The 223,514-nt window shown below is 73.7% G+C and carries 212 protein-coding genes and 2 pseudogenes (2 of these 214 only partly in view); 93 read left to right on the top strand and 121 right to left on the bottom strand.

The features are described from left to right. Window positions 1-965, bottom strand: partial view of a hypothetical protein gene (locus ACZ6TV_RS19770; protein WP_465298655.1) — the 5' portion only. The gene continues 16 nt to the left of window position 1, outside the view; only the first 965 of its 981 coding nucleotides appear in the window; its start codon is at window positions 963-965; its stop codon lies beyond the left edge, outside the window. 345 nt (window positions 966-1,310) lie between these two features. Here ACZ6TV_RS19770 and ACZ6TV_RS19765 point away from each other — a divergent pair, with 345 nt between their 5' ends. From ACZ6TV_RS19765 to ACZ6TV_RS19745, 5 genes are all read left to right on the top strand, one after another. Continuing rightward, a complete protein-coding gene (locus ACZ6TV_RS19765) occupies window positions 1,311-1,958 on the top strand; it encodes a hypothetical protein (protein WP_465298654.1) in 648 nt (215 codons plus the stop codon). Window positions 1,959-2,036: 78 nt separating this feature from the next. Next, window positions 2,037-2,369 (top strand): ArsR/SmtB family transcription factor, encoded by a 333-nt coding sequence (locus ACZ6TV_RS19760; protein ID WP_465298653.1) that lies wholly within the window; start codon window positions 2,037-2,039, stop codon window positions 2,367-2,369. A 113-nt stretch (window positions 2,370-2,482) separates the two neighbouring features. Then, a complete protein-coding gene (locus ACZ6TV_RS19755; RefSeq protein ID WP_465298652.1) occupies window positions 2,483-2,854 on the top strand; it encodes a hypothetical protein in 372 nt (123 codons plus the stop codon). A 111-nt stretch (window positions 2,855-2,965) separates the two neighbouring features. Beyond that, a complete protein-coding gene (locus ACZ6TV_RS19750) occupies window positions 2,966-3,919 on the top strand; it encodes an ATP-binding cassette domain-containing protein (protein ID WP_465298651.1) in 954 nt (317 codons plus the stop codon). Further along, the gene (locus ACZ6TV_RS19745; protein ID WP_465298650.1) at window positions 3,916-4,692 is read left to right on the top strand and encodes an ABC transporter permease; all 777 of its coding nucleotides are present in this window, start codon (window positions 3,916-3,918) and stop codon (window positions 4,690-4,692) included. Before ACZ6TV_RS19750 ends, ACZ6TV_RS19745 begins: the two co-directional genes overlap by 4 nt. A gap of 3 nt (window positions 4,693-4,695) precedes the next feature. On the opposite strand, the gene ACZ6TV_RS19740 is transcribed toward ACZ6TV_RS19745, so the two are convergent. Together ACZ6TV_RS19740 and ACZ6TV_RS19735 are read right to left on the bottom strand one after the other, a co-directional pair. Next, the gene (locus tag ACZ6TV_RS19740) at window positions 4,696-7,839 is read right to left on the bottom strand and encodes an ATP-binding protein (RefSeq protein WP_465298649.1); all 3,144 of its coding nucleotides are present in this window, start codon (window positions 7,837-7,839) and stop codon (window positions 4,696-4,698) included. 43 nt (window positions 7,840-7,882) lie between these two features. Continuing rightward, complete coding sequence (locus tag ACZ6TV_RS19735) at window positions 7,883-9,331, bottom strand: NCS2 family permease (protein ID WP_465298648.1); 1,449 nt, start codon at window positions 9,329-9,331, stop codon at window positions 7,883-7,885. 114 nt (window positions 9,332-9,445) lie between these two features. On the opposite strand from ACZ6TV_RS19735, the gene ACZ6TV_RS19730 reads away from it, so the two are divergent. Beyond that, on the top strand, window positions 9,446-10,522 hold the full coding sequence (locus ACZ6TV_RS19730) for a calcium:cation antiporter (protein ID WP_465298647.1): 1,077 nt from the start codon (window positions 9,446-9,448) through the stop codon (window positions 10,520-10,522). A 101-nt stretch (window positions 10,523-10,623) separates the two neighbouring features. Next, on the top strand, window positions 10,624-11,406 hold the full coding sequence (locus ACZ6TV_RS19725; RefSeq protein ID WP_465298646.1) for a polyprenol monophosphomannose synthase: 783 nt from the start codon (window positions 10,624-10,626) through the stop codon (window positions 11,404-11,406). A gap of 4 nt (window positions 11,407-11,410) precedes the next feature. Here ACZ6TV_RS19725 and ACZ6TV_RS19720 read toward each other — a convergent pair whose 3' ends face one another. Beyond that, a complete protein-coding gene (locus ACZ6TV_RS19720; RefSeq protein WP_465298645.1) occupies window positions 11,411-13,330 on the bottom strand; it encodes a putative bifunctional diguanylate cyclase/phosphodiesterase in 1,920 nt (639 codons plus the stop codon). A 232-nt stretch (window positions 13,331-13,562) separates the two neighbouring features. Next, on the bottom strand, window positions 13,563-14,579 hold the full coding sequence (locus ACZ6TV_RS19715) for a coiled-coil domain-containing protein (protein WP_465298644.1): 1,017 nt from the start codon (window positions 14,577-14,579) through the stop codon (window positions 13,563-13,565). Window positions 14,580-14,844: 265 nt separating this feature from the next. Between ACZ6TV_RS19715 and ACZ6TV_RS19710 the strand changes: the two genes are divergently transcribed. Further along, window positions 14,845-16,137 (top strand): L,D-transpeptidase, encoded by a 1,293-nt coding sequence (locus ACZ6TV_RS19710; protein WP_465298643.1) that lies wholly within the window; start codon window positions 14,845-14,847, stop codon window positions 16,135-16,137. 52 nt (window positions 16,138-16,189) lie between these two features. On the opposite strand, the gene ACZ6TV_RS19705 is transcribed toward ACZ6TV_RS19710, so the two are convergent. The 6 genes from ACZ6TV_RS19705 to ACZ6TV_RS19680 all read right to left on the bottom strand — a co-directional run bounded on the left by ACZ6TV_RS19705 (window position 16,190) and on the right by ACZ6TV_RS19680 (window position 21,310). Further along, a complete protein-coding gene (locus ACZ6TV_RS19705) occupies window positions 16,190-16,819 on the bottom strand; it encodes a response regulator (protein WP_465298642.1) in 630 nt (209 codons plus the stop codon). 212 nt (window positions 16,820-17,031) lie between these two features. Then, on the bottom strand, window positions 17,032-18,246 hold the full coding sequence (locus ACZ6TV_RS19700; RefSeq protein ID WP_465298641.1) for a sensor histidine kinase: 1,215 nt from the start codon (window positions 18,244-18,246) through the stop codon (window positions 17,032-17,034). Window positions 18,247-18,284: 38 nt separating this feature from the next. Further along, window positions 18,285-19,445 (bottom strand): DUF418 domain-containing protein, encoded by a 1,161-nt coding sequence (locus tag ACZ6TV_RS19695; protein ID WP_465298640.1) that lies wholly within the window; start codon window positions 19,443-19,445, stop codon window positions 18,285-18,287. A gap of 81 nt (window positions 19,446-19,526) precedes the next feature. Next, window positions 19,527-20,156 carry an MgtC/SapB family protein gene (locus ACZ6TV_RS19690; RefSeq protein ID WP_465298639.1) on the bottom strand — a complete coding sequence of 210 codons (630 nt, stop codon included), beginning with the start codon at window positions 20,154-20,156 and terminating at the stop codon, window positions 19,527-19,529. Between the two features lie 46 nt (window positions 20,157-20,202). After that, complete coding sequence (locus tag ACZ6TV_RS19685; RefSeq protein WP_465298638.1) at window positions 20,203-21,099, bottom strand: hypothetical protein; 897 nt, start codon at window positions 21,097-21,099, stop codon at window positions 20,203-20,205. Window positions 21,100-21,148: 49 nt separating this feature from the next. Beyond that, window positions 21,149-21,310, bottom strand: a complete 162-nt coding sequence (locus ACZ6TV_RS19680) for a hypothetical protein (RefSeq protein WP_465298637.1) — start codon at window positions 21,308-21,310, stop codon at window positions 21,149-21,151. 1 nt (window position 21,311) lies between these two features. Between ACZ6TV_RS19680 and ACZ6TV_RS19675 the strand changes: the two genes are divergently transcribed. Beyond that, entirely contained in the window at window positions 21,312-22,295 is a 984-nt protein-coding gene (locus ACZ6TV_RS19675; RefSeq protein WP_465298636.1) for a cellulose binding domain-containing protein, read from the top strand. Between the two features lie 122 nt (window positions 22,296-22,417). Continuing rightward, entirely contained in the window at window positions 22,418-24,769 is a 2,352-nt protein-coding gene (locus ACZ6TV_RS19670) for an ATP-binding protein (protein ID WP_465298635.1), read from the top strand. 53 nt (window positions 24,770-24,822) lie between these two features. Here the strand turns inward: ACZ6TV_RS19670 and ACZ6TV_RS19665 are convergent, their stop codons facing one another. Next, complete coding sequence (locus ACZ6TV_RS19665; RefSeq protein ID WP_465298634.1) at window positions 24,823-25,212, bottom strand: cellulose binding domain-containing protein; 390 nt, start codon at window positions 25,210-25,212, stop codon at window positions 24,823-24,825. A 237-nt stretch (window positions 25,213-25,449) separates the two neighbouring features. Here ACZ6TV_RS19665 and ACZ6TV_RS19660 point away from each other — a divergent pair, with 237 nt between their 5' ends. Next, a complete protein-coding gene (locus tag ACZ6TV_RS19660; RefSeq protein WP_465298633.1) occupies window positions 25,450-27,126 on the top strand; it encodes a methyl-accepting chemotaxis protein in 1,677 nt (558 codons plus the stop codon). Between the two features lie 43 nt (window positions 27,127-27,169). Here ACZ6TV_RS19660 and ACZ6TV_RS19655 read toward each other — a convergent pair whose 3' ends face one another. The 8 genes from ACZ6TV_RS19655 to ACZ6TV_RS19620 all read right to left on the bottom strand — a co-directional run bounded on the left by ACZ6TV_RS19655 (window position 27,170) and on the right by ACZ6TV_RS19620 (window position 34,353). Continuing rightward, window positions 27,170-29,287 carry a chemotaxis protein CheA gene (locus ACZ6TV_RS19655; protein ID WP_465298632.1) on the bottom strand — a complete coding sequence of 706 codons (2,118 nt, stop codon included), beginning with the start codon at window positions 29,285-29,287 and terminating at the stop codon, window positions 27,170-27,172. A gap of 14 nt (window positions 29,288-29,301) precedes the next feature. Continuing rightward, window positions 29,302-29,619, bottom strand: a complete 318-nt coding sequence (locus tag ACZ6TV_RS19650; RefSeq protein WP_465298631.1) for an STAS domain-containing protein — start codon at window positions 29,617-29,619, stop codon at window positions 29,302-29,304. Window positions 29,620-29,882: 263 nt separating this feature from the next. After that, window positions 29,883-30,251: a response regulator gene (locus tag ACZ6TV_RS19645; RefSeq protein ID WP_465298630.1), complete on the bottom strand. Its 369-nt coding sequence runs from the start codon at window positions 30,249-30,251 to the stop codon at window positions 29,883-29,885. Window positions 30,252-30,262: 11 nt separating this feature from the next. Further along, entirely contained in the window at window positions 30,263-31,321 is a 1,059-nt protein-coding gene (locus tag ACZ6TV_RS19640) for a methyl-accepting chemotaxis protein (protein WP_465298629.1), read from the bottom strand. Then, complete coding sequence (locus tag ACZ6TV_RS19635; protein WP_465298628.1) at window positions 31,314-32,372, bottom strand: protein-glutamate methylesterase/protein-glutamine glutaminase; 1,059 nt, start codon at window positions 32,370-32,372, stop codon at window positions 31,314-31,316. Before ACZ6TV_RS19635 ends, ACZ6TV_RS19640 begins: the two co-directional genes overlap by 8 nt. Next, the gene (locus tag ACZ6TV_RS19630) at window positions 32,369-32,896 is read right to left on the bottom strand and encodes a chemotaxis protein CheD (protein WP_465298627.1); all 528 of its coding nucleotides are present in this window, start codon (window positions 32,894-32,896) and stop codon (window positions 32,369-32,371) included. The genes ACZ6TV_RS19635 and ACZ6TV_RS19630 overlap by 4 nt, the downstream gene beginning before the upstream one ends. Next, on the bottom strand, window positions 32,889-33,725 hold the full coding sequence (locus ACZ6TV_RS19625) for a CheR family methyltransferase (protein ID WP_465298626.1): 837 nt from the start codon (window positions 33,723-33,725) through the stop codon (window positions 32,889-32,891). Before ACZ6TV_RS19625 ends, ACZ6TV_RS19630 begins: the two co-directional genes overlap by 8 nt. A gap of 22 nt (window positions 33,726-33,747) precedes the next feature. Next, entirely contained in the window at window positions 33,748-34,353 is a 606-nt protein-coding gene (locus ACZ6TV_RS19620; protein WP_465298625.1) for a chemotaxis protein CheW, read from the bottom strand. 191 nt (window positions 34,354-34,544) lie between these two features. Here ACZ6TV_RS19620 and ACZ6TV_RS19615 point away from each other — a divergent pair, with 191 nt between their 5' ends. After that, window positions 34,545-35,066: an RNA polymerase sigma factor gene (locus ACZ6TV_RS19615; protein ID WP_465298624.1), complete on the top strand. Its 522-nt coding sequence runs from the start codon at window positions 34,545-34,547 to the stop codon at window positions 35,064-35,066. Beyond that, window positions 35,059-35,898, top strand: a complete 840-nt coding sequence (locus ACZ6TV_RS19610; RefSeq protein ID WP_465298623.1) for a hypothetical protein — start codon at window positions 35,059-35,061, stop codon at window positions 35,896-35,898. Before ACZ6TV_RS19615 ends, ACZ6TV_RS19610 begins: the two co-directional genes overlap by 8 nt. A 4-nt stretch (window positions 35,899-35,902) precedes the next feature. On the opposite strand, the gene ACZ6TV_RS19605 is transcribed toward ACZ6TV_RS19610, so the two are convergent. After that, window positions 35,903-36,925 carry a LacI family DNA-binding transcriptional regulator gene (locus tag ACZ6TV_RS19605; protein WP_465298622.1) on the bottom strand — a complete coding sequence of 341 codons (1,023 nt, stop codon included), beginning with the start codon at window positions 36,923-36,925 and terminating at the stop codon, window positions 35,903-35,905. Between the two features lie 97 nt (window positions 36,926-37,022). On the opposite strand from ACZ6TV_RS19605, the gene ACZ6TV_RS19600 reads away from it, so the two are divergent. Continuing rightward, a complete protein-coding gene (locus tag ACZ6TV_RS19600; RefSeq protein WP_465298621.1) occupies window positions 37,023-39,449 on the top strand; it encodes a glycoside hydrolase family 32 protein in 2,427 nt (808 codons plus the stop codon). A gap of 4 nt (window positions 39,450-39,453) precedes the next feature. On the opposite strand, the gene ACZ6TV_RS19595 is transcribed toward ACZ6TV_RS19600, so the two are convergent. Further along, window positions 39,454-40,062, bottom strand: coding sequence for an adenylate kinase (locus tag ACZ6TV_RS19595; protein ID WP_465298620.1), 609 nt, complete (start codon window positions 40,060-40,062; stop codon window positions 39,454-39,456). A gap of 100 nt (window positions 40,063-40,162) precedes the next feature. Here ACZ6TV_RS19595 and ACZ6TV_RS19590 point away from each other — a divergent pair, with 100 nt between their 5' ends. Continuing rightward, window positions 40,163-43,015, top strand: a complete 2,853-nt coding sequence (locus ACZ6TV_RS19590; protein WP_465298619.1) for a helix-turn-helix transcriptional regulator — start codon at window positions 40,163-40,165, stop codon at window positions 43,013-43,015. 245 nt (window positions 43,016-43,260) lie between these two features. On the opposite strand, the gene ACZ6TV_RS19585 is transcribed toward ACZ6TV_RS19590, so the two are convergent. Then, a complete protein-coding gene (locus ACZ6TV_RS19585; RefSeq protein ID WP_465298618.1) occupies window positions 43,261-43,866 on the bottom strand; it encodes a class I SAM-dependent methyltransferase in 606 nt (201 codons plus the stop codon). Between the two features lie 111 nt (window positions 43,867-43,977). On the opposite strand from ACZ6TV_RS19585, the gene ACZ6TV_RS19580 reads away from it, so the two are divergent. Further along, window positions 43,978-45,174 carry an MFS transporter gene (locus ACZ6TV_RS19580; RefSeq protein WP_465298617.1) on the top strand — a complete coding sequence of 399 codons (1,197 nt, stop codon included), beginning with the start codon at window positions 43,978-43,980 and terminating at the stop codon, window positions 45,172-45,174. Here the strand turns inward: ACZ6TV_RS19580 and ACZ6TV_RS19575 are convergent. The 3 genes from ACZ6TV_RS19575 to ACZ6TV_RS19565 form a co-directional block, all read right to left on the bottom strand. Further along, window positions 45,070-46,317, bottom strand: a complete 1,248-nt coding sequence (locus tag ACZ6TV_RS19575; protein WP_465298616.1) for a sugar efflux transporter — start codon at window positions 46,315-46,317, stop codon at window positions 45,070-45,072. The genes ACZ6TV_RS19580 and ACZ6TV_RS19575 overlap by 105 nt on opposite strands. A 67-nt stretch (window positions 46,318-46,384) precedes the next feature. After that, window positions 46,385-47,836, bottom strand: a complete 1,452-nt coding sequence (locus ACZ6TV_RS19570; RefSeq protein WP_465298615.1) for a serine hydrolase domain-containing protein — start codon at window positions 47,834-47,836, stop codon at window positions 46,385-46,387. A 38-nt stretch (window positions 47,837-47,874) separates the two neighbouring features. Further along, window positions 47,875-48,375, bottom strand: coding sequence for an ArsR/SmtB family transcription factor (locus tag ACZ6TV_RS19565; RefSeq protein WP_465298614.1), 501 nt, complete (start codon window positions 48,373-48,375; stop codon window positions 47,875-47,877). Between the two features lie 93 nt (window positions 48,376-48,468). Between ACZ6TV_RS19565 and ACZ6TV_RS19560 the strand changes: the two genes are divergently transcribed. Next, window positions 48,469-49,374 (top strand): hypothetical protein, encoded by a 906-nt coding sequence (locus ACZ6TV_RS19560; RefSeq protein WP_465298613.1) that lies wholly within the window; start codon window positions 48,469-48,471, stop codon window positions 49,372-49,374. Here the strand turns inward: ACZ6TV_RS19560 and ACZ6TV_RS19555 are convergent. Continuing rightward, window positions 49,328-49,723 carry a winged helix-turn-helix transcriptional regulator gene (locus ACZ6TV_RS19555; RefSeq protein ID WP_465298612.1) on the bottom strand — a complete coding sequence of 132 codons (396 nt, stop codon included), beginning with the start codon at window positions 49,721-49,723 and terminating at the stop codon, window positions 49,328-49,330. The two genes, ACZ6TV_RS19560 and ACZ6TV_RS19555, sit on opposite strands and share 47 nt — an antisense overlap. A gap of 48 nt (window positions 49,724-49,771) precedes the next feature. On the opposite strand from ACZ6TV_RS19555, the gene ACZ6TV_RS19550 reads away from it, so the two are divergent. Continuing rightward, entirely contained in the window at window positions 49,772-50,464 is a 693-nt protein-coding gene (locus ACZ6TV_RS19550; protein ID WP_465298611.1) for an NAD(P)-dependent oxidoreductase, read from the top strand. 87 nt (window positions 50,465-50,551) lie between these two features. Beyond that, complete coding sequence (locus ACZ6TV_RS19545; RefSeq protein ID WP_465298610.1) at window positions 50,552-51,793, top strand: lipase/acyltransferase domain-containing protein; 1,242 nt, start codon at window positions 50,552-50,554, stop codon at window positions 51,791-51,793. A gap of 3 nt (window positions 51,794-51,796) precedes the next feature. On the opposite strand, the gene ACZ6TV_RS19540 is transcribed toward ACZ6TV_RS19545, so the two are convergent. Continuing rightward, window positions 51,797-52,831 (bottom strand): aldo/keto reductase, encoded by a 1,035-nt coding sequence (locus ACZ6TV_RS19540; protein ID WP_465298609.1) that lies wholly within the window; start codon window positions 52,829-52,831, stop codon window positions 51,797-51,799. A gap of 85 nt (window positions 52,832-52,916) precedes the next feature. Between ACZ6TV_RS19540 and ACZ6TV_RS19535 the strand changes: the two genes are divergently transcribed. Beyond that, entirely contained in the window at window positions 52,917-53,516 is a 600-nt protein-coding gene (locus ACZ6TV_RS19535) for a TetR/AcrR family transcriptional regulator (RefSeq protein WP_465298608.1), read from the top strand. Window positions 53,517-53,600: 84 nt separating this feature from the next. On the opposite strand, the gene ACZ6TV_RS19530 is transcribed toward ACZ6TV_RS19535, so the two are convergent. Further along, window positions 53,601-53,729, bottom strand: coding sequence for a hypothetical protein (locus tag ACZ6TV_RS19530; protein ID WP_465298607.1), 129 nt, complete (start codon window positions 53,727-53,729; stop codon window positions 53,601-53,603). A gap of 34 nt (window positions 53,730-53,763) precedes the next feature. Here ACZ6TV_RS19530 and ACZ6TV_RS19525 point away from each other — a divergent pair, with 34 nt between their 5' ends. Genes ACZ6TV_RS19525 through ACZ6TV_RS19510 form a run of 4 tightly spaced genes read left to right on the top strand, consistent with a single transcriptional unit; the run spans window position 53,764 to window position 59,858 of the window. Continuing rightward, window positions 53,764-55,710, top strand: coding sequence for a PAS domain S-box protein (locus ACZ6TV_RS19525; protein WP_465298606.1), 1,947 nt, complete (start codon window positions 53,764-53,766; stop codon window positions 55,708-55,710). Window positions 55,711-55,750: 40 nt separating this feature from the next. Further along, window positions 55,751-56,707, top strand: coding sequence for a TIGR03885 family FMN-dependent LLM class oxidoreductase (locus tag ACZ6TV_RS19520; RefSeq protein WP_465298605.1), 957 nt, complete (start codon window positions 55,751-55,753; stop codon window positions 56,705-56,707). Between the two features lie 40 nt (window positions 56,708-56,747). After that, window positions 56,748-59,459: an ATP-binding protein gene (locus ACZ6TV_RS19515; RefSeq protein WP_465298604.1), complete on the top strand. Its 2,712-nt coding sequence runs from the start codon at window positions 56,748-56,750 to the stop codon at window positions 59,457-59,459. Window positions 59,460-59,483: 24 nt separating this feature from the next. Then, window positions 59,484-59,858 (top strand): response regulator, encoded by a 375-nt coding sequence (locus ACZ6TV_RS19510; RefSeq protein WP_465298603.1) that lies wholly within the window; start codon window positions 59,484-59,486, stop codon window positions 59,856-59,858. 13 nt (window positions 59,859-59,871) lie between these two features. Here ACZ6TV_RS19510 and ACZ6TV_RS19505 read toward each other — a convergent pair whose 3' ends face one another. The 6 genes from ACZ6TV_RS19505 to ACZ6TV_RS19480 all read right to left on the bottom strand — a co-directional run bounded on the left by ACZ6TV_RS19505 (window position 59,872) and on the right by ACZ6TV_RS19480 (window position 67,005). Continuing rightward, window positions 59,872-61,032: a sensor histidine kinase gene (locus ACZ6TV_RS19505; protein WP_465298602.1), complete on the bottom strand. Its 1,161-nt coding sequence runs from the start codon at window positions 61,030-61,032 to the stop codon at window positions 59,872-59,874. Window positions 61,033-61,075: 43 nt separating this feature from the next. Beyond that, a complete protein-coding gene (locus ACZ6TV_RS19500; protein WP_465298601.1) occupies window positions 61,076-62,668 on the bottom strand; it encodes a sensor histidine kinase in 1,593 nt (530 codons plus the stop codon). 38 nt (window positions 62,669-62,706) lie between these two features. Next, the gene (locus ACZ6TV_RS19495) at window positions 62,707-63,612 is read right to left on the bottom strand and encodes a DnaJ C-terminal domain-containing protein (RefSeq protein WP_465298600.1); all 906 of its coding nucleotides are present in this window, start codon (window positions 63,610-63,612) and stop codon (window positions 62,707-62,709) included. Next, window positions 63,605-64,063: a nucleotide exchange factor GrpE gene (locus ACZ6TV_RS19490; RefSeq protein WP_354779045.1), complete on the bottom strand. Its 459-nt coding sequence runs from the start codon at window positions 64,061-64,063 to the stop codon at window positions 63,605-63,607. Before ACZ6TV_RS19490 ends, ACZ6TV_RS19495 begins: the two co-directional genes overlap by 8 nt. Before the next feature lie 4 nt (window positions 64,064-64,067). Continuing rightward, window positions 64,068-65,948: a molecular chaperone DnaK gene (gene dnaK / locus ACZ6TV_RS19485; RefSeq protein ID WP_465298599.1), complete on the bottom strand. Its 1,881-nt coding sequence runs from the start codon at window positions 65,946-65,948 to the stop codon at window positions 64,068-64,070. Window positions 65,949-66,072: 124 nt separating this feature from the next. Then, window positions 66,073-67,005: an acetamidase/formamidase family protein gene (locus tag ACZ6TV_RS19480; protein WP_465298598.1), complete on the bottom strand. Its 933-nt coding sequence runs from the start codon at window positions 67,003-67,005 to the stop codon at window positions 66,073-66,075. 87 nt (window positions 67,006-67,092) lie between these two features. Between ACZ6TV_RS19480 and ACZ6TV_RS19475 the strand changes: the two genes are divergently transcribed. Beyond that, entirely contained in the window at window positions 67,093-67,419 is a 327-nt protein-coding gene (locus tag ACZ6TV_RS19475) for an STAS domain-containing protein (RefSeq protein ID WP_465298597.1), read from the top strand. Continuing rightward, on the top strand, window positions 67,416-67,805 hold the full coding sequence (locus ACZ6TV_RS19470; RefSeq protein WP_465298596.1) for an ATP-binding protein: 390 nt from the start codon (window positions 67,416-67,418) through the stop codon (window positions 67,803-67,805). Before ACZ6TV_RS19475 ends, ACZ6TV_RS19470 begins: the two co-directional genes overlap by 4 nt. A 66-nt stretch (window positions 67,806-67,871) precedes the next feature. Here ACZ6TV_RS19470 and ACZ6TV_RS19465 read toward each other — a convergent pair whose 3' ends face one another. Next, window positions 67,872-69,446 (bottom strand): PP2C family protein-serine/threonine phosphatase, encoded by a 1,575-nt coding sequence (locus ACZ6TV_RS19465; protein ID WP_465298595.1) that lies wholly within the window; start codon window positions 69,444-69,446, stop codon window positions 67,872-67,874. A 119-nt stretch (window positions 69,447-69,565) separates the two neighbouring features. Here ACZ6TV_RS19465 and ACZ6TV_RS19460 point away from each other — a divergent pair, with 119 nt between their 5' ends. Continuing rightward, entirely contained in the window at window positions 69,566-70,510 is a 945-nt protein-coding gene (locus ACZ6TV_RS19460) for a DUF1861 family protein (protein WP_465298594.1), read from the top strand. A 13-nt stretch (window positions 70,511-70,523) separates the two neighbouring features. Here the strand turns inward: ACZ6TV_RS19460 and ACZ6TV_RS19455 are convergent, their stop codons facing one another. From ACZ6TV_RS19455 to ACZ6TV_RS19440, 4 genes are all read right to left on the bottom strand, one after another. Then, window positions 70,524-71,147 (bottom strand): TetR family transcriptional regulator, encoded by a 624-nt coding sequence (locus ACZ6TV_RS19455; RefSeq protein WP_465298593.1) that lies wholly within the window; start codon window positions 71,145-71,147, stop codon window positions 70,524-70,526. A gap of 21 nt (window positions 71,148-71,168) precedes the next feature. Then, window positions 71,169-72,125 carry a fatty acid desaturase family protein gene (locus tag ACZ6TV_RS19450; protein ID WP_465298592.1) on the bottom strand — a complete coding sequence of 319 codons (957 nt, stop codon included), beginning with the start codon at window positions 72,123-72,125 and terminating at the stop codon, window positions 71,169-71,171. After that, window positions 72,122-73,615, bottom strand: coding sequence for a phytoene desaturase family protein (locus ACZ6TV_RS19445; protein WP_465298591.1), 1,494 nt, complete (start codon window positions 73,613-73,615; stop codon window positions 72,122-72,124). The genes ACZ6TV_RS19450 and ACZ6TV_RS19445 overlap by 4 nt, the downstream gene beginning before the upstream one ends. A gap of 66 nt (window positions 73,616-73,681) precedes the next feature. Further along, window positions 73,682-74,332 (bottom strand): hypothetical protein, encoded by a 651-nt coding sequence (locus ACZ6TV_RS19440; protein WP_465298590.1) that lies wholly within the window; start codon window positions 74,330-74,332, stop codon window positions 73,682-73,684. Window positions 74,333-74,447: 115 nt separating this feature from the next. Between ACZ6TV_RS19440 and ACZ6TV_RS19435 the strand changes: the two genes are divergently transcribed. Further along, on the top strand, window positions 74,448-75,644 hold the full coding sequence (locus ACZ6TV_RS19435) for a trans-2-enoyl-CoA reductase family protein (protein ID WP_465298589.1): 1,197 nt from the start codon (window positions 74,448-74,450) through the stop codon (window positions 75,642-75,644). Window positions 75,645-75,860: 216 nt separating this feature from the next. On the opposite strand, the gene ACZ6TV_RS19430 is transcribed toward ACZ6TV_RS19435, so the two are convergent. Further along, the gene (locus ACZ6TV_RS19430; protein ID WP_465298588.1) at window positions 75,861-76,250 is read right to left on the bottom strand and encodes a DUF4345 family protein; all 390 of its coding nucleotides are present in this window, start codon (window positions 76,248-76,250) and stop codon (window positions 75,861-75,863) included. A gap of 7 nt (window positions 76,251-76,257) precedes the next feature. Further along, a complete protein-coding gene (locus ACZ6TV_RS19425) occupies window positions 76,258-77,058 on the bottom strand; it encodes an NAD(P)H-binding protein (RefSeq protein ID WP_465298587.1) in 801 nt (266 codons plus the stop codon). A 91-nt stretch (window positions 77,059-77,149) separates the two neighbouring features. Between ACZ6TV_RS19425 and ACZ6TV_RS19420 the strand changes: the two genes are divergently transcribed. Further along, window positions 77,150-78,106 carry an AraC family transcriptional regulator gene (locus ACZ6TV_RS19420; RefSeq protein WP_465298586.1) on the top strand — a complete coding sequence of 319 codons (957 nt, stop codon included), beginning with the start codon at window positions 77,150-77,152 and terminating at the stop codon, window positions 78,104-78,106. On the opposite strand, the gene ACZ6TV_RS19415 is transcribed toward ACZ6TV_RS19420, so the two are convergent. Beyond that, the gene (locus ACZ6TV_RS19415; RefSeq protein WP_465298585.1) at window positions 78,084-79,892 is read right to left on the bottom strand and encodes a serine hydrolase domain-containing protein; all 1,809 of its coding nucleotides are present in this window, start codon (window positions 79,890-79,892) and stop codon (window positions 78,084-78,086) included. The two genes, ACZ6TV_RS19420 and ACZ6TV_RS19415, sit on opposite strands and share 23 nt — an antisense overlap. Window positions 79,893-80,059: 167 nt before the next feature. Between ACZ6TV_RS19415 and ACZ6TV_RS19410 the strand changes: the two genes are divergently transcribed. From ACZ6TV_RS19410 to ACZ6TV_RS19400, 3 genes are all read left to right on the top strand, one after another. Beyond that, window positions 80,060-81,154 (top strand): sensor histidine kinase, encoded by a 1,095-nt coding sequence (locus ACZ6TV_RS19410; RefSeq protein WP_465298584.1) that lies wholly within the window; start codon window positions 80,060-80,062, stop codon window positions 81,152-81,154. After that, entirely contained in the window at window positions 81,151-81,804 is a 654-nt protein-coding gene (locus tag ACZ6TV_RS19405; RefSeq protein WP_465298583.1) for a response regulator, read from the top strand. Before ACZ6TV_RS19410 ends, ACZ6TV_RS19405 begins: the two co-directional genes overlap by 4 nt. A gap of 136 nt (window positions 81,805-81,940) precedes the next feature. Next, complete coding sequence (locus ACZ6TV_RS19400; protein ID WP_465298582.1) at window positions 81,941-83,434, top strand: serine/threonine-protein kinase; 1,494 nt, start codon at window positions 81,941-81,943, stop codon at window positions 83,432-83,434. Window positions 83,435-83,437: 3 nt separating this feature from the next. Here the strand turns inward: ACZ6TV_RS19400 and ACZ6TV_RS19395 are convergent, their stop codons facing one another. The 8 genes from ACZ6TV_RS19395 to ACZ6TV_RS19360 form a co-directional block, all read right to left on the bottom strand. Then, the gene (locus ACZ6TV_RS19395; RefSeq protein ID WP_465298581.1) at window positions 83,438-84,487 is read right to left on the bottom strand and encodes a trypsin-like serine peptidase; all 1,050 of its coding nucleotides are present in this window, start codon (window positions 84,485-84,487) and stop codon (window positions 83,438-83,440) included. Continuing rightward, window positions 84,484-87,807 (bottom strand): trypsin-like peptidase domain-containing protein, encoded by a 3,324-nt coding sequence (locus tag ACZ6TV_RS19390; protein ID WP_465298580.1) that lies wholly within the window; start codon window positions 87,805-87,807, stop codon window positions 84,484-84,486. Before ACZ6TV_RS19390 ends, ACZ6TV_RS19395 begins: the two co-directional genes overlap by 4 nt. Then, window positions 87,798-88,901: a hypothetical protein gene (locus ACZ6TV_RS19385; RefSeq protein ID WP_465298579.1), complete on the bottom strand. Its 1,104-nt coding sequence runs from the start codon at window positions 88,899-88,901 to the stop codon at window positions 87,798-87,800. Before ACZ6TV_RS19385 ends, ACZ6TV_RS19390 begins: the two co-directional genes overlap by 10 nt. Next, complete coding sequence (locus tag ACZ6TV_RS19380; protein ID WP_465298578.1) at window positions 88,901-89,485, bottom strand: hypothetical protein; 585 nt, start codon at window positions 89,483-89,485, stop codon at window positions 88,901-88,903. The genes ACZ6TV_RS19385 and ACZ6TV_RS19380 overlap by 1 nt, the downstream gene beginning before the upstream one ends. Before the next feature lies 1 nt (window position 89,486). After that, window positions 89,487-89,825 carry a hypothetical protein gene (locus ACZ6TV_RS19375; protein ID WP_465298577.1) on the bottom strand — a complete coding sequence of 113 codons (339 nt, stop codon included), beginning with the start codon at window positions 89,823-89,825 and terminating at the stop codon, window positions 89,487-89,489. 114 nt (window positions 89,826-89,939) lie between these two features. Beyond that, a complete protein-coding gene (locus ACZ6TV_RS19370; RefSeq protein ID WP_465298576.1) occupies window positions 89,940-91,109 on the bottom strand; it encodes a S8 family serine peptidase in 1,170 nt (389 codons plus the stop codon). Window positions 91,110-91,125: 16 nt separating this feature from the next. Continuing rightward, window positions 91,126-92,100: a hypothetical protein gene (locus ACZ6TV_RS19365; RefSeq protein ID WP_465298575.1), complete on the bottom strand. Its 975-nt coding sequence runs from the start codon at window positions 92,098-92,100 to the stop codon at window positions 91,126-91,128. Continuing rightward, window positions 92,087-93,334, bottom strand: a complete 1,248-nt coding sequence (locus ACZ6TV_RS19360; RefSeq protein WP_465298574.1) for an MFS transporter — start codon at window positions 93,332-93,334, stop codon at window positions 92,087-92,089. The genes ACZ6TV_RS19365 and ACZ6TV_RS19360 overlap by 14 nt, the downstream gene beginning before the upstream one ends. Window positions 93,335-93,545: 211 nt before the next feature. Between ACZ6TV_RS19360 and ACZ6TV_RS19355 the strand changes: the two genes are divergently transcribed. The 4 genes from ACZ6TV_RS19355 to ACZ6TV_RS19340 all read left to right on the top strand — a co-directional run bounded on the left by ACZ6TV_RS19355 (window position 93,546) and on the right by ACZ6TV_RS19340 (window position 97,447). Further along, window positions 93,546-94,925 carry a CBM96 family carbohydrate-binding protein gene (locus tag ACZ6TV_RS19355; protein ID WP_465298573.1) on the top strand — a complete coding sequence of 460 codons (1,380 nt, stop codon included), beginning with the start codon at window positions 93,546-93,548 and terminating at the stop codon, window positions 94,923-94,925. Window positions 94,926-95,066: 141 nt separating this feature from the next. Continuing rightward, window positions 95,067-95,645, top strand: a complete 579-nt coding sequence (locus ACZ6TV_RS19350) for a hypothetical protein (RefSeq protein WP_465298572.1) — start codon at window positions 95,067-95,069, stop codon at window positions 95,643-95,645. Between the two features lie 9 nt (window positions 95,646-95,654). After that, window positions 95,655-96,821 carry a sensor histidine kinase gene (locus ACZ6TV_RS19345; protein ID WP_465298571.1) on the top strand — a complete coding sequence of 389 codons (1,167 nt, stop codon included), beginning with the start codon at window positions 95,655-95,657 and terminating at the stop codon, window positions 96,819-96,821. Beyond that, window positions 96,818-97,447, top strand: coding sequence for a response regulator (locus tag ACZ6TV_RS19340; RefSeq protein WP_465298570.1), 630 nt, complete (start codon window positions 96,818-96,820; stop codon window positions 97,445-97,447). The genes ACZ6TV_RS19345 and ACZ6TV_RS19340 overlap by 4 nt, the downstream gene beginning before the upstream one ends. A 214-nt stretch (window positions 97,448-97,661) precedes the next feature. Here the strand turns inward: ACZ6TV_RS19340 and ACZ6TV_RS19335 are convergent, their stop codons facing one another. The 4 genes from ACZ6TV_RS19335 to ACZ6TV_RS19320 all read right to left on the bottom strand — a co-directional run bounded on the left by ACZ6TV_RS19335 (window position 97,662) and on the right by ACZ6TV_RS19320 (window position 102,103). Further along, window positions 97,662-98,828 (bottom strand): amidohydrolase family protein, encoded by a 1,167-nt coding sequence (locus ACZ6TV_RS19335; RefSeq protein ID WP_465298569.1) that lies wholly within the window; start codon window positions 98,826-98,828, stop codon window positions 97,662-97,664. Between the two features lie 58 nt (window positions 98,829-98,886). After that, entirely contained in the window at window positions 98,887-100,098 is a 1,212-nt protein-coding gene (locus tag ACZ6TV_RS19330; protein WP_465298568.1) for an RNA polymerase sigma factor, read from the bottom strand. Further along, window positions 100,095-100,433, bottom strand: a complete 339-nt coding sequence (locus ACZ6TV_RS19325; protein ID WP_465298567.1) for a YciI family protein — start codon at window positions 100,431-100,433, stop codon at window positions 100,095-100,097. The genes ACZ6TV_RS19330 and ACZ6TV_RS19325 overlap by 4 nt, the downstream gene beginning before the upstream one ends. Before the next feature lie 83 nt (window positions 100,434-100,516). Further along, entirely contained in the window at window positions 100,517-102,103 is a 1,587-nt protein-coding gene (locus tag ACZ6TV_RS19320) for a methyl-accepting chemotaxis protein (RefSeq protein ID WP_465298566.1), read from the bottom strand. Window positions 102,104-102,248: 145 nt separating this feature from the next. Between ACZ6TV_RS19320 and ACZ6TV_RS19315 the strand changes: the two genes are divergently transcribed. Beyond that, a complete protein-coding gene (locus ACZ6TV_RS19315; RefSeq protein WP_465298565.1) occupies window positions 102,249-102,422 on the top strand; it encodes a CsbD family protein in 174 nt (57 codons plus the stop codon). Between the two features lie 67 nt (window positions 102,423-102,489). Here ACZ6TV_RS19315 and ACZ6TV_RS19310 read toward each other — a convergent pair whose 3' ends face one another. The 4 genes from ACZ6TV_RS19310 to ACZ6TV_RS19295 form a co-directional block, all read right to left on the bottom strand. Beyond that, window positions 102,490-103,710 (bottom strand): cupin domain-containing protein, encoded by a 1,221-nt coding sequence (locus tag ACZ6TV_RS19310; protein ID WP_465298564.1) that lies wholly within the window; start codon window positions 103,708-103,710, stop codon window positions 102,490-102,492. Further along, the gene (locus ACZ6TV_RS19305) at window positions 103,707-103,973 is read right to left on the bottom strand and encodes a hypothetical protein (protein WP_465298563.1); all 267 of its coding nucleotides are present in this window, start codon (window positions 103,971-103,973) and stop codon (window positions 103,707-103,709) included. The genes ACZ6TV_RS19310 and ACZ6TV_RS19305 overlap by 4 nt, the downstream gene beginning before the upstream one ends. 78 nt (window positions 103,974-104,051) lie before the next feature. Beyond that, a complete protein-coding gene (locus ACZ6TV_RS19300) occupies window positions 104,052-104,534 on the bottom strand; it encodes a DUF6194 family protein (RefSeq protein WP_465298562.1) in 483 nt (160 codons plus the stop codon). Between the two features lie 72 nt (window positions 104,535-104,606). Next, window positions 104,607-105,014: an ATP-binding protein gene (locus tag ACZ6TV_RS19295; RefSeq protein WP_465298561.1), complete on the bottom strand. Its 408-nt coding sequence runs from the start codon at window positions 105,012-105,014 to the stop codon at window positions 104,607-104,609. A gap of 159 nt (window positions 105,015-105,173) precedes the next feature. Here ACZ6TV_RS19295 and ACZ6TV_RS19290 point away from each other — a divergent pair, with 159 nt between their 5' ends. Next, window positions 105,174-106,373 carry a low temperature requirement protein A gene (locus tag ACZ6TV_RS19290; RefSeq protein WP_465298560.1) on the top strand — a complete coding sequence of 400 codons (1,200 nt, stop codon included), beginning with the start codon at window positions 105,174-105,176 and terminating at the stop codon, window positions 106,371-106,373. Between the two features lie 21 nt (window positions 106,374-106,394). Here the strand turns inward: ACZ6TV_RS19290 and ACZ6TV_RS19285 are convergent, their stop codons facing one another. Next, entirely contained in the window at window positions 106,395-107,330 is a 936-nt protein-coding gene (locus ACZ6TV_RS19285) for a hypothetical protein (RefSeq protein ID WP_465298559.1), read from the bottom strand. A gap of 191 nt (window positions 107,331-107,521) precedes the next feature. On the opposite strand from ACZ6TV_RS19285, the gene ACZ6TV_RS19280 reads away from it, so the two are divergent. Then, window positions 107,522-109,096, top strand: coding sequence for a cellulose binding domain-containing protein (locus tag ACZ6TV_RS19280; RefSeq protein WP_465298558.1), 1,575 nt, complete (start codon window positions 107,522-107,524; stop codon window positions 109,094-109,096). A gap of 72 nt (window positions 109,097-109,168) precedes the next feature. Here the strand turns inward: ACZ6TV_RS19280 and ACZ6TV_RS19275 are convergent, their stop codons facing one another. From ACZ6TV_RS19275 to ACZ6TV_RS19265, 3 genes are all read right to left on the bottom strand, one after another. Continuing rightward, on the bottom strand, window positions 109,169-109,987 hold the full coding sequence (locus ACZ6TV_RS19275) for a hypothetical protein (RefSeq protein ID WP_465298557.1): 819 nt from the start codon (window positions 109,985-109,987) through the stop codon (window positions 109,169-109,171). Between the two features lie 88 nt (window positions 109,988-110,075). Then, window positions 110,076-110,771, bottom strand: a complete 696-nt coding sequence (locus tag ACZ6TV_RS19270; protein WP_465298556.1) for a glycosyltransferase family 2 protein — start codon at window positions 110,769-110,771, stop codon at window positions 110,076-110,078. 12 nt (window positions 110,772-110,783) lie between these two features. Beyond that, window positions 110,784-111,401, bottom strand: a complete 618-nt coding sequence (locus tag ACZ6TV_RS19265; RefSeq protein ID WP_465298555.1) for an ElyC/SanA/YdcF family protein — start codon at window positions 111,399-111,401, stop codon at window positions 110,784-110,786. Between the two features lie 65 nt (window positions 111,402-111,466). On the opposite strand from ACZ6TV_RS19265, the gene ACZ6TV_RS19260 reads away from it, so the two are divergent. Beyond that, complete coding sequence (locus tag ACZ6TV_RS19260) at window positions 111,467-113,044, top strand: hypothetical protein (protein WP_465298554.1); 1,578 nt, start codon at window positions 111,467-111,469, stop codon at window positions 113,042-113,044. Window positions 113,045-113,051: 7 nt separating this feature from the next. Here ACZ6TV_RS19260 and ACZ6TV_RS19255 read toward each other — a convergent pair whose 3' ends face one another. The 4 genes from ACZ6TV_RS19255 to ACZ6TV_RS19240 form a co-directional block, all read right to left on the bottom strand. Further along, entirely contained in the window at window positions 113,052-113,705 is a 654-nt protein-coding gene (locus tag ACZ6TV_RS19255) for a response regulator (RefSeq protein WP_465298553.1), read from the bottom strand. Then, window positions 113,702-114,346, bottom strand: coding sequence for a sensor histidine kinase (locus ACZ6TV_RS19250; RefSeq protein ID WP_465298552.1), 645 nt, complete (start codon window positions 114,344-114,346; stop codon window positions 113,702-113,704). The genes ACZ6TV_RS19255 and ACZ6TV_RS19250 overlap by 4 nt, the downstream gene beginning before the upstream one ends. A 204-nt stretch (window positions 114,347-114,550) precedes the next feature. Continuing rightward, window positions 114,551-115,963 carry a glycoside hydrolase family 76 protein gene (locus ACZ6TV_RS19245; RefSeq protein WP_465298551.1) on the bottom strand — a complete coding sequence of 471 codons (1,413 nt, stop codon included), beginning with the start codon at window positions 115,961-115,963 and terminating at the stop codon, window positions 114,551-114,553. A gap of 119 nt (window positions 115,964-116,082) precedes the next feature. Further along, window positions 116,083-117,075, bottom strand: a complete 993-nt coding sequence (locus ACZ6TV_RS19240) for a LacI family DNA-binding transcriptional regulator (protein ID WP_465298550.1) — start codon at window positions 117,073-117,075, stop codon at window positions 116,083-116,085. 107 nt (window positions 117,076-117,182) lie between these two features. Between ACZ6TV_RS19240 and ACZ6TV_RS19235 the strand changes: the two genes are divergently transcribed. From ACZ6TV_RS19235 to ACZ6TV_RS19215, 5 genes are all read left to right on the top strand, one after another. Continuing rightward, on the top strand, window positions 117,183-118,520 hold the full coding sequence (locus tag ACZ6TV_RS19235; protein ID WP_465298549.1) for an extracellular solute-binding protein: 1,338 nt from the start codon (window positions 117,183-117,185) through the stop codon (window positions 118,518-118,520). Between the two features lie 6 nt (window positions 118,521-118,526). Continuing rightward, window positions 118,527-119,375 carry a carbohydrate ABC transporter permease gene (locus ACZ6TV_RS19230; RefSeq protein ID WP_465298681.1) on the top strand — a complete coding sequence of 283 codons (849 nt, stop codon included), beginning with the start codon at window positions 118,527-118,529 and terminating at the stop codon, window positions 119,373-119,375. 68 nt (window positions 119,376-119,443) lie between these two features. Next, window positions 119,444-120,256 (top strand): carbohydrate ABC transporter permease, encoded by an 813-nt coding sequence (locus ACZ6TV_RS19225; protein ID WP_465298548.1) that lies wholly within the window; start codon window positions 119,444-119,446, stop codon window positions 120,254-120,256. An 8-nt stretch (window positions 120,257-120,264) separates the two neighbouring features. Next, window positions 120,265-124,353: a glycoside hydrolase family 38 N-terminal domain-containing protein gene (locus ACZ6TV_RS19220; protein WP_465298547.1), complete on the top strand. Its 4,089-nt coding sequence runs from the start codon at window positions 120,265-120,267 to the stop codon at window positions 124,351-124,353. Further along, the gene (locus ACZ6TV_RS19215) at window positions 124,350-124,922 is read left to right on the top strand and encodes a DUF7158 domain-containing protein (RefSeq protein ID WP_465298546.1); all 573 of its coding nucleotides are present in this window, start codon (window positions 124,350-124,352) and stop codon (window positions 124,920-124,922) included. The genes ACZ6TV_RS19220 and ACZ6TV_RS19215 overlap by 4 nt, the downstream gene beginning before the upstream one ends. Before the next feature lies 1 nt (window position 124,923). Here the strand turns inward: ACZ6TV_RS19215 and ACZ6TV_RS19210 are convergent, their stop codons facing one another. Beyond that, a complete protein-coding gene (locus ACZ6TV_RS19210) occupies window positions 124,924-127,251 on the bottom strand; it encodes a transketolase-like TK C-terminal-containing protein (RefSeq protein ID WP_465298545.1) in 2,328 nt (775 codons plus the stop codon). Between the two features lie 136 nt (window positions 127,252-127,387). Here ACZ6TV_RS19210 and ACZ6TV_RS19205 point away from each other — a divergent pair, with 136 nt between their 5' ends. Then, a complete protein-coding gene (locus ACZ6TV_RS19205; RefSeq protein WP_465298544.1) occupies window positions 127,388-128,110 on the top strand; it encodes a GntR family transcriptional regulator in 723 nt (240 codons plus the stop codon). 2 nt (window positions 128,111-128,112) lie between these two features. Here the strand turns inward: ACZ6TV_RS19205 and ACZ6TV_RS19200 are convergent, their stop codons facing one another. The 4 genes from ACZ6TV_RS19200 to ACZ6TV_RS19185 form a co-directional block, all read right to left on the bottom strand. Further along, a complete protein-coding gene (locus tag ACZ6TV_RS19200) occupies window positions 128,113-128,628 on the bottom strand; it encodes a class I adenylate-forming enzyme family protein (RefSeq protein WP_465298543.1) in 516 nt (171 codons plus the stop codon). Window positions 128,629-128,935: 307 nt separating this feature from the next. Then, window positions 128,936-129,379, bottom strand: coding sequence for a hypothetical protein (locus tag ACZ6TV_RS19195; protein ID WP_465298542.1), 444 nt, complete (start codon window positions 129,377-129,379; stop codon window positions 128,936-128,938). Further along, the gene (locus ACZ6TV_RS19190; RefSeq protein WP_465298541.1) at window positions 129,376-130,239 is read right to left on the bottom strand and encodes a fumarylacetoacetate hydrolase family protein; all 864 of its coding nucleotides are present in this window, start codon (window positions 130,237-130,239) and stop codon (window positions 129,376-129,378) included. Before ACZ6TV_RS19190 ends, ACZ6TV_RS19195 begins: the two co-directional genes overlap by 4 nt. Further along, window positions 130,239-130,739, bottom strand: coding sequence for a nuclear transport factor 2 family protein (locus tag ACZ6TV_RS19185; RefSeq protein WP_465298540.1), 501 nt, complete (start codon window positions 130,737-130,739; stop codon window positions 130,239-130,241). Before ACZ6TV_RS19185 ends, ACZ6TV_RS19190 begins: the two co-directional genes overlap by 1 nt. A 272-nt stretch (window positions 130,740-131,011) precedes the next feature. Here ACZ6TV_RS19185 and ACZ6TV_RS19180 point away from each other — a divergent pair, with 272 nt between their 5' ends. Genes ACZ6TV_RS19180 through ACZ6TV_RS19150 form a run of 7 tightly spaced genes read left to right on the top strand, consistent with a single transcriptional unit; the run spans window position 131,012 to window position 137,604 of the window. After that, window positions 131,012-131,500 (top strand): nuclear transport factor 2 family protein, encoded by a 489-nt coding sequence (locus ACZ6TV_RS19180; RefSeq protein ID WP_465298539.1) that lies wholly within the window; start codon window positions 131,012-131,014, stop codon window positions 131,498-131,500. Next, a complete protein-coding gene (locus ACZ6TV_RS19175) occupies window positions 131,500-132,363 on the top strand; it encodes an NmrA family NAD(P)-binding protein (protein ID WP_465298538.1) in 864 nt (287 codons plus the stop codon). Before ACZ6TV_RS19180 ends, ACZ6TV_RS19175 begins: the two co-directional genes overlap by 1 nt. After that, window positions 132,360-133,949 carry an FAD-dependent monooxygenase gene (locus ACZ6TV_RS19170; RefSeq protein ID WP_465298537.1) on the top strand — a complete coding sequence of 530 codons (1,590 nt, stop codon included), beginning with the start codon at window positions 132,360-132,362 and terminating at the stop codon, window positions 133,947-133,949. The genes ACZ6TV_RS19175 and ACZ6TV_RS19170 overlap by 4 nt, the downstream gene beginning before the upstream one ends. Continuing rightward, window positions 133,946-134,842: an alpha/beta hydrolase gene (locus ACZ6TV_RS19165; protein WP_465298536.1), complete on the top strand. Its 897-nt coding sequence runs from the start codon at window positions 133,946-133,948 to the stop codon at window positions 134,840-134,842. Before ACZ6TV_RS19170 ends, ACZ6TV_RS19165 begins: the two co-directional genes overlap by 4 nt. Continuing rightward, complete coding sequence (locus tag ACZ6TV_RS19160; RefSeq protein WP_465298535.1) at window positions 134,839-135,969, top strand: amidohydrolase family protein; 1,131 nt, start codon at window positions 134,839-134,841, stop codon at window positions 135,967-135,969. Before ACZ6TV_RS19165 ends, ACZ6TV_RS19160 begins: the two co-directional genes overlap by 4 nt. A 25-nt stretch (window positions 135,970-135,994) precedes the next feature. After that, window positions 135,995-136,861: an SDR family oxidoreductase gene (locus tag ACZ6TV_RS19155; protein WP_465298534.1), complete on the top strand. Its 867-nt coding sequence runs from the start codon at window positions 135,995-135,997 to the stop codon at window positions 136,859-136,861. Further along, on the top strand, window positions 136,858-137,604 hold the full coding sequence (locus ACZ6TV_RS19150) for an SDR family oxidoreductase (RefSeq protein WP_465298533.1): 747 nt from the start codon (window positions 136,858-136,860) through the stop codon (window positions 137,602-137,604). Before ACZ6TV_RS19155 ends, ACZ6TV_RS19150 begins: the two co-directional genes overlap by 4 nt. Window positions 137,605-137,626: 22 nt before the next feature. On the opposite strand, the gene ACZ6TV_RS19145 is transcribed toward ACZ6TV_RS19150, so the two are convergent. After that, window positions 137,627-137,902 carry a hypothetical protein gene (locus ACZ6TV_RS19145; RefSeq protein ID WP_465298532.1) on the bottom strand — a complete coding sequence of 92 codons (276 nt, stop codon included), beginning with the start codon at window positions 137,900-137,902 and terminating at the stop codon, window positions 137,627-137,629. A 189-nt stretch (window positions 137,903-138,091) separates the two neighbouring features. Here ACZ6TV_RS19145 and ACZ6TV_RS19140 point away from each other — a divergent pair, with 189 nt between their 5' ends. Next, window positions 138,092-140,152 (top strand): PQQ-dependent sugar dehydrogenase, encoded by a 2,061-nt coding sequence (locus ACZ6TV_RS19140; RefSeq protein WP_465298531.1) that lies wholly within the window; start codon window positions 138,092-138,094, stop codon window positions 140,150-140,152. 46 nt (window positions 140,153-140,198) lie between these two features. Here ACZ6TV_RS19140 and ACZ6TV_RS19135 read toward each other — a convergent pair whose 3' ends face one another. The 3 genes from ACZ6TV_RS19135 to ACZ6TV_RS19125 form a co-directional block, all read right to left on the bottom strand. Then, entirely contained in the window at window positions 140,199-141,302 is a 1,104-nt protein-coding gene (locus ACZ6TV_RS19135) for an RICIN domain-containing protein (RefSeq protein WP_465298530.1), read from the bottom strand. A 71-nt stretch (window positions 141,303-141,373) separates the two neighbouring features. Continuing rightward, window positions 141,374-143,191: a ricin-type beta-trefoil lectin domain protein gene (locus ACZ6TV_RS19130; protein ID WP_465298529.1), complete on the bottom strand. Its 1,818-nt coding sequence runs from the start codon at window positions 143,189-143,191 to the stop codon at window positions 141,374-141,376. Further along, window positions 143,191-143,721 carry a glycoside hydrolase family 30 protein gene (locus ACZ6TV_RS19125; RefSeq protein ID WP_465298528.1) on the bottom strand — a complete coding sequence of 177 codons (531 nt, stop codon included), beginning with the start codon at window positions 143,719-143,721 and terminating at the stop codon, window positions 143,191-143,193. The genes ACZ6TV_RS19130 and ACZ6TV_RS19125 overlap by 1 nt, the downstream gene beginning before the upstream one ends. A 107-nt stretch (window positions 143,722-143,828) precedes the next feature. On the opposite strand from ACZ6TV_RS19125, the gene ACZ6TV_RS19120 reads away from it, so the two are divergent. Continuing rightward, window positions 143,829-144,944 (top strand): sulfite oxidase, encoded by a 1,116-nt coding sequence (locus ACZ6TV_RS19120; protein WP_465298527.1) that lies wholly within the window; start codon window positions 143,829-143,831, stop codon window positions 144,942-144,944. Between the two features lie 145 nt (window positions 144,945-145,089). Here the strand turns inward: ACZ6TV_RS19120 and ACZ6TV_RS19115 are convergent, their stop codons facing one another. After that, window positions 145,090-145,803 (bottom strand): DUF4142 domain-containing protein, encoded by a 714-nt coding sequence (locus ACZ6TV_RS19115; protein WP_465298526.1) that lies wholly within the window; start codon window positions 145,801-145,803, stop codon window positions 145,090-145,092. 92 nt (window positions 145,804-145,895) lie between these two features. Beyond that, window positions 145,896-146,714 (bottom strand): hypothetical protein, encoded by an 819-nt coding sequence (locus ACZ6TV_RS19110; protein ID WP_465298525.1) that lies wholly within the window; start codon window positions 146,712-146,714, stop codon window positions 145,896-145,898. 38 nt (window positions 146,715-146,752) lie between these two features. Here ACZ6TV_RS19110 and ACZ6TV_RS19105 point away from each other — a divergent pair, with 38 nt between their 5' ends. Then, entirely contained in the window at window positions 146,753-147,808 is a 1,056-nt protein-coding gene (locus ACZ6TV_RS19105) for a methyltransferase domain-containing protein (RefSeq protein WP_465298524.1), read from the top strand. A gap of 16 nt (window positions 147,809-147,824) precedes the next feature. Here ACZ6TV_RS19105 and ACZ6TV_RS19100 read toward each other — a convergent pair whose 3' ends face one another. Together ACZ6TV_RS19100 and ACZ6TV_RS19095 are read right to left on the bottom strand one after the other, a co-directional pair. Next, window positions 147,825-148,478, bottom strand: coding sequence for a response regulator (locus tag ACZ6TV_RS19100; protein WP_465298523.1), 654 nt, complete (start codon window positions 148,476-148,478; stop codon window positions 147,825-147,827). 359 nt (window positions 148,479-148,837) lie between these two features. Beyond that, the gene (locus ACZ6TV_RS19095; protein WP_465298522.1) at window positions 148,838-149,998 is read right to left on the bottom strand and encodes a sensor histidine kinase; all 1,161 of its coding nucleotides are present in this window, start codon (window positions 149,996-149,998) and stop codon (window positions 148,838-148,840) included. Between the two features lie 110 nt (window positions 149,999-150,108). Here ACZ6TV_RS19095 and ACZ6TV_RS19090 point away from each other — a divergent pair, with 110 nt between their 5' ends. From ACZ6TV_RS19090 to ACZ6TV_RS19080, 3 genes are read left to right on the top strand one after another with little or no spacing between them, the layout of a single operon-like run. Further along, on the top strand, window positions 150,109-150,840 hold the full coding sequence (locus ACZ6TV_RS19090; protein ID WP_465298520.1) for an ABC transporter ATP-binding protein: 732 nt from the start codon (window positions 150,109-150,111) through the stop codon (window positions 150,838-150,840). Beyond that, window positions 150,837-151,808, top strand: coding sequence for an ABC transporter permease subunit (locus ACZ6TV_RS19085; protein ID WP_465298519.1), 972 nt, complete (start codon window positions 150,837-150,839; stop codon window positions 151,806-151,808). The genes ACZ6TV_RS19090 and ACZ6TV_RS19085 overlap by 4 nt, the downstream gene beginning before the upstream one ends. A 20-nt stretch (window positions 151,809-151,828) precedes the next feature. Continuing rightward, complete coding sequence (locus tag ACZ6TV_RS19080) at window positions 151,829-152,584, top strand: arylamine N-acetyltransferase family protein (protein WP_465298518.1); 756 nt, start codon at window positions 151,829-151,831, stop codon at window positions 152,582-152,584. 224 nt (window positions 152,585-152,808) lie between these two features. Here ACZ6TV_RS19080 and ACZ6TV_RS19075 read toward each other — a convergent pair whose 3' ends face one another. The 4 genes from ACZ6TV_RS19075 to ACZ6TV_RS19060 are packed head-to-tail and all read right to left on the bottom strand — an operon-like array spanning window position 152,809 to window position 156,950. Beyond that, a complete protein-coding gene (locus ACZ6TV_RS19075) occupies window positions 152,809-153,552 on the bottom strand; it encodes a GntR family transcriptional regulator (RefSeq protein WP_465298517.1) in 744 nt (247 codons plus the stop codon). Between the two features lie 59 nt (window positions 153,553-153,611). Beyond that, the gene (locus ACZ6TV_RS19070) at window positions 153,612-155,102 is read right to left on the bottom strand and encodes an alkaline phosphatase family protein (RefSeq protein ID WP_465298516.1); all 1,491 of its coding nucleotides are present in this window, start codon (window positions 155,100-155,102) and stop codon (window positions 153,612-153,614) included. Between the two features lie 41 nt (window positions 155,103-155,143). Continuing rightward, window positions 155,144-156,370, bottom strand: a complete 1,227-nt coding sequence (locus ACZ6TV_RS19065) for an MFS transporter (RefSeq protein ID WP_465298515.1) — start codon at window positions 156,368-156,370, stop codon at window positions 155,144-155,146. Further along, window positions 156,345-156,950, bottom strand: coding sequence for an ArsR/SmtB family transcription factor (locus ACZ6TV_RS19060; protein WP_465298514.1), 606 nt, complete (start codon window positions 156,948-156,950; stop codon window positions 156,345-156,347). Before ACZ6TV_RS19060 ends, ACZ6TV_RS19065 begins: the two co-directional genes overlap by 26 nt. A gap of 143 nt (window positions 156,951-157,093) precedes the next feature. Between ACZ6TV_RS19060 and ACZ6TV_RS19055 the strand changes: the two genes are divergently transcribed. The 6 genes from ACZ6TV_RS19055 to ACZ6TV_RS19030 all read left to right on the top strand — a co-directional run bounded on the left by ACZ6TV_RS19055 (window position 157,094) and on the right by ACZ6TV_RS19030 (window position 162,147). Then, window positions 157,094-157,921: a siderophore-interacting protein gene (locus ACZ6TV_RS19055; RefSeq protein ID WP_465298513.1), complete on the top strand. Its 828-nt coding sequence runs from the start codon at window positions 157,094-157,096 to the stop codon at window positions 157,919-157,921. Then, window positions 157,918-158,712, top strand: coding sequence for a hypothetical protein (locus ACZ6TV_RS19050; RefSeq protein ID WP_465298512.1), 795 nt, complete (start codon window positions 157,918-157,920; stop codon window positions 158,710-158,712). Before ACZ6TV_RS19055 ends, ACZ6TV_RS19050 begins: the two co-directional genes overlap by 4 nt. 48 nt (window positions 158,713-158,760) lie before the next feature. After that, window positions 158,761-159,324, top strand: coding sequence for a DUF7691 family protein (locus ACZ6TV_RS19045; RefSeq protein WP_465298511.1), 564 nt, complete (start codon window positions 158,761-158,763; stop codon window positions 159,322-159,324). 111 nt (window positions 159,325-159,435) lie between these two features. After that, window positions 159,436-160,266 carry an alpha/beta hydrolase-fold protein gene (locus tag ACZ6TV_RS19040; protein ID WP_465298510.1) on the top strand — a complete coding sequence of 277 codons (831 nt, stop codon included), beginning with the start codon at window positions 159,436-159,438 and terminating at the stop codon, window positions 160,264-160,266. Between the two features lie 94 nt (window positions 160,267-160,360). Further along, window positions 160,361-161,353 (top strand): hypothetical protein, encoded by a 993-nt coding sequence (locus ACZ6TV_RS19035; RefSeq protein ID WP_465298509.1) that lies wholly within the window; start codon window positions 160,361-160,363, stop codon window positions 161,351-161,353. A 2-nt stretch (window positions 161,354-161,355) separates the two neighbouring features. After that, window positions 161,356-162,147 carry an inositol monophosphatase family protein gene (locus tag ACZ6TV_RS19030; protein WP_465298508.1) on the top strand — a complete coding sequence of 264 codons (792 nt, stop codon included), beginning with the start codon at window positions 161,356-161,358 and terminating at the stop codon, window positions 162,145-162,147. On the opposite strand, the gene ACZ6TV_RS19025 is transcribed toward ACZ6TV_RS19030, so the two are convergent. Then, window positions 162,122-164,287, bottom strand: a complete 2,166-nt coding sequence (locus tag ACZ6TV_RS19025) for an MMPL family transporter (RefSeq protein ID WP_465298507.1) — start codon at window positions 164,285-164,287, stop codon at window positions 162,122-162,124. The two genes, ACZ6TV_RS19030 and ACZ6TV_RS19025, sit on opposite strands and share 26 nt — an antisense overlap. A 144-nt stretch (window positions 164,288-164,431) precedes the next feature. Between ACZ6TV_RS19025 and ACZ6TV_RS19020 the strand changes: the two genes are divergently transcribed. The 3 genes from ACZ6TV_RS19020 to ACZ6TV_RS19010 are packed head-to-tail and all read left to right on the top strand — an operon-like array spanning window position 164,432 to window position 166,614. Further along, the gene (locus ACZ6TV_RS19020; protein ID WP_465298506.1) at window positions 164,432-165,571 is read left to right on the top strand and encodes a sensor histidine kinase; all 1,140 of its coding nucleotides are present in this window, start codon (window positions 164,432-164,434) and stop codon (window positions 165,569-165,571) included. Continuing rightward, a complete protein-coding gene (locus ACZ6TV_RS19015) occupies window positions 165,568-166,254 on the top strand; it encodes a response regulator (protein WP_465298505.1) in 687 nt (228 codons plus the stop codon). The genes ACZ6TV_RS19020 and ACZ6TV_RS19015 overlap by 4 nt, the downstream gene beginning before the upstream one ends. Before the next feature lie 21 nt (window positions 166,255-166,275). Continuing rightward, window positions 166,276-166,614 (top strand): Imm51 family immunity protein, encoded by a 339-nt coding sequence (locus ACZ6TV_RS19010; protein ID WP_465298504.1) that lies wholly within the window; start codon window positions 166,276-166,278, stop codon window positions 166,612-166,614. Window positions 166,615-166,630: 16 nt separating this feature from the next. On the opposite strand, the gene ACZ6TV_RS19005 is transcribed toward ACZ6TV_RS19010, so the two are convergent. Continuing rightward, window positions 166,631-167,059: a nucleoside deaminase gene (locus tag ACZ6TV_RS19005; protein WP_465298503.1), complete on the bottom strand. Its 429-nt coding sequence runs from the start codon at window positions 167,057-167,059 to the stop codon at window positions 166,631-166,633. Further along, window positions 167,056-167,925, bottom strand: coding sequence for a PhzF family phenazine biosynthesis protein (locus ACZ6TV_RS19000; protein WP_465298502.1), 870 nt, complete (start codon window positions 167,923-167,925; stop codon window positions 167,056-167,058). Before ACZ6TV_RS19000 ends, ACZ6TV_RS19005 begins: the two co-directional genes overlap by 4 nt. Window positions 167,926-168,018: 93 nt before the next feature. Between ACZ6TV_RS19000 and ACZ6TV_RS18995 the strand changes: the two genes are divergently transcribed. Further along, the gene (locus tag ACZ6TV_RS18995) at window positions 168,019-168,459 is read left to right on the top strand and encodes an Lrp/AsnC family transcriptional regulator (RefSeq protein WP_465298501.1); all 441 of its coding nucleotides are present in this window, start codon (window positions 168,019-168,021) and stop codon (window positions 168,457-168,459) included. Here the strand turns inward: ACZ6TV_RS18995 and ACZ6TV_RS18990 are convergent, their stop codons facing one another. The 7 genes from ACZ6TV_RS18990 to mddA form a co-directional block, all read right to left on the bottom strand. Beyond that, entirely contained in the window at window positions 168,460-168,819 is a 360-nt protein-coding gene (locus ACZ6TV_RS18990) for a DUF2203 domain-containing protein (protein ID WP_465298500.1), read from the bottom strand. Window positions 168,820-168,857: 38 nt separating this feature from the next. After that, window positions 168,858-169,349, bottom strand: coding sequence for a universal stress protein (locus ACZ6TV_RS18985; RefSeq protein WP_465298499.1), 492 nt, complete (start codon window positions 169,347-169,349; stop codon window positions 168,858-168,860). Between the two features lie 68 nt (window positions 169,350-169,417). Beyond that, complete coding sequence (locus ACZ6TV_RS18980; protein WP_465298498.1) at window positions 169,418-171,784, bottom strand: penicillin acylase family protein; 2,367 nt, start codon at window positions 171,782-171,784, stop codon at window positions 169,418-169,420. A gap of 180 nt (window positions 171,785-171,964) precedes the next feature. Continuing rightward, the gene (locus tag ACZ6TV_RS18975; RefSeq protein WP_465298497.1) at window positions 171,965-172,483 is read right to left on the bottom strand and encodes a DUF4303 domain-containing protein; all 519 of its coding nucleotides are present in this window, start codon (window positions 172,481-172,483) and stop codon (window positions 171,965-171,967) included. Window positions 172,484-172,655: 172 nt separating this feature from the next. After that, a complete protein-coding gene (locus ACZ6TV_RS18970; protein ID WP_465298496.1) occupies window positions 172,656-172,955 on the bottom strand; it encodes a DUF4287 domain-containing protein in 300 nt (99 codons plus the stop codon). 1,120 nt (window positions 172,956-174,075) lie between these two features. Beyond that, window positions 174,076-176,223 (bottom strand): alpha/beta fold hydrolase, encoded by a 2,148-nt coding sequence (locus tag ACZ6TV_RS18965; protein ID WP_465298495.1) that lies wholly within the window; start codon window positions 176,221-176,223, stop codon window positions 174,076-174,078. 28 nt (window positions 176,224-176,251) lie between these two features. After that, entirely contained in the window at window positions 176,252-176,983 is a 732-nt protein-coding gene (gene mddA, locus ACZ6TV_RS18960; protein ID WP_465298494.1) for a methanethiol S-methyltransferase, read from the bottom strand. A 92-nt stretch (window positions 176,984-177,075) separates the two neighbouring features. Between mddA and ACZ6TV_RS18955 the strand changes: the two genes are divergently transcribed. Next, window positions 177,076-177,660, top strand: coding sequence for a TetR/AcrR family transcriptional regulator (locus ACZ6TV_RS18955; RefSeq protein WP_465298493.1), 585 nt, complete (start codon window positions 177,076-177,078; stop codon window positions 177,658-177,660). A gap of 347 nt (window positions 177,661-178,007) precedes the next feature. Here the strand turns inward: ACZ6TV_RS18955 and ACZ6TV_RS18950 are convergent, their stop codons facing one another. After that, window positions 178,008-178,421, bottom strand: coding sequence for a hypothetical protein (locus ACZ6TV_RS18950; RefSeq protein ID WP_465298492.1), 414 nt, complete (start codon window positions 178,419-178,421; stop codon window positions 178,008-178,010). A gap of 97 nt (window positions 178,422-178,518) precedes the next feature. Between ACZ6TV_RS18950 and ACZ6TV_RS18945 the strand changes: the two genes are divergently transcribed. Then, window positions 178,519-179,406 carry a pentapeptide repeat-containing protein gene (locus ACZ6TV_RS18945; protein ID WP_465298491.1) on the top strand — a complete coding sequence of 296 codons (888 nt, stop codon included), beginning with the start codon at window positions 178,519-178,521 and terminating at the stop codon, window positions 179,404-179,406. On the opposite strand, the gene ACZ6TV_RS18940 is transcribed toward ACZ6TV_RS18945, so the two are convergent. The 4 genes from ACZ6TV_RS18940 to ACZ6TV_RS18925 form a co-directional block, all read right to left on the bottom strand. Then, on the bottom strand, window positions 179,372-180,322 hold the full coding sequence (locus tag ACZ6TV_RS18940) for a DUF1152 domain-containing protein (RefSeq protein WP_465298490.1): 951 nt from the start codon (window positions 180,320-180,322) through the stop codon (window positions 179,372-179,374). The two genes, ACZ6TV_RS18945 and ACZ6TV_RS18940, sit on opposite strands and share 35 nt — an antisense overlap. Before the next feature lie 52 nt (window positions 180,323-180,374). Next, the gene (locus tag ACZ6TV_RS18935; protein ID WP_465298489.1) at window positions 180,375-181,253 is read right to left on the bottom strand and encodes an aldo/keto reductase; all 879 of its coding nucleotides are present in this window, start codon (window positions 181,251-181,253) and stop codon (window positions 180,375-180,377) included. An 8-nt stretch (window positions 181,254-181,261) separates the two neighbouring features. Beyond that, entirely contained in the window at window positions 181,262-182,464 is a 1,203-nt protein-coding gene (locus tag ACZ6TV_RS18930; RefSeq protein ID WP_465298488.1) for a D-alanyl-D-alanine carboxypeptidase family protein, read from the bottom strand. Between the two features lie 248 nt (window positions 182,465-182,712). Beyond that, window positions 182,713-183,624 carry a LysR family transcriptional regulator gene (locus tag ACZ6TV_RS18925; protein ID WP_465298487.1) on the bottom strand — a complete coding sequence of 304 codons (912 nt, stop codon included), beginning with the start codon at window positions 183,622-183,624 and terminating at the stop codon, window positions 182,713-182,715. 74 nt (window positions 183,625-183,698) lie between these two features. Between ACZ6TV_RS18925 and ACZ6TV_RS18920 the strand changes: the two genes are divergently transcribed. From ACZ6TV_RS18920 to ACZ6TV_RS18900, 5 genes are all read left to right on the top strand, one after another. Further along, window positions 183,699-184,514, top strand: coding sequence for an aldo/keto reductase (locus ACZ6TV_RS18920; RefSeq protein ID WP_465298486.1), 816 nt, complete (start codon window positions 183,699-183,701; stop codon window positions 184,512-184,514). A 9-nt stretch (window positions 184,515-184,523) separates the two neighbouring features. Further along, window positions 184,524-184,988 (top strand): nucleotide triphosphate diphosphatase NUDT15, encoded by a 465-nt coding sequence (locus tag ACZ6TV_RS18915; RefSeq protein WP_465298485.1) that lies wholly within the window; start codon window positions 184,524-184,526, stop codon window positions 184,986-184,988. 27 nt (window positions 184,989-185,015) lie between these two features. Further along, window positions 185,016-186,632 (top strand): methyl-accepting chemotaxis protein, encoded by a 1,617-nt coding sequence (locus ACZ6TV_RS18910; RefSeq protein ID WP_465298484.1) that lies wholly within the window; start codon window positions 185,016-185,018, stop codon window positions 186,630-186,632. 84 nt (window positions 186,633-186,716) lie between these two features. Next, a complete protein-coding gene (locus tag ACZ6TV_RS18905; protein WP_465298483.1) occupies window positions 186,717-186,962 on the top strand; it encodes a PspC domain-containing protein in 246 nt (81 codons plus the stop codon). 11 nt (window positions 186,963-186,973) lie between these two features. Then, entirely contained in the window at window positions 186,974-187,594 is a 621-nt protein-coding gene (locus ACZ6TV_RS18900) for a hypothetical protein (RefSeq protein WP_465298482.1), read from the top strand. Between the two features lie 2 nt (window positions 187,595-187,596). Here the strand turns inward: ACZ6TV_RS18900 and ACZ6TV_RS18895 are convergent, their stop codons facing one another. Together ACZ6TV_RS18895 and ACZ6TV_RS18890 are read right to left on the bottom strand one after the other, a co-directional pair. Next, a complete protein-coding gene (locus ACZ6TV_RS18895) occupies window positions 187,597-187,830 on the bottom strand; it encodes a hypothetical protein (RefSeq protein WP_465298481.1) in 234 nt (77 codons plus the stop codon). Window positions 187,831-187,960: 130 nt separating this feature from the next. Further along, entirely contained in the window at window positions 187,961-188,575 is a 615-nt protein-coding gene (locus ACZ6TV_RS18890; RefSeq protein ID WP_465298480.1) for a dihydrofolate reductase family protein, read from the bottom strand. Between the two features lie 111 nt (window positions 188,576-188,686). Here ACZ6TV_RS18890 and ACZ6TV_RS18885 point away from each other — a divergent pair, with 111 nt between their 5' ends. After that, a complete protein-coding gene (locus ACZ6TV_RS18885) occupies window positions 188,687-190,297 on the top strand; it encodes a methyl-accepting chemotaxis protein (protein ID WP_465298479.1) in 1,611 nt (536 codons plus the stop codon). A gap of 22 nt (window positions 190,298-190,319) precedes the next feature. On the opposite strand, the gene ACZ6TV_RS18880 is transcribed toward ACZ6TV_RS18885, so the two are convergent. The 3 genes from ACZ6TV_RS18880 to ACZ6TV_RS18870 all read right to left on the bottom strand — a co-directional run bounded on the left by ACZ6TV_RS18880 (window position 190,320) and on the right by ACZ6TV_RS18870 (window position 193,768). Beyond that, window positions 190,320-190,895: a hypothetical protein gene (locus tag ACZ6TV_RS18880; protein WP_465298478.1), complete on the bottom strand. Its 576-nt coding sequence runs from the start codon at window positions 190,893-190,895 to the stop codon at window positions 190,320-190,322. A 36-nt stretch (window positions 190,896-190,931) separates the two neighbouring features. Beyond that, window positions 190,932-192,014: an NAD-dependent epimerase/dehydratase family protein gene (locus tag ACZ6TV_RS18875; RefSeq protein ID WP_465298477.1), complete on the bottom strand. Its 1,083-nt coding sequence runs from the start codon at window positions 192,012-192,014 to the stop codon at window positions 190,932-190,934. 188 nt (window positions 192,015-192,202) lie between these two features. Continuing rightward, window positions 192,203-193,768 (bottom strand): DUF2334 domain-containing protein, encoded by a 1,566-nt coding sequence (locus ACZ6TV_RS18870; protein WP_465298476.1) that lies wholly within the window; start codon window positions 193,766-193,768, stop codon window positions 192,203-192,205. Between the two features lie 62 nt (window positions 193,769-193,830). Here ACZ6TV_RS18870 and ACZ6TV_RS18865 point away from each other — a divergent pair. Further along, window positions 193,831-194,205 (top strand): annotated as a pseudogene (locus ACZ6TV_RS18865) (MFS transporter); the annotation flags it as partial. A 34-nt stretch (window positions 194,206-194,239) separates the two neighbouring features. Next, window positions 194,240-195,016 (top strand): MFS transporter, encoded by a 777-nt coding sequence (locus tag ACZ6TV_RS18860; RefSeq protein ID WP_465298475.1) that lies wholly within the window; start codon window positions 194,240-194,242, stop codon window positions 195,014-195,016. A gap of 21 nt (window positions 195,017-195,037) precedes the next feature. Here the strand turns inward: ACZ6TV_RS18860 and ACZ6TV_RS18855 are convergent, their stop codons facing one another. The 3 genes from ACZ6TV_RS18855 to ACZ6TV_RS18845 all read right to left on the bottom strand — a co-directional run bounded on the left by ACZ6TV_RS18855 (window position 195,038) and on the right by ACZ6TV_RS18845 (window position 197,324). Continuing rightward, window positions 195,038-195,550, bottom strand: a complete 513-nt coding sequence (locus tag ACZ6TV_RS18855; RefSeq protein ID WP_465298474.1) for a hemerythrin domain-containing protein — start codon at window positions 195,548-195,550, stop codon at window positions 195,038-195,040. Between the two features lie 60 nt (window positions 195,551-195,610). Next, entirely contained in the window at window positions 195,611-196,465 is an 855-nt protein-coding gene (lexA, locus tag ACZ6TV_RS18850; protein WP_465298473.1) for a transcriptional repressor LexA, read from the bottom strand. A 100-nt stretch (window positions 196,466-196,565) separates the two neighbouring features. Beyond that, on the bottom strand, window positions 196,566-197,324 hold the full coding sequence (locus tag ACZ6TV_RS18845; protein WP_465298472.1) for a thioesterase family protein: 759 nt from the start codon (window positions 197,322-197,324) through the stop codon (window positions 196,566-196,568). Window positions 197,325-197,364: 40 nt separating this feature from the next. Here ACZ6TV_RS18845 and ACZ6TV_RS18840 point away from each other — a divergent pair, with 40 nt between their 5' ends. Then, window positions 197,365-197,913, top strand: coding sequence for an NUDIX hydrolase (locus ACZ6TV_RS18840; RefSeq protein ID WP_465298471.1), 549 nt, complete (start codon window positions 197,365-197,367; stop codon window positions 197,911-197,913). Here the strand turns inward: ACZ6TV_RS18840 and ACZ6TV_RS18835 are convergent. The 3 genes from ACZ6TV_RS18835 to ACZ6TV_RS18825 are packed head-to-tail and all read right to left on the bottom strand — an operon-like array spanning window position 197,882 to window position 201,224. After that, entirely contained in the window at window positions 197,882-200,029 is a 2,148-nt protein-coding gene (locus tag ACZ6TV_RS18835; RefSeq protein ID WP_465298470.1) for an FtsX-like permease family protein, read from the bottom strand. The genes ACZ6TV_RS18840 and ACZ6TV_RS18835 overlap by 32 nt on opposite strands. Beyond that, a complete protein-coding gene (locus ACZ6TV_RS18830; RefSeq protein WP_465298469.1) occupies window positions 200,026-200,703 on the bottom strand; it encodes an ABC transporter ATP-binding protein in 678 nt (225 codons plus the stop codon). Before ACZ6TV_RS18830 ends, ACZ6TV_RS18835 begins: the two co-directional genes overlap by 4 nt. Further along, on the bottom strand, window positions 200,700-201,224 hold the full coding sequence (locus ACZ6TV_RS18825; protein WP_465298468.1) for a PadR family transcriptional regulator: 525 nt from the start codon (window positions 201,222-201,224) through the stop codon (window positions 200,700-200,702). Before ACZ6TV_RS18825 ends, ACZ6TV_RS18830 begins: the two co-directional genes overlap by 4 nt. 144 nt (window positions 201,225-201,368) lie before the next feature. On the opposite strand from ACZ6TV_RS18825, the gene ACZ6TV_RS18820 reads away from it, so the two are divergent. Then, a complete protein-coding gene (locus ACZ6TV_RS18820) occupies window positions 201,369-202,127 on the top strand; it encodes a class I SAM-dependent methyltransferase (RefSeq protein WP_465298467.1) in 759 nt (252 codons plus the stop codon). A gap of 221 nt (window positions 202,128-202,348) precedes the next feature. Here ACZ6TV_RS18820 and ACZ6TV_RS18815 read toward each other — a convergent pair whose 3' ends face one another. Next, on the bottom strand, window positions 202,349-203,554 hold the full coding sequence (locus tag ACZ6TV_RS18815; protein ID WP_465298466.1) for a rhomboid-like protein: 1,206 nt from the start codon (window positions 203,552-203,554) through the stop codon (window positions 202,349-202,351). A 61-nt stretch (window positions 203,555-203,615) separates the two neighbouring features. Next, window positions 203,616-204,305, bottom strand: a complete 690-nt coding sequence (locus tag ACZ6TV_RS18810; protein ID WP_465298465.1) for a hypothetical protein — start codon at window positions 204,303-204,305, stop codon at window positions 203,616-203,618. Between the two features lie 103 nt (window positions 204,306-204,408). Here ACZ6TV_RS18810 and ACZ6TV_RS18805 point away from each other — a divergent pair, with 103 nt between their 5' ends. Further along, window positions 204,409-206,256, top strand: a complete 1,848-nt coding sequence (locus tag ACZ6TV_RS18805; protein WP_465298464.1) for a DUF4118 domain-containing protein — start codon at window positions 204,409-204,411, stop codon at window positions 206,254-206,256. Here the strand turns inward: ACZ6TV_RS18805 and ACZ6TV_RS18800 are convergent, their stop codons facing one another. Both ACZ6TV_RS18800 and ACZ6TV_RS18795 read right to left on the bottom strand, forming a co-directional pair. Next, window positions 206,257-207,456 carry an ABC transporter permease gene (locus tag ACZ6TV_RS18800; RefSeq protein ID WP_465298463.1) on the bottom strand — a complete coding sequence of 400 codons (1,200 nt, stop codon included), beginning with the start codon at window positions 207,454-207,456 and terminating at the stop codon, window positions 206,257-206,259. It abuts the gene before it with no gap. Then, the gene (locus ACZ6TV_RS18795; protein ID WP_465298462.1) at window positions 207,443-208,540 is read right to left on the bottom strand and encodes a peptidoglycan-binding protein; all 1,098 of its coding nucleotides are present in this window, start codon (window positions 208,538-208,540) and stop codon (window positions 207,443-207,445) included. Before ACZ6TV_RS18795 ends, ACZ6TV_RS18800 begins: the two co-directional genes overlap by 14 nt. A gap of 150 nt (window positions 208,541-208,690) precedes the next feature. Between ACZ6TV_RS18795 and ACZ6TV_RS18790 the strand changes: the two genes are divergently transcribed. From ACZ6TV_RS18790 to ACZ6TV_RS18775, 4 genes are all read left to right on the top strand, one after another. Continuing rightward, window positions 208,691-210,250 (top strand): HAMP domain-containing sensor histidine kinase, encoded by a 1,560-nt coding sequence (locus ACZ6TV_RS18790; protein ID WP_465298461.1) that lies wholly within the window; start codon window positions 208,691-208,693, stop codon window positions 210,248-210,250. Continuing rightward, window positions 210,247-210,894 carry a response regulator gene (locus ACZ6TV_RS18785; protein WP_465298460.1) on the top strand — a complete coding sequence of 216 codons (648 nt, stop codon included), beginning with the start codon at window positions 210,247-210,249 and terminating at the stop codon, window positions 210,892-210,894. The genes ACZ6TV_RS18790 and ACZ6TV_RS18785 overlap by 4 nt, the downstream gene beginning before the upstream one ends. Before the next feature lie 96 nt (window positions 210,895-210,990). Continuing rightward, on the top strand, window positions 210,991-211,509 hold the full coding sequence (locus ACZ6TV_RS18780; protein ID WP_465298459.1) for a hypothetical protein: 519 nt from the start codon (window positions 210,991-210,993) through the stop codon (window positions 211,507-211,509). 5 nt (window positions 211,510-211,514) lie between these two features. Continuing rightward, window positions 211,515-212,183 (top strand): ABC transporter ATP-binding protein, encoded by a 669-nt coding sequence (locus ACZ6TV_RS18775; protein ID WP_465298458.1) that lies wholly within the window; start codon window positions 211,515-211,517, stop codon window positions 212,181-212,183. A 40-nt stretch (window positions 212,184-212,223) separates the two neighbouring features. Here the strand turns inward: ACZ6TV_RS18775 and ACZ6TV_RS18770 are convergent, their stop codons facing one another. Continuing rightward, window positions 212,224-212,787 carry a DedA family protein gene (locus ACZ6TV_RS18770; RefSeq protein WP_465298680.1) on the bottom strand — a complete coding sequence of 188 codons (564 nt, stop codon included), beginning with the start codon at window positions 212,785-212,787 and terminating at the stop codon, window positions 212,224-212,226. A 38-nt stretch (window positions 212,788-212,825) separates the two neighbouring features. Beyond that, window positions 212,826-213,350, bottom strand: coding sequence for a phosphatase PAP2 family protein (locus ACZ6TV_RS18765; RefSeq protein WP_465298457.1), 525 nt, complete (start codon window positions 213,348-213,350; stop codon window positions 212,826-212,828). Window positions 213,351-213,509: 159 nt separating this feature from the next. Between ACZ6TV_RS18765 and ACZ6TV_RS18760 the strand changes: the two genes are divergently transcribed. From ACZ6TV_RS18760 to ACZ6TV_RS18750, 3 genes and pseudogenes are all read left to right on the top strand, one after another. Further along, complete coding sequence (locus tag ACZ6TV_RS18760; protein WP_465298456.1) at window positions 213,510-214,196, top strand: response regulator transcription factor; 687 nt, start codon at window positions 213,510-213,512, stop codon at window positions 214,194-214,196. 89 nt (window positions 214,197-214,285) lie between these two features. After that, a complete protein-coding gene (locus tag ACZ6TV_RS18755; protein WP_465298455.1) occupies window positions 214,286-214,900 on the top strand; it encodes a phosphatase PAP2 family protein in 615 nt (204 codons plus the stop codon). A 170-nt stretch (window positions 214,901-215,070) separates the two neighbouring features. After that, a pseudogene (locus tag ACZ6TV_RS18750) lies at window positions 215,071-216,472 on the top strand (IS1380 family transposase). Window positions 216,473-216,733: 261 nt separating this feature from the next. Here the strand turns inward: ACZ6TV_RS18750 and ACZ6TV_RS18745 are convergent. The 5 genes from ACZ6TV_RS18745 to ACZ6TV_RS18725 all read right to left on the bottom strand — a co-directional run bounded on the left by ACZ6TV_RS18745 (window position 216,734) and on the right by ACZ6TV_RS18725 (window position 221,781). Further along, window positions 216,734-218,119, bottom strand: a complete 1,386-nt coding sequence (locus tag ACZ6TV_RS18745) for a sensor histidine kinase (protein WP_465298454.1) — start codon at window positions 218,117-218,119, stop codon at window positions 216,734-216,736. A gap of 507 nt (window positions 218,120-218,626) precedes the next feature. Then, window positions 218,627-219,418, bottom strand: coding sequence for a DUF4184 family protein (locus ACZ6TV_RS18740; protein ID WP_465298453.1), 792 nt, complete (start codon window positions 219,416-219,418; stop codon window positions 218,627-218,629). Beyond that, complete coding sequence (locus tag ACZ6TV_RS18735; protein ID WP_465298452.1) at window positions 219,406-220,644, bottom strand: glycoside hydrolase family 3 N-terminal domain-containing protein; 1,239 nt, start codon at window positions 220,642-220,644, stop codon at window positions 219,406-219,408. Before ACZ6TV_RS18735 ends, ACZ6TV_RS18740 begins: the two co-directional genes overlap by 13 nt. 163 nt (window positions 220,645-220,807) lie before the next feature. Next, a complete protein-coding gene (locus ACZ6TV_RS18730; RefSeq protein WP_465298451.1) occupies window positions 220,808-221,311 on the bottom strand; it encodes a PadR family transcriptional regulator in 504 nt (167 codons plus the stop codon). A 95-nt stretch (window positions 221,312-221,406) separates the two neighbouring features. Next, window positions 221,407-221,781, bottom strand: coding sequence for a BlaI/MecI/CopY family transcriptional regulator (locus ACZ6TV_RS18725; RefSeq protein WP_465298450.1), 375 nt, complete (start codon window positions 221,779-221,781; stop codon window positions 221,407-221,409). A gap of 84 nt (window positions 221,782-221,865) precedes the next feature. Here ACZ6TV_RS18725 and ACZ6TV_RS18720 point away from each other — a divergent pair, with 84 nt between their 5' ends. The 4 genes in view from ACZ6TV_RS18720 to ACZ6TV_RS18705 are tightly spaced (at most 46 nt apart) and all read left to right on the top strand, a layout consistent with a single transcriptional unit that may run on beyond the window. Continuing rightward, complete coding sequence (locus ACZ6TV_RS18720) at window positions 221,866-222,786, top strand: M56 family metallopeptidase (RefSeq protein WP_465298449.1); 921 nt, start codon at window positions 221,866-221,868, stop codon at window positions 222,784-222,786. Window positions 222,787-222,807: 21 nt separating this feature from the next. Continuing rightward, window positions 222,808-223,152, top strand: a complete 345-nt coding sequence (locus tag ACZ6TV_RS18715) for a GntR family transcriptional regulator (RefSeq protein ID WP_465298679.1) — start codon at window positions 222,808-222,810, stop codon at window positions 223,150-223,152. Beyond that, a complete protein-coding gene (locus ACZ6TV_RS18710; protein WP_465298448.1) occupies window positions 223,149-223,319 on the top strand; it encodes a hypothetical protein in 171 nt (56 codons plus the stop codon). Before ACZ6TV_RS18715 ends, ACZ6TV_RS18710 begins: the two co-directional genes overlap by 4 nt. A 46-nt stretch (window positions 223,320-223,365) precedes the next feature. Then, window positions 223,366-223,514 carry the 5' portion of a transporter gene (locus ACZ6TV_RS18705; RefSeq protein ID WP_465298447.1) on the top strand. 643 nt of this gene lie beyond the right edge of the window, so only the first 149 of its 792 coding nucleotides appear in the window; the start codon lies at window positions 223,366-223,368; its stop codon lies off the right edge, out of view.

The following is a 223,514-nucleotide window of genomic DNA, read 5'->3' as shown; positions in this document are numbered from 1 at the left end:
GCCAGGGTGTCGGCCCAGCGGTTGCCGGACCAGGTCGGCAGCAGCGCCGCCCGGAACGCGTGGGTGTTGTTGAGCCCGCCCTTGACGAAGTAGCCGCCGGTCGGGGCCCGCATCCATTTGTTGTCCAGCACGGTGCCGTGGGTGCTGCGGTACGTGCCGACGTTGTGGTCGTACCAGTAGAGCCCGTACCCGCCGCCGTTGAGCAGGTTCCCGGCGACGAGGACGTCGTGGATGTCGCCCTGGTCGGCCTTGAACAGCATCAGCGACGTCTGGGAGAACGGGTTCTCCAGCCGGTTGCCGAGGATCTTGACGCAGAAGCTGCCCTCGACCTTGTCCGTGGTGCCGGCGACGAGCCCGTCGATGCTGCTGGTGCCGAGCACGCAGTTGGCCTCGGTGGTCTGGATGACGTCGTTGTGGCAGGTCTCCTGTACGCAGTACGGGTCGTGCAGCCACGAGTCGATGATCGCGACGCCGCCCCAGTTGGCGCGGGCGATGTCGCCGGAGGAGTGCGCGTCGACGCGGATCAGCCGGTACCCACCGTCACCGATGAGCGAGATGCCGCCGGCCGAGTTGTCCGTGCGGGTGCCGTCGATCTCGGTGTCGATGACCTTCAGCCCCCAGTAGGCGGGGTTGTTCGTGATGTTGATCGCCTGCGCGTTGGTGACCTGGATGAGGCTGTTGCGGATGGTCACGTTCGCGGCGCGGATGTTGAGGCGGTCGGTGATGAGCTTGTTCTCGATGACCGTGCCCGGGACGGTGATGGTGAACGGCCCCGTGTACGGGGTGAGCGTCACCGGCGTCCGCGTGTCGCCCGGCAGACCGTGCGGGTAGCCGGTGGTGGCCGCGGTCGGGAAGCCCGCGTCGATCGGTGGCGGGTCCTCGGCACCGGCGGCCGAGGGGCCGAGCCCGATCAGCCCGGCCGTGGCGAGCACGGCGATCGCCGTCGCGCGGATCGAGTGCCGCATGCGCGGATCCCTTCGTCGGTGCGGGTGTGGTGGCCTGTGTCTAGCACTGGTGACCTCGCCGGAGACCGCGTTGGCCGGGATGCTGGCGGACCGTCCCGCATCGATGACCGCAACGGCGGGCGGCGCTGCCCGCCCGGTCGCGGCGGACCGGCCGGGTGGCGGCGCGCCCCCGGCGGACCGACCTCCGCCGATCCGCCTGGCGGCCCACCCCTGCCGGGCCCGCCGCTCTCGGGCCCGCCGGTCCGAGCCCTGGCGTGGCGCGGACGGCGCCGGGTAGTGACCGTGGCGAGCCCCGTTTGACGCAACCATATGGTTGCTATAGCGTTGGTTCCGGGAGGAGGGATCATGCAGCCGTGGCAGTACGTGGTGCTGGCCGGGTTCGGGGCGTTCCACGGCCTCAACCCGGGCATGGGGTGGCTGCTCGCCCTCGCCGGCGGCGTGCGGGAGCGGCGCCGGTCGGCGATCGCCGCGACGCTCGGCCCGATCGCGCTCGGCCACGCCGCCTCCGTGTTCGTGATCGCGACGCTGGTCACGGCGCTGGTGTCGGTCACGACCGCCCGGCTCGTCGCGACCGCCGGCGGGATCGTCCTCGCCGCGTTCGGCATCTGGCGGCTGCGGTCCCCCGCCGGGCACGGCCGCCGGCCCGGCCCGCGCAAGACCGACCTGCTCGCGTGGTCGTTCGTGATGTCGTCCGCGCACGGTGCGGGGCTCGTCCTGCTCCCGCTGCTCGCCGCGGTGCCGGTCGCCGCCGCGCACCACGGCCACGGCGTCGACGGCGTCGGCAGTGCATCGGCGATCACCGGCATCCTGGCCACGACGGTCCACACGGGGGCGATGGTCGCCGCCGCGGGCGTCGTCGCGCTGGTCGCCTACGAGGTGCTGCGGCTGCGCCCGGTGCGGACCAGGGCCCGGCTCGACACCGACCGGGTGTGGGCGTTCGCACTGATCGGCTCCGGGATCGCCACGCTGGCGGTCACGTTCTGGCCGTCGTGACCGCGGGGCGCGGCCCGGGTACGGTGGATCGCCACGCAGCCACCGCAGGAGCGACCATGCCCGATGTGACGGACCGCGATGCCGTCTGACCCGCAGGAGGCGGCGGTCGCCGTCTTCACGGCCCTCGCCGACCCCAACCGCCGGGCGATCCTCGCGTGCCTGGCCGAGCGGGGCCCGAGCACCGCGACCGACCTGGCCGGCCGGCTGTCGATCACCCGGCAGGGCGTCGCGAAGCACCTCGCCCTGCTCGCCGAGGCCGGCCTGGTCACCAGCGACGCGGGCAGCGGCCGGCGGGTGCTCTTCCGGCACCGCTCCGAGCCGATCAAGCTGGCCCAGGGCTACCTGGCGGCCCTGGCCGCCGACTGGGACGACAACCTCGGGCGGCTCTCGTCCTATCTGGGCGGTCCCTGACCGTCCCCGCGGCCTCCTTTCCAGGACGGTGACCTGGCGGGACCCGTCCCGCACCCGGGACGCAACCCGGGTCCGGGACGCTACGGGTTCCAGTTCGACCGCCTGGAGGCACTGTGTCACGACGTCATCTGCGCACCGCGGGCCTGATCGCCACCGTGGTCGCCGGAAGTCAGCTCACAACCCCGGGCGACGCGTGGGCGGCCGCCACGCCGGCGCCGGGCGTCGCGGTGTCCGTGGTCGGCACCGTCGCCGCCGTCCGCACCACCGACTCGACGCTCGTCGTGACCCGCGCGTACATGTTCCGGGACAGCCGCCCGAAGACCGTCAGGTTCACCGTGGCCGCGGGCACCGCGGTCACCGTCAACGGCTCGGCCGGCGGGCTCACCGCGGTCAGGACCGGGATGCAGGTCAGCGTCGCCGGCACCCAGACCAACGGCGCCAACCTCGCGACCAAGGTGGTGGCGGGCACCGCGCCGCGCAAATGAAGCAGGCGAAAGCGGTCTGAAAGGCGGTGAAACCGCGCTGAAGGCGGCCTCCCGCACGATCGTCGCAGTCGTGGCGCACCAGCGTCACAGCGGCGGTTGGAAGGGAGGGACGTGGCTACCACCTCGTCCCCGTCGGCGATCGTGGCGACCGGGTTGCGCAAGTCGTTCGGCGACCACGTCGTGCTCGACGGCATCGATCTGGAGGTTCCCCGCGGGACGGTGTTCTCGCTGCTGGGACCCAACGGCTCCGGCAAGACGACGACGGTGCGCATCCTGTCGACGCTCATCGGGGCGGACGGCGGCCAGGCGTCCGTCGCGGGCCACGACGTCGGTCGCGCGGCCGCCGAGGTACGCGCGACGATCGGCGTCACGGGCCAGTTCTCGGCGGTCGACGGCCTGCTCAGCGGCGAGGAGAACCTCCAGCTGATGGCAGACCTGCACCACCTCGGCCGGGCCGAGGGCCGCCGCCGGGTCGCGGACCTGCTGGCCCGCTTCGACCTCGTCGACGCGGCGAAGAAGGCGGCCTCGACCTACTCCGGCGGCATGCGGCGCCGGCTCGACCTGGCGATGACGCTCGTCGGCGACCCGAGCGTCATCTTCCTCGACGAGCCGACCACGGGCCTCGACCCGCGCAGCCGCCGCACCATGTGGCAGATCATCCGGCGGCTCGTCGCCGACGGCGTCACCGTGTTCCTGACGACGCAGTACCTCGACGAGGCCGACGAGCTCGCCGACACGATCGCCGTGCTCGACCGCGGCAGGATCGTCGCGACCGGCACCGCGGACGAGCTGAAGCGGCAGATCCCCGGCGGGCACGTCCAGCTGCGCTTCGCCGACGCCGCCGGGCTCGACGCGGCCGCCCGGGCCTTCGACGGCGCCACCCGCGACGACGAGACCTTGACCCTGCGGGTCCCCGGCGACGGCGGGGCGGCGTCGCTGCGGGCCCTGCTGGACCGGCTCGACGCCTGCGGCGCCGAGGTCGCCGACCTGTCCGTGCACACGCCGGACCTCGACGACGTGTTCTTCGCCCTGACCGTCACCGCCGAGAAGGAAGACGCCCGATGAGCCACGCCGTCAGCGACTCCACCACGATGCTGCGCCGCAACCTGAAGCACACGCTGCGGTACCCGGCCTCGATGGTCACCTCCCTCGCCATCCCGGTGCTGATGCTGCTGCTGTTCGTCGGGGTGTTCGGCGGCGCGATCGGCGCCGGCATCTCCGGTGTCTCCGGCGCCTCCTACATCGACTACGTCGTCCCCGGCATCCTGCTGGTCTGCGTCGGCTACGGCGCTTCGACCACCGCGCTGTCGGTCAACAAGGACATGACCGAGGGCATCATCGACCGCTTCCGCACCATGGCGATCGCCCGCCAGTCCGTGCTCACCGGCCACGTCCTCGCCGCGACGATCCGCACGATCGTGAGCGTCACCCTCGTCGTCGGGGTGGCGCTGCTGATGGGCTTCCGCCCCACCGGGGACCCGCTGCGCTGGCTCGGCGCGGCCGGTCTCGTGCTGCTGCTGGCGCTCGCGCTGACCTGGCTGGCCGTCGCGATCGGCCTCGCCTCCCCCACCCCGGAGGGCACGACCGGCTTCCTGCTCATCGTGCAGGTCCTGCCGTTCGTCAGCAGCGCCTTCGTCACCCCGGAGACGATGTCGGGCGCGGTGCGCTGGTTCGCCGCCAACGAGCCCTTCACCCCGATCATCGACACGCTGCGGGCGCTGATGATGGACACGCCGGTCGGCAACAGCGGTTTCATCGCGGTCGCCTGGTGCCTGGGCCTCGCCTTCGCCGGCTACCTGTGGGCCCGCACCGTCTTCAACCGCGCCCCGCGCCGCTGACGCTCAGGCCGTGCGGGCCCGTCGCGTGGCGAGCGCCTCGATGGCCGCGGCGCGCAGCGCGTCGCGGTCCAGGCCCGTGTAAGCCGACGCCGCCGCCTGGTAAGCGGCGGCGTCGGCGCGTTCGGCCAGGTCGCGGGCGCGGCCGGCGGACATCGTGGGCTGGAAGCCGCGGGTGAACAGGAACGTCTCCGACAGGGCGATCATCCTGACCGCCGAGGCGGTCAGGCGGTCGTCGCCGGTGCGGCCGCCGTGTGACAGGTCGACGACGGCGATGGCGAGCAGGAGCGCACCGCGGACCGGGTCACCGACGGCGGCGCCCGCGCCGGGGTCGGTCAGCAGCCGCTCCAGCAGGTCCGGCAGGCCGGCGGCGAGGTCCCGGACGAGGTCGAGACGGTCGTGCTGCGCGTGCGCGACCACCGCGGTGGCCTGCACCTCCAGCGCCCACGAGGCCGAGCCGGGCAGCTCCCGGCCGCCGGGCGTGCCGGCCGTCTCCCGGAGGTGGGTGACGACCCGGCGCCACAGTCGCAGGCCCGCGTCGACGTCGCCGCGGGCGAGGAGGATCTCCGCCCGGACGCCGGAGCCGAACATCAGCACGTCGGACTCGCCCTTGCCGGTCTGCTCGAGCCACTGCTCCGCCTCGTCCACCGCGCCGCGTTGCAGGTTGGCGAGGGCGATCGCGCCCCGGACCCGGGCGGCGCTCGACGCGGCGTCGGGCTGGCGGAGCTCGTCGAGCACGGCGAGGGTCTCCGAGAGGTGCACGCCCGCCTCCTCGCCGCGGCCGACCTGCAGCAGCAGCTCGCCGATGCGGGAGTGGGCGACGGCCCGCAGCATGGGCGTCAGCTGGCCGTCGCCGAACGCGGCGAGCATCCGGTGCGCGGCCAGCAGGGCGCCGTCGATGTCCTGGTCGTATTCGCTCACGTAGCTGGCGGCGCCGTTGGCCAGGCCGGCGACGAGGGGCTCGGCGCTGTCGCACAGCGCGGGCAGGCCGCCGGCGGTCATGGCCCGCAGCACGAGGTCCGCGGCGCCGATCATGGTGTCGGAGGTGCCGGGCGGCAGGCGGCGCAGGGCGACCAGGAAGCGGCCGGGGAGCGGCTCGCGCATGAGGAAGTCGTTCATCGCGCCGAGCAGCGCCGCGGTGCGGACCGCCTCGACCAGCGCGGGTGCCGGGCGGGCGTGCGACACGATCCGGGCGATGTCCTTGGCCAGTGCCGTCATCCGCACGAAGTTGCCCTCGACGGTCCAGAGCCCGCCCAGTACCGCCGCGGCCGCCACCGCCGCGGCGGCGTCCTCCCGGTCCAGGGCGTGGCGCAGGGCGAGCACCAGGTTGTCCTGCTCGGCGCGGACCCGCTCGACCGCGGGGACGAGGTCGGCGCCGAAGACCTGGCCGACCTCGGCGACGCCGAACTCCACGGCCCAGGCGAGCAGGCCGTCGACGGCGTGCGCGGTCTCGCCGGCCGCCTCCCGGTGCGCGGTGCTGAACTCGCGGACGGTCTCCAGCATCCGGAAGCGGGTGCCGGTCGCGGTGTCGGTGACCTTGAGCAGCGACTGGTCGGCGAGCTGGGCGAGCACGGCGAGGACGTCGCCGCCGAGGACATGGCGGGCGGCGGCCGCGGTGAACCCGCCGGGGAAGATCGACAGGGCGCGCATCGCCGAACGGCCGGCCGGCTCCAGCAGGGTCCAGCTCCAGTCGATGACGGCGTGCAGCGTGTGGTGCCGCGGCGGCGCGTCCCTGGCCCCGCCGCGCAGCAGCGCGAACCGGTCGTCGAGGTGGCGGGCGATCTCGGGCACCGACATGACCCGGACCCGGGCGGCGGCGAGCTCGACGGCGAGGGGCAGGCCGTCCAGCTGCGTGCACAGCTCCCGGACGGCGTCGGCGGGCAGGTCGGCGCCCGGCCGGGCAGCCCGCGCCCGCTGCCGGAACAGCGCGACGGTGGTGTCGAGGTCGAGCTCCGGCAGCGGGTACACCGTCTCCGACGACAGGCCGAGCGGCGCCCGGCTGGTGGTCAGCACCCGGAGGTCGCCGGTCGCCGCGATCAGCTCCCGGACGAGGTCGGCGGCGCCACGCACCACGTGCTCGCAGTTGTCCAGCACGAGCAGTGCGGGCCCGGCGTCGAGCGCGCCGGCGACGGCGGTGACCGCGCCGGAGCCGCCGGCGGGGACACCGATGCCGAGCGCGGACGCGACCGCGGGGGCGACGTCCGCGTCGGCGGCGACGCCGGCGAGCGCGACGACCTGCACCACCGGCTGGGGTGCCTGGCGGCTGACCGCGTAGGCGAGCCTGGTCTTGCCGAGCCCGCCGGTGCCGACGACGGACGTGACCCGTGACGTGGCCAGCAGCGCGGTGACGGCCGCGATGTCCTCGTCACGGCCGAGCAGCTGGTTGGGGTCGTGCGGGATGCCGCGCCGCACGGCGGGCGCGCCGGCGCGCAGCAGCCGCCGGTGCGCCTCCTGCAGCGGGTGGCCGGGGTCGGTGCCGAGCTCGTCGCGCAGCGCCGCGCGGTAGGTCTCGTAGCGGGCCAGCGCCGCCGACGGTCCCACCGTGGCGTCCTCGGACCGCAGCAGCTCCAGCAGGACCGTCTCGTCGTGGGGACTCAGCCGGAACGCCTCGGCGAGCGGCCCGGCGGCCTCGGCGTGGCGGCCGAGGCGGGACAGGGCGAGCGCGCGGGCGGTCCGCAGCGCGTGCCGGGTCGCCGCACGCTGGTTGCGCAGCACGGAGAGCGGGTCGGTGAGGTCCGGGTCGGCCGGCTCGGCCGCGGCCCACAGCGCGAGGCCCTCATCGGCGCGGGCGAGCGCCCCGGCATGGTCGCCGGCCCTCGCGAGGTCGGCGGCGGCGTCGGCGTGCAGCAGCACCGCCGACGTGTCCAGCCGCGGCGGCGGTACGGTCAGCCGGTAGCCGCCCGCGGTGCGGGCGACGATGTCGGCGCCGGCCTGTGCCCGGACCCGGGACACGACGACCTGCAGCGCCTTCGCCGGATGCTCCGGCTGCCCGTCGGGCCACAGGCCGTCGACGAGCCGGGCGGTGCCGCACCCGGTGCGCGGGTCGCCGGCGAGCAGTGCGAGCAGGCCGCACTGGCGCGGCCCGACGATCTCCCGCCCCTGGTAGGTCACCCGTGACAGCAGCCTCAGGTCGACGACGAAGACGGTCACCGCACCAGGCTAGTGCGGTGACCGTCGCGCTCCTGCGCCCGGATCAGAACAGCAGTTCCAGCGGGCCCCGCAGGAAGTAGACGATGAACAGGACCGCCACGCCGTAGAGGAGCGGGTGCACCTCGCGGGCCTTGCCGGCGGCGACCTTGATCACGACGTAGGAGATGACGCCGGCGCCGATGCCGTTGGAGATGGAGTAGGTGAAGGGCATGAGGACGATCGTGAGGAACGCCGGGAGGGCGATCTCGTAGTCGGACCAGTCGATGGTCCGCACGACGGTCATCATCAGGAAGCCGACGACGACCAGGGCGACGGACGCCGCCTCGAACGGCACGACGGTCACCAGCGGCGCGAAGAACATCGCGACGAGGAACAGCGCGCCGGTCACCAGGCTGGCCACGCCGGTGCGCGCGCCCTCGGCGACGCCGGAGGCGCTCTCGATGTAGCTGGTGTTGCTGGAGGTGCTGGCGGCGCCGCCGGCGGCCGCGGCGACGGAGTCGACGAGGAGGATCTCCCGGGTGCGGGGCGGCATGCCCTGCTCGTCGAGCAGGTCACCCTCCTGGGCGACGGCGACCATCGTGCCCATCGTGTCGAAGAAGTCGGTGATGAGCAGGGTGAACACGAACATGATCACGATGAGCACGCCGGCGGTCTGCCACGAGTGCAGCACGTTGAAGTGGCCGAGCAGCGACAGGTCGGGCTTGTCGATGATCTTGTCGGGGAGGACGGGGACGTTGAGGCTCCAGCCCTTCGGGTTGGGCTTGCCGTCCACGAACGAGGGACCGGCCTTGGCGATCGCCTCGATGATGATCGCGAGCACCGTGGAGACGAGGATGCCGATGAGGATCGCGCCGCGGACCTTGCGCACCACCAGCACGACGGTGAGCAGCAGGCCGACGCCGAACGCGAGGGCCGGCCAGCTGATGAGCTTGCCGCCGATGCCGAGCCCGACCGGGACCGTGGTGCCGGCCACGTCCGGCACGCGCCGCACGAAGCCCGCGTCGACGAAGCCGATGAGGGCCAGGAACAGGCCGATGCCGACCCCGATGGCGGTCTTCAGCTGCGTCGGTACGGCGCGGAACACCGCCTCCCGCAGGCCGGTCAGCACCAGGACGGCGATGAGCACGCCCTCGATCACGACGAGGCCCATCGCGTCCGCCCAGGTCATGTGGGGCGCGATCTCGAACGCGACGAGCGCGTTGACGCCGAGGCCGGCGGCGAGGGCGAGCGGGAACCGGGCGACGACGCCCATGAGGATCGTCATCACGCCCGCGACGAGCGCGGTGGCCGAGGCGACCGCCGCGATGGCCAGCTTGCCGCCGGTGCTGTCGACGCCACTGCCGAGAATGAGGGGGTTGAGCACCACGATGTAGGCCATCGTGAAGAACGTGGCGAGCCCGCCACGGATCTCCCGGCTCAACGTTGAGCCGCGCGCACTGATGTCGAAGAACCGGTCGAAGCCGTTACGCGGCTCCGCGCGGGTCGTGTCCATGTGTTGCCTCCCTGACGTTCACGTACGTACCCCCCGACGCGCGATGATCCCATCTACTGCGCTGGAATCAACTGCGGGAATGTTTCGTGCGTGCAACGGCGGTCAGATGCCCGCGTGCGCACTTCGCTGAACCGGACCGCCGTCGTCCTGCCGCTGATCGCCCTGGCGGTCCTGATCGCGGTGTGGGGCCGGCACCTGCCGATCCCCGTCGAGGTCGTCGTCGTGGCGCTGCTGGCGGGGTCGGTGCTGGCGGCCGTGCACCACGCGGAGGTGGTCGCGCACCGGGTCGGGGAGCCGTTCGGGTCGCTCATCCTGGCCGTGTCCGTCACCGTCATCGAGGTCGGCCTGATCATCGCCCTGATGGTGTCCGGCGGGCCGGGGACGGCGACCCTCGCCCGCGACACCGTCTTCGCCGCCGTGATGATCACATGCAACGGCATCGTGGGGCTGTCGCTGCTGGTCACGGCGCTGCGCAGCCACGTCGCGGTGTTCAACGCCGAAGGTACCGGCGCCGCGCTCTCCGCCGTCATCACCCTCGCCACGCTGAGCATGGTGCTGCCGACGTTCACCATCAGCGCGCCGTCGCCGCGGTTCACCGGGCCGCAGCTGGCGTTCGCCGCCGTCGCGTCGCTGACCCTGTACGCGCTGTTCGTGATCGTCCAGAACGTCCGGCACCGCGAGTACTTCCTGCCGGTCGAGGGCGGCGACCCCGACGAGCACGCGGAGTTCCCGTCCATGCGCGACGCGCTCGTCAGCCTGGCGCTGCTGCTCGTCGCCCTCGTCGCCGTGGTGGGGCTGGCCAAGGTCGAGTCCGGCACGATCGAGGCCGGCGTCGTCCGGTTCGGGCTCCCGCACTCGTTCGTCGGGGTCGTCATCGCCGTGCTGATCCTGCTGCCGGAGACCCTCGCCGCGCTGCGCAACGCCCGTCGCGACCGGGTCCAGATCAGCCTCAACCTGGCGCTGGGCTCCGCTATCGCGAGCATCGGCCTGACCATCCCGGCGATCGCCGTCGCCTCGATCTGGCTCTCCGGACCGCTGAACCTCGGCCTCGGCGCGACCCAGATCGTGCTGCTCGCCCTCACCGCCGGTGTCGGCGTGCTCACCGTCATGCCCGGCCGCGCCACCCTGCTCCAGGCCGCCGTCCACCTGTCGATCTGCGCCGCGTTCCTGTTCCTCGCCGCCAGCCCATAGACCATCAGGGCGGGGCCGGTGCTCAGGTGGTCGGACATACGTGGATACCCTCTTGTCTGACAAGGTCTGCGCAACGTCGTCAGAATCGAGGAAGGCCGGGAATGATCGAACCAGTGCGGCTGCCGTCGCCGTGGTGTGACGAGCCCCTGACCGTGGTCGTCCCGACCTACAACGAGGCGGGCAACCTGCCTCGGCTGGTCGCCCGGCTGCTCGCCCTGCCACTGCCCGGGCTGAGCATCCTCATCGCCGACGACAACTCCCCCGACGGCACCGGCGAGGTGGCGGAGAAGCTCGCCGCCGAGCACCCCGGGCGGATCCGGGTCGTGCACCGCCCCGGCAAGGAGGGCCTCGGCCGGGCGTATGTCGACGGCATCGGCAAGGCCCTCGAGGACGGCGCCCGGTATGTGGCGCAGATGGACGCCGACCTGTCGCACCCGCCGGAGGCGCTGCCCGGCATGCTCGGCGCGCTGCTGTCCACCCAGGCCGGCGTGGTCATCGGGTCACGGTACGTGCCCGGCGGGCAGCTCGACGAGAAGTGGCCGCTGTACCGGCGGGCGCTCAGCGGATGGGCCAACCTGTACGTGCACACGCTGCTGCAGGTGCGCATCCGCGACCTGACGGCCGGGTTCAAGATCTGGCGGGCGGACGCGCTGCGGACGATCGGCCTGGACCGCGTCCAGTCCAACGGCTACAGCTTCCAGGTCGAGATGCACTTCCTCGCCACGAAGCTCGGGCAGACGATCATCGAGGTGCCGATCCGCTTCGAGGAGCGCACCGACGGCGTGTCGAAGATGACCACGGCCACGAAGGTCGAGAGCGCGACGATGCCGTTCAAGCTGCGCCTGAAGCACCGCAAGATCCAGCGCACCCAGCCCAACGTCTGACGGCTCAGCCGGCCAGCGCCGCCTCGGCGGCGCTGGTCCGCAGCCACGTGGTCAGCTCGGCCGGGGGCATCGGGCGGGCGTAGTGGTAGCCCTGCGCCGCGTCGCAGCCGAGCGTCTGCAGCGCGGCGACGTGCGCGGCGCTCTCGACGCCCTCGGCGACGACCGACATGCCCAGGTTGTGGCCGAGCTCGATCGCGCCGCGGACCAGGACCGCGTCGTCGGGGTCGGCGTCCATGTGCATGACGAACGTCCGGTCGACCTTGAGCTCGTCGACGGGCAGGCTCTTCAGGTACGCCATCGACGAGTAGCCGGTGCCGTAGTCGTCGATCGACAGCCGCACCCCGATGCGGTGCAGCGCGACCAGCGTCTCGGTGGCCAGGGCCGGGTTGGCCATGACGGCGGTCTCGGTCACCTCCAGGCGCAGCAGGTCGGCGGGCAGCCCGTGCTCCTCCAGCAGCCGCGTCACGTGCCCGACCAGGTCCGGGTCCAGCAGGCAGCGCGGTGACAGGTTGACCGCGACCGGCACCACGAGGCCGTCGTCGAGCCACGAACGGGCCTGCGCGACCGCCATCCGCAGCACGTACAGGGTGAGCCGGGTGATGAGCCCGGTGGTCTCCGCGACGGGGATGAACTCCGCGGGTGGGATCGGCCCGCGCGCCGGGTGGGTCCAGCGCACGAGGGCCTCCGCGCCGGACGGCCGGCCGTCGCCGAGGCGGACCTTCGGCTGGTAGTGCAGGCACAGCTGGTCGGTGACGTCCAGGGCGCGCCGCAGGTCGCCGAGCAGCAGCAGCCGGTTACCGTCCTCGATGTGCATCGTCGGGCGGAACAGGGTCGCGCCGGTCTTGCTGTCCTTCGCCGCGTACATCGCGATGTCGGCGCAGCGCAGCAGCGCCTCGGTGTCCGTGGCGTGCTCCGGCGCCACCGCGATGCCGATGCTCACCTCCACGTCGACGGCGACGTCGTGGAGCGCGAAGCTGCGGTGCAGCTCGCCCTGCAACCTGGCGGCGAGCCCCACGGCGTCGGCGGCCGACGCCCCGGGCAGCAGCACCGCGAACTCGTCGCCGGACAGCCGCGCGACGACGTCCCCGGCCCGCAGCGCGCCGGTCGTGCGCTCCGCGACCTGCCGCAGCAGCTCGTCGCCGTGCTGGTGGCCGAGCGTGTCGTTGACCTCCTTGAACCGGTCCAGGTCGAGCAGCAGCACGGCGGCGGCCCCGGCGCCGCCAGGGCCGGCCTCGCGCAGCGCGCCGGTCGTCGACTCGGTGAACAGGGTCCGGTTGGGCAGGCCGGTCAGCGCGTCGTGGGATACGTGGTACTCGTGCTCGGCCGCGTGGCGCAGGAGGCGGCGCTGGTAGCCGGCGGCCATGAACGCGAACGCGATGAGCAGCGCGAGCCCGACGCCGAACGTCGCGGTCGTGGCGGTGAAGACGATGCCCTCGACGCGGTGCAGGTCGCGCATGGACCGGGCGGCGTCCGCCGCGGTGGCCGTCGCGGCGGTGTGCACGAGGTTGCCGATCTCCTCCGCGACCGGGTCGACCTCGGCGGTGTCGATGGCCGCCGCGCCCGCCGTGTCGCCGGCGTCGACGGCGGCGAACAGCCGCTCCATCGAGGTCAGGTAGGTCTCGTGCAGGGTCCGCACCTTGGCGGCGAGCGCCCGGTCGGTGGCGGCGCCGCGCAGCTCGACGTCGTGCAGCGCCACGTCGAGCGCGCCGGACGCGCCGCGGTGCAGCTCGCGCGGCCCGACGCCGGGCTCCAGCCGGTACTGCTGCTCCGCGATCTGCTCCAGTGCCACGGCGTCGTCGGCCAGGTCGTAGGCGGCGGCGAGCCCGGTCGCGGCGACGGCGGCGTCCGCGGACGCCCGGGTCCGGGACGTGCCGACGACGCTGACACCGGTGAGCCCGAGCAGGACGGTCGCGAGTCCGACCACAGCACCGCGGCGGAGCACTCGGGATGGTCGCAGCGCCATGGGTCTCCTGTCCCACCGTCGGGCGGCTCCGCCAGCCGAAGCGCCGATCGTGCCATCGGCGTGCTGCGGCTCCACCTGACCGGTACCACCGGGAGCAAACCGGTTGCGATCCGCCCCGGCCGGAGGCGGCGACCGCGCGGTCGGTGACCGCCCGGGCACGGACGGCTCGGACGGCCCGCCTGCCGGCGGCGGGCTACTGCATCGACAGGTGGACGTGGTTGTAGTGGTCGCCGGCGGGGGTGCCGTCACCGCCGTAGGACTTCCAGCCGCTGCTGGGCTGCCAGATCCGCTTGTACCAGATGACGTACTTCACGCCCAGGTTCTTCGCGTTGGCCACGCACCAGGCGGCGAGCGCGTCACCGTACTGCTGGTCGGCGCCGGTGGCCCGGGCGTTGACGAAGGTCTTCGCGTTGGCGGAGAAGTCGCAGGCCTTGCCCGCCGGGTGATCGCCGCCGCCGCCGCTGCGGTAACAGGACGTGTAGTGGGTGTAACCGGCCCGGCGCGCCTCGTTATAGGCGTTGAGCATCCGCGGGCTGATGCACCCGGAGGTGGTCGGGTCGTCCTCGGAGCAGCCCTGCTTGGCGTAGGACCCGTCGCTGTTGCGGCCGACCGGGTTGGTGGTGACCTTGCCGCCGCTCGGCGCGCCCGTGGTGGACCCGCCGCCGCCCGCCTTGCGCAGCGCGTCCTCGGCGGCCTTCTTGTTGGTCTCCATGATCTTCAGCTGGGCCTGCTGGTTGGCGACCGCCGCGGCGATGTCCGCCTTCTGCTGCTCCAGCTTCCTGCGCGTCTCGGCCAGCTCGCGCAGGGACTTGTCGTCGCGGGAGACCATGTATTCGATCGTCGACATGTCGTGCAGCAGCTCATTGGGGTTCTCACTGCCGACCACCACGTTGAACAGGCTGACCCGGCGGCCACGGTACGCGGCGGAGGCGACCGTCCCCGCCGAGGCCTCCAGCTCGGTCAGCCGGGTCTGGGTGGTGCCGAGCTCGGCCTCGATCGCCGCCTGGTCCGCGGTCGACTTGTCGAGGCGGCCCTTGGCGTCGTTGTATTCGGCGTTTGCCTTGTCCAGTGCCTGACGGACGGTGAGATTCTGGCCCCCGTCCTCGCCCGGCTCGGCGGCCGCGGGGTCGGGGAACGCGGCCACCCCCAGGAGCAGGGAGACCAGCAGCAGCAGAACCCTGGGCATATGCCGGGTCGGAGCAGTCAGCATCGCCGCCAGCATATCCAAGCGCCGACGGAGCGCCAGTCCACCGAAAACCGCTGAAAACACTGCATTGCAGCGCATCTCAGGCGCCGTGTCCGGGGTCTGCGAACTGGACCGGTCAGGGTAGCCTCACGGGAACGACGGGGCGGTATGGGGTGATCAGACGGCCACCGCCGTAAACGCGCGACGTGCTCCACAACGTCAGTAGCACTGACCGATCAGTTCGCCGGGGGGCACCGGCGACCGACATACCCGGATGGCGAAGACCTCGATGACAGACACACCACCCCCGCGCACCCCGCGCCGCCGCCGCGTGCGGGCGGCCGTCGCCCTGGTCGCCGCGTCCGCCCTGGTGCTGACGGCCTGCACCGGCAAGCCGAAGTCCGGCGCGAACGCGTCGCAGCCGCAGTCCTCGGCGAGCCAGGCCGCGCCCGCGCTGCCGGTCGAGCTCGCGATCAGCGGCCCGGCCGACGGCGCCGCCAACGTGCCGACGGCCGTCGACGTCGCCTACACGGCGAAGAACGCGGCGAACGTCACCGTCAAGCTCACCGACCCCAGCGGCGCCGAGGTCGCCGGCGCGGCCGGTGGCGACGGGAAGGGCTGGCAGCCCGCCGGGCAGCTGAAGTACTCCACGAAGTACACGGCGACGGTCACCGCGACCTCGACCGACGGCAAGCCGACCACGGCGACCACGTCCTTCACCACGATGGCGAAGCCCGGCAAGCTGGGGAAGGTCACCAGCATCATCAACGACAAGCAGATCGTCGGCGTCGGGATGCCGGTCATCATCACCTTCGGCGTCGACGTCTCGAAGGAGAACCGGGCCGCGGTCCAGCAGCGCATCCAGGTGACCAGCGACCCGCCGCAGGAGGGCGCGTTCAACTGGTTCACCGGCAAGGAGCTGCACTTCCGCCCGAAGGAGTACTGGCAGCCGAACACGAAGATCCAGGTCAACGCCCGCACCGGCGGCACGAACCTGGACGGCAAGTGGTGGGGCGAGCGCGACGTCTCCTTCACCGCGACCGTCGGGCCGAAGTTCGTCATGGAGGTCGACAACGCCACCAAGCAGATGACCGTCACCCAGGACGGCCAGCTGCTGCGCACGATCCCGGTCAGCCTGGGCCGGCCGAAGAACCCGTCGGCCAGCGGCAACTTCATCGTCATGATCAAGAACGAGTGGGAGTGGTTCGACTCCTCCACCTACGGCGTCCCGGCGGACTCCGCCGCCGGGTACCGGACCAAGGTGTACTGGCCGCAGCGCCTCACCTGGGACGGCGAATACATCCACTCGGCACCGTGGTCGGAGGGCGACCAGGGCAAGCGCAACGTGTCGCACGGCTGCACGAACATCTCCGCCGCGCACGCGGAGTGGCTGTGGAAGCAGACCCGCATCGGTGACCCGGTCATCATCAAGGGCACCGAGGAGCAGGTGAAGTGGGGCAACGGCTGGACCGACTGGTCGACCAGCTGGGACCAGTACGTCAAGGGCAGCGCGGTGCCGTACGTCCCGGCCGCGACGACGAGCGCGTCGGCCGCGCCGTCGCCCTCCGCCTCGTCGAGCTGAGTCTCGCGCCCGACCGGCACGGCGTCACCGCCGTGCCGGTCGGCGACCCGGGTCACCGGCCGAGCACGCCCCGCTCATAGGCGGCCGCGACCGCGGCGGCACGGTCGCTGACGCCGAGCTTGCCGTAGATGTGCAGCAGGTGCGTCTTCACCGTCGCCTCGCTGACGAACAGCCTGGCCGCCGCCTCCCGGTTGCCGCAGCCCTGCGCGACCAGGGTCAGCACCTCCACCTCCCGGGCGCTGAGCGCCGCCTGCCGGGGCCCGCGGACCCGGTCCAGGAGCCGCCCGGCGACCGACGGGGCGAGCACCGTCTCACCGCGCGCGGCGGCGCGGACCGCCCGGAACAGCTCCTCCCGCGGCACGTCCTTCAGTAGGTACCCGGTGGCGCCGGCCTCGATCGCGGGCAGCACGTCCTGGTCGGTGTCGAACGTGGTGAGCACGAGCACCCGGACCGCCGGCAGCCGTTCGCGGAGCCGGCGGATCGTCTCGGCACCACCGAGGCGGGGCATCCGCAGGTCCATGAGCACCACGTCGGGGGCGACGTGCCCGGCCACGGTCAGCGCCTCCTCGCCGTCGGCCGCCTCGCCCACGACGACGAAGTCGGGCTGCGCGCCGAGGACGCCCCGCAGCCCGTCCCGGACGACCGGATGGTCGTCGACGATCAGCAGCCGGATCCCGGTCACGCCGCCACCTCCGCTGCGCTCCGGCGTCGGCCCGACCCAACCACTGCACTCATGATGCCCAGCCCTCCGCTGCGCTCCGGCCCGGTCATGCCGCCACCTCCGCTGCGCTCCGGCGTCGGCCCGACCCAACCACTGCACTCATGATGCCCAGCCCTCCGCTGCGCTCCGGCCCGGTCACGCCGCCACCTCCGCTGCGCTCCGGTCCGGGCCGGTCATGACGGCTCCACCAGTACCGCGGGAAACGCCGCGCTCAACGCGGTCCCGGTGCCCGGTGCGCTTTCCACGTGCAGCCTGCCGGCGAGGGCGGTGACCCGCTCCCGCATGCCGGCGAGGCCGAACCCACCGCCCGTCGCGGCGGGGTCGAAGCCGGTGCCGTCGTCGCGGACGTCGACGAGCAGCTCGTCGTCGAGATAGGTCAGCGTCACGCCGGCCCGGGTCGCGGCGGCGTGCCGGGCGACGTTGGCGAGGCCCTCCTGCACGACGCGCAGCGCGGCCACCTCGATCTCCGGGTGCAGCCGGCCGGGGGTGCCGCTCACCGTGACCGTCGCCGGCACCCCGGCAAGGTCCGACCACCGTTCGGCGGTGCCGGTGACCGCCCGCGGCAGGGTGGTCGTGTCGAGGGCGCCGGGGCGCAGCGCCCGCACCGAGCGGCGCGCCTCGGTGAGGCTGTCGCGGGCCAGCTCACGGACCGTGGCGAGGCGGTGCCGCACCTTCGACGGGTCCGGCTCCTCCTCGGCGGCCTCGACCTGGGTGACGATCGCGACGAGACCCTGGGCGAGGGTGTCGTGGATCTCGCGGGCGAGGCGCTGCCGCTCGTCGCGGACCCCGGCGGTGCGGGCGTCGGCGAGCAGCCGCGCCTGCAGGCCGGCGTTCTCCCCGGCGAGGTCGACCAGCCGGGCGTTGGCCAGCCGGAGCTCCTCGACCGTCGCGTGCCGCCGCGCCACCTGGTCCTCCATGAAGCGCAACGCCGCGCCGAAGAGGCTCGCCGCGGCCATCCACGCCGCCCATATCGCGAACCGGGCCGGCGGGCCGAGCCCGTCGCTGGCGGCGGTGGCCAGGAGCGCGGCCGCCGCGGCGCCGGCGTAGGCCCAGGCGCCGGGCAGCGCCACGAACGCCATCCCGCACCAGGCGACGACGACCGGCAGGAACATCCACTCCCGGGCGAGCAGCCACCAGGTGACCCCGAGCACGACGGCGAAGTACCCGGCCATCCGCGGCAACCGGCCCGGCCACGACGGGTGGGCGCAGATCACCCACCAGTGCCAGACCGCGAGGACGCCGGCGACGGCGAGGGTCTGCCAGCGCTGCGGCCACGGCTGCTCCCCGTCCCGGGCGACGGCGGCCGCGCAGACCACCAGCAGCGGGAACGGCAGCAGCTCCCACCACACGTCCCACGGACGCACGTCCCGCCGCAGGAAGCCCGGCATCCGTCCATCCTGCCCGCTCGGCGGGCCCGCCGGAAGGTTCACCGGTAGGTGAGGCGCCGCAGCAGCACCTCGGCCGGGCCGCGCGTCCCGCGCCGCTCCAGGAGCACCGCCGCCGCGACGGTCGCGGCCCACGTGAGCACGGCGATCCCGGCGACCGCGGCAGCGCCGAGGTCGTCGCCGAGACCGCCGGCCCACGCGGTGAACAGCCCGGCGAAGACCACCGACTGCGCCAGGTACATGCTGAGCGACCGCCGGCCGGTCGCGACCAGCGCGCGGATCACGCGCGCCCGCCACACCCCGAGACCGGCCGGCGGAGTCCGCGTCCCGGCCGCGAGCAGGCCGATCAGCGCGGCGTACCCGAGCCCGCCGGCGACACCGGTGACCCCGTGCAGGCCGCTGACGACCAGCAGCGTGCCGTCCCCCGGCCGCCACCAGCCGGCGACCGCCAGCGCCGTCGGGACGCCGCCGGCGGTGGCGAGCCCGATCCCGGTCGCCGCGACCCGGCGCAGCAGCGGCCGGTGCTCCGCGGGCGACTCCAGGATCCGCCGCCGTGCCGCCCACACGCCGGCCAGCGCAGCGGAGCCGACGCCGGCCATCGCCGGGAGCGTCATCAACCACTCCAGGGGCCGCCAGGCGAGCGCCTCGAGCGGGTCGGCGATCGCCATCGACCAGAGATACTGCCGCCGGCCGGGTTCGGCGGGGCGGATGCCGTACACGAGCGCGGTGATGACGGCGGTCGGCAGCAGCCACAGCCCGCCCAGCCACAGCAGCGTGCGGTCGCGGGCGCCGGCGAGGGCGAGCAGGACCAGCGACAGCAGGGCATAGGTGCCCAGCACGTCGCCGGAGAACAGGGCCACGGCGTGCACGGACCCGAGGACCAGCAGCCACCCGGCCCGGCGCCGCACGAGCCTCGCCGCGCCGCCGGCGTGCCGCCGGGACAGCTGCACCGTGCCGTAGGCGAAGAGCGCCGCGAACAGCGGGTAGGCCCGCCCGTCCACGAACGTCACCAGCACCGCCCCGACGGCGTGGTCCAGCGCGGTCCCGCCGAGCGGGTGCAGCCGGATGCCGTAGGCGGGGCCGTGGCGGTACAGCGCCGCGTTGGCCAGCGCGATCGCGAGCAGCAGCAGCCCCCGGCCGAGATCGGGGGCGATGACCCGCTGCGCCGGCGGCAGCGGACCGGCGGTGACGGTCGTCGACATGCCCTCAGCGTCGCGGCCCGGGGTGGCCGGCACATCGACCGGCGGGCGGCCCGCGGCGTCAACCGGCCGGTTGATGACAGGTCAGCGGGCGATCTCCACGCCCTGCACGCCGTCGAGGAGGCGCAGCGACTCCGCGATCGCCGGCAGGGACGTGTTGTTGTCGCCGCGGGCGGTCAGGACGAGCGACTGGTCGTGCCCGGCGTAGTCGACGCGCAGCACGTGCGCGCTCGGCAGCGCCTCGAGCGCCTCCCGCTCCACCACGTCGAGTGGGAAGTCCGGCGACAGGGTCAGCGTCACCTGGATTCGGTGCCGGTCGGGCAGCCAGTTCGCCTCCGCCACCTTGAACACCCACAGCGCGCCGAGCGCCAGGACGGTGACGGCGCCCGCCGCCCAGAGCAGCCCGAGCCCCGTCGCCAGGCCGATCGCGGCGGTGACCCACAGCGACGCCGCGGTCGTCAGGCCGCTGATGTTGACGCCTTCCTTGAAGATGGCGCCGGCGCCGAGGAACCCGATGCCGGTCACGACCTGCGCCGCGATACGTGTCGGGTCGGTGCCGGCCTCCTTGCCGGCGATGGTGAACAGGGCCGCGCCGGCGGCGACGAGCATGTGGGTGCGCAGTCCGGCGGGCTGGGCGCCGATCTCCCGCTCCAGGCCGACGGCGGCACCGAGGAAGATGGCGAGCAGCAGCGTGGGGATGACGGTCCAGTCCATCGCACACTCTTACCTTCCGGCGGCCGTCACCGCCACCGGAGGCGCCTCAGTTCTGCCGCCAGACGCCGGCGTACCGGACGCCGGCCGCGGTCTCGTAGCGTTCGTAGGTGATGAGCCGGTAGCCGTCGCGGGCGTAGGTGTCCCACCAGGTGCCGTATCCGGCCGCCGTCAGGTCGCGCCGCTCCTTCCAGCCGCGCCCGTTGCCGTTGTACAGCCAGATCGAGGCGTATCGCTGCCCGGCGTCGGCACGGGTCGCGGAGTCGAGCATGAGCGGCCGGTAGCCGTCGCCGGAGTTGCCGTCGAAGCTCGTCGCGAACTGCGCGGACGACTGGTCCAGGTGCAGCCGCCACGACAGGCCCGACGGGTTGTCGAGCCAGATCAGCGCGTACCGCACGCCGCTGCCGTACGGGTACACGTCGACGTCCACGGGAATCCGGGTGCGCCGCTGCTCGTCGTAGTAGGCGACGGCCTGGTCGTAGGTGAGGTCGTGCTTGGCGTCGACCGTGAGGCCTTCGAGGTCCTCGACCCACAGCGCGGCGTAGGTGCGCACGCCGTCGCGGACGTAGCTCTCGACGTCGGCGAGGCGCAGCCCCGGCTCCCAGTCGTTGTCGGGCCCGGCCGCCAGTTCCGCTTCGGTGAGCGTGACATCGACGATCCACCGGCGCCCGTCGAGGTTGCGCTGGTACACCGCCCCGAACCGTGGACCGGCGGCGGTGCCGTCGGCCTCCAGGTCGGTCATGATCATGTGCTGGGCGACGCGGGCGTCGACGCTGTCGTGCAGCTGCTCCTCGGTCGCGTCCCGGACCGACCCCCACCCGACCGAGACCGGGTCGAACACGGCGGGCGCGAGCACGGGATGCGCGGACGCGGCGGGCGCGCCGGCGATGACGAGGGCGGCCACGGCGAGCGGCGACACCCACCTGGCGACGGTGTTCGGGTCCATACGATCCTCCGCGGATCCGTCGGGGACCCGGCCAGCGTGCTCCCCCGTGTCAAGGGCTCGCGACGATGTCGTGCAGGAACGGCGGGGCGAGCTCCCGCAGCGGCCGGCCGGCTGTCCAACGCTGTCCGACGCCGTCCAGGATCGCGGGCGGGCGGTGCCGCGCGGCGCTGAGCATGGACACGGCGTGACCCCACCGCATCGAAAGGCTCACGATGAGACTGTCCCGGTTCCTCGCCCTGCTCACCGCCGGGCTCATGGCGCTCGTTCCGGCGCTCGTTCCCGCGCCCGCCCTCGCCGGCACCGCCCTCGCGGCGCCCACGCAGGCGCAGGTGCTGCACGTGGCCGACACGAGCGCCGACCTGTCCTGGTCGCACGACCTCTTCGCCGTCCAGGACGTGGTCGAGCGCAAGGTCGGCGGCGCGTGGACGGAGTACGCCCGCGGCCTCTTCAACGGTCTCGCCCTGACCGGCCTGCAACCGGGCACCGCGTACACGTTCCGGGTGTACTCGCTGCCGTCGGAGACGTCCGGGTACACCGCGAGCCCGCCGTCGGCGCCGATCACGTTCACCACCCTGGCCGGCCCCGACACGGTCGCGCCGTCGGCGCCCACCGCGCCGCTGTTCAGCACGGTCACCACCACCGGCGTGTCCGTGGTCTGGGGCGAGTCGACCGACAACGTCCAGGTCACCGGGTACCACCTGCAGCAGCTGACCGGTGGCGGCTGGACGACCGTCCGCACCGTCGACGCGTTCAGCCGCTTCCAGCGCGTCACCGGGCTGTCGGCCGGCACCGCCTACACGTTCGCCGTCGTCGCGTTCGACGCCCGCGGCAACCTGTCCGCCCGGTCGGCGCCCTCGACCGTCACCACGCTCGCCATCACCGCCGCACCGACCTGTCAGGTGCAGCGCATCCTGTACAGCCCGGGCTTCACCGTCACGGTCACCGTCACCAACTCGACCGCGGCGCCCGTCAGCGGCTGGAGTGTCGGCTTCACCCTCGCGCCGGCCGCGGTCGTCGGCAGCGTCTTCGGCGGGTCCGTCACCCGCTCCGGCGCCACCGGCACCCTCACGCCCGCCGTGTGGGGCAGCACGATCAGCCCCGGCAGCCAGGCGACGGCGGGCTTCACCGGCAGCGCCACCCCGTTCACACCGCCGGAGAGTTTCACGCTCAACGGCATCCCCTGCACCGTGGTGTAGCGCCGTGACCTGGTGCGCGGGGTCGTCGCCTCATTCCGCCCCGCGCACCGCGGCCGCGACCGGCCTACGCTGCCCGCATCGACGCCCGTGCCGCTCCCTTCGCGCCGGACGCGGTCGCGGCCGTGCGCGCGACCGCCGACCTGGCGCGGCTGCTGCGCGAACTGCGCCGCCGCGACGCCCGCCGGCGCGGCGGCGCCGAGCTCACCTACCGGGACCTCGCGGCGGCGACGGGCTGGTCGCACGGGATCATCGGCGGGTACCTGTCGGGCCGGGTCCTGCCGCCGACCGACCGCCTCGACACGCTGGTGCGGCTGCTCGGCGCGTCGCCGGCCGAGCAGGGCGCCCTGGCCACCGCCCGCGACCAGGTCGAGGAGCGCCGCCGGCTGAGCGCGCCGCCCCCGTCCGCGCCGGCACCCGCCGCGCGGCGGCCGGTGCCGAGGCAGCTGCCGGCGGACGTGCCCGCGTTCACCGGCCGGGCGGCGCACCTCGCCGAGCTCTCCACCGCCGCCGGGGGCCGGGTCGTGCTGATCGCCGGGACCGCCGGGGTGGGCAAGACCGCGCTCGCGGTGCACTGGGCGCACCGGGCCGCCGAGCGGTTCCCCGACGGTCAGCTGTTCGTCGACCTCCGCGGGTACGACCCGGGGCAGCCCGCCGCCGCCGGTGACGCCCTCGCCGGCTTCCTGCACGCCCTCGGCGTCCCCGCGTCCGGCATCCCCGCCGCGACCGACGAGCGGGCCGCCCGCTACCGGTCCGAGGTCGCCGGCCGGCGGCTGCTCGTGCTGCTGGACAACGCCTCCGGCGCCGACCAGGTCCGGCCGCTGCTGCCCGGCACGGCGACCTGCGCGGTCGTGGTGACCAGCCGGTCCACGCTCGGCGGCCTGGTCGCCCGGGACGGCGCCCACCCGGTCCACCTCGGCCGCCTCGACCGGGCCGAGTCCGTCGCCCTGCTGCGCCGCCTCGACGCCCCGGACGGGCTCGCCGCACGCTGCGCCGGTCTGCCGCTGGCGCTGCGGATCGCTGCGGCCCGGCCGGTCCCGCGACCCGCGCCGCCGGACGGCGGGGTGCCGGACCTGGCGGCGTTCGACGCCGGCGACGACCCGCGCACCGCGCTGCGGTCGGTGTTCTCGTGGTCGCTGCGGCACCTCACCCCGGCCGCGGCGCGCGCCTTCCAGCTGCTCGGCCTGCACCCCGGCCGGGTCTTCGACGCCGCCGCGACGGCCGCGCTCACCGGCGGCGCGCCCGCGCTCGACGAGCTGGCCCGCGCGCACCTCGTGGAGCCGGCCGGGGGCGGTTTCCAGATGCACGACCTGCTGCGCGCCTACAGTGCCGACCTCGCCGCGCGGCTCCCCGAGGACGAGGCGCGGGCCGCGCTGGACCGGCTCACCGCGCAGCTCCTGGCCGCCGCGGCGGCCGCGGTCGGCACCCTCTTCCCGTTCGAGACCCCACCCGGCTCCACCTTGGACGGTCCGTTCGAGGCCCCACCCGGCTCCGCCATGGACGGTCCGGACGAGGCCGCGCGGTGGCTCGACCGGCACCGGGCCGGGCTCGTGGCACTGGCCCGCCTGCCCGGCCGCACCGGTGACGCCGTGCGCCTCTCCCGGCTCCTGTGGCGGTACCTGGAGGTCGGCGGTCACCACCGGGACGCCCTCGCGCTGCACACCGCGGCCGCCGCGGACGACGACGCCGGCGCCCACACCAACCTCGGCGCCGTCCACTGGATCCTCGGCGACCACGACCGGGCGCGGGTCCACTTCGGACGGTCGCTGCACGGGCACCGCCGAGCCGGCGACGCCGCCGGTGCGGCGCGGGCGACGGCCCGGCTGGCACTGGTCCACGAGCGGCTCGGCGACCACGACGAAGCCGTCGCGCGGCTGCGGGAGGCCCTCGCGGCGTACCAGGAACTCGGCGACCGGCACGGCGCGGCGGCCCAGCTGCTCAACCTCGGCTTCACCCTGCACCGGGCGGGCCGGCACGCCGAGGCCGCCGAGCACCTCGAGCAGGCGGCCGCGGGGTTCGCCGACCTCGGCGACCGGCGCCTGGAAGGCTACGCACTGGGCAACCTCGGCGCGGTGTACAGCGTCACCGGCCGCCACGAGGACGCCCTGACCCACCTGCGGCAGGCCCTCGACCGGTGCCTGGCGTCGGGTGACCGGGGCGGCGAGGGCACCGCGCACGGGACGCTGGGTGCGGCGTACCACCGCAGCGGCGACCACCCGAAGGCCCTGAGCCATCTGCGCCGCGCCCTGACCGTCGCCCGCGCCACGGGCGAGTGCGGCCTGGAGGTCGAGACGCTCAACACCCTCGGCGCCGTGCTCCTCGCCACCGGCCGCCCCGGCGCCGCCGGACACCGCTTCACGGCCGCCCGCGACCTCGCCGAACGCACCGGCGACCGCCGTGGCCTGACGACCGCCCTCGCCGGCCTCGACGACCTGGCCACCGCCACCACGGCAGCCGTCAGCAGGGAACGCCGCTGACCCGTCAGGCCGGACGGCGCCGCCGCCACCGGGGGCTTCAGCCGCGGCGGGCCTCAGCAGGGGATGCCGTTGACCGTCAGGTCGGACGGGGCCTCCGTCGCGGCGGCCGAGGCGGTCCAGCCGAACCGGACGGACCGGCCGGTGTCGATGACCGCGTTGAAGGACATGTTCGTCGCCGTCACCGAGAACGGGTCCGGCTGCACCATCCGCGCCTGCCAGGCGCCGAGGTTGCCGGTCGCGGTGCGAAACGTCCAGTGCGCCGTCCAGCCGTCGATGGCCGGGCCGTGGTTGGTGATGGTGAGGTCCGCGACGAACCCGCCGTTCCAGGCGGCGAACCGATAGTCGCAACCGACGTCCGGCACGGCCGCCGAGGCGGGCGCGGGAACGGCGGACAGGGCGGGAAGCAGCAGCACGGCCGCGGCGACACGGGCTGACACAGACATCGAGCCTCCGAGTGAGGGTGAGCAAGAGCCGGACACGCGGCACACCTGCCGCGTCCACACCGCTCGGCTCCCACCACGGCTCGCGGCGGCGAATGTACCGAGCGGAGGCGACACCGGTCAACAGGCCCGCGGGTCCCGTCCGGTCGGAGGACGCGACGAACGTGGCGGAAATGCTCAGACCGTCGCCGCGTGACGCCGATGAGCAGAGGGCAGACCCAACTCCAGAGGAGGCCGGGAATGGCAGACGCAACCGGCGAACGGCGCCGCTCCGGGTTCCGCGACCTGTCCGTTGCCTGGAAACTGGGCAGCCTGGCGGGCGTGGTGTCGGTGCTGCTGCTGGCGATCGGCGTGTTCGGGCTGGTCCAGCTCGGCGACGCGCAGGAGCGCCTCGACCTGCTGTACAACAACAATCTGCGGACCGTGCAGAACATCGACGAGGTGAGCTCCGACTATCGCGACGTCCGGTTCATGTTGCGCGACGTCGCGCTCGCGCAGACGCCCGCGGAGAAGGACGCCGCCGAGCAGACCCTGCGGGGCGCCGTCGAGGGGCTCGACACGAGCTGGCAGACGTTCAACGGGACCGGCGGGCAGACGGGTGGCGATGACCGGGAGTCGTTCGCCACGTCGTGGAAGTCCTACCGGGAACTGCTCAACAGCACGCTGATCCCACTGGCGAAGGCCGGCGACTACGACGGCTTCAACAAGGTGACCAAGGGCCAGGGCGCGGCGCTCGCCGGCGCGATCGGCACCGCGCTGGACAATCTCGTCGAGCTGGAGAACACGGCGGCGAAGGCGACGCTGTCGGAGTCGAAGTCGGCGTACGACTCGTCGCGGGTCCTCTCGATCGGGTTGATCGTGGTGGCGCTGGTGCTGGCGTTCACGATCGTGCTGATGATCAGCCGGGCGATCTCCAAGCCGCTCAACGAGACGGTCGCCGTGCTGTCCGCCATGGCCGACGGTCACCTGGACCGGCGGGTCACCGTGGTGAGCCGGGACGAGGTCGGCCGGATGGGCACGGCGCTCAACAGCGCGCTGGAGCGGCTCGCCGACACGGTGAGCACCGTCGTGGACTCCGCGACCCAGCTCAGCCACGCGTCCAGCCAGATCAGCGGCGCCTCGCAGAGCCTGTCGCAGGCCGCGACCGAGCAGGCCGCCAGCGTCGAGGAGACGACCGCGAGCATCGAGCAGATGACCGCCGGGATCGCCCAGAACAGCGACAACGCCCGCACCACCGAGAGCATCGCGACGACCGCGGCGACCGAGGCGCAGGACGGCGGCGGCGCGGTGCAGCGGACCCTCGACGCGATGAAGCAGATCACCAGCCGGATCGGCATCATCGACGACATCGCGTTCCAGACCAACATGCTCGCCCTCAACGCCACCATCGAGGCGGCCAGGGCCGGCGAGCACGGCAAGGGCTTCGCCGTGGTGGCGACCGAGGTCGGCAAGCTGGCCGAGCGCAGCCAGATCGCGGCACAGGAGATCAGCGAGCTGGCGGCGGGCAGCATGACGACCGCCGAGCACGCCGGCGCGCTCCTCGACAAGATCATCCCGAGTATCACCAGGACGTCGGACCTGGTCCAGGAGATCTCGGCGGCCAGCGGCGAACAGTCGACCGGCGTGCACCAGATCAACATCGCGATGACCCAGATCGGCAAGGTCACCCAGCAGACCGCGTCGTCGAGCGAGGAGCTGGCGGCGACCGCGGAGCAGATGGCGGCGCAGACCCACCAGCTGCAGAACATGATGTCGTTCTTCACCACCGGCAGCGGCGGTCGCCGCCCGGTGAACACCGCGCGCCCGCACCGGGAGACGACGCAGGCGAAGAACCTCAACTACAGCGCGGCGCAGTACTCGCCGCGGGCCGACGTCGCGGTGACGGAGATCGACGAGAGCAAGTTCGACCGGTTCTGAGCACCGGTACCGAGAACGATTACCGAGAACGGGTGCCGGGCGGCTACACGAGCACCTGCTCGCGGCTCACGTTCTCCGCGACCAGCGGGCCGACGTCGAGGATCAGCGCCACCTCGCCGTTGCCCAGGATGGTCGAGCCGCTGATGCACCGCGCCTCGCTGAACAGCACGCCCAGCGGCTTGATGACCGTCTGGAACTGCCCCAGCAGGGTGTCCACGACGAGGCCGGCGCGCTGCCCCGACTGTTCGATCACGACGACGTTCTGCCGGCGCGGCGGCTGCCCGTCGATGTCGAAGATCGTGCGGAGGCGGATGAACGGCAGCACCTCGCCGCGCAGGTACATGCAGTCCCGCCCGGCGGCGTTCGGCGGCAGCTCCACGCACTCGGTGACGCGGTCCAGCGGCACGATGAACGCCGACGACCCGACACCGACCAGGAACCCGTCGATGATGGCGAGCGTGAGCGGCAGCCGGATGCGGAACGTGGTGCCCTCCCCCGCCGCGGTCTCGACCTCGATGGTGCCGCGCAGCTCGGCGATGTTGCGGCGCACGACGTCCATGCCGACCCCGCGGCCGGACAGGTTCGAGACCGTCTCCACGGTGGAGAAGCCCGGCTCGAAGATCAGGTCGAAGACCTCGCCGTCGGTCATGACCGCCCCGGCCTGGACCATGCCGCGGTCGACGGCCTTGGCCAGGATGCGGTCGCGGTTGAGCCCGCGCCCGTCGTCGGCGACCTCGATCACGATTGACCCGGCGTCGTGGAAGGCGTTGAGCCGCAGCTTCCCGCGGGCCGGCTTGCCCGCCCGGTCCCGCTCCGCGCGGGGTTCGACGCCGTGGTCCAGGGCATTGCGGACCAGGTGGAGCAGCGGGTCGCCGATGCGCTCGACGAGCGCCTTGTCCATCTCCGCCTCGCCGCCGGTGATGACCAGGTCGACGTCCTTGTCGAGGTCGACGCAGACGTCGCGGACGACCCGCTCGAAGCGGCGCAGCGTGGTGCCGATCGGCACCATCCGCAGCGACAGCGCGCTGTGCCGGACCTCCTCGACGAGCCGCATGACCTCGCCCTGCGCCTCGGAGTAGCCGTCGCCGTCGCGGCGGTGGATGCCCACGCTCGACTGGGCGATGACGAGCTCGCCGACGAGGTCGATGAGCTTGTCGAGGCGGTTGGCGTAGACGCGGATGGTCTGGGTCTCCTGCGACCGGCTGTCGGCGGTCTTGCGTTGCTTGCCGAGCGCCGCGTCGACGACCGGTTTCGGCACCGCCCGGGTCTCGATGAGGATCTCGCCGAGCGGCGGCAGCGTGTCACCGGACCGGTTGCGTTCCTGCTGGATCTGCAGCGCCCGGGCGATCTCCAGGTCGGTGGCGGCGCCGCTGCGGATGAGCAGGTCGCCGAGCCTGTCCTGGTCGGGGAGACCTTCGATCACGGTGACGTAGTCGTCGGCGGGCACGATCGCGATCTGGCCGTCCTCGCGGACGAAGTCGAAGACGCCCTCGATCTCGGTCTTCGGCGCGCCGCTGACGAACTCGGCCTCGAACCCCAGGTAGCACGTCTCCGGGTCCATCAGGTCGGGCTCGGGCAGCTGGTCGGTCAGCGTCGTGACCCGGGTGACGGTGCCCATGGTGGCCAGGTAGCGCAGGAACGACAGGGGGTCCATGCCGTTGCGCAGGCTGTCGGGCCCAAACCACAGCGTGAGGCGCCACGTCCTGACCGCACCGCCGCCCGGTTTGTCGTCGGCGGCGGCGGTACCGGTGTGCGCCGCCCCGTCGGTGAGGAACGGCTGCAGGGCGGTGAGCAGCCGGTCACCGTCGGCGGTCTCGGCGGGTGTCGCGTCCAGCCGGCCGGCGGCGACGCCCTCGACCATCGAGGAGACGTGGTCGCCGCACGGCAGCAGCGCGCTGACCAGCTCGGCGGTGACGGTCAGCTCGCCCTCGCGCAGCGAGTCCAGGACGGTCTCCACCACGTGCGTGAACGCCACCAGATGGTGCAGCCCGAACAGCCCCGCGGAGCCCTTGAGGGTGTGCATCGTGCGGAAGAGCGCGTTGACGGTGTCCCCGGCGCTCGGGTCGTCCTCGAGGCCGAGCAGGCCCTCCTCGAAGTCCTGCAGCAGCTCCCGCGCCTCGGTGATGAAGGTGTCGAGGGCGTCGCTGAGGTCGTCGGTCACGGTCGGGCTCCTCCTCAGGCGTCCGTCGAGGACAGGGCTTTCGCCGGATCGGCGGACAGCAGTTCCGGCACGAGGTGCGCGGTGGCGAAAACCTCCCGGACGGCCGGGCTCGGCTCCAGGAAGGTCAGGGTGGTGTCCCGCTGCGCCGCTTCGCGCCGGGCGGCGAGCAGCAGCTGCAGGCCCGCGGTGTCCAGCTCCGTCACGCCGGACAGGTCGAGCTCGGCCGGCCCGGTGCCCTCCCGCAGGAACGCCCGCAGCCGCGCCTGCTGGTCGGCGGCCATGGCGATGGTCAGCTCGCCGTCGAGCTCCAGCCGGCGCGGGCCCGCGGTCACGCCGCCACCTCCGCTGCGCTCCGGCGTCGACCTGACCCGACACCGCGCCGATGATGCCCAGGCACTCCGCTGCGCTCCGGCCCGGTCATGCCGCCACCTCCGCTGCGCTCCGGCGTCGACCTGACCCGACACTGCGCCGATGATGCCCAGGCACTCCGCTGCGCTCCGGCCCGGTCATGCCGCCACCTCCGCTGCGCTCCGGCGTCGACCTGACCCGACACTGCGCCGATGATGCCCGGGCGCTCCGCTGCGCTCCGGCCCGGTCATGGCATGACCAGCTTCGACACGGCGGCCAGCATCTGGTCGGGCTGGAACGGCTTGGTGACCCACGCCTTCGCCCCGGCCGCCTGCGCCTGCCGCTTCTTCTCCTCCTGCGACTCGGTGGTGAGCATGATGATCGGGGTGAAGCGGTAGTTCGGCAGCTTCTTGACCTCGCCGACGAGCGTGATGCCGTCCATGTTCGGCATGTTGACGTCGGAGATGATCAGGTGGATGCGCCGGCCGTCGAGCTGTTTCAGCGCGTCCTTGCCGTCGGTGGCGGCCACCACCTCGTAGCCCGCGCCGCGGAGCGCGATGGTGACGACCTGCCGAACCGACGCCGAGTCATCGACGATCAGAATGGTCTTCGACATCAGTGCCCCCCTTAGAAGAACGTGATCTCTGATTCGGGAACCGCGGTGGCCTTGGCGCCCGTGAGGTGCGCCTCCCGCTCCTGGTGCATCGTGTAGGTGGCCGCGAGCTCGTCGAGCAGCCGCTGCGCGTCCAGCGGCCGGCCGACCGCCCGGCCCTCCCGCGCCTCGGCGACGACGACCGGCATCCGGTCGATGTTCTCCCTGAGGTGCTCCAGGACCTGGCCGATCCGGTCCTGGAACTGGAGGTTGACGATGGCGCCGGCGACCCCGGCGCGGATCCCGACGGCGGCCCGCTCCAGCTGGTCCGAGGAGTCCCGCAGTCCGGAGAACACGGTGCCGAGGTCGTCGAGGACCTCGCTCACCTCGCTGTTGGCGCGGGTGACGGCGGCGCCTTCGCGCTCCGCGTCGCCCTCGGCCTTGGCCAGGGCCGCGGCGATCGCGGCGGCGATGCTCTCGACCCTGCGCGCCATCCGCTCGCTCGTCTGGAACGACCGCTCCGCCAGCTGCCGCACCTCCAGCGCGACGATGCCGAAGCCGGCGCCCGCCTCGCCGGCCCGGGCGGCCTCGATGGAGGCGTTGAGCGCCAGGAGGTTGGTCTGCGCCGCGATCTGCGCCACCTCGGACGTCATCTGCTTCAGGTCGTCGTTGAGGCCGAGCAGCGCCTCGAGGTCCCGCAGCGCCTCCTGCTTGGAGGTCAGCGCGGAGTCGAGGGTGTTCACGACGCTGCCGAGCCGCTGCCGGCCGCGCTCCAGCGAGCCGCCGCCGTGGCTGTCCTCCAGCGCGGCGCTCGAGGAGGCGAGCACCGAGTCGAGGTTGTCGACGATCTGGCTGAACTCGGTCGTCACCGCGCCGACCGCCTCCTCCATCTGGGTCCGCGACGACTCGATCTGGCTGGACCAGACCGGGGCGACCGCGCCGGCGAACTCGGTGACGCTGCGCTCGTAGTCGGCGTTCTCGGCGCGCGCGGCCGCCGCCTCCCGCGCGGCCCGCCGGGCGCCGCCGGTCCCGAGCCGGTAGCCGGCGCCGAGTCCGGCGGCGAGGGCGAGGACTGCGATCAGGAACTCAACCATGGGTACGGATCACCTCAGCGATGGCGGTCAGCGGCACTTCCCGGTCGACGGCGCCCAGCCGGACCGCTTCCTTCGGCATCCCGTGCACGACGCAGGTGGCCTCGTCCTGCGCGACGGTGAGCGCGCCGGCGGTCCGCATCTCCAGCAGGCCGCGGGCGCCGTCGTCGCCCATCCCGGTCATGATGATGCCGAGCGCCCGGCGGCCGGCGACCTTCGCCACCGACCGGAAGAGCACGTCGACCGACGGCCGGTGCCGGTTGACCGGCGGGCCGTCGCTGACCTTGACCCGGAAGCGGGCGCCGTCGGTGACGACCTGCAGGTGCCGTCCGCCGGGCGCGACGAGGGCCAGCCCGTCGGCGACGAGGTCGCCGTCGGCGGCCTCACGGACCTCGATCGCGGACAGCATGTCCATCCGCTCGGCGAACGCGGCGGTGAACTTCTCCGGCATGTGCTGCACGATCACGATGCCGGGACTGTTGCGCGGCAGCGCCGTCAGCACGGTCTCCAGAGCCTGCGTGCCGCCGGTGGAGGTGCCGATCGCGATGAGCCGCCCGGCCGAGACCACGCCCGCCGCCGGTGCCGCCGGGCGCGGCGCGCCGGCGGCGGGCGCGGCGGCCGGCGCGGTGCGGTTGAGGCGGGCGACCTTGCCCGCCGCCGCGGCCCTGACCGCCGAGACGATGTCGCCGCTGTCGTCGGCCATGAACTGCTTCAGCCCGGTGGTGGGCTTGGGCAGGACACCGGCCGCCCCGGCCGCGAGGGCGTCCATGGTGGCGCGGGCGCCGCGCTGGCTCAGCGTCGAGCAGATGACGACCGGCGTCGGCCGGGTCGCCATGATCTTCTTCAGGAACGTGATGCCGTCCATCCGGGGCATCTCGATGTCCAGCACGACGACGTCCGGCCAGGCCTTGTTCATCAGGGTCATCGCGAAGATCGGGTCGGAGGCGACGCCGAGCACCTCGATGCCGGGCGTCTCGGCCAGCCGCCGCGACAGCACCTGCCGCACGACCGCCGAGTCGTCGACGATCACCACGTTGATCGTCCTGCCGGTCATGACCCGCTCCGGGCGGCGCGGCGGCGCGGCTGGTCGCGGTTGCCGCGGTGCTCGGTGTGCTGCAGCCACACGTCGCCGGTGCCGAGGTCGAAGACCAGCTGCCGGGACCCGGTCCCGCCGAGGTGCTCGGCGGCGATCTGGAAGCCGTGCTCGCGCAGCAGCAGCAGACCGATCTCGATGTTGTCCTGCGGTACGTGCGGCGCGGTGCCCCGCTTGCGGCCGGGGAACTGGTCGCCGCCGCCGAAGATCTTCGCCTGGTAGTCCGTGGGCCGGGTGCCGTTGCGCCGCAGCTCGGCCAGGAACAGCTGGACCGCCTCGTCGGCGTAGCGCCCGCTGAGCTGCGGATGGTCGGTCGGCGGCGCGGCGCGATGCGCGAGGAGGTAGTGGCACATTCCGCCGACCCGCAGCCGCGGGTGCCACAGGGTGATGGCCACGCACGAGCCCAGCACCGTGCGGATGCGGGTGCCGGCCCCGGCGAAGTGGAACTCGCCCGGGCTGAGGAAGACCTCGTTCGTCCTAGCCAACGCCGTCTCCGGCGAGGTGATAGATCGACGGCTGCACCGGCCGCAGCCGCGACGGGATGCCGTTGAGCGTCTCGGACAGGCTGACGATGAGGTACCCGCCCGGGTACAGCATCTCCTGCAGCCGCCCGATCACGTGCGCCTTGGTGTCGGCCTCGAAGTAGATCATCACGTTGCGGAGCATGATCACGTCGAACCGGCCGAGCCGGCTCAGGTCCTCGAGGAGGTTCGCGCCGAGGAAGGTCGTCCGCGCCCGTAGCGTCCGGTCGATCGCCATCAGGCCCTCGTACTCGGCCCGGCCCTTGCGGCAGTACCGGCGCAGCAGCGGCGTCGGGATGCGCTCCGCGGCCGCGATCGGGTAGATGCCGGCCGCCGCCCCGGCGACGACCCGGGTGGAGATGTCGGTGCCGACGATCTCCCACGGCGTGTTCGGCAGCGCGTCGGCGAGCACCATCGCCGCGCTGTAGGCCTCCTCGCCGCTGGAGCTGGCGGCGCTCCACAGCCGGAACGGCCGGCTCGACCGGTGTGCCGGCGCGATGACCTGGCCGAGGAACTCGAAGTGCCGCGGCTCGCGGAAGAAGAACGTCTCGTTGGTGGTCAGCAGGTCGATCGCCTGGCGGGTCTCCGCGCTCTGCTGCGGCGACTGGATCACCTGCAGGTACTGCGTGTAGCTGGACAGCCCGAGCGAGCGCAGCCGCTTGTCCAGCCGGCCCTGCACCAGGGTCTCCTTGCCGGGCGCGAGCCGGATGCCGGTGCGCTGGTGCAGGAACCGGCTGACGGCCTGGAACTCGGCGGTGGTGATCTGCGTGGGCCCGGCCAGTGCCCGTGTCATGACACCCCTGCCAGTGACCCGGTCATGACGGCCGGGTCGCCCGGCCGCCCCCGCCGTTCTCGTCCGCGCCGTCGGGCGTGGCAGCCGTCGCGAGGTCCGTCATGTCGCTCAGCGACAGGACGTGGTCGATGTCCAGGACGATGATGAAGTCGTTGTCGCGCTTCGCCATCCCGCTGATGAAGTCGGCCCGGATGCCGGCGCCGAACGCCGGGGCCGGCTCGATGTCCTCGGCGGTGAACGCCTCGACCTTGCTGACCGCGTCGACGAGGATGCCGACGTCCTGACCGGTGACCCTGCCGTCGGCGGCGCCGGAGTCGTCGGAGCCGGGCATGCCGCGGATGTGCACGATGATGATGCTGGTGCGCCTGGCGATGCTGGTGGCGCCCTTGGCGAAGCGGATCGCGAGGTCGATGACCGGGACCGCACGGCCGCGCAGGTTGATGACGCCGCGGACGAAGTCGGGCGTCATGGGCACGACGGTGAGGTTGCGGTATTCGAGGATCTCGGTGATGTGGAAGATGTCCAGCGCGTAGGACTCGCCGTTCAACGTGAAGGTCAGGTAGCGCGTCGCGTCACCGGCGGTGCCGTCGCCGGGGCCACCACCGCGGGTTGCCGCTTCAACACTCACAGCTCTGTCCTCCCGGGCGGGCCGTGTGTCCGGTACACGCCCACCAAGAGACCTATCGGCGCCGGGGTTGCGGCCTGAAGGGGAACACCGGGCAAGATCAGACGATTGAAGGCGTGAAATGAACGGCGCCGGGCGGACATGTAGAGGCAGCACACCACCACGACCCCGCCTCAGCACGATGGGAGCCACCCTTGGCACGAGCCCCCAGCGCCGCCCGCTTCGAAGCCCTGTACCGGTCCTGCTACCAGGACCTGCTCGGCTACGCCCTGCGGCGCGTCGACCGGCCCGAGTCGGCCGCCGACGTGGTCGCCGACACGTTCCTGATCGCCTGGCGCCGCATCGACGACATCCCCGACGGTCAGGGCAGACCGTGGCTGTTCGGGGTCGCCCGCAACGTCATGGCCAACCATCAGCGCGCCGACCGGCGCCGCGCGGACCTCGGCGCGCGGCTGCGCCAGGAGCTCGCCGGGGCGACCGCGATCGAGCCGGCGGTGCCGCCGGAGATCGCGCACGCGTTCCGCGCCCTGCCGGAGGGCGACCGGGAGGTGCTGCGCCTGGTGGCCTGGGAGGGCCTGACCGCCGACGACCTCGCGGTCGCGCTCGACTGCTCGGTCAACGCCGCCCGGATCCGCCTGCACCGCGCCCGCCGCCGGTTCGCCGAGGCACTGCGGTCCCCGTCCCTCACCAGTCGCACCAGGAGCGCCCATGACTGACCTCGACGAGGAGCAGGACCACCTGATCCGGCTGCTCTCCCCCACCGTGCACGTCCCCGCGTCCGCGCAGGCCGCCTCCGACGAGCTGCTGCGCGACATCCTGCACGCCGCTCCCCCGGCGACGGACTGGCGCCGGCGGCTCTTCATCGCGGCCCCCGTCGCGGCCGGGCTGACCGTCGTGGCGCTGGTGGCCGGTTCGCTGCTGTCCACGCCGGAGCCGGCCAACGCGGCGCTCACGTTCTCCGAGCGGGCCGGGTACCTCACCGTCATCATCAACGACCCGGCCGCCGACGCTCAGCGGTACAACGACGAACTCCGCAGGCACGGGCTCGACATCAAGATCGAGCTGGTCCCGGCCAACCCGGAGAACGTCGGCAAGGTGGTGTTCGAGGAGTCGGGAGCACCCGGCCTCGAGGCCATCGAGAACCCCGGCCGGTGCAGCGCCAACGGGTCGTGCCAGGTCGGCTTCAAGGTGCCGCTGGACTTCAGCTCCTACGCCGTGGTCGCCTTCGGCCGGACCCCGCTGCCCGGCGAGTCCGTCGAGGGCGGCTCCACGCAGCAGCGGGAGGTCGGCGAGAGCCTGCTGGGCAAGACCGTCGCCGAGGCGCGCACCATCCTGGCGGCGAAGGGCATGACGGCCGAGTACCGGGTCGGGCCGAGGTCCCTGGCCGCCCCGGCGGAGGAGGTCCCCGGCGACTGGATCGTGTTCGACACCGCGCCGATCGACACGACCGTCATGGTGCTGTGGTCCTCGGCGGACGGCACGCGGCCGGTGCCGGCGGGCGACGACACCCCGGTGCCGGGGCCGTCGGCGAGCGTCAGGCCCAGCTAGCCGGTCAGTCGCCCGGGGGCGGGATCTCCCCCGACCCCCGGGCGACGTACCGCGTCGGCAGCGTCACCGTCCCGGCCGGCGCGTCGTCGCCGTCGAGGCGGGCGAGGAGGATGAGCGCCGCCCGCCGCCCCAGCTCCGCCGGGTCCTGCGCGATGACGGAGACCGGCGGGTCGAGCATGTCGGCGAGCGGGAAGTCGTCGAAGCCGACGTGCGCGACCGCGTGGTGCAGGCCGAGCTCGACCAGGGCCCGCCGGGCGCCGACCGTCAACCAGTTCTGCGCGGTCACCAGCGCGGTCGGCGCCGGCGAGGCCGTGAACATCGCGGTCACCGCCTGGCGGGCCGCCTCTTCGGTGTGCACGTCCCGGCCCACCCACTCCGGGCGCGCCCGGCAGCCCAGCTCGGTGGTCGCCTCGACGAAACCCTGATGGCGCTCGCGGGCGGTCCACAGCGTCGTGTGGTCGGCGACGAACCCGATCCGGCGGTGGCCCAGCGCGTACAGCGCCCGCACGGCACCCGCGACGCCGCCGCGGTTGTCGGCGGTGACGGTGTCGATGCCGGACACCGGTGACGCGCGGTCGACGCACACGATCGGGGTCCCGTCGCGGTGCGCGGCGGCGAGCTCGCCGTCGGGCGCGCCGGTCGGCACGACGATGAGCCCGTCGACCCGCCGGGTGAGCAGGACGCCGATGAGCTCCCGCTCCCGCTCCGGCTCCTCGTCGCTGCTGCCGGCCAGGACGAGCAGCCCCCGCTGGACGCCGGCGTCCTCGACGGCCCGGTGCAGGGCGGAGGAGAACGGGTTGGCGACGTCCTGCAGCACGAGGCCGATCGTGTTGGTGCGCCGGTCCGCGCGGCGCAGGCTGGTCGCGGCGGTGTCCTTGCGGTAGCCGAGCTGCCGGGCGGCGTCGAGCACCCGGCCGGTGAGACCGGGGTCGACGGGCACGCCGTTGATGACCCGGGAGACCGTCGCCAGCCCGACACCGGCGAGGGCCGCGACGTCCTTCATCGTGGCCCGCCCACGGTCGCTCATGTATGGACATCTTTCTCTATGAGGAGCACACTGTCGAACACCCGCCAGGAAACGTTTCCTCAACCCTACCGGTCGATCTGCCGAAGGGACCACCGCCATGCGTTTCGTTCGGTTCCCCATCCTGTTCGCGCTGGCGCTCCTCGCCGCCGTCCTCGGGCCCGCCCCGGCGAGCGCGAGCCCGTCCAGCGACTATCCGGAGTTCCCCTACCCCGCCACCGCCGCCTACGACGAGCCCTTCCGGGGCCAGTTCCACTTCAGCTCGCGCAGCGGCTGGATGAACGACGTCAACGCACCGCTGTACTACAACGGCCAGTACCACCTCTTCTACCAGCACAACCCGCACGGCCTGGGCTGGGACACCATGCACTGGGGGCACGCCACCAGCCCCGACCTCGTGCACTGGACGCAGAAGCCCGTCTCGCTGGAGCCGGGCGTGCACCCCGGCGACCTGTTCTCCGGCGCCGGGGTGGTGGACACCGCCAACGCGTCGGGGCTGAAGACCGGCGCCGACGCCCCGATCGTCGCGTTCACCGGCACCAACGGGGTCTCCATCGTCTACAGCACCGACGGCGCCCGCACGTTCCAGAGCTACGACCGCGGCCGCAAGGTCGTCGTGCCGTCCGGCACCAGCCGCGACCCGAAGGTCGGCTGGGACGCCGCCCGCAACCGGTGGGTCATGGTCGTCTGGTCCGACGGCGGCGGCAACGGCGTCAACGTCTACACGTCGACGAACCTGCTCGACTGGACCTACCGCAGCCGTTTCGGCGCCGGGTGGCTCTTCGAGTGCCCCGACTTCTTCCCGCTCGCCGTGGACGGCAACGCCGCCAACACGCGGTGGGTCATGACCGACGCGTCCGCCGAATACGTCACCGGCGGCTTCGACGGCACCACGTTCACGCCCGACTTCACCGCGCCGCAGCGGATGGACCAGGGCCGCAACGGATTCGACGGCTCGTTCTACGCGGGCCTGGTGTTCAACAACATGCCCGACGGCCGGACCGTGCAGATGGCCTGGCAGCCCGGCAACCACGGCGCCACGTGGACCGGCAACGCGTCGTTCCCCGCGCAGCTGCGCCTGGTCAGCACGCCGTCCGGGCCGCGGATCACCCGCAACCCGGTCGCCGAGATCGCCTCGCTGCGCTACGGCACCACGACGTGGTCGAACCGCACCGTCACCGGCGACCCGGCCACGGACCCGTTCGCCGGGATCACCGCCGACACGTACGAGATCCTCGCCGAGTTCGACGTCGGCGCGAGCACCGCGACGCAGTTCGGCTTCCAGCTGCACCGCCGCGCCGACGGCGGCTACGACCGGGCCGTCGCCTACGACCGGGCCGCGCAGACCCTGTACGGCGCCCCCCTGGCACCGGTCAACGGACGGGTGAAGATGCGGCTGCTGGTCGACCGCGGCCAGCTGGAGGTGTTCGGCAACGACGGCCGGCTCTCCTACACCGACAACGTCAACTTCAACTCCGCCGCCACCAGCCAGGGCATCCGGCTCTTCGCCACCGGCGGCTCGGCGCGGCTCGTCTCCGCCGAGTTCCACCGGCTGCGCTCCGCCTGGGGGCAGGGCGAGCCGGTCCTGGAGTCCAACCTCGCCGGGCCGTGGCACGCCGCCGGCGGCACCTGGGGCGACGCCGCCGCCGGCAAGCGCGGCACCGCCGGCGGGGACGCGTTCTACCTGAGCAACACGAGCGCCGCCGACTTCACGTACGAGGGCGACGTGACGATCGCGTCCGGTACCGCCGCCGCCATCACCTTCCGGGCCAACGCCGACGCCACCCAGCACTACACCGCCAACATCGACGCGTCCGGGGTGGTGAAGCTGTGGCGGCCCGGCCGGGTCATCGCCACCTACCCGACCGCGATCGTGCCGGGACGCGCCTACCACCTGAAGGTCGTCACGGCCGGGGCGAGCATCAAGGTGTACCTCGACCACGGCGCCACCCCGGTCATCGACGCGACCGACACCGCCTACGCCGCCGGCTACCTGGGTGCGAACGTGTTCAACGGCACCGGCACCGTGCAGAACCTGACCCTCAACGGGCCGGGCTTCGTCACCAACCTCGCCGGGCCGTGGCAGCCGGTCAACGGCACCTGGACGACGACGGCACCGCGGGCCGGCGCGCACGGCACGGGCTCCGGCGACACGTTCTACCTCAGCCGGACCGTCGCCGCGGACCTCACCTACGAGGGCGATCTGACGATCGTCAACGGTACCGCCGCCGCGCTCACCTTCCGCGCCAACGCCGACGCCACCCAGCACTACACCGCCAACATCGACGCGTCCGGGGTGGTGAAGCTGTGGCGGCCCGGCCGCGACATCGGCACCTACCCGACGGCGATCGTGCCGGGGCGCACCTACCACCTGAAGGTGGTCGCGGTCGGCGCGAGCATCAAGGTGTACCTCGGCAACGGCACCACGCCCGTCATCGACGCCAGCGACACCGCGTACAGCAGCGGCTATCTCGGCGCGAACGTCTACGACGGCTCGGCGGTGGTGCAGCGGCTGAACCGGAGCTGACGGCCTACGCCGCGATCAGTTCGGGGACCGGACCGGGGCGGGGCCTGCTGACCCGCAGCGCCGACACGATCGTCGACGTCACCCGGTCCGGCTCCGGCATCCCGTCGACCGACAGCAGGATGCCGCGGCGGTCGTACCAGTCCAGTATCGGCTCGGTGACCTCGTGGTAGAGGGCCAGCCGCCGCCGGATGACGGGCTCCGTGTCGTCGGTGCGGTGCTCGATCGCGGACCGCGCCAGCAGCCGCCGGACCACCTCGTCGTCGTCGGTGCGCAGGTGCAGCGCGACCTGGGCGGTCGCCCCGATCGTCGAGGCGATCCGGTAGGCCGCCCAGGCCTGCGCCGGGGTCCGCGGGTAGCCGTCGAGCACGTACCCGCCGCCGGCCGCCGTCGCGTCCGCCAGCGCGCGGCGGACCAGGTCCTGCATCACGTCGTCCGGCACCAGGCTGCCGCGGTCCAGATGCTCCCGCACCCGCCGGCCCACGGGTGTGCCGAGGGCGACATGGCGGCGCAGCAGGTCGCCGGTCGCCAGGTGCGGCACCCCGAAGTGGGCGGCGATCCTGGCCCCCTGCGTGCCTTTGCCGGCTCCGGGCGGCGCGATCATCAGTACCCGCATGGTTTCTCCTCATCCGGTATGTGGCTACCCATGAATGTTGCGGCGGTCCCCCGGCCCGGGGCATGGGTCAGATGACTGCATCCCGGTTACCGTGGATGTGATGTCGCACCCTGTGACCGGGGGTCCTGACGTGGCCAGGCCCGAGCCGTGCGAGCTGCGGGGCCGGACATCCGACCTGCGGACGATCGACGCGTTGCTCGCCGGGGCCGACCCGCCCGGGCCCAGCCTGTTGCTGCGCGGCGACCCGGGCGCCGGCAAGACCGCCCTGCTCGACGCCGCCGTGACCCGGGCCACCGCCGCCGGGGCGCGGGTGCTGCGGGCGGCCGGCGCGCCGTTCGAGTCGGAGATCCGCTTCTCGGCGCTGCACCAGATGCTGTACGCCGCCAGGGACGTCGCCGGGCGGCTCCCCGACGACCAGCGCGACGCCCTCGCCCACGTCTTCGGCCGCTCCGGCGCCCGCGACACCGGCCCGCTCGTGCTGTCCACGGCCGTGCTCGCGCTGGTCAACGAGATCGCGGCCGGCCGCCCGCTGCTGGTGGTGGTCGACGACGTGCAGTGGGTCGACCCGGCCAGCGCGACCGTCCTGGGCTTCCTCGCCCGCCGCGTCGCCGGCACCCACGCGCGGTTCCTCGCCGCGGCCCGCACCGGTGTCCGGGCCCGCGACGGCGGCGTCTTCGACGACATGCGGCTGCCGGAGCGCACGGTCGGCCCGCTGCCCGCGCGGGCCGCGGCGGCGCTGCTGGACTCGCACCATCCCGGGCTGCCCGGCATCGTGCGGCGGCGGCTGCTCGACGACGCCGCCGGCAACCCCCTCGCGCTCATGGAGCTGCCGGGGTCCCTGACGCCGCGGCAACGGTCCGGTGAGGTCGCCCTGCCCGCGTTCCTGCCGCTCAGCGACCGCCTCGAGGCGGCGTTCGCCGCCGGGCTCACCCCGCTCGGCCCGCCGGCCCGGGCGCTGCTCCTGCTGGCGGCGCTGGACGCGGAGGCCGACGTCGCCACGGTACGGGCCGCCGCCGGCCCGCACGCCGACCTGCGGGACCTGTCGGCGGCGCGGCGGGCGGGGCTGGTCCGGGTCGACGAGGCCGGCGGCCGGCTCGCGTTCCGCCACCCGCTGATCCGCGCCGCGGCCGTCCAGCTCACCTCCGCCGACGAGCGGCGGCACGCGCACGAGGCCCTCGCCGGGGCCCTCGCCGCCGCTCCCGCCCGCGGGACCGCACCCGAACGCCGCGCCCGGCATCTCGCCGACGCCGCGACCGGGCCGGACGAGGCGGTCGCCCGCGCGCTCGACGAGGTCGCCCAGGCCGCCTGGACCGGCGGTCCCGCGGGCCGGCCGCGGGGCGGCGCCGCCGGCGCGGTCAGCGCGCTCGTGCGCGCCAGCGAGCTCAGCGACCGGCCCGGGCAACGGTCCCGGCGCCTCGTCGAGGCCGCGTTCCTCGCCAACGTCACCGGCCAGCTCGACCAGGTGCCGAAGCTGCTCTGCGACGCCGGGCAGACCACCGACACGGCCACCGGGCTCGTCTTCGCCGCCACCGCCCACCTGCTGACCAACGGCGACGGTGACGTCGACGCCGCCCACCGCCTCCTCGCCCGGGCGCTCGACGACCTCGACTGCGCCCCCTGCCCCGGCGACGGCTGGGACGCCTACGGCGTGCTCTACGCCCTGCTGTTCGTGTGTGTCTACAGTGGACGCTCGCAGCCCTGGGAGCTGCTGCGGGCGGCGCTGACCCGCTTCGACCCGCGGTCCGTGACCGCGCTGCGGCTGTGCTACGACGCCTACGCCGACCCGGTCGGCACCGCCGATCCCGTCCTGCGCCGGCTCTCGGCCGCGTTCGAGGACCTGTCCACCGACCCGGCGCCGTGGCAGTTCATCCCCCTCGCCTACGCCGCCGTCGAGCTCGACGCCCTCGCCGGGTACCGGCACCTGTGCCACCGGATCATCGACCGGGAGCGCGACGGCGGCATCGTCACCGTCGTCATCGCCGGGCTGCTCATGCTCAGCGTCGACTCGATCGCACACGGGCAGTGGGACGAGGCGGAACGGCTGGCGACCGAGGCCCTGGAGATCGCCCGCGCCGACGGCTACCACCTCCTCGAAGGGCAGCTGCGGTGCCGGTTGGCGCTGATCGCGGCGTACCGCGGCGACCACGCCCGCGCCCTCGACCTGACCGACGAGGTCACCCGCTGGGCGGCGCCGCGCGGCGTCGGCCTCACCCAGGCCCTGGTGTGGCAGGCCCGCACGGTCGATGCCCTCAGCCGGCGCGACTACGAGGACGCCTACCTCCAGGCCTGCCGGGTCGACCCGGCCGGCCACCCGAGCCTCGGCGTCCCCGGCCGGTGGATGGTCCTCGACTGCGTCGACGCCGCCGTCCACATCGGACACCTCGACGAGGCGCGGGCACACGTGACCGCCGCGCGGGACACCGGGCTCGCCGCCGTGTCCGGCCGCACCGCGCTGCTCACCGCCGGCGCCGCCGCGTTCGCCGCCCCCGACCCCGACGCGGACCGGCTCTACGCGACGGCGCTCGCGCTGCCCGGCGCCGGCCAGTGGCCGTTCGAGCAGGCCAGGATCCGGCTCGCCTACGGCGAATGGCTGCGCCGCACCCGCGACACCACCGCGGCCCGGATCCAGCTGCGCGACGCCCTGGAGAGCATGGACCGCCTCGGCGCCCGTCCCTGGGCCGACCGCGCCCGCAACGAGCTGCGCGCCGCGGGCGTCGCGGCGGGCGGCATCCGCTCCGGCGCGGCCGCGGCGCTCACTCCGCAGGAGCGGCAGATCGCCGGCCTCGCCGCGACCGGCCTGACCAACAAGCAGATCGGCGAGCGCCTGTTCCTGTCCCACCGCACGGTCGGCGCGCACCTGCACCGCCTCTTCCCGAAGCTCGGCATCACCTCCCGCGCCGCGCTGGCCGCCGCGCTGGAAGCCCTTCCGCCGCAGGCGTCATCCGAGCCGTGACCGGCCCGCGGCCGATCAGCACGCCGGTGCGCCGGCGGGCTCCGTGGGGGGCAGCCCGCCGCATGGCCTTGCCCGAGAGCCGACAGCCGTCCGGCCGCACGTCCGGCGCGACCAGGCGCCGCGAGGGCAGCCCGCGCGGCGGCGGACCGCTCAACGACAACCCACGCAGCGGCGGACCGCTCAACGACAGCCCACGCAGCGGCGGACCGCTCAACGACAGCCCACGCGACGGCGGACCGCCGGTGTCAGCCGGCGTGCAGGACCGCCACGAGGAAGTCCGAGCCGGGGGTGAACGGGCGCAGGTCCCAGGTGGCGAGGAGCAGGTCCGGCACCAGGCCCGCCGCGGCGGCGTCGGCGAGGAAGTCGTCGAACTCGTAGCCACGGCCCGCGCCGAAGCCGATCACGACCCGCCCGGCGCCCCGCAGATGCGCCCGCATCCGGTGCAGCACCTCCCGCCGGGTGTCCTTCGCGACGAACGTCATCACGTTGCCGGCGCTGACGACGACGTCGAAGCCCTCGGCGATGCCGTGCGCCGGCAGGTCGAGCTCGGACAGGTCGCCGACCAGCCACGTCGCCGCGGGGTGGTGGTGCCGCGCCGCCGCGACGAGGACCGGGTCGAGGTCGACGCCGATCACGTCGTGCCCGGCGGCGGCGAGGTGCCCGCCGACGCGGCCCTGACCGCAGCCCGCGTCGAGGATCCGGGACCCGCGCGGCAGCATCGCGTCGACGAGGCGGGCCTCACCGACGAGATCGTGCCCGGCCTCGGCCATCGAGCGGAAGCGGTCGATGTATCGCTGCGAGTGCTCCGGGTCGGCCTCGACGAGCTCCAGCCAGGCGTTGCGGTCAGCCATGCGGTGGTCCTTTCCTGCGTCCGGCCTCCATTGTCCGCCCGCGCATTTTCGAAATACCCGCCGGGCCGCGGCACGGCATGATGTTGCTCAACCGCCGTCCGTGGAGATCCAGTGACCGCACCAGCACAGCGCGCCCTCGCGCCGATCGTGTTCGCCTACGCCGCCTTCGTCCTCGTCGGTGTCAGCGCCGGCGTCGGCGGGGTGCTCCTGCCTGCCCAGATCGACGACTACGGCCTGGACAAGGCGACCATCGGGGTGACGTTCTTCGCGTCGTCGGCGGGGTTCATGCTCGCCGGCGCGACGGCCGGGGCGCTGATCCACCGGCTCGGGTTCCGGCTCGCGTTGACCCTGGGCGCCGGCGCGTTCCTCGCCGCCGGGCTGTACACGGCGACCCGTCCCGCGTTCGCCGCGCTCGTGGGCGCGCAGGTCGTCGTCGGCTACGGCACCGGCGTCCTCGAGTCGGTCCTCAACGCCTACCTGGTCGCGCTGACCGGCTCGACGACGCTGCTCAACTGGCTGCACGCGTTCTTCGGCGTCGGCGCGCTGATCGGCCCGCTGCTCGCCACCTGGATGCTGGGCTTCACCGCGTGGACGTCGGTGTGGCTGGTGCTCGCCCTGGCGTGCGTGCCGCTCGTCGCCGGCTTCCAGCTGACCATGCGGTCCGCCGCCGACCGCCGCCAGGACGGCGCGGAGCCACCCGGCCGAGGGCTGGTGCGCCAGGCGGGCCGGCGACCGGCGGTGCTGCTCGGCGCCGCGTTCCTCGCCGTGTACGTGGGACTGGAGCTCAGCATCGGCAACTGGGGCTTCAGTTTCCTCGTCGCCGAGCGTGGCCACGGCGACCTCCTCGCCGGGTACACGGTCAGCGGCTACTGGCTCGGCCTGACCCTCGGCCGGTTCGTGCTGAGCCCGCTCACCGCCCGCCTCGGCTGGAGCGCGAGCCGGCTGATGACCGCCTGCCTGGCCGGCGTCGTGCTGTGCGCGGCGCTGCTGTGGCTGGCCCCGGCGGCGGCCGTGGTGGCGCTGGCACTGCTGGGCTTCTGGCTCGGCCCGATCTTCCCGACCACGATGGTGGTGGCCCCGCTGCTCGCCCCCGCCCACCTCGGGCACACGACGATCGGCCTGCTCAACGGCGTCTCGATCGTCGGCGGCGCCCTGTTCCCGTTCCTGGCCGGCGCCATCGCCGAGCGGTCCGGCCTGTGGACGCTACCGCCGCTCGCCGTCGCGCTCGCACTGACCCAGCTCGTGGTCTGGTGGCGCACCACCCGGCACATGCACAGCCCCACCGACGCCCACCCGGCCGCCGTCTGAGGGGGCCACCGGGCGGGCGAGTGCCAGCAGGACCCCGCCCACGGCGGCGAGCCCGCCGCACAGCAGCAGCGCGGCGCGGGCGCCGAGGGTCTGCACCGCGGCACCCGCGAGCACGCCCGCGACGAGCGAGCCGAAGGTCAGCGTGTTGGCGAACAGCGTCGTCGCCCGGCCGGTGGCGCCCGGCAGCAGGTCCTGCATGTGGGTGATGCCGAGCGCGCCGACGACCGCGATCCCCACGCCGCGCGCGACCTGGGTGCCGATGAGCTGCGGGACGGTCGTGCTGCCTGCGACGAGCAGGAAGTAGGCGACGAACACGGCCGTGCCGGCGAGGATCACCCGCGGCCGGCGGACGTGGTCCGGCAGCAGGACCAGGGCGAGGGCGGCCGGGATCTCGACGACCGCGCAGACGCTGAACAGCACGCCGACGACGCTGTCCGGCCGGTCGAGCGTGCGCGTCACGTACAGCGGCAGCGCGACGGAACCGGCGAGCATCGCGGTGTGGAAGAGCGTGTAGCTCGCCGCCGCGAGCAGCACGGTCCGGCCGGTCCCGCGGCCGCCGGTGTCCGCGGCGGGATCCGTTGCCGGCGGCGTCCGCCCGAGCAGCAGGACCGGCAGCGCCACCAGCCCGAAGGCGAGGGCGGTGAGCGCGAGCAGCCCGCGGTAGCCCTGCCAGGCCAGCACCCCGGCGCCGATCATCGGCCCGATCGCCCACGCCAGGGACCACACGGACCGCAGCAGCGGCGTCCCCTTGCGGCCGGCGCCGCCGGACGGCCCGTCGAGGTGGGTGCGGGCCAGGGCGAACAGCTGCGGGAACGCGGCCATGCCGGCGCCGAGCAGCCCACCGGCGATGAGCAGCAGCAGCGCGTAGCTCGTGGTCGTGGTCAGCGCCAGGTATCCCGCCGCGGGCCCGGCGACCGCGACCAGGGCGGGCCAGCGGCCGTTCGAGCGGTCGAAGCGGCGGCCGAGCCAGGTGCTCACGGCGAGCCCGCTGACGGCGATGACCGACATGAACACGCCCACCTGCAGCGGGGTCAGCCGCGCCTCGTCGGCGCCGAACAGCACAAGGTACGGCCCGATCATCGAGTCGGCGATGCCCAGCAGCAGCACACCGGCGAGCAGCGGCGGCAGCTTGGATCCCGTCACCGCCTGCTCATGCCCGCCCGCGCCCGCACTCATACATCCGCATGTGTGCGGGCGCGGGAGCGGCGGGTCAGGTCACCAGGACGACGGCGGCCGCGGCGACCGCGGTGGAGCCGGCGGCGCCGGCCCACCGCAGCCAGGGGCGGCCCGCGACCAGCGGCAGCGTGCGCCAGGACGGGACGGCCAGGCACAGCGCCGCGACGGTGGCGGCGACGCCGAGCGCCCAGACGGCGGCCGGGACCGCGAGCCAGTCGCCGGCGCGGTACGCGAGCAGCAGCATCACCGCGGACCACAGTGCGGACGTCGCGAGCCGGACCCGGTCGGTGCGGCCGCGGGCGGCCTGGCGCACGGTGATGAGCAGGCCGGCCGCGCCGATCAGGCTCAGGCCCACCGTGACCAGGACCGTGACGAGGGACCGGGACGGGTCCGTGGCGCCGGGCGGCGGCACGCCCAGCAGCCGGCGGCCGATGGGGTCGACGTCGCGGTCGGTGTTGCCGAGCACGACGACGCCGCGGCCGGTCCCGCGGTCGACGGCCAGGTAGGCGCGGAACCCTCCGGTGCCGCCGTTGTGCCAGGTGAGGGTGGCGTTGTCGTAGCGGGTGGTGAACCAGCCGTAGCCGACCCGCTCGCGGTCGTCGACGGTGTGCCGCGGGGTGAGCGCGTCGAGGCCCGGGGCGGTGCCGGCGTGCACCGCGGTGACCAGGCGGGCCAGGTCGGTGGCGGTGGACCAGACACCGACGCCTGCCGGTGCCCAGCCCGCGCCGCGCCACGGGTCGACCTGCCGGCCGGAGGCCGTCGAGCCGGACGCGTGCCCGGCCGGCAGCGCGGTGCCGTCGGAGCTGACCGTGGTGGCGGTCATCCCGAGCGGGGTGAGCAGCTCGTCGCGCAGCAGCCGCGGATACGGCACGCCGGCCCGCTCGGCGAGTGCCTGGCCGAGGACGGCGGCGCCGAAGTTCGAGTAGTGCACCGTGCCGCGGCCGCCGCCGGGGCGCTGGTCGCCGGCGGTGCGCAGCAGCCAGTCGCGGTCCTGTCCGGCGTACGGGTCGGCGCCGCCGAGGTTCGCGAAGTACATCCGGGCGGCCTGGCCCACCGACGTGACCGGGACGCTGCGCAGGCCGGAGCGGTGGCTGGACAGCTCGTCGACGGTGACGTCACCGGCCGGGCCGGTGATGGACGGCACGAGGGTCCGCAGCCGCTCGCCGGGCGCGACGCCGGAGCCGGCGAGCAGCATGCCGGTGAACGCCTTGCCGATCGAGCCGATCTCGAACGGGGTGCCGGCGGTGACCGGCCCGCCGTCGCCGCGGTCGCCGATCCCCGCGGTGCGGACGCCGCCGGGGCCGATGAGCGCGACGGCGAGCCCGCGGTAGCCGGCCGGGTCGCCGGCCGCCGCGCGGAGATCCGCGGCGAGCGCGGTGTCCCCGGTGACGGCGCCGGCCAGGTGCGGTGGTCGCGGCGCGGCCAGGAGGGCGGCGGCCCCGGCGAGCAGGGCGAGCGCGACGATCGCGACGATGCGGTTGCGCATGGTTTCGGCTCCCTTCCGGTCTTCCGGTTTCCGGGCCTTCAGCGGCGGGCGGCCGCCAGGATGACCATGAGTGGCACGACCCGCTCCGGCGGCACCGTGTACTGCCCGCGGGCGCTGGTCCGCAGCCAGCCGGCGGCGGTCAGCTGGCGCAGGTGGTGATAGAGCTGGCCGCTGGTGCCGAGGCCCTCGGTCTCGGCGAGGTCGGTGCTGGTGTGGACGCCGCCGAGGATGACCCGCAGCAGCCGCAGCCGCATCGGGTGGGCGAGCGCGGTGAGGGTCGGCGCGAAGTCCGACCAGTCCTCGTCGAGCAGCCCGTCCACCGGCGCGCCGAGCTGCCACTCGTAGTGCTCGGCGGTGGGCAGGTCGACGGTGCCGGTGAAGAGCACCGCCCCTGGGCTCGGCGCCAGCTCCTTCAGCCGGTCGAGCGCCCAGAACACGGACCCCGGCGGCTCAGGCTCCGGTGCCGGGCCGCGGCCCGGGTCCGGCTCGGCGAAGACCTTCGCTTCGAGCGCCGCCACCCGCTCCTCGAGACTCGCCATACCTACGACAGTACGTAATTACGTAAAATCGTGCAACCGATGCTGACCGAACGGGCATAGGTGATCGCACGTGCGGGCCTTAAGGTCTCGCGAGTGACCGTCGATGCCGGCCGCCCACCGCGGCCCACCCAGGTGACCGTGGCGTTCTGGCTCCAGCTCACCGCGGTCGCCCTGCTCCTGACCCTCGTCGGCGTGGCCGTCGCCCACGCCGTGCACTACGACGGGCTGATCTCCAGGGCCGCGGCGGCCGTGCCCGACGCGGACCCGGGCGAGGTGAGCGGAGAACGCACCGGCAACATCTTCGCGACGCTGTTCGTCGGCGTGCCGACGCTGCTGCTGGCGATCTGGCTCGGCGTGACGGCACTGCCGATGCTGCGCGGCAGCAACCTCGCACGCGTCTTCGTCTTCGTCGCGGGCGGCGCGCAGCTGGCGCTGGCGATGATGCAGTTCTGCGGCGGGTTCCTGTTCCTGCCGCTGCTGCTCACGGCCGACTTCAGCGAGGGGAGCGGCGGTGACGTCATCGTCGAGGACGGTGTGTCGTGGGAGGAGTCGGGGTTCCTCGAGAAGCTGTACAACGACGACGAGACGTTCTCCGACCTCTTCTTCCTGAGCGGCGTGCTCACCGTGATCGCCGTGCTGACGATCAGCGCCGCGGTGGTGCTGCTCGTCGCGCTGCCGCCCGCGCACCGCTACTTCGTCCCGCGCGCGGCCGGCCCGGACCCGGCAGGGTTCGCGCACCCGGCAGGGTTCGTGCAGCAGGCAGGGTTCGTGCAGCCGGCGGCGTTCGCCTACCCGGCGGGATACGTCCAGCCCGGGCCGTACTTCATCTGCCCCGACCCGTCGGCGCACTTCCAGCGGCCCGCCGCACCGGAAACGCCGACGTCCGAGGCGGCGCCGACCACGCCCGCCGCCGAGGCGGCGCCGGCCACGCCCGCCTCCGAGGCTGCGCCGGTCACGCCGGCGAAGGTCGTGCCGGAGACGCCGCCGGCGCAGCAGTAGTCGAGGCCGCCCGGGCGGCCAGCAGGGCGGGCAGGTGCGCGGCGCTCCACGCCCGCACCGCCGCGATGAGCGTCAGCAGGCTGCGGCCCAGGTCGGTCAGCGCGTACTCGACCCGCGGCGGGTGTCCCGGATGGGCGGTGCGCACCACCAGCCCGTCGCGCTCCATCGCCCGCAGCGTTTCCGTGAGCACCTTCGGCGTGACGGCGCGCAGCGGGACCCGCAGCTCGTTGAAGCGGCGCGGCCCGTGCTCCAGGCACAGCACCACCATCGCCGTCCACTTGTCGCCGATCTGGAACGGCAGCGCGCCCGACGGGCACACCGGGTCGAACATCGCCGGGTCGAGGTCCATCCCAGTACCTTTGCAGTAACCGGCCCCGCCGCACATACCCTCCGGGCCATGAGCGACATCGTCATCTTCGGAGCGGGCGGCAGGGCGGGACGGGCGGTCACCGCCGAGGCACGCGCCCGCGGCCATCAGGTCACCGCCGTCGTCCGTGACCCCGCCCGGCACCCCGATCTCGCCGGTCTCGGCGGTCCCACGGGTCCCGCCGGGGACGGCGTGCGCGTCGTGCGCGGCGACGTGCGCGACAGGGCGGCGACGGCGTCGATCCCGCGCGGGCACGCCGCCGTCGTCAGCGCCGTCACCCCGGCGTCGGACCCGGCCGCGCTCGCCGCGCTCGGGCCGCTGGACGAGGCGTTCTTCACCGACGCCGCCGACGCGCTCGTCGACGGGCTGCCGCGGGCCGGGGTGCGGCGGCTCGTCGTCATCGGCCTGTTCGCCACCCTGCTCGGCGCCGACGGCCGGCCCGTCCACGACGACCCGGCCGCGTTCCCCGCACGGCTGCGACCGTTCGCGCTGTCGCACGCGGATGGCCTGGATCGCTTGCGCACGACCGGCGAAGCGCTCGACTGGCTCGTGCTCACCCCGCCGGCGGGACTCGACCCCGCGGGTCCCCGGCTGGGCCGCTACCGGACCGGCGGCGACACGCTGCCCGTGTCGGGGCTGTCCTACGCCGACCTGGCGGTCGCGGTGCTCGACGAGATCGAGACGCCCACGCTGCACCGCACCCGCGTGTCGATCTTTCAATGAGGCAAGGGCTCGACTTCCGGCGCGGCGGGATAGATACTGCACTGACAGTGCACAATCATGCCCGCCTATTCCAAGGGGACGTCCAGCATGATTCGCCTCCTGCTCGTCGCCGCGCTGCTGACCACGGCGACCCCGGCGATCGCCCACCACGACGAGCGCCGCCCGGTCGTCTTCGTGCACGGGTCCGCCGGGTCCGCGCAGCAGTACCAGACCCAGGCCAAGCGCTTCGCGAGCAACGGCTACCCGGCCGCGCTCGTCGAGGCGCACGAGTACGACTCCACGTTCACGCTCAACACCCTCGACCAGGTGTGGGCCGGTCTCGACGCCCGCATCGACCGCCTGTCCCGCGCCGGCCGCGGCGGCAAGGTGGACCTGGTCGCGCACTCCCTCGGCACGTTCGTCGTGCAGGGGTACCTCAACAGCAGCCCGTCCCGTGCCGCCCGCGTCGCGCACTACGTCAACCTCGACGGGCGCACCGCCGCCGCCCCGCCGGGTGGCGTGCCGACGCTCGCGATCTGGGGCGAGGGCGACCCGGCCCGCGCTGTCGCCGGCGCGACCAACGTGGCACTGCCCGAGCAGTCCCACACGCAGACGGTCACGTCGGTGGAGAGCTTCCGCCACGTGTACCGCTTCCTGACCGGCCGCGACCCGGCGGTGACGCGCGTGCTGCCGCAGCGGCGGATCACCCTGTCCGGCCGGGCCGTGCTGTTCCCGGTCAACGCCGGCGTCCCGGCCGGCACGCTGCGGGTCTACCGGCTCGACCGGCTCGGCACCCGCACCCGGCTGGTCGCCACCGCCCCGCTGTCCGGCGACGGATCATTCGGCCCGATCGAGGCGGACGGCGACGCGCGGTACGAGTTCGCGATCCTCCGCGACGGCGCGCCCACCCACCACTTCTACTTCACCCCGTTCCAGCGCTCCGACCGCCTGGTCCGGCTGCTCACCAGCACGCCCGGCGAGGGCCTCGGCGCCCTGGTCGAGAGCGGCGACCAGCACGCGGCGATCGTGGTCAACCGCAACAAGGAGTGGTGGGCCGGCAGCGACCGGCTGCGCATCAACGGCCTGGACGTGCTCAACGAGGCGAACAGCCCGCGGGTGAAGCGGGTCATCGGCATCTTCGCCTTCGACAGGGGCAGCGACGGCGTCACCGACCTGTCGGCGCCGCTGCCGGAGTTCTACGCGCAGACCTTCATCACCGGCATGGACGTGCACATCCCGGCCCGCGGCCGCACCGTCGTCGCCGCCGTCGAACGCGGCACCGGCACCCTCACCGTCCTGCCGATCCCCGCCTGGCCTTCCACCGGGCACCGCAGCACCGTCAACCTCTGATCCTCACACCGGCGCCGGGTTGAGCCGGGCGAAGCCCTCCTGGCGCTGGTACGGGAAGTGCGGGTACGGCGCCGTCCGGGCGCTGGCCGCGTCGAGGCGGGCGAGCTGCTCCGGCGTGAGCGACCAGCCCACGGCGCCGAGGTTCTGGCGCAGCTGGGCCTCGTCGCGGGCGCCGATGACGACGGAGGCGACGGTCGGGCGGTGCAGCAGCCAGTTGATGGCGATCTGCGGCACCGCCCGGCCGGTCTCCGCCGCGACCTCGTCGAGCGCGTCGACCACGGTGTAGAGGTGCTCGTCGTCGACGGGCGGGCCGAAGGAGGCGGTCTCGTGCAGGCGGCTGCCGGCCGGCGGCGGGGTGCCGCGCCGGATCTTCCCGGTGAGCCGGCCCCAGCCGAGCGGGCTCCACACGACGGCGCCGAGGCCCTGGTCGAGGGCGAGCGGCAGCAGGTCCCACTCGTAGTCGCGGCCGACCAGCGAGTAGTAGACCTGGTGGGCGACGTAGCGCGGGTGCCCGTGCCGGTCCGCGGCGGCGAGCGACTTCATGATCTGCCAGCCGGCGAAGTTGGACACGCCGAGGTAGCGGACCTTGCCCGCACGGACCAGGCCGTCGAGCGTGGACAGCACCTCCTCCACGGGCGTGCCGGCGTCGAACGCGTGCAGCTGGAACAGGTCGATGTGGTCGGTGCCGAGGCGGCGCAGCGCGGCGTCGCAGGCGCGGAACAGCCGGGACCTCGACGAGCCGGCGTCGTCCGGGCCGTCGCCGGTCGGCAGGCTCGTCTTCGTGGAGAGCAGGACCCGGTCGCGGCGGCCCTTGACGGCCTGGCCGAGGACCTCCTCGGAGGCGCCGCCGGAGTAGACGTCGGCGGTGTCGAACATCGTGACGCCCGCGTCGAGGCAGATGTCGACGAGCCGCCGCGCCTCGCGGGCGTCGGTGGTCCCCCACGCGCCGAAAAGCGGCCCGCTGCCGCCGAACGTCCCGGCGCCGAAGCTCAGCGCGGGCACCTTGAGCCCTGACGCTCCCAGCCGCCTGTACTCCATGACATCCCCTTAATGGAACTGCGGTCCCGTTACTGACTCGGCTACGCTAGCACCGGCGGTCGGCAAACGGAACTGGAGCACCGTTATGACGGGGAACACGCGGCCCGGCGGGCGCACGGCGCGGGTGCGGGAGTCGGTGCTCCGCGCCGCCGGCGACGCCCTCGCCGAGCACGGCCTGGCGAACCTGGACCTCGCGGACGTGGCGCGGCGGGCCGTGGTGGGCAAGACGACGGTGTACCGGCGCTGGGGCACGGTCCCCGGTCTCGTCGCCGACCTGCTGCTCGACATGGCGGAGCAGTCCCTGCCGCGCGCGGACACCGGCTCCCTCGACGGCGACCTGCGCGCCAACGCCCGGCTGGTCCAGCGGACGCTGAGCGACCCCCGGCAGGGCCCGTTGTTCAAGGCTGTCATCGCGGCGGCCGCCGCCGACCCGCGCACCGCCGCAGCGCTGCACGGCTTCTACGCCACCCGGATCCGGGAGTGGGCCCCGTGCGTCGACGACGCCATGACGCGCGGGGAGATCCCGCCGGGCACCGACGCGCACGAGGTGATCCGGGCGGTGTCGGCGCCGCTGTACTACCGGCTGCTCGCCAGCGGCGACCCGCTCGACGAGGCCGCCGCCGACACCGCGGCCGGGGCCGCCGCCGCGGCCGCGCGGGCGGGCGTCTTCGTCCGACAAAAATAGACGGGGTGCGACCGGGCCGGCGGTCAGGACAGGCGTTGCGCGATCCACGGTGCGAACAGCGCCGGCGGCGGTCGACCAGGGACGTCACCGGATGAACGCCGTCGCCAGGTCGGCGTCGTGCACGGCGGCCAGTCGCAGGCGGCGCAGCGGCTCGGGAGGGGCGGCGGCGTCCGCGCCGGTGGCCAGGGTCCACGGCGCGTCGAGCAGGCGCACTCAGATGTCCCGTCCGGCGTCCGATAGGACCGGCATGCCCGAGGAGCTGTACCTGCTCGGCAACCTCGTGATCATGGTGGCCTACGTGGCGATCATGGTGGCGATCGTCGTGCCGGTCGCCCGGGCCGGGCAGCTGCGGAGCAACAAGCTCGCCGTCGCCACCGCGCTGATCTTCTTCAGCTGCGCCGTCGGGCACGGGCTGCACGCGCTGACGGCGGTGCGCGTGCCGCCGGCGCACACCGGGCATCTGACGCAGCCGGGCTGGTCGTGGACGGTCGCGTCGTGGGACGTCTTCACCGCGATCGTGGGCGTCTACTACTGGACGCTGCGGCGCGGGTACGGCGTCCTGCTGGACAAGGGTGCCATGTATCCGGACCCGTGGCGGCAGGACCGGCTCGACGCCGCCGGTGAGCGCGAACGCGCCGCCCAGGCCAGCGCCGACAACCACCGGGCGATCCTCGCCGCCGTCGTCGAGCACACCGCCGACGCCATCATCGGCGCCGACCCGGACGGGGTCATCACGGCGTGGAACAGCGGCGCCGAGCGGCTGTTCGGCTACACCGCGCAGGAGGCGATCGGCCGGTCGGCGCGGATCGTGACCGCCGGCGACAGCACGGGCGAGCAGGCGCGCCTCATGGACCGCATCCGCGCCGGCGAGCGGAGCCTCTCCTACGAGGCGCACCGGGTGCACAAGGACGGCTCGCCGCTCGAGGTGGCGTTCACCGTCGCCCCGATCCAGGACAAGGCGGGCACCGTCACCGGCATCTCCGTCGTCGCGCGGGACATCGCCGCGGCGAGGGAGGCCGCGGAGCGGCAGCGCGCCATGCAGGAGCGGACGCACCAGGCGCAGCGGATGGAGAGCCTCGGCAAGCTCGCCGGAGGCGTCGCGCACGACTTCAACAACCTCCTCGCGATCATCGTCAACTACACCGACTTCGCGGTCGCGCAGAGCCAGGGCGACGCCGTGCGGGCCGACCTCGCGCACGTGCGGACCGCCGCGGACCGCGCCATCAACCTGACCCGGCAGCTGCTGACGTTCACCCGCGGCGACGCCATCCAGCCGCAGGACGTCGACCTGAACGCCGCGGTCGGCGAGGTGCAGACGATGCTGGAGCGCACCATCGGCGAGCACATCACGCTCATCACCGTGCCGTCCGCGCAGCCGCTGACGGTGCGCGCCGACCCCGGCCAGATCCAGCAGGTGCTGCTCAACCTGGCGCTCAACGCGCGCGACGCGATGCCCGACGGCGGCACTCTCGTCATCGAGGCCAACACCGCCGACCTGACCGGTGAGGAGCTCGACGTCCAGCCGCAGCCGGCCGCCGGCCGCTACGCCCGGCTGCTCGTCAGCGACACCGGCGAGGGCATGGCCCCGGACGTCGCCGCGCACGTGTTCGAGCCGTTCTACACCACGAAACCCCGCGGGCAGGGCACCGGCCTCGGGCTGTCCACGGTGTACGGGATCCTGGCCGAGGCGGGCGGCAGCATCAACCTGTACACGGAGGCCGGCGTCGGCACCACGTTCCGCGTGTACCTGCCGCTGGTCACACAGTCCGGGCCGGAACGGGTCGCGGCGCCGCGACGGTCCGGCCCGCCGCGCGGGGACGGCCGCACCGTCCTCGTCGTGGAGGACGAGCCGGCGCTCGCCCGGGTCATCACGCGCATCCTCGGCGGTGCCGGCTACCACGTCGTGGCGTGCACGAACGGCGAGGAGGCCCTGGCCGCGGACGCGCTGCGCCCGTGCGGGATCCTGCTCACCGACGTCATCATGCCGGGCATGTCGGGGCGGCGGCTCGCCGAGTGCCTGCACGAACGCCGGCCGGGCCTGCCGGTGCTGTACATGTCCGGGTACAGCAACGGGCTGCTCGGCACCACCCACGTCCTCGACGAGGGCATCGCGTTCCTGGAGAAGCCGTTCACCGCCGACCAGCTGCTGCACAAGCTGCACGACGTGCTGGCCGGCGCCCCGGTGCCCGGGTGAGCGTGTTGCGTGCCGGGGCGGGTGGGGTAACAGCCGTGGCATGACGGTCTTCGGGTTGCACAACTCGCACGAGCAGATCCACCCGTCCTCGCTCCTCGCCGCGGTGCGGCGGGCCGAGTCGGCCGGGTTCACCGCCGCCATGTGCTCCGACCACTTCTCGCCGTGGAGCGAGCGGCAGGGCCAGTCGGCGTTCGCGTGGTCGTGGCTCGGCGCGGCGTTGCAGGCGACCTCGCTGCCGTTCGGGATCGTCAACGCGCCCGGGCAGCGCTACCACCCGGCGATCATCGCGCAGGCGATCGGGACCCTCGCGGCGATGTACCCGGGACGGTTCTGGGCGGCGCTCGGCACCGGCGAGGCGAGCAACGAGCACATCACCGGCGACGGCTGGCCGCGCAAGGACGTCCGCAACGCGCGGCTGCGCGAGTGCGTCGACGTGATCCGGGCGCTGCTCGCCGGCGAGGAGGTCAGCCACGACGGCCTGGTGACGGTGGACCGGGCCCGGCTGTGGACCCGGCCCGAGGAGCCGGTGAAGCTCGTCGGCGCGGCCGTCAGCGTCGAGACCGCCGGCTGGGTGGGCCAGTGGGCCGACGGGCTGATCACCGTGAACCAGCCGGTCGAGCACCTCCGGCGGATGATCGACGCGTACCGCGCCGCCGGCGGCCGCGGCGAGCTCTGCCTGCAGGTGCACCTCAGCTGGGCGCCGACGCGCGAGGAGGCCCTGGCGGTCGCGCACGAGCAGTGGCGCAGCAACGTCTTCGCCCCGCCCGTCTGCTGGGACCTGGACACCGCCGAGCACTTCGACGTCGTCTCCGCGGACGTCACGCCGGAGCGGGTCGCGAAGACCGTGCACGTCAGCGAGGACCTGGGCCGGCACGCCGAGATCCTGCACCGCTACCTGGAGCTCGGCTTCGACCAGATCTACCTGCACCACGTCGGGCAGCAGCTGGACGAGTTCATCGACGCGTTCGGCGGGAAGGTCCTGCCACAACTGCGCTAGGAAAACCGAAGGTGCTCCGGCGGCCCGCCGATAACGTGGTATGTGGTCCGTCCCGCGGCGGGTCCGGCGGGTCGTGTCCCGCGCCTGGGTCCTCGCCGCCGTCGTCGCGATCCTCGCCGCGGCGGTGTCGATCACGGCGGGGACGCTCCTCGCCCGTTCCCAGCACCGGGAGACGGCGCAGGCGCTGGACCGCAAGGTCGGCGCGGTCGCCACCGCGATGACCAACGAGACCGGCCGGTACGTCGACACGCTGCGCACCGTGGCCGCGGCGGCCGGCGCGTTCGAGCCGCTCACCGCGGAGAAGTTCGCCCGGGCGATCCGGCCGCTGCGGTACATGGCCCTCGCCGGCGCGTCGTCGATCGTGTTCGCGGTGCCGGTCGCCAACGACGACATCGGCCGGGTGCAGGGGCTGTGGCGGCAGCGGGGCGCGCCGGACCTGACCCTCGACGCGCGCACCCCGGGCCCGGACCACATCTTCACCATCTTCAGCGAACCGTTCGACGGCTCGACCAAGCTCGGCGGCGGCGGCATCGACGTCAACCAGTCCCCCGCGCCGACCCGGGCGCTGCAGGAGGCCAGGCGGTCCGGTGAGGTGACCGTGTCCGACACGTACCTGCTGATCAGGGACCAGAGCATGCCCGAGGCGCAGCGGCAGCAGTCGTTCATCCTCGCCGCGCCCGTCTACGCCTCGCACGACGCCCCCGAGGAGTCCGCCCCGGTCGAGGACCGCCCGTTCCTCGGCTGGGTGCTGATGGGGCTGCGGGGGCAGGACTTCCTCACCGCCGCCGTGCGGCGCAGCAGCACCCAGAGCACCGCCGACGTGACACTGACGGCGCGCGACGCGGCCGGGCGGACCAGCGTCGTGGCGGCGGTCCGGGCCGACACCGACCGGCGCCGCACCGAGCACCGCACCGACGACGTCCCGGTCGCGCAGACCTGGTGGCGGGTGCGGGTCAGCGTGGTCGCCGCAGACCTGCCGGGCGCGGGACAGTTCCCGGCCGCGATGACGGGCGCCGGGCTGGGCCTCGGCGGGCTCCTCGCCGCGCTGACGTTCGTGCTGGCGTCCGGCCGGTCCCGGGCCGCCGCCCGGGTGCTGACCGCGACCGCGCAGCTGCGGCGCACCGAGGCCGAGGCACGCGGGCAGGCGGACCTGCTCGGCGCGGTGCTGGACAGCGTCGGCGACGGGGTCATGGTCGTCGACGAGCGCGGCGGGATGCTGCTGCGCAACCCGGCCGGCGACGCGCTGCTCGGGGTCGAGGACAACGGCGGTGGCAGGGACGCCTGGCCGGAGCTGTACGGCGTGTTCAGGCCCGACGGCACGACCGCCTTCGCCGCCGAGGACCTGCCGCTGGCGCGCGCCCTGGACGGCGAGGCCAGCGAGCAGGTGCCGATGGTCATCCGCAACCCGATGGTCCCGGACGGGATCGTCATCACGGTGTCGGCGCGGCCGCTGCACGGCAGCGCGGGGCGCTCCGGGGCGGTCGCGGTGTTCCACGACATCACCGAGCGGGCCGCCGCGGAGCGGGCGATCGCCGAGGCGAACACGGCGCTGCGGGCGGAGCTGACGCTGCGCGAGGCGGCCGAGGCGGAGCTGCGCGCCGCGCGGGACGACCTGGCCGCCGAGCAGGCGTACCTGCGGCAGATCCTCGACGCGCTGGACGTCTCCGTCATCACCTGCGACGCCGACGGGATGATCGTGCACACCAACCGGGCGGCGCGGGCCGCGCTGCCCGGCGCCGGGACGGACGCGCCGCTGCCGGTGACGGAGAGCGGCCGGCTGCTGCGGATGACGCACCCGGACGGGACCGCGTTCGACGACTACGACCTGCCGCTGCTGGTGGCGCTGCGCGGCCAGCGGGTCGACGGCGTCGAGGCGCACGTAACCGCCCCCGACGGGCACCAGGGCGTGGTCATGATGCACGCCCGGCCGCTGCGGGACCGGGACGGGCACATCATGGGCGCGGTCGCCTCGTCGTACACCATCACGGCCCTGCGGCAGCGGGAGGCCGAGCTGACCGCGTTCGCCGGCATCGTCGCCCACGACCTGCGCAGCCCGCTCACGGCGATCGGCGGCTTCACCGAGTACGTCCGGGAGTCGCTCGGCGACCGGCTCTGCGGGCAGGAGCACCGCGAGGAGCGGGAGGTGCTGGACCGGGCCCTCGCCACGACGGCGCGGATGCGGCGGCTCATCGACGACCTGCTCGGCTACGCCGCCGCCCGCGACGCGGTGCTGGACGCCCGCGACCTGGACCTGCGGGCCGTCGTCGACGACGTGGTCACCGAGCGGCTCGCCGCGCAGGCGGTCGACCCGACGACCCCGCCCGCGCAGATCTTCATCGGCGCGCTGCCGTCGGTGCACGCCGACCCGGCGCTGCTGCGGCAGCTGCTGGACAACCTGATCGGCAACGCGCTGAAGTACACGCCGCCCGGCCAGCCGGCCCGGGTCGACGTGTGCGCGACCCCGAACGGCGACTGGGTCCGGGTCGACGTCGCCGACCGTGGCATCGGCATCCCGCAGGGCGAGCACGACGCGATCTTCACCGGCTTCCACCGGGCGCACCGCGCCGCGGGCTACGCGGGCACCGGCCTCGGCCTCGCCATCTGCCAGCGGGTGGTGGAGCGGCACGGCGGCACGATCTCCGCCAACGACAACCCCGGCGGTGGCGCGCGGCTGTCCTTCACGCTGCCCACGGCGCAGTCGGCCCGGTTCCACGCCCGCTCACGCATCTCCTCGGATCAACCGTTCGGATGATGCCAGGTCAGTACAATGGCGGATATGGCAACAGTAGTGGTTGCTGACGACGACGCCGACATCACCGACGTCGTCGCCACGGTCCTGCGCCGCGCCGGGCACGCCGTCGTGACCTGCGCCGACGGCGAGGAGCTGCTGGCCGCGGTCAGAGCGCACCGGCCCGACGTGATCGTCACCGACCACCAGATGCCGGCCCTGACCGGCCTCGAAGCGCGCGGGCGGCTGCTGCAGGACCCGTCGACCGCCGGCATCCCGGTGATCGTCGCGTCCGGCTCCGTCAGCGGGGCGGACGCGGCCACGGTGCTCGTCCCCGGCGACCGGCTGCTCGGCAAGCCCTTCACCAGCGCCCAGCTGCGCGACGCCGTCGCCGAGGCGGCCCTGCACCGCCCCGCCGGCTGACCGGCCGGCCCTTCTAGCGGGCCGGCAGGGTGATGACGAAGCGGGCGCCGGGGTCGGCCGGCTCGTAGACGAGGTCGCCGCCGTGGGCACGGGCCAGCTCCCGCACGATCCACAGCCCGAGACCGACCGACGCCGCGTCGCCCCCGCCGCCGTACCGGGTGAACAGCGTGCCGACGGCGTGCGGCGGCACCCCGGCACCGTGGTCACGGACCGCGATGGCGACCGTGACCCCGTCGAGCATCCCGGCGCTCACACAGATCGGCGCGGCGCCGTGGCGCATCGCGTTGCCGATGAGGTTGACCAGCATCTGCTCCAGGCGGTCCGGGTCCGCCGTCACCGTCAGGCCCTCCTCGACGTCGATCTCCGCGTCGGCCCGCGGGGTGAGGCCGACCGCGTCCGCCGCCGCGGCCCGCACCGGCACCGTGCGCAGGTCGAGCTTGAGCGCGCCGTCCTCGACCCGCCCGACGTCGAGCAGCCCGCTGGCCAGCCGCGCGATCCGGGCCACCTGGCGCGACGCGGCGGCGGTCAGCCGGGCCCGGCGCTCCGGCGGCATGGCGGCGTCCTCGTCGAGCAGCTCCAGGGCACCCTGCACGGCCGTGAGCGGCGACCGTACGTCGTGGGCCAGGGTCAGCATGAGGGAGGCGCGCCACCGCTCGGCCGCGGCGACCTCGGCCCGCGCCTTGCGCCACTGCCGCACCCGGCCGGCGATCAGGACCGCGACCGCGGTCACGACCGGCACGAACACGACGGCGCTGCCGACGACCTCGGGCGGCTGGTCCGCGGCGATCAGCGGCGCGACGTACGCGACCGCGGTCAGCGGCGACAGGGCGTAGGCGACCCAGGCCGGGTGGTGCAGCCCGAGCCAGGCGAACAGCAGCACGAAGAACGGCCCGGTGCCGCTGGCGATCCCGCCGAACGCCCAGGTGGAGAACGCCAGCACCAGCAGCGCCGGGAAGGTCAGGACCGCCGTCGCCCGCGGGTGCAGCCGCTGCCAGGGCAGCCACCACGCGACGGCGGCGATGCAGAAGTCGGCGGCGGCGACCAGGAGCAGGTCCCGGTCACGGCTGTGCGGCTGGGCGGTCCCGAGGATGCCGAGGACCCCGGCGAGCAGGAACAGGCCGGCCGCGGCGCGGGCCGCTCCGACGCTCCCGTCAAATCCGCTGCTTCGCCACATTACGGACTGATTGTATGGCGACACGGTCCGTGTCCGGCCCGCATCAGCGAGCGGCGAGCACCTCCGGCGCGTGCGTCGCGTCCTGTGCCGGTGCCGGCAGGTCGGCGACCGCGCGGGGCAGCGTGAAGACGAAGCGGGCGCCGTCGCGGTAGGTGTCGTCGAGGCGGATCGTGCCACCGTGGAACTCGACCACCTTCTTGCACACCGCCAGCCCGATCCCGGTCCCCGTGTAGGTCTCCCGCGAGTGCAGCCGCTGGAAGATGACGAAGATCTTGTCCGCGTACTTCGGGTCGATGCCGATGCCGTTGTCCTCGACGCCGAAGCGCCACATGCCGTCCGCCTCGTCGACCTCGATCCGCACCACGGGGTCCCGGTCCGGGTGCCGGAACTTGATCGCGTTGCTGATGAGGTTCTGCCACAGCATCGTCAGCAGGGTCACGTCGCCGGGCACGGTCGGCAGCGGCGGGCGCTCGATCCGGGCGCGGCGTTCGGTGATCGCACCGGCGAGGTTCGCCTCCGCCTGCGCGATCACGTCGTCGAGCTCGACGGCCTGGCTGTCGTCGTACATCCGGCCGATCCGGGAGAAGGTCAGCAGGTCCGTGATCAGCCGCTGCATACGGGTCGCCCCGTCGACCGCGAACGCGATGTACTGCCGGGCCTTGTCGTCGAGCTGGTCGCTGTACCGGCGCTGCAGCATCTGGCAGAACGAGGCGACCTTGCGCAGCGGCTCCTGCAGGTCGTGCGAGGCGACGTAGGCGAACTGCTCCAGGTCGGCGTTGGAGCGGTGCAGCTCCAGCTGCTGCTGCTCCAGCTGCGCCCGGGCCCGCTGGCTGTCGACGAGCGCGTCGACGATCCGCCGGCGCATCGTCTCCACGTCGCCGGTCAGCTCTGCCAGGTCGGCGGGTCCGCGCACCTCCAGCCGGTGGTCGAACTCGCCGCCGGCGACCCGGCGCACGCCGGTGCTGAGCCGGTCCAGCGGGCGCAGCACCACCACGCGCAGCAGCACCGCGATCGCGGCGATGAACAGCAGCAGGAACGCGATCATCCCGATGAACACGCCGTCGCGCAACCGCCGGGCCGCCTCCAGGTCCGCGCGGGCCTGCTCCCGGATGACGGCGAGGTGCCCGTCGAGGGTCGCGATCCGGTCGCGGACCGCGTCGAACGCGGCCTTGCCGCCGAGGATGACCTCGACCGCGGACCTCGGGTCGGCGCCGCGGCGGCGGCTCTCGATCGACGGGTCCGCGACGCCCGCCCGCCACGCGCGCGCCTGCGCCTCGACCTCGTCGAGGTCGGCCAGCGGCAGCGCCTCCCGGGCGAGCAGCTGCCGGATCCGGGCCAGCAGGGTGCGCTCGTCGGCGAGGCCGCGGGTGTACGGCTCCAGGAACCGCTCGTCCCCGCTGAGCAGGAAGCCCCGGACGCCGGTCTCCTGGTCGACGAGGGCGGCGGTGAGCTCCACGACCGCGGTGCGGGCCGGGGAGATCCGGTCGCTGAGCCGGTTGGAGACGCCCGCGGTGCGCGTCAGCTGCGCCGCGCCGACCACGGCGCCGGCCAGGACGACGACGACCATCGCGATCAGGACCGATGCGAACCATCGGGAGCTGCTCCACCGGTCCGGGTGGCCATTCGCGCCAATCACAGCAGCACCGTACGCGATCGGCGGTGCCGGCGCGCGGCTCAGCGTTGCCGCGGGTCGTACCCCGACGCCCTGCCGAGCTCCTCGAACAGGTGCCGCTCGGGCTCCGTCAGCCGCGCCGGGACCATGATCTTGACTTCGGCGTACAGGTCGCCGGGATTGCCGCGCGGGTTGGGCAGCCCCTGCCCGCGCAGCCGCAGCCGCCGCCCGGTCGACGTCCCCGCGGGCACGGTCACGCGGACCGGGCCGCCGGGCGCGTCGAGGGGCACGCTCGCGCCGAGCGCCGCCTCCCACGGCGTCAGGGGCAGGTCGAGCACGACGTCGCGGCCCTCGACCCGCAGCCGCGGGTGCGGCGTCAGGTGCACGACCAGGTAGAGGTCGCCGGGCGGGCCGCCGGCGACGCCCGGGTTGCCCTGGCCGGCGAGCCGGATCCGCTGCCCGTCGATGACCCCGGCGGGGATGTTGACGTCGTAGCGGCGGGGGTGGCCGTCGGCGCCGGGCAGCGTCACCTGGCGGCGGCCGCCGCGGTACGCCTCCTCGACGCCGACCGTGATCTGCGCCTCGGTGTCGGCGCCGGGAACGGGTCCGGTGCCGTACCTGACGCCGCCGCCGCCGAACATGCTGCCGAGCAGGTCCTCGAGGTCGACGTCGACGGTCTGCGCGGCGCCTCCCGGCCACCGCGGCCCGCCCGCGAACCCGGGCCCGGCCCCGGCCTCGACGCCGGTCCTGGCCCTGGTCCTGGCCCGGTCGTGTCTCGCCCGGCGCTCGGGGTCGGACAGCACGTGGTACGCCTCGTTGATCTCCTTGAAGCGTTCCTCGGCGCCGGGTTGCTTGTTGATGTCGGGGTGCTGCCGGCGGGCCAGGGTCCGGTAGGCGCGCTGGATCTCCTCCGGTGACGCGTGCCTGGCCACGCCGAGCACCTGGTACGGGTCGCGGGACTCAGCCACCGTCGTCCCCCAGCGGGGCCGGCGCGCTCACCGCGACGACCGCCGGCCGCAGGAGGCGCTCGCCGTCGCCGTACCCCGGCCGCAGCACCCGGACGACGGTGCCCGGAGGCGCGTCGCTGTCGCGGACGACCTCCGCCGCCTCGTGCCGCACCGGGTCGAAGGGCTCACCCACCTCGCCGATCGGCATGAACCCGAAGCGGGCGAGGACCGCGAGCGCCTGCTCCCGGACCCCGGCGACCCCCTCGACGATGGTGGCCGGGTCGGCGTCGCCGTGCCGCAGCGCCAGGTCGAGGTTGTCCAGCACGGGCAGCCACGCGGTGGACACGGCGATCCGCTCCTCCTGCCGCTGCCGCGCCGACTGCCGCTCGGCCCACTTGCGGGTGTTCTCCACGTCGGCCGCGGCCCGCTGCCACCGCTCGGTCAGCTCCGCGACGTCCTGATCCTGGGTCATGGCGTCACCCGGTGTTGAAGTCGGCGTCGATGACGTCGTCGGCGTCCTGCGGCGGCGCGCTGCGCGGCTGGCCCGGCTGGCCCGGCTGGCCCTGCCGGCCGGCGCTGCTCAGGGCCAGGGTCATCTGCCGCAGGTCCTCGGTCAGCTGCCGCATCCGCGGTGCCGGCTCCTGCTCCCGGACTGCGCGGCGGGCCTCCTCGACGAGCATCGTGGCGCGGGCCCGCTCGTGCTCCGGCACCTCGCCGCGCTCCTGGAGGCCGCGTTCCAGCTGGTACGCCGCGCTGTCCAGCTCGTTGCCGGCGTCGACGCGCTGCCGGACCTGCTGGTCCTCGGCCCGGTGCTCCTCGGCCTCGCGGACCATCCGCTCCACGTCGGCGGCGTCGAGGGTGCCGCTCTCGGTGATGGTGATCTTCTGCTCGGCGCCGGTGTCCTTGTCCTTCGCGGACACGTTCAGGATGCCGTTGGCGTCGACGTCGAACGTCACCTCGACCTGCGGGGTACCGCGCGGCGCCGGCCGGATGTTCTCCAGCCGCATCCGGCCCAGGACCCGGTTGTCGGCGGCGCGCTCCCGCTCGCCCTGCAGCGCGACGACGTCGACGGCCGGCTGGTTGTCCTCGGCGGTGGAGAACGTCTCGGCCCGCCGGGTCGGGATCGTCGTGTTCCGGTCGATGATCTTCGTCATCAGCCCGCCGAGGGTCTCGACGCCCAGCGACAGCGGCGTCACGTCGAGCAGGACCACGTCCTGCACGTCGCCCTTGAGCACCCCGGCCTGGATGGCGGCGCCGAGCGCGACGACCTCGTCCGGGTTCACGGACATGTTCGGGTCCTTGCCACCGGTGAGCCGCCGGACCAGCGCCTGCACCGCCGGCATGCGGGTCGCCCCGCCGACGAGGATCACCTCGTCGAGGTCGCCGTCGCTGATCTTCGCGTCCTGCATCGCCTGGCGCACCGGGTCCATCGTGCGTTCGAGCAGGTCGTGGGTCAGCTCCTCGAACGTCGCCCGGGTGAGCGTCATCGTCAGGTGCTTGGGCCCGGTCGCGTCGGCGGTGATGAACGGCAGGTTCACCTGCGTCTGCGTCACCGACGACAGCTCGACCTTGGCGCGCTCCGCGGCCTCCGTGAGCCGTTGCAGCGCCTGCGGGTCGGAGCGGATGTCGATGCCGGTCTCGCTCTGGAACTGCCCGGCGATGTGCTCGACCAGCCGGTGGTCGAAGTTGTCGCCGCCGAGGTGCGTGTCGCCGGACGTCGCCCGGACCTCGACCACGCCGTCGCCGACGTCGAGGATGCTGACGTCGAACGTGCCGCCGCCGAGGTCGAACACGAGGACCGTCTCGTGGCCCTGCTTGTCCAGCCCGTACGCGAGCGCGGCCGCCGTCGGCTCGTTGATGATCCGCAGCACCTCGAGCCCGGCGATCCGGCCGGCGTCCTTGGTCGCCTGCCGCTGCGCGTCGTTGAAGTACGCGGGGACCGTGACGACCGCCTCGGTCACCTTCTCCCCCAGGTGTTTCGCCGCGTCGTCGGCGAGCTTGCGCAGGATCTGCGCGGACACCTCCTCGGGCGACAGCTGCTTGCGGCGCACGTCGAACCGCACCATGCCGTCGGGCCCGGGCTCCACGTCGTAGGTGACGGTGCGGGACTCCTCGCCGACCTCGTCGAACTTGCGGCCGATGAAGCGTTTCGCCGACGAGATCGTGCCCTTGGGGTTCAGGACGGCCTGCCGGCGGGCGAGCTGCCCGACGAGCCGTTCGCCGCTGTCGGTGTACGCCACCACGGACGGCGTCGTCCTGCTGCCCTCAGCGTTCGGCAGCACGGTCGGCCGGCCACCCTCGAACGCGGCGATCACCGAGTTGGTCGTGCCGAGGTCGATTCCCACAGCGCGTGCCATGTGCGCATCCCCTCTCGAGCCCTGCTGGCATGCCGCCTCCAAGGCTCACCGCGCGCACACGTCCGCCGTCTCACCCGCACCGGGTGGTCGGCCCCGCCGCCCAGAGCTGCGTCCGGCGCGGCGCTCAGGTGAAGGTGATCGCGCCGTCGTCGAGGACGGCGTGCACGCCGACGACCCGGTTGACGATCTGCGTGACCCGCAGGTCGACCGCGACGCTGCACAACGCGACCGCGTCGGCGCGCTCCACCCCGTGCAGCCGGGCCAGCAGCGCGAACATCGACTCGAGGGCGGCGTACGCGGCGTCGTCGAGGGTGTCGCCGAGGCCCATCGTGAGCCAGGCCGTGCCCGTACGCGCGACGGGGCCCGTGACGGGGAAGTCGTCGCGCACCGTGAACGTCAGCGTCACCCGGTCCATCGGGCACTCGATGGCCGTGCCGCTCACCTCGCCGTCGCCCTGCGCCGCGTGCCCGTCGCCCACGGAGAACAGGGCGCCGTCGACGGGGATCGGCAGGAACAGCGTGCTGCCGGCGACGAGCTCCTTGCAGTCGAGGTTGCCGCCGTGCACGCGCGGCGGGATCGTCGAGTGCTCACCGGGCTCGGCCGGCGGCATGCCCAGCACGCCCATGAACGGGCGCAGCGGCACCGTGTGGCCGTGCTGGTTGCGGCCGGTCATCGCGGCCGGGTCGAGGTCCCAGGCGTGCACGACGCCGTCGTTCTCCAGGTGGTACCGCCGGTTCGGCCCGCTCGGCCAGCCGCCGGCGACCGTGGTGCCCCAGGCGGCCGGCACGACCGCGTCGACGCGGACCTCGAGCGTCTGCCCGGCCGTCGCGCCCTCGACCGCGACCGGGCCGACGAGGGCGTGGCCGTATTCGGGGCGGTGCTGCGGGACCCGCGGCCGGTCCGGCGGGTGCTCCCCGGCGTAGGGGGCCGCGGACCACCAGCAGTCCAGGGTGCGGAAGGTGACGCTGTCGCCGGACCGCACCGTCAGCGCCGGCGGGTAGCCGGGCGAGAAGAAGCCGTGCAGCGTCCGGTCGCCGGGCTCCAGGGAGTGCTCCATCGGTGACAGTCAACCAGGCCGGCCGTGCCGGGTGCCATGATGGGAGCCGGGAACAGCTCGGTGCGACATGAAGGGTGCTGAAGCTCGATGGCGCTGTTCGAGGCCAAGACGGCCGCCGTGGACGGCCGGGCCGTCGTCTCCCTGGTCGGCGAGTGCGACCTGAGCACCCGCGACGAGCTGACGAGCGTGCTGCTGGCGGCCGTCGAGCTCGCGCCGGTCGTCGTCGTGGACCTCGCCGGGCTGCGCTTCCTCGACTCCAGCGGCGTGCACGGGCTGATCACCGGTCATCACGCCGCCCGGCGGCAGGGACACCGGCTGCACGTGGTCAACGCCGGCGGGACCGTCGCCCACGTCCTGGAGCTGACCGGCGTCGGCGACCTCCTCGCTCCGCCGGCCACGGGACGGACCTCATGAGCGCCTCCGCCGACGCCGGCGCCATCGACTACGACGACGCCGGGGACCTCGGCGCGGTGCGGGCGTTCGTCCGCGCCCACGCCCTCGCGGCCGGCCTGCCGGAGGCGCGGACCGAGCTGCTCATGCTCGCGGTCAACGAGCTGGCGACGAACACGCTGCAGCACACCACGAGCGGCGGCCGGGTCCGGCTGTGGACCGACGGCGGGCAGATCGTCTGTGACGTCGTCGACCAGGGACCGCCGCGGGCGCTGCCGCAGCCGATGCCACCGGCGGACGCGGCGCGGGGCCGGGGGCTCGCCATCGTCGAGCGGATCTGCGACCGGGTCGAGACGGTCGGCGGCCCGGACGGCACCACGGTCCGCCTGCACCTGCACCTGCACCCCTGAGCCGCCTCTGAGCCACCTCTGAGCCACCTCTGGGCCACCTCTGGGCCCCGGCCGGCGGCGGCGCCGTCAGGGCAGGACGCGGACCGCGAGGGTGCAGGTGTCGTCGTCGGGGCTCGCGTGGTGCAGCAGACCCCGGAGCCGGGTCAGTGGCTCCTCGCCCGGGTCGGCGGAGACGCCGGCGAGGTCGCGCCGCACCCGGTCGAGCAGGACCTCGGTGTCCGCGGACCGGCGCTCGACGAGCCCGTCCGTGTAGAACAGCACCAGGTCGTCCTCGCGGAGGTCCACGGTGAGGACCGGGTGGACGGCGTCGTCGCCGGCGCCGAGCAGCAGCCCGGCCGCCCGTTCGAACTCGGTGGTCACGCCTTCCCGGGCCAGCAGCGGCGGCATGTGCCCGGCCCGCGCCCATCGCAGGGTGCGGTTGCGCGGGTCGTACACGCCGATGACCGCGGTGCCGGTGATCGCCAGCTGCAGGCACAGCTGATTCATGTGGCCCAGCAGGGTGCCGGGGTCGCGGATCCCGATGGACAGCCACGCCACGAGGGAGAACCGCAGGTGCGCCATGCCGTTCGCGGCGTCCAGGCCGTGCCCGGCGACGTCGCCGACGGCGAGCGCCACCAGGCCGTCGGGCAGGGTCTGCGCGTGATACCAGTCGCCGCCGACCTGCACGGCGCTCTCCGCCGGCAGGTAGCCGACCACCGCCTCCAGCCCCGCGAGGGGGAACGGCTCCGGCGGCACCGGCTGGATCAGGTTCTGCAGCTGCCCGGCGAGGCGGTGCTCGGCGAGCGCCGTCATCTCCCGGGTACGCAGCTGGTCGCTGAGCCGCTCCATCGCCGAGCGGGCGTCCTCGCGGGCGGTCACGTCCTGCACGACGGCGTAGATCTTCAGCGGGCTGCCGTCGGCGTCGCGGGCGACGTCGGACAGGATCCGCAGGTGCTTCACCGTCTCCGCGGGCTGCGCCGCGTCGGCGCTCCCGGCCGGGACGGCCACCCGGAAGCGGACGGTCACGTCGGAGGCGGCGCCGCTGTCGAGGGTCTGCCAGGCGGTCTCGCTCACCCCGCGGTCGTCGGCGAGCAGCGCCGCGTGCTGCTCGGCCCGCGACATCGCCCCGAGGGCCGGGTCCCGGCCGAAGATCCGGAACATCCCCGGCGACCACTCGCTGCGGCCGGTGACCAGGTCATACTCGGCCCAGCCGAGGCTGCCGAGCAGCTCGGTGCGCTCCAGCCGGCGCCGTGCCTCGTCGACCCGCGTCCACCACACGAGCAGCCCACCCAGGACCGGGTGCACCCCGACGTCGAACTGCGAGTCTGCGACGATCCCGGCCCGCCGCTCCGCATACCGGAAGCCGGGCAGCTCGGCGGCCACCCCGCCGGCGAGGACCTGCAGATACAGCTGCCACAGCGGTCCGCCGACCATGCTCGGATACAGGTCGCCGACCCGCTTGCCGAGCCGGTCGGCGCCGCGGCCGTAGAGGTCGTTGCCGCGGCCGCTCACCGCCGCGATGACGAAGTCGGTGACCCGGCCGTCCTCGCCGGTCAGCGGCAGCAGCCAGGTGCATCCGGCCGGCGCGGCCGCCAGCAGCTCACGCACGACGGCCGTGGCTGCCTCGGCGGCACCGCCGCGCCGCGCCCCGTCGTCTGCCATCACCGCAGCTTAGTGCCGCACCACCTCCGGGGCGGCCCGGGCGCGGCGGGCGCCGCCGCTTCCGACATTCACCCGGGTTTCCCGCCATCCGCGCCCGGACACGGCGATACGGTGCTTGTGTGACGTCGACTGCCGCCGGGTACCGCGACCTCGTCGCCGACCATCTGCGCCGCCCCGGCCGCCCGTCCGGGACCGCCGAGGTGATCCCCGGCGTCGGGGACCGGCTCGCCTACAACCCGTGCCTGATCCGGCAGGGCGGCCGCACGCTGCTCGCCGTGCGGGTCGAGTCGGAGACCAGCTACTGGCGCGACGAATCCTCCTGGGATCCGGAGATCCGCTTCTACGAGCGCGCCGGCGACGGCTGGCGGGAGGCGCCGGACACGCCGGTGTTCCGGTCGGCGGAGGACCCGTTCGCGGCCTGGGTCCTGGACCGCGCCGGCGTGCCGGTGCTCGTGTTCGGGGTGGTGTCGCTGGACTTCCGCAACGACCCGCCGACGGTCGTGACCCGCTTCCACGCCGCGCCTTCCGTGCAGCGCCTCGACCCGGCCACGCCGTTCGCCGAGGTGCCGGGGATGAAGGACATCCGGCTCCTGCAGCGCCACGACGGGCTCGCCGTGTGCGGCCGTCCGCAGGGCGGGACCGCCGGCCGCGGCCGGGTGAGCCTCATCCTCGCCGACGACTACACGGACCTGTCCGCGGAGCTGATCACCAAGGCGCACGTCTTCCACGACCAGGTCGCCGAGGACACCAAGCTCGGCGTCAACGAGCTCTACGACCTCGGCGACCGCATCGGCGTCCTCGGCCACGTCGCCGTCGGCGAGGAGGGCGGGCCGCAGGAGTACGCCGGCGCCTGGTGGACGATCGACCCGGCCGCCCGCACCACGACCACCCCGACGATCATCGCGATGCGCGCCGACTTCCCACCTGCCCCGCCGAAACGCCCCGACCTCACCGACGTCGTCTTTCCCGGCTCGATGGAGGTCCTCGACCGTGGCCTCGTCCGCCTGTACTGCGGGCTGAGCGACGCCTCCGTCGGCTCGATCGTCGTGCCCGCCTTCTTCTGACCCGGCGCCGGGGTCACTGGTCGGTGGCGGGGGTGGTCCCGTCGGCGGTGAGGCCGGACAGGGCGTCGAGCATGCCGGTGAACCTGGCGGCGGCGGCGAACAGGGTGTCGCTGCGGCTGCGGTCGCCGTCGAGGTGGGTCAGCATCTCCAGGCCCAGGTAGAAGGCCATCGCCGCCATCGCCGCCTCCCGGCCGGGGATCAGCGCGGCGAACGGGCTGTCGCCGAGGAGCCGGCCGATCAGTGCCTCGGTGAAGTCCTCCCACCGGCGGATCTCGGCGCGCACGCCCGCCGCGAGCCGGGTCGAGCCGACGGCCCCCGCGACGAGCTCCTGCACGGCGGCGATGTGCCCGGTGGCGACGTCCTCGTCATACAGCTCGCGCAGGGCCGGCAGGAGCTCACCGGCGCCGCGGACCCCGTGGGTCCGGAACGTGTAGCGCTCCATCCTGCTGTCGCTGGTGTAGCGCATCGCCGCGAGCAGCAGGTCCTCGAGGTCTTCGAAGTGGTAGTAGATGACGCCGGGCGCGAACCCGCCGGTGGCGGCGATCGCCCTGGCGGTGGTGGTCGAGAACCCTTGCGTCGCCAGGGTGTCGACGGCGGCGCGCAGGATGCGCTCGCGGGTCTCGGATCGGCGCGACATCACCGGCAACGGTAGGCGATGTCAGATCACGCGGTGCGGGCGGACTCCGGACGCGGCGAGGAACGGGTCGAGCCGCCGTCCCAGCTCCGCGAGCCGATGGCTGGGCACCTGCGGATACAGGTGGTGCTCCAGGTGATAGGTCAGCTCCAGGAAGATCGCCGGGATGACCCGCCCGCGCAGCGTCCGGGTCTGGGTGAGCGGCGTGTCCCCGAAGTCGTGGTGCGGCAGGTAGACGGTCAGCAGCGGATACACCCAGCTGCCCGCCACCGCCATCGCCGCATACCACAGCAGGGCCGGCGCGACCGGCAGCAGCGCGACCCCGCCCCCGATCACGAGCACCGGCATCGCGGCCTCGGCGAGCAGCCACCGGCGCTGCCGGACGCGGGCGCGGTCCTGCCCCCGTGCGCGGCGCAGCGCCCACCGCCACAGCCGGACCAGGAACACGGGGCCGTAGCAGACGGCGCCGAGGAAGCTGATGTGCGCCGGATAGCCCTCCGGGTCGCCGTCGGGGTCGTCCATGGACGTGCCGGCCGGAGCGGGGAACGCCCGGTGGTGCTGCAGGTGCGTGGCCCGATAGGCGTGGCCGCTCTCCAGCAGCACCAGCCCGGACAGGAACAGCGCCCACTCGGTCGCCCGCGGCCCGAGCCCGATCGACCGGTGCACGACGTCATGGGTCACGGTCACCACGGCGACGAAGATGCCGAACATGATGAGCGGTGTCAGCCACCACCACCCGAGCGCCGCGGCCACCACATAGGCGGCGACCCCGATCACCGGCCGGGCGAGCGCGAACCGCCGCTGCCAGGGCCGCGTCGTCAACAGGTCCGCGCCGAGGTCACCCATCGCCGGTTTCCCGATCTCGGCGCCCGCCTGCCCTTTCGCGGCGCCCGCCTGCACGATCCCGGCGCCCGCCCGCCTGTCGGCTGCCGGCTGCGCCGGTCCAATCTCCCGTGCCGGGGATGTCCTGCCGGGTTTCATGAGCGGAGCACTCCTTCCGCGACGATCCGGCTGCCGAGCACGCACGCGACGGTGCCCAGCCCCGGCCAGGTGGTGTCGCCGACGAGCCAGAGGCCCGGGACGGTGGTGCGGTGCGGGACGGCGTGCTGGTTGGCGTTGGAGGTGCGTTGCCTGACGCCGCCGACGGCGCCGCGCGGCCGGGACGTGAACCGCGCATAGGTCCGCGGCGTGCCCACCTCCCGCACCACGGCCCGCTCCCCCAGCCGTGGATACACCCGGCGGGCCTCGGCGACGAGCCGCTCGCCGAGCGCGTCGCGGCGGGAGGCGTGGCCGGCGTCGTCGAGGTCCTCCCAGCCGGCCAGGTCGGTGTGGGTGGACAACATCACCGCCCGGTGGCCCGGTGGGGCGCTGTCGCGGTCGCCCGGCGCCGACACGGACACGAACATGTTGTTGCCGTCGCCGAGCGGCTCCGCGTAGGAACGCAGCAGCTGGTGGTGGGTGAAGCGCTGCCCGGCCACCTCGTCCTCGGGCACGCCGAGGCAGAGCATGGCCGCGCCGCCGAGGTCGGGGGCGTCCCGGCGCAGATACCCCTCGAGGGCGGGCCGGGCGGCCGGGGTGAGCCGCGCGGTCGTGGCGGCCGGCACGGCGCTGACCACCTGCGTGGCGTGCACGGCGCCGCGGGGGCTGCCGACCGTGAAGCGCGGCGCGGTGCCGGTCACCCCGGTGACCCGCCAGCCGCAGCGCAGGTCGCCGCCGAGCGACCGGTAGTGCGCGACGGCGGCCCGCCAAAACCCGCGCATGCCGCCGGTCGCGCGGGTCAGGCCCGCGCCGCGGATGGTGATGCCGAGCGCCGCGTTGACCAGCGGCGCGTCGTCGACGGTGCTGTGCACGGTGTCCTCGACGAGCATCGACAGCAGCCCGACGAGGGCGGCGTCGTCGCGCAGCCCGTGCCGGCGCAGCGCCCCGCCGAGCGTCCCGGTGACGTGCCTGGCCAGGTGCAGGTCGGCGAGGCGCATCGTGCGTGCGTTGTGCACCAGGTCCGCGGGACGGCGCACCGGCATGCGGGCGCCGGCGCGGCTGGCCCGCCAGAACGCGTCGGCGAGCCGGTCCAGCAGCGCCCAGAAGCGCCGGTGCCGGCCCGTGTCGCCGAGCGCCCGCAGCCGCTCGGCGTGCCAGGCGCCGGGGTCGCGGTGCAGCACGACGGAGCGGTCGGGCAACCACGCCACATAGCCCGGCAGCGCCTCCCCGGCGAGCGGCGGCATGCCGACGGCGTCGAACAGCTCGGCGCCGACGCCGCCGGGCTCGAAGTCGACGAGCGTGGTGGCGCCGACGTCGAAGGAGAAGCCGCGGCGGCGGTAATAGCCGGCGCAGCCGCCCGCGTGGCCGTGCGCCTCGAGGACCACCGTGGCGCACCCGGCCGCCTGCAGCCGCATCGCGGTGGCCAGGCCCGCCAGCCCGGCGCCGACCACGGCGACGTCGAACGTGTCGTTCTGAACAGAAGTTCTGAACATACGTTCAACGTAGGACCGGCCCAACGCGGTGTCAACCGCTGTGAATGTCCGGAACCGGGGGCCGTCCTACCGCTGGGCGCGGTTGCGGACCTCCACGACGGCGCCGGTGCCGAGGTCCACCCGGAAGCTGCGGCCCGGCGGCAGCGGCGAGTCCAGGGCCCGCACCCGCAGGTGCGACTCGGCCGGCGCGAACCGCCGGGCCTCGGACAGCGCGTACTCGTCGGGGTCGGTGTCGTCGTCGCCCGCCTTGCCCGCGCTGGACGTCGTCACGCTGAAGACGATGAGTCCCGTGATGGCGTCGAAGACGATCCGGTGCCACTCGAGCCTGATCCGGTCGTAGCTGGGCAGCACCAGGCCCGTCTGGAAGACCAGCCCGGTGACCGCCGCCCAGCCCTGCTCCACGTACACGCGGAAGCTCACGGCACGGCAGTCGCCGGACTCGGCCCGGGGCAGCACGGTGTGGTCCCAGACGCCGGTGCCGCCGTCCCGGAACCCGACGAAGGCGTGCGCTCCGGTGCTCAACGACCGGGGCGCGGACGGCACCTGCGGGAACGGGTAGGCGGGCGGCTGGTGGTTGGCCAGGTTCGCGACCGCCAGCACCTGGCAGCGCGGGATCCGCACGATGTGCTCGGCGATGACGTACGCCTGGCACGCCGGCGTCACCGAGTAGTCGAGGATGTTGTCGGCGCTGACGTCGGCGCTGGCGATGAGGTCCACGGCCGTCACGGTAGGCAGTGGCGGACGTCGATCACACCGGCGCTGCCGGGAACCGGACACCGCGGAGGCCATGACAGGATGTGACCGCACGATCCGATCACCGAAGGGGAGCATCGTGGCCGCACGTGTCGTCAGTCCCACCGGACGCGGGTTCCTGCTGCTCGACTCGCACCCCGCCGGCTGCTTCCGCAGCGTCGCCGACATGGTCGCGCAGATCCCCGCGGGTGCCGGGCCGCAGGACCGGAAGGTCGCGCTCGTCATCGGCTCCAGCGCCGGCTACGGCCTGGCCGCCACCCTCGCCGGCCTGGTCCGGCACGGCGTCGACGGCGTCGGCGTCGCGTTCGAGCGGCCGCCGGGCCGGCGCACCGGCACCGCCGGGTGGTATCGCACGATCGCCACCGCCGCCGTCGCCGAGGAGGCCGGCAGCGACTTCACGTTCCTCAACGCGGACGCCTTCGCCGACACCACCAAGGACGAGGTGCTGGACCTGCTGGAGAAGCGGTTCGGCAAGCTCGACGTCCTGGTGTACAGCGTCGCCGCGCCCCGGCGGACCGACCCGCGCAGCGGCACCACCTACCAGTCGGTCATCAAACCCCTCGGCGCGGCCCACACCACCAGGACGCTCGAGTTCGACGCGGACGGGACGCCGGCCCTGCGCGACGTCACCGCCACCCCCGCGGGTGAGGACGAGGCCGCCGACACGGTGCACGTGATGGGCGGCGAGGACTGGTCCCGCTGGGTCACCGCGCTCGCCGACCGGGGCCTGCTGCGTGAAGGGTTCCGCACCGTCGCCCTGTCGTACATCGGATCCAGCCTGACCTCGGCGATCTACCGCGACGGCACGATCGGCGCGGCGAAGGTGCACCTGGAGCGGACCGCCGGGGAGCTCGACGAACGGCTGCGGCCGATCGGCGGCCGGGCGCTGACGTCGGTCAACGGCGCCGCCGTCACGCAGGCGTCGACCGCGATCCCGGGCATCGCCCTGTATGTGAGCGTGCTGCGCGCCGTCCTCGGCGACGCGCTGCAGTCGCCGGTCGAGCAGTCGGTGCAGCTGTGGGACCAGCTCACCGGCGCGGCCCCGCTGGACCTCGACGAGCAGGGCAGGCTGCGGCTGGACCGCTGGGAGCTGGACCCGGCGGTGCAGGCCGCGGTGGCGCAGCGGTGGCGGGCGATCACCCCGGAGACGATCGCGGAGGTGGCGGACGTCGACTGGTTCCGCGCCCAGTTCCGCGGCCTCTACGGCTTCGACGTGCCCGGCGTCGACTATTCGCAGCCGGTCGACCCGGACCTGGACTGGCCGGCGCCGCGCTGAACGAGCCACCCCGGCCGAACCGGACCTGGACCGGCCGGCGCCGCACCGAACGAGCCACCCCGGCCGAACCGGACCTGGACCGGCCGGCGCCGCGCTGAACGAGCCACCCGGCCGACCTGGAACTGGACCGGCCGGGGCCGCACTGAACGAGCCACGCCGTCGGCCGGTCTCGGAGCCGGCCGGCGCCGCGCCGAGGCCACGACGCCGGCCGGCCGGTCAGGGCGCCGATCGCAAGGACGGGCGGGCCAGGAGGTAACCGCAGGCCACCCCGAGGGCCAGCTCGACGGCGCCGCCGAGGACCAGCCCGCTCGCGGGCGTGCCGTCCAGCGCGACGGACACGCCCCGCGAGACGGCGTAGGCGAGGTAGAACACGGCCCCGGCGACCGCCGCCGCGAACGCCAGCCGCGCCACGAACGCGCCCACCACGAGCAGCACCCCGACCCCGAGCACCGCGCCGCCCGCCGCCCTGGTCTCGCTGAGCAGGTTCACGTCGTCGCCGATGCTGATGTGGTACTGCCGGCGGAACGCCACCGGTGCCAGCAGGCTCGCCGCCCCGACCGCGACGGCCACGGCGCCCGCGACGATCAGCACGATCCGCTGGATCACCGCCGCATCACCGCCAGGCCCCGGCGGCCGCGGCCGCCCGGCAGTAGTCGGCGAAGTCGCGCGGCGCCCGGCCGAGCGCGTCCCGCACGCCGGTGCCCAGGTTGGCGTTGCGCCCGTCGAAGACCTCGCCGCACAGGTCGGCGAACAGGTCGCCCTGCGGGTGCCCGGCGAGCGCGGCCCGCAGCTCCTCGACGCTCACCGGCACGTAGGTGACGGGACGGCCGGCGGCGCGGGCGAGCTCCTCGGCCGCGGCGGCGAACGTGAGCAGGCGCGGTCCGGTGACGTCGTACACGCGGCCGTCGTGCCGCTCGTCGAGCAGCGCCGCGACCGCCACGTCGGCGATGTCCTCGACGTCCACGAACGGCTCGGCGACGTCCCCGGCGGCGAGGACGACGGCGCCGTCCATGACGCCCTGGCGCAGCTCGCCCTCGCCGAAGTTCTGCGCGAACCACGAGGCCCGCACCAGCGTGTAGCCGAGGCCGGACTCGCGGACGATGTCCTCGCAGCTCTCCGCGTGGTGCTCGCCGCGGCCGGACAGCAGCACCAGCCGCTGGACGCCGGCCGCGGCGGCCGCCTTGGTGAACGCCTCCACGGTGGCGGGCGCCTCGGGCGCGGCGAGGTCGGAGTAGTAGGAGACGTAGGCGGCGCCGACGCCCTCCAGGACGGCGGGCCAGGTCTCCGGCCGCTCCCAGTCGAACGGCGGGTCGCTGCGGCGGGACGCGCCCCGCACGGGGTGGCCGAGGTCGGTGAGGCGGCGCAGGATCCGCCGCCCGGTCTTGCCGGTCGAGCCGATGACGAGTGTTTTCATGTGGTCCAGCCTCACCGGTACCGGCGAGATTCTGAATCATCAGAACACCGGAACTCTTTGCAGATCGTCCATGATGCTGGACGATGGTGCGGTGACGACGACGATCCTCCCGCCGGCGACCGACCCCCTGGGCGAGGCGCTGCACCTGCTGCGGCTGACCGGCACGCTGTACTGCCGGTCGGAGCTGACCGCGCCGTGGGACATCGCCGTGCCGGCCCTCGACGGGCTGATGGCGCTGATCGTCGTCACCGCCGGCGAGGCGGTCCTGGAGGTCGACGGCGAGCCGCCGCGGACCCTGCGCCCGCGCGGCCTGACCCTGATCCCGCACGGCACCCCGCACCGCGTCCACAGTGGACACAAGGTCCGCCGTGACGGCGTGCCGCTGTTCGACATCCCCGTGGAGCGGGTCAGCGAGCGCTACGAGCTGCTGCGGCACGGCGGTGGCGGCGCGCTGACCCGGGTCACCTACTGCGTGCTGCGCTGCGACCACGTCCCGGCCCGGCGGCTCGTCGCGCAGCTGCCGCAGGTCCTGCACGTCGACGGCTGGGACGACGACGGCGGCTGGCTGCACAGCACCCTGCAGCTCATCGCCGCGGAGGCGACCGCGTTGCGCCCCGGCGGCGAGACGGTGCTGACCCGTCTCGCCGACGTCCTGGTGGTGCAGGCGATCCGCGGCTGGCTCGACACCGCGCCCGAGGCGAGCGAGGGCTGGCTCGCGGCGCTGCGCGACGAGCACGTCGGCCGGGCCCTGGCGGCGATGCACCGCGCGCCGCAGGAGCCGTGGAGCGTGGAGTCCCTGGCCCGTGAGGCGGCGATGTCCCGGTCGGCGTTCTCGGCCCGCTTCACCGCGCTGCTCGGCGAGCCCGTCATGCAGTACGTGACGCAGTGCCGCATGCAGCTGGCGCACACCCACCTGCAGCAGTCGGCGGAGCCGCTGTCGCAGGTGGCGCACCGCTTCGGTTACGCGTCGGAGGCCGCGTTCTCCCGCGCGTTCAGCCGCACGTTCGGCGTGCCCCCGGGCGCGGTCAGGGATACGACCAGCCGATGAGGTTCCACTGCCACACGAACCATCCGAAGGGCAGCAGCCCGGCCAGGAGCACCACCTGGTGGACCTTCGCCGCGACCCGCGCGCCGGGGTCCCGCCAGCCGGCGACCGTGCCTGCCAGGGCCGCGGCGCCGAGGGCGAGCACCAGCGGCGGCAGCGCCAGCAGCAGGGTGAACTCCGCCGGTACGCCGTAGAGGAACGCGCCCGGGTCGAACAGCACCTCGTAGGCCAGCCCGGCGAGGAACACGAGGCCGGTCAGGCAGGCGCCGGCGGCGAGCGCCCGGGACACCCGCCACCTCCCCGACAGGCCGGTGCGGCGCCGCCGCAGGTTGGCCACGGCGCTGAGCGCGACGATGAGGAAACCCAGCAGGACGAGCAGGTTGAAGGGCAGCGTCTCGGCCCGGTCGAGCAGTTCGAGGGTGGGGCCGTCGGTGGCGGCGTACCGGCGCCCGCCGGGTCCGGTGAGGAACACCAGATGGTCGGAGCCGTCCGCGGCGGTGAACGTGCCGTCCGGCTGCCGCTGCCACGTCTTGCCCCTGAAGTGCACGACCCCGGCGGCGTCGACGGTGAGCCTGGCCGAGCCGAGCAGCGTCGTCAGCTTCTCCACTGTGGACTCCGCGTGCCGGGCCGGCTGGTAGAACCCTGCCGCCGGCGCGGATCTGCGCACCTTCGCCGGCCGGGTCGCGGCCGCCGGGGGGTCCGTCCCGTGCGCCGCGAACCGGTCGAAGAACCCGTCGACGATCTCGCCGAAGGCGTCGATGCCGCCGGTGCCGTTGGCGGACAGGAACATGCCGAGGTCGCAGCCGGGCACCAGGATCAGGGCGCTCTGGAACCCTTCCCAGGAGCCGTCGTGCATGAGGATCCGGCGGCCGTCGTGGAAGCGTTCCATGAGACCGCCCGCCCAGCCGCCGAGCGCGGGGTCCGCGGCGAACGACCGGGCCGGCGGCGCGACCAGCTGCGAACGCGCGAACCGGGCCATGTCGGCGGCGGTGGCGCTGATCGAGCCGTCCGGCGGCATCCGGTCGAACGTGAACGGGATCGCTCTCGGCGGCACCGCGTCGGAGTCGTAGCTGACGGCGAGGTCCCCGGCGAGCGCCGCGGGCACCGGTTCGGTGGCGGTGGTGTGGGCCATGCCGAGCGGGTCGAGGATGTGGGTCCGCACGTAACGGTCGTACGGCTCGCCGCTGACCCGCTCGACGATGTACCCGGCGAGCGCGGCGCCGTAGTTAGAGTAGGCCGAGACCTCGCCCGGCGGCCGGATCCGGGCCGGCATGTGCGCCGCGAGGTAGCGCTGCAAGGGTTCGACGTCCCCGGCGGTCCGGGCGCCGACGCCGACGAGGCGGTCCTCGAAGCCGGCCGTGTGGTCCATCAGCGCCCGCAGCGTGACGGGCTCCGGGAAGGTCGCCGGCACCGAGAAGCCGCGCAGGTACGTGTTGACGTCGGCGTCCAGGTCGAGCCGGCCCGCGGTGGCCTCGCGCCGCACCGCCTCCCACGTGAACAGCTTCGTGACCGACGCGATCCGCACCAGCGACCGTTCGGGGTCGAACGGGACCGCGCGGGCGACGTCGGCGGTGCCGTACCCCTTCGCGAACAGCGTCCTGTCGCGGTCCGTCACGGCGACGACCGCGCCGGGGACGTGGAAGCGGTCGAGGCGCTGCGGCAGCGTGCCGTCGAAGAACGCGGCCGCCTCCGCCGGGTCGGCGCACCCCGGCGGCGCCGACCAGGCCGCCGTGGGCGGCACCTGCAGCAGCGGCACGGCGACACAGAGCGCGAGCAGGGCACGGCGCATGGGGACCTCCGACGGTGTGGGCGGTGCGGGGACGGTGCCGAGCCTGCCGGGGCACCCGGCCGCGGGACATCGCCGCCGGGTCGGCGGTTGTCTGCGACTTTCGTCGGAGCCGCCGTCGACCCCGGACGCATGGGCGGCCGGCCGCGGGCTGTCTACGCTGCTGAGACATGAAGCTCCTGCAGCGGCGCGGCGTCGCCGACGGCGCCCTGGTGCTCGCCTGCCTGGCGCTGACCGCCCTCGCGGTGAAGGCGTCGTGGTCCGGGCTGCCGGCGCCGGTCGTCGCGCTCGCGGGTGTGGCCGGCAGCGCCGCACAGTGGTGGCGGCGCCGGCTGCCGTGGCTCGCGGCGGTCGCCGGGTCGGCGGCCTACGCGCTGTCGGGCAACCCGGCGCCGCTGCTCGTCGGCGTGTACTCCGGCGCGGTCCACGCGAGCCGCCGCGGCGCGGTCGCCGCCGGGATCGCGGGGTGGGCGGGGATCGCCGGCTGGTCGTGGATCGACGAGGGCCGCCTCGGCGCCGACGACGCCGTCTTCGCCGCGGTCGGCGCGCTCCTGCTCACCGGTCTCGGCCTGTACGTGGCGGCGCTGCGCGAACTGCGGGCGTCGTGGCAGGAGCGGGCCGAGCACGCCGACACCGAGCGGCTGCTGCGCGACGAGCGGGCCCGCGCCGCCGAACGCACCCGGATCGCGCGGGAGATGCACGACGTGCTCGCGCACAAGGTGTCGCTGATCGCGCTGCACGCCGGCGCCCTGGAGGTCACGACCGACACCGGCCGCTTCCAGGAGGGCGCGGGCCTGATCCGGGTCACCGCCCGGGAGGCGCTGCAGGACCTGCGGTCCGTGCTCGGCGTCCTGCAGACGCCGGCCCCGCCCGGCGAGGACTTCCCGGACCTGCCCGGCCTGGTGCTCGCCGCGACGCGGGCCGGGCAGCGGGTCGAGCTGGACGAGCGGGCCGGGCCGCTGCCGGCGGGCACCGCCCGCGTCGTCCACCGGGTCGCGCAGGAGGGCCTCACCAACGCCCGCAAGCACGCGCCGGGCGCGCCGGTCACCGTCACCGTCGAGCGCGCCGCCGCCGGCGGGCAGGTCGAGGTCGTCGTCGCCAACGGCCCCGGCGGCGCCCCGCTGGACCTGCCCGGGTCCGGGGCGGGACTGGTGGGGCTGGCCGAGCGGGTCCGCCTCGCCGGTGGCACCCTGCACAGTGGACCGGCCGGCGGAGGGTGGCGGCTGGCGGCAGTCGTACCGTGGACGGAGGCGACCCAGCGGTGATCTCGGTGCTGCTCGTCGACGACGAGGCGCTGGTGCGCGCCGGGCTGCGGATGATCCTGGAGACCGCCGCCGACCTCACCGTCGTCGGGGACGCGGGCGACGGGCACGCCGCCGTCGACGCGGTGACCCGGCTGCGACCCGACGTCGTCCTCATGGACCTGCGGATGCCGCACCTCGGCGGGATCGCCGCGACCACCGCGCTCCGCGCGCTGCCGGAGCCGCCCGCGGTCGTCGTGCTGACCACGTTCAACACCGACGACGACGTGCTGCTCGCGCTGGAGGCCGGCGCCACCGGGTTCCTGCTGAAGGACACCCCGCCGGCGGAGCTGCTGCACGCCGTCCGGCTCGCCGCGGCCGGCGACTCGATGCTGTCCCCGGCCGTCACCCGCCAGGTGATCACCCGCCTGACCGCCGAGGACCGCGGCCGGCGCCGCCGCGACGCGCTCGCCCGCCTCGACCCGCTCACCGAACGCGAGCGGCAGGTCCTGATCGAGATCGGCCTCGGGCACCCGAACGCGGACATCGCGGCCCGGCTGTACATGAGCGAGGCCACGGTGAAGAGCCACGTCACGCACCTGTTCGAGAAGCTCGGCACGACCAACCGGGTCCAGCTCGCCATCGCCGCGTTCCGCGCCGGGCTCGTCGACTGAGGGCGCCACCTGCGCGTTCACCCGATTTAACCAGGTGTAGACGGAATACGGCCGACGGGTCACTGGCGCCGCGGAGGTTTGTCCCGCAGGATACGGCGTGCAAGGTGGGCGTCGATGCGTTGGAGGGCTGCCGGACGTGCAGGGCCAGGTGCTGGGTGGTCGTTACCGGCTGGAGGAGCAGCTCGGCAGCGGTGGGATGGCGGTGGTGTGGGCGGCGACCGACGAGGTGCTGGGACGGACCGTCGCGGTCAAGATGCTCAACGGGGCACACACCGCGAAGCCGGAGTCGCTGCGCCGGATGCGCGCCGAGGCCAGGACCGCCGCGACCCTGTCGCACCCGAACATCGCCCAGGTCCACGACTACGGCGAGGCCACCGAGGACGGCCAGGTCATCCCGTACGTGGTGATGGAGCTGGTCCCCGGTCCGACGCTCGCGCAGCAGATCGCCGCCGGGCCGGTCGAGCCCCGGGTCGCGTTCCGGATCTGCGCGGAGATCGCCGCCGCGCTGACCGCCGCGCACGCCGCGTCGCTCGTGCACCGCGACATCAAGCCCGCGAACGTGATCGTGACGCCCACCGGGGCGAAGGTCGTCGACTTCGGCATCGCCGCCTCGACCAGCCCCGGCAGCGACGGCGACCGACCCGAGCAGCTGATCCTGGGCACGCCGTCCTACCTGGCCCCGGAGCGGCTCACCGACGACGCCGTCGAGCCCGCCTCGGACGTCTACGCGCTCGGCGTCATCCTGTACAAGCTGATCGCCGGGCAGCTGCCGTGGACCGTGGACAGCACGACCCAGGTGCTGACCGCGCACGTGTACGTCCCGCCGGAGCCGCTCCCGCCGACGCCGGGCGTCCCGGAGCAGGTCGCCGACCTCTGCCACCGCTGCCTGCGCAAGGACCCCGCGCAGCGCCCGACCGCGCCGCAGGTCGCGTCGGTCCTCGCCGCGGCGGCCGGGCTGCAGGTCGTGCCGTCCGCACCGGCCCTCGCCGCGGCCGGCCCCGCCGTCGACGGCGAGCCGTCCGCGCTCCTCGTCCCGCGGGCGCCGCGACCCGGGCGGTCCCGGGTGCGGGTCCTGGCGGCGGCCGGGCTGGGCATCGTGTCGGTCGCGGCGGTGCTGACCTGGACGGCGTTCGGCTCCCCGCCGGGCGCGGAAGGCAAGGCCGGCCACCCGTCGTCGCAGGTCGCCGCCCTGCCGGCCGCGGACACCAGCGACTCACCGACGCCGGCTCCGGATGCCGGTGGCTCCAGCGCCCCCGCCGCCGGCGCCGGCCCGACCGGAGCGGGCGTGCCGGGGCGGACCTCCGGCTCGGACAACTCCGGCGGCGGCGCCGACGAACCGGGCGAACCGGAGCCGACGACCGAGGAGCCGACGACCGAACCCCCGCAGCCACCGACGGAGGAGCACACGCTGACCTCCGTCGGCGGGACCGTCAACGCGGGCTGCGACTCCGCCGGCAACGCCTGGATCCTGTCCTGGACGGTGGCGGAGGGCTACAAGCTCGTGAAGGTCGAGAAGGGCCCGGCGACCACGGCGAAGATCTTCTTCAAGCGCTCGAAGGAGCAGGTCCGCATGTCGATCACCTGCCGCAACGGCGTCCCCGCCGCCGTCACCACCACCGTGACCGGCTGACCGTCAGTCCAGCCGGATCCGGCTGATCCGGATGCCTTCGTTCTTGGCCGTCGGCGGCCGCCCGGCGACCTCCTGGGGCCTGCCGCCGGCGTGGTGCAGGGCGATGACCACCCCGTCGGCGTTCAGCACCGGCGCGCCGGACGAGCCCGTCTGGGTGTCGGTCAGGTACTGCACGACCCGGTCGTCGACGTGGGAGATGTGGTTGCGGACGAACCCGAGCCGCTTCCTGACCCCGCCGGGGTGCTGGATGATGTACGCGGGACCGTGCAGCACCGGCGCGACGCCGGGGTCGAGCGTCACGACGGGCCACTCGTCGCCGAGCTCCCCGGTCGTGCCGATCACCGCCCAGTCGTCGGCGGGGTCGCCGACGATCGTGCCCGGGTCGCACCGCACCGCGGTCGAGGCCCGCACCCCGTCGCGGCCGTCGTCCTCGTAGCCGAAGTCCGCGGTGACGGTGCCCGCCCTTTCGCCGCCCGGGTGCAGCACGTGCCAGCAGGTCAGGATCCGTCGCGGACCGACGCGCAGCCCCGTGCCGAGCGACCCGCCACCGCCCACGCCCGCGACCTCGAGCTTGCACACCGACGGCGCGACCGCGAGGAGCCGCCGCAGGGTGTCGATCAGTCCGGGCACCTGACCGATCGGCATCAGCAGGCTGTCGTGGTACAGCAGCGCCTCCTGATCGGTGACGGTGTCCGAGGCGGTGACGAACCTGGGCGCGCCGTCCTGCCCGACCGGCTCGGCGTCCACCATCGCCGGCCGGGCCTGGAGGAGATCGTCGATGAGCGGCCGGGCCGGGCTGGTGGGCGGCACGAGGTCCCGGACCGTCCCGGCCAGGACGCGGGTCAGGCCGAGCTTGGCCGCCGTCTCGAGGACGTCCTTCCAGACGTGGGTCGGCGCCTGCTGCAGGTCGATCGTCCAGACCTCGATCCCGGCCCGGGCGGCGACGTCGGCCGCCGCCTTCGGCGAGGGGAACAGCTGCGTCAGCGTCCTGTGCAGCAGCCGCGCCGCGGGATCGGTCCACGGGTACGGCCACGCTGCCAGCACGTCCGTCATGCGTCCGACACCCGTCCGCTGGGAATCCCCGACACCACGCTCAGCACTTCGCGCAGCGGATCCGGCACGGCGATGGCCCGCCCTTTGAAGTCGAGCGAAGAGTACCGCTCCGCCACGCGCTCCACGATCACGTCCAGCGCGATGGTCCGGCGGTCTCCGTCCGGGTAGGCGAAGCGGTTGCCGCGGAACGCGAACAGCATCTCCTCGACCGTCGCCGACAGGACGCTCGACCCTCCGTGCAGTGCCCGCTCGCACACGCGACCGAGGACCGTGCTCGTGACCGACAACGCCAGTCTCCGTCGATGCAGCAACGTCAGATGGACGTCCTCGCTCGAGGGGAGGCTCCAGACGTCGAGGTTCCGTGACTCCGCCCAGAATTCCATCGCCGTCCGACGGGTCGATTCAAGCTGCAGTCGTTTGGCGACCGCTGTGGCGAACGGCTGGACCTTGGACGCGAGGGACGGAATCGTCAGTCGCTTGTCATATCGCAGCGTCGGCGCGATCCGTTCGATCGTCGCGACCAGCCCGGGAAGCAGCAACACGCCCGGCACTTGCGGGAGACCGACCGCGCCGTTGTCCAGCCTGCGCTGCAGCCGCTCCTCCGCCGCCAGGTCGACGGCGAGGCGGACCCGAGCCGCCCAGATGGCCAGTGCCATCAGCTCGGGATCGGTCGTGTCCTGCCAGACGTCCTCGGCCTCGACGGTCGCCAGCAGCGCGTCCGCCGCCGCCCGCTGTCCGGCGCGCGCCGCCAGCCACGCGGCGAGCACCGTACGGTTCCTGCCGACCGTGGTGTCGGCCGCCGCCGGAGCGGTCGCCAGCAGTTGCCGCGCGGCGCCGAGGTCGCTCAGGTGCAGCTGCCAGGCGTCGTAGAACACCAGAGGGCTGTCCGGTCTCCGCTCGGTGCGTTCGGCAAGGATGCCGGGCACGAGACGGTCCAGGCCCCGGGCGTAAGCGTTCCTGATGCGGTCCACCGCATCGAGCTCCTCCGCCGTCTGCACCACCCAGACCGTGGACCGGGCCATCAGCCGCTGCGTGAGCCAGTCACGAGCGACCGGCGAGAGGTCGTCGGCCGCCTGGGCCAGCAGCGGGGCCGCCTCGTCCCGCCAGACCTCGGTCGCGCCCTGGACGTCGTCGAGGCGGAGCAGGTGATACACCAGCTCCGCGATCGTCGCGCCAGTCGGGGGACGGCGGCGGTACCGGTCGGCGGCGCGGGTGTCGATCTCGCGGACCCGGTCGGCGTTGTCGAGGACGAGCAGGGCGAGGGTCGCGCCGCGCACCTCGGGACGCAGGCGGAGCGCGTCGCCGCTCTCCAGCAGCAGGTCCGGTGCGCCGTGCCCGTCCGGCGTGACGAGCGCCAGCTCCTGCGCCAGGCGGCGGAACACGGCCGCGGCGTCGGCGCCCGCGGGCATGCTGTCGTGCAGGACGTCCGCGATGATGTCCGGGGTCACCCGGCGCAGCACGAGGGCGTCGCGGGCGAGCGGCTGCAGCTCGGGATCGACGACCCTGTCCAGGATCCTGCGGTACAGGAAGCCTTCGACCAGGTGTTTCGGCAGGTCGTCGACGGGGCCGCCGGTGGCGACGAGGCGCTCCGCGAGCTGCAGGACCAGCGGCACGCCGCGGGCCGTAGCAACGATCTTCGCGCGGGCGTCAGCGTCGGTGACGCCGTGCTGCCGCAGCCAGTCGGCGGCGACCGCGTCGTCCAGGCCCGCCAGGACGATCCCGCGCGCGACCCGGTCCCGCAGGCGCAGCCCGCCGACCGGGGCGCGGCCGATCACCAGGACCCGCAGGTGCGGGGCGGCGGCGAGCGCGTCGTCGAGCAGCCGCCACACCTCGCCGTGCCGCTCGGCGTGCTGCGCGATCTCGAACCCGTCCAGGACCAGCAGCGGCGCGGGTCCGCCGGAGGTGGCCCGGGTCAGCGCGGCGCCGAACGCCGCGGCGGCCGCCTGTCCCGGACCGGCGGTCTCCGGGTCGGTGTCGGCCTGGACCGACAGCTGTTGGGCGAGGACGCCCAGCACCGACTCGGCGTCGTCAGGGGCCAGGTCGGCGCGGTCGAAGTCGAGCCAGAGGATCACCGTGTCGGCCGGGAGGTCGCCGGCGAAGCGGGCGGCCAGGCACGACTTGCCGATGCCACCGATGCCGGTGATGGTCAGCGGGCCGGGGTCGTCCTCGCCGTACCACGAGCTCAGGGTGCGCAGCTCCGCCTGCCTGCCCCAGAAGTGCGGGCGGGTCAGCGCGGCGAGCCGGCCGCGCAGCCTGCGCCGTTCGAGCTGCCGGCTGACCGTGGCGGCGCTCGGCAGGCCCGGCACGGTGCCGGCGAACCACCGGACCGCCTGCAGCCACAGCGGCAGGACGTCGTCGGGCAGCTCGTCCACGGCGAATGGCGGGCCGGCCAGGATCCGGTCGATGACCCGCTGCCGTGGATCGTCGACGGTGTCCGTGCCACGCGCCGCCTGCAGATCGGCGAGCGAGGCACCGGCGAGGATCCGCTGCCGGTCGGCGCCGCGCAGCACCCAGCGGGCGGCGCCGGGGTCGCCGACGACCGCCCGGACGGCGTCCCGGTCGGCGGGGTCCAGGCCGGCCGGGTCGACGCTCCACCGCACGGCGCACCACAGCAGACCGCCGGTCGGCGGCTCCTGGGCGGCGCCGCGGAGCCGGGCTCTGACCGCGGCCCAGTCGACCATGTCGTGATGCTCGACGATCTCGCCCCAGCAGGGGGCGTCCTGCAGCACGTCCAGCAGGCCGCCGACGGTGACACCGGATCTCACGGCCGTGAGCGACGCCCTGGTCACGCCGATCGTCATGCCGACGACGTCGCCGCGCATGGAGAACAGTGGCGCGCCCGAAGACCCGGGACCGGTCACGACGTCGTGCACCAGTGTCGGCGCGTCAGCGCCGCCCAGCCGCCCCACGGACAGCTCCGCGCGCAGCTCGCCGTCCGGAAGGTGGATCATGTACACCGACTCGTTCAGCAGGCGGGCTCTGGTCGCCAGCGGCAGCGCCGCTCCGGGCGTGGACCGGCGCAACCGCAGCAGTGCGATGTCGCGCCAGTCGGTCACCTGCACCGACCTCGACAGCGGCGGGGCGGCGTGGACGACGTCGGCCGGGATGCTCTCGTCGCCGACCCGGCACTCGATGTGGCCGTTCACGGCGACCGAGCGTGCGACGGTCACGACCAGGTCGTCGGTGATGAGCCAGCCGGTGCACAGGAAGCGCGACACGTCGGTCTCGACCGTCACCTGGACGACGCCGCGCGCGGTGCGCTCGATCGCGGCGGCGAACTCCGTCACCGGCACCGAGTCGCGGACCAGCTTCAGGTCCACTCCGGATCCCCGTCCTCGTCGAGGCTCGCCACCAGCAGGTCGTGCAGCTGCGGCAGCCGGGTGGCGTCGCCGGCGCGCTCGCCGGCGGGGCCGTCGACCGCGACCAGCATGCTCGCGGCCAGGTCGGCGACGGTCTCCTCGACGGCGACCCGCCCGCGCTGGACCGACCAGGTCGTCAGGAGCTCGACGACGTGGTCGGCGGTGATGTCGGCGCGGGCGGTGCGGTCCTCCGCCCACAGGTCACGATGCCATCGGCTCGGCACGGGACCGTCCGGGTAGTCGATGAGCATCAGCCGGAACCAGTCCTTGTAGACGCCGCTGACCAGGTGCAGCGCGAACTGGTCGAAGAACGCCCGGATCTGCGGGTCCAGCAGCGGGGCGCCGTCCTCGGTGAGGCCGAGGTCGTCCACGGCGATCCACAGGCCGCGGCCGCTGCTCTCGGCGATCGACCGCAGTTTGCCGCAGGCCGCCTTGTACCAGCCGTGGTCGGTGGACTCCGGCGGCGGGATCTCGGCGGTCGCGCGGTAGGCACCGAACAGTTCGACCAGCACGTCGTCGACGGTGGAGACGAGCCCGTCGCACAGGTAGACGGACTTCGCGCCGGCGTCGCGGGCCGCGGCCTCGAACAGGTGCCGTCCGTGGCTCTTGCCGCTCTGCGGTTCGCCGCGGACGAGGAGCACCTTCAGCGGGTTGCCCGCCGGGGCGAGCCGGCGGATGTACCGGCGAAGCTCGAGCCGGTCGAGCACCACCAGGCCCGGGACACCGGGCAGGAGGTTGAGCTCCACGGCCGCCCGCGACCGGTGCACGGCGTCGAGGACCGCCACCGCATGCGGGTTCTGCCCGAAGTCGCCGCCGTCGCGCAGCTGCCGGTGCAGGGTCGCCAGCAGGCGCCGCTTGGCGCAGTGCTCCAGCGCCTCCTTCCACACGTGGTTCGCCGCGCCGGGCGTCAGCGGTGGCAGGTCGCCGGCGATCCGCTTGTACACCAGGTCGATGTCCGCGGACTTGTCGTACCGCTGGTACAGCAGCTCGTGGAACGCCGCCGCCTCGGGCCGGTGCCACGGGTAGGTGGCCGCGTCGAAGAAGGGGTGGTTCATCAGGGGCAGGCCCCGACGGGCACGATCTCCAGAGCGTCGCGCATCGGCCGCCCGCCGACGGTGATCACGTCACCGACCCGGACGGGTGCCGCGCAGACCGTACCGTCGGAGAAGCGGACCAGGAGCTCCGACGCGCTCGGCGCGGCCGCCGGGCACCACAGCACGAGCGCGGATCCGGCAAGGACCAGCGCGCCGGTGGCGACCGCGAACCGTCGCCCGGTCCGCAACCGGCCGCGCGCCTCTACGGCGAGCCGGGCCTCGCGGTTCATGAGCGTGCGGCCGCTGGGGAAGACGAGGTCGTCGAGGTGCAGGCCACCGGCCGCGCGGGCCAGGAGCACCACGGCGGCGACCGCGGACCCGGCGGCGAGCGTGGTGACCACCTTCGCGACGACGTCGAACGGCGCGGCGAGCCGGTCGACGGTGGTGAGCCCGCCGGCGAACGTGACGGTGCCGAACACGCCGAGCACGGCCGTCATGAGCGCCGCCCAGCGGGCCGCCGACGCCTGGATCGCCGCGAGCTGCCCGCGGCGCAGCTCGTCGAGGCGATTCTCGTAGTGCTCGGCCTCGTCCGCGAAGGTCGCCACGTCAGGCGCCCGGCCCGGGGACGGTGATGTACTGGCCGTGCCCGGCGCCGCAGCCCCGGCGGCCCGCCCGGTGCTCGACGTCGCAGGCACACGCCATCATCAGCTCGACCAGCGCCGACGCCTCCAGCGCCGTGTCCGCGGCGACGACACCGCCGCTGACCAGCTTCGAGGTGTGGTCCCCGCAGTGCGGGCAGTCGCCGTGCAGGTCCCAGCGGCTGTGCTCGTCGCGGCGTGCCCAGCTCAGCCGCGGCCGTCCCGGGCCGGTCTCGGCGAGGGCCTCCCGGACCCGTTCCTGCCACCGCTCCTGCGACGGCAGGGGGGCGAGGGCGCCGCTGGACATCGATCCGCCTCCTCAGTCTCCGACACTGCACACCGTAGGCGCCCGGTCACGGCAGGCCAACACCGGACCGCGGGTTCGGTCCGGTCGGTGTAACCGGCCTCGGCCGGACGGCCATCATCGATCGGACCGGCGGCGGCGCGGGGCGCGCAGCAGGGGGCGGGCGACGCCGAAGATGAGCAGCAGGGCGAGGAGGACCGCGCCGCCGCCGACGGCCGCGGCCCGGATCGCGGGGGTGCCCGGGCCGTCGTCGGCCTCGCCGGCGGGGGCGGACGGTGGGGGCGGGGACGGCGGGGGTGCGGACGAGGGGGCGATCGGGTCGGCGGTGACCGGCGCGACGGTCGCCGTCAGGGCGGCGTACGGGTCGATCAGGCCGTGGCCGAACGCGTCGTCGCGGCCCGGCGCGCCCTTGTCGCGGGCGGTGGCGAAGAGGCGGTTGAGCACGTTGGCCGCGTCCAGGGCCGGATACTTCGACCAGATCAGGGCGAGGAGGCCGGACACGATGGCCGCCGCGCCGCTGGTACCGGAGCCGATCGCGAAACCCGAGGGGTAGCGGGCCTTCGGGGCGGCCCCGATGATGTCCTGCGCGGGGGCGGCGATGTCGACGGTCGGGTCGGCGATGGAGCCGTCCCAGAGGCCGCCGGCGCGGGTGGTGCCGGTGACGGTGACCACGCCCGGGTAGCGGGCCGGGAGCGGCACGTGGTCGTCGCCCTGGGGGCGGTTGCCGCCGGCGGCGACGAGGATCGCGCCCTTGGCCCGGGCGTAGGCGATGGCGTCGATCTCGGGCTGCTTGAGCTCGTCGGCGCCGAGGGTGAACGACATGTTGATGATCTTCGCGCCGTGGTCGGCGGCGTAGCGGATCGGGTCGGCGAGGTCGCCCGACGCGCTGTCCGCGCGGTTGCCGATGGGGATGGCGACCGGCAGGACCTTGGCCTTCGGGGCGATCCCGAGGACGCCGCTGCCGCGGCCGGCGAGGACCGACGCCATCTGGGTGCCGTGGCCGTCGGGGTCGTCCCAGCCCTTCTCGGACCTGACGCCGTTGGTGCCGGTGCCGGGCAGCAGCGCGCCCGCCAGGTCGGGCTGGGTGCCGTCGACGCCGGTGTCGATGACCGCGACGACCACGCCGTCGCCCTTGGCGACCTGGTGCGCCTTGGCGATGCCGAGCGTGCCCAGCCACCACTGCTGTTCCCGCGCCGTCTCGGCGAAAGCGGGAGCGGGAGCGGGGGCGGACCCGGCCAGCAGCGCCGCGAGCACGGCGACCGCGGGCGCGGTGCGACGGATTCTCACGCCGCGACGGTACCCGTCAGCCGGCCAGCGGCGCCGGGGACTCCGCGCCCGGGACGAGCAGGCGGGGGGCGCCGGAGCCGTCGGCGGGGACCGACCACACGTCGGGGCGGCCGTCGTCCTGGCGCAGGGTGTACCCCAGCGTCGCGCCGTCGAGCCAGGCGGCCTGGTCGTCGACGCTCGCGTGCTCCGCGGTCTCAGTGACGGTCATCGTGGCGAGGTCCAGCACCGACAGCCGCCAGCCGCGCTGCGGGTCGGCGTCGATCGCCTGCTTGAACGCGACCCGGGTGCCGTCCGGCGACAGCGACGGGCACTCGACGTTGGCCCGCAGCGTCTCCACGGTCCGGGCCGCAAGGTCGCCGCGGACCAGGTACCGGCGACCGGCCGTGGACATCGTGGCGTAGAAGCGGTTGTCGTCGGCGGCGAAGGTGACGCCCCAGAAGTTGACGTCGACGTTGCGGTAGGGCCTGCCCTCGTGGACGACCGAGAACTCCTCCAGCGAGTTGACGGTGGTCCCCGTGCGGGTGTCGAGGATGCCGGTGCGGGTGGAGAAGCCGCTGCTGGTGTAGGAGTCGCCACCGACGAAGACGGTCCACGCGACCAGGTGCCCGGACGGCGCGACCCTGGCCCGGTTGGGCAGGCCCGGCACCGCGACCGTCTGATGTGGACGCAGCTGCGCGTCGAGGACGACGACCTCGTAGCTCCAGGCGTTCTGCGGCCGCAGGCACACCCCGGTGCCGGCGGCGGCGTAGACCCGCAGGCACTCCATCGTGGACACGGTGCGCGGGCCGCCGGGGTCGGCGGCGGCGACGGTGGCGAGGTGCCGGTCGGTGATGGTCAGCAGCCGCGGCCCGGGGGTGAGCGTCAGCGGCGCCTCGTCGGCGGCGGCAACCTTCACGGGTTCGTCGCGCGCGAGGGCGGTGTAGCCGGCCGCGGCGCCGCCCAGCAGGACGACGGCCGAGGCGAGGACGCCGATCCGCTTACCGTTCGACATGCGTCTCTCGTCTCCTCAGCAGCAACATGGTGGCGACCACGACGAGCGCGACCCAGCCCGCGGCGACCCGGCTGGCGCTTTCGGGCCCCCAGGTCTGCCACGCCAGTCCGAACAGGACGGACGAGACGAGATACGCGAGCGCCTGGCCGGTCTGGATCAGCGCGATCCCGGTGGTGCGCAGCTTCGCCGGCAGCACCGGCCCGGCGAACGCGATGAGCACCCCGTCGGTGGCGGCGTAGAACAGGCCGTGCAGGGCGAGGCTGAGCACCAGCAGCGGCCACCCGCCGATCGGCCCGAAGAGCAGCAGGTAGGCGACGCCGAGGGAGGCGTACCCGCCGATGACCACCGGCAGCCGGCCGACCCTGTCGGCGAGCAGCCCCAGCGGGGTGGCGAGCAGCAGGTAGGCGAGGCTGGTGCCGACGGCCAGCAGCGGGAACCACACGAGGCTCAGGTCCTCGCGGCGCTGCAGCATGAGGTAGACGAACCCGTCGCCGATCGTGGCGAGACCGAGCAGGCACGCGGCGGCCACGAGGCGCCGCACGGGCGCGTCGCGCAGCAGCCCGAAGGCCTCCTTGAGGTTCGGCGCGGCCACCGCCGCTGCCGGGACCACGGGCTGCTCGCGCACGAACAGGATCAGCACGACCACGGCGAGCGCGGCGACGCAGAAGCTCGTGAAGAACACGGCGTCGTAGGACTGGCCGGCGGCGGCGAGGACGGCGAGGGCGACGAGCGGGCCGAGGAACGCGCCGAAGGCGTCCATCGACCGGTGCACGCCGAAGGCCCGGCCCAGCTGCTCCGGCGGGGTCGAGGCGGTGATAAGCGCGTCGCGGGGCGCGGTCCGCACGCCCTTGCCGAAGCGGTCGACGGCGATGACCGCGCCGATCGCCGGCACCGACCGGCCGGCCAGCAGCAGGCCGAGCTTCGCGACGGCCGACAGGGTGTAGCCGAACCCGGCGACCAGCTTGCGGGAGCGGAACCGGTCGGCGACGAACCCGCCGACGAGCCGCAGGACCGCGGTGGCGCCGGTGTAGACGCCGTCGACGACGCCGTAGGCCAGGGGGCTGACGTGCAGGCCGAGCACGAGGTACAGCGGCAGGACGGCGGTGACCATCTCGGCGGACACGTCGGTGATGAGGCTGACGGTGCCGAGGGCGACCACATTGCCGCTGACGAGGGTGAGGCGGCGGCGTCTGTCCCCCTTGGGCACGGGGATGGACACGGTCGACAGATACACCCGGGTTCCCTCTCTGCGGTGACGGCCCGCCATCGTGTTCCACCGCCCGGCCGCCCGGCAACCGATCTTGGACGACCGGCCGGTGTGCAGAACGTGAACGACACTTTACATCGAAGTATTTCGTTATATGTTTACCTTGTGGCTCCGGCCCGGTCCTTCGGCGTCCCTATGTTCCTTGCGCTTCTGCACACGCCCAGAGAAGGGTTTCTGGATGGGCATCCGCCTCACCCGCCCCCCGGTGACGATGGCGACGGTGGCGACGCTGGTCGCCGCCACCGCCACCGTCTTCGTGGTGGCCGCCGCGTCACCCGCGTCGGCCGCCACGGCCACGTTCACGCCGGTCGCCGACACGTACGTCCAGAGCGACACGGCGTCGACCAACTACGGCACCGCGACGCAGATCGTCGTGGACAACTCACCGGTGCGCCGCATGTTCCTGCGGTTCACGGTGTCCGGCGTCAGCGGCACGGTCACCGCCGCCAAGCTGCGCCTGCGCACCATCAGCGGCAACGACGGCAGCCCCAACGGCGGCACGTTCAAGGCCGTGAGCAACACGTCGTGGTCCGAGACGGGCACGACGTGGAACAACCAGCCCGCGATCGACGGCGCCACCCTGGGCACCCTGGGCTCCGTCAGCCGCGACGGCTGGTACGAGATCGACGTCAAGGCGCTCGTGTCCGGCAACGGCACGTTCAGCATCGGCGCGACCTCTTCGAACAGCGACGGCGCCTACTACGACACGCGGGAGACCGGCGCCGACGCCCCGCAGCTCGTCATCACCACCGGCACCACGACGCCGCCGAGCGGGGACCCCGTCTTCGTCGGCGCCGGGGACATCGCCAACTCGGGCTCCGGCGACAGCGCCACCGCGGCGCTGATCGACAACATCCCCGGGACCGTCTACACGCTGGGTGACAACGTGTACGACAACGGCACGGCGAGCGAGTTCAACTCGTACTACGAGCCGACGTGGGGCCGGTTCAAGGCGCGCACGCGGCCGTCGCCCGGCAACCACGACTACAACACGTCCGGCGCGTCGGGCTACTACAGCTACTTCGGCTCCGTCGCCGGGCCGTCGGGCCGTGGGTACTACTCGTTCGACCTCGGCAACTGGCACATCGTGTCGCTGAACTCGAACATCAGCATGTCCGCGGGCTCGACGCAGGAGCAGTGGCTGCGCGCGGACCTCGCGGCCAGCAGCAAGCCGTGCACCCTCGCGTACTGGCACCACCCGCTCTTCACGTCCAGCTCCAACCACGCTCCGTCGACGTCGACCCGTCCGCTCTACCAGGCGCTGTACGACTACAACGCCGACGTCGTGCTGTGGGGTCACAACCACGTCTACGAGCGCTTCGCCCCGATGAACCCCAACGGCGGTCTCGACAACGCCCGCGGGCTGCGCACCTGGGTCGCCGGCATGGGTGGCGCGAGCCACTACGCGTTCGGCACGATCCAGCCCAACAGCGAGGCCCGCAACAGCTCCGCCTACGGCGTGCTGAAGTTCACCCTGCACAGCAACACCTACGACTGGCAGTTCGTGCCGGTCGCGGGTCAGTCCTACAGCGACAGTGGCACCGGCTCCTGCCACTGACCGAGTCGCCGGCCGCCCGGACCACCCCCGGGCGGCCGGCCCCGGCAAGGGCACAGCACAGCACGGCACATGACGAACGGCGGCCCGGGTCTGGCCGGCCGGCACTCCCCCGCGCCACCGCGCCGGAAATACGGTCCAGCCATGGATCTCATGTGGTTGCAACGGTTCGGCGCCGCCTGCGGCGTCCTGCTCGCGCTGACGATCGGGGTGCCGGGCGCGATCGAGGCGTTCACCGGCGAGACGACGGCGACGAGCTTCGTCCTCGGGATCGGCGTCGCGTTCTCCGCGCCCGCCGTCACCGCCCTCTACCTGCGCCACCGGGCCGCCGCGGGCCGCTTCGGGGCGGCCGCCTTCGCGGTGAACCTGCTCGGCCTCGGTCTGTTCACCGGGGTCGCGTTCGCGCTGAACCTGGTCCTGTTCCACCTGGAGGAGTCCACTGTGGACATGCTGCGCGCCGGGGCGTTCGGGACGGCGCTGCTGATCGGCGCCGTGGTCTACGTCGCCGGTACGGTCCTGTTCAGCGTCTCGATGGTGCGCTCCGGCGGCTTCCCGAGACTGCCCGCGGCCGGCTACGGCGTGTGGCTGACGCTCCTCGCCGCGCTCGCGCCGCTGCCCGACAGCCCGCTCACCAGCGGCGTGCACGTCCTCGCGGCGGTGTCGGTCGGCTGGCTGTCGCTGTCCGCGCTGCCGTCCCGCCGCACGGCCGCCGGCGCGAACTAACCTGGTCGCATGAGGCGTCCGGTGCCGTGGCTGCCATACGTGCTGTACGGCGCGGTCCTCGCCGCCGGCCTGCACCACCGGGCCACCAGCGGCGATCCCGCGCACGCCGCCCAGGCCGCCGCGCTCGTCGCCGCGATCGGGGTGCTCGCCGGCCTGGAGCGGGTGGAGCGCCGGGTCGCGGCGCCGCCGGCCGTGTTCCTGGCCGCGCGGACGGTGCTGTTCGTGCTGGTCGCGGCGCTGGACGGGTCGGGGCTGTCGAACCTGTTGTTCCTGCTGGTGCCGTTCACCGCGTACTTCGCCTACGGCCGCCGGGTGGCGGTGGCGCTCGCGGCGGCCGGGGTGGCGGTGCCCGTCGGGTGGGCGACGGTCGCCGGTCGCGACTGGTACACCGGCGGCGAACAGGTCACGGACCTGCTGATGCTGTCCGTCGGCATGGTGCTGGCGGTCGCGATGGCGTCGGCCGCGGTCGGCGAGTCGGACTCGCGCGCCAGGCTGCGGCTCGCCCTCGACGAGGTCGCCGAGCTGTCGGCGGCGGCGGAGCGCGGCCGGCTCGCCCGCGACATCCACGACAGCCTCGGCCACCACCTGACCGCGGTCAGCATCCAGCTGGAGAAGGCGACCGCGTTCCGCGACCTCGACCCGGCCGCCGCGGACCGGTCGGTGCGGGACGCGCGCGCCGCCGCGGCGCGCGCCCTCGAGGAGGTCCGCGGCGCGGTCCGGGCCCTGGCGGCGCCGTTCTCGCTCGCCGGCGCGCTCACCGACCTCGCCTGCGACGCCGGCGCCGGCCAGTGCGCCGTCGACGTGGAAGTCACCGGCGACGAGCGCGACCTGCCGGTGGCGGCGCGGGTGGCGCTGTTCCGGGCCGCCCAGGAAGGCGTGACGAACGCCCGCCGGCACGCGGGCGCCGCCCGGGTCACGGTCCGCGCGACCCTCGGCAGGGACGCCACCCTGGTCGTCGCCGACGACGGGCACGGCTTCGCCGCCGGCGCCGAGGAGGGCTTCGGCCTGCGCGGCATGCGGGAGCGGGTCGCCTCGGTCGGCGGCACCGTCGACGTGGCGGCACACGGCGGCACCGTCGACGTGGCGGCACACGGCGCCGCGGCACCGGCGGGCGGCCGTGGCGACCTGGCCGGGCGGGGTGGGGTGACGGTGACCGTGACGGTGCCGGCGGCATGACGGCCGTCCGGGTCCTGGTCGTCGACGATCAGCGGCTGGTCCGTGAGGGCATCGCGTCGTTGCTGGGGATCCAGCCGGGGATCGAGGTCGTCGGCACCGCCGCCGACGGGGCGGAGGCCGTCGCGAAGGCCCTGGCGTCGGCGCCGGACGTCGTGCTGATGGACGTGCGCATGCCCGGCGTGGACGGTGTGACGGCGACCGGGCTCCTGCGCGAGCAGGCTCCCGGCTGCCGGGTGGTGATGCTGACGACGTTCGACGACGACGAGTACGTGACGCGGGCGATGCGGGCGGGTGCGAGCGGTTACCTGCTGAAGGACCTCGCCGCCGCCGACCTGGCCGCCGCGGTCCGCCTCACCCACGCCGGCGTGGCGCCCCTGGCCGCGGGGGTCGCCACCCGGCTGGCCGCGGCGGCGACGAGCCCGCCGGGCGGCGGGCTGACCGCCCGGGAGGTGGAGATCCTGCGCCTGGTCGCGAAGGGCGCGACGAACCGCGAGATCGGCCGCGTGCTGTTCGTCAGCGAGGGCACGGTGAAGAACCACGTGTCCCGGGTCCTGACCCGCCTCGGCCTCCGCGACCGCACCCAGGCCGCCCTCTACGCCCGCGAGCACGGCCTCCTCACCGACTGACCCGACAAACCGACCGAACCGACCGCACCGACCGCACCGACCGAACCGCACCGAGCCGACCGAGCCGACCGAGCCGACCGAGCCGACTGAGCCGCACCGAGCCGCACCGAGCCGCACCGAGCCGACCGCACCGACCGGACCGACCGAGCCGCACCGAGCCAACAAGCCGCACCGCACCGCACCACGCCGCACCGGACCGCGGCCGCCAGGCCTGCTAGTGGGTGACCGGCGTGCCGCGGACGAAGACGGCGCGGATGCGGTGCAGGGCGTCGGGATCGCGCAGCGGGTCGCCGTCGACGGCCAGGAGGTCGGCGTCGTAGCCCGCGGCGACGCGCCCCTTGCGGTGGCCGAGGCCGCACACGGCGGCCGCGACGGACGTGACGGCCCGCAGCGCGGCGGCCGGGGTCATGCCGATCCCCGCGAGCTGGGCGACCGCCCACCGGACCGCGTCCGGCGGTTTGATCGGCGCGATGCCCGCGTCGGTGCCCGCGGTGATGACGGCGCCTGCCTCGTACAGGCGGCGGACCCCGGCCAGCATGAGCGGCATCCGCGACAGGACGCCCGGTGGCGGGGTGAACCCGGCGACCGGCTTGACGCCGAGTGTGATCCCGAGCGCCACCTGCCGCGACACGATCGCGGCGAGCACCGCGTCGGGGATCGGGTCGACGCCGTCGGCGGTCATGAACGAGACGTGTTCGAGGCCGTCGACGCCCGCGGCGAGGGCGTCCGTGATCGCCTGGGTGCCGTGGGCGTGCGCGGTGACGGGCAGGCCGAGCCGGTGCGCCTCGTCGACCGCGGCCCGCAGCTCATCGGGGCCGAACTGCGACAGCTCCGGCCGGCTCCCCGGGGTCAGGTTCCCGCCGCTCGCCATGATCTTGATGACGTCGGCGCCCCGGTCTGCGTGCTCCCGGACGGCGGCCCGGATCCCGCCGGGCGCGGCGCCGCCGAGGTAGTGGCAGTGCCCGCCGGGCGTCGTGATCGGCGGGCCGGCCGCGACCACGGCCGGCAGCGCCGGGTCGGCGGCGTCCCGCAGCGCCAGGGACAGGTAGCCGCGGTCGCCGAGGTCACGGACCGTGGTCACGCCGCCGCGGGTGGCGTGCCGGGCGGCGGCGGTCATCGCGGCGAGGGCCGCGGTGTCGTCGCGGGCCGCGAGGTTGCCGACCGGGTCGCCGGACGCGTCGAACGCCAGGTGTACGTGGGTGTCGACGAGCCCCGGCAGGATCGTCGCCGCGCCGAGGTCGACGACGGTCGCGCCGGTGGGCACGGCGATGCCGGTGCCGGCGGCGGTGATCGTGCCGCCGTCGAGGATCACGGTCGGGTCGGGGGTCAGGGTGTCGGCGGCGCCGTCGAACAGCCACGCCGCGCGCAGGACGATGCTCACATCCGCGAGGATGCGCCGCGACGGGCGCGGCGCACCTCCGTGGTAGTACTGAACTGCCTCAGGTTTCCTCGGCGCGGGCGAGCAGGGCGCGGCGCTCCCCGTCGCTGAACGCGGCCGCCGCCGCCTGCCGGAACAGCTCGGCGGCCCGCGGGCCCAGACCGAGCCGGGCGGTCAGGTCGGCCTCCACGGCGAGCGCGTGCGGGTGGCCGTCCAGCGCGTTGAGGGCGCCGCCGGAGCGGGCCGCGGCGAGCACCGCCAGGCCTTCCCGCGGCCCGTAGGCGTAGCCGTGCGCGACGGCCCGGTTCAGCTCGATCACCGGCGACGGCTGGACGGCGGCGAGCCGGTCGTAGCAGCCGGCGATCCGGTGCCAGTCGGTCTCGTCCGCCGACGCGGCGGTGGCGTGGCACGCGGCGATGCGGGCCTGCCACGCGTACGGGCCGTCGGAGGTGACCCGGTCGAGGACCGCGACGCCCTCGGCGACGGCCGCGTGGTCCCAGCGCCCGCGGTCCTGCCGGTCCAGGGTGACGAGGTCCCCGGCGGCGTCGCGGCGGGCGTCGCGGCGCGAGTGCTGGAACAGGAACAGCGCGAGCAGCGCCGGCACCTCGGGCTGGTCCGGCATGAGCCGGTCGACGAGGCGGACCAGGCGGATCGCCTCGTCGGCGAAGGCGGGTTCGCCGTCGGCGTTGTATCCCTGCGTGAACAGCAGGTACAGCACGGCGAGGACGCCCGGGAGCCGTTCGGTGAGCGCCCGGCCGGTCGGCACCCGGTACGGGATGCCGGCCGTCGCGATCTTCGTCTTGGCCCTGGTGAGCCGGCGGGTCATCGCCGACTCGGTGGTGAGCAGGGCCCTGGCGATGTCGCCGGTCTGCACCCCGCAGACGGTGCGCAGCGTCAACGCGACCCGGGCCTCCAGCGGCAGTGCCGGATGGCAGCAGGTGAAGATGAGCCGCAGCCGGTCGTCGATCTCCCCCACGGCGGCCTCCGGTTCCGGTTCGAGCAGGGCGATCGCCTCCAGCTTCCGGCGCTCGACGGCGGCCCGGCGCAGCACGTCGACGGCCCGGTTGCGGGCGACCGTCATCAGCCAGCCGCCGGGGTTGCCGGGCACGCCGTCGCGCGGCCACCGCTCCAGGGCGGCGGCGAGGGCGTCCTGCGCGCAGTCCTCGGCCAGGGTCCAGTCGCCGGTGACCCGGATCAGCGTCGCGACGATCTTGGAGTAGGCGTCGGCGGCCGCCTCAGCGACCGCCGACGCCGTCCCGGTGTGCTCGCTCAACTGGTGCGCAGCGGCGCGTACGGGCGCAGCTCGAGCCGGCCGCCACGGGCCATCGGGTGCGCGCGGGCGACCTCGATCGCCTCGTCCAGGTCGGCGCACTCGAGGATGTCGAACCCGACGATGACCTCCTTGGTCTCGGTGAACGGGCCGTCGGACACGAGCAGCTCGCCGTTGCGGACGCGCACCGTGGTCGCCGAGGTGGTCGGCGCCAGCTCGTACCCCATCAGCCGCCGGCCGGCGCCGTCGTTCTCCGTCACCCAGACGTCGATGTCGGTCCCGGGCGTCGGGTCGGTGTCGGGCTCGGTGTCGGTGCAGACGAACATCATGTACTTCATGGTTTTGCATCCTCCGTTGGGCGGGATCTCACCATAGTGACGAACGCCGCCGCGCCGACCGGACACATCCCCCGAAGAATTTTTCAGACGAGTTGGAAGCGCGCCACGACCCGCTGGAGCTCCGCGGACATCCGGGCCAGGTCGTCGGCGGCGGAACGGGTCTGCGCGACGCCCTCGTTGGTGACCTGACTGGACTGCGCGACGCCGCCGATGGTGCCGGCGATCTCGTTCGCGCCGGTCGCGGCCTCGGCGACGCTGCGGCTCATCTCGTTGGTCGTCGCGCTCTGCTCCTCGACGGCGGCGGCGATCGTCGTGGCGTACTGGTTGGTCTCGTCGATGACGGCGGCGATCTCGGTGACGGCGGCGACGGCCGCGGAGGCGTCGTGCTGGATCGCGTCGATGCGGGCGGAGATGTCACCGGTCGCCTTCGCGGTCTCCTGCGCCAGGTCCTTCACCTCCCCGGCGACGACGGCGAAGCCCTTGCCCGCGTCGCCGGCCCGGGCCGCCTCGATCGTGGCGTTCAGCGCGAGGAGGTTCGTCTGTTCCGCGATCGCCGTGATCGCCTTCAGTACGGTGGTGATCTCGCCGCTGGAGTGGCCGAGCTGACGGATCGTCTCCGACGCGGACCGTGCGGTCAGCACGCCACCGCCGGCGACCCGGGCGGCGTCCGCGGCGCCGCGGGCGATCTCGGCGATGGCGGCGCCCAGCTCCTGCGTGCCGGCGGCGACCAGGTGCACGTTGCCGGACACCTCCTCCGCCGACCGCGACACGACCGCGGCCTGGGTGCTGCCCCGCTCGGCGCTCGCCGCGATCTGGTTGCTGACCGCGGACAGCTCCTGCGCGGCGCCGGCGAGCGAGGTGCTGCTCGCGTCGACGGCGAGCACCGACTCCCGCAGCTGCGCGGTCGCGACGTTCAGGGCGGCCGCCATCGTGCCCAGCTCGTCACGGCCGGCCACGTCGGCGGTCCGCGTGAGGTCACCGACGGCGATCCCGGCGACGACGTGCCCGACCCGGGTCACGGCGCGGACCAGCTGACCGGCGACGAGCAGCGCGAACAGGACCGCGAGGGCGAGCCCGGCGGCGAGCAGCCCCCACGTCCAGCGCAGCGCGGTGCTGTACGCGGCGTGGACCCGGGCGCGGTGGTGCCCGGCGCCCGCCCGGTCGGCCTCGCCCATCCGTTCGACGAGGTCGAACGCCTTCGTGCCGAGCGGGCCGGTGACCTCGTCGCGGACCCGCTCGACCTCGGCGAGGTTCCCGTCGCGGCCGGCGGGCAGCAGCTGGGTGCGGACCGCGTCGTGGTACCGGCCGAACACGCCGCCGAGCTCGTCGGCGAGGGCGGGCGTGGCGGTCGCCGCGCGGTACACCGCGAGGTTGCCGGCGAACTTGGCGGCGCCGTCCTCGATCTCCCGCGCGTAGGCGGCCTGCTCCTGCGGGTCGGTGCTGAGGGCGTGGTTGAGCGCGGCGACCCGCACGGAGGCGAAGTCCTCGCGGACCTCGCTGAGCTCGGCGACCGGCAGCAGCCCGCCGGCGTACAGCGCCTCCGCCTCGGACCTGAGCTCGTACAGGCGCAGCGACGCGACTCCGGCTCCGGCGACCGCCACGACGCCCAGGATCGCCACCACGAGCAGCACCTTGGTGCGGACCGCCCGGTTCGCGAGCCAACCCGTCATCACCGATCACCCCGACGGTCTGATCGGTTGCGAATGGGGTCGCCTGAGGTGAACCGTACCGTTTCACCTGGTGAGGAGGGGGCATCACGAAGATACGTGCCGCGCGCTGCGGCACCGGCCGGACCGACTGGGATTGGGGTTCGTCATGGGACTGAGCGACAAGATCGACAACAAGGCCGAAGAGACCACCGGCAAGGTCAAGGAGGGCCTCGGCAAGGCCACCGACGACGAGCAGCTGGAGGCCGAAGGCAAGGTCGACCAGGCGTCGGGCAACCTCAAGCAGGCCGGCGAGAAGGTCAAGGACGCCTTCAAGAGCTGACCCCCGTACCCGTGGAAGGCCGGCGCCCAGCGGACGCCGGCCTTCTCCATGTCCCGCCACATGTCAGCTACGTGTCGAGGACCAGGATCGTCTCGGTGAGCAGCCGGCGGGCCAGGACGAGGCGGTCGTCGTCGTCGAGGCCGGGCAGGTCCGCGACGCGGCGCACCCGGCCGTCGAGCAGCGCGCGCACCGCCATGGCGCACACCGCCGGCATCGTGACCGTCCGGTCCGGCGCCTCGATCGCGACCCGGTCCCGGTCCGGCTCGCTGACCTGGATCCGCAGCCCGGGCCGCAGCCGCACCCGGTCGTCGGCGGACAGCCTGGCGAGGGCTGCCGCCTGCGCGACCGGCCGCAGCGGCGCCGGCCTCGCCCGCGACCCGGTCGTGCGGCGCCACCGGTCGGCGACGTCGCCGGGCGCGACCGTGTCGAGCCACTCATGCAGCGCCTTCACGGTGTCGGCGAGCGCCGGGGCGATCGACGTCCCGTCGCCCGGGTCGGTGCCCATCGGCAGCCCGGCCCGCAGCTCCGGCACGTCGGCGGCGAGGTCGAGCAGCGCCTCGACGAGGCTGAGCCGGGTCGGTGCGCGCAGGCCGATCGTCAGGTGCAGCGACCAGTCCTCCAGCGCGGCGGCGGCGTGCAGCCAGCCCCGCGGCAGGTACAGCGTGTCGCCGGGCGCCAGCACCTCGTCGACGGCCGGCTCGCCCGCGGCGACGGCGGCGACCTCCTCGGCGCGGCCGCCCCACGGCTGCCGCTCGACCGGGTCGGTCACCACCGGCGGGTGCACCCGCCACCGCTTGGTGCCGGCGACCTGCAGCACGAAGACGGCGTGGGTGTCGTAGTGCGTGTCGAAGCCCTGGCCGCCGGGCGGTGTCAGGTACGCGTTGATCTGCACCGGCACGCCCAGCTCCCGGCCGAGGTCGCCGGCCAGGTCGACCAGCGGCGGCCACAGCCGGTGCAGGCCCTGCAGCACCAGCGTCGCGCCGCCGGCGAGCTGTTCGAAGACCCGCTCGTCGAGGACCTGGTCGCCGATCTCGGCGCCGGGTCCGCCGCCGCCGGTGTACCGCGCCGCCGGGATCACCTTGCCCTGCCGGGCCATGCGCACGAACGGGGTGCGCAGCGCCCTGCGGCTCAGCAGCTCGTCGACGTCGTCGAGGTCGAGCAGGTCGGTGTGGTCGCCGACCCGGCGCGACAGCAGCGGCGCGCGGTCCCAGTGCCGCTCGGCGAACTCGTCGGCGGACAGCGGGACGCATCGGCGCAGCGCTGACCGCGCGCCGCCGCCGTCGGTCATACGTCCGCGCCGCCGTCCGCGCCACCGTCGGTGGCCCGGGGGTTCGCGCCGCCGTCGTTCGGTCCCTCGGCCGGGCCGGCGCCACCGTCGGCACCGCCGTCCTCCGCCTCGATGTCCGCGCCGCCGTCGGCGGTGCCCTCGTCCGTCATCGCGCCACCGTCGGCACCGCCGTCGTGCGCGGCCGGCACGGCTCCACCGTCGGCGGGTCCCTCGGGGCCGGGGCCGGGCGGGGTGGTGGTGATGTCGTCGTCGTTGAGCGCCATCGCTGTCTCCTCTGATCGGTCGGGGCCTCCGCTTACCCCTGCCGGCCACAGGTCAACCGAATCGACGCAACTCGGGATCTACCGGTCCCGCCGGTCCTGCCGGCGCTGGTCGGCGTCGAACGCGCGCCGGTACGCGACGGTGATGAGCGCGTCGAGGTCCACCTCGGTCCGGGCGCCCGGGTTGAGGACGCAGATCCAGCCCTGCCGCCCGTACGCGGGATGCGGCAGGAGCTCGTCGAGCCGGGCGAAGTCGATGGCCGCCCGCCGCTCCTCCGCGCCCGCCGGCGGGTAGCCGAGGAGGCGCTCGAACTCGGTGGCGCCGGCGTGCACGTTGACCCGGTAGACGCCCGGGCGGTCCAGGTCCGACGCCTCGTCCCAGCCGGGCGTGTCCCGCCCGACGATGGTGGCGAACGGCAGCTTGCGGTCCGGGCCGACGTAGAAGAACCGGTCGCCCCAGCTCGTCTCCGGCGCCCCCGACTCCTGCGTCGCCAGCAGCAGTTCCACGCCGGGCAGCGCCATGATCCGGTAGGCGAGCGTCTCGGGTGTGAGCGGGTCGGTCATGCCCTCAACCATATCGTTGAACCGCCCGGTGAAGGTTCGCCGTCATTGGCCTCGGATGCCGGTGGAAAAGCCTCAAGCGGGGGGATCGGCGCGGGGCATGAACAGGCGGACCGTGACCCCGCCGGCGGTGCTCGTGATGTGCAGATCGCGGCACAGTTTGCGGACCATCCACAGGCCGCGCCCGCTGACCGCCTCGGGCGCCGGCAGCTCCTGCGACAGGTGCTCGGGCAGCCCCGGGCCGTGGTCGCTGACCTCGACCCGCACGCCGTCGCCGGTGTGCTCGATGACGATCCGGCCGCTGCCGCCGCCGTGCCGGACCGCGTTCGCGGCCAGCTCGCTCACGGCGACCACCAGGTTGTGGGCGTCGGCGGCGGAGATCCCGGCGACGCCGGCGGCGTGGCCGACGAGGTCCCGGACGCGACGCAGGCCGCCGGCACCGGTGAAGTCCCGCGAGATCGCGCGCGAGCGGTCGCGTGTCATCGGTCACCGCGCCCCAACGCATGTCTCGTGGCATGTCTGATGGCCTGCCATGTCGCCCCCGGGCGACGTGGTACCCACCGGGCGATCCGCCGAACCGTGCCCGGCCCGTGACCGTGAGCACCGTGCGTGGCGCGCGGGCCGGATGGGTAACGGCGGTGGATGCCCGACGCCGAACAGCGCCCCGCGCCCCTGATCCGCCCGCCGAAGCTGCTGACCGACGTCGACCGCACCGCGACCCGCCTCGAGCTGTTCTTCGACCTGGCCTACGTGCTGGTCATCGCCGAGCTCGCGGCCACCCTGGCCAAGGACCTGACGGCGGAGGGCGTCGCCGTGTTCGCCGGGCTGTTCGCGGTCGCCTGGTGGTCATGGGTGACGACGACGCTGTACGCCAACCGTTTCGACACGAACGACGTCCTGTACCGGCTGGGCAAGCTCGCCGCGGCCGCCGCCGTCATCGGCATGGCCGCCAGCGCCCCTGACGCGACCCGCGGCTCGGCGACCGCGTTCACGCTGAGCTACCTGGCGACCAGGGTCGTGCTGTTCGCGTTGTACGCCCGGGCGTACCGCCACGTCGAGCGCGCCCGCGCCACGATCGGCATCTACCTGACCGGTACCGCCGCCGGCGCCGCCTGCTGGGTCGCCGCCCTCGCCGTCCCCGGCGACTGGCGCTTCGCGCTGTGGGGGCTCGGCATCGTCCTGGAGGCGCTCGGCCCGGTCGCCGCGACCCGCTTCGGCGGCAACGTGCCCCTGCACCTGGAGCACCTCCCGGAGCGCTTCGGGCTCTTCGTGATCCTCGTCCTCGGCGAGTCGGTCGCGTCGGTCGTGCTGGGCGTCCACGACACCCACTGGACCATGGAGTCCGCGCTGGTCGCCGCCGTGTGCTTCGTCGCGGTCGCCGCCCTGTGGTGGAACTACTTCGACCTCGGCGGCGCGGCCGGCAAGCGGCATCTCGTGCACGCCCGCGAGGACGAGGGCGCCGACGCCGAATCGGGCGCCGCGGACGGCTACGTCTACGCGCACCTGCCGCTGACGCTCGGCCTGGCGGCCGCCGCGATCGGCGTCGAGCAGCTGATCCTGCACCCCGACGGCGAGGTGTCGGCCCTCGGCCGCTGGATGCTCCCGGCCGGCGCGACGCTGTTCCTGCTCGGCACCGCCGCGGTCATCGCCGGCACCGCCCGCCGCTGGGGCGCCGCCTGGCCCTGGCCGCTCGCCGCGGTCCCCTTCGTCCTCGCCGCGGGCACCCCGACGACCCTGCCCCCGGCGGTGACGGCCGGGCTGGTCGCTGCGGCGCTGCTCGTGGTGGTGCTCGCCGGCATCCGCGCCCAGCAGCAGGGCGCTCTGCGCACGACAGAGACCTGAGCCGGCCTGGCCCGCCGGCGGTCAGGCCGGGCGGAGAGCGTCGCGGACCAGCTCCGACACCTGCGCCATGCCGGGGCGGGCGGTCGCGCCGGCGAACGCCTGGGCCTCGGTCGCGCGGGCCAGGTCGCCCAGGTCGCGCAGCTCGCCGGCGGCGACGCCGGAGCGCAGGGCCGGGAACTCCTCGCGGTGCTCGCGCCGGATGTGGGTGCCCATCAGGTCGTGGACGGCGGCCAGGCCGTCGACCTCGCCGAGGCTGATGGACACGTCGGCCAGGGCCTCGCTGATCCGGCGCTCCTCGTCGAGGAGGTGGTCGGCGAGGTGCTGCTCGGCCGGGTCGACGAGGTGCCGGGTGAGCGGGTGGGCCAATTCCTCCTCGATCGTCTCGTGCACCGCGATCATCCACGCGAGGTCGCCGAACGCGGTGTGCCGGTCGTCGCCGACGGCGGCCAGGGTCAGCTGGAACTGCCGCTCGATCCGTGCCTGCTGGCCGGCGAGCAGGTCCGGCAGGTCACCGCCGAGGTCGGCGGCCGGCGCCGGCGGCTCGGCCATGACCTCCTGCGGGTCGCGGTGCTCGTGGTGGCTCAGCAGGTCGGCGGCGGTCCGCAGGTTGGCGAGCTCCATCTGCAGGTGCACCTCCCACAGCCGGCGCAGCCGCTGGTCGGTCTCCTGCTCCAGGAAGGTGTGGTACATCGCGCAGGCACCGCACTCCTGCACGACCAGCTGCGCCCACACGCTGGCGCCGCCCTGGGTGGCCCTGGCGGTCCCGGCGAGCGGGTGCAGCGCGGCGAGGTCGTCGTAGCGGGCCGAGGCGGCCATGCCGAGGCGCTGCACGGCGCGCTGCGACTCCAGGTCCGGGCACAGCGTCGCGGCGCGGCGGTTGAAGAGCGCCGCGGCGGCCTGGAGCGCTTCCATCTCCTCGATCCGCGCGAGCGCGTCGTCAAGAAAAGGGTCGAACATGAGCCCTCCATCGAGATCCGAAACGGGCGTCAGGCAACGGGGTGCCGCTACCCCACTTCAGCGGCACGACACCTCATCCTCCCCCGATCCTCGCCCTCCCGGGCCGGATCGGGCCGCCCCGCAACGCCCATTGACTTTCAGTTAAGTTTCTTTATCGTTAGGCATCAATCAGTCGCAACCTGGAGGCATTGATGGCGCTACGACTCCGGCTGGTCCTGGCCGCCGCGACACTCCTGGCGGCCGGCGGGGCCGCCGCGATCACCACCACCCCCGCCGCCGCGGCCGGCTCGCTGACCGCGACCCTCACCTACGACTCGGACTGGGGCTCCGGCTACCAGGCCAAGTACACGATCGCGAACGGCTCCGCGTCGACCGTCACCTCGTGGAAGGTCGAGTTCGACCTGGCGGCCGGGTCGGCGCTCGGCAGCTACTGGGACGTCCTCGCGAGCCAGTCCGGCACCCACGTCACCGCCACGAACCGCACGTACAACGGCACCCTGGCACCGGGCGCGTCGACCAGCTTCGGCTTCCTGGTCTCGGGCGCCGGCAAACCCGCCAACTGCAAGCTCAACGGCGCGAGCTGCGCCGGCGTGGCCGACACCCAGGCGCCGACCGCCCCGGCGAACCTGCGCGGCACCGGCGCCACGTCGTCCAGCGTCAGCCTCGCCTGGAACGCCTCGACCGACAACGTCGGCGTCACCGCCTACGACATCTACCGCGGCGGCACCCTCGCCACCACCGTCACCGGCACGACCGGCACCGTCGGCGGGTTGTCCGCGTCGACCGCCTACACGTTCACCGTCAAGGCCCGCGACGCCGCCGGCAACACCTCCGGCGCGAGCAACTCGGTCAGCGTCACCACCACCGCCGGTGGAGGCGGCGGCGGTACCCCGCTGCCCGTCGCGCCCTATGTGGACATGGGCGCGTGGCCGACCCCGTCGCTGGTGGACATGGCCACCGCGGGCAACCTGAAGAACTTCACCCTCGCGTTCGTCAACAGCGCGGGCTGCAAGGCGTCGTGGTTCAACGCCTACGACCCGCGCGCCGCATGGGCGAAGGACCAGATCGACGCGATCCGCGCCCGCGGCGGCGACGTCAAGATCTCCTTCGGCGGGGCGAGCGGCATCGAACTGGCCCAGGCCTGCTCGACGCCCGCGGCCGTCGCGGCCGAGTACCAGGCCGTCGTCGACGCGTACCAGCTGAACTACATCGACCTGGACATCGAGGGCGCGGCCGTGGCCGACCCGACCACGGTGGCGCGCCGCTCGCAGGCGCTCAAGCTGCTGCAGACGGCCCGGCCGAACCTGAAGATCTCCCTCACCCTGCCGGTCCTGCCGGAGGGCCTCACCGCCGACGGTGTCGGCGTGGTCCGCTCGGCCCGCGACGCGGGCGTCACCCTCGACCTGGTCAACGTCATGGCGATGGACTACCAGCGCAGCAGCGGCGACTACGGCAACTTTGCGGTGCAGGCCGCGCAGTCGACGTTCGCGCAGCTCAAGACCCTCTACCCGGCGAAGACCGACGCGCAGGTGTGGCGGATGGTCGGCGTCACGCCGATGCTGGGCAAGAACGACGACGGCGGCACCTACGACCAGAACGACGCCCGGCAGATGGTCGCCTTCGCGCAGGCCAACCACCTCGGCATGCTCTCGTTCTGGGAGACCACCCGCGACCGCAACGCCTGCACCGGCGCGCTCTACATGTGCACGAACATCCCGCAGCAGCCCTACGAGTTCAGCCGGATCTTCGCGGCCTACACCGGCTGATCCACCGGCACGACCGGGCCGCCCGCCCGGGTCCTGGGACGCTCCCGGACCGGGCGGGCGGCCCGTCCGTGCTCAGGCGCTGAACGGGGTCTGCGGAGGGGCGGAGCGGCGGCGGCGGTCGTCACCGTCCGGGGCGGTCTCCGCGGCCGGGTGGGAGAACAGCGCCGGCGCGACCCTCGCCCGGACCGCGCTCTCCTCGACCTCGTCGGCGGGCACCTCCGGCGGGGCCTTGAACGTCTCCGTCCCGGGCCTCGCGGCGGCCTTGTACGCGGCCGGCGTCTCGGGCGCCGGCGCGCTGAACGCGTTGTGCGACGCGCCCCGCGACTGGCCCGGGGCGGCCGGGGCGGCCGCGGCCTCGGCCGGGCGGGTCGCGCCGCCGCTGAACGTGCCGGACAGCGGCTGCACCGCGGCCGCAGCCACTGCGGGAGCACCGGCAGAGGCACCGGCAGAGGCACCGGCAGGGGTGACGGCGGGGGTGACGGCGGGGGTGAGCGCGGCGACGGCCTCCTCGGCGGACATCGTGCCGGAGGACACCGCCCGCCACAGTGTCGTGGTCGTGCCGCCGGCGGTGACGACGTGCCGCTCCAGGGCCTCCGGGGTCGCGCCGGACCTCGCCAGGACGGCGGCGGCAGCGGGCGGAAGGTCGACCCACGGGCGGACGGTCGCGGCGGTGAAGCCCTGCGCCGCCCACTGCGCCGCCAGGCGGCTGATCCGCTCCGCGACCGGGGCGGGGACGACGTCACGCCCGCTGGGGCGCTCGCCCAGCAGCGCCCGCCCGAGCTCGGTCAGCTCGGTGATCTGCACCCACCGCACCCCCGCGTCGTCCCCGCTCACGCCGGAGTTCGGGGATGACGCCACTCGGGTGGCACGGCGGCCAGCGGTTGGTTCCATCAGCCCATGATCCCCCATCGAGTAATCGGACGGCTACGCGCACCCCGCCACCGTGACGTACCCGACCGCCATCCGGCGTTCATCTGGATCACCGGCGATCCCGGGTGGACGGGGTGAGGGCGTAACGCAGCAGCGGGCGGTAGACCCGGGCCGAGTCGGACAGCGAGCCGAAGTGCGAGGTGCCGTTGTCGCCGATGTACGTGGTCGCGATGACCGTCTCCTCGATCGGGCGGCCGGCGCGGGCGGCGTGCAGCAGGACGTTCATCTCGTACTCGAAGCGTTCGCCCGGGACGCGGCAGAGCCAGTCGAGCTGGTCCGCCGGGTAGCCGCGCAGCCCGGTCTGCGTGTCCCGCACCGGGCAGCCGGTCGCGGCGCGGAAGAGCAGGCGGGTCACGGTGTTGCCGAAGCGGCTGCGCAGCGGCACGCGGCCCTCGAAGCGGCGCACGCCGAGCACCATCCGGCCGCTGACCTCGACGTGCCGGGCGACCCGCAGGATGTCCTCGATGTGGTGCTGGCCGTCGGGGTCCGCGCACACCACGGCGTGGCCCGGGTGCGCGTCCGCGATGTGCCGGAAACCGGTCTTCAGCGCCTCGCCCTTGCCGCGGTTCACCTCGTGGCGCAGGACGGTGCAGCCGAGCTCCCGCACGGCGCGCAGGGGCTCGGCGGACGCCGGTCCGCTGCCGTCGTCGACCACGATCACGGGGACGGCGGGCGCGGCGTCGCGCAACGACACGACGGTGGTCACGAGGCCGTGGCCCGGTTCGTACACCGGCAGCAGAAACATCACGGGTCCCTGTTACCCCGCGGGGCGCCGCCGCAATGACGCGACCATCGCCCGCTCGCGGCGCAGCAGCCCGGCGGGGTCGGCGACACCGAGGAACCACAGCCGGGACGCGACGTGCAGGGCCCGCTCGCGGCGGGACGAGGGCTCGCCGCCGGTCGCGGGGACGTCGAGCAGCGCCGCGCCGCGCAGCCGGAGGACCTTGCGGGCGAGGAACCGGATCCGCGGCAGGTGCCACGCGTGCGAGACGAGCCCGAGCGGGTGCCCGCGGCCGAACGTGTGCCCGTCGAGCAGCCCGTCCTCGACGGTGTGCAGCAGGTTCTCCAGCGTGCTGCGCGAGCGGCACTCGGTCCGCAGGTCGGCGTGCGCGGCGAGCCCGGCGGCCCGCGCGCGGGCCAGCATCAGGTCACCCTCGCGGCAGCCCTCCGGCGGGCGCGGCGCCCCTCGCGACGCCTCGGCCCAGCCGCCGCTGAACACCACGAGGGGCGCCGCGGCCGCGGCGAACTCGCCGGGGTGCGCGGCCACGTAACCGACCGCGGCGTCGACCCGCGCGGCGCTTGCCGGGGTCAGCGCGTACTCCCCGCCGGCGGCGGTGACCCCACGCCCGAACACCAGCAGCACGGTGGCCGTCATGGTCCCCACGGTACCCACGGGAAAACGCCGGCGACGCGGCCGCCGCCCCGTGCTTGACTGGCCCGGTGACCTCCACCGCCGCCGGGCGCCTCGACGCGGCACTCACCGCCGGCGATCCGTGGACGGCGCTGGCCGACCTCGCGCAGGACCCGCCTCCGCGGCTGGCCGCGGCGGTGCGGGACCGGTATCCCGGCGCCGGGCAGCCACAGCGGCACCACCTCGGGTCGCTGCTGGAGCGGCTGCGCGACCCGGAGAGCGAGGCCGTCCTGCTGGCGCTGCTCGCCGGTGCCCGCGGTGACGCCGCGACGCCGCTGCTGCGGGCCGCGGCCGGGCGCCGCCTGACGGTCCCCGACCCGGACCTGGTGCGGCTCCTCGCGGACCCGCGGGCGCGGGGCGCGGCACTGACCGCCGCCGGCGCGTCGGGACAGCCGCACGTGCTGCCGCTGCTCCTGGCGCACCTGGACACGCCCGGCGACCGGGGCACGGCCGCCGCCGCGCTGGCCCGCCTCGCCGCGCAGACCGGCGTGCCGGTCGTGGGTGAGATCGCGGGACGGCTGCCCCGGCTGAGCGGGCTGGAGCACGAGGCGTTCGTGGTGGCCCTGGAGACGCTGGGCGACCCCGCGGCGGTCCCGGCGCTGCTGGACCGGCTGGCGGGGGCACCCGCGGAGGCGCTGTTCGGGGTGCACCACGCGCTGGTGCGGCTCACCGGGCACGAGCCGGTCCTCCCCCTCCACCGGGACGCCTGGCCGGACGGCGCACGGCGAGCGTGGGCCGCCTGGGACGCCCGGGCGGCCGAGCGCCCCCGCGTCGAGGACGTCGAGCTGCTCGGCGGTGACCGGGCCCGGCTCGTCGTCGCCGACGGGCGCGGCGTCATCGGCATCGACTACGACCCGCCGGTGCCGGGGTCGGCCTGGCCCCGGTGGGACAGGTCGCTGCTCGTCGCCGGCGAGCGGCTGTTCGGCATCGGCTCCGACTGCGGGACCTGCGAGACCGGCCTGCGGCTCATCGGCTGGCCGCCGCGCCCGGCGGCGGTGCTGTCGCAGCGGATCCGCGACCGGCTCCGCGACGTGCGGGCGCTGACCGGCGACGTCGTCGACGCCGTGGCGCCGCTGCTGACCGGGCTCCGGTCCGGGCACTACCTCGCGGTGCTGGCCGACCTGGACCTGGAGCACGTCACCGACCCGGCCGCCGGGTGGCTGACCCGGCGGCGCGAGCTGCGCACCGGCGGCGACATGGACGACGCCGACGACGTGGACTGGCCGGGCACCGACCATTTCCAGGTGCGCGCCGCCGCGCCCGGTCCCGCGTTCGGCCTGGTGCTGCCCAGCCAGGAGCTCGGTGCCGTCGACGGCGGCACCGTGGCGGCGCACGCCGGGAGGATCGCCGCCGGTGACCGGCCCACCGCCGTCGTCGCCGCGTGGGTCGAGGACCGCTCGGTGCGGATGGAGCACCCCGAGCGCTTCCTCGTCGGCGTGGTCCTCGACGGGCACCACAAGCTCGTGGCGTACGCCCGCGACGGCGTCCCGGCACGGGTGCTGCTGCTCTGCCGGATCGAGGACTCGTGGGGTCCGCCGGACGACCGCACCGCATACCTCGACGCGACGATCGGCGCCTTGCGGGAAGCCGCCGGCCCGACGCGCTGAGTCCCCGTCAGGACCGGCGCCGCCCCGCACCGAGGCCGCCGGCGCGGGCGAGGACGATCACCTCCTCGCGGGTGGCGACGCCGAGCTTGCCGAGCATGTCCGAGACCCGGTTGCGGATGGTCTTCGGGGCGAGGAACAGCCGGGCGGCGACCTGCGACGTGGGCAGGCCCTGGGCGAGCAGCTCCAGGATCTCCAGGTCGCGGGAGTCGAGCGCGGCGAGCGCGCCGTCCTGGAGCCGCGGGCCGGGCGCGGCCGTCGCGGCGGCGACGACGGCCGCCTGCGCGCCGCGGCCGATGACGAGGGTGCCCCGGGCGGCGGAATGGCTCGCGGCGAGGACGTCGTCCGGGTCGGAGTCCTTCAGCAGGTACCCGTCGAGCCCCGAGCCGAGGCTGCGGATGACGGACCGGTCGTCCGCGTACATCGTGAACACCACGACCCGCAGCCGCGGCCACCGCTGCTTGAGCGCCGCCCCGAGGGTGATCCCGTCGCCGTCGGCGAGGTGCAGGTCCAGCAGCGCGACGTCGGGCTCGTCCCGCAGCGCCAGGACGGCCGCGGCCGTGCGCGCGGCGGCGACGAGGGTGAGCCCGCCGTCGGACTCGACCAGCGCCGACAGACCGGCCAGGACGATCGGGTGATCGTCGACGACGAGGACCTTGGTCACCGCGTCATCATCCTCACCGGCAGCTCCAGCCGCAGCCGGGTCCCCGACCCGCCGGCCGGGGACACCTCCAGGCCGCCGCCGAGCTCCTCGGCGCGGCGGCGCAGCGACGAGAGCCCGACCCCCCAGGCGATCGGCCCGCCGGCCCCGTCGTCCGACACCTCGGCGACGACGCCGCCGGCGGCGGCGCGGACGCTGACCGACACCCGGGCGGCGCCCGCGTGCCGCAGGGCGTTGGTGAGGCCCTCGGCGACCGACCGGTACACCGCGACGGCCACCTCCGCCGGCGGCTCCTGCTCGACCAGCACGTCGAGCGACACCGACGGCCCGTGGCCGGCGAACGAGGCGGCGAGACGGTGCAGGGCCGCGGCGAGGTCGCCGGACTCCAGCCCCGGCGGGGTCAGGCCCGAGACGATGCGGCGCAGGTCGCCGCGGCAGTCGGCCAGGTCACCGGCGAGGGCCGCCAGCAGCGGGGTCGGCGAGCGGCGCAGCTCGGCCCGCACCCGCAGGCCCATCCCGACGAGGACCGGGCCGAGGCCGTCGTGCAGGTCGCCGAGGATCCGGGCGCGTTCCGCGTCGCGCTGGCGGGCGACGTCACGGCGGGCGTGGTCGGCCTCGACGGCGAGGCTGACGGCCTTCGCCACGGCATCGTCGGCTTCGTCGTCGCCGTCCTCGTCGTCGTCGCGACGTTCGTCGGCTCGGCGTCCGCCCTGTTCTGAGAGCCCCGGTCGCGACGAGGACCGGGGTCGCGACGCGAGGGCCGCGGTCGCGACGCCGAGGAACGGGGTCGCGAGGACCGGGGGCGTGCGGCCGGCCCGCCCGGTGCGGCGCCCGGGCGGGCCGGAGTCTCAGCTGCGGAACCAGCGCTGGTTGGCGCCGCCGTTGCAGGTCCAGATCGCGAGGAGGGTGCCGTTGGCGGTGCCGTGCGCGGTCGCGTCGAGGCACTTGCCGGAGGCGACGCTGACGACGGTGCCGTCGGCGTTGACGTTCCACTGCTGGTTGGTGCCGGCGTGACAGTCGTAGATGATGACCGCCGCCCCGTCGGCCGTGCTGGCGCCGCTCACGTCCAGGCACTTGCCGCCGTACACCTGCAGCTGCCGCGAACCGGTCGCGATCCACCGCTGGTTGGCGCCGCCGTTGCAGTCCCACAACGCGACCCGGGTGCTGTTGGCCTGGGTGTTGCCGGGCACGTCGACGCAGCGGCCGGACTCCTGCCCGCGCAGCACGTTCGAGGGGCCGTTGCCGAGCGCGGCGATGAGCGCGGCGGCGGACGCGGCCTGCGTGGTGGGGCTCCACAGGGCGAACGGCCCGACGAACGAGTTGCCCTGCTGGCCGGCGCTGTTGGTGTTGTTGGCGAGGATCGAGTTGGCGGTCGAGGCGATGAACCCGTCCCAGGTGGTCGAGCTCGTCGCCTTCGCCAGGGCCCGCAGGTAGCGGATGAAGATGCCCTTGAACGCCTGCCCGTCGCCGGAGCAGTTCGGCTCGCAGCCCTCGTAGAGCACGTTGTTGCGGTTGAACCGGGCCACGCCGGCGGTCGCGATCGACCTGGCGGTGCTCAGCAGCGACGCGTCGCCGGTGGCCCGGTTGAGCTCGATCAGGCCCTGCAGGACGACACCCTGGTTGTAGGTGTACACGGCGGTGCTGTAGCCGCAGCCGGGGATGGTGATCCCGTCGCGGACGAGGTTGTTGCTGATGACGCCGTTGCCGCGCAGCCAGTTCCACTCTGCGTCGGCCCAGCCGAGGTACGTGGTGTCGCCGGCGATGCGGTTGTGCAGCCCGGCGGTCGCGGCGAGGAACAGCTCGTTGGCGATCGACGCCTTGTACTTGCGGTCGGTCTTCCAGTAGACGCCGCCGCCGCAGGTGCCGTCCCAGTAGTCGTGCATGTACTTCACGAGGTTCTCGGCGGTGGTCAGGTAGGCGCGGTTGCCGGTGATGTCGTAGGCCTGGATCCAGACCAGGGCCCACCAGCCGGTGTCGTCGATGTACTCGTTGGTGAAGTTCGGGTTCTTCGCGTACGCGCCGGAGATGGCGTAGTCGTACTGCGTGTCGCCGGTGGCCTGGCGGTAGGTCATGACGGTGCTGAGCGAGACGGCGCTGGTCCACCAGTCGCTGCCGATGCGGCCGGTGCCGGCGTTGTAGGACTGCATGAGCACGCCGACGCTGTTGGACGCGGGGGTGGCCGCCTCGGCCGGACCGGCGGCGCCGATGAGCATTCCGAGCGTGAGGGCCAGGGCGGCGAGGCCCATGGTCGATCTTCGCATGATGCTGGGCATGGTTGAGATCTCCTTCGATGTCTGGCGGAACGATCGCGAGGAGGTGTCGGTGCGCACCATAGAAGCCCATCGAGGGGCGAGCTGTCAACGTTGTCAGAGGCGGGCGCTCACCGCCGCCGGCCGCCGCGGATCACCAGCGTGGTCGGCAGCAGCACCTGGGTGGACGGGTCGGTGCCGCCGGCGATCCGGCGGAACAGCAGCCCGGCGGCGCGCCGGCCGAGCTCCGTCGTGTCGTAGGTGACCAGGGCGACCTGCCGCGGCAGCAGGTCGACCAGCTCGAGGTCGTCGAAGCCGGCGATGCCGACGTCGTCGCGGCCGTCGGCGGCGTGCAGCACGCCGACGCAGATCCGGTTGTTGTCGGCGAAGATCGCGTCGGCGCCGGCGCCGTCGAGCAGCGCGGTCGCCGCCGCGCGGGCCGCGCCGACCGTGTGGTTGTCGAGGCTGACCAGGGCGGGGTCGTAGCCGATGCCGGCGTCCTCCAGCGCCCGCCGGTAGCCCGCGAGGCGGTCGGCGCCGGTGAACACCGCCGGGTCGCCGCCGATGTAGCCGATCCGCCGGTGCCCCTGGCCGGCCAGGTGGCCGACGGCCTGGCGGGCGCCGCCGTAGTTGTCGAGCACGACCGAGTCGGCCGGCACGCCCGGCGGGACCCGGTCGATGAACACCATCGGCGCCCAGCGGGCCAGCTCCGCGTGCAGCTCCACCTGGTCGTGCGCGGTAGGGGTGACGAGCAGCCCGTCGACGCGCCGGCGGACGAGGTCGCGCAGCAGGTCGCGCTCCTGCTCGAAGCGCTGGCCGGTGCTGCCGACGACGAGCATGTGCTGGTGGCTGCGGGCGGTCTCCTCCGCGCCCCGGGTGACCCCGGACCAGAACGGGTTCGCCGGGTCCTCGATGACCAGCGCGATCGTCTCGGTCGTCTGCCCCGGGCGCAGGCCACGGGCGATCTCGTTGCGGTGGAAGCCCAGCTCGGTGATGGCCCGCTCGACGGCGTAGCGGGTCTCCGGGCGGATGTACCGCTCGTCGTTGACCACGCGCGAGACCGTCGCGGGACTGACTCCCGCGAGGTGCGCCACGTCCCGCATGGTGGGTCGCCTCGACGTCACTCGGCCTCCTCAAGGCATTGACCGGTGCAGATTATCTGATTACGTTCTCTGATTACGTTCTCATACAGCTCCGTGACCGTCTCCGCCAAGACCCCTAGGAGCACACGATGCGCCGCATCGTCTCGTTCGCCGTCCTGTCCGCCCTGGCGTTGCCCATTTCCGCGTGTTCGTCCGGCTCCGGCGACGACGGCAGGACCATCACCGTCGCCTATCAGAAGTTCGGCGGCTTCACGCAGATGGACGACCAGATGAAGAAGGTCAAGTCGCAGTACGAGGCGGCCCACCCGGGATCGACCGTGAAGCTCGTCCCGATCGAGGCCGCCGAGAACGACTACTACACCAAGCTCTCGCTGATGAACCGCTCACCGAACACCGCGCCGGACGTGATGTACGAGGACACGTTCCTCGTCAACACCGACATCGCGGCCGGCTTCCTCGCCCCGATCGACGACCAGCTCGCGAAGTGGCCCGACTGGAGCCAGTTCTCCGAGGCGTCCAAGACCGCCGCCAAGGCCCTGGACGGCAAGACGTACGGAGTGCCGATGGGCACCGACACCCGCGCCCTCTGGTACAACAAGGAGCTCTTCGCGCAGGCCGGCATCGCCGTGCCGTGGGAGCCGAAGACGTGGGACGACATCCTCGCCACGGCCCGCACCATCAAGGCGAAGCTGCCCGGCGTGACCCCGCTCAACGTGTACTCCGGCAAGGGCGCCGGCGAGGGCGCGACGATGCAGGGCCTGGAGATGCTGCTCTACGGCACGAAGGACACCCTCTACGACGACGCGTCCAAGCGGTGGGTCACGTCCAGCCAGGGCATGCTCGACTCGCTCGGCTTCATCAAGACGATCTTCGGCGAGGGGCTCGCCCCGGCACCGCAGGACGCGCTCGACCCCAACTTCGGCAACCGGGTCACCGCCGAGCTGCTGCCCGGCGGGAAGCTCGCCATCGACCTGGACGGCTCCTGGATCAGCGGCACCTGGCTGCCGACCGGCGCGAAACCGTGGCCGCAGTGGTCCACTGTGCTCGGCCAGGCCGCCATGCCGACGCAGAAGGGCGAGGCGCCCGGCAGGACCAGCATGTCCGGCGGGTGGGTGCTGTCGATCGGCTCGAAGGCGAAGGACAAGCAGGCCGCGTTCGACTTCGTCAGCCTCGCGCTGAACAAGGAGAACACCCTCGCCTACGACATCGCCGCCAGCCAGATCGCCGAACGCGCCGACGTCGCCGCCGACCCCGCGTACCTGGCCGCGAACCCGGCCCTGAAGTTCTTCACCGACATGGTGCAGGTGACGCACTTCCGGCCCGCGTACGCCGACTACCCGCACGTCTCCGACGCGATCCAGGTGGCGATGGAGGCGGTGATGACCGGCCAGCAGAGCCCGCAGCAGGCGGTCACCGCCCTGGGCAACCAGGTCAAGCAGGTCGTCGGACCCGACAAGGTGAAGTAGCGGGTGATGCTGCGACGGTTCGCCCCGGTCCTGCCCGCCCTGCTGCTGCTCGGTGTCTTCTTCGCCGGTCCCATGCTGTGGAGCGTCTACACCGCGTTCACCGACATGGCGCTGACGGGCTCGTCGAGCGTGTCGTTCGTCGGCGTGGACAACTTCACCCGGATGGCGGACGACCCGCAGTTCCTGCACTCGCTGCTGCTCACCCTGGTGTTCGTCGTCGGTTCGGCGGTCATCGGGCAGAACACGCTCGGCCTGCTGATCGCGCTGCTCCTGCGCGGTCGCGGCAGGCTGCCCCGGACGGTGGTCACCGGCGTCGTCATCGCGGCGTGGGCGGTGCCGGAGACCGTCGCCGGGTTCTGCTGGTACGCGTTCCTGTACCGCACCGGCACGCTCAACGAGCTGCTGCAGCACGTGGGCGTCCAGCAGAACTGGCTCTACACCACGCCGATGCTGGCGGTCATCCTCGCCAACGTGTGGCGCGGCACCGCCTTCTCGATGCTCGTGTACACCGCTGCGCTCGCCGACGTGCCGCCGGAGCTCGTGGAGGCCGCGCAGGTCGACGGCGCGTCGGCGTGGCAGCGGCTGCGGCACATCACCCTCCCGCTGATCCGCCGCTCGATCGTCAGCAACCTCATGCTCATCACGCTGCAGACCCTGGCCGCCTTCGGGCTCATCTACGTGATGACCGGCGGCGGCCCGGGCAACGCCAGCCAGACCACGCCGCTGTACATGTACCAGCAGTCGTTCAAGTTCTACCAACTCGGCTACGGCACGGCGATGGCGCTGGTACTCCTGGCCATAGGCGCCATCTTCTCGCTCGTCTACCTGCGGCTGATCAGACTGGAGGAGACATGACCGGCCCGGAGCGAAGCGGAAAGGCCGTTCATCATGGACGCGGTGTTGGGCGCAGCGGAGGTGACGGCATGATCCGGCGGCTCCCGGCCTATGCGGCGCTCGCGCTCGTCGCGGTGGCGTTCCTGCTGCCGTTCGCCTGGCTGCTGGTCGCCTCCGTGCAGCCGGGCGCGTCCCTCAACGCCGAGGTGACCGGTGAGGTGTCCCTGACCAACTTCCGCGACGTGCTCGACGTCGACACCGTCTTCCGACCGATGTGGAACTCGTTCGTCATCTCCGGCGGCACCGCCCTGCTGACCGTGCTCGTCGCCGTGCTCGCCGCGTACCCGCTGTCGCGGTACCGGAGCAGGTTCGGCCGCTCGTTCCTGTACGTCGTCCTCTTCGCGACCGGGCTGCCGATCACCGCCGTCATGGTGCCCGTCTACGCCATGTACAGCCGGGTCGACCTCGTCGACTCGGTGCCCGCCACGGTCGCGTTCATGGCCGCGTCGTCGCTGCCCTTCGCGGTGTGGATGACGAAGAACTTCATGGACGGCGTCCCGGTCAGCCTCGAGGAGGCCGCCTGGACCGACGGGGCCGGCTGGTTCCAGTCGCTGCGGCGCATCGTGCTGCCGCTGATGGTGCCCGGCCTCACCGTCGTGCTGATCTTCACGTTCGTCCTGCAGTGGGGCAACTTCTTCGTGCCGTTCATCCTGCTGCTCAGCCCCGAGAAGCAGCCGGCGTCGGTGACCATCTACACGTTCTTCTCCCAGTACGGGCAGGTCGCCTACGGCCGGCTCGCCGCGTTCTCCATCCTCTACACCGCACCAGTGATCCTGCTCTACTCCGCACTGTCCAAAGTGCTCGGCGGGGCGTTCAGCCTCACCGGCGCAGTGAAAGGCTGAATCAGCACATGCGCATCCTCGGCGTCACCGGCACCGAACTGTTCGTCACCGGCCCGCTGCAGGTGGTCCGGGTCGAGGTCGAGGGGTGGCCGGGACGGATCGACATCATCGGCGACGGCGTCACCGGCCACGCCGATGTCCACAGTGGACCGCTCGTCGAGGTCGGCGTCGCGTGCGCCGCCCCGCCCGGCGCCCGGGTGCCGATCCGGGTGACCGCGGACGGGACGCACACCGTCGAGGCGACGCTCGACGTGGCGGAGCCGGGGTGGACGGTGTGGATGGTCCCGCACTTCCACTACGACCCGGTGTGGTGGAACACCCAGGCGGCCTACACGGCGACCTGGGACCGCGCCGGCCGCCTGGGCACCGAGTCCCGCAACGCCTTCCAGCAGACCGGCTTCGACCTGGTCAAGCTGCACCTGGAGACGGCACGCCGGGACCCGGACTACAAGTTCGTCCTCGCCGAGCTCGACTACCTCAAGCCCTACTGGGACAGTCACCCCGAGGACCGGCGGTACCTGCGGACGCTGCTCGCCGAGGGCCGCCTCGAGCTCATGGGCGGCACGTACAACGAGCCGAACACCAACCTGACGTCCGCCGAGTCGACGATCCGCAACCTGGTGCACGGCATCGGCTTCCAGCGCGACGTCGTCGGCGGCGACCCGCGCACCGCCTGGCAGCTCGACGTCTTCGGCCACGACCCGCAGTTCCCCGGCCTCGTCGCCGACGCGGGCATGGACTCCTCGTCGTGGGCGCGCGGACCGTTCCACCAGTGGGGGCCGATGCTGTGGACGTACGAGCCGCGCGACGGCTGGGGCGACCCGTCGGTCATGCAGTTCAGCTCCGAGTTCGAGTGGATCTCCCCGTCGGGGCGCGGGGTCCTCACCCACTACATGCCGGCGCACTACTCGGCCGGCTGGCACATCGACTCCAAACCCACCCTCGAGGCCGCCGAGGAGAGCGTCTACGAGCTGTTCCTGCTGCTGAAGAAGGTCGCCGCGACCCGCAACGTGCTGCTGCCCGTCGGCACCGACTACACGCCACCGGCGAAGTGGGTGACGGACATCCACCGCGACTGGAACGCCCGCTACGTGTCGCCCCGGTTCGTCTGCGGGCTGCCGGGCGAGTTCTTCGCCGCGGTCCGCGCCGAGCCGGGGTTCCGCCCGTCGCCGCAGACCCGCGACATGAACCCGGTCTACACCGGCAAGGACGTGTCGTTCATCGACACGAAGCAGGCGCAACGCCACGTCGAGGCGCTCCTGACCGACGCGGAGCTGTTCGCGACCGTCGCGGCGGCCGTGCACGGCGAGGGCTTCCCGCACGCCGAGGTCGACAAGGCGTGGCGGCAGCTGGTGTACGGCGCCCACCACGACGCGATCACCGGCAGCGAGTCCGACCAGGTGTACCTGGACCTGCTGACGGGCTGGCGGGAGGCGCACGACCTGGCGGCGGCGGTCCTCGACGGGGCACTGCGCCGGCTCGCGCCCACCGGCGAGGGCGGGCCGGACCGGCAGGTGGTGGTGTTCAACCCGTCGGCGTGGGCGCGCACCGACCTCGTCCGGGTCCGGGTCGACCTCCCGTTTCCCGGCGCGGCCGGCGTCCGCGTCGGCGACCTGCCGGTACACCTCGAACACCCGCAATATCACGAGGACGGCTCGCTGGCGTCGGCCGACGTGCTCTTCCGCGCCCGTGACGTCCCGCCGCTGGGCCACCGCGCCTGGGCGCTGACGCCCGGGCCCGCCGCGGGATGGTCCCAGGTGGACGGTGACCCGGTCATCGGCAACGAGACCTACCGGGTGACGGTCGACCCGGAGCGGGGCGGCTGCGTGTCGAGCCTCGTCGACCTGCGGACCGGGCGGGAGCTGCTGCGGGCCGGACAGGTCGGCAACGAGCTGCTGGTCTACGACGAGTACTCCGCCCATCCGCGCTTCCACGAGGGGCCCTGGCATCTCCTGCCGAAGGGACCCGCCACGCACGGCTCCGCCCGGCGGCCCGCCGCCACCGTCGAGGTCCAGCGCGGCCCGCTCGGCGAACGCGTCACCGTGACCGGGGGGACCGGGCCGCTGCGGTACACGCAGACCCTGACCCTGTGGCACGGCGGCGCCCGCCTGGAGCTCAGCACCCGGGTCGACGACTTCACCGGGTCCGACCATCTCGTCCGGCTGCGCTGGCCGGTGTCGGTGCCGGGCGGGCTGCCGGTCAGCGAGGTCGGCAACGCCGTCGTCGGCCGCGGCTTCGGGCTCATCGACGTCGACACCGAGCAGGCGCCGTGGACCCTGGACAACCCGGCGCAGCACTGGTTCGGGGTGTCCAGCACCGCCCGCGTCGACGTGCACGACCTGTCCGGCACCCGCCGGCACACCCGGGCCGTCGGCATCGCGGAGATCGTGGCGGCCGGCTCGGACGACGTGCGGGACCTCGCCGTCGCGCTGGTCCGGCGCGGGGTCACCGCCACCACGTCCCGGCCGGACGGGCCGCGGTACGGGCGGCTTGCCGTCGACTCGAACCTGCCGGACGTGCGGATCAGCGTGGGCCGCAACACCTTCACCGCCGCGGTCCTCCTGGCCGCCGGGCCCGCCTACGCCGAGGAGGTCGACCGGCAGGTCGCCGCGACGGGAGGTGCCCTCGTGTGGGTGCCGGCGGCGAAGGCGCTCACCGACGTGTGGGTGCCCGACGCCGACCTCACCGGGATCCTCGACCTGCCCGTGCTCGTGGTCGTCGGCGCCCTTCCCGAGCTCTGCGCCGCCGTCGCGCGCGGCGCGGTGCGGGTGACGCAGCCGGTCACCGACGCACCCGACCCCGACCTCGACGACCGGACCGTGGCGCTGGTCAACCGCGGCGTCCCGGGGTTCGCGGTCGACACCACCGGCGCGCTGCACCTGTCGCTGCTGCGCTCCTGCACCGGCTGGCCGTCCGGCGGGTGGATCGACCCGCCGCGGCGGACCGCGCCCGACGGGTCGGCGTTCCAGCAGCAGCACTGGACGCACACCTTCGACGCCGCGCTCGTCGCCGGCGACGGTGACTGGCGGGCGACCGGCGTGGTCCGGCACGGCCACGAGGTGAACCACCCGATGCACGCGCGGGTCGCGGCCGGCACGGGTTCGCCGCCGGTGAGCTACGTCGGCGTGGAGTCCGGTGGGGACGTCGTCGTCACGGCGCTCAAACCGGCCGGGAACCCCCTCGCGACCGGCGGGACCGCCGGCACCGTCGACAGTGTCACGGTCCGCCTGTACGAGGCCGCGGGCCGCCCCGCCGACGTGCGCCTGCGACTGTGGACGCCGGTGACGGACGCCGCCACCACGAACCTCCTCGAGGCGCCCGGCGACCCGCTGCCCGTCTCCGGCGGCGCGGTGGAGCTGTCCCTCGGCGCGGCGGACATCGCGCAGGCGGTCGTCCGGGTCGGCCCGATCCCGGCGGCACCGCTCCCGGCGACCGTCGAATACGCCAGGTACTGGCTGCACAACGTCGGCCCGGCGCCCGCCGGGAACCTGCCGGTGACGGTCCACCTCGACCCGCCCGCCACCGACGGGGGCCCGGTCACCGTGACGGTCGCGTCCGACCTGGCCCTCCGCCGGGCCGGTTCCGTCGAGATGGACGTGCCGCTGGGGTGGCGGGCCACGCCGGACCGTTTCGCGTTCGACCTCGCGCCGGGCGACTTCAGCCGCACCCGGGTCGACCTTCAGCCGCCCGCATCCGCGCCGCCCGGCGTGTACTGGCTGCGCGCCCGCACCGACCAGGGCGTCGAGGACGTCGCCCGGCTGTTCGTCGGCACCACCGCGCCGGAGGTCGTGACGGCGACGCTCTCACCCGGCGGCCTGCGCCTGCGGCCGGGGCAGTCGGCGGAGCTGGTCCTGGACCTCGAGACCGACGCCGCCGGTCCGGTCACCGTCGACGTGCACCTCATCAGCCCGTGGCACACCTGGGACCTGTTCCCGGCCGCCGCGACGCGCGCCGACCTGACCGGGAGCACCCGGGTCACGTTCCCGGTCGAGGTCCCGGCCGCGCACGACCCCGGCACCTGGTGGGCGCTGTGCAGGATCGCGCACGCCGGCGAGCTGCACTACACCGCGCCGGTCGTCGTCGAGGTGCTGCCGTGACCGCGCCGCACGAGGGTCCCGCCGCCTGGGTCGGTGAGCGCCCGATCGACGTCGCGACCGTCGACGAGCGCCTCGAAGCGCTGCGGCAGGGCCCCTACGCCGCGCGGCTGCCCCATCCGGCCACCGCCGAGGGCCGTAACCTGCGCCGCTGGCTGGTCCAGGTCCTCACCGTCGAGGCCGTCGTCGAGCACGAGGCCCACGCGCGGGGGCTGACCGCCGGCGGCGACCCGCCGCGCCGGGTGACCCTCGCGGAGGCGCTGCGCAGCGGTGGGGTGACCGCGGCGGTCGTCGCGGCCCACCCCCTCGCGCGGCCGCTCCGGGCGGCCGTGGCGCCGCCGGTGCCCGCCACGGAGGCGGACACGGCGGCGTACTACGACCGCAACAGGGACCTCTTCGCCGAGGCCTTCGCTCTGGTACGGGAGGAGCTCGCCGCCCGGTTGGGTGCCGCGGACGCCGAGCGCCGCTTCGCCCGGTGGCTCGACGGACGGTGCGCGGCCCTGGTCCGCCTGGCGCCCGGCTACGAGCACCCGGGCGACCCGCGCCACCCGGACGCCGTCCACCGGCACTGACCTACCGGACGAGGTCCAGCGCGGCCCGCACCACGGCGTCGGTGTCGATGCCGTGGTAGCGGTAGACGTCCTCGAGACCGCCGGCCTGGCCGAACCTGGACACGCCGAGCGACAGCGACCGGACCCGGTTGATCGTGGCCAGGAACGCCAGGGTGTGCGGGTGCCCGTCGAGGAGGGTCACCATCGGCGCGGCCCGGTGCGCGGGGAACACCTGGTCGAGGATCCACGACGGCCCGTCGTCCTGCCCGCCGCGGGACCGGACCGCCTCGAACAGCCGGCCGGGGCTGGTCACGCAGACGACCTCGGCGTCGACGCCGAGGCCGGCGAGCCGGTCCGCGGCCGCGAGGGTCTCGGTGATCATCGCGCCCATGCCGACGAGCGTGACCGCCGGCCGCCCGGTGCCCGCCTCGCGCAGCGTGTACGCCCCGGCGAGCACCTGCCGGCGGCGGCGCTCCCTGGCCGCCGGGTCGGTGGGGACCGCCGCCAGGGCCTGGTTGACCGGGCGGGTCGACAGGCGCAGGTAGGACGAGCTGCCGTCGGGGCGGCCGAGACGGGAGATCGCGTCGAACAGCGTCCACTCGACCTCGATCGCGAACGCCGGCTCGAAGCTGACGCAACCGGGCTGCTCCATGCCGATCGACGGCGTCTTGATCGACTGGTGCGCGCCGCCCTCGGCGGCGAGGCTCACCCCTGACGGTGTCCCGACGAGGATGGACTGGCCGCCGGCGTAGATGCCGTAGGACCACGGCTCCAGGGCACGCTCGACGAACGGGTCATACAGCACCCCGATCGGGAAGAGCGGCTGCCCCCAGCGGCTCCAGGTGGCGCCGAGCTCACCGATCAGCCCGACGAGGTTGACCTCGGCGATGCCGAGCTCCATGTGCTGGCCGGTGGGGCGCTCCCGCCAGTGCATGGTGGTCTCGGAGTCGTCGGCGAACCAGTTGTGCCGCTCCGTCGGCGACCACACGCCGACCTTGTTGAGCCAGCCGGCGAGGTTGGTGCTGGAGCTGACGTCGGGGCTGACCGTCACGACCCTGGCGGCCGCGTCGGGCGCCTCGCGGGTCAGGTCGAGCAGTGCCCGGCCGAGCGCGGCCTGGGTGGTGGAGGTGCCGTGCGGGGTCCGGCCGATGTCGGTGGGGACGGCGGGCGGCGGCACGGCGGCCGGGGTGTCGCGGCGCAGCCGGTCAGCCGTCGCGCGGCACAGCCTGCCGGCGGCGGAGTCGTCGGCGAACCGCGCCCACGGCCGCTGCGCGTCCATGCCCAGGCCTGCGGCGAGCTGCTCGAACTGCTCGACGGTCAGCAGCGACGAGTGATTCTGCGGGTGGCCCTGGGTGGGCAGGCCGTAGCCCTTGATGGTGTAGGCGATGACGACCGTCGGGCGGGTGTCGTCGATCTGCGCGTAGGCGGCGCGCAGCGCGTCGAGGTCATGGCCGCCGAGGTTGCGGATGGCCCGGGTCAGGGTGTCGTCGTCGAGGTCCTCGACGAGCGCGGCGACCTTCGGGTCCGTGCCGGGCAGCCGGGTGCGCAGCTCGTCGGCGCCGCAGCGCAGCAGCCGCTGATACTCCGGGTTGGGCATGTCGACGATCCGGCGCCTGAGCTCCGCGCCGCCCGGCCGGGTGAACAGCTCCTCGAGGAGCCGGCCGAACTTGACGGTGATGACCTGCCAGCCGGCGGCGGCGAACATCTGCTCCAGCCGCCCGGCGGCGATGTGCGGCACCACGCGGTCCAGGGACTGCCGGTTGAGGTCGACGATCCACACGATCTCGCCGAGCTCGGCGACGGACGCGTCGAGCATCGCCTCCCACACCGCGCCCTCGTCGAGCTCCGCGTCGCCGACGAGCGAATACTGCCGGCCGGTGCCGGTGCTCACCTTCTGGTTGACGAACCGGCGCGCGATGGCGCCCCAGATCGGGGCGGTCGCGCCGATGCCGACGGACCCGGTCGAGTAGTCGACGGGGTCGGGGTCCTTGGCGCGGCTCGGGTAGGACTGCAGGCCGCCGAACTCGCGCAGCCGCGGCAGATAGGACTCGTCGAGCTCGCCGAGCAGGTAGTTGACGGCGTGCAGCACCGGCGAGGCGTGCGGCTTCACCGACACCCGGTCGCCGGCGCGCAGCTGCTCGAACCACAGCGACGTCATGATCGACACCATCGACGCGCAGGACGCCTGGTGCCCGCCGACCTTGAGGCCGCTCGGGTTGGGCCGGACCCGGTTGGCGTGGTGCACCATCGCCGTGGACAGCCACAGCACCCGGTCCTGGACCTGCTGCAGGGCGTCGGGCTCGGCCTGATCCATCACGGGCACCGCCGGGGTGTGGAGGATGCTGGTCATGATGCCACACTAGGTTCGAATATATGATAGACGCAAGGCGCATTCGCTCTCCGCCCTCGATCCGGGCCAGATCCCTGGCAGATACCGCGATGTGGGCCACACACCGAAAACCGGGTGGATGCGCTACCGTATATTCGTGGTGTCTGAGGCGTCGCTCGAGAAGTCAGCCGTCGGCCGGGTCGGACTGCGGTCCGTCGCCGGGCCGAACTCCGCCGTGGACCGCGTGACGGCCGAGATCAGGCGCGGCGTGCTCAACGGCACACTGAAGGCCGGCTCGAGCTTCTCCATCGCCGACCTGAGCACCCAGCTGGGCGTCAGTCACATCCCGGTCCGCGAGGCCCTGCGCCGCCTGGAGACCCAGGGCCTGATCACCCTGCGCCCGGGCCGCAGCGCGATCGTCAACCCGCTCGACCGCGACGAGCTCCGCTCGATCTACCGGCTGCGCAAGCTCATCGAGTGCGACCTCGCCGCCCGCGCCTGCATCGGCCTGACCCCCGCCGACCTCGACGAGGCCGAGCGCCTGCTCAAGGAGTTCACCCAGTCCGCCGTCGACGCCGACGAGTCCTGGGAGATCCACAAGCAGTTCCACCTGGCCCTGCTGCGGCCCGCGCTGACCGAGTGGGACCTGCGCCTGCTGGAGCAGCTCTGGCACGCGTGCGACCGTTACACCCGCGTCGTCTATGAGACCTACCAGATCGACCGCGAGGAGCGCCGCCGCCGGGAGATCGCCCACCGGCTCCTCATCGACGCGGCCCGCACCGGCTCCCCCGCCGAGCTGAAGCTCGCCGTCAACGAGCACCTCGCCGAGCACGAGCTGGCCTGCCTGGAGTGGATGGCGGCGCTGCCGCCGGCCACCTGAGCTCAGGCCCGCGGGCGCCGTTCGAGGACTTTGCCGGTGGCGTTCTTCGGCAGCTCGTCGAGGAAGACCACGTCCCGCGGCTTCTTGAAGGACGCGGGCCGCCCCCGGCAGAAGTCGATGAGCGCGGCGGGCTCGATCGGCCGGTCGGCGACGACGAAGGCGCGCACCGACTCGCCCCGTTCCGGGTCCGCCACCCCGACCACGGCGACCTCTCGGACACCGGGGCAGGCCAGCAGGACCTCCTCGACCTCGCGCGGACAGACGTCGGACCCGCCGGAGATGATGACGTCCTTCAGCCGGTCCGTGAGGTGCGGGCAGCCGCCGGCGAAGTGCCCGACGTCGCCGGTGCGCAGCCGCCCGCCGGCCGGCGCCGTCTCCGTCGCGGCCGGGTCGTCCCGGTAGCCGGCGCCATGATCACCGCGCCGCGGACCCGCACCTCCCCGTCCAGCCCGCCGGGCAGCGCCCGCTGGTCGGGGCCGGCCACGCTGACCTCGACGGTGCTGAACGGCCGCCCGCACGAGCCCGGATGCGCGGCCGCCCGCCCTCCGGCATGACGGTGATCGTCATCGGCGACTCGCCCTGGCCGTAGATCTCCGTGCCGACCGGGCCGAGCACGCCGGGCGCGCTGGGCAGCGGCAGCACGACCCGGTCGCCGCGCCGCGGCCCGAGCCGGCGCGGCCCGGCGGCGAGCCGGGCGACCCGGTCGAGCGGCCGCGGGTAGCCGGTGACCCTCCCCGCTGATCACGGCCGAGGGCGCCACCCGCTCGGGTGGCGCCCTCGGCCGGCAGCCACGCGACGTTCACGGCCGCGTTGCGGCCCGCGTGGTCACGGGCCGGCCGGCCGGGCGGCGAGCCGGGCGTACGCATCGGCCATCGCCGGGACGAGCGTGAGCGCCGCGGAGCGGTCGAGCTTGTCGGTGCGCTGTTGCATGATGCCGCCGAGGCGGCGTTCCGGGGGGACCTCCTCGCCGCGCGCGGCGATGAGCGTGTGGAAGTGCGGGTGCGCCTCGCCGAAGGTGAGCAGGTAGGTGGCGGGCGCGCCGGTCACCTCGCTGACGGCGTCGACGAGGTCGCGGGCGCGCCGGCCGTACGTGGCCAGCTCCTGGTCGCTGAGACCGCCGAGCCGCAGGGCGTGCCGGCGCACGCGCAGGACGTACCAGCCGGGAACGTCGAAACCGGGGATCACCTCGCAGGCCCAGAGGTCGTCGCGGAAGACCACGGCGGCGTCCTCGGCGTCCTCCATCACGCAGGGCAGGCACTCGGCGCTCATGAGCCGCTCCTCTCGGACGGGGCCGGGCCGGCGACCCGGGTGACCAGCGATCCGAGGCCCTCGATCGTGCTGACGAGCTCGTCGCCGGGGCGCAGGTAGACGGCCGGGTCGTGGCCGAAGCCGACCCCGGCCGGGGTGCCGGTGAAGATGAGGTCGCCGGGGCGCAGCGGCAGGTGCGACGACAGGTAGGCGATCAGCGCGGGCACCGTGAAGATGAGGTGCTTCGTGTGCGAGTGCTGCACCTGCGCGCCGTTGCGGCTGCAGCTGATCTCCAGGTCGTCGGGGTCGGCGAGCTCGCCCGGCGTCACCAGCCACGGGCCGGTCGGGCCGAAGCCCGGCAGCGACTTGCCCAGCCCGAACTGCGACTGGGCGCCGCCGGCGAACTGCAGCGCCCGGTCGCTGAGGTCCTGCCCGATGGTCAGGCCGGCGACGTACGCCCAGGCGTCGGCCGCGGCGACGTGCCGGGCGTGCCGGCCGATCACCACGACCAGCTCGACCTCCCAGTCGACCGTGTCCGACGGCAGGTCGACCTCGCCGGGGCCGGTGACGCAGGAGCTGAACTTCGGGAACACCATCGGCAGCGACGGCAGCGCCATGCCGGACTCGCCGGCGTGGTCGGCGTAGTTGAGCCCGATGCCGAACACCTGCGACGGCCGGGGCACCGGCGGTCCGGCGTTCGCGGGGACGGGCACCTGCGCGCCGGCCGGCGGGCGGGACTCGGCCCAGGCCATGAACTCGTCCCACCGGTCCAGGACGTCGTGCGGGTCGGGGCCGAACCGGCCGCCGCTGGCGGACGCGACGTCGACCAGGTCGGCGCCCTCCTGGCTGGCGAGCCGGCCGGCGAGGTTGATCAGCCGCATCAGTCGAACACCGTGACGACGGCGTCGGCGGGGATGTCGTCGTTGACCCGGTCGGTGTCGTCCGCGCGGCGCCAGATCTCGTAGCCGTTCTCCCGGCAGATCTTGCCGTCACGCATCTGGAACGCGTGGATGAGGCGCATGCTGCACCGGGTCCCGGGCGGGAACGGGCAGTTGCGGAAGCCCTCCTGCATGATCGTGATCTCGAAGATGCTGTCGTCGAAGACCCACTCCTCGGTCGCGAAGCGGTACAGGTTGGTGATCTTGTGGACGTGCATCGCCGCGAAGATCTGCAGGTACTCCGCCTTGACCGTCGCCTTGTCCCGGTGGACGAGGCCGCGGGCCGGCACCTCCCACACGATGTCGTCGGTGTAGACCGCGATCGCCGCGTCGATGCTCTCCGGGTTCTCGTTGTGGAAGTGCTCGTCCACGGTCGCGTTGTTCAGCGCGATGATCTCCTCGCGCGTCTGGGCAGCTGCCTGGGCAGACGGTTGGGCGGACATGGGTGGCTCCGTTCCTTGCCATGGGGTGTCGGTGCGACGAGCGCCCGCAGCGGAGGCGGGGCGCTAGAATATATTTTCTCAAGCCTGACATGACCCCGGCGGTGCGCACAACCCCCGCCGGGACGGCCGCGCGACGCTCTGAAGGCGGACCTTTCCGCACTGGCCACGGGACGGCGAGAAGTCTGCCTACGCTGGTTGTGCTCGGACGCAACGTGTGCGAACGTCTGGAGTCAAACGTATATCCTAGCGCCGCCACAGGATGGAGTTGCCCCATGTCTGTCGAGATGGACGCCGGGTCGCGGGAGGCGATCATCGCCAGGAACAACGCGACCGTCGACCAGCACTTCCACAACGAGAACGCCGAGGGCATCGACCTCGCCATCGCGGTCTACACCGACGACATCGTGTGGGAGGTGCCGGCCCGTGGCCTGCTCCTGCGGGACAAGGCCGAGGTCCGGGCCGAATACCTGAAGATCTTCGAGGCGATGCACGTCCACCGGATCACCAACCTGCACCGGTTCGCCACCGAGGAGTGGGTCTTCGACGACAGCATCTTCGAGATCACGATCCTGACCGACGGGTTCCGCAACTGCCCGTTCCCGGTCGGCACGCGGTGCAGCATGCGGCTCACCCACGCGTTCCAGATGCGCGACGGGAAGATCTGCCGGGAGAACGGCTACGAGATCTGGCGCCGCGCGGACGACACCGACCGGGTCAACGACGACATCCCCGCCGGCGCCAAGGTCACGGTGTTCGACTGATGGCCGTCCTGCTCATCGGCGCGACCGGCAACGTCGGCCCGCACGTCGCCGCGGCACTGATGCGCCACGACGACGGGGTCGTGCGCGTCCTCACCCGCGACGCCGCCCGCGCCGCCGTCGTCCTGCCGCCCGGCTGCCAGGTCGTCGAGGGCGACCCGGGCGACGACGACACGGTCGTGGCCGCCGCCACCGGCGTCGACGCGGTCTTCCTGCTCACCGGGCACGAGCACGGCATGGCCGACCTGCAGCTGCGGATCGTCCGGGCGCTGCGCCGGCTTCCGATGCGCATCGTGAAGCTGTCGGGCACCAGCACCGCGATCAACCCCGACGGTCCCCACACCTGCCGCCAGCACTGGGAGATCGAGCAGGTGCTGGTCAACAGCGGGCAGCCCTACACGATCGTGCGCCCCAACGCCTTCATGCAGACGCTGATCGGCAGCATCATGATGCCCGCGGTCCACGCCACCGGCCGCATCCCCAACGCGATCGGCGGCGCCGGCATCAGCCTCGTCGACACCCGCGACGTCGGCGACGTCTGCGCGGTGCTGCTCACCGACGACGGCTGGGCCGGGAAGACCGTCGTGCTCACCGGCCCCCGTCCGGTCACCTACCGCGAGATCGCCGAGCGGCTCGGCGCCGCCACCGTCGACGTCACCCCCGCCGACGTGCGCGCCTCGCTGCTGGAGCGGGGCATGCCCGTGTGGGAGGCCGAGCACTTCCAGGAGATGTACCAGTTGTTCCGCGACCGCCAGTCCGAGTTCGTGACCCCTGACGTCGAGCGCGTGCTGGGCCGTGCCCCGCGCTCCGTGGAGGACTACCTCCGGGACCTCGCCACCGCAGCCACCGCACCGGCGGCGGTATGAGGACGAGTGTGCTGGTGGTCGGCGGCGGGCCGGTCGGGCTCGCCACGGCGATGGAGCTGGACCACCACGGCGTCGCCTCGATCGTCGTCGAGCCGCGGGAGCACGTGTCATACCTGCGGCCCCGGGCGAAGACCACGTCGGCGCGCACGATGGAGCTGTTCCGCCGCTGGGGCCTGGCCGGGACCGTCCGGGAGCGCGCGCCGCTGCACATCGGCTGGTCCAAGGACATCGTCTTCTGCACGACCGTCACCGGCCGCGAGGTCACCCGGCTGACCGGCACGCTCGGCCTCGCCCTCGACGGCAGCGACGTCGCCGCCGAGCCGGGCCAGCAGGTCGCGCAGCCGATCGTCGAGCAGGTGATGCGCGACGCGCTGAGCCGCCCGGAGAGCCACGCGACGCTGCTGCTGGGCAGGCGGGCCGTCGCCTTCCGGGAGACGGCCGGCTCGGTGCTGGTCACGCTGGAGGACGCCGACGGCGGCACGTCGACGGTCGAGGCCGACTACGTCGTCGGCGCCGACGGTCCGCGCAGCGCCGTCCGCACCGCGATGGGCGCCGTGTACGAGGGCTCCAGCCTGCCCCGGCCGAACATCAGCATCACGTTCGAGTGCGCCGAGCTCGGCGACCTGATCCCGCACGGCAACGCCGTGCAGTACTGGGTGCTCGACCCCGCCGCGCCCGGGCTCGTCGGCCGGCTCGACCTCGACGGCACGTGGTGGGCGATCGCCACGTACAAGCCCGACGAGCAGGAGGACGACGCCGAGGTCGACGCGACCGCGCTCGTGCACCGGCTGCTCGGCCGGGAGCTGCCGATCAAGGTGATCGCGACCGACCCCTGGCGGGCCCGGACCCTGATCGCCGACCGGTTCCGCGGCGGCCGGCTCTTCATCGCCGGTGACGCCGCGCACCAGAACCCGCCGTGGGGCGGTCACGGGTACAACACCGGCATCGGCGACGCGGTCAACCTCGGCTGGAAGCTCGCCGCCGTCGTCAACGGCTGGGCGCCGCCGGAGCTGCTGGACAGCTACGAGGCGGAGCGCCGCCCGGTCGCGCAGCGGTTCGTCGCCGCCGCCGCGGAGAACGGCAAGAGCGGCCCCGCCGTCCTGGCCGCCGCCGGGGGCCTGATCGGCGGCGACGCGACCGACGAGGCGGCCGCCGCCGTCATCCGGGAGGCCAAGCGCACCGAGTTCCACAGCGACGGCCTGGTCCTCGGCGCCGGCTACACCCGCTACGCCGCCGTCCAGACCACCAACGGCTCCGACTACAGCCCGGTCGCCGCCCCCGGCAACCGGCTCCCCCACACCTGGCTGCCCACCGGGCAGTCCCTGTTCGACCGGCTCGGGCCCGAGTTCACGCTCATCGGCCCGGGCTGGCACGCCGCCGCGTTCACCCGCCACGCCGAGCGGCACGGCATCCCCCTGGCCGTGCTCGACGACCCCTCGCTCGGACTGGACGCGTTCTTCAGCGAACGGCTCGTGCTGGTGCGCCCCGACCAGCACATCGCATGGATCGGCGGTCCGGTCCCGGACGCCGAGGCCGAACGGATCCTCGACGAGGCGATCCGCGGAGAATGGAGACAGCAGCCATGACACCCACCGCCATTCCCTTCACCCACACCAGCTCCAACGGCCTCACCGTCACCGGCCGCCGCAACACCCCGCAGACCCCGGCCGCGGCCGCGCAGGTGCCGCTGGTCATCGCGATCCACGGCGGCACGTACACCTCGGAGTACTTCGACATCGAGGGCTACTCGCTGCTGGAGCGGGCCGCCGCGCTCGGCATCCCGGTCATCGCGCTGGACCGTCCCGGCTATCTCGGCAGCACCCACGTGGAGCCGGGCGAGTCGATCATCCTGGCCAACGCCGAGGCGCTGACCCACGTCATCGGCGAGCTGTGGCAGCAGCACGGCGACGGTCACCCCGGGGTGTTCGTCATCGGCCACTCCATCGGCGGCGCCGTCACCACCGCCATCGCCGCCGGCGCCCCCGCCTGGCCGCTGCTCGGCATCGCCGTCTCCGGCTGCCTGCTGCAGGTGCCGGACGGGCCGCGGATGGCGTTCGACGCGCTGCCCGACATCCTGATGATCGACCTGCCGGGCCCGATGAAGGACAGCGTCATGTTCGGCCCCGCCTGGACGCACGCCACGACGATGCCCGAGCTGAGCCACAGCTCCGACACGTCGGTGCCGCGGGCCGAGCTCATCGACATCAACAACGGCTGGATCTCCCGGGTGAAGTCGGTCAACGCGCGCGTGTCCGTGCCCGTGCACGCCCGGCAGGGCGAGTTCGACGCCCTGTGGATCACCGACGCCGGTCAGGCCGCCGACTACGCCGCGTCGTTCACGTCGGCGCCGGTCGTCGACGGGCGGCTGGTCCTCAACGCCGGGCACTGCGTCGACTTCCACCACGCCGGCGCCGCCCTGCAGCTCAGCCAGCTCGCGTTCGCCCTGGAGTGCAGCGTCGCCAAGCAGGACGAGGCGTGACCTCCACTGCGCTGAGCAACGTGCGGGTGTTCGACGGGGAGCGCCTCGGTGACCCCACGACGGTCGTCATCCGCGACGGGCGCATCGCCGCCGGAACCGGTGCCGACGCCGGCGAACAGGTCGACGGCCGGATCGACGGTGCGGGTGCCGCGCTGCTGCCGGGCCTGATCGACACGCACGTCCACGTCACCGAGGTCGCGCACCTCGAGGCGGGCGCGCGGTGGGGCGTCACCACGATGCTCGACATGGGCTGCTGGGACGCGAAGATCCCCGGTGGGCTGAAGGGCCTGCCGGGGCTGCCGGACGTCCGTATCGCCGGCAACCTCGCCAACGCGCCCGGCTCGCATTTCGTGAAGCAGATGGGGTTCGGGCCGTCCAGCACCGTGACCGGCCCGCAGGACGCGACGCGGTTCGTGGCGGACCGGGTCGCCGAGGGCTCCGACTACATCAAGATCGCGGTCGAGGACCCGAAGATCCCCGGCACGAAGGCGCTGAGCCAGGACACCGTCACCGCGATCGTCGCGGCCGCGCACTCCGCGGGACTGCTGACGATCGCGCACGTGGTCAGCGCCGACACGCTTACCGTCGCGGTGCGGGCCGGCGCGGACGTCGTCACCCACACGGCACCGACCAGCGAGCTGGACGCCGCGTTCGTGGCCCTGCTGCGGGACAGTCCGGCCGTCATCGTGCCGACGCTGACCATGATGGACGGCGTCGTGCGCAACATCGGCGGCAAGCTGGTCATGCGGGTGCTGGGCACCTTCGTCCCGGGGATGCGGATGCGGTACGAGCATGCGACCGCGACCGTGGACACGTTCCGGCGGGCGGGCATGACGGTGCTCGTCGGCACCGACAGCAACGACAACGTCAAGACGCCCTGCCAGGTGCCTTACGGCGCGTCGATCCACGAGGAGCTGCACCGGCTCGTCGGCGCCGGCCTGACCCCGGCCGAGGCGCTGCGCGGCGCCACGTCGGCCGCCGCGGCCACGTTCGGCCTGGCCGACCGGGGCGTCATCGCCGACGGCCGGCGCGCCGACCTGCTGCTCGTCGGCGGCGACCCGACCGCGGACATCACCGCGTCCCGCGACATCCGCGGCGTCTGGATCGGCGGCACCCGCGTCCGGTGACCCCCACCGTCCGAAAGGCAACGACATGATCGTGGTCACCGCCGCCAACGGCAACCAGGGGCGGCTGCTGATCCCCAAGCTCATCGAGGCGAAGCTGCCGGTCCGCGCGTGCGTGCGGTCGGCGGCCTCGGCCGACCGGCTGCTCGCCCTCGGCGTGCCCGACGTGGTCGTCGGCGACGTCAGCGACCCCGCCGTCGCGAAGCGGGCCATGCACGGCGCGCAGCAGGTCTACCACATCGGCCCGACGCTGCACCCCCGCGAGCGCGAGATGGGCCTCGCGGTCGTCGACGCGGCCCGCGAGGCGGGGGTGCGGCACTTCGTGTTCAGCTCGGTCCTGCACGCCATCACCACCGACCTCGTCCAGCACGAGCTCAAACGCGACGTCGAGGAGCACCTGCTGTCCTCCGGCCTCGAGTTCACCGTCCTGCAGCCGGCCAACTACATGCTGCCGCTGAAGCTCAAGCCGGTCTTCGCCCGCGGCGTGTTCGAGCTGTCGTGGTCCCTGGAGCGCCGGCAGTCGATGGTGGACCTGGGCGACGTCACGGACGTGGCCCGCACCGTCCTCGTCGAGGGCGAGCGGCACTTCGGTGCCACCTACGAGCTGGTCGGGCCCGGCCGGTACACCGGCCACGAGCTCGGGGAGATCATCTCCAGGGCCCTCGACCGGCCGGTCGAGGTGCGCCGCATCGACGCCGACACCTACCTGAGGGCGTGGATCGGCGACCAGGACCCGGCGCTGTGCCAGCACCAGCTGCGGGTGCTGCGCTCCATCACCGAGCGGTACAGCAGCCACGACTTCGTGGGCAACCCCAACGTGCTCACCTGGCTGCTGGGCCGCCCGCCGACCACCTTCGAGGCGTACGTGCGCCAGCAAGCGAACGGAGCCGCATGAAGCTCACCGGCAACACCGTCCTCATCACCGGCGGCGGCACCGGCATCGGCCGCGGGCTGGCCGAGGAGCTGCACCGCCGCGGCAACACGGTCATCGTCGCCGGCCGGCGGGCCGACGTCCTGGAGGAGGTCGCCGCCGCCAACCCCGGCATGCGCTGGGTGCGGCTCGACGTGTCCGACCCGGCGTCGATCGCGGTCGTCGTGCCGGCGCTGATCGCCACGTACCCGGACCTGAACGTCGTGGTCAACAATGCCGGGATCATGTTCGGCGACGACCCCGCCGAGCCGATCGACGACGAGCGGCTCACCGCGATCGTCGCCACGAACCTGCTCGGCCCGATCCGGCTGAACTCGGCATTCATGACGCATCTGCGGGCCCTGCCGGCGGCGACCATCGTCAATGTCAGCTCGATGCTCGGCTACGCGCCGCTCGCCTCCTCGACGCTGTACTCCGCGACGAAGGCCGCCCTGCACTCCTACACCCTGGCGTTGCGCTACCGGCTGCTGGACACGTCGGTGAGGGTGCTGGAGATCGCGCCGCCGTACACGCAGACCCACCTGATGGAGGTGAACCTCACCGACCCGCGGGCGATGCCGCTCGCGGACTACCTGGCGCAGACCATGGCGGTGCTCGCCACCGACGAGGTCGAGATCCTGGTGCCGGCGGCGGCCGCGCGCCGCGACGCGCAGCGCCCCGACGAGGTCGGCTTCACGCACCGGTTCAACGACCTGATGCGGGGCTGAACACGAGGCTGACCGGAAACGATCAGAACGGCGCTGGGCCGCTACCGGTCAGCGACATCAGCACCTGGGTCGCCAGGAGCCGTCGCACGTTGGTGACGGCCACCGTGCCGATCTGCTCGTACGGCAGCTCGATCTGCCCTCCGGTGGCCTCCCGGACCTCCGTGCTGACCTCGTTGGGACGGAACGTGCCGCTCCATCCGTTGAGGTTGCCGCGGTTGTTGGTGTTCAGCGACGCCATGCCGGTCACCCGTGCCCCGGTGTCGAGGATCAGCGTCGCAGGTCCCGAGTAGGTGGTCATGATGTCGACCGTATCGGCTCATGGCGGGCGCGGTCCACGGAAGCCCCACGCACGGTGACGGGCTCACCCACCTGAGGCCGGCCTGAAATGCGTCTTAAATGCGTTCCCGGGGCGCCTGACGACGTTGACACGCACCTATTTCGCCTCTTCGATGGGATTTTGCGGGAAAACATCCCCCCGGAGGCAATGATGCGAATCCCGAAACGACTCCTCGCGGCGACGGTCGCCGCCGCCACGGTGATCACCGTGGTCACCGTCGTGGCCCGCGCCCCCGCCGAGGCAGCGGTCGGTTCGCCGGTGAAGAGCGCGGCGTCCGGGCGGTGCCTGGACGTGGTCGGTCAGTCACAGACGGACAAGGCTCTGGTCAACATCTATGACTGCAACGGTCAGGCGAACCAGGCCTGGACCTACACCGCCGCCCAGGAGTTGCGGGTCTACGACTCCCCGAAGTGCCTCGACGTCGCGGGCAACGACACGACCGCGCCGGCGGTGGCGCAGATCTACACCTGTAACGGCGGGCAGAACCAGAAGTGGCGGATCAACACCGACGGGACGATCACCGGCGTGCAGTCGGGGTTGTGTCTGGACGTGACCGGCGCCGCGACCGCCAACAGCACCCCGGTCGCGATGTGGACGTGCAACGGCCAGAGCAACCAGCGGTGGACGACGACGGCCGGTGACACCCAACCACCATCGGTGCCCGGCAGCCCGCGGGTCAGCAACCTCGTCTGCGACGCGGTCACGTTCGCGTGGAACGCCTCCACCGACAACGTCGGAGTGGCGTTCTACGACGTCTTCCACGACGGGCAGCTGATGAAGTCCGTCACCTCCCTGTCCACCGACCTGACCGTCGTGCCGGGCGTGACGTGGGGTCTGTACGTGAACGCCCGCGACGCCGCCGGGAACGTCTCCCAGGCCAGCACGACGGTGCCGATCACACCCCCGCAGTGCCAGGCCGACACCACCCCACCAACCGCACCCACCGGCCTGTCCGGGACCGCCGCCGGGACCACGGTCACCCTGCGGTGGACCGCCGCGACGGACAACATCCAGGTCCGCGCCTATGACGTCTACCGCGACAACGTGAAGGTCGGCACGATCACCGGCACCGCCACCACCACCCCCGCCACCACCTTCGTCGACAGTGCCCTCGCCGCGAACCGCGCCTACGCGTATCAGGTCGTCGCGCGGGACGCGCAGGGCAACGTGTCCCCGCGCAGTAACACCGCCACCGTCACCACCGGCGCCGCCTGCGGCAGCTCCGTCTGCGCCGTGACGCAGATCGGCACCGACACCGACATCCCGTGGGGCCTGACCACTCTCCCCGACGGCACGATCCTCTACACCCGCCGCGACGCCCACGACATCGTCCGTCTCAACCCCGCGACGGGTGCGAAGAGCAGCATCGGGACGGTGCCGAACGTGCAGAACACCGACGGTGAGGGCGGCCTCCTCGGCCTCGCCATCTCCGCCAACTACGCATCCGATCACTGGCTGTACATCATGCACACGTCGCCGACGGACAACCGGATCGTGCGGATCAAGTACGAGAACGGCACCCTGAACACCAGCAGCGAACAGATCCTGCTGCAGGGGATTCTGCGGAACAAGTTCCACGACGGTGGCCGGCTGCGGTTCGGTCCGGACGGGAAGCTCTACGCGTCGACCGGCGACGCGCAGAACGGCGACAACGCCCAGAACCTCAACAGCCTCAACGGCAAAATCCTCCGCCTCAACCCCGACGGTTCGGTCCCATCAGACAACCCGTACGGCAACTACGTCTGGTCCTACGGCCACCGCAACCCACAAGGCCTCGCGTTCGACTCCCAAGGCCGCCTCTGGGAACAAGAATTCGGCAACGCCGTCATGGACGAAACCAATTTGATCACCAAGGGCGGCAACTACGGCTGGCCCGCCTGCGAAGGCACCACCGGCACCTGCGGCACCACCGGCTACATCGCCCCCAAACGCACCTATCCCACCGCCGACGCCTCCTGCTCCGGCATCGCCGTCGTCCGCGACGTGCTCTACATCGCCTGCGAACGCGGCACCCGCATGTACCGCGCCGTCATCACCGGCACCACGTTGACCAACGTCCAGGCCTACTTCACCGGCACCTACGGCAGGCTCCGTACCGTCGAACCCGCACCCGACGGCGGACTCTGGCTCACCACCAGCACCACCGGCGACAAAGACAGCATCCCCAACAACAGCAACGAAAAGCTCTTCCACGTCACCCTCGGAAACTGAGCTTCCCAGGTGGGCCCGCCCTTCTCGCGAAGGGCGGGCCGGCCGCTCAACGGGCGGACCAGACCTGGGCGCCCGAGCCGTTGCACTCCCACAGCTGGACCAGGGTGCCGTTGGCCGTGCCGTTGCCGTTCACGTCGACGCACTTGCCGGACCCGGCGCCGACGATGGAGCCGTTGGCGTTGAACGTGAAGCGCTGGTTCGCGCCGCCGTTGCAGGTCCAGATCTGCACCTTCGTGCCGTTGGCGGTCGCGTTGCCGTTCACGTCGAGGCAGCGGTCGCCGTACACCCGCAGCTCACCGGCGGCGGTGCGGGTCCAGCGCTGGTTGGCGCCGGCGTGGCAGTCCCAGATGAGGGTCTGGGTGCCGGCCGCGTTGCCACCGCCGTACACGTCGAGGCAGCGCTTCGACTGCGGGTTGGACAGCAGCGCCGCGCTGCCGACCGGCGGGGTCGCCAGCGTGCTGAGGCTGCCGGAAGCGGCCTGCAGCGCCGCGAACCAGCGGGCCGCCATCTTGTCGTAGCCGGCCGCGTTGGGGTGGATGCCGTCGGCGATGTCACCGGCGACCGTGAAGCCGGTGTGCATGTCCACCAGGTGCGTCAGCGGCCCCTTCTGCGCCACGATCCCGGGGATGGCGGCGTTGAACGTGTTGACCTTCGCCTCGTTGGCGGCGTTGCCCAGCGGGGTGATCTGCGCGACGAAGATGTGCGCCTGCGGCGCGTTCGCCCGGATCTTGTCGATGAGCGCGGACAGCCGGGCGGGCGCGTTCGGCACGTCGTAGTTCTGGCCGATGTCGTTGGTACCGATGTGCAGCAGCACCGTGCGCGGGTTCGCGGCCTGGATCCAGCCGACGACGTTGCGGTCGAGGTCGTCGATCCGCCAGCCGGAGTGGCCCTCGTGGTCGTGGTCGCCGAGCGACGCGGGACCGTTGAAGCCGGAGCCGACGAAGTCGGTGGCGATACCCGCGTTCGCGAGCCGCTGCCACAGGCCGATCCGGTAGCCGCCCTGGACGTTGAAGCCGTCGGTGATCGAGTCGCCGAGCGGCATGACCCTCACCCCGCCGTTGGACTCGGCGTGGGCGACGGCCGGCGCCACCACGGTCATGGCGCCGGCCAGCATGAGCGCTAGCGCTGCGGTGATGCGCTTTCGGGGCATGGCGGTCCTCCTTGGCTCGGATGGGCGCGTCCCGGGCGTGGCGGCGCACACCCGGGACGGTGCTTCTGGGTTCAGGCGCGGGCGAACTTCTGGTTCGCGGCGCCGTTGCAGGGCCAGATGACGAACTGCGTGTTGTTGGCGGTGCCGTGCCCGACGACGTCGAGGCACTTGCCGGAGCCGGTGTTGATGACGGCGCCGTCGGAGCGGACCTGCCACTGCTGGGCGGCGGAGCCGTTGCAGTCCCAGATCTGCACCGGGGTGTTGTCGGCGGTGCCGCCGCCGGCGGCCTCCAGGCACTTGGTGTCGTAGACCTTCAACGCGTTGTTCGCCGTCGACGTCCACGCCTGGTTGGTGCCGCCGTTGCAGTCCCACAGCGCCGGGCGGGTGCCGTTGGCCTGGCTGATGGCGGGCACGTCGACGCACTTGCCGGACTCGGTGCCGCGCAGGACGCCGTCGATGTCGGCGCGGGCCCAGCGCTGGTTGGGTCCGCCGTTGCAGCCCCAGACGACCAGGCCGGTGCCGTTGGTGGTGCCGTGCCCAATCGCGTCGAGGCACTTGCCGGAGCCGGTGTTGACGACGGCGCCGCCGGCGTCGACGGTCCACTGCTGCGCGCCTGACGTGTTGCAGTCCCAAATCTGCACGACGGTGCCGTCCGCGGTCCCGCCGCCGTTCACGTCCAGGCACTTGTCGCCGTACACCTGCAGCTGCCGGGAAGGGGTCAGCGTCCAGCTCTGGTTGCCCCCGCCGGTGCAGTTCCACAGGTTGACGGCGGTGCCGTTGGCGGTGGCACCGCCGGGCACGTCGACGCAGAGCCCGGACTCCTGGCCCTTGAGGACGCCGCCGTAGCTGCCGGGGGCGTTCGCGGTGACGCTCAGGTTGTCGAACTGGTCGGTCTGGTAGCCGACGACGCCGATGCCGGCCTGGCCGCTGACGAACGTGCTGTCGGTGACGCTGCCCAGCGTGACGCCGTCGGCGGTGGCGGTGATCCGGTTGCCGGAGAAGCCGAGCTTCAGGTTGTGCCACGTGTTGAGGCCCAGCGCCGCGCGGGTGCCGGAGGTGAGCGTGGTCAGGACGCCGCCGGTGGAGTTCTTCGCGATCGACCACGCGCCGGTGTCGCTGACCCGCAGCTGGTACGCGGCCTGGTTGCGCTGCGGCCGCTTCTGCGTGCCCGCCCGGCCGAGCAGCGTCACCGTGCCGGCCTGCTGCATGTCGACGTCGAGGCTGACGGTGTAGTCGGCCCAGGCCGGGTCGCCGACGAGGGTGAAGGCGTCGCTGTCGTCCTGCCAGTTGATCGGCCGGGTCGGCGCGACCTGCTGCAGGCACGTGCCGGCGCGACCGGCGGCGCAGCCGCGGGTCTCGTAGGAGCCCTGCATGTCCTCGAAGTACCGCGGCGACTTCCGCGTCGCGTAACCGTCGAAGCTGTCGGTGTAGGGCAGCGCCAGCCCGCGGGTCGCCGGGCTCGCCGCGGTGCCCTTGCCCTGCCCGGACGTGGTGGTCAGGGTGTAGATCCGGTTCGGCTGCATGGTGAGGCTGTACGAGCCGTTGACCGGGTTGATGTCGGCCTGCCGGACGAAGGACGTCGACGGGTCCGACGAGCCCATGTCGGTGGACCAGACGCGGACCGTGCCGGTGCTCAGGCCGCCGGACACCGTCACGTTGACCGTCTGCGTCGACGTGGTCCCGCTGGTCTCGTAGATCGTCGAGTAGTCTGTGTTGTTCGGCGACTTCAGCGACACGTAGCTGCCGTTGGCCCGGTTCCCGCCGAGGTAGCCGCTGGCGGAGCTGTTCAGGTACTTCCAGCCGGGCGCGGTGAACTGGCCGTAGTGCGCGTTCGCCCACAGGTTCTTGCCGACGCGGTACGAGCCGGACCACGGCGAACCGGCGTCCATCAGGCCGACCGCAGGTTCTTGTACCAGGTGCTGTCGTGGCCGCGCTCGTTCCAGCCGCCGAGGTAGCTGATGTTCAGGCCGTGACCCTTGGCGCAGTTCAACCACGAGACGTCGTAGTCGATCATGTCCTGGGACCAGAAGTTGCCGTTGCCGATCCAGCCGGGCGCCGCCCACGGCAACGCCACCAGCTTGATGCCCGGGTTGCGGGCGACGGCCTGCTCGCCGAGCCAGAACTCGTAGCCCACGTTGCAGTTCACGTCGCCGCGCACGTGCTGGTGCGACGGCTCGGACCCGTCGGTGGAGTTGGCGTCGCCGCCGATCTCCAGCTTCAGCAGCTGCACCTGGGCGCCGTAGCCGGGCTTGAACAGGTAGTCGAGGATCTGGGAGCGCTGCGGCTCCGGATAGTCGATCAGCAACCGGGAGTTGCCGCCACCACCGCTGATGGCGCCGACGCCGTCGAACGTGCGCCCGACGACGCCGCCGTTGATGTTGATGGTGGTCGTGGCAGCACTGGCCGACGGTGCTGCCACGGCGTACATGAGGGTCGCGGCAGTGGCTGGCAGGTGAGGCCGACGCGCGCGGCTTCTCCCGCCGGCATCTGCTGCGCCTGGGTGCCGTCGCGGCCGCCGCCTCGGCCGTGCCCCTCGCCGCCGCCACCCCCGCCGCCGCCGCGGAACCCGCCGGGCCCATCCGGAAGCCGCTGCCGCCGGAGCTGTTCTACCCCTACGGCACGAACGCCGAGACCCGGTGGGAAGCCATGGCGGGGCAGGGCTATTACACGCCCGCCGACCGGTTCTTCGTGCGCAACCACACCAGTACACCCGAGATCGACGCCGAGACGTGGCGCCTGCAGCTCTTCGGTGACGGGCTGCGGCACGGGCCGGTCGAGCTGTCGCTGCGGGACCTGCGCCGCCTGCCGCAGGTGACGTACGACGCGGCGATCGAATGCACGGGCAACGGCCGCAGCTTCTTCACCACCCAGCAGGGGCAGACCGTCAGCGGCACCGCGTGGAAGCTCGGCGCCGTCGGCGTCGCCAAGTGGCGCGGCGTGCGGCTCTCCACCGTCCTGCACCGCGCCGGGATCCGCCCCGACGCGGTCGACGTGCTGCCCGAGGGCCTCGACGACGAGTGGGTCACCGGCGGCGTCAACCTGGGCCGGGTCCGCCGCCCCCTGCCGGTCGCCAAGGCGATGCACGACGTGATCCTGGCGTACGAGATGAACGGCGAACCGCTCCCCGCGGACCACGGGCATCCGGTGCGGGTCGTGGTGCCCGGCTGGATCGGGATCGCGGCCATCAAATGGGTGGGCCGCATCGAGGTGTCGACCGCGCCGCTCTACTCGCCGTGGAACACCCAGTTCTACCGCTACTTCGGGCCCGGCTACCCCGCCGAGGGGCAGCTGCTCGGCCGGCAGGTGGTGAAGAGCGCGTTCGAGCTGCCGTGGGAGGCGACGCTCACCGGCGGCCGGACCCATGTGCTGCACGGCAGGTCGTGGTCCGGCAACGGCCCGATCCGCCGGGTCGAGGTCAGCACCGACGGCGGCACGTCCTGGCACCCCGCGGCCGAGCACGGACGGCGCGGCGGGGCGTGGCAGCAGTGGACGTACCGCTGGCGCCCGTCAGGCCCGGGCGCCTACACATTGCGGGCCCGCGCGGTCGACGTGACGGGCGCCGGCCAGCCGGACGTGACGCCGTTCAACACCCTCGGATACCTGTTCGACGCGGTGGTCGCCCACCCGGTGACGGTCGCCTGACCATCCGTTCTCCGCACGGCTGACGCCGGGCCGGTTTCCCGGCCCGGCGCGGTCCGCGCTGGCGGCTTGCCGTGCTGGCGGTTTGCTCTTCTTGGTGGGTCGCCGTTCTTTGGTGGGTCGCCGTTTTGGCCCGCCTCCCGGGCGGTCAGTCTCCGGGGACCGTCGGGATCGGCGTCGGCATCGTCGGGATCAGCGTCGGCAGGGTCGGGATCGGCGCGGGCAGCGCCGGGTTCGTCGGCATCGGTGCCGGCAGCGCCGGGTTCGTCGGGATCGGCGCGGGCAGCGTCGGGTTCGTCGGGAGCGGCCTCGGCAGCGGTACTGGGGCGGTGCAGCGGACGTCGTCGAGGGTGCCGGCGATCATCTCCCGGTGCTCGCGCAGCAGCGGCAGCGCCTCCCGGGCGAACGACCGCAGCTTCGAGTTTCGCCCCTGCTCCGCCTCCTTCTCGAAGGCACCGATCGCGGCGACGTGGTCGATGTACTCCGTCGGCGCGTAGGAGCAGTCGAAGACCGGGCCCATCGTGGTCTCGAGGATGGCGAGGATCGCCTTCTGGTGCTCGTCCGGCGAGCCCGGGACGTCCAGTCCGAGGTCGTCGCCGAGCTTCTTCAGCTCGGCACCGGCCTTGGTGTGGTCGGTGACCATCCGGTTGCCGAACGTGCGGAGCTCCTTGAGGTGCGCCTGCTGCGCGGCGAGCCGGCCCGCGGCGACCTCGAACGCGCCCGCGTGCCCCGCCTCCGCGACGAACGCCCGGTCCTGGCTCGACAGGCGTGGACCCGCGGCCATCGCCGGGCTGGTGACACCCGAGGCGACGAGGGCGGCGGCAGCGGGCAGGGCACAGAGCCGGATCAATGCGGCGCGCATGATGAAGTCCTCCAGAGTCGGCGGTGACGTCTCAGGTACCGTTTCCCGCCCACCCGCATCGTAACGCTCCGTACGGTTGCAACTCCTAAGAGTTATTCAAGATGGCGCCAGGAGGCGTCCCAGCTGATCGGGAAGTCGGACCCTTCCAGGCGGACCCAGTAGAGGTCCTCGTCGCCGGGCGGCCGCGGGAGCACCTCGACGACCCGTCGCCGGTCGGCCGGAAGGCCCGGCAGGTGCACCTCGGCGCCGACCAGAGGGACGGGCGGTGGGTCGTACATCAGCAGCCGCCGCCGGAAGAGCTCCTGCCGCCAGTCCGGGTCGGTGCGGCACACCACCGGCACGTCGTCGGCCTGATGCGCGCCGAGTGCCTCGAGGAGCTGCCCGCCGGTGTACCGCCACGCCCGCCGCGGCGGCACCGCCGGCTCACCGTCGAGATGCCGGACGATCCTGTCCGCCACGGCCGGCGGGTCGGGCAGCAGCCCGTCGTACCAGTGCCGGCTGCGCCGTACGGCGGCCTCGGTCACCGTCGTCCAGCCGCGTTCGCTGCTCCATTCGGCCGCGAACGTCCGCGTCCCCGGATGCGCGCCGGCCGCCCGCGCCAGGTCGACCGTGAGCCGGCCGCGCAGCCCGTACGGCGGCCGGTCGACCTCCCGGCACAGCACCGCGACCCCTCGCCCGGCAAGCTCCCGCTCGACGGCGAGGAGGTACCCGAGCTGCGGATACCGGTCGCCCTGCCCGGTGCCGGCGGCGGCCCGCAGCGCCATGACGGCACCGGTCGCGTCGAGCAGCTCACGGATGTCGCCGCTCCAGCCCGCCGCCAGGGTGCGAGCGGCCAGGTCGAGCTCGAACCCTTCGACGTCCCGGACGCCGGCCAGCACGATGAGGGCGGCGGCCCGCCGCACCGTCGACACGGCAGCAGATCCTACAGACGGCTTGCCATACTGCGCGGGTGACCGTCTACGACACCATCGGCACGACGTACACGACGACCCGCCGCCCCGACCCGCGGATCGGCGCCCACATCACCGCCGTGCTCGGCGACGCCCGCACGGTCCTGAACGTCGGCGCGGGCACCGGCGCCTACGAACCGCCCACATCGGCCGGGCCGGTCCCGGCCGTCCCCGCGGCGTCCGCCGTGCTTGCGGTGCCCGGGGTGTTCGCGGATTTCACGGCGTCCGCGGCATCCGCCGATTTCACGGCGTCCGCGGCATCCGCGGATTTCACGGCGTCCGCGGCATCCGCCGATTTCACGGCGTCCGCGGCATCCGCGGATTTCACGGCGTCCGCGGCATCCGCGGATTTCACGGCGTCCGCGGCATCCGCGGATTTCACGGCGTCCGCGGCATCCGCCGAATTCACGGCGTCCGCGGCATCCGCCGAATTCACGGCGTCCGCGGCGTCCGCGGTCTCTGCGGTGTTCGCGGTGGAGCCGAGTCAGGTGATGATCGGTCAGCGCCCTGCGGGCTCCGCGCCGGTGGTGCGTGCCCGCGCCGAGGCGCTCCCGATCGCCGACGACGCGGTCGACGCCGTCATGGCCCTGCTGACCGTGCACCACTGGACCGACCTCGAAGCGGGCATCGCCGAACTGCGCCGGGTCGCCCGTCACCGGGTCGTCGTCCTCACCTGGGACCAGTCCGTCACCCGCACCTTCTGGCTCGTCAAGGACTACCTCCCGCAGGCCGCCGCCCTCGACGACACCCGCGCCGTCCCGCCCGCCCGGATCGCCGAACTGCTCGGCGGCGCCCGCGTCGAACCGGTCCTGGTCCCCCACGACTGCACCGACGGTTTCGGCGCGGCCTTCTGGCGACGCCCCGACGCCTACCTCGACCCACTCGTCCGCGCCGGCATGTCCATGCTCTCCCAGGTCGGCGACGACGTGCTGCGCCCGGGCCTGGAGCGGCTCGCCGCGGACCTGACCGCCGGCACCTGGCACGACCGCTACCGCGACCTCCTCGACCTGGCCGAGTTCGACGGCGGCTACCGCCTGGTCATCGCCGACCTCTGACACCCGCCGCGGGTCGTCATGCTGGGCCGGTGACGACACCGTGCTCCCACGCCCAGGCGGCGATCTCGACCCGGTTGCGCAGGCCGAGCTTCGTCTGAATGCCCGACACGTGGCTCTTCACGGTGCTCAACGAGATGAACAGCTCAGCGGCGACCTCCAGGTTGGTGCGCCCGCGGGCGATCGACCGGACCACGTCGGTCTCCCTGTCCGTCAACGGTTTCGCGGCCTTCGCCGACCCGGCCGGCACCGCCATCCGCCGCAGCAGCCGCACCGTCACCGACGGCGAGATGAGCGCGTCCCCGGCGTGCGCCGCCCGCACCGCCTCGACCAGCAACGCCGGCCCCGCGTCCTTCAGCAGAAACCCGGCGGCACCGCCACGGATCGCCCCGTAGACATACTCGTCCAGGTCGAACGTGGTGACGACGACAACCCGCAACGGATCAGCGACCCCCGGCCCGGCGAGCGCCCTCGTTACCTCGAGCCCGTCAGCGCCGGGCATCCGGATGTCGACGAGCGACACATCGGGCCGCAGCCGCCGCGCGAGCTCGACCGCCGTGATGCCGTTGTCAGCCTCCGCGACCACTGCAATGTCCGGCTGGTCCTCGAGAATCATCCGCAGCCCGCCACGAATCATCGCCTGATCGTCAGCGATCAACACCCGGATCGTCATCGCGCTCCTACCGCCACTCCGAGCCTCACCGCACCCCCACCACCTTGAACCTCATCGCACCCTCGCCAAGCGCCCCGCCCCGTTCGCGAAGTCACGGCTTCCCCTGCCGCCGGACCGTGCCGGGCACCCGCAGACCAGCGCCGACGCCGGGCAAGGCCACCACCGACGGCCACGCCCCGCCCGCAAGCGAGGAACCGTCGAACGCCTTTTCGCGCAGTCGTCGCATCCCCTCGGCGGAACCGCGCCGGACGCCGGCACACCACCGCCGACGCCGGAGCAAGCCACCACCGCGGACGCCGGAGCGAGGTGCTGTCGATGGTCGCGGCTCGCCTGCACAGGAGAAACCGATCGTTGTGGTGTCATCGTGGAGGCGTCAGGGGGACGGTGCCGTGGACCTGCCAGCCGCCGGACGGGGTGGGGCCCGCTGACAGGTGGCCGCCGAGTGCCTCGACGCGCTCGCGCATGCCGACGATGCCGTATCCGCTGTGGGTGGGGAGCTGGCCGCCGGCGCCGTCGTCGGCGACGAGGATCTCCACCGAACCGTCCACTTCGGACAGCTCGACGGTGACGTTGCGGGCGTGGGTGGCGTGGCGGGCCACGTTGGTCAGCGACTCCTGCACGATCCGGTGGACCGCGCCGGTCACCCCTGGCGGCCAGTGGTCCCCGTGCGGCGTCACCTCCAGGTGCACGGCCGGGCCCACCCCTTCGAACCGTCGCACGAGGTCGGTGATCCGCTCGGGGGCGGCCGACACGCCCCAGCCTCCCTCGTCGCCGTCGTCGTCGCGCAGCAGCCCGACGGCTCTGCGGACCGCGGCGAGGGCCTCGGCGCCGGCCGCCTCGATCCCGGCGAGGGACTCCCCCGCCTTTGCCGGGTCCTTGCGGGCCACCAGCTGCGCCGCCTGGGCCTGCACGATGATCCCGGTGACGTGATGGGCGACCACGTCGTGCAGCTCCCGGGCGATGGAGAGCCGCTCGTCCCTGCGGACCTCCTCCACGGCGGCGGTGCGGCGCGCGTCGAGCAGGCGCAGGCCCACCCCGCCGAGCACCCCGCCGCTCCAGGCGAGCAGCCCGAACATCGTCACCGCGAACGCTCCCGACTCGCCGGGCCGGCTGGCCGCGCCGGCACCGACGACCGTGAGCGCCGCGACGGCGACCCCGGCCGCGGCTCGCAGGGAGGCGACCCGTGCCACGGATCCGATCAGCACGGCGATGGCGAGCGACACCGCCGGCGCGGGCTCGGCGGGCAGCTCGGCCAGGTGCGCCGCCACCACGGCGACGGCCGCGACGAGCAGCCCGGCGGTCGCGGCGCGCAGCCGGCTCCGGACGCCGGCGGAGCCGTCCGCCGGAGCGCCGCCCGGGCCGATCCTGTGCCGCAGCAGGGCGGCTGTGCCGGCGAGCAGTCCTGCGGCGGCGCCGGGCAGGAAGTAGGCCCCGCTCCAGCTGGCCGCGATGGCGACCGCCGTGCCGGCCACGAGTGTGGCGAGCGCGGCGGCGAGCCCGATGTTGCCGACGAACCTCACAGCGGCAAGCCTAAGAGTGGCGCGGGTCTTGCGTACCGGTCAAAAGTAGGGTTGATGCGACCCGTCTCTTGACCAATGTGCGGGCGCCGGCACCTCGCGACGATTGCCGCATGTTCACTTCCGCCCTCGAGACCGAGGGCCTCACCAGAAGGTATGGGCGACGCACCGCCCTGGCCGACTGCACGCTGCGGGTGCCGGCGGGCCGGGTCGTCGGTCTCGTGGGGCCCAACGGCGCCGGCAAGTCGACGTTGTTGCAGCTCGCCTGCGGTCTGATCGGGCCAACGGCCGGGCGGGTGACGGTGCTCGGCGCGCGCCCCGGGACGCAGCTGGAGCGGGTCGGGTTCGTCGCACAGGACACACCTGTCTACGCCGCCCTGTCCGTCGCCGACCACCTGCGGCTCGGCGAGAAGCTCAACCCTGGCTGGGACGCCGCGTTCGCGCGGCGGCGGGTCGCGGCGACCGGCCTCGACCCACGGCAGCGCGCCGGGCGGCTCTCCGGTGGGCAGCGCGCCCAGCTGGCGCTGACCGTCGCCGCGGCGAAGCGGCCCGAGCTGCTCATCCTCGACGAGCCCGTCGCCGCCCTCGACCCGCTCGCGCGGGACGGGTTCCTGCGCACGTTGGTCGAGTCGGTGACGGAGCTCGGGGCGACGGCGATCCTGTCGTCGCACCTGCTGTCGGACGTCGAGCGGGTCTGCGACCACGTCATCGTCCTCGCCGACGGCCGGGTGCGGCTCGCCGGGGACGTCACCGCCCTGCTCGACGCCCACAACCAGGGCAGCGGGGCGGGTCCGGTCCGGCTGGAGGAGCTTGTCCTGAGCTACCTGCGTGGAGGTGTGCGATGACGTGGCTGGCATGGCGGCAGTTGCGCGCGCAGCTGCTGGTGACCGGGGCGGCGGTCGCCGTCGTCGCCGTCGGTCTCGTCGTCCTCGGGTTGCAGATCCGCGACGGGCACGACGACGCCGTCGCCCGGTGCGGCGACGCGTGCGGGCAGGCGCTGCGCGGGTTCCGGTCACGGTTCGAGGGCAGGCTGCATCTCGTGGACGCGCTGCTGGTGGTGACCCCGGCGCTGCTCGGCATGTTCTGGGGCGCACCGCTCATCGCGCGGGAGCTGGAGTCGGGCACGCATCGGCTCGTGTGGAACCAGAGCGTGTCCCGGCGCCGCTGGCTGGTGGTGCGGCTGGCCGTCGTCACCGCCGCCGCGGCGGCCGTCACGGGACTGTTCTCCGTGCTGCTGACGTGGGCGGCGAGCCCGTTCGACGCGGTCGCGGCGGACCGGTTCACCGCTGTCAGGTTCGGCACCCGGAATGTGGTGCCGGTGGCGTACACCTGCTGCGGCGTCGTCCTGGGCGCCCTGCTGGGACTGGTGCTGCGGCGCACCGTGCCGGCGATGGCGTTGACGGCGCTGGTGTTCGCCGCAGTGCAGGTCGCGGTGCCGACGACCGTCCGGCCGCACCTCGCCGCGCCGGTGCACGGCTCGCAGGTCATGACGGCGGACGTCATCCGGGGTCTGAGCTTCCTCGGCGAGCAGGCGGACGTGGAAGGGCTCAGCGCGCCGGACGCGTGGGTCGTGGAGACCAGCCGGCTGCTGACCGCCGACGGCAGGACGGTGGATCCCGACCGGTACCACGGCTGCCTCTCGGGCCAGTTCGACGTCATGGCGCAGTGCCTCGCCGCGATGGACCTGCACGTCGACGTCGCGTACCACCCGGGCGAGCGGTATTGGCGCTTCCAATGGCTGGAGTCGCTGCTGTACGGCGCGGCGGCGCTCCTGCTCGCCGCGCTCGCGCTGTGGCGGATCAGGGTCGCGTGAGCGCGACGTAGGCTGACCCGATGGACTCCTACCTCGCCCGGCTCGGTGTCCCGCGCCCGGAGGTCGCCGACCTCGCCGCGCTGCGTGCGCTGCAGCAGGCGCACCTGATGGCGGTGCCGTTCGAGAACCTGAGCGTCCATCTCGGCGAGGAGATCGTGCTGAGGCCCGCCGCGCTCGTCGCGAAGGTCGTCGACCGGCGGCGCGGCGGCTTCTGCTACGAGCTCAACGGCGCGTTCGCGGCGCTGCTGACCGACCTGGGCTATGACGTGACGCTGCACTCGTGCCGGGTGTGGACGGGGCGGCGGTTCGGGGTGCCGATGGACCACATGGCGCTGCGGGTCCAGCTGGACGCGCCGTATCTGGTCGACGTCGGGTTCGGGAAGTTCGCCCAGCTGCCGCTGCGGATGGACGTCACCGGCCCGCAGCACGACCCGGCCGGGGTGTTCGAGGTGCTGCCCGACGGGCCCGACCTGGCGGTGCGCGGCGACGGCAGCTGGGAGTATCTGCTGGACCAGCGGCCGTATGAGCTGTTCGACTTCACGCCGCTCGCATGGTGGCACCGCACCTCGCCGACGTCGAACTTCACGCGGAAGCTGACCTGCTCGATCGTCACGGACACCGGCCGGGTCACGCTCAGCGGCCGGACGCTCATCACCACCAGCGGCGCCGAGCGCACCGAACGCACGATCGAGGACGACGCGGAGATCCTCGCCGTGTACCGCGACACGTTCGGCATCACCCTCGACACCGTCCCGGCCGCCATCGCGAACACCTGATCCGGCCGCCATCGCGAACACCTGATCCGGCCGGACGCCGGGGCACGACCATCGGCGGGCGAACGGGAGCGACGACCGGCGAGACCACGGGGCGGCCGGCGAACCGAACAGCGACCGGCGAAACCACGGGGCGGCCGGCGAACCGAACAGCGACCGGCGAAACCACGGGGCGGCCGGCGAACCGAGCAGCGACCGGCGAGACTACGGGGCGGCGGGCGAAGGGGTCACGTCGCGCGGAGGTGGGTGACGAAGCCGATGCGGTCGCCGCGGTAGAGGGACCGCACCCGCTCGATCGGCACGCCGCCGGCGTCGTAGGAGACGCGCTGCATGAGCAGCATCGGCAGGGCCGGGTTGGCGGCGATGAGCAACGCGTCCCGCGGGGTGGCGAGGACCGTCTCGATGCGTTCGGTGGCCTCGGCGTACGTGATGCCGTAGCGGGTGCGGACGTGCCGGTAGAGCGAGCCCGTCGCGTCGAACCCGTCCATCAGGTCCGGGAAGCGGCCCGCCGGCAGGTAGGTGCTCTCCAGGCCGAGCGGCTCGTCGTCCACGAGCAGCACCCGCTCCAGGTGCAGCACCTCGTCGTCCGGGTCGATCCGCAGGTCGTCCGCCAGGGCAACGCCGGCGGGGAGAAGCTCGGCGGTGACGAGACGCCGGCCCGGCCGGTGGCCCATCTCGTGCAGCGCCTCGGTGTAGGAGACCAGCGAGAGCGGCTGGATGAGCTTCGGCGCCGCGACGAACGTGCCCCGGCCCCGGTAGGCGCGCAGCCGGCCTTCCAGGGTCAGCTCGGAGATCGCCTGGCGCAGCGTGGACCGGGCCACCCCGTAGGCGGCGGCCAGCTCGCGTTCGGCGGGCAGCAGCGCCCCTTCGCCCAGTTCGGCGAGGAGGTTGAGCAGTTGGCGTTTGACCGCGTAGTACTTCGGCACCCGGCCGTGCTCGGGGACGCCGCCGCGGACCGCACTGATCGTCACCCGGCGACCCTACCCGGTGTGCGCGGGGCCCCCACCAGCGTGAGGGCCCCGCGGGAGGGTCAGGCGACGCGAAGGTCGTCGATGACCCAGTACCAGTTGTTGTTGGCGTCGTAGTAGCGGAACTTGACGACCATGCGGGTCGCGCCGGACGGGACGGTCACCGGCAGTGACTCGACCTTGGCCCGCGCGTCGGCGGTGTACCGCTTGACGAGGACGTCGGCGCCGCCGTTGAAGGAGACGAGGACGTCGGCCTTCTGCGCGCCTTCCTGCCGGTAGTGGGTCACGAAGTTGAGCCGGACCGTGGCGCCGGCGGTGACGGTGTACTGCGGCGAGGTCAGCGTCGAGTCGAAGCTGGTGCCGCCGGACTTGTCGTTGAACTCGTCGGAGTCGGCGACCGCGAACACGCCCCGGGTGCGCAGCGCGTTCTCCCGCTCCTGGCCGGTCTGGGCGCGGCTCCAGAACTCGTCGGTGGCGAAGCTCCAGCCGCGCCATTCGGTGACGCCGCCGGCGGGCATGCGGCTGCGGTCGACGGTCCAGCCGGTCGGTGCGGCCGGCGTCCAACCCTTCAGGGTCGCGGGGATGCCGGTCTCGTCGACCCGGGTCCGCAGCGACGGCGCGAGGGTGTCGAACGCGTCGGCGGAGCGGACGGAGACGGGCTTGCCGTCCAGGGGCGCGGAGACGCCGAAGTGGGCGAGCGCGGTCGACGCGACGTCGGCGAGGCGCGTGTCGATCGGGCGTGCGCCGGCCGCGACGCCCGCGCCCTTGGCGAGGACGAACGTGCGGCGCTCGTCGATGCCGCAGCCGCCGTGGCCGCCGCCGGGGACCGCGTGGCCGTGGTCGGTGGTGACCATGATCAGCCAGTCCTCGCTGCCGTACGTGGGCCGGGCCGAGATCGCGGCGAGCAACTGTCCGAGCTGCTGGTCCTGCTTCTCGATGGCCGCCGTGTACGCCGTGCCGGTGCCGCTGCTGTGCGCGACGACGTCGGTGTTGCCCAGGTAGACGAAGGACGCGTCCGGGTTCTCGTTGCGCAGGCGGTTGACCGCGTCGTTGGTGATCTTCACGTCGGCGCTGACGTAGCCCTCGGAGTCGCCGTTGAACGTGACCCGCGTGTCGATCGCGGCGCCGAACGCGCCCTGTGTGTGCAGCACCGCCCAGTCGACCGCCGAGTAGGTGCGGTATGCCGGGTTGGCGCTCTCGAGGCGGGTCAGGAAGTCGGGGTAGGTGCCGTACTGCTTGCCCGCGAAGCTGTTGTCCTTCACGCCGTGCTTGTCGGGGAAGACGCCGGTCGCGATCGTCGACCAGCCCGGGCCGCTGGAGGAGGCGGCGACGCCCGGGCAGTACACGAGGCTCTCACCGAGCGTGCCGGCCGCGGCGAGCGCGTCGAGGTTGGGCGCGTTCGCGGCGACGACGTTGGCCCAGTTGAGCCCGTCCATGCCGACGACCAGGAGCTTCTTCGCCGGCGCGGCGGCGTGGGCGGGCGCGGCGACGGACACGGCGCCGGTGAGCGCCAGGCCGGTCGCGAGGGCGCCGGCCAGGATCGATCGTTGCATCGGATACCTCCGGGTGGGGGTCACGTTGCAACGCATCGAAATCAATGAGGGTGAACGACGCCCTCCCGGCGGGCGGGTTTCCGGATAACAGGTCCGGACCAATTTGCGTTCAGCGTCACGAGGGCGGCCGCTCCGGCCGCGAGGTACAGGGCGGCCTGCAGGTTGAGCATGGGCATGATGCCGATCCGGTCGGCCAGGACGCCGGCGGCGAGCATCCCGGCGCCGCTGCTGCCCTCGTAGACCGCGCCGAAGACGCCGAACACCCTGCCGCGCGTGCTGTCGGTCGTCTCCTGCTGCAGCAGGCTGGTCAGCCCGGTGAGCATGACCACGCCGGGCGCGCCGACGAGGATGAACAGCGTGACGTAGACCGGCAGGGCGGTGGTCAGCGCCGGGCCGTTCCACACGGCGAGGGACAGCACGCCGAACGCGCCGGCGCCCGCCGCGATGAGGGTGCCGGGGCCGGGGGTGCGCGGGGCGGCGGCGAGGAGCAGGCCCAGCGCGACGGCGCCGATGGCCTGGACCCCGCGCAGCAGCCCGGTCTCGGCCGCGCCGCCGCCGAGCTCGCGGGCGACCCAGACGACGAACAGGACGACGAAGATGCCCTGCGCGGCGCCGGCCAGGACGGCGATGCCGAGGCCGGCCCGGATCCTCCGGCTGCCGGCGCGGCGCGTCCCGGCGGCGGCCTTCGCCCCGGCCCCGCTGGAGGTGCTCCGCACGCCGGCGATGAGGGCCGCGGCCGCGATGAAGGTGACCAGGTCGACGGCGACGATCACCGGCAGGCCGCTCAGCGCGAGGAGCAGCCCGCCGAGCGGCCCGCCCGCGAGGCGCCCGGCGTTCTGGCCGAGCCCGATCAGCGCGTTCGCCGGCACCAGCTCACCGGCCGGCACCAGGGTCGGCAGCAGCGCGTTCTTGGCCGGGCCGAACATGGTGAGCATGGCCGCCTCGACGGCGATGACGGCGTACAGGACGGGCAGGTCGCCGCGGTCCTTGACGAGCAGCAGCGGCAGGAGGGCGACGGCCTGGACCACCGCGATGCCGGCCAGGAGCCGCCGGCGGTCCCAGCGGTCCGCGAGATGTCCCGCCAGGGGCCCGAGGAGGACCGCCGGCGCCAGCTCGATCAGGAACGCATAGGACGTCTGCAGGGGCGAGCCGGTCAGCTGGTACACGAGGATCGGCAGGGCGACCAGGAGCAGCCAGTCACCGGTGTCGGAGATGAGTCCGGCCAGCCACAGCCGGCGGAAGTCACGGTGCCGCAGGAGCTGTCGCATCTGGCGCCTCCTCGTCGGTGCTGATCGGGAATCCGTGGAAGCCGAGGTGGACCGCCTCGGCGCCGGCGGGTGCGTCGTCGCGGGTCGCCGCGATGTACGGCCGGACGAGGGCGTCGATCCGGTCGCCGAGCTCGCGCAGCTCGGCAGGGGTGAGCCGCAGCGTGTAGAGCCCGTAGTGGTCGGCGTCGCGCCACTGCGCGGGCGCCCGGTCGCGGCGCTCCATCCACCCCCGGACGAGCCGCTGGTCCCGCTGGACGGCGAGGGCCGCGATCAGCGCCGCCTGCCGGCCGGCCGGGGACCCGGGGTCCGCGCCGGGCGGCACGTCGAAGCCGGTGACGAGCGCCCGCCAGGGCCGCTCCCGGCCGTCCGCGGACCCGTCGGGCGCGACGAGCCCGGCCTTCGCCAGGGCGCGCAGGTGGTAGCTGCAGTTGGACGGGGTGTCCCCGACGGCCCGCGCGCACTGCGACGCGGTGGCGGCCCCTTCGGCGATGAGGTGGTTGAGCAGCTCATAGCGGACGGGGTGGGCCAGCGCCCGCAACGCCTCCGGCTCGGTGACCGTCCGCCGCGCCTCACGCCCCATGCCACTCCCCCAAACTCTGAAAGACACTTTCACAATGCCATGGATCGGTCCGATGTGAAAGTCCCTTTCAGAATTGCCGGTGCCGGTGCCGCCGCCGCGGACGGACAACCGGTGCTCCGCGGGGCGTATACCGTTGGCGTGTGATGGCAGAGCAACCGGCGCGGCGGGCACCGCAGGCACACACCGGGCGGGTGGTGCGCACCGAGCGCCTCACCCCGAACATGCACCGGGTGGTGCTCGGCGGCGACGGGCTCGCCAGGTTCGACGCCGGGCAGCACACCGACCATTACGTGAAGCTGATGTTCCCGGCCGCCGGGGTCGTCTACCCGCGGCCGTTCGACCTCGCCACGATCCGGGCCGAGTTCCCGCGCGAGCAGTGGCCGGTCACCCGGACCTACACGGTGCGTGACTGGGACCCGTCGACGCGTGAGCTGACCCTCGACTTCGTCATCCACGGCGACAGCGGCCTCGCCGCGCAGTGGGCGGTCAACGCCCGGCCCGGCGACGAGCTGTCGTTCGGCGGGCCCGGCGGCAAGTACTCGCCCGACCCGGCGGCCGGCTGGCACCTCCTCGCCGGCGACGAGAGCGCCCTGCCGGCGATCGCGGTCGCGATGGAGCGCCTCCCCGAAGGCGCCGTCGCGGAGGCGTTCGTCGAGGTCGCCGACGCCCGCGAGGAGCAGAAGATCGCCGGCGTGACGTGGCTGCGCCGCGGCGACCGCCCCATCGGCGAGGCCCTCGTCGAGGCCGTCACCGGCGTCACGTGGCACGGCGACGACGTCCACGCGTTCGTCCACGGCGAGGCCGGCTTCGTCAAGGAGCTCCGCCGCCACCTGCGTCTCGACCGGGGCGTGCCGCTGGACCGGCTGTCGATCTCCGGGTACTGGCGGCTCGGCCACGACGAGGACGGCTGGCAGGCCGCCAAGCGCGACTGGAACACGGCCGTCGAGGCCGAGCAGGAGGGCCGCGCGTGACGGTGGCGCTGCTGCTGAAACTGCTGCTCGCCCCGCTGCTCGTCGTCGGCTCGTCGCTCGCCGGCCGCCGGTGGGGCGCCGCCGTCGCCGGCACCCTCGTCGCGCTGCCGATCGTGGCCGGCCCGATCCTCCTCGTCACCTGCGTGGAGCAGGGCCCGCGCTTCGGCGCCCGCGCCGCCTCGTCGGCGCTGCTCGGGCTGGTGTCCCTGGCGGTGTTCACGGTCGTGTTCGCGTGGTGCTCGCGCCGGCTCGGCTGGGCCGGCTCGCTGTCCGTGGCGTGGCTCGTGACCCTCGCCCTCGACCTGGTGCTCGCCCGGCTGAGCGTCCCCCCGTTCCTCGGTTTCGCGGTGGTACTGGCCACCGCCTGGCTCGCGCTCCGCGTGTTCCCGCCCGAGCCGGCGACGGACTCCCCGGCGGCGACCGGGTGGCCGTGGTGGGACCTGCCGGGCCGCTCCCTCGCCACGGCCGCCCTGGTCGTGGCCGTGACCACCGCCGCCGCCACGGTCGGCCCGGCGCTGACCGGCGTGCTCGCCCCGTTCCCCATCGCGACGAGCGTCGTGGCCGCCTTCGTCCTCGCCCGGCAGGGCACCGGCGGCGCGGTGCGCACGCTGCGCGGCGTCCCGCAGGGGCTGCTCGGCTTCGCCGTGTTCTGCCTGATCGTCGCCGTGCTCGTCGAGCGCCTCGGCACGCCACTGACGTTCACGGTCGCCGTCGCGGCCACCCTGGCCGTCCAGCTGGCGTGGCGCTGGGCGCTGGCCCGCCAGGCCCGTCCCGCCCTGGCCTCGGGCTGACCCGCCGGCGCGGGGTACCGTCGGCGCACGACAGGACGAGGGGGTTCCATGGGTTACGGCGTGATGGCCTACCGGGTGGACATCGACAAGCTGACCGCGTTGTGCGGCAGCGGCGACAACCAGATGCGGCGGGCGATCTGCGGCAGGTTCCGCACGGACATCGCGCGGCTCAACGACGACCTCGACTGCTCCAGCGAGCGCGGCGCGCCGTCGGTGTTCACGGCGATCGAGCACCTCGTCATGGGCGGCGACAAGACCCTGCCCGGCCACCTGTACGGCTACGGGTTCAAGTACATGGTCGAGTTCTCCGGCAGGTTCCTCGACAACAGCCTCTTCTACCCGTGCCCGTCGTCCTATTTGGACAGTACCGTCGACCCCGCGGTCAAGGAGACCGGCGCCGGGATCAGCATGTCGGACCTGATCTTCCGGGGCGCGCCGGTCAGCTTCCCGCCGCCGGACGACTTCCCCGCCATCGGCTACTGGACGGCGGACGAGGTCGCGGCCGCCGCCGAGCCGCTGCGCAACGGCACGTCCGACGAGGTCCGCGCGCTCGCCGCCTGGACCGCCGGAGCCGCCGCCGAGCAGAAGGGCATCATCGGCTTCTACCACTGAGCCGTCGTGCGATCCGGTGCCCCCGGACGCGGACCTGACCGCCGCTGCGTCGTTGGTACAGGCAGAGCCGCCGCAACCGGGGAGGCCACGACACGACACGGGGTGACCGCATTGCGCCGACGACTCCTGCTCACCGGCGCCGCGGGCGTCGCCGTCACGGCGGCGGCGACCGGCGGTGGGCTCTATCTCGCCGGCCACGCCGGGTTCGGCGCGGCGCTCGCCGGGCGGTTGTTCGGCGGGACCGGCCCGGCAGCGGTCGTGCCGGACGTCGCGGCCGGCGACGAACGGCTCGAGCGCCGGCACTCGGCCGCGCGGGGCAGGACCGTCGACTTCTACACGAGCGTCCCGGCCGGGCACGGCGACGGCCGCGGGCTGCCGGTGTGCTTCGTCCTGCACGGCGGGTCGAAGGCGCCCCGCGACTTCCCCGCCCTCGGCCTCGGCCGGTTCCTGACCGCGGCCGTCGAGGACGGCGCTGCACCGTTCGTGCTCGCGGGCGCGGCCGGCGACCGCCTCGCCTGGCGTCCTTCGGGAGCGGACGACCCGCGGCGGATGGTGCACGAGGAGCTTCCCACGTGGTGCGCCGAGCGGGGGTTCGACACGGGCCGGATCGCGCTGTGGGGCTGGTCGATGGGCGGCGCCGGGGCGCTGCTGCTCGCGGAGACGTTCCCCGGGTTCGCTCGCGCGGTCGCCGCGTTCTCCCCCGCGGTCGCGCCCGGCGACGACGTGTTCACCGCCGCCGACGCGCTCCTGGGCACCCCGGTCGGGTTGTGGTGCGGCCGCGACGACCCCTACTACCCGCCGGTCCGCGCCCTTCAGGACCACCTCCCGGAGCCGCCCGCCGCCGGTTCGTACACCCGCGGCAGGCACAACTTCGGCTACTGGAGCACGGTCGTCCCGGCCGCGTTCGCCTTCGTCGCCGACCTGCTGACCCCGCGGAGGTAGGGACAGCCCCAGCACGCCGTCTGGGGATGGCGGGACGCGGAAGACGGGGGGCGGCGGGCCTGTGCCGGGCGGCCCGGATTGGGACCGTAGGGCCATGTCCACCATGACCGGTCCGCAGCCCCTCCGATGGCACCGCCCGCTGCTGTGGTTCGCGGCGGCGATGGGTGCCGTGACCCTCGTGTCCCTCGCCGGGATCCTCGTCGACGACCGGCTCGTCGCCGGCAGCCCCGCCTGGCTCAAGCCCTTCAAGTTCGGTGTGTCGCTCGGCGTGTACGCGGTGACCCTCGCCTGGCTGTTACGGCACGCCCGCCGCGCGCGCCGGACCGGCTGGTGGGCCGGGACGGTCGTCGCGGTCGCGTCGGCCGCCGAGATGACCCTCGTCGTGCTCCAGGCGGTGCGGGGGCGGCCGAGCCACTTCAACAACAGCACCCCGTTCGACGAGACCGTGTGGTCGCTGATGGGCAACATGGTCGTGGTGCTGTGGACGGCGAGCCTCGTCGTCGCGATCGTGGTGGCGGTCCAGCGCGGCGGCGACCCGGTGCTGAAGTCCGCGGCGCGGCTCGGGTTCGCGCTGTCGCTCGCCGGGATGCTGGTCGCGTTCCTCATGACGACCCCGACCGACGAGCAGGACGCCGCCCTCGAGCGGGGCGAGGTGGTCGGCACGATCGGCGCGCACAGCGTCGGCGTCGCCGACGGCGGCCCGGCGATGCCGGTGACCGGCTGGTCGACGACCGGCGGGGACCTGCGCATCCCGCACTTCGTCGGCATCCACGCGCTGCAGGCGCTGCCGCTGCTGGCGCTGCTGCTCGCCGCGGCCGCCCGGCGCCGGCCCGGCGGGGTGCTCGCCTCGCAGCGGGTGGCGCGCGGGCTCGTGCGGGCGGCGGCGCTCGGGTACGGCGGCCTCATCGCCCTGCTGACCTGGCAGGCGCTGCGCGGCCAGCCGCTGCTCGAACCCGACGCCGGGACGCTGCTCGTGGCGGGTGCCCTCGCCGTCACGATCCTGGGCGCCGCGGGTCTCGCCCTGCGGGCGCGGGGCGGCGCGCCGATCGCCCAGGACCCCGCGGCGGTCGCCCCGGCTATCGTCTGACGGTGACGATCGACGACCTGGAGCTGGCCATCGCCGCCGCCGAAGCGGGCGCGGCGGTGGTCCGTTCCCGTTTCGGGACCCGGCTGGAGCACTACGCGAAGGGCGGCGGCGACTTCGCGACCGCCGCCGACCTTGAGGCGGAGCGGGCGATCCTCGGCGTGCTGCGCGCCGCCCGGCCCGGCGACGCCCTGCTCGGCGAGGAGTCCGGCCGCACCGGCGGCGGGGACCGCACGTGGATGGTCGACCCGTTGTGCGGGACGCTCAACTACGCCGCCGGCGCGATGCTCGTCTGCGTCAACGTGGCGCTGCGCACCCCGGAGGGCACCCCGGTGGCGGTGTCCGCCGACCCGTTCGCCGGGGAGGTGTTCTGGGCCTTCGACGGGCAGGCCCGGGTGCGCAGCTCCGGGTCGGACGCGCCGCTGGTACCGACGCCGCAGACGACCCTCGTGGACGTCGACCTCGACCCGCCGCACCCGAACGCCCCCGCCTTCCACCCCGCGCGGCTCCTCGCGGATCCGGCGTTCGGCGAACGCTTCCGGCCACGGGTCGTGTCGACGAGCCTCGCCCTCGCGTGGGTGGCGGCGGGCCGCCGGGCCGCGTACGTGTACGACGGCGACCTGCGCGACAGCGTGCACTTCGCGGCGGGCGTCGCGCTGTGCGAGGCCGCCGGCTGCGTGGTGACCGGGCTGCGCGGGCAGCCGCTGCACACCGGGGCCGGCGGCCTCCTCGCCGCCGCGGATCAGGCGACCCACGCGGCGCTGCTCGAGCTCATCGAGCGGCAGTTCCGGCACTGACGAGCGCCCTGGGTGGCGCGGGCTCGCCGGCGTTCAGCCGCTCGCCCTCGACGTCCACGTCGGGCAGGAGCCGGTCGAGCCGGCCCGGCAGCGCCCACGCCCGCCTGCCGAGCAGCATCATGACCGCCGGCACCAGGGTCATCCGCACGACGAACGCGTCGAAGAGGATCGCGGCCGCCAGGGCGAACCCGATCGACTTGATCATGGGTTCGGGGGACAGGACGAAGCCGGAGAACACGCTGATCATGATGATCGCGGCGGCCGTGACGACCCGCGCGCCGTGGCTGAACCCGTTGACGACGGCGTCGCCGGGCGCGGCGCCGTGCACGTGCTCCTCCCGCATCCGGCTGACGAGGAACACCTCGTAGTCCATCGCGAGGCCGAACACGATGCCGATGAGGATGACGGGCAGCAGGCTGACGATCGGGCCCGTCTGCTCGACGCCGATGAGGCCGGCGAGCCAGCCCCACTGGAACACGGCGACGACCGCGCCGAACGTGGCGGCGACGCTGAGCAGGAACCCGCCGATCGCCTTCAACGGCACCAGCAGCGACCGGAACAGCAGCGTCAGCAGCAGGAACGCGAGCACGACGATGACCGCGAGGTACGGGCCGAGCGCCGAGCCCATCTTCGCCGAGATGTCGATGTTGACGGCGGTCGTGCCGGTGACCGCGAGGGTCGCGCCGCCGGCCGGCGCGAGGCCCCGGATGGCGTGCACGAGGTCGGTGGTCTGCGCGGCGTCCGGCGCGGTCGCCGGGACGACCTGCAGGATCGCGGTGTCGCCGGCCGGGTTGAGCACCGGCGGGCTGACGGTGACGACACCGGGCAGCCGCGCGATGCTCCCGGCCGCGGTGGTCGCGGCGGCGGCCGGGTCCGGGCTGCCGGCGGCGTCGACGACGACGAGCAGCGGCCCGTTGAAGCCGGGACCGAAGCCGTCGGTGAGCATGTCGTACGCCTTGCGCTGCGTCGTCTGCGGCCCGGCCAGGTTGTCCCCGGGCAGGCCCAGCCGCATGTCGAGGACCGGGACGGCGACGGCGACGAGACCGGCGACCGTCACGGCCAGGGTCACGAGCGGCCGCCGGGTGACGAGCAGCGCCCACTTCCGTCCCATGGTGCCGCCGTCGCTGATCTTCCGGCCCTTCAGGACGCGCTGCCCGGCGAACCCGAGCAGGGCCGGCAGCAGGGTCAGCGCGATGAGGACCGCGACGATGACGGCGCCGGACGCGGCGAGCCCCATCTGGGTGAGGACCGGGATGTTGACGACCGCGAGGGCGCCGAGCGCGATGACGACCGTGAGCCCGGCGAACGTGACCGCGGACCCGGCCGTGCCCACCGCCCGCCCGGCCGCCTCGACGCCCTCCCTGCCCAGGGCGATCTCGTGCCGGAAGCGCGAGACTATGAACAGCGCGTAGTCGATGGCGACGGCGATGCCGAGCATCAGCGCGAGGGTCGGCGTGCTGCTGCTGATGTCGGCGAAGCCGGTGACGATCTGGATGCCGGCCATCGCCGCGCCGACGCCGAGCAGCGCGGTCAGCAGCGGCAGGCCCGCGGACACCAGCGAGCCGAGGGTGACCAGCAGGACGAGCGCGGCGATGAGCAGGCCGACCACCTCGGCGATCCCCTGCTCGGCGGGCGCCTGCAGCGCGTCGCCGCCGATCTCCACCGTCAGTCCCGCGGCGCGCCCGGTCCCGGCCGCCGCGACCAGCCGCTCACGGTCGTCGTCGGTCATGCCGATCGGCGCGACGGTGTAGGTCACCTGCGCGTACGCGACGGTGCCGGCGGCGTTGACGGTGCCGCGCAGCGGGTCGCTGACGGTGGCGACGTGCCCACCGGCCTTCAGCGCGGTGACGGTCCGCTCGACGGCGGCGGCGTTGTCCGGGTCGGTGAGCCGCTCCCCCTCCGGCGCGGCGAACACCACCCGGGCCTGCGCGCCGCCGGCACCCGCCTGCGGGAAGCGCTGGGCGAGCAGGTCCTGGGCCTGCTGGGCCTGCGTGCCCGGGATCTCGAACGTGCCGGCCGTCGGTCCGGACAGGGTGGCCGCGCCGACGCCGAGGGCCGCGATCAGGGCCAGCCACAGCGCGAGGACCAGCTTCCGTCGGCGGAAGCTCAGCCTGCCGAGCCGGTACAGGTAGGTAGCCATGCGCTCAACACTCGAGCTCCGCGCGCCGGAAAGCGTCGTCCCGGCGCAGGCTCCGGCCTACCACGGGCGTGGTATCCGCGCCGGTGGCGGGTACCGCGGCCGGACGACGCCGCGCGGGCTCCCCGCCGCGTACGGTGCAGGGTGATGGACGGTAGCGGGGTGTGGAAGCAGATCGCCGGCAGGCCTCTCCTGCTGGACATGCTGCTCGCGCTGGTCCTGGCGTTCGCGGTGCTGCGCGCCGCCGCCGACGACCGGGCCACCGCCGGTGACGTGCTGGTCGCTGGCGTGGCGTTCGTCGCCGTGCTCATCCGCCGGCTGCGCCCCCTCGAAGCGCTCGGCATCGCCACCCTCGCGACCGTCGGCGCGATCCTGCAGGGCGTCAGCAACCCCGGGCTGATCGTCGCGCTCGGCGTCATCACGTACTCGATCGCCGCGCACACCGACCGGCGCAAGGGCTGGCTGTGCGCGGTGGCCGCCTCCAGCATCGTCTACCTGACCGGGCTGGTCGTCGCCGCCGGGGACTGGTGGCGGGGCGAGACGCTCGGCATCTTCGCGTGGATCTTCATGGCCGCCGCGGTCGGCGACGCGGCCCGCTCGCACCGGGCGTACGTCGCCGAGGTCGAGGAGCGCGCCCGCCGCGCCGAACAGACCCGCGAGGACGAGGCCCGCCGCCGGGTCATGGACGAGCGCCTGCGCATCGCCCGGGAGCTGCACGACGTGGTGGCGCACCACATCGCGGTCATCAGCGTGCAGGCCGGTGCCGCCGCGCACGTCCTGCAGCGCCGGCCGGAGCAGGTCGGGCCGGTCCTCAACCACATCCGCGAGGCGTCCGACACGGTGCTGAAGGAGATCCAGTCGGTGGTCGGGGTCCTGCGCGGCGCCGACGAGCCCGACAGCGGGTCCTCGGAGCCGACCCCGGGCCTGGCGCACCTGCCGGAGCTGCTCGCCACGCTGTCGACGACCGGGTTCGGGGTGCGGCACCGGCAGGTCGGCGAGGCACGGGACCTTCCCGCGATGGTGGATCTCGCGGCGTACCGCATCGTGCAGGAGGCCCTGACGAACGCGCACCGGTACGGCGACGGCCCGGCCGACCTGGTCGTCGAGTACACCCCGTCCGACGTGGTGCTCTCGGTCAGCAACCGGATCGCGCCGGCCGCTCCCTCGGCGGGCTCCGGGTACGGGCTGCTCGGCATGCGCGAGCGGGCGGCCGCCGCCGGCGGCACCGTGACCGCGTGCCCGGTCGCCGCCGGTCTCTTCCGCGTCCACGCGGTCCTGCCGTCATGACCATCCGCGTCCTGCTCGCCGACGACCAGGCCCTCATTCGCGCCGGCTTCAAGATGATCATCGACTCGGAGCCCGGGTTCGAGGTCGTCGCCGAGGCCGCCGACGGCCGCGAGGCCGTGGACCTGGCCCGCACCGCCCGCGCCGACGTCGTCCTCATGGACATCCGCATGCCCCGCATGGACGGCCTGGAGGCCACCCGCCGCATCGGCGCCGACGACAACCTCGCCGGCGTGCGCATCCTCGTCCTCACCACCTTCGAGACCGACGACAACGTGGTCCTGGCCCTGCAGGCGGGCGCCAGCGGCTTCCTCGGCAAGGGCGTCGCCCCGGCGGACCTGCTGCACGCGATCAGGGTCGTCGCCGGCGGCGAGTCCCTGCTGTCCCCCCGCGCCACCCGCGGCCTGGTCAGCCGCTTCCTGACCACGCTGCGCCCGGGCGCGCAGGACGTCCTGCCCGCCCTGGACCTGCTCACCGACCGGGAACGCGAGGTCCTCGTCCTCGTCGCCCACGGCCTGTCCAACGACGACATCGCCGCGCACCTGTTCGTGTCGCCCCTGACCGCGAAGACCCACGTGAACCGCGCGATGACGAAACTCAACGTCCGCGACCGGGCCCAGCTGGTCGTCCTGGCGTACCAGAGCGGCCTCGTCCGCCAGGGCGACCCTCTTCCGTCGCCCCGCTGACGAGCCTGCCAGGATGCGCCCATGAACCCTCTGCGCCTGATCGAGACCTCGCCCGGCAAGTACTCGCTGCTGCTGAACGCGGGCACCACCGCCGTCGACGGCGTCCTGCAGTCCCTCGGCCACGAGCCGCACGGCTACTTCTGGGCCGCGATCGCCCGGCTGCTGGTCGACACCGAGGAGCCGGCGCTCGCGGGCCGCTTCTCCTACGACCCCGAGGCCGGGATGTTCTGCGCGTACGGCACGGACCGCGCCGGCCTGGAAGCCCTGTCCAAGCTCCTGACCCCGGTGGTCACGGACCCGGACCAGGCGAAGAAGGCCGTCGATCTGGCCCTCGCCAAGGGCGTGGACCTCGACGACTGACGCCCGCCGGGTGCGGTCACGTGTAGTAGCCGTCGACGGCCGCCCTCGCCGCGTCCAGCAGGAACGGGCCATCCTGCGGCACGGCGGGGAAGCCGCCGCCGGGCTTCAAGGCGTCGAGCTGGGCGGCGGACAGGGCGTAGACGACCCGGCCGAGGCCGGAGCGGTCGATGGCGCCGGTGCACATGCCGCACGGTTGGCAGCTGGTGTACAGCGTGGTGCCGGCGGCGACGTCCGGGGTCAGGTTGCGGGCGGCCCAGCGGGTGAGCTTCAGCTCCGGGTGGGCGCTGATGTCGCCGTCGGACAGGACGGTGTTGTGGTCCTCGGCGAGGACGTCGCCGCCGGGGCCGACGAGCAGCGACCCGAACGGCGCCTCGCCGGCCGCCCTGGCCCGGACCGCCAGCTCGATCGCCCTGCGCAGGAACTGCTCGTCCAGCGGTGTCGTCACGAAGCCTCCGGAAGCATCATCGTGCCGCGGGCGACGACCAGGCCGGAGCCGCTGACCTGCACCCGGGTGCCGGTGACGGTCACGGTGATGCGGCTCGGCCGGCCCATCGAGTGTCCCTGTTCGATGACGGCGACGAGGTCGCCGCCGCCGGCAAGGAACGCGGCCAGCGGCCCGGCGGCGGTGCCCGTCGCCGGGTCCTCCCAGATACCCATCGCCGGGTTGAAGAACCGCGCGTACGCGGTGGCGTCCGTGTCGGCCGTGTACAGGTAGCAGCCCTCCCCGTCGACCTCGCGCAGTGCCGCGGTGAGGCGGGCGCCGTCCGGCGCGGCCCGGTCGACGGCGTCCCGCGAGCGGACGGGTACGAGCAGGTGCCCGGCCCCGGTCGACACCACCTGCGCCGGCCGGTCCGCGACGAGGTCGTCCGGACCCAGCCCGAGCGCGGCGGCCAGCCCGGCCCGGTCGGTGACGACGGCACCGAACACCGGCGGCGCCTGCTCCATCGTGACGACGACCCGGTCACCGTCGCGGCGCACGTGCACCGGGTACACGACGTCGCCGATGTGCTGGGTGTAGGTGGCCTCGTCGTGGACCTCGAGCTCACCGGTCGAGGCGAGCCACAGCCACGCACCGAGGGCGTTGTGGCCGGCGCCGTACACCTCCTGCCCGGTCGGCGTGAAGGAGCGCAGCCGCCGCGTCGTGCCGGGCAGGGTCGGCCGCTGCACGAACGTCGTCTCGGACTGGTTGAACTCGCGGGCGACGGCCCGCATCTGGTCGTCGGTGACACCGTCGGCGTCGGTCACGAGGGTCAGCGGCGCACCGGTGAGCGGCGTCGCGGCGAACACGTCGACGTACACGAAATCAAGCACGGCAACGACGCTACGGCCCGCACGGACCCCGGTGCAGCACGTTCGTGCGGCATCCCGGCCGGTCCGCCGCAGAATCTGCGGTAGCCTGCCGCGATGACCGCACCCGGGCTCGACGAGGTCGATCGGCAGCTGCTCGCGGCGGTGCAGCGGGACGCCCGCGCGTCGCTGACCACCCTCGCCGCCGCGATCCACCTCGGCGTGTCGGCGACCCGGGCGCGGCTGAAGAGCCTGGAGGAGCGCGGCGTCATCACCGGCTACACGGCCAGGGTCGACCCGGTCGCGCTGGGCCTGCCGCTGCGGGCCGTCGTCCGGATGAAGGTCCACGGCGCCCTCTTCGACAAGGTCGCCGGCGTCCTGGCACGGGAGCCGCAGATCGTGCGGTGCGTGCGGGTGACCGGCGAGGCCTGCTACGTGGCGGAGATCCTGGCCGCTGACATGCCGGACCTGGCCCGCATCACCTCGGAGCTCGCCCGGGTCGGCTCCATCACCACCGACATGGTCTACGAGGTCGTCGTGGACCGGGCCGTGCCGTGACTACAGCGGGCGGCGGCCGGCGAAACCCAGGTCGGCGCGGTGGAACCAGGCCAGGTCCGCGTCCCCCTCGAGCCAGCACAGCAGGACCGGCACGCCGTCGACCGACGACGGGAAGTCCAGCAGCAGCGGCGCCACGCCCTTGATCTGCACGTCGGCCTCCTGCAGCGACGTCACCAGCTCGTCGAACCGCGCCGAGCGGGCCTTCCACTCCGGCAGCCCGCCCAGCTCGGTCGGCTCACCGCCGGGTGCGAGCGCCGCCGCGAGCTCGGTCGCGTCCGCCCGCACGGTGATGAGCTCGTCGAGCAGCGGCCGCAACCGGGCGAGCTCCGCGCGCGCCGTCTCGAGTGTGTACAGACCCATGCCCCCAAGTCTGGCACCCTCCGGCCCGGCGGGACGACCTAGCCCGCGGCGTGGGCGCGGACCACGACGACCGGGCGGTCCGACTTGTGGACGAGGGTGTCCGAGGTACTGCCGAGCAGCAGCTCGCTGAGCTTGCGGTGCCCGTGGGCGCCGACGACGATGCCGGGGCTGTCGCGCTCGCGGGCGATGCGCAGCAACGTCTCGGCGACGGTCATGTCGTCGGCGACGGCGAGGCCGGTGACGCCGAGGAAGCCCGCCTCCCGGGCCAGCACCGCCCCGTGCCGGGCCGTCTGCTTGGCGGCGTCGTACGCCGCCGAGTCCGCCTCGATCGCGCTGCGCAGGTCCAGCACGGTCGGCGGCATCTCCAGCCCGGTGACCGGCAGGGTCGCCACCTCGAAGCGCCGGCCGGGCTCCCAGACCGTGACGACGAGCGCGTGCCGGGGCCCGAGCAGCGGCGCCGCGTCGCGCACGGCCCGCGCCGACGCGACGGATCCGTCGAACCCGAAGATGACCGGTGCTCCAACCGTCATCCTCCCCACCGTACCGACGGATCCGCGGCGACAAGGATGACCTGAGGGTGATCGGCGGCGCCGGCCGGTCACCCCCACACGGTCTTGACGGTCAGCCTCGGGTCGGCCGCGATCGACGACTCGGAGTAGCGGCAGTCGCGCAGCTGCTTGTTGCGCCACAGCAGCGTCTGGTCGGGATCGCTCGACTCGCCGAAGGTCAGGATGCAGCGCGCCTGCGGGCCCGACGCCGTGTAGGCGAGCGTCAGCAGGAAACTCGTGCCGTAGTTGACGACGTAGCCCTTGTCGGTCAGGTCGCTGCCGGGCACGAACGTCCCCGGGTCCATGAACGGCTCCCGCGACGAGCCCGGGAACGGTTCGTACTGCGCCATGTTGGCGATGCCGACGTTCTCCGTCGAGCCGGGCACGGGGATCTTCTGGCCGGCCTTCACCGTGTACTGGACGGTCTGCAGCTGCACGTTCAACGGCAGCCCGACGGCCCGCATCCGCAGCATCGCCCGGGCCAGACCGGTCAGCAGCGGCGCCGGGTCGGCCGGCGCGCCACGCGGGGTCCGCGCCGGGTCCGCGGGGTTGAACGGCACACCGAACAGCGGACCGGCGGTCGTCAGCGCGTCCGGGTGCTCGGCGAGGACCGCGCCGATCGTCTCCCGCCACAGGACCGCGCCGCGGCTCGGCAGCTCGAACAGCCGGTCCCACGAGCCGAGCACGGCGCAGCCGGCGCTGATGTCGACCGGCGTACCGTCCACGGACACCGGACGGGTGCCCTGCGCGCGGCACGACGCGACGACGTAGCCGGCCAGCTCCGAGGCGGTCAGCGAGTCACCGGACAGGATCGCGGTGCCGAGCCCGGCGAGGTCGAACCTGGCGGTGCCGTTGATGAGCTTCAGGTTCTGCCTGGAGCGCGCCGACAGCGGCGTGCCCTCCAGGCCCTGCAACGGGGAAAATCCGGTCAGGAACCTGTTCGCGTTGGGCACCCAGTGGCTGTCGTTGGCGTTGAACACGTAGTCGCGGCGCTGCAGCTGCGGCTGCTGCGCGAACGGGATCAGCCCCGGCGAGCGCGCCCCCGGCGCGACGACCCACGCGTTGGCGCTGTCGCTGCCGTTGAGCGCGCCGAGCGGATGGGCGGCGAGCTCGGCGAGGGACGCGTCGGTCAGGTTCGGCGTCGGCGACGAGTCGGTGTACCAGGCGTTGCCGGCCGAGTCGGTCGCGATCGTGTTCACCCACGGGATGCCCTGGTCCCGTCCGATGGAGGCGCGCAGCCCGGCCACGTCGGTGGCGCGGGCCATGTTGAGCCACACCCGCAGCAGCCGGTCGTTGTCGATGTTGCCGTCGCGGTACGTGTACGCGGTCGTCGTGCTCCAGCCGAACGCCGGGTCGATCGCGGACAGGTCCAGCACCGGGCCGTAGCGGGTGAACCACATCGTGCGGGTCACCGTGCTCTGCCCGACCCGGATCGTCACCTGCTTCGACGTCATCGCCTCGGGCCGGCCGTCGACGTAGTACGTGGTCGGCGACCCCGGGACGAGGTCGACTGAGTAGAACGTGAACCGCGACCCCTCCGCGATCGTGTGCGTCCAGGCGACCTTGTCGGTGAAGCCGATCTGCACGCCGGGCAGGCCGCCGAGGCTCGCGCCGTACACGTTGAGGCTGCCGGGCACGGTCAGCTGCGACTCCCAGAACCGCAGCTCGCCCTCCCACGGGAAGTGCGGGTTGCCGACCAGCATGCCCTTGCCGGTCTGCGTCTTGTCGGCGCCGAGCGCCCACCCGTTGCTGGACAGCGCCTTCTGCTCGCCGAGCGCCTCGAGCCCCTGTTTCGTGACGTCGCCGCCGATGGCCGGCTTCGCGGTCAGGCTGCCCGGCGGCGTCGCCGAGGCGATCGGGCCGAGCAGGGCGTCGCCGCTGGCCAGGAGCGCGATGTTGCGCTGGTACGCCAGCACGTCGACAGCGCTGATGGGCGCCACCCACGGCTGCCCGGCGCACCAGCCGGGCACCCTGGACGCGCCGGTGGCCGCGAGGTAGGCGTTGAAGCCGCGCACGTAGCCGTTGAGGATGTCGCGCTCCTCGGGCTGCAGCCGGGTGAGCTGGTCCCTGGCGCGGTCGACGAGGCCGAGCGACTGGTACGCGAGGTCGGTCGCCAGGTTGACGCCGTCGGGCCCGGGGCCGAACCACTTGGACCGTTCGCTGCGGACCTTGACGATCTGGTCGGCGAGGTCGCAGAACCGGTCCTCCGCGTATGCCCACGCCTGCCCGAACGCGGCACTGCCGACGTTGCCGGCCAGCACGTGCGGCACCCCGTAGCTGGTGCGCCTGATCACGGCGGCGTACCCACCGGACGCGACGGCCTGCTCCGCCGATGCGGTCACGGGGACGGCGACGAGCGCCGAGGTCAGGAGGATCCCTGCCGACAGCGTGGTGACGATCCGACGGACGCGATGCACGGCTCCTCCGAAGTGACGCAGCGGACTTGATGACGGTCCCGAATCCGTTGTCCAGGTCCCATTCACCATGTGCAAATTCGGCATTCCATTGACCAATTCGGCGCGGGCCTCGCAGCCGGTCAGGCCACCATATGGCAATCGGTGACCTTTGCACCACGGTCAATGCGGATCAATCGAGATTCATTGATCAACTTGGCCTGCGTTGATCCATTCGGCGAACCGTTCCGCCCGTGCCGCGGAGTTCAGCCGCCGTGCCCACGCCACTTCCCGCCGCAGATCATCGGTGTCGGACACCGCAAACACCACAACCGCACTCCTGTTGATCTCCTCTTTCTCGATCAGCGTTTCCAGCACCCCAACGCAGGTTTCGAACACCATGTCGCGAAATTCGACAAATGCCGCGCCTTGCGTCTGCGCCCCGGCGTCCCTGAGCGACCGGCAGATGGCGTCGAAATGCTCGTCACCGATGCCTTCCAGGGCCCACTCCGCCGGGCTCCATTCCCAGTACTCGGCGTCGCCCGGGTCCGCCGGTGTCGCCCGCTCGAGGTGCTCCCGGGTGTTGACCGCGCAGCACACGGTCATCGCCCCGTCATCGGAGTACAGCGCGAACCCGCAGTACTCGTCACCGGCCAGCCCGCCCAGCACCGCCCGGGTCGCCCCGAGCACAGCTTCCCGCAACCACACGCTGTCGACCTTCACCGCCGCATTCTCGCCCTCGCCGGCCCTCCATCCTCGGACGGCGCACATCTCAGGCGCCGATCCGCCGTGCAACGAGCTGCGGGCGTGCCTGGCCGGCACGTGGTCACCGTGGCAGATCTCCCGCCTCCGCCGCCGGCACGTGCCAGTGCTCAGGCCTCTTCGATCGCCGCGGTCAACGCTTGCCGCCGGGCCGGGTCGCCTTGCCGTCGAGCCAGAGGGTGTCGCTGTCGTCCCGGTGCGTTCCGGTGGTGCCGACGTGCTTGCCCGGGACCTTCGGACCGTTCTTGATCACTGCCACGATCGCCATCGCGTGCCCGCGGCCGAGGTCGAAGTCCTCCTTCAACCAGTCGACGATCGCCCCCGCCTTCACACCCGGGACGTCGAGGCCACGCTCGGCGGCGAGGGCCAGCAGCTCGCGCGGGGTCTTGCCGGTCTTGGTCTCGATGTTGTCGAGGTACGCCTGGAACGACATGTCGATCTCCTCCTACCGGGGCACGCTCACCGTGCCGCTACCAACGCGTCGAACGGACCCGCCGCGTTTCGACATGACCGCCGAGATTCTTTTTCCGCGCGGCGACCAGGCCCGGTCCCGGCGGGCCACCCCGCGAAGTGACGGCGTCCGCTCCTCCCTCAGCCGAGCCCGCGGACCACGGCGCATCGCCGATCCCGACCAGCAACCGCGACGAGCAGCCGGGGCGAGCGACCGGGGGCGAGCGACCGGGGGCGAGCGACCGGGGGCGAGCGACCGGGGGCGAGCGACCGGGACGACTTGCCAGGACGACGAGCCGCGACAACCGAGCCCGACGACCAACCGCGACCAGCAGCCGCGACCAGCAGCCGGGGCAAGCGACCGCGACCAGCGACCGCGACCAGCAGCCGCGACCAGCAGCCGGGGGCGAGCGACCGGGACGACCTTGCCGCAACGGCCAACCGCGACGAGCAGCCGGACGACCGACCGCAACGACCACCGCGACGAGCAGCCGGACGACTGAGCCGCGACGACCGACCGCGACCAACCGCGACAACCAACCGCGACCAGCAACCGGACGACCGACCGCAACGACCAACCGCAACCGGCCGCGGCGACCAACCGCGACGACGAACCGCAACCGACCGCGGCGACCGACCGCAACGAGCAGCCAGACGACCGACCGCAACGACCGACCGCAACGACCAACCGCGACGAGCAGCCGGACGACTGGGCCGCGACGACCAACCGCAACGACCAACCGCGACGAGCAGCCGGACGACTGGGCCGCGACGACCAACCGCGACCAGCAGCCGGACGACCGGGCCGCGACGACCAACCGCAACCGGCCGCGGCGACCAACCGCGACGACGAACCGCAACCGACCGCAACGAGCAGCCGGACGACCGGCCGCAACCGGCCGCAACGACCAACCGCGACCGACCGCGACGAGCGGCCGGGACGACTGGCCGGGGCCGCGGCGACAGGTGTCGACGGTCGACCCGTGTTCGTAAGCCTTCCCAGGTGGGGCGCTTGTCGGCTCGACGGGTCGGGGGTGCGTGCAGGCACGCCGGCGCTGCTCGGGGTTTGGCGAAAGCGGCACGCCGTCCGGAGGTGTGGAAGGTCAGAAGAGCTCGGCGAGCAGGGTCGCGGCGCGGGTGGCGCCGTCAGATGGGACGGGGTGGTAGGTGACGGGGCGGTCGATCTCCTCCGCGATCGCCGCCGCGAGCGTCTCGGGGGTCAGGGTGTCGTAGTCCATCCTGCGGCCGGCGCCGTGGCGGCGGAGGCGGTGGGTGACGTGGAACTGCTGCTCGAAGTGGTTGCGCAGCGGCACGTAGATGAACGGGCGGCCGGACGCGGTCAGCTCCATGCAGGTCGTGAGGCCACCCTGCACCACCGCGAGGTCGCACGCCGCGAGGTGACGGTCCAGCGACGGCACATAGGGCAGGACCTCCAGGCCGGGCGGGGCTGTCACCGTGGACGGGTCGATGCGCGGGCCGGTCACCAGGATCATCCGCAGGCCGGGCACGCGGCGGGCCGCCTCGGGGAACGCGGCGGCGACGAGGCGGAGCAGGTGGGTGCCGACGCCTGACCCGCCGACGGTCACCATGCAGACCCGCTCGTCGTCTCGATAGCCGAGCGACGCCCGCAGCTCGGCGTGCGAAACCTCGGGCCCGGCGGTGGAGCCGGTGACATAGCCGGCGAAGTCGTAGTGCTCCTCCGTCCAGTCGCGGATGCGGGGCAGGCCGGGGCCGAAGCGCTCGTCGATCACGTCGTCGGGGTCGCCGACGAAGACGGACCGGTCGCGCAGGCGCGGGTAGCGGGCGATGTGACCGATCATCTCGGCGTTGTAGTCGGCGGCGACCAGGGCCTCGCGCTCGCCGCCGGACGGCATCGGCAGGAAGCCGACGAAGTCGGTGAGCCACGCATACGCCGAGCGCTTCAGCTCAGGATTCTCGTGCAGGAAGTGGTCGACGTCCCAGGCCTCGTCGCCGACCACCAGGTCATAACGCTCCTCGGTGAGCAGGTCGTGGAAGACCATGAAGTTGGCGACGAGGATCTCGTCCATCCTGCGCAGTGCCTCGAAGCAGTGCAGGTCGTGCTCGCCGGACTCGCTCTCCACGTGCGCGGACTCGTTGGCCAGGAAGCGGCTCGCGGGGTGGACGCGCTCGCCGGCATCGGCGAGCATGCGGGTGACGGGGTGCTGGGCGAGCCAGTCGATCTGGACGCCGGGCCGCAGCTCGCGCAGCTTCGCGGCGATCGCCAGGTCGCGGCGAGCGTGGCCGAGGCCGATCGGCGAGGACAGGTAGAGGACGCGCTGCGGGCGGGACTGCCAGCGGCTCCACACGTGACGGGTCGGCGCGGCCGGGCGGAACCGGTCGGCGAACCCGCGCACGAGCAGGTTGACCTGGACGGGGTCGCGGGCGATCGGGATGTGCCCGCCGCCGTCGATGACGACGAGGTCGCCGCCGGTGAGCTCGGCGAGCGCCTCGCTGCGCGCGAGCGGGACGACCCGGTCGTCGCTGCCGTGCAGGACCAGCACCGGGCCGGTCAGCTCGGCGCACCACGCCTCGAGCGCCTCCCGGCCGGGACGGTCGGCCTGGCTCTCGACGTCGAGGACGGCGCCGGTGGTCTCCAGCGCCCAGGCGACACCGTCCTCGATCGCCTTCGTCGAGTGCTGCTCGCTGAAGCACTGGCCCATGAAGAACCAGGCGAAGTCGTCGAAGTCGGACCGCCAGTAGCGCCGGTTGTACTTGCGCCAGTGGCCGGCCGGGTCGGTGCCGAGCCGCGGCACCGACGACGGCGGCAGGTCGGGCGCGGGCGGGTCGTCGAGCCCGCCGGAGGCGGCGCGGGCCTGGCCGGGCGGGGTGAGCGCGATCGAGGCACCGATGGTGACCGTGCCGTGGACCCGCCCGGGGTGCTCCGCGGCCAGCTCGAGCGCCCAGTTGACGGCGCGGGAGAGCGCGACGACGACGGCCCGGTCGGTGCCGGTCGCGTCGAGCACGGCGAGGGCATAGGCGACCTGGGCCGCCTGCCCATATGCCCTGGGTGTCAGCGGCCGGTCGGACCGGCCGTTGCCCGGCCCGTCATAGGTGACGACCCGGAAGTGCCGGGCGAGATAGGCCACCTGCATCTTCCAGACCCGCTTGTGGACGAACGTCCACGTCGGCAGCAGCAGGATCGTCGGGCCGCCGTCCCCGAGCACCTCGAAGTGAATCTTGACGCCCTCGTGCTCGATGAAACCCTCGGCGTCGGCCAGCCGTGCCCGCATCGCGTCCCGCCTCCCCTCGACCGTCGGCTCAGCGCAGCGGGCGGGGCACGAAACGCGGCACCCGGCGCAGATAGTCCTCATACGGCGCGCCGAGCTGCCGCCGCAGGTCGTGCTCCTCCAGCCTGACGCCCACCATGATGTAGCCGGTCGACGCCAGGGCGAACACCAGCCGCCCGACGCTGAGATCCGGGGCCGCCCAGAAGGCGATCAGGAAGCCGACCATCAACGGGTTTCGGACCAGCCGATACATGAACGGCTCCCGGAACGCGGGCTCGCTGTAACGACGGTCGCGGGCACGGTCGAGGACCTGCCGCACACCGAACAGGTCGAAATGACCGACGGCGAACGTGCTGAGCAGCAGAATCACCCAGCCGAGCGCATAGGCGGCCCACAGCAGGCCACGGCCCCAGGCCGGGCCGACGGACCAGACGGTGGCCGGCAGCGGCTGCCACTGCCAGAGCAGCAGGACCAGCACCGCGGTCGACGCCAGGACATAGGTGCTGCGCTCGATCGCGACCGGCACGAAGCGGGTCCACCATCGCTTGAACCAGGGTCGGGCCATGACGCTGTGCTGCACGGCGAACAGCGCCAGCAACGCCACGTCGACGAGCAGCGCCCGCCATGCCGGACCGACGGCGCCGTCGTCGATGCCTTTGGGCACGGCGACCCCGGCCAGGAACCCGATCGTGTAGAGCAGAGCGGCGACGAAGGCCAGATATGCCGCCGCGCCGTAGACAAGGACCGCGATCTTGCGAATCATGCTCCACCTCCCTCGTTCGGTCGACCGACCGATAGTTGGTAAGCTAGCATTCGGTCGACCGACCGACAAGTCGGTGGCGGAAAGGGGACAGGGTGACCACGGCGGGCCGCATCATCGAAGCCGCGAGGGCCTGCCTGCTCGCCGACGGCTATGCCGCGCTGTCCACCCGCCGCGTCGCCGACCAGGCAGGGGTCCCCCTCAGCCAGATCCACTACCACTTCGGCGGGAAGCAGGGTGTCATCCTCGCCCTGCTCGACCACGAGAATCGGCAGCTCGTCGAGCGCCAGGTCCGCATGTATGGTGGCGAGACCCCCCTCTGGAAGCGCTATGAGCAGGCGTGCGACTTCCTCGACGACGATCTCGACTCCGGCTACGTGCGGGTGCTGCAGGAGATGATCGCGGCCGGCTGGTCCGATCCGCAGGTCGCCGCCAGGGTCTCCTCGATGCTCGAGGCGTGGTTCTTCGTGCTGGTGCAGGTGGCGGGCGAGGCGGAGGAGCGGTTCGGCTCGCTCGGCCCGATGCGCCCGACCGACGTCGCCGGCCTCATCGCCCTGTCGTTCCTCGGCGGCGAGGCCGTCATCCTGCTGGGCGGCAACGACTGGCCGGCCCGCGTCCGCGGCTGGCTCCGCAGCGTCGGCGACCTGATCCGCCACTTCGAGGAGAAGGCCGAGCAATGACCTCGCATCGGAGCCACGCGATGCCCGTCCACACGTGGTTGCTCCGGGCCGCCGTCCGCCGCCGGTGAGGGGACGGGCGGCGGGAGCCTCCCAGGCCACCGGTTGTGCGCAGCGAGCAGGCCACCGGGTGGTGCGCAGCGAGCAGGCCACCGGTTGTGCGCAGCGAGCAGGCCACCGGGTGGTGCGCAGCGAGCAGGCCACCGGGTGGTGCGCAGCGAGACCAGCGGTCAGTCCGGGCGCAGCGACCTGAACCACGCGGCACCCGAGGTCGGGCAGGCGTGGTCGGGTCATGGCGTCGCCATGAAACAAACGCCGCGACCGGCAGCAGAAACCCAGATGGGCGCGGGCTACGGCCGGTGGGTGATGGAGTTCCAGACGGCTTCGGCCCAGGCGCTGTCCTCGGCCCGGCGGTAGCCCACCGAACAGGACAGCAGCGTCATCTCCGCGGCGGCGGCGCCCTCGGCGCGGGTCACGGTCGGATCTTCGCTGTCCTGGGCGACCTCGGCGAACCACAGGCAGCCCCGGCCCTGGCGGACCGGTATGCCGGCCGGCGCGCCCAGCATCCGCTCGGCCGACAGCCGCGCCCCCGAGGCGGTGCCACCGGCCGTGATGATGTGGACGTCGACGGCCCGATCGTGGTCCCACGCCGACCATGAGCCGTCGGGGTTGCGCGCCGTGCTGCACGGCGTCGGCAGGGTCAGCGACCAGCCGTCCCACAGGTCGACCGCGGCCGGCTCGGCACGGCCCCTGAACAGCCCCATGTCAGGGACGCTACCGCAGACACGACGGGACACGGGCCTTGTCGCGATCCGGACGGAGTGCGGCGCGGAAGGGGTGTGACACCCGATGCTGTTGCGCGTGCTGAGCATCCGTCTCGCCCGTGTCGTGGGCGCGTTCCTGACCGTCGCCGCGCTCGGTCTCGTCGTCGGCGCCCCCGCGGGCGCGGAGCCGGTCCGTGGGCCCGCGTGTCCCGAGACGCGGGCGCAGCTGGCCGGGCAGCACATCACGTCGGTCGAGGGGCTGCCGGATCTGCAGTGCGCCGACCTGCACGGGGCGGTGCTCGACGGGCTGGATCTGGGGCAGGAGAACCTGTCCGGGGCCGACGCGCACGGGGCGTCGTTCCGCGGCACCGACCTGACCCAGGCGACGCTGACCGGGGCGGACCTGCGCGGCGCCCGCTTCGACGGCGCCGACCTGACGCAGGCCGACCTGGGCATCGTCGACGCGCGGGACGCGACGTTCACGGACGCCGACCTCGGCCAGGCGGATCTGCCCGGGGCTGATCTGCGCGGGGCCGACCTCACCGGGGCGTCGCTGACGCAGGCGGACCTCACGGGGGCGGATCTGCGCGGGGCGCGCACCGTGTTCGCGGAGGCGATCCAGGCCGACGCCGACGACGCGAAGGTCGACGTGCTCGACCCGCGCACGTTCCAGGCGGCGCTGCTCGCCGTCCTGATCGGTCTCGGGCTGCTCGTGAGGTCGCTGCTCAACGTCGCCAGGGGTCTGACGCCGGGCGGGGACAGCCTCAAACACGGCCTGCGACGGCTCGCCGTCTATGCCGTGGTCAGCGTGCTGGTGTGGCTCCCGGCGGGGATGATGCTGCCGTTGATGTTCGTCTCCGTCCTGTACCCGTGGCTCGTCGGAGCGCTCTTCGTGTATCTGTCGGGTGCCGTACGAGGGTGGCGGCCGGCCCGGCACGACGTGGCGGCCGTCAATGCGGGAACGCCACGCGTGGCCGGGGGGTGACCTCGTCGCGGAAGCGGTCGATGAGGTGGCTGACCTCCAGCATGGTGTCGGTGCCCCGGATCCGGGACAGGTACAGCGACTGAGCGGCCAGACCGGCGAGGTCGAACGTGAAGTACATGGCCATCAGCGGGTTCACGAACAGTGAGGACGCCCGGCCGGCCAGCGGCACGTCGCCGGCGGCGCCGGTGAGCGCCGCCGCGATCTGACCGTTGACGATGCTCTCCCGGCCGGGGGTGCGGGCGGCGGCGTCCGCGACGGCGGCACGGTACAGCGCCGCCTCCGGCCCGTGGGACGGCACGGTGAAGGCGCCCAGATAGGCCCGCGCCCGGTCGAGCGCGGCGATGTTCTCCAGCACCTGCACGTGGTTGACGCCGTGGTACGCGTCGATGCCGAACCCGATGGACGCCACGAGCTTCGTGGGCACCGGCGTACCGGAGACGGCGGCGAGACTCGTCGCGTCCTCGACCGGGGTGCCCAGCGCCGCCTCGTCGCCGCGCATGAGGATGTCGGTGCCGCCGTCGACGAGGACGACGGCGTCGAGCCCGAGGCGTCTGGCGAGCCGCCGGTACGCGGACCGCAACGGCCGCACCCCGGTGCGCGGGAAGGCGTGGACGGTGGACGGCAGGCCCTGGGCGGACAGCCAGCGGGCGAGGGTCCGCTCCGGGAAGTAGCCGTCGCCGCCGAGGGTGTCCGGGGTGACGGCGGCGATGCCCGGCTCGAGCCACGCGCCGGCGTCGAGGCCGTGCAGGTTGACGATCGACAGGCTGGCGAGGTGCACGGTCCGGCCCTCGTCGATGAGCCGGAACGCGAGCGGCAGGCCCGCGTAGACGTCGAAGCCGCCGCCGGCGCCGGCGATCAGGATCCGCTCGGCGTCGCGGAGCCGGTCGAAGAACGGCAACTGCCACACGGCGCACATGCTCGCCGATCCACCGCCCGGCCGCACCCGAAAAACCCACGGAACCGGGGTGTCAGGCCCAGGCGAGCGAAGCGCGGTGCCGCCAGTAGTCCGCCGGTGGCTCGGCGGCCGGGAGCGGGCCCGGGTCGGTGACGTCGAGGGCGCGCAGGTTGGCGGCGAGCTGCGCGGTGGTCGCCGCGCCGGACAACACCACGGTGGCCCACGGCCGGCGCAGCGCGGCGGCGATCGCGTCCGCGTCGCGGTCGGCGAGCCGCCCGTTGGCGAGGGATTCCTTGACGATGACGGCCCGGCCGTCCGCGTGCGCCTCGGCGAGCGCCTCCCCCGCCGACGGTTCGAGGGGGTTCCACGTCGCCTGCACGCTGCGGAACAGCGGCTCCCCGTCGACCTCGATCCGCAGCGCGGCGCGGATGGCGTCGGCCTGGTGCGGTCCGCTGGTCGACAGCCCGACGGTGACGCCGGAGGCGGCGAGGTCCGCGAGCCGGCGGTGCAGGGCCGTGTCGGTCAGCGCGGTGCTCTGCGGTGTCACGGAGTGGATCTGGTACAGGTCGAGCCGGTCCCCGAACAGTGCCAGCGTCTCGGCGACCTGCCGGTCGAACGTGGCGACGCTGTGGCCCTTCGCCTCGTGCACCGGCGCGTCGACCCGCCACCCCGCCGTGTACGTGTAACCCCACTTGGACCCCACGACGGCGTCGCGGCGCTCACCCAGCCACCCGGCGAGGAACTCCTCCGCCAGACCATAGGAGCGGGCCACGTCGAAGTAGCGGATCCCGGCGGAGTACGCGGCGTCGAGCAGCTCGTGGCTTCGCGCCCGCAGCGCCTCCACCGACCGGTCGGCCGGCAGGTCGCGGTCCCGGCCCAGGTTGATGTACCCGGGACGGCCGACGGCGGCGAGCCCGAGCCCGATCCGGGTCGCGGGTGGTTCGAAGGCCATGCCCGATCCTATGCCGCGCGGCGCCGCCTGATCACCATGACGGCCCCGAAGGCGAGGGCGGTCAGCGCGACCGCGCCGATGGCGATGACGGTCGGCCAGATCGAGTAGCCGCCGCGGGCGGGCAGCGCCACCGGCACCGCAGACGGGCCGGTCGACGGGGGCGGCGGGCTGTGCAGGGCGGCCGCCTCCTCGGGGGTGACGAGGTGGCCGACGGACGTCCCCGCGGGCAGCGCGAACCCCCAGTCGAACAGCATCGTGCTCTGTTTCCAGGCGCGGGCGGGCACGATCTCCGCGCCCATGATCGTGACGACGAGCCGGCGGCCGTCGCGTTGGGCACCGCCGACGTACGTGTGTCGCGCCTCGTCGGTGAAGCCTGTCTTCCCGCCGATGGCGCCCTGGTAGCTGGTGAGGAGCTTGTTCTCGTTCTGGATCTGGAAGCCCTTGGGGTCCTTCGGCGGCTGGGCGGGCCACTGGAAGGCGAGCGTGGTGTCGTAGGTGAGGAAGTCGGGCCGGGCGAAGTCGGCGCGGGCGATGAGCGCCAGGTCGTAGGCGCTGGTGAGCTGGTCGGGGGCGTCCAGGCCGGACGGGGTGACGGCGTGGGTGTCGTCGGCGCCGAGCCGGCGGGCCTCGGCGTTCATCGCGGCGACGGTCGCGGCGACCCCGCCGTCACCACCGGCCACCCGGGCGAGCGCGTTGGCGGTGTCGTTGCCGGACTGCAGCAGCAGCCCGAGCCACAGCGTCGACACCGGGTACTTCCCGCCGACGATCATGCCGACGGCGGAGCTGTCCTTGGGCAGGGCGAGGTCCTCGGCGGTCGCCTCGACGACCAGGGCGGGGTCGAGCTTCGGCAGGGCGGTCGCGGCGAGCAGCAGCTTCTGCACGCTCGCGGGGCGGCGGCGCAGGTGCGGCGCGCAGGCGCCGAGGACCTCGCCGGTGTCGAGGTCGGCGACGATCCACGACATCGCGGACAGCGTCGGCGGCGCCGGGGTGCCGGCCGCGACGGCCAGACCGGTCGTGCCGAGCTGCCCGCCGCCGACCACGGTGGCGCCGGGGTCCCGCTCGGGCGAGGGCGGCGTCGGCGGGATGGTGGGGATCGAGGCGTACGGGCACGGCACCGCGGCCGGCGGCGAGGTGGTGGGACTGAGCACCGGCGCCGGCCACGCCATCAGTCCCGCGCTCACCGCGGCCGCCACCAGTCCCGTCGCACCCATGGCGGCGAGAGTAACCGCCGACGCGCGCGGCGGCGCGCTCAGCCGTCCCCGGTCGCCAGGGTCAACAAAGCAGGCTCAGCCGTCCCGGTCACCAGGGTCAACAAAAGCGGCTCAGCGGTCGCCAGGGTCAACAAGAGCGGGCTCAGCCGTCCCCGGTCACCAGGGTGAACAGGGCGGGTGCGCAGACGGCGGCCGCCAGCAGCAGGATCCCCGCCGGTCTGCCCATCGCCATCACCCCCAGGACGGTCCTAGCGGCGAGTGTCCATGGATTCGGCCGCGGCGGCGAGCGCGTTCACTGCGGCGGCCACGGCGGGCCGGGCGGCGGCGCTGTCGCGCCACAGGGCGAAGACCCGGCGGGTGGGTTGCGGGTCGATCGGCACGATCCGCACCGACGGCGGCACCGGGTCGCGGCCCAGCCGCGGGATGACGGCGGCGCCGAGCCCCGCGGCGACGAGCGCCAGCTGCGTCGAGTGCTCCGACGCGGTGTGCCGGATGTTGGCGTGCGCGCCGTGCCGGCGCAGCGTGGCGGCGAGCCAGTCGTGGCAGATCTGGCCGGTGCTCCAGCCGATCCAGTCGTCACCGGCCAGGTCGGTGACGGCGACCGCGGCCCGCCCGGCGAGGGGGTGCGCGGCGGGCAGCGCCACGTCGAACGGGTCGTCGAGCAGGTGCCGGCGGCGCAGGTCGTCGGGGACGGCGAGGACGTCGTCGGACCAGTCCTGCACGACGGCGACGTCCAGGTGGCCGCGGCGCAGCGCGGCGACGGCCGCGTCCGGCTCGCGCTCCGACAGCGACGCGTCGAGATCCGGGAACCGGGACCGCAGGTGTGCCAGGACGCCGGGCAGCAGGCCCCGGGCCGCGGTCGCGAACGCGGCGATCGCGAGGGGACCGGCGACGACGCCGCGGTGCTCGGCGAGGCCCGCCTCGACCTTCTCGACCAGGGTGAGCACCTCGGCGGCGCTGCGGGCGAGGACGGCGCCGGCCTCGGTGACGCGGATGCCGCGGCCCTGCCGCTCGACGAGGTGCTGGCCGACCTCCCGCTCGAGGCGGGCGAGCTGCTGCGACACCGCGGACGTGGTGACGTGCAGGGCGGCCGCGGCGCCGCCGACGGACCCCGTGGTCCACACCGTGTGCAGGACACGGAGCCGTTCCAGGTTCAACACCGTAGCAATGCTACGCGATCGACTCAAGAACGTTTCACTTGTCCTAACCAATCGTGCGGACCAGGGTGGATCGCATGCAGACAACATTCGCCATCGGCGGTGACCTGCCGGTGCACCGGCTCGGGTTCGGCGCGATGCGGCTCACCGGTCCGCCCGCGTCCCCGGAGCGCGCCGCGGCGCTCGCCGTCGCCCGCCGGGCCGTCGAGCTCGGCGTCACGCTGATCGACACCGCCGACTCCTACGACTTCGGCGCCAACGAGGAACTCGTCGCGGAGGCGCTGCACCCGTACCGCGACGGCGTCGTCATCGCCACGAAGGGCGGCCAGGTCAACCTCGGCCGGGACTGGATCCCGCTGGGCCGCCCCGAGTACCTGCGCCAGCAGGCCGAGCTCAGCCTGCGCCGGCTCAGGGTCGAGCGCATCGACCTGTACCAGCTGCACCGCATCGATCCGAAGGTGCCCCTCGAAGACCAGATGGGGGCGCTGGCGCGGCTGCGCGACGAGGGCAAGGTGCGGCACGTCGGGCTGTCGGAGGTCACCGTCGAGCAGCTCGTCGCGGCGTCCGCGATCGTGCCGGTCGCCAGCGTGCAGAACCGGTACAACCTCACCGACCGCCGCTCGGAGGCCGTGCTCGAGCACTGCGAGCGGCACGGGATCGCGTTCCTGCCGTGGCTGCCGGTCGCGCCGATCGCCAGGGCCGGCACCACGGACGCGGTCTCCGCCCTCGCGGCCCGGCTCGGGGCGACGCGCACGCAGGTGGCGCTCGCCTGGCTGCTGCACCGCTCCCCCGTCGTCCTGCCGATCCCGGGCACGTCCCGGCTCGCGCACCTGGAGGAGAACGTCGCCGCCGCCGCTGTCACGTTGAGCGGGGCGGACCTCGCGGATCTGTAGGCTGCCCGGATGGTCAGGGTGGGGATAGCGGTGTTCGTGTTCCGCGACGGCAGGTTCCTGATGGCCCGCCGTCGCGGCGCGCACGGCGCCGGCACGTGGTCGGTGCCCGGCGGGCATCTCGAGTTCGGCGAGTCGTTCGAGGACACCGCCGTCCGCGAGGTCGCGGAGGAGACCGGCGTCCAGATCAGCGGCGTCCGCTTCGGCGCCGTCACCAACGACGTCTTCGCCGACGAGGACCGGCACTACGTCACCGTGTGGATGCTCAGCGACCACGTCGCGGGCGAGCCGGCGATCCTCGAGCCCGACAAGTGCACGGAGCTCGGCTGGCACGACTTCGACAGCCTCCCGGAGCCGCTCTTCCTGCCCTGGCGGCAGCTGCTGGCGTCGCCGCAGTTCGCCAAGATCCGCGAGTCCGCCGGTTTTTCTGCCGTGCCCGCGGCAGGCGCCGATAAGCCCCAGGAGTGTGCCCGATGACGTGACACCGCTCAGGAGGCTCGACGAATGAACACGCTCCGGCGGACCCGGGTCGCGACGCGGCTGGCGGTCGGCTTCCTGACCGTCTCGCTGTGCGTGGTGGCCATCTGGTTGACGGCGTTGTCGTCGGCGGAAGGCACCCGCACGACCGCCGCCAGCCTCTCCGCCGCCCAGGAGGAGCTGGACGCGGCGCAGCAGCTGAAGTTCCGCAGCACCGACGTGCTGGGCTGGCAGGCGGGCTACGCCTTCGACATCGTCCGCGGCGCCGCCGACGCGGCGGCCGACACGGCACCGTCCCGCTCGGCGTTCCTCGCCGCCGCGAAGGACTTCAGCCGCGAGATCGACGAGATGGCGGCGCTGCCGCTGACCGCGGGCCAGCACGAGGACGTGCGGTCGATCCGCACCGCCTGGGCCGGCTTCCTCGAGCTCGACGAGAAGGTCATCGCCGACTACCGGGCCGGCACCCCGGCGCAGACCTCCGCGGCGAACGACATCGTCGCCGGCGACGCCCTGGACGTGTACCAGACGATCGCCGACGGCGTCGACGACCTGGAGGCCGTCGCGCGGCAGAAGTGGGCGGCGGCGCAGAAGGCGGCGAACCGGTCGTCGAGCACCACGAACCGGGTGGCGACGCTCGCCGGCAGCGCCGCGCTGCTGCTGTCGATCGTGCTCGCCGTCGCGCTGTCGCTGTCCATCATCAGGCCGCTGCGCGCCATCGGCGAGCGGCTCGCCGACATCGCCGACGGCGACGGCGACCTGACCCGCCGCCTCGAGGACAGCGGCGACGACGAGTTCACGTCCGTCAGCCGGTCGTTCAACACGTTCGTCGGGAAGATCGGCGACACGATCCGCGCCATCGGCAGCTCGGCCGCGACCGTCGCCGACGCCAGCGCCAAGCTCACCGACACCTCGACCCACATCATGGCCGGAGCGCAGCAGACGTCGGACCGGTCGGAGCGGATCGTCACGTCGGCGGACGAGGTGTCGGACACGGTCCGTACCGTGGCGACCGGTGCCGAACAGATGAGCATCTCCATCCAGCAGATCGCCGGGACGGCCGCCGAGGCGGCCCGGATCGGCGGCCAGACCAACCAGCTGACGCAGGCGACGTTCGACCTGATCGGCCGGCTCGCCGACTCCAGCCGGGAGATCGGCGACGTGGTCAAGGCCATCACGGCGATCGCCGGGCAGACGAACCTCCTCGCCCTCAACGCCACCATCGAGGCGGCCCGCGCCGGCGAGGCGGGCAAGGGCTTCGCCGTGGTCGCCGGCGAGGTGAAGCAGCTGGCGCAGGAGACCGGCCGCGCCACCGAGGACATCACCGCGAAGGTGCAGAGCATCCAGCACGACACGGCCGCCGCCACCGACGCGATCAACCAGATCGTCGAGATCACCGGCCGGCTCGGCGACTACCAGACGACCATCGCCAGCGCCGTGGAGGAGCAGACCGCGACGACGGACGAGATCAGCCGCAACATCATGCACGCGGCGACGAGCTCGGCGGACATCGCGGCGAACATCGCCGGGATCTCCTCGGCGGCGCAGAGCACGACCGGCGGCGTGCAGGACACCCGCGCCGCCGCGCACGAGCTGTCCGCGATGAGCCAGGAGCTCCGGGTCCTCGTCGGTCAGTTCAGGGTCTGACCGGGGTCGTTCCCTGATGCCGCCGAAGGTCCCGCCGGCGCACGCTTGCAGTACAAGCGAAACCCGCGTGACAGGAGCGAGACGATGGAAACCGTGTACCGGTCGATGCGACAACAGGGCCTGGTCCGGCCGGCGCAGGGCAGGGTGCTCGGCGGTGTGTGCGCCGGGCTCGGGCGGCGCTTCGGGATCGACCCGTGGCCGGCGAGGCTGCTGTTCATCCTGATCCTGCTGCTGATCCCCGGCAGCCAGATCCTGATCTACCCGATCCTGTGGATCATCATGCCGGCCGAGCCGGTGACCGCGACGAACTGGGCCACCACGACTGACTAAGATCGGCCGGCATGTCTTCCGAATGGCGTGCCAGGCTCACCCCCGCGTTCGAGGCCATGCTGGGCGGCCCACTGGCCGAAGGTGGCACCTACGCGGTGTACGCGTGGGGCAACTTCCTCCACGAGGCCGAGCTCGACCGGCTGCCCGAATGGCTCGACCCCGCGGCCCTGCGTGGCGACACCGTCCTGGTGCACGAGCACCTGGCGATGACCGACGAAGGGCCGCTGCGGCTCGACGCCGCGGGCTCCCTGTTCGAGCTTCCCGGCGCCGACGAGCACGTCGAGGGCCGCGACCTGCCGCTGCCGCCGCCGGACGGCTGGCGCGTGGCGTACGTGCGGCTCGCCTCCGACGGCTCGCTGTTCGACGCGATGCGGGCCGCCACCCAGGTCGGTGACGGCCCCGAGGACCTGTTCGAGTACGAGTACGACGCCGACGAGGAGTGGGAGGCCACCCTCACCGACGCGGGCGTCGACGACGAGCTGCTCGCGCACCTGCGCTGGTGCGTCGCCGACGGCACCTCAGGCATGGTCTTCAACGGCCCCGCCCCGTGCGACGTCCCCCGCGGCACCGCCGTGGCGTCGTGGTCCGACGAGGCCGGCTTCCAGTGGGAGATCGCCGTCGTCAGGCTCTGACCTCAGTCGTTGCGGATGCTGTGCACCGGGTCGTCGGACCGCGGCTTGCGGTCGAACGGCAGCCCGGGCGCGTCGGCCTGCCCGCCGAAGCCCAGCGACGTCCTCGCCCCGTCGGCCGAGCCGTTGGGGCGGTCGGGGTCGTCGATCGCGTCGGCGCCCTCGGTGCCCGGCGTGCCGGTGGTGCCCATCGTGGCGTCTTCGTCCGTCCTGTCTTCGTCCGTCCTGTCTTCGCGCATGCCTCTCACGTACCCCGTTCACGGCCCCGATATCGGTCCCGCCGTACGAATTCGCGCCCTGGCTCGACCAGCCTGGCTCGCCGGGGACGGGCCCGGGTAGGCCGGCGGCGGGTCACCCGCCGGCGGCGGGTCACCCGCCGGCGGGCACCTGGTCCGTGACGTCGTCGTAGCCGGCCGGCTTCGGGGGCTCGGTGGGCGCGTAGATCACCCGGATGACGCCGGTCGGGAAGACCTCGGTCTTGGTGACCTTCAGGTGGATCGGGGCGTCGCCGTCGTCGAAGAGGCGGCGGCCCTTGCGCGCGGCGACCGGGTGGATGAGCAGGCGGACCTCGTCGACGAGCCCGGCGGCGAGCAGCTGCTGCACCACGGAGATCGAGCCGGGGATGAGGATGCCCTTGACGCCCGGGTCGGCCTTGAGCGCGGCGACGGCCTCGGCGAGGTCACCGGCGACGAGCTCGGAGTTGCGCCACGTGAACTCGAGCGGCTGCCGCGACACGACGACCTTGCGGGTGTCGCCGAGCTGCTTGGCGAAGCCCGCGTCCTCGCCGCCCGCCGCCTCGCGCCCGGGCCACGCGCCGGCGAAGCTGTCATAGGTCTCGCGGCCGATCAGCAGCACGTCCGAGGTCTCGTAGTCCTCGCCGACGCAGCGGCCCATGTTGTCGTCGAAGTACGGGAAGTGCCAGTCCGGGTCGATCTCGGCCACGCCGTCGGCGGAGATGAACAACGTGGAGATGACCTTCGCCATGTGCGGTGACCCCTTCGAGACGGCTACCCGGACCTGGTCAGCTTAGACCCGCCCCGAAGTTACCGTCCGGTAGAGCTGCATTGCGGCGGTGTCGCGCCGATCGCGAGATGTGTGACGGGTTTCAGGAATGTCCGGGTCGGGACGCGGCTGTTCGTCAGCGGCGTCGCGACGATGGTCCTGGTGCTCGGCGTCGCCGCGCTCGGCTACGGCGTCACCCTGAGCCAGCAGCGCAGGGCGGAGACGGCCGAGGACGCCCAGCTGGTGGTCGCCGCGGCGCTGCAGGTCAAGTTCCGCAGCGCCGACTTCAAGGGCTGGCAGACCGCCTACGCGTTCGACGTCGCCCGCGACGTGACCGACGCCGTCTCCGACACCACCGGCAGCCGCAAGGCGTTCCTCGACGCCGCCGCCGCGTTCGAGGGCGAGCTCGCCGAGCTGGCCACGGTGAGCACCGACCCGGCCATCGACGCGCACGTCACCCAGATGCGCGACAGCTTCGCCGAGTTCATGAGGATCGACGATCAGATCGTCGCGCTGTACCGGGCCGGCACCGCGCGGGCGCACGCCGAGGCGGACGGGCTCGTCCTCGGGTCCGAGGTCGAGCTGTCCGACCGGATCGCCGCGACGGGCGACGACACGGTCGCGATCGCTCGGGCGGACGCGCGGCGCAGCCACGACCGCATGGAGACCGCCGGGTCCACCGCCCGGCGCTGGATCGTCGCGATCAGCGCCCTCGCGCTCGCCCTCACCGTCGCCACCGGGTGGCTGCTGCGCGCCTCGATCCTGCCGCCGCTGCGGTCCGTCGCCGCGGTCCTCGCCGGGGTCGCCGACGGTGACCTCACCCGGACCGCCGCCGTCCTCGGACGCGACGAGTTCGGTGAGATGGCCGCCGGGCTCAACCGCGCCAACGAACGCACCCGCGCCGTCGTCACCGCGATGGCGGAGCACGCCCGGACGGTGGCCGCGAGCGCCGAGGAGCTGTCCGCGACGACCCAGCAGCTGGCCGCCGCGGCCGTCGAGGCGGGCGCCCAGTCCGACCTCGTCGCCGGGTCCGCGGAGGAGGTGTCCCGCAACGTACAGACGGTGGCGGCGGGCGCGGAGCAGATGAACATGTCGGTCCGGGAGATCGCCGCCAACGCCGCCCGGGCCGCCACGGTGTCCGGCACGGCCGTCGACTCGGCCCGCGCCGCGACCGGCACCGTCACCGCGCTCGGCGCCGCCTCCGACGAGATCGACGCGGTCCTGAAGGTGATCACGGCGATCGCGGAGCAGACCAACCTGCTCGCGCTCAACGCCACGATCGAGGCGGCCCGCGCGGGCTCGGCCGGCAAAGGGTTCGCGGTCGTCGCCGCTGAGGTCAAGGACCTCGCCGAGGAGACCGCGCGGGCGACCGGCGACATCGCCCGCCGCATCCAGGCGATCCAGTCCGGGGTCACCGACGCGACCGCGGCGATCGCCGGGATCGCCGGCGTCATCGACCAGGTCAACAGCTACCAGCAGACGATCGCCGCCGCCGTCGAGCAGCAGACCGGCACCACGCAGGAGATCGGCCGCGGCATCGCCGGGGCCGCCGAGGGCGCGGGCGTCATCGCCGGCAACGTCGGCAGCATCGCGGTCGCCGCCAACCAGACCAGCCGCGGCGTGACCCAGATCGGCATCGCCACGGACGACCTGGCCCACCTCGCCACGCAGCTGCAGAGCCTGGCCGGCCGGTTCCGCGTGTGAAAGCCCCTGTAGCGCGGTCGGGTCAGGCGACCGCCATCGGCCCGGTCGTGCCGGTGACCTGCCAGCCCTCGCCGCCGCGGTGCTGCACGACGTAGGTCAGCCAGGTCGCGCCGAGGCAGGCGACGAACCCCTCGACGCCGACCTCGACCCGCTTGCCGTCGCCCTTCGCGGGGCCGAGCGTGATCAGCACGGCGTCGTCCTTGACCTGCGCGCAGCCGTTCCTGGTCTCGACCACCGCCGACCGGTCGGCGACGAACTCGACCCGGGTCGCCGGGGCCAGCGCGGCGGTGATCCGCCGCCGGGTGTCCTCCGCGATCGGCACGCCGTCGCCGCGCTTCCCCGACGGGTCACCGGCCTCGGCGAACGCGCGGTCCATGACGTACACGACGGGGAACGCCCGCTCCGGGAACGAGTTCTCCGACGAGTTGCCCAGGTAGCGGCGCAGCACCTGGCTGTAGATGTCGACCTCCGGTGCGGGGGCTTCGCCGGACACCACCGGCGCCGGCACCGGCGGCGGCGCCGCGGCGGGCGCACCAGCGCACCCCGTCGTCACGAGGGCGGCCATCAGGACAGCGAACGTGCCGGCGATCCGTCTCATGGCACCTTCGACGCGGCACGGCACGCGACGGTTCCGTCAGTACGGGTCGCCGACCCCCGGCAGCCGGCCGCACAGCAGACCGCCGGGCCGGCCGGGCATCAGACGGCCGGCGGACATCGGCGGGCCGTCGGTGTGCGCCCCGGTGGCCATGCCGTCGACGAGCTCCCGCAGGGCGGTGACCGCGTCGACGGCCGGGTGCCAGCCCAGCTCCGCGGCGGCCCGTTCGCCGGACATGAGCGGCGCGCTCAGCGCCAGCCGCACCCAGCCGGCGTCGACGGGCTGCAGGCGCAGCCCCCAGCTGAGCCGGGCGCCGGCCCGCAGCAGCGGCGCGGGCACCGGCACGGTCCTGCCGTGGAAGAGTTCCGCCGCGACCCGCGGGGTGAGGACCGGCCCGGCGGCGATGTTGAACGCGCCCCGCACGTCGGAGGTGATCGCCCGGGCGTACGCGTCGGCGACGTCGTCCGCGTGCACCGCCTGCAGCTTCAGCCGCGGGTTGGCGGGCACGACCGGTACCCGGCCGAACCGCAGCAACCGGGTCGGCGCGAAGGGCCCGAGGAAGTAGCGGGCGATCTCGGTGCCGGCGTCCCGCTGGAAGATCAGCCCCGGCCGCAACCGGACGATCCGCAGCCCCGGGTGCGCCCGCTCGACGCTGTCGAGGATGCCTTCCACGACGACCTTGTCCCGGCTGTACGAGGACGCGGCCACCCCGGTCCTCGGCCAGTCCTCGCCGACGAGGCGGTCCTTCGGACCCGGCGCGTAGACCCCGACGGACGAGGCGACGACCAGCGCCGGCACCTTGGCCCGTGCGGCGGCGGTGATGACGGCCCGGCTGCCGTCGACGTTGGTGCGGCGCAGCCGCCCGCGGTCGTGGCTCGGCTGGATCTGCCAGGCGAGGTGCACGACCGCGTCGGCACCGGCGAACACCGCCTGGAGCCGGCCGTCCGCGCCGTGCTCACCGACGTCGCACGACCGCCACTCCACACCCGTGTACGGCGTCCCGGCCGCCGGTCCGGGCAGCCTGCGGGCCACCCCGACGAGCTCGTGCCGGCCGTCGTCGTGCAGCCGCCGCAGCAGCGCGGTCCCGGCGTTGCCCGTGGCGCCGACGATGACGATACGCATGCGGTGACCCCTTTACGGTCGGGCGGCCTCGAGCCGGCCGTCGCAGCGCGGTCGCCGCGTGCTCGGTCCCGGGCAGCAGGTCGAGCACGGCGGCGCTCAGCCACGCGCCGACCGGGAACTGCGCCATCGCCGGATGCATGACGCATGCCTGCCCCCATGCCCGGCCCCGACCCGCCGAAACACGCGCCTCACAGCAGCGACGGCGCCGGGACGAACGTGTAGCCCAGCTGCTGGATGCCTTCGACGAGCTGCGGAAGGTACTGCAGGCCGAGGAACGGGTGGTAGAAGAAGCCCGCGACGTTGTCGCGCACGACCAGCTGGCGGCGGGCGGAGGCGATCAGGTCCTCGGCGAGCCGGACGCCGTGCTGGTTGAAGCGCTGGGTGGCGACGTTGCCGAGGGTCTCGGGGATCACCGGGGTGCCGTAGGGGTCGTCGACGACGTACGGGAAGAACTGGCTCACCGACCGGTTGCCGGACGGCGTGCCGGACAGGACACCGGAGAAGTACAGGACCTGTTCGAAGCGGGCGCGGATGCCCGGCGCCGTCGCGATCGCCCGGTAGTCGGTGGCGCTGGCCGTGTAGTGCGGGAACTCCCAGATGTCCGGCGGGGTCAGCCCGGCGGCCGTCCACTCCTGGCGGGCCGCGGCGAGCCGGCCGAGCGCCCAGTCCGCCGAGTCGTCCGGGACCGCACCGTCCAGGGCGACCGAGCCGTCGGCGTCGACGTGCGCGCGGTAGAACTCGTAGTCCTCGGCGCTGACACCGTACGGGTTGCGGGCGCCCGCCATGCCGTGCGTGTAGCCGTGCATGAGCAGGGTGCCGCCGTGATCGGCCAGGTACCTGAGCGCGTCGACCACGGCGGGCGCGGCGCTGAGCGTCTTGTGCACGGGCACACCGCCCGAATAGACCCCGCCCGCGTCGTCGTACACCGGGAACACCGCGACGGAGAAGGGCACACCGCGGCCGGAGAGGTAGTCGGCGATGGCGCGCAGCTGCGCGGGGTCGGAGTGCGGGCCGACGTCCTCGATGCGCACCAGCGCCCGGTGCCGCCGCGGCGCGTCCGGGTCGAGCAGGGTGAACATGAGGTCGGCGAGGACGAGGTACCGGTCGTCGAACGTCACGTAGGTCAGCGGCACCTCGGTGACGTACGTGAGCGCGCCGGCCCGTACGGCGTAGGGGACGACGGTTCCGTCGGGCAGCACGGCGTCGGCGAGCGTCGCCACGTCGGCGCCGGGCGTGGCGCCGATCCGGACCATCGCGCCCGCCGCGGCGTTGCGGGTGAGGTCGGTGCCCTCGTACCGGACCGTGGTCACCGCCGCCTCGTCGATCGTCGCCGTCCGCAGCCCGGTCCCGCCGTACCGGCCGATGAGCTGCCAGATGTTGGCACCCATCCACAGCACGTGCGCGCCGCCGGCGACATCGGCGAGGAACGCGTCGGGCAGCGGCTCGTCGTAGGTCGACCCGATGTAGATCGTCAGCCGGTGCCGCGCGGCGCTGCCGGCCGTGTACCGCGACACTGGCAGCGCGTCCCACTCGCCGAAGTGGGACGCGAGGTTGCCGGCCTGCACCGCGTACAGCTCGCCCAGGTCGCCGAACTGTCCGGTGGTGTCGTACAGGACGAGCACGCCGGTGCCCTGCGGCTTGCGGGAGGGCTCGCCCGGCGTGGCCGGCGGGCCGCTGCTGCAGGCGGAGAGCACCACGATCGTCGCGACCACCGCGGCACAGATCCGGCGGCGCACCGCGTCTCGCATGCCCATCGTCTCGACGGTACCGGCCGGGACAGCGCTACACTGCCGCTTCTGCCGTTGGGGGGACGGGCATGCTCGAGGCGCTGCGCGTGCGGGACTTCAGGCTGCTGTGGGCGGGCCGGTCCGTCAGCCTTCTCGGCAGCTGGCTGCTCACCGTCGCCGTCCCCGCGCACGTGCTGCAGCTGACCGGTTCGCTCATGGCCACCGGCCTGACGCTCGCCGCGGAGTACCTGCCGGTGCTGCTGCTCGGCCCGCTCGCCGGGGCGCTGAGCGACCGCTGGGACCGCCGCCGGGTCATGCTCGCCACCGACGTGTTCCGCGCCGCCGCCGTCGCCGGGATGCTGTTCGTCGACTCCCCCGGCACCGTCTGGGTCGTCTGCGCCGCCCTCGCCGCGGAGAGCACCGGCTCGACCCTGTTCCGCCCGGCCGCGCAGGCCTACGTCCCCGCGATCGTCGGCACCGGCGGCCACCGACGGCACCGTGCGCCTCATCGGCGCCCCGCTCGGCGCGGTGCTGCTGCTCACGGCGGGCTTCCCGGCGCTCATCTGGATCGACGCCGCGACGTACCTCTGCTCGGCGCTCGCCATCTACCGCACCACCCGCCGCCCGGTCCCGGTGTCCGCCCGCCGCCGGCTCGGCGAGGACCTGCTGGACGGCCTGCGGGTCGCCGGCGGCTCGCGGCTGCCCCGGTGGCTGCTGATCGTCAGCACCACCTTCGCCCTCGCCAACGGCTCGCTCAGCGCCCTGCTCATCCCCTTGGGCGTCACGGAGCTCGGCGGCCCCCGCCAGGCCGGCCTGGTCGTCTCGGCCCTCGGCGCCGGTTTCCTGCTCGGGGCCCCACTGATCCGCCTGCTGATCGACCGGGTCCAGCCGCGGCAGCTGTACGCCGGAAGCCTGCTGTGCACGGCGGCGGGCTTCCTCGCGCTGTTCACCGCAGGTTCCTTGCCGGTCGCCCTGCCCGCCGCCGTCGGGATCGGTGTCTTCGGCTCGCTCACGTGGGCCGTGCCGCAGACGACGATCCAGCGTCACCTGCCGAACGCGGTCCTGGGCCGGGTCACCGCCGTCTTCCTCAGCGGCGAGGCCCTCGCCACCCTGACCGGCGCCGTCGCCGGCCCCGCCCTGGCCCAGGCCGGCGGGCTGACGACCCTGGCCCTGGCGGCGTGCACCGTCACCGGCGCCACCGCCGTGCTGGCCCTGGTCACGCTCCCGACCCTCGCCACCCTGCTGCCGGACCCGGCCGCCGCAGCGCGGCGCTGACGGCGGCCGGACGTCGAGGGGTCAGGCGGTCATCGCGTCGAGGGCCTTCTTCAGCGCCTTCGGCTGGGTCGGGGTGGTCGGCGCGCCGGGACGCAGCTCCTGCATGCGGGCGCCGATCTCCTGGAGCTGGTTGCGGCCGAGGCCCTCGCGGACCTTCGGGAACCACTCCTGCTCCTCCTCGTCGATGTGGTGGGTGACGCTCTCGATGAGGACGGTGACCTTGGCGTCGTAGTGCTCGTCGTCGGGGCTCATCGTGGCCAGCTCGAAGCACAGCACGTCGGCGACGTGGTGCTCCTCGTAGGACTCGAGCACGTCGTCTTCCAGGTCGGGCAGGAGCTTGCGGACCTCCGGATACATGATCTCGTTCTCGAGATACGTGTGGACGGTCAGCTCCCGCAGGATCTTGCCGACGATCTCCGCCTTGCGCTGCTTCGCGCCGTCACCCGTGGACTGGAACTCCTTGAACAGCCGCTTGACGGTCTTGTGGTCCTCTTTGAGCACAACGATCGCGTCGGTCGACACGAGGTCCTCCAAACCTGGAAATCCCTGCCTGTACGACCGTGTGGCTACCCGCCATTGCACCACGGCAAACAGTCAGAGGCGACGCAGGACACTGACGACACGGCCGAGGATGACGGCCTCGTCGCCGGGGATCACGTCATAGGACGGGTTGCGCGGGACCAGGTCGACGTGCCCGTCGTCGCGGCGGCGGTAGACCTTCACGGTCGCCTCGCCGTCGATCATCGCGGCCACGATGTCACCGTTGTCCGCGACCGGTTGGCGGCGGACCACGACGAAGTCACCGTCGCAGATGGCCGCCTCGATCATCGAGTCGCCCTTGACCCGCAGGGCGAAGAGGCTGCCGTGCCCGACGATCGACGACGGCAGGGTCAGCTCGTCCTCGGCCTGCTCCTCGGCGAGGATCGGCTGACCGGCGGCGATCGCACCGAGCACCGGCACGTTGACCCCGGCGTCCAGGTGCGCGGCGACCGCCGGCGGACCACCGCCGGCACCGCCGTGCGCGCCGGGCCTCCTGCCGGCCCGTTCGCCGCGGCGGCGGTCGCCCGGAACGCCCGCCCGGCTGTCGCACAGCCCGCCGTCGACGACGCCGAAACGGCCGGCGCCACGGAACCCGCCGGCGGCGTGACCGCCGGCCCGCGACCCGTCGGCGTCCTCGACGCGCGCGTCGCCCGGCAGCTGCGCGGCGGCACCGCGGCCGTCGGCGCCCGCGTCGGCACGGGCGTCCAGCGCCCGCGGCCGCAGCGAGTCGCGGCGCAGATAACCGAGCCGCTCCAAGGACTTCAGGTGATGCGCCACCGACGACGTCGAGACGAGCCCGACAGCCGCCCCGATCTCACGGACGGTGGGCGGATAGCCGTGCTCCTCGACCCAGCCGCGGATCACCGTCAGAACGCGCTGCTGCCGATCGCTGAGCTCACCGTCCGCCATGCCGATCACCATACGCCAAGATTCGATCATCTGTACGATTCTTCAGCCGTTCGATGATGCGGGCCGGACGGCGCCGTCGATGCCGGCGACGCCGCGCCGGTCACCCGCGCGGCGCGACGAACAGGCTCTGCGCGGAGCGGCCGATCGGGCCGTGCACGTCGTGCAGGGCGGTGTCGGCGAGGCCGATCCCGGCGGCGTCGATCGAGGTGGCCGAGCGCAGGCAGACCCATTCCCCGACGGGGTGGCGCAGCAGGTGCACGGTCAGGTCCGCGTTGACGAACAGGAAGCGGCTCAGCTCCAGCTCGTTGCTGATCCCGTTGCCGGAGTCGGCGGCGACGAGCACGCGGCTGAGCGGGCTCGGGTCCTCGCCGTCCACAAGGGACTCCCGCATGCGCAGCCAGGCGGTCGCGGGGCCGCGCTCCAGGAACGAGCCCTCGGAGAAGCGGAAGTCCATGGCGGTGTGGTAGCCGACGTCGTGCGCGGTCGGGTAGAGGGGTTTGACCGTGGCGCCGTCGAGGTGGACGGTGACGGGCGGGGTGGCGGCCGGCACGAGGTCCTCGCCGACCCGGATGAGCAGCGCGGTGCAGCGCATGAACGGCTCGATCGCGGCCTCGACGAGCGTGACGCCGCGCCCCTGCCGCAGGATCCGGGTGGTCACCTCGAGGACCGCGATCGGCACCGGCCGGGCGATCTCGTAGGTGAGCCGCGCGACCCGCAGGCCGGGCGGCGCAACGGATTCGACCGCGCGGCCGAGCAGCGCGGCGGGCGGTCCGGCGTGCTGGGAGCCCGCGTCCCACGGCCCGCGGGTGTGTGCCGTGGACTCGAAGCGGCCGGCGCCGAGCGGAAGATAGAACGCCATCGGGACATCGTAGGTCGACATCGGCCGATAGCCTTCGATCATGCCGGACCTGATCGCAGTCGGCCGGGCGGAGCCCGCGCCGGACGGGGTGCCGCTCGCCGCCCGGGGCAACCACCAGGACTGGCTGGTGTCGTGGCATCCGCCGGGCGACCGGCCGGTGGGCCGCGCGCACGGTGCGAGCGCGGTCTGTCTCGACGGCACCGACCTGGTCCTCGTCAGCCACGAGGGTGAGCACTTCGGCCTGCCGGGCGGGCGGCCGGAAGGCGACGAGACCGACCTGGAGACCCTCTGCCGCGAGATGCGCGAGGAGGCGTGCGTACGGGTGACCGAGGCCCGGCTGCTCGGCCACACCCGGTCGGAGTGCGTCGCCGGCCGCGAGCTCGGCGTGGTCCTGGTGCGCTCGTTCTGGCGGGCGGAGGTGCTGCTGGACCCGTGGGAGCCGAGGTTCGAGGTGCCGCACCGCCGGGTCGTGCCGGCGGCCGCCGCCGGCGACGAGGTGTGGGACGTCGCCGACGGCTCCGCGCGGATCATCGCCCGGGTGCTGTGGGAGGCCGGGCTCACTCGCTCCGGGCGGTCTCCGGGCCGGTGATGCGCCGCAGCAGCGGGAACGTCGCGGCGATGATGCCCAACGACAGCAGCAGCGCCCCGGCGACGATCGCGCTGTAGGCCGGTCCCGGCGGGTGCAGGGTGTAGCCCATCTGCGCGGTCAGGAACAGCTGCGCGCCCAGCAGCCCGGCGGCGATCGCGATGACGGCCGCGGCCACCAGGGGCACTGCGCTCTCCAGGGCCACGACGCGGCGCAGGACTCCCAGCTGCACACCCGTGAGCCGCAGCAGGCTGAACGGCCGCTTGCGGTCGGTGAGCCCGGCGATGACACTGACCGCGAGGCTGCATCCGGCGATCGGCAGGCTGGCGAAGATGACCACCGCCGCGAGCTGCTCGAAGCCGGCGAGCTGCGAGTTCTGGTCGTCGGCGCGGTCCCGGTCGGTGGCCGGCAGGACCCGCAGGTCGGGGAACGCCCGCTGGAGCGTGGTGCGGGCGCGTTCCAGGACCGCGGCGGATCCGTCGGTGCCGACGACGACGGAGATGACCGGTTGCGCGGCGGCTTCCGCCTCGGTGAAGGGTGCCGCCGGCCAGACCGTGCCGGCGCCGTGGGCCGTCCGGTAGCCCATGAGGTCGCCCCACGTGTAGGCGACGACGGCCCCGTCGGCGCAGCGACCGTATGCGGGATCGAGGTCGGCGCAGCGGACCAGACCGGAGTAGCCCGCGCCGGCGACGGAGCTGTCCCGCACGACCGTGACCGACCGGACCCCGGCGTCCGCGGTGAGGGCGCCGACAAGGGTGTCGGGGACGTTGTCGGGGTCCCGTTCGAACGTGGTGATCATCGTGCCGGCGGCGAGGGTGTCGACGTAGTTGCCGCGCTCCGCGGTGATGGTCTGGATGATGCCCACGGACGTGGTGGTGACGAAGAGGCCGAGGACGACGCCGCTGATCGCCCGGAACGCGGCCGCGGGGTTGTCCGCCATGCGGCGGGCCGCGATGAGGGTGGCGGGGCGCTGCGCCCGGCGGGCGAGCAGGCGGGCACCGACCATCGTCAGCCACGGCCCGGCGGTGACCAGGCCGGCCATGATGAGCAGCAGCCCGGGCAGGAACACCGCGACCTGTGCGGTGGAGCTCGACGGGACGCGGCCGATGAAGAACGCGAGCTCGGCGACGCCGACCAGGATCGGGATGGTGCGGAACCAGCGCGGGGGCTTCGGCGTGACCCGGCGCACCACGCCCAGCGGCGAGATGCGGACCCGGCGCAGCGCGACGCGGGCGGCGAGCGCCGCGCCGGCGGGCACGCCGAGCGCGACCGCGACCACCGCGAGCGGTTCGAGGCGGACGTCCTCGGGGTGGAACGGCAGGCCGGTGAACGGGATCGCGGCGAGCTTGACGCGGAACGCGGCGTAGAGCCCGAAGCCGGCGGCGGTGCCGAGCAGCGCGGCGACGGTCGACTCGACGGCGGCGACGACGGAGATCTGCCGCGGGGTGCCGCCGATGAGGCGCATGGCGGCGAAGCGCTGCTCCCGCCGGGCGGCGGTCAGCCTGGTCGCGGTGCCGATGAAGATGAGGACGGGGAAGAGCAGCCCACCGGCGACGACGGCCAGGATCAGGTCGAGCGCCGCCACGGGGATGCCCACCGCCTCGTTCGGGAACGCGCTGACGCGCTGGGCGTGGTACAGCTGGGAGACGAACTCGGGCGTGCCGCCGACGACGATCGTGAGGCTGCCGGGGGACGGCAGCGCGGCGTCGCCGATGATCCCGGCCTGCCGGCCGGGGAAGCGGTCGCCGAGCTCGGCGGCGGGGGTCGACGCGATCAGCTCCGCGAGGGCGGGCGAGACGTAGTACTCCCCCGGTGCGGGCAGCCGCGGCAGGCCCGGCGGGACCGGTGCGCGGTCGGCGAGGACGGCGGCGTCGTAGCGTTCGATGCTGCGGCCGGCGAAGTAGTCGCCGCGCTCGGCCCACCACAGTGGACCGTCCGCCGCGTGGGTCTGCGCGCCGAGCGCGGCGAGCCTGGCGAACTGGCCGTCGACGGCGCTGACGGCGGCGAGGGTGCTCAGCAGCAGCCATACGCCGAGGCCGACGGCGGCGGCCATGACGGCGAGCCGGACGGCGGCCTCGCGGCCGCCGGCGAGAGTGAGCCGGAGCCCGAACCGGATCATGACGTGCCCCTGGTGCCGGCGAGGGCGTGGACGCGGCCGTCGCGGACGACGACCTGCCGGTCCGCGTAGGCGGCGACGCGGGCCTCGTGGGTGACGACGACGACCGTGGTGCCCTGCTCGCGGGCGGAGTCGACCATGAGGTCCATGACCTGCTCGCCGGTGAGCGAGTCGAGGGATCCGGTCGGCTCGTCGGCGAACAGGACGCGCGGCCTGGCGACGAGCGCCCGGGCGAGCGCGACCCGCTGCGCCTCACCGCCGGACAGCTCGCCGGAGCGGCGCTGCTCCAGGCCGTCGAGGCCGAGCCTGGCGAACCAGGGCCGGGCCTGCGCGACCGCTCCGGCACGGCGGGCGCCGCCGAGCAGCAGCGGCAGGGCGACGTTGTCCTCGGCGGTCAGCTCCGGGACGAGCTGCCCGAACTGGAACACGAAACCGAACCTGTCGCGGCGCAGGATGCTGCGGCGGGTCTCGTCGAGCCGGTCGACGCGCTGCCCGTCGAAGACGATCTCGCCCTCGTCGGGGACGAGGATGCCGGCGAGGCAGTGCAGGAGTGTCGACTTGCCGGAGCCGCTGGGCCCCATGATGGCGACGATCTCGCCCTCCTGGACGGTCAGGGAGGCGCCCCGCAGCGCCGGGGTCTGGCCGAAGGACAGTTTGACGTTGCTGGCCTCGATCATCGGCGGATCTCCTTCGTCAGTGCGTCGAGCCGCGCCACGGTCGTCTCGATCCAGTGCAGGTCGGCCTCGAGGTGGAACAGGCCGTGGTCGGCGAGCATCGCGTCGACGAGGTTGCCGGCCCGCTTGACCTCGGTGAGCTGCTGCATGCGCCGCAGGTGCGCGCTGCGCTGCAGGTCGAGGTAGTCCTCGGCGGAGCGGCCGAGCATCAGCGACAGCACGACCTTGGCGAACAGCACCGTCTGCAGGTGCGGCTCCGGCTCGACCGGCTCGGTGAGCCAGGTGTCGACCTCGGTCGCGCCGGCGTCGGTGATGAGATACCGCTTCCGGTCGGGCCCTTCGCCCGGCTCGACGTCGCTGATGACGACCTTCCCGTCGCGGGCGAGCCGGCCGAGGGTCGCGTAGACCTGCCCGAAGGACAGCGGCTTGCCCCGGCCGAAGAAGGTGTCGTAGTCGCGCTTGAGGTCATAGCCGTGGCTCGGCTCCCGCTCGAGGAGCCCCAGCAGCGTGAGGGGAACGCTCATGCCGACACCATACGCTGAGGGTATACGCCGCGTATATACCCTGAGCGTATGCCGCTTCGATCGTGGCGTACCGTCACGAGCCGTATCCGCTGCGTCACGCTGCCGTTGGCCTGGGTAGGCGGCACAACGGAACGGGGATCAGCTTTGGACACGAACTACGCGCAGGTGTTCCAGCACGCCGGCGCGGTCGACAAGTACGAGCACGTCACCTACGCACCGGGCAGCTACGCCTCCCGGATCAACGAACGCCAGCGCGCCTACCTGCGCGCCCTGGTCCGCCGGGCATTCCCCGGCGACCGGCCGGTCCAGCACGACTTCGCCTGCGGCACGGGCCGGGCGATCCGCAGCCTGCACGGCCTCGTCCGGGAGGCGCACGGCTACGACACCTCCACCGACATGCTCGCCAAGGCCGCCTCCGTGGGCACCCGCGCCCACCTGCACACGGTCGCCGCCGACGGCCCCGTGCCGTGGCCGGCCTTCGCTCCGGACGGACCGGCGCTGGTCACCATGTTCCGGCTGCTGCTCAACGTCGACGACGCCGTCCGCGACCGGGCCCTCGCCTTCGCCGCGCGGGTCCTGCCCACGCCCGGCTCCGGGCTGCTCGTCATCGAGAACCACGGCAACGCCCGCTCACTGCGGCACCTGCGCGCCCGGCGGTTGCGGGGGCAGCGCTGGTTCGCCGAGCTGTCGCACGAGGACGTCGGCGACCTGCTGGCCCGGCACGGCTTCGAGATCGTGGAGCGGCGCGGCTTCTCGATGCTGACCCCGGGCTGGTACGAGCGCCGCGGCCTGGACCGGATCGCCCGCGGCGTCGACTCGGCGGCGAGCGTCCTGCCGGGCACCGACCGTTATGCCGTGAACGTCGTCTACGTCGCCCGGCGGCGCCTGGCCTGCGAGATGTGAGGCGGCGGGCGCCGTGCCACCGGCATCACCGGCACGGCGCCCGCCCACCGCGGTCCACCACACGCCTGGCACGGCGCCCGCCCCACCGACGTCCACCACACGCCTGGCACGGCGCCCGCCCACCGCGGCGGCAGCCACCGTCCACCACCACGCGCCCGGAACGGCCGTCGGCGCCGCCGGAGCACGTGCGCCGCGGCCCGGCCCACCCGGGTCGGTGCCGCCTACCCGGTCGCGTCGCGCGGCACGCCACCGGCGCGGCCGAGCTCGGCCGAGATGCGCGGCTGGTCCGCCGGGGCGGTGAGCAGCACGAGGACCGCCCGGCCCGGCGGGACCCCGCGGGCCGCCCGCTCGACGACGGCATCGGACAGCCCGGCGTCGTGGATCCCGGCCACGGCCGCGGCCGCGACGGCACCGACGGCCAGTCCGGTGATCGGCCACCCGGCGAGCGTGCCGATCACGATGCCCCACGCCGCCCCCGCGAGGGCACCGTCGAGGACGCCCAGGTCCCGGGTCTGCAGTTCGTGCAGCCGGTACGGACGGCCGGCCCCGGACCCGGCGTCGGACCAGGCGACCACGGCGTCGTCGAGCCGGATCCGCTGCTGCTCCCGCAGGTGCAGCACGAAGACCAGCGCGTCCTGTGCCTGCTGGGCCGTGGCGAAGGTGTAGAGCGCGGGCCGGTCGGTGCGTTGCGCGCCGGGCCGGCGCAGTCGCCCGGCGAGGGGCCGGTGCCGCAGCTGCCAGCCCGCCAGCAGCCCGATCAGGGTCGACAGCAGATGCCCGAGGCTGGTGAAGGTCCTGGCGTCGGCGAACGGGAGCACCACGAGGACCAGGACCGCGGGCACCAGCACCCGCCGGGCCCGCACCGGCAGACTGCAGGCCAGGGCCGCCGCCACGGCGTGCGCGCCGTAGCTGGTCCCCACGTCGGCGGCCCGGGCCACCTCCTGGCCGAGCCAGCCGTGGCGGAGACCGACCTGCAGCACCGCATAGACCAGGCAGCTGGCGATCACGTGGGTCAGCAGGAACACCTCGGCCAGCCGGCGCCGCCCCCACACCAGCTCGGCCGCCCCGGTGAGCAGCAGCAGCGTCAGGACCTGCACCGGCTCGATCGGGTCACTCAGCACGAACGCGCTGGTGAACAGGGTCCACACCCGGTGCTGCTGGAGGTTGGCCACGTTGGTGGAGTTCGCCGCGACGATCAGCGACCGGGCCTGCGCCCCGGCGAACCAGTCGATGCCGAGGCTGATCCCGACCACCGCCGCCACGTACAGCGGCGCCAGCCGCAGCCCGGCCACCGCCGCCAGTAGCACCCGCGCCTTCGCCGCCGGCCCCGCGGCCGCGGCGAGATCGGCGGCGAGGTCGGCACCGGGCAGGTACCGGGCCGGCACGAGGCCGGGCTGGTTCGTGTGCCGCCACGTCCGGTGGATCATGACCCCGCGCCGATACCCGGCCGCCGGGCCGTCAACCCTGTGCCCGCCCGGCCGCCGACCGCTACGGACCCGGGGCGACCGGCCGGCCGGCCAGGATGCCGGCGTACCGCCGGTCCAGGATCAGCGCCAGCACGACCCCGGTCACCGAGGCGACGAGATGCTCGCGGGACGCCAGCCCGCCCACGGCGGCTACCTCGGCGGCGTGGTACACCGGGAGCGCCGCCGCGAGCCACCCGATGCGCAGGCGGACCGCGGTGTACGCCAGCAACGCCACCACCGCGGCCGACGGGCCGGCGTCGGCGAGGTGACCGATCTGCGACCTGAGGCCCACCGGCGGCCCGGCCGCGACCCACAGCGCCGCGGACAGCGTGGCGGCGCTGTGCCCGGCGAACGCGACGGCCACGGCCCGCCCCGTGCCCAGCACCGCCTGGGTCAGGCTGAACACGAGCAGCACCTGCAGCACCGCGAACCAGAACGGCAGCAGCGCCGCCGGCGCGAACATCGACGTCGGCAGCCGCAGCACGACCGCCAGGAGCGGATCGTCGGGATGCGTGATGGCGTACCGCCTGATGACCACATGCCCGGGCTCGGTGCGGGCGGCGACGGCCAGGACCGTCACCAGCGCCGCGGCCGCCGGGCCCAGCCACAGCCGGCCGTAGTCGCGCCGCCGGACCGCCTCGCACAGCGGCCCGAACAGCGCCTGGCCCTGCGCGGTGAACCCGCGCGGGATCGGCTGGACGTCCGTCTCCATCCGGGCGAGCTACCCCGCCCGCCCGGCACACAACCCTCACCGCCGGCGGCTGTCACCGGCGCGGGACCGCTCAGCGCCGGTCCGGGCCACAACCCGGATTAGCATGGTGTTCGTGCACGTCGGTTCGTGGTCCTGGCTGGTCCGACCGACACCCCCGCCCCGATGGCTCGGGCTCTCGGTTGCCGCCCTGCTGATAGTGGTGGAAACCCTCCTGCTCTATCCGCTCCAGGAGGTGATGGCACCGTTCGACCCGGGCATGGTCTACATCATCGGTGTGCTGGTGGCCTCGATGACGTGGGGCATGTGGCTCGGTCTGGTCACCGCCGTGACCAGCACGGTGGCGTTCGTCTACTTCCACGTCCAGCCCGTCGGCAGGTTCGCCGTCTCCGACGTGCGGGAGGTCGTCGCGATGGCGCTCCTGCTCGTCGTCGCCGTGGCCACCAGCGCGGTGGCCGACCTGTCCCGGCTGCGCGCCGCTCAGGCCGAGGAGTCGGATCTCACCGCCGACATGGCCCGGCTGCTGCTGCACGCGGATGACATCGCCGCCGTGCTGCCCGCCGTCGCGACGCGCATCGCGCGGTCCCTCGACCTGCCCGGCGCGGTGATCCACCTCGCCGCCCCCGGCGACGACCGGCAGCCGGCGTTTCCGCTGCGCGCCGGCAATGCCCAGCTCGGGACCATCGTCGTGCCGGCCGGCATTCCCCCGCGGACGGAGCAGCGGCTGCGGGACCGGGTCGTGCCGCCACTGGCGTCGCTGCTGCACGCCGGCTGCGAACGTGCGGCGAGCCGGGAACACCTGCGCCGGCTCGCCGCCGAACAGACCGCGTTGGGCCGGGTGGCGACACTCGTGGCGTCCGGCAGCCGGCCGATCGAGGTCTTCGAGGCGATCACCACGGAGCTGCGCGGGCTGTTCGGTGAGTACAGCACGTGGCTGTGCCGCTTCGAGCCCGACGGCACCGCCTGCGTCGTCTCGACCAGTATGGCCGAGCTGGAGGAAGGCCAGGGGCACTGGCCGATCGAGGGTGAGAACGTCCTGGCGAAGGTGCGGGACACGGGACACGCGGCCAGGGTGGACAGTTTCCAGGACGCGGCCGGCCCTGTCGCCGCGTTGGCCCGCGAGCTGGGCATCAATTCCGTGGTCGGGGTGCCGATCGTGGTCGAGGGACGGCTGTGGGGAGTGGCCGGTGTCGCGTGGACCCGGACCGAGCCGCTGCCGCCCGACACCGAGACGCGCGTCGCGGCCTTCACCGACCTCGCCGCCATCGCCATCGCCAACGCCAACAGCCAGGCCGAGCTCGCCGCGTCCCGGGCCCGCCTGGTCGTCGCCGCGGACCAGGCCCGCCAGCGCATCGAACGGAACCTGCACGACAGCGCGCTGCAGCACTTCCTCGCCGTCGCCATGCAGCTCGGCATCACCCGGGCCGGCCTGCCGCCGGAGCTGCACGAGACCAGGGAGGAACTGTCACGCACCCTGAGCACCTTGAACAACGCCGTGGACAACCTGCGGGAGATCTCCCGGGGCATCCACCCGACGCTGCTCGCCGAGGGTGGCCTGCCGCCCGCGGTCAAGGCGCTCGCGCGCAGGTCCCCGGTGCCGGTCGAGGTCGACCTGCACACCTGCCGGCGCATGCCCACCCGGGTCGAGACGGCCGCGTATCACCTCGTGTCCGAGGCGCTGACCAACGCGGCCGGGCACGCCCACGCCACCGTCGTACACGTGCAGATCGCGACCCGGGACGACACCCTGCACGTCCTGATCCGCGACGACGGCGTCGGGGGCGCCGACCCGCGCCGCGGCACCGGGCTCACCGCGCTGCAGGACCGCGTCGAGGCGCTCGGCGGACACCTGACCATCAGCAGCCCCACCGGCGGCGGCACGCTGCTGCGGGCGGCCATCCCGGCCGCCGAGACCCTGACCGCCACGCAGGGCGAGCCCGAGGCGATCCGCTGATCAGGTCGTCCGCAAGGCGTCGGTCGGCGGGACGGCGGCGGCGCGCAGCGCCGGATACAGGCCGGCGAGCGCTCCCGCGACCAGCGAGACACCCAGGCTGCCCCACAGCGCCAAAGGTGGGACGAGGACGGTCCAGCCGCGGTCGACGGCGATCACGGCGGTGACCGCGACGCCGATCGCGACCCCGGCCAGGCCGCCGATCACGGACAGCATCAGGGACTCCGTCAGGAACTGGGCGGCGACGTGGCCGCGGGTCGCGCCGAGCGCGCGGCGCACCCCGATCTCGGTGCGGCGTTCCAGCACGGAGATGACCATGACGTTGGCGATGCCGATCGCCCCGACGAGCAGCGCGATGCCGCCGAGGCCCAGGAAGAGCCCGGCACCCGCCTGCTTGACGGCCAGCTCGGTGGTGAGCGCGTCGGAGGGGCGGCTCACCCGGACGCGTGAGGGCTGCTCCGGGTCGGACGCGCGGTGCAGGACCGCGGCGACGTCCAGCACATGGTCGGGGTCGGTCCGCACGTAGATGCGGCTCGGGGCGCCGTCGTAGCCGAGCAGGTCCGAGGCCGACGCGAACGACACCAGGGCCGAGCGGTCGATCTCCGGGGCGAGCGGCATCGGGTCGAGGATGCCGACGACGGTGAACCAGTGCCCGCCCAGCCAGATCCGGGGGCCGTCGGCGATGTCGTCGATGCCGAGGGTACCGGCGGCGCGCGAGCCGAGCACGGCGACGGGATAGCGGCCGTCGTCCAGGAACGTGCCGGTGTGCAGCGCGCCGTCGAGGGTGGCGAGCAGCGAGGCGTCGCACGCCCGCACGGACATCCCGCCGGTGCGGCCCTGCGGGACGTGGTCGTTGCGGTACACGTTGACCAGCTCCAGCTGCGCCGTCGGTGCGACCGACCGGACCGCCGGAAGCAGGCCGATCATCGGCGCCGCGGTGGCCCGCAACGGCTGCTCGAAACCGGCGGGATCCTCGCCGTTGGCGACGGTGAGGAGGTTGGTGCCGAGCCGGTCGATCTGGTCGAGGACGTGGGACTGGCTGGACCGGGTGACGCTGAGCACCGCGACGATCGAGGCGATGCCGATCGCGATGCCCAGCCCCGACAGCAGCGCGCGGACGGTCTGGGTGCGCAGCCCCAGCGTGCCCAGCGGCAGCAGGTCCGCGGCCCGCAGGGCGCTGCGCGGAAGGTCACGGGGTCGCACGCGGCACCCGCACCTGCTGGCCCTCGGTCAGGCCGGGCCCGTCGACCTCGACGAGCCCGGTCCGCTCGTCGAAGAGGCCGGTCCGCACGTCGACCCGGTGCGTCCCGCCGCCGTCGACGACCGCGACCTGGTACGTGCCGCCGGCCACCGGGTTCAGGGCGGTGACCGGCACGGTGAGCACGCCGGTGCGGGCCGCGACGGTGACCGCGACCTGGACCTGGGTCTGGTCCATGAAGCCGGTGATCGCACCGTCGACCCGGACGGTGACGGTCGCCGTCGGCTGGTTGTTGCCGCCGTTCGGTCCGGAGGTCTCGGTGGGCACCGTGACCGCGCCGATGCTGACGATCGTCCCGTCGCGGGTGGTGCCGTCGGGCAGCGTGACGGCGACCGGGTCACCGGCCTTGGCGGTCGGCAGCTGCCTGGGCACGAGCAGGAACGTGACGGCGGGTGCTCCGCCGGTACCACGGAGCACCACGCCACCCGGCTGCACCTGCGCACCCGGCACGAGCTCCGCACCGGCGACGCGGACCGCCTCCGGTGCGAACACCACCTGGCCGAGCGGCACCGAGCCGGTCACCGGCAGGCCCGAGGCGCGTTGCCAGCGCCGGACGGCCTGCGCGGTCGCCGCGCTGAAGTGCCGGTCGACGGTGACGCCGGCGCCGTGGCCGAGCTGGACGAGGTTCGACTCCAGCTGCTCGACGTCGGCGCCGTCGGTCATCCCCGCCTGCAGCTGCCGCCACGGCGGCAACCCCCCGTAGAGCAGGATGACCGGCAGCCCGTCGGCGTCGTAGACGGCCGCGCCACGGCCGACGGTCGAGCCGACCGCGGGCAGCCGGGTGAGCGTCCCCGCCCCCGGCGCGACGACGACGTGCTCCCCCGCATAGCCGAGCGTCCCGTTGACCCACCGCCGCTCGGCCACGTCGCCGCGGCGGACCTGCGCGGTCGTCGCCGACGCCGCCGCCTCCTGCGGTGTCGCGCCCGTCCCGCCTGGGCCGTCCAGCGCGACGAAGCCCGCCACGCTCGCGGCGCCGGCCACCCCGGCGGCGGTCACCGCCGACACGATTCTCGATCGCCTGCGACTCATGCCGACACGATGGCCGGTGCACCGGCGTGCGCGCCGCCCCGAAAGGTGGCCGACCCGCGCCGCTCGTCGAGGTGGGGCCGGCACCGCCGAAAGTGGGTGGGCGGGCACCCACCAACGGCCGTGCCGGGCGGCCCCCGCACCACCCGGGACATGCGTAGCCTGGAGCTGGTCTTCCCCGGAGGCGGCATGCTGTCCAGATTGGGCCTGCGCTCGCGCATGGCGGTGTCCTACGTGCTGGTGTCCGCCGTCGCCGTGCTCGTGGTGGAGGCCGTCGCGCTGGCGATCATGCTGCCGCGGGTGATGGCCGCCGGGGACAGCGTCGAGCAGGCCCGGCAGCGGCTCGCCGAGGCCGAGGCCGACGCGGTCCAGTCCAAGACCGCGCGGCAGGCGGTGGAGACCGCGACCGGCGTCGGCGACACCGTGGCCAAGGCCGCCGCGGCGCAGCCCGGCCGGTCGGACGCCGAGCTCCTCGCCGGCGGCGGCGCCCTGCTGACCGGGCACGGCGGCGGGCGGATCAGCGCCGACGCCGACCCGGTCGTCCTGCTGGCGCTGACGACGGTCGACGGCCGGGTGCTCGGCAGCACCTCCGAGACCGTCCTGCCGACCGGTTCCACGGTGAAGGACGCGGCGGGGGCGCTGACGGGCCGCGGCGGCCGGGTCTCGGTCGGCGGGCACGCCGGAGCGTGGGCGACGAGCCCGGTGCGGATCACCGACCCGGCCGGCGCGGAGCGGGTGGTCGGCGTCGTCTACGTGCGGATGCTCGTCGACAAGGACGCGCTCGCGCGGAAGGACGGCTCGCCGGAGACCCCCGGACCGGCGGACCCGGTCACCGGGCTCGGCGGGCTGCTCCTCCCCGGCGGCGTCGTGCTGCTCATGCTGATCCCGGTCGGCGCGCTGTTCGGGCTGCTCAGCACCGGCCCGCTGATCCGCCGGATCCGGCGGCTGGCCCAGGGCACGGCGGCGATGGCCGACGGCGACCTGCGCACCCGGCTGCCGGTCACCGGCGACGACGAGGTGGCGCTGCTGGAGCGGTCGTTCAACGCCATGGCCGAACGCCTCGAGGCCGCCGTCGCCGCGGAACGCGCCGCGGCGGGGGCCGAGGCCCGGCGGGCGGAGCGGACCCGGATCACCCGGGAGCTGCACGACTCGATCTCCCAGGACCTGTTCTCCGCCAGCCTGCTCGCCGGTGGCCTGCGCAAGGCGCTGCCGGACGGCTCCGCGCTGCGGCACCAGGCGGCGTCGCTGGAGCAGTCGCTGGAGCGCACCAAACGGGAGATGCGGGCCATGCTGCTGGAGCTGCGCCCGGTGGCGCTGGAGGACGCCGGCCTGGCCGAGGCGCTCGCCGGGCTGTGCCAGGGCTACCAGGAGCGGCTCGGGGTCACCGTCACCGCGCACCTGGAGGCGGAGCGGCTCGGCCCGCCCGTCGAGCACACGGTCCTGCGGGTCGTGCAGGAGGCGCTGAGCAACGCGGTTCGCCACGGGCGGCCGGACAGCGTCGAGCTGCGGGTGACCCGGGTCGGCGAACGGCTGACGATCACGGTCCACGACGACGGCCGCGGCTTCGACCCCGCCTCGGCCGGCGACCGTCAGGGCATGGGCCTGCGGCTGATGCGTGACCGGGTCGGCGAGCTCGGCGGCACGGTCGACGTCGTCAGCGCCCCGGACCGCGGCACGACGGTGCGGGTGCTGCTGCCGGTGGGTGCCGCATGATCCGGGTGCTCGTCGTCGACGACCACGAGGTCGTCCGCCAGGGACTGCGGTTCGCGCTGGAGCAGGAGGCCGACGTGACGGTGGTCGGCGAGTGCGCGGACGGCGCCGCCGCCCTCGCCGACATCGACCGGCTGCGGCCCGACGTGGTGCTGCTGGACATGGTGATGCCGGGCCTCGACGGCCTGGGCGTGCTGCACGCGCTGCGCGAACGCGGCGATCCGGCGGCGGTCGTGGTACTGACGTCGTACCCGGCCGAGGACCGGGCGCTGGACGCGGTGCGGGCCGGCGCCGTGTCCTACCTGTCCAAGAGCACCGCCGTGGACCGGGTCGTCGAGGCGGTGCGGGCGGCGGTGACCGGCGGCAGCGTGCTGGACCCGGATGTGGCCGCGCTGCTCGTACGGGGTGTGCGGGCCGGCGACCAGGGACCGCTGGCGCGGCTGTCGGCCCGCGAGCGTGACGTGCTGGCGCTGCTGTCCCGCGGCCGGTCCAACCGCGAGATCGCCAAGGCGCTGTCGCTCGGCGAGCTGACCGTGAAGTCGTACGTGTCGAGCGTGCTGACCAAGCTCGGGCTGCAGGACCGCACCCAGGCGGCGATCTTCGGCCTGCAGCAGGGCCTCGTGCCGCTGGGCGAGGCGCTGGACTGACCCGCCTTTCGGGGTGTCCGCGGCCCGCCATTTTCGGGTGTCGACCGGCCACTTTTCGACGAAGTCACCGGGCGGCGGATCCGGGATGGTCGGGTCATGACTCCTCGGAACCTCGCCGCTCTCCGGAGCCTCGCCCTGCTCTCGGTCGTGGCCGTCGCCGGCTGTACCGACGCCGCGGGCGGAACACCGGGTGCCGTGCCGTCGCCGTCACGGGCCTCCAACCAGGCCGCCGCCGTCGCGCTGGCGGAGTGCCAGCGGGCGAACGGCTTTCCGCAGTTCCCCGACCCCGTGCAGGACGACCAGGGCCGCTGGAACTTCCCGACCGACACGATCGGCGACTGGCTGCCGGCCGAGGCGTGCCGGCCGCTGGTCCACGACTGGAAGATCGCGTTCAGCGACGCGAAACCATTGACGGCCGAGGCCATGACGAAGCTGCGGGCCTTCGCGGCCTGCATGCGCGAGCACGGCCTGCCGGACTTCCCCGACCCGGACGAGCACGGCGACGTCAACCTGCCGGAGCGGATCCAGGTCCTCGCCGACAACCGCGACCCGGCCTACGCCACCGCGGACCAGGCCTGCGGCCAGCTGCGCCCGCCGAAGCCGGCCAAGGGCTGATCCCTGTGCGGCACGTTCTGGAACTGCGCGACGTCCGCAAGACCTACCCCGGCGAGCCGCCCGTCGAGTCCGTCCGCGGCGTCGACCTGTCGGTCGAGGCCGGCGACATGCTTGCCATCCGCGGGCCGTCCGGCTCCGGCAAGTCCACCCTGCTCAACCTGATGGCCACCCTCGACCGGCCCACGGCGGGCTCGATCGCCGTCGACGGGCTCGCCGTCGAGCACCTGTCGGACCGCGAGCTGGCCGGCGTCCGCGCCCACCGCATCGGCGTGGTCTTCCAGCAGTTCTTCCTGCTCGAGTCGCTCGACGCCGTCGACAACGTGGCCAACGGCCTGCTCTACCGTGCGGTCCCCACCGCCGGGCGCCGGGCCGCCGCACGGGAGGCCCTGCAACGGGTCGGCCTGGGCCACCGCCTGCACCACCGGGTCACCAAGCTGTCCGGCGGTGAGCGGCAGCGGGTCGCCGTCGCCCGGGCCATCGTCGGGCGCCCGGCCATCGTCTTCGCCGACGAGCCGACGGGCAACCTCGACTCGGCCACCAGCGCCGAGATCATGGCGCTGCTGACCGAGCTCAACACCGCCGGGACCACCATGGTCATCATCACCCACGAGCAGGCCGTCGCCGACGCCTGCCGCCGCCGGTTCCTCATGAGCGACGGCCGGCTGATCACCTGACCTCACGCCGTCGGGCCGCTCAGTGCCTTCTGGATGCTGTTCAGTGCTTTCGGGACCTGGCGCGGAGCAGTTCGACGGCGATCGGCAGCACCGACAGCACGACGATGCCGATCAGGATCAGCTCGATGTTGGACTTCACGAACGCGACCTGGCCGAGGAAGTAGCCGAGGACCGTCACGCCGGTCCCCCACAGCGTGCCGCCGATGATGTTGTACAGCACGAACGTGCGGTAGTGCATGCCGCTGGCACCGGCGACGATCGGGGTGAACGTCCGCACCACCGGCACGAACCGGGCCAGCACGATCGACCGGGCGCCGTACCTGGCGAAGAACCGCCGCGCCCTGGCCAGATGCTCCTGCCGGAACAGCCGTGCGTCGGGCCGCCGGAACAGTGCCGGGCCGACCCGCCGGCCGAACAGGTAGCCGAACTGGTCACCGGCGACGGCGGCGACGGACACCAGCAGGCACACCAGCCACAGCGGCTGGTGCAGGTACTTGCCGTCGGCGACGAGCAGCCCGGTGGTGAACAGCAGCGAGTCGCCGGGCAGGAAGAAGCCGATCAGCAGGCCCGACTCGGCGAAGACGATCGCCAGGATGCCGAGCATCCCGAACGTGGAGATGAGCCACTCCGGGTCCAGGAACTTCACGCGGGCTTCCTCACGGTCGGGGCGGCCGGGGTACTGGCGACAAGGGCGACCGCGGCGACCGCGATGCCGAGAGCGGCGAGGATGTCGCCCGGGTAGTGCACGCCGACCCAGATCCGGGCCAGCCCGACGGCCGCGGCGGCAACCAGCAGGACCATGCCCCAGGCGCGGTCCAGGAACACCCCCACGGCCAAAGCGATCGCGAACGCGGCGGTGGCGTGGTCGCTGGGCAGCGACACCCCGCCGGCGTGCGCGACGAGCTGGTGCACGTGGTGCGACTGGAACGGGCGGAGCTGACCGTTGAGGTGGTTCAGCAGCTGCGCGCCCAGGAACGCCACCAGCAGCGCGGCGAACGCGTACGCGACCTGGCCCCGCTGCCCGCGCCGCAGGGCTCGTACCACGACGACGGCGAACGCCGCGAAGACGCCGTAGACGAACGGCCCGGCGAGGAACTCCATGACGTCGTCGACCCGGTCGACCCGGCCGGCGTGGTCGTTGATCAGCTGGAACAGACGGTAGTTCACCCTGGTCACCTCCATGCGTGCCCAAGGTAGGCAGGCGAACCTGAGAAACCGTTGAAAACCGGCTGTCGCGGTCCCGCGACGCCGGCGGGCCCGGCCTCGGTAGGGTCGGACCGGGCGCGGTGTTGCCGCTCGCGCCGGCGCCGCCCGTAGGAGGCCAGAATGCGGTTGCTGCTGGTCGAGGACGAGGTCGGGCTGGCCGAGACGATCCGGGACGGGCTGCGCACCGAAGGGTTCACCACCGACCTGATCTTCAACGGCGTCGACGGGCTGTGGGCGGCGACCGAGTCACCCAACGGCGCCTACGACGCGATCGTCCTGGACATCATGCTGCCCGGGCTGAGCGGCTACGAGGTGTGCCGGCAGCTGCGGCAGCGCGACGTGTGGACGCCGGTGCTGATGCTGACCGCGAAGGACGGCGACCACGACGAGGCCGACGGGCTCGACCTCGGCGCCGACGACTACCTCACGAAACCGTTCTCGTTCGTGGTGCTCGTCGCCCGGCTCCGCGCCCTGATCCGCCGCGGCGCGCCGCAACGGCCGGTCGTGCTCGGCGCCGGCGACCTGCGCCTGGACCCGGCGCGCCGCCGGGTGACCCGCGGCGACGACGAGATCGCGGTGACGCCGCGGGAGTTCGCGCTGCTGGAGTTCATGCTGCGGCACGCCGGTGACGTGGTCACCAAGACCGCCATCATCGAGAACGTCTGGGACGCCGCGTTCGACGGCGACCCGAACATCGTCGAGGTCTACGTCGGCTACATCCGCAAGAAGATCGACCATCCGTACGGGCGGACCGCGATCCGCACCGTCCGCGGCGTCGGCTACCGCATGGACCCGGACGGCGGCTGATGCGCAGGTTCCCGGTGCGCGGCTTTCCGGTGCGCGGCTTTCCGGTGCGCGGCTTTCCGGTGCGCGGCTTTCCGGTGCGCGGCTTTCCGGTGCGCGGCTTTCCGGTGTTCGGCGCCGCCGCGCTGGGCGTGCTCACCGTGCTCGTCGTCGTCCGGTTCGCCCCGCTCATCCACCTCGACACCATGATCAGCGACGCTGCCCGCCGCGCCGCGCCACGGCACGACGGCTGGCGCTCGGCGATGTCGGTGATCACGCACAGCGCCGACAACCGCGTGCTGCTGCCGGTCGTGCTGCTGCTGGCCGCGGCCCTGCTGTGGCGGCGGTGGCGCACGGGCCTGTGGTTCCTGCTCGGTACCGCGGTGACCGCGACCGCCGTCCGGCTCACCCTGCTCGCCCTGGTGCACCGCCCGCGGCCGGCGGGCCCGCTCACCGCGACCTCCGGCTGGGCGTTCCCGTCCGGGCACACCACGTCCTCGGCGGTGACCGCCGGCGTCCTCATCGTGCTCGGCCGCGCGGTCCTGACCGGCCGGTGGCAACGCCGGGTCCTGGTCGCGGTGGCAGGCACCTGGGCCGTGCTCGTCGGCGTCAGCCGGGTCGCGCTGCTCGCCCACTGGCCCAGCGACGTCCTCGGCGGATGGCTCCTCGCCACCACCGTCACGGTCGCCTTCGCAAACGGTCTGCGGATCCGGCGGCACGCGGACTGACCGCTGGTTGTGCGCCTGAAGGCAATACACCTTTATGCAGTACGCCTTAGCCTCGGGATTTCACCAGGCTAGGGCCGACACGGGTGGCGGATAGACGGAAGTGCCTGTCCGGCAAGGGAAACTTGGGATTGCGACGTCTCAAGTTCTCCGAGCGGAAAGGCACTCCGTAGGTGAAGGGTAGCTTCTGCCGCGGTCTGGTTCTGGATTCAGGCCGCGAGTCGCTGGTGTCGTCTTCGGGTGGGTTGCTGCTGCAGCGCACGATCCGGCTGGCTGGGCTGGACCAGTTGTTGCCGGCCGGGCTGGCCCGGTGGCGGGGCGCCCGGGCCGAGCACGACCCGGGCAAGGTGCTGCTGGACCTCGCGACCGCGGTCGCGTTGGGCGGGGACTGCGCCGCCGACCTGGCCGTGGTCCGTGCGCAGCCGGAGGTGTTCGGACCGGTGGCCAGCGACGCGACGGTGTCCCGCCTGATCGCTGCGCTCGCCGCCGACATCGACATGGCGTTGCCAGCGATCCGGGCCGCTCACGCAGCCGCCCGGCAGCGGGTCTGGACCCGGCGACGGCCTCTGGCCGGGACCGCGGGGAGCCGCGACGGCGGCATGGTCGTGGTGGACATCGACTCCACCATCGTGGCCGCCCACTCCGACAAAGAGGGCGCGCAGCCGACGTTCAAACGGACGTTCGGGTTCGTGCCGATGTGCGCGTTCGTCGACCACGGCGAGCACGGCACCGGCGAAACGCTGCTGATCCAGTTGCGGGCCGGGAAGGCATCACCATGGTCGAAGACCGACCACATCGCCGCCCTGGACGCCGCCCTGGCGCAGCTCCCCGAAATGGAACGGGCGCAGGTGCTGGTCCGCGCCGACTCCGCGGCCTGCTCGAAACTGTTCCTGCACCACATCACCAACGCCGGCCTCGAGTACTCGATCGGGTTCCCGGCCCACGAAACCGTCCGCGCCGCCATCAACCTGATCCCGGCCCAGGCGTGGCGCGCCGCGGTCGACGCCGACGGCCACGACCGTGACAGCGCCCAGGTCGCCGAACTCACCGCATGGATGCCCGAACCGGTCCGGGCCACCCGCCCCGGCCCGCAGGACTGGCCGGCCGGGATGCGCGTCATCGCCCGCCGCGAACGGCCGCATCCCGGCGCGCAGCTGCACCTCACCGACGTTGACGGATGGCGGATCACCTGCTTCGCCACCAACACCCACGGACCGGGCTGGACCCTGACCAGCCTGGAAACCCGGCACCGGCTGCGCGCCCGCGCCGAGGACCGCATCCGCGCGCTGAAAGACACCGGCATGCGGAACCTGCCCTACCACCACTTCGACCGCAACCAGATCTGGCTGCAGATCGTCGCGCTCGCCGCTGACCTGCTCGCATGGACCCAGACCCTGGCCTGGCCACCGACCGAACCAGCCCGCCGCTGGGGAACCCAAACGACTCCGGCTACGCATCCTCGCCGTCGCCGGCCGGATCATCCACACCAGCCGGCAACGACGACTCCGCCTACCCCGCCACTGGCCATGGAACACACTCATCGACACCGGCTGGACCGCCCTGCAACACACCTGAACAGCCCACCCGTCCCGACAAGCAGCCGGAACCACCGGCCCGGAGGAACCGGCGAAATCAACGCCGGCGCATCCCCACGCCCACCATCAGCCAACTCCGCATGACCAGCAACCGACCGACGAACAACCCTGACCTGCAAGATCGAGGTTAGTGCGTCACGCCTTGTCGCATCGTGTCATTGGAGCCTCGCGCCGGGGGCCACCCGGCGTCGAACGTCGTGCGGACCGGCGCGGCGCAGACGTCGCGCTGACCCCCGGCCGGTCAGTCAGGCGTCAGGGGCAGCCGGATCCGCAGCAGCGCACCGCCGGCCGGGGACTCCTCGACGGTGAGGGTGCCGCCGTGCGCGGCGACGACGTCGCGGGCGATCGGCAGTCCCAGGCCGGTGCCGCCGGCCTGCCGGGAGCGGTCGTCGTCGAGGCGCACGAACCGGCCGAAGACCCGCTCCCGTTCGGCGGCCGGGATGCCGGGGCCGTCGTCGGCGACGGTGAGCTCGGCCGTGCCGCCGGCGACGGTGAGGTCGATCCCGACGCGGCCCCGGGCGTGCCGGGCCGCGTTGTCGAGCAGGTTGCGCAGGACCCGCTGCAGGTGGTGCGGGTCGCCGTCGACGCGGGCGGGGACGACCCGCGCCTCGACGCGCAGGCCTGGCCGGCCCGCGGCGAGGCGGTCGCGTTCGGTGTAGACGATGTCGTCGAGGTCGACGTCCTCCCGGCGCAGCCGCGGACCGGACTCGTCGATGCGGGCGAGCAGCAGCAGGTCGGCGATGAGCCGCGCCATCCGGGCGCTCTCGTGCCGCATCCGCGTGACGTGGGTGCCCGCGGCCGGCGGCAGGTCGGCGGCGGCGAGCAGGTCGAGCCCGGCGTGGATGGTCGACAGCGGGCTGCGCAGCTCGTGGCTGGCGTCGGCGACGAAGCGCCGCTGGGCGTCCGCGGCGGACTCGATCCGGTCGAGCATCGTGTTCATCGTCGTGGCGAGCGCGGCGATCTCGTCGGCGGTGCCCGGCACGGGCAGCCGGGTGTGCAGGTTCCGGGCGGTGATCGTGTCGGCCTGGCGGCGCATCGCGTCGACCGGGCGGAGCGTACGCCCGACGAACAGGAACGTCGCCGCCCCGACGACGAGGGTGAGCAGCGGCATCCCCACGGCGAGCGCGCCGAGGACCGCCTCGGTCCCGTCGTCCACCTCGTCGAGGGACTGCGCCGCCAGGACGGTCCGCGGCCCGTCCGGGGTACCGACACCGACGGCGACGACCAGGAAGTCCTCGTCGTGGGCGGTGCCGAGGCCGCGCCGCTCGCGGAGCGTCTGCCCGGGCCGGGGCCGCAGCGGGGAGATCGCGGCGGCCCCGGCGACGGCGGCGGACGCCGCGACGACCCGGCCGTCGCCGTCGACGACCTGCACGACGGTGCGGTCCCGCGCCGACGGGCGCAGCGTGGCGGCGAGCCCGGCACCGTCACCGGCCCCGAGCGACGCGGCGACCTGGGCGGCCCGCTGCCCGAGAGACTGGTCGATGTTGTCGGTGAGGATGTAGCGGGCCGCGACGACGAGCACCACCCCGCTGACGAGCGCGGCGACCGCGACGACGACCGCGGCGGCGAGCGCGGACCGCATCCGCACCCCGAACCGCCCCGTCACCCGCCGCCACCATTCGCCCATGCACCGAACCTAGCGGCGCCGACCTGAACCACCGCTGAAGAACACCGCGACCACCCGCGGCACACCGCGGGAACTCCTGCGCCGGCTTCGCGGCGACCGTCGCTGGCTCGGACTGTGCCCGGCACAGCTCGCGACGGCCCGGTGACGCGGACCCGCCGCACACCGCAACCGCCGGCGATGACGAAGAACGCCGTGGTCTCGACGGTGGGGTCGGGGCGGGCCGCCGCAACCGCCTGCTGGATCCCCCGGGTGACTTCGTCACCTGCACGCCGCCGCGACGGGCCGGGCCGGATCGTGACGCCGGTATGGACCATCGCACCGACCGGGCCGCCACGCCACGCCACGCCACGCCACGCCACGCCACGCCACGCCGATGATCGCGAAGCCGGCGAGGACGTCGCCGGCCTGCCACCCGGAAACCGGGCGTCTGCCGCCCGGAAGCGAGACGTCCTGCCGCCCGGGAGCGAGTCGGCAGCACGGCGTCCGCCGGTAGGCACCCGCGGGTGGTCAGCGGCGCCGGGACAGTGCGCGGTGCACGGCCGCGGCGGCCGTCAGGGACGCGGCGGTCACGCCCAGCAGGCGGGCGGACAGCACCGCCGGGCGGGGCATCGGAGGCAGGAACGGCACGATCCGGTCGCGCATCGCCGGCGCCCGGAACGCGGCCGCCGTGCCCGCCGCGCCGACCGCCGCGGCCGTGCCCCAGAACAGCGCCGGGCGGCGGGGGACCCGCGGCGCCGGGCCGTGCCACGCGGTGAGCCGCCGGCGGCGGCCGATCCGGGCGGACATCGCCAGCCAGCCGGCCGCGCCGGCGGCGCTGGACGCGAGGTGCAGCGGCATCCACGCCGGCACCCCGGGCAGCACCTCGCGGCCGAGCCGGGGGATCCCGACCTTCGTGCCCTCCACGGACGCGTGGGTGACGTGGTCCCACGCGACGTGGCTCACCGCACCGAGCAGCGCGGAGCCGGCCGTGACCCACCAGGGGTGCCGGACGCCGCCGAGCGCGCCGTAGTCGCGGACGTTGAACGGGCCGAGGCGGGGCAGGTGCGCGGCGACCTCGGGTGCGGCCCGGCGCACCAGCACGGTGGCGGCCGTGGTGGCCGACACGGACGCCAGGACTCCCCACCAGGTGTGGCCGCAGGTGTACGGCGGCCGGCCGCTGCCCATCGCATAGGGCAGGTCGGGCGCGGCGGCGCCGATGACCAGCGCGACCCCGTCGAACCAGGTGGGCTTCCACAGCTTCAGCGGCAGGACCGCGGCGGCGTGCGAGGGGAAGGTCGCCGGCAGCGTCAGGCTCCACACTTGGCCAGGCCGGCGCGCAGCTTGGCGCGCACGACCCGGGTCGCGGACTCGGTCACCCGGGCGGCGAACGCCGGGTCGGCCTTCGCCTCGGCCAGCAGCGCGTCGGTCCAGGGGCCGGCGTCGGACAGCTTCACCGACAGCGCGACGTCGCCGCCGGCCTTGATGAAGCGCACCGCGCGCTGCCCGAGCGGGACGGCGTTGACGGCGACCGCGGCGCCCAGGTCGTCGGAGAGCACCAGGCCGTCGAAGCCGAGTTTCTGGCGCAGCAGGCCGGTGACGATCGGCGCGGAGAACGCGGCGACGTTCGCGGCGTCCAGCTTCGGATAGGTCGCCGAAGAGATCATGACGGCGGCCGTGCCGGCGGCGATGCCGCTGACGAACGGCTGCAGCGCGGGGTCGTCGGCGGTCGTCACGTCGTCCCGGGCGCCGGTGGACGTGTCGGTGTTGACGCGCACGCGGCCGAGGCCCGGGAAGTGCTTGACCGTGGCGAGGACCCCGGCGCCCTGGATCGCGACCACGACGGTGGCGACGTCCGCGGCGACCGGCTCGGGGGTGGCGCCGAACTGCCGGTCGAAGCCGCCGATCGGCGGGTTGGCCTTGCCGACGCTCGCCGGGACCACGTCGGCGACGGGGGCGAGGTCGATGGTCACGCCGATGGCCTTGAGCCGGCCGGCCCACTCCGCGGTGCGCGACTTCAGCGTCGCGTCGTCGAGTTTGCCCTGGTTGACCGCCGACGGGATGAGCGGGAAGTCGGCGCCCTTGAGGGTCTGCACCTGGCCGCCTTCCTGGTCGACACCGATCTGCAGGCCCAGGCCGGACGACTTGGCCGCGGCCGCCTGCAGCTGGCCGATCGACTGCCGCAGTGTCGCCGCCGGCGCCGTGCTGCGGCCCGCGAGGAAGATGCCGCCCAGCTGGTACCGCTGGATCGCCTGCACGGCGTTGAGCGGCGTCCCGATCGGGGTGCCGATCATGACCAGCTGCCCGACCTGCTGCTCCGGGGTCAGCTTCGCGGCGAGGGTCGCGGCGCAGTCGGCGCTCGGCGACGCCGACGGCGAACCTGCCGCGGACGAGCCGGGCGCGGCGCCGGACGGGCGCGCGCCAGGGGTGGACGTCTCGCGGCCGGCCGCGACGAACCACAGCGCCGCGCCGCCGGCGACCAGCAGCACCGCGGCGACGGCGACGACCCATCTGGGGAACGGGCCGATCCGGCCACGATGGCGAGCCATGGTCCGCTCCGTCCGTGGGGTTCGCTGGATGACCGACCCGATGGACGGTACCCGGGCCGCGCCCACCGGTGGACGGCAGACCGGACCGCGCTCGCCATCCGGACGGCGGAGCAGACCGGACCGCGCTCGCCATCCGGACGGCGGAGCGGACCGGACCGGGCCGTCAGCCGGCGGCGGAGCGGGGCGCCCGGTGGTCGGGCAGCTGGTGCAGCCACAGCGCCAGGGCCCGGACGGTCTCGCGTTCGAAGGCGGCCTTGGCCCCGGTGACGTCGTCGGTGAGCGCGTGCATCCGCACCCGGGTGGCGGTGAGCCCGTTGCGCACGAACGTCTCGAACGTCGCCTCCTCGGCGGTCTGCACCGCCAGCATCCCGCGGACGTAGACGTCCTGGACGCTGACGTCCGCGGCGAACTCGCACAGCCAGGCCCGCTGCCGCTGCCGGCCGGCGGCCGTGAGCGTGCAGGTGCGCCGGTTGCCGCTGGCCATGCGTGCCGGTACAGCGGCATCCACGCGGAGGAAGCCGCCGCGCTCCAACCGGGTCACCGCCGCCATCACCCGGACGATGTCCATCCGGTGGGCCCCGCCGAAGAGCTCGTCGTGGCGCTGCATCAGCTCCCACGCGCTGCCGTCCCGGCCGCCGAGCAGGGCGAGGAGGATGTCGTCCAGCACCAACGCCAGGCACCTCCCGCAGAACTTCTACAAGACGTAGAAGCTAGCAGAACCCGGACAGGACCGCGGAACGGCGACGGGGGCGGCCAGTGGGCCTAGTCCTCGGGGTGCTCCCGCAGCAGCGCCCGCAGGGTCTCCTCGTCGCTGTCGTCGAGGGTGCCGACGAACCTGCGCAGCACCGTCGCCCGGTCGGGCTCATCGGTGAGCAACCGGCTCATCCGCTCCGCGACCAGACCCGCCGCGTCGCGCAGCGCCCCGTAGCGGAACGCCCGGCCGTCGCGGTGCCGGGTGACCGAACCCTTCTCGTGCAACCGGGTCAGGGTCGTCACGACGGCGCTGTATGACAGCGCGCCGGTCGGGTCCAGCAGGTCGCGGACCTCGCCCGGCGTCAACGGCCCGGCCGCCTCGCCGAGGACCGTGACCACCTGCGCCTCGAGCTGCCCGGGCCGGCGGCGGTCTGGTGTGCTCACCGGCGCAACTCTATCCAGCCTCCGGCGGCCGCCACGGACCCGGCTGGATAGAGTCCTTCGCAGGCACGCCGGGACGGAGGTCACGTGTTCGATCATTTCGTGTGGTCGGTGGTCGTGGTGCCGCCGCTGGTCGTGCTCGTGGTGCGGCTCCTCGCCGACCGGCTCCCGCCGGCGACCGCGGCCCGCGCCGTCGCCTGGTCCGCGGCCGTGGTCGCCGCCGCCAGCACGGTCAACCTGCTGCTGTTCGCGTTGAAGGCGGTCGCGCAGGTCCCGGCCGTCGCGCACGCGGCCGGCTGGTCGGCCTCGGTCGTCACCGCCGACACCGCCGCCGAGCCGTGGGTGCCGTGGCTCAGCGTCGCGCTGTTCGCCGCCGTCGCCGTCTCCGTCACCCTGCGCTGGCACCGGCACCGCGACGTCCTCGCCCTGGGCCGCTCCGCCGACCCCGGCCCGCTCGTCGTCCTGACCGACCCGGAGGCCAAGGCGTTCGCGGTCCCCGGCAGGCCCGGCTACGTCGTGGTCACCACCGGTATGCGGTCGCTGCTCACCGACCGGCAGTTCGACGCGCTCCTCGCCCACGAGCACGCCCACCTCACCGGCCGGCACCACCTCCTGGCCCGCCTCTCGGGCCTGGCGGCCGCCGCCCACCCGGCACTGTGGTGGGTGGCCCGGCACGTCGACTACCTCCTGGAGCGCGCCGCCGACGAGCAGGCCGCCGCGGAGGTCGGCAGCCGCCGTACGGTCGCCCACGCCATCGGCGCCGCCGCCCTCGCCACCGCGGGCACCGGCGCGTCGGCGGCCGGCACGGGCTGGTCGATGCTGCACGTCGCCATCCCGGCGGGGATCGTCCCGCGCCGCGTCTCGCTGCTGCTGACCCCCCGCACCTGGCGCGGCGCCCGGCTGCTCCACCTGCTCCCCGCGGGCCTCGCGGCGTTCTCGGTCGCCTGGTCCGTCGAGGCCGCCCTGGACTTCGTCGAGCTGTTGACGGCCGCGCACAACACCCGCTGACCCTCGCGTCGGTTGACATCCGTGCGGCACGCGCTGCGGCTGGGGTTGCTGGAGCCCGGGGACAAGCTGCCGACCGCGAAAGAGGTCGTGGCGAAGCTCGCCGTCAACCCCAACACGGTGCTGAAGGCGTATCGCGAGCTGGAGCGCGAAGGGCTCCTCATCGTCCGGCAGGGGCTCGGCACGTTCGTCCGGGCGTCGCTGGGCCCGAAGGGCCTGGCCGAGCAGGCCGAGCAGGACGAGCTGCGGCAGCGGCTGGCCGACTGGGTGCGCGCGGCGCGCCGGGCCGGCCTCGTCGAGGACGACATCGAGGCCATGTACCGCGCAGCTGTGCGGCAGGAGATCCCAGCGACCCACACGGAGGGGTGACGGTGGTGCTGTCCTCGCACCTGCTCGCCGACGTCGAGAAGACGTGCGAGTTCCTGGTGCTGCTGGCCACCTCGCACGTGCAGCTCGCCGACGACACCGAGACGCTGCTGGCGCAGCACCGGATGGTGACCGGCCCGAGGGCCGCCGCGCCGGTTTCGCGGTACTGACACGGCAGGCGATGACCGCGTTCATGCACGACTCCGGGTTCGACGCGTGCCTCGCGGGCGGCGGGGACTGCGGCAACCTGACGCAGGCGTTCGACATGCGCTTCGACACCGTGACCACCGTCGTGAAGCGGGCGGGCCGCTCATCGCCCGCGAGCTGGAGCAGGGCACCCACCGGCTGGTCTGGACGCAGTCGCA

The sequence above is a fragment of the Dactylosporangium sp. NPDC051087 genome, assembly GCF_055586325.1.
Note: the sequence above shows the minus strand (reverse complement) of the source record. Positions and strands in the feature narration are given on the sequence as shown.

Bases quoted from the DNA above. Each gene is read 5' to 3' on its own strand.
- ACZ6TV_RS19765 (WP_465298654.1), top strand. From the start codon at position 1,311: ATGCAGCCGTGGCAGTACGTGGTGCTGGCCGGGTTCGGGGCGTTCCAC.
- ACZ6TV_RS19760 (WP_465298653.1), top strand. From the start codon at position 2,037: ATGCCGTCTGACCCGCAGGAGGCGGCGGTCGCCGTCTTCACGGCCCTC.
- ACZ6TV_RS19745 (WP_465298650.1), top strand. From the start codon at position 3,916: ATGAGCCACGCCGTCAGCGACTCCACCACGATGCTGCGCCGCAACCTG.
- ACZ6TV_RS19735 (WP_465298648.1), bottom strand. From the start codon at position 9,331: ATGGACACGACCCGCGCGGAGCCGCGTAACGGCTTCGACCGGTTCTTC.
- ACZ6TV_RS19725 (WP_465298646.1), top strand. From the start codon at position 10,624: ATGATCGAACCAGTGCGGCTGCCGTCGCCGTGGTGTGACGAGCCCCTG.
- ACZ6TV_RS19715 (WP_465298644.1), bottom strand. From the start codon at position 14,579: ATGCTGACTGCTCCGACCCGGCATATGCCCAGGGTTCTGCTGCTGCTG.
- ACZ6TV_RS19710 (WP_465298643.1), top strand. From the start codon at position 14,845: ATGACAGACACACCACCCCCGCGCACCCCGCGCCGCCGCCGCGTGCGG.
- ACZ6TV_RS19700 (WP_465298641.1), bottom strand. From the start codon at position 18,246: ATGCCGGGCTTCCTGCGGCGGGACGTGCGTCCGTGGGACGTGTGGTGG.
- ACZ6TV_RS19695 (WP_465298640.1), bottom strand. From the start codon at position 19,445: ATGTCGACGACCGTCACCGCCGGTCCGCTGCCGCCGGCGCAGCGGGTC.
- ACZ6TV_RS19690 (WP_465298639.1), bottom strand. From the start codon at position 20,156: ATGGACTGGACCGTCATCCCCACGCTGCTGCTCGCCATCTTCCTCGGT.
- ACZ6TV_RS19685 (WP_465298638.1), bottom strand. From the start codon at position 21,099: ATGGACCCGAACACCGTCGCCAGGTGGGTGTCGCCGCTCGCCGTGGCC.
- ACZ6TV_RS19675 (WP_465298636.1), top strand. From the start codon at position 21,312: ATGAGACTGTCCCGGTTCCTCGCCCTGCTCACCGCCGGGCTCATGGCG.
- ACZ6TV_RS19665 (WP_465298634.1), bottom strand. From the start codon at position 25,212: ATGTCTGTGTCAGCCCGTGTCGCCGCGGCCGTGCTGCTGCTTCCCGCC.
- ACZ6TV_RS19660 (WP_465298633.1), top strand. From the start codon at position 25,450: ATGGCAGACGCAACCGGCGAACGGCGCCGCTCCGGGTTCCGCGACCTG.
- ACZ6TV_RS19645 (WP_465298630.1), bottom strand. From the start codon at position 30,251: ATGTCGAAGACCATTCTGATCGTCGATGACTCGGCGTCGGTTCGGCAG.
- ACZ6TV_RS19640 (WP_465298629.1), bottom strand. From the start codon at position 31,321: ATGGTTGAGTTCCTGATCGCAGTCCTCGCCCTCGCCGCCGGACTCGGC.
- ACZ6TV_RS19635 (WP_465298628.1), bottom strand. From the start codon at position 32,372: ATGACCGGCAGGACGATCAACGTGGTGATCGTCGACGACTCGGCGGTC.
- ACZ6TV_RS19625 (WP_465298626.1), bottom strand. From the start codon at position 33,725: ATGACACGGGCACTGGCCGGGCCCACGCAGATCACCACCGCCGAGTTC.
- ACZ6TV_RS19610 (WP_465298623.1), top strand. From the start codon at position 35,059: ATGACTGACCTCGACGAGGAGCAGGACCACCTGATCCGGCTGCTCTCC.
- ACZ6TV_RS19605 (WP_465298622.1), bottom strand. From the start codon at position 36,925: ATGAGCGACCGTGGGCGGGCCACGATGAAGGACGTCGCGGCCCTCGCC.
- ACZ6TV_RS19600 (WP_465298621.1), top strand. From the start codon at position 37,023: ATGCGTTTCGTTCGGTTCCCCATCCTGTTCGCGCTGGCGCTCCTCGCC.
- ACZ6TV_RS19595 (WP_465298620.1), bottom strand. From the start codon at position 40,062: ATGCGGGTACTGATGATCGCGCCGCCCGGAGCCGGCAAAGGCACGCAG.
- ACZ6TV_RS19590 (WP_465298619.1), top strand. From the start codon at position 40,163: ATGTCGCACCCTGTGACCGGGGGTCCTGACGTGGCCAGGCCCGAGCCG.
- ACZ6TV_RS19585 (WP_465298618.1), bottom strand. From the start codon at position 43,866: ATGGCTGACCGCAACGCCTGGCTGGAGCTCGTCGAGGCCGACCCGGAG.
- ACZ6TV_RS19570 (WP_465298615.1), bottom strand. From the start codon at position 47,836: ATGCGCAACCGCATCGTCGCGATCGTCGCGCTCGCCCTGCTCGCCGGG.
- ACZ6TV_RS19565 (WP_465298614.1), bottom strand. From the start codon at position 48,375: ATGGCGAGTCTCGAGGAGCGGGTGGCGGCGCTCGAAGCGAAGGTCTTC.
- ACZ6TV_RS19555 (WP_465298612.1), bottom strand. From the start codon at position 49,723: ATGGACCTCGACCCGGCGATGTTCGACCCGGTGTGCCCGTCGGGCGCG.
- ACZ6TV_RS19550 (WP_465298611.1), top strand. From the start codon at position 49,772: ATGAGCGACATCGTCATCTTCGGAGCGGGCGGCAGGGCGGGACGGGCG.
- ACZ6TV_RS19545 (WP_465298610.1), top strand. From the start codon at position 50,552: ATGATTCGCCTCCTGCTCGTCGCCGCGCTGCTGACCACGGCGACCCCG.
- ACZ6TV_RS19540 (WP_465298609.1), bottom strand. From the start codon at position 52,831: ATGGAGTACAGGCGGCTGGGAGCGTCAGGGCTCAAGGTGCCCGCGCTG.
- ACZ6TV_RS19535 (WP_465298608.1), top strand. From the start codon at position 52,917: ATGACGGGGAACACGCGGCCCGGCGGGCGCACGGCGCGGGTGCGGGAG.
- ACZ6TV_RS19525 (WP_465298606.1), top strand. From the start codon at position 53,764: ATGCCCGAGGAGCTGTACCTGCTCGGCAACCTCGTGATCATGGTGGCC.
- ACZ6TV_RS19520 (WP_465298605.1), top strand. From the start codon at position 55,751: ATGACGGTCTTCGGGTTGCACAACTCGCACGAGCAGATCCACCCGTCC.
- ACZ6TV_RS19515 (WP_465298604.1), top strand. From the start codon at position 56,748: ATGTGGTCCGTCCCGCGGCGGGTCCGGCGGGTCGTGTCCCGCGCCTGG.
- ACZ6TV_RS19510 (WP_465298603.1), top strand. From the start codon at position 59,484: ATGGCAACAGTAGTGGTTGCTGACGACGACGCCGACATCACCGACGTC.
- ACZ6TV_RS19505 (WP_465298602.1), bottom strand. From the start codon at position 61,032: ATGTGGCGAAGCAGCGGATTTGACGGGAGCGTCGGAGCGGCCCGCGCC.
- ACZ6TV_RS19490 (WP_354779045.1), bottom strand. From the start codon at position 64,063: ATGACCCAGGATCAGGACGTCGCGGAGCTGACCGAGCGGTGGCAGCGG.
- dnaK (WP_465298599.1), bottom strand. From the start codon at position 65,948: ATGGCACGCGCTGTGGGAATCGACCTCGGCACGACCAACTCGGTGATC.
- ACZ6TV_RS19480 (WP_465298598.1), bottom strand. From the start codon at position 67,005: ATGGAGCACTCCCTGGAGCCCGGCGACCGGACGCTGCACGGCTTCTTC.
- ACZ6TV_RS19475 (WP_465298597.1), top strand. From the start codon at position 67,093: ATGGCGCTGTTCGAGGCCAAGACGGCCGCCGTGGACGGCCGGGCCGTC.
- ACZ6TV_RS19470 (WP_465298596.1), top strand. From the start codon at position 67,416: ATGAGCGCCTCCGCCGACGCCGGCGCCATCGACTACGACGACGCCGGG.
- ACZ6TV_RS19465 (WP_465298595.1), bottom strand. From the start codon at position 69,446: ATGGCAGACGACGGGGCGCGGCGCGGCGGTGCCGCCGAGGCAGCCACG.
- ACZ6TV_RS19455 (WP_465298593.1), bottom strand. From the start codon at position 71,147: ATGTCGCGCCGATCCGAGACCCGCGAGCGCATCCTGCGCGCCGCCGTC.
- ACZ6TV_RS19450 (WP_465298592.1), bottom strand. From the start codon at position 72,125: ATGAAACCCGGCAGGACATCCCCGGCACGGGAGATTGGACCGGCGCAG.
- ACZ6TV_RS19445 (WP_465298591.1), bottom strand. From the start codon at position 73,615: ATGTTCAGAACTTCTGTTCAGAACGACACGTTCGACGTCGCCGTGGTC.
- ACZ6TV_RS19425 (WP_465298587.1), bottom strand. From the start codon at position 77,058: ATGAAAACACTCGTCATCGGCTCGACCGGCAAGACCGGGCGGCGGATC.
- ACZ6TV_RS19415 (WP_465298585.1), bottom strand. From the start codon at position 79,892: ATGCGCCGTGCCCTGCTCGCGCTCTGTGTCGCCGTGCCGCTGCTGCAG.
- ACZ6TV_RS19410 (WP_465298584.1), top strand. From the start codon at position 80,060: ATGAAGCTCCTGCAGCGGCGCGGCGTCGCCGACGGCGCCCTGGTGCTC.
- ACZ6TV_RS19395 (WP_465298581.1), bottom strand. From the start codon at position 84,487: ATGACGGACGTGCTGGCAGCGTGGCCGTACCCGTGGACCGATCCCGCG.
- ACZ6TV_RS19385 (WP_465298579.1), bottom strand. From the start codon at position 88,901: ATGAACCACCCCTTCTTCGACGCGGCCACCTACCCGTGGCACCGGCCC.
- ACZ6TV_RS19375 (WP_465298577.1), bottom strand. From the start codon at position 89,825: ATGTCCAGCGGCGCCCTCGCCCCCCTGCCGTCGCAGGAGCGGTGGCAG.
- ACZ6TV_RS19365 (WP_465298575.1), bottom strand. From the start codon at position 92,100: ATGTCGAACGGTAAGCGGATCGGCGTCCTCGCCTCGGCCGTCGTCCTG.
- ACZ6TV_RS19355 (WP_465298573.1), top strand. From the start codon at position 93,546: ATGGGCATCCGCCTCACCCGCCCCCCGGTGACGATGGCGACGGTGGCG.
- ACZ6TV_RS19350 (WP_465298572.1), top strand. From the start codon at position 95,067: ATGGATCTCATGTGGTTGCAACGGTTCGGCGCCGCCTGCGGCGTCCTG.
- ACZ6TV_RS19345 (WP_465298571.1), top strand. From the start codon at position 95,655: ATGAGGCGTCCGGTGCCGTGGCTGCCATACGTGCTGTACGGCGCGGTC.
- ACZ6TV_RS19340 (WP_465298570.1), top strand. From the start codon at position 96,818: ATGACGGCCGTCCGGGTCCTGGTCGTCGACGATCAGCGGCTGGTCCGT.
- ACZ6TV_RS19325 (WP_465298567.1), bottom strand. From the start codon at position 100,433: ATGAAGTACATGATGTTCGTCTGCACCGACACCGAGCCCGACACCGAC.
- ACZ6TV_RS19320 (WP_465298566.1), bottom strand. From the start codon at position 102,103: ATGACGGGTTGGCTCGCGAACCGGGCGGTCCGCACCAAGGTGCTGCTC.
- ACZ6TV_RS19315 (WP_465298565.1), top strand. From the start codon at position 102,249: ATGGGACTGAGCGACAAGATCGACAACAAGGCCGAAGAGACCACCGGC.
- ACZ6TV_RS19310 (WP_465298564.1), bottom strand. From the start codon at position 103,710: ATGACCGACGGCGGCGGCGCGCGGTCAGCGCTGCGCCGATGCGTCCCG.
- ACZ6TV_RS19305 (WP_465298563.1), bottom strand. From the start codon at position 103,973: ATGGCGCTCAACGACGACGACATCACCACCACCCCGCCCGGCCCCGGC.
- ACZ6TV_RS19300 (WP_465298562.1), bottom strand. From the start codon at position 104,534: ATGACCGACCCGCTCACACCCGAGACGCTCGCCTACCGGATCATGGCG.
- ACZ6TV_RS19295 (WP_465298561.1), bottom strand. From the start codon at position 105,014: ATGACACGCGACCGCTCGCGCGCGATCTCGCGGGACTTCACCGGTGCC.
- ACZ6TV_RS19290 (WP_465298560.1), top strand. From the start codon at position 105,174: ATGCCCGACGCCGAACAGCGCCCCGCGCCCCTGATCCGCCCGCCGAAG.
- ACZ6TV_RS19285 (WP_465298559.1), bottom strand. From the start codon at position 107,330: ATGTTCGACCCTTTTCTTGACGACGCGCTCGCGCGGATCGAGGAGATG.
- ACZ6TV_RS19280 (WP_465298558.1), top strand. From the start codon at position 107,522: ATGGCGCTACGACTCCGGCTGGTCCTGGCCGCCGCGACACTCCTGGCG.
- ACZ6TV_RS19275 (WP_465298557.1), bottom strand. From the start codon at position 109,987: ATGGAACCAACCGCTGGCCGCCGTGCCACCCGAGTGGCGTCATCCCCG.
- ACZ6TV_RS19270 (WP_465298556.1), bottom strand. From the start codon at position 110,771: ATGTTTCTGCTGCCGGTGTACGAACCGGGCCACGGCCTCGTGACCACC.
- ACZ6TV_RS19265 (WP_465298555.1), bottom strand. From the start codon at position 111,401: ATGACGGCCACCGTGCTGCTGGTGTTCGGGCGTGGGGTCACCGCCGCC.
- ACZ6TV_RS19245 (WP_465298551.1), bottom strand. From the start codon at position 115,963: ATGCGAAGATCGACCATGGGCCTCGCCGCCCTGGCCCTCACGCTCGGA.
- ACZ6TV_RS19235 (WP_465298549.1), top strand. From the start codon at position 117,183: ATGCGCCGCATCGTCTCGTTCGCCGTCCTGTCCGCCCTGGCGTTGCCC.
- ACZ6TV_RS19230 (WP_465298681.1), top strand. From the start codon at position 118,527: ATGCTGCGACGGTTCGCCCCGGTCCTGCCCGCCCTGCTGCTGCTCGGT.
- ACZ6TV_RS19225 (WP_465298548.1), top strand. From the start codon at position 119,444: ATGATCCGGCGGCTCCCGGCCTATGCGGCGCTCGCGCTCGTCGCGGTG.
- ACZ6TV_RS19220 (WP_465298547.1), top strand. From the start codon at position 120,265: ATGCGCATCCTCGGCGTCACCGGCACCGAACTGTTCGTCACCGGCCCG.
- ACZ6TV_RS19210 (WP_465298545.1), bottom strand. From the start codon at position 127,251: ATGACCAGCATCCTCCACACCCCGGCGGTGCCCGTGATGGATCAGGCC.
- ACZ6TV_RS19195 (WP_465298542.1), bottom strand. From the start codon at position 129,379: ATGAGCGCCGAGTGCCTGCCCTGCGTGATGGAGGACGCCGAGGACGCC.
- ACZ6TV_RS19190 (WP_465298541.1), bottom strand. From the start codon at position 130,239: ATGCGGCTGATCAACCTCGCCGGCCGGCTCGCCAGCCAGGAGGGCGCC.
- ACZ6TV_RS19185 (WP_465298540.1), bottom strand. From the start codon at position 130,739: ATGTCCGCCCAACCGTCTGCCCAGGCAGCTGCCCAGACGCGCGAGGAG.
- ACZ6TV_RS19180 (WP_465298539.1), top strand. From the start codon at position 131,012: ATGTCTGTCGAGATGGACGCCGGGTCGCGGGAGGCGATCATCGCCAGG.
- ACZ6TV_RS19175 (WP_465298538.1), top strand. From the start codon at position 131,500: ATGGCCGTCCTGCTCATCGGCGCGACCGGCAACGTCGGCCCGCACGTC.
- ACZ6TV_RS19170 (WP_465298537.1), top strand. From the start codon at position 132,360: ATGAGGACGAGTGTGCTGGTGGTCGGCGGCGGGCCGGTCGGGCTCGCC.
- ACZ6TV_RS19165 (WP_465298536.1), top strand. From the start codon at position 133,946: ATGACACCCACCGCCATTCCCTTCACCCACACCAGCTCCAACGGCCTC.
- ACZ6TV_RS19155 (WP_465298534.1), top strand. From the start codon at position 135,995: ATGATCGTGGTCACCGCCGCCAACGGCAACCAGGGGCGGCTGCTGATC.
- ACZ6TV_RS19150 (WP_465298533.1), top strand. From the start codon at position 136,858: ATGAAGCTCACCGGCAACACCGTCCTCATCACCGGCGGCGGCACCGGC.
- ACZ6TV_RS19145 (WP_465298532.1), bottom strand. From the start codon at position 137,902: ATGACCACCTACTCGGGACCTGCGACGCTGATCCTCGACACCGGGGCA.
- ACZ6TV_RS19140 (WP_465298531.1), top strand. From the start codon at position 138,092: ATGCGAATCCCGAAACGACTCCTCGCGGCGACGGTCGCCGCCGCCACG.
- ACZ6TV_RS19135 (WP_465298530.1), bottom strand. From the start codon at position 141,302: ATGCCCCGAAAGCGCATCACCGCAGCGCTAGCGCTCATGCTGGCCGGC.
- ACZ6TV_RS19130 (WP_465298529.1), bottom strand. From the start codon at position 143,191: ATGGACGCCGGTTCGCCGTGGTCCGGCTCGTACCGCGTCGGCAAGAAC.
- ACZ6TV_RS19115 (WP_465298526.1), bottom strand. From the start codon at position 145,803: ATGCGCGCCGCATTGATCCGGCTCTGTGCCCTGCCCGCTGCCGCCGCC.
- ACZ6TV_RS19100 (WP_465298523.1), bottom strand. From the start codon at position 148,478: ATGACGATCCGGGTGTTGATCGCTGACGATCAGGCGATGATTCGTGGC.
- ACZ6TV_RS19090 (WP_465298520.1), top strand. From the start codon at position 150,109: ATGTTCACTTCCGCCCTCGAGACCGAGGGCCTCACCAGAAGGTATGGG.
- ACZ6TV_RS19085 (WP_465298519.1), top strand. From the start codon at position 150,837: ATGACGTGGCTGGCATGGCGGCAGTTGCGCGCGCAGCTGCTGGTGACC.
- ACZ6TV_RS19080 (WP_465298518.1), top strand. From the start codon at position 151,829: ATGGACTCCTACCTCGCCCGGCTCGGTGTCCCGCGCCCGGAGGTCGCC.
- ACZ6TV_RS19070 (WP_465298516.1), bottom strand. From the start codon at position 155,102: ATGCAACGATCGATCCTGGCCGGCGCCCTCGCGACCGGCCTGGCGCTC.
- ACZ6TV_RS19065 (WP_465298515.1), bottom strand. From the start codon at position 156,370: ATGCGACAGCTCCTGCGGCACCGTGACTTCCGCCGGCTGTGGCTGGCC.
- ACZ6TV_RS19060 (WP_465298514.1), bottom strand. From the start codon at position 156,950: ATGGGGCGTGAGGCGCGGCGGACGGTCACCGAGCCGGAGGCGTTGCGG.
- ACZ6TV_RS19055 (WP_465298513.1), top strand. From the start codon at position 157,094: ATGGCAGAGCAACCGGCGCGGCGGGCACCGCAGGCACACACCGGGCGG.
- ACZ6TV_RS19045 (WP_465298511.1), top strand. From the start codon at position 158,761: ATGGGTTACGGCGTGATGGCCTACCGGGTGGACATCGACAAGCTGACC.
- ACZ6TV_RS19035 (WP_465298509.1), top strand. From the start codon at position 160,361: ATGTCCACCATGACCGGTCCGCAGCCCCTCCGATGGCACCGCCCGCTG.
- ACZ6TV_RS19025 (WP_465298507.1), bottom strand. From the start codon at position 164,287: ATGGCTACCTACCTGTACCGGCTCGGCAGGCTGAGCTTCCGCCGACGG.
- ACZ6TV_RS19020 (WP_465298506.1), top strand. From the start codon at position 164,432: ATGGACGGTAGCGGGGTGTGGAAGCAGATCGCCGGCAGGCCTCTCCTG.
- ACZ6TV_RS19015 (WP_465298505.1), top strand. From the start codon at position 165,568: ATGACCATCCGCGTCCTGCTCGCCGACGACCAGGCCCTCATTCGCGCC.
- ACZ6TV_RS19010 (WP_465298504.1), top strand. From the start codon at position 166,276: ATGAACCCTCTGCGCCTGATCGAGACCTCGCCCGGCAAGTACTCGCTG.
- ACZ6TV_RS18995 (WP_465298501.1), top strand. From the start codon at position 168,019: ATGACCGCACCCGGGCTCGACGAGGTCGATCGGCAGCTGCTCGCGGCG.
- ACZ6TV_RS18990 (WP_465298500.1), bottom strand. From the start codon at position 168,819: ATGGGTCTGTACACACTCGAGACGGCGCGCGCGGAGCTCGCCCGGTTG.
- ACZ6TV_RS18985 (WP_465298499.1), bottom strand. From the start codon at position 169,349: ATGACGGTTGGAGCACCGGTCATCTTCGGGTTCGACGGATCCGTCGCG.
- ACZ6TV_RS18970 (WP_465298496.1), bottom strand. From the start codon at position 172,955: ATGTCGTTCCAGGCGTACCTCGACAACATCGAGACCAAGACCGGCAAG.
- ACZ6TV_RS18965 (WP_465298495.1), bottom strand. From the start codon at position 176,223: ATGCGGGCACGGCTGGCCGACGCCGAGGGTTTCATCGAGCACGAGGGC.
- mddA (WP_465298494.1), bottom strand. From the start codon at position 176,983: ATGATTCGCAAGATCGCGGTCCTTGTCTACGGCGCGGCGGCATATCTG.
- ACZ6TV_RS18950 (WP_465298492.1), bottom strand. From the start codon at position 178,421: ATGGGGCTGTTCAGGGGCCGTGCCGAGCCGGCCGCGGTCGACCTGTGG.
- ACZ6TV_RS18940 (WP_465298490.1), bottom strand. From the start codon at position 180,322: ATGTGCGCCGTGTGGCAGTTGCCGTTCTTCGACCGGCTCCGCGACGCC.
- ACZ6TV_RS18935 (WP_465298489.1), bottom strand. From the start codon at position 181,253: ATGGCCTTCGAACCACCCGCGACCCGGATCGGGCTCGGGCTCGCCGCC.
- ACZ6TV_RS18930 (WP_465298488.1), bottom strand. From the start codon at position 182,464: ATGGGTGCGACGGGACTGGTGGCGGCCGCGGTGAGCGCGGGACTGATG.
- ACZ6TV_RS18920 (WP_465298486.1), top strand. From the start codon at position 183,699: ATGCAGACAACATTCGCCATCGGCGGTGACCTGCCGGTGCACCGGCTC.
- ACZ6TV_RS18915 (WP_465298485.1), top strand. From the start codon at position 184,524: ATGGTCAGGGTGGGGATAGCGGTGTTCGTGTTCCGCGACGGCAGGTTC.
- ACZ6TV_RS18910 (WP_465298484.1), top strand. From the start codon at position 185,016: ATGAACACGCTCCGGCGGACCCGGGTCGCGACGCGGCTGGCGGTCGGC.
- ACZ6TV_RS18905 (WP_465298483.1), top strand. From the start codon at position 186,717: ATGGAAACCGTGTACCGGTCGATGCGACAACAGGGCCTGGTCCGGCCG.
- ACZ6TV_RS18900 (WP_465298482.1), top strand. From the start codon at position 186,974: ATGTCTTCCGAATGGCGTGCCAGGCTCACCCCCGCGTTCGAGGCCATG.
- ACZ6TV_RS18895 (WP_465298481.1), bottom strand. From the start codon at position 187,830: ATGCGCGAAGACAGGACGGACGAAGACAGGACGGACGAAGACGCCACG.
- ACZ6TV_RS18890 (WP_465298480.1), bottom strand. From the start codon at position 188,575: ATGGCGAAGGTCATCTCCACGTTGTTCATCTCCGCCGACGGCGTGGCC.
- ACZ6TV_RS18880 (WP_465298478.1), bottom strand. From the start codon at position 190,895: ATGAGACGGATCGCCGGCACGTTCGCTGTCCTGATGGCCGCCCTCGTG.
- ACZ6TV_RS18875 (WP_465298477.1), bottom strand. From the start codon at position 192,014: ATGCGTATCGTCATCGTCGGCGCCACGGGCAACGCCGGGACCGCGCTG.
- ACZ6TV_RS18870 (WP_465298476.1), bottom strand. From the start codon at position 193,768: ATGGGCATGCGAGACGCGGTGCGCCGCCGGATCTGTGCCGCGGTGGTC.
- lexA (WP_465298473.1), bottom strand. From the start codon at position 196,465: ATGGCGGACGGTGAGCTCAGCGATCGGCAGCAGCGCGTTCTGACGGTG.
- ACZ6TV_RS18845 (WP_465298472.1), bottom strand. From the start codon at position 197,324: ATGGCGTTCTATCTTCCGCTCGGCGCCGGCCGCTTCGAGTCCACGGCA.
- ACZ6TV_RS18840 (WP_465298471.1), top strand. From the start codon at position 197,365: ATGCCGGACCTGATCGCAGTCGGCCGGGCGGAGCCCGCGCCGGACGGG.
- ACZ6TV_RS18835 (WP_465298470.1), bottom strand. From the start codon at position 200,029: ATGATCCGGTTCGGGCTCCGGCTCACTCTCGCCGGCGGCCGCGAGGCC.
- ACZ6TV_RS18830 (WP_465298469.1), bottom strand. From the start codon at position 200,703: ATGATCGAGGCCAGCAACGTCAAACTGTCCTTCGGCCAGACCCCGGCG.
- ACZ6TV_RS18825 (WP_465298468.1), bottom strand. From the start codon at position 201,224: ATGAGCGTTCCCCTCACGCTGCTGGGGCTCCTCGAGCGGGAGCCGAGC.
- ACZ6TV_RS18815 (WP_465298466.1), bottom strand. From the start codon at position 203,554: ATGATCCACCGGACGTGGCGGCACACGAACCAGCCCGGCCTCGTGCCG.
- ACZ6TV_RS18810 (WP_465298465.1), bottom strand. From the start codon at position 204,305: ATGGAGACGGACGTCCAGCCGATCCCGCGCGGGTTCACCGCGCAGGGC.
- ACZ6TV_RS18805 (WP_465298464.1), top strand. From the start codon at position 204,409: ATGGTGTTCGTGCACGTCGGTTCGTGGTCCTGGCTGGTCCGACCGACA.
- ACZ6TV_RS18795 (WP_465298462.1), bottom strand. From the start codon at position 208,540: ATGAGTCGCAGGCGATCGAGAATCGTGTCGGCGGTGACCGCCGCCGGG.
- ACZ6TV_RS18790 (WP_465298461.1), top strand. From the start codon at position 208,691: ATGCGTAGCCTGGAGCTGGTCTTCCCCGGAGGCGGCATGCTGTCCAGA.
- ACZ6TV_RS18785 (WP_465298460.1), top strand. From the start codon at position 210,247: ATGATCCGGGTGCTCGTCGTCGACGACCACGAGGTCGTCCGCCAGGGA.
- ACZ6TV_RS18780 (WP_465298459.1), top strand. From the start codon at position 210,991: ATGACTCCTCGGAACCTCGCCGCTCTCCGGAGCCTCGCCCTGCTCTCG.
- ACZ6TV_RS18770 (WP_465298680.1), bottom strand. From the start codon at position 212,787: ATGCTCGGCATCCTGGCGATCGTCTTCGCCGAGTCGGGCCTGCTGATC.
- ACZ6TV_RS18760 (WP_465298456.1), top strand. From the start codon at position 213,510: ATGCGGTTGCTGCTGGTCGAGGACGAGGTCGGGCTGGCCGAGACGATC.
- ACZ6TV_RS18745 (WP_465298454.1), bottom strand. From the start codon at position 218,119: ATGGGCGAATGGTGGCGGCGGGTGACGGGGCGGTTCGGGGTGCGGATG.
- ACZ6TV_RS18735 (WP_465298452.1), bottom strand. From the start codon at position 220,644: ATGGCTCGCCATCGTGGCCGGATCGGCCCGTTCCCCAGATGGGTCGTC.